Genomic DNA, 230,686 nt, shown 5'->3' with positions numbered 1-230,686 from the left:
GATTCGCGCCGGGCATCATTGCGCCCAGCCGCTGTTGCGGATACTCGGCAAGGTTGCCACGGCGCGCGCTTCGTTGTACATTTACAATACGGAGTCGGATATCGACCGACTGGTCGAAGCATTGATTGAGATGAGGAGATATTTTGGGGTATGAGTGAACAACTTGACGACATGTACCGGGAGATCATCCTGGATCACTACCGCGCTCCTCGCGGCAAAGACCCGCTGCAGAAGGTAGACATTGCCTCCGACGGACACAATCCCTCCTGCGGCGACGAACTGGAAATGCAGGTCGAGGTCGAAGGAGACATCCTGAAGAACATCCATGTCGGCTGCAAGGGCTGTGCTATTTCGGTCGCCTCCGGCTCCATGCTGGCAGAGATAGTTAAGGGAAAGACGATTGAAGAGGCCAAGCGCATCGCCGAACTGGTCAAGAAACTGCTTAAGGGTGAAGAAGTCGAAATCCCCGATGATCTAGGTGATATCGACGCCCTCAAGGGAGTACGTCAGTTCCCGGTCCGTATTAAATGCGCCCTGCTGGCCTGGGTTACCTTGATCCAGGGGCTGGACAACTGGGAATCGGGACACAACCAACACGGCGATAAAACCACCACTGAATAAGCAATAAACGGATTATCGATATGCCGCTGCCTACCAATGAAGAGATATTAACGGCGTTGAAGCCGGTGCTGGATCCGGAGATCGGTCTGGGGCTGGTCGATCTTGGTTTGATCTATGATGTGATGGTCGAACCGGACGGTAAAGTTAAGATCAAAATGACTCTGACCACTCCTGCCTGCCCCTACGGTGAGACCCTGCTGCACTTGACTCATGAAGCGGCGGCTTCGGTCGACGGCGTGACTGAGGTCGAGATCACTCTTGTCTGGGATCCCCCCTGGAATCCAAGGGAAATGGCCTCCGACCTGGCCAAGGATGTCCTGGGTATCTGGTAAGAAAACTCCCGGTGCGAAGCCTAACGAACTGATGAAAATGTCGCACGCGCGGGAATTGAACAAAACTTAACGGTGATGCAGGCGACGCAAGGCCGCCCGCTATGCGAACTTCAGGCTTTCAATCGCGCAGGCGGGGGGCTTGTCTCCCCCAGTGATTGTGTCCTTGCGGAAGTAATTCAACAACCCTAAAGCAGAATCATCTTCTTCACAAAGCTCTCGCCGTTGACCTCGAGGCGATAGAAATAAACGCCCGGAGCATGCCCCGCTCCCGACCATTCGAAGTTCACAACGCCGGCCTCGGCATGTCCGGAGTACTCCCCAACCGGCTGACCCTCGACGTCGTAGATTCCCACATGATAATCGGCCGCCTCCGGTAGATGGAATGAGATGATCGTCGACTCGGTAAACGGATTCGGGTGGTTCTGTTCCAGGTAGACCGACTCGGCCAAAGGAAGTTGTGTTGCAGCAGTGGCTGCACCAGACGGCGCCGCTAGTTGAAGTGTCGCATCTTGGAGCCGAGAGAAAGAGAGGATGTAGCCCTGCGCCGACTTGCCGGTCAGGGAGTACATCAAGACATAGGTCATGCCATCTCGGAATTCGTACTCCAACGTCAGTTCATCGGTTTCACTTAAGAAAGAAACCTCACCGGGAGCCACCATATACACTGCGGAAACAGCATCGTCGGTCCAGAGCAGAGTATCATCAATCCTATAAGTAACGTTCTCTAGTTGTAGCTGCGACACATCAGCAGCATCACCGACTAGAATCCGAATGAGATATTGCAAGTCGGACACTTCGAGTGCAACACCGTCTTGGTTGACATCGCCGGCAAGGATATGCCGGTGCAGATCGGATGAAAAGACCGCTGTCCCCTGCACGAAATAGTTGGAAAACAGCACGGCATCGGCCATGGTGTACGGATAACCGTCCAGGTTGATATCACCGATAGCCACATCATCAAACGAATCCGTGGTAGCGTGTTGCCGGCCGCAACCCCAGACAGCCACGGTCAGGACAACCGCCGCTAAAAAAAACAACCAATTGCCCGTATTGCGTCTTATGACTTAGCTCCCTATAGAACTTTCATTCCACATAATGCACATGATACAGAACTAATATAGTTCTCAAGGACAATTTCGTCAAAACGAAAAAAGCTCAGGGCAGTCTCAGTTCTTCTTGAGCAGCTTCGTGGCGGCCGCCATTCGGCCTTGCCAATACAACCGCGCCTCGTACACACCTGCCGGCAGCGCACCGGGTCGCCACACGGCCGTACGCGCTACGCTGTCGCCTTCTCCGGTTACCCCATCAATCTCCCTGCCGGTGAAATCGTAAAGGTGGATGCAATAATCTCGCGCGAAGGGCCAATCGAAACTGAAGACTGTCGAGTCGGTGAACGGATTCGGTGTCGCGGACAGCGTGATCGTCGCCGCCGGATCGTACAGGAGCATCTCGGCGCCGTCAGGCGTCGCCGCCCTCATAGACGACCATCCCCCAGGCATATAGAGCAGGTTGCCCGAGGCGGAGTCGCTGGAAGGACTGTACAGCAGGATACGAGTCGTATCGTCGCGGACGGTGAACCGCATCTCCATTTGAGACGCCAGCAGAGTCGGAGTCACATCACCCGGCGCTTCCAAGTACAATCCGCCGATTGGATTTTTGATCCGAAGCGTATCGCCGATAGTTGTGAAGGCGCTATGGCCTTTCTCAAGCAGTTCAAAGTGCTTTTCAGTGCGATTGACGCGGCGCCACAGATAAACCAGGTCTTCAATCGTCAGGAAACACCCGTCATAGTTAACATCGCTTTGTTGAACCTGGTATTCCAGCCAGATGGTGAATGCTTCCATGCCTTGAACGAAATAGTCGGCAAAGAGGGCCGCATCGTCAGATCTGTAGGGGTACCCATCCAGATTCAGATCACCATGGATCGGGTCCGGCTCGCTCTCCCCAATCGATACTCCGCCGTCGATGAACCAAAGAACTCGGTTCACCGGCCGATCGTGGTCAATTAAATCACAGCAGTAATTAGGGACTCCGATAATCGAGGGGAACCCGGCAAACTCGATTAAGTCGCTGAGCCAGTACCAGCCGCTCGCATCGAACACACGCCACTTGACTCCGATGGCCGTCTCCTCCAGCCCTTCTTCGGTCAGGGTCCTTATCCAGTTATCGGAACAGTCTTCCCAATAAAAACGAATAGGCACTTCCTGGTTGTCATAGCCGCGATCAGTCGAGACATCGAAAGACATGGTGATTATCGCAACGGGATTCGCCGAACGAATTATTACATCGTTCCTCATAGCACCATCGATTGAGGTCACTCCGGTAAGATGGAAACAGGTTTTTTCGAGACATTGGCTCCGCTCTATGTTGAAGTATTCCCACTCGCCGTTAGTGATAAGATTACCGGGGGCAGTATGGGTAACCTCAAGAGCATCGGAGTTGAAGGCAATGCGCAGGTCAAAGGCGGTGATCAACCGGTCAATACCCCGCAACGCTACGTAAGACTCAACGCCGGCGCCGGGCGGAACTCCGTAGTGACTGCCATCGATTCCGAGTACCGCCCCAATAACCACACTCGGGCCGGAGTTTAACTCATCGTCGAACCAGCGCCAGTACGAGGTATCGATTTGATCCTGATAACTCGGAGCGGTGATGAACACCTCGTCCGCTTGATCGCATGAGACAACTAAACCGATTATTGCACCGGCCAATACTATCAGGACTACAAATCCGGGTGCTTTAAGCCCCCCCATTGTCATTCTCCCCGTATCAATGTTACTGAGCCAACCTTGCGTTCACCTTGGTAAAGCCAGGCATAATAGAGTCCGCCTGAAAGATTCTTCGGTTGCCATATCACTTCGCGGATTTCCCCTACTGACGCACCCTTATAAGCACCTACCTGATGTCCGAAAGAATCGAAAATCTGCAAGTGGTAATCCTCGTTAAAAGGCCAGTCAAACGAAAACAACACCGAGTCGGTAAAAGGACAGGGAGAAGTTGAGAGTTCAACACTATATGTATCCGTGTAGAGCCGCATCTCCCCGCCTTCGGGCGTGGCCGCTTCAATGTATGAGAGGCCACCCGACACCACAAGAAGGTCGCCGGAGGCCGAGTCACCCGACGCACTGAACAATAACACCTGTGCGATGTCGCCGTCGAACGCATACTCCAACTGCATTCCTTGGGCGAGAAGAGCAGGTATACTCGCCGTCTCCGTTTCCAGGTAGAGGCCGGAGACTTCTCTCGAAAGCCAGAGCGTGTCACCCCTGAACCCATACACACACTGCTTAGGAGAAATAAGTGGTGTAGGTCTTGCTCTTTCCTGATTGATGTTCACCATGTAGACCAAATCCTGCAGGGTTAGGGGAATGCCATCGACGTTTACATCGGAAGCATCGGTCTGAGCTACAGAATCTATGTCCAGCACACTGGTTCCATGCAGGATACAATTAGCGAACAGAGCGATATCCTCATCCTCACAAGGAGTCCCGTTGAGGTTGACATCCCCCACGGCGACGGGCGAATTTGCTCCTTTGATAAGCACCCCGCCGGTGAAGAAGTCCACCCGCCTCTTGCTCGGTACAATGCCCTCATAGCTGATGCAATCGTCGGTGATTCCGTAGACGGTTGGGAAACCATTCGCTTCCGTAGAGCATAGGCTGTAGCGGTGACCATCACTCACCCATAGACGTTTCTCACAGGCTCTATGGTATGATCCATTGGTATGCAAGGACAGACAGTTGCTCGCACACGATCCCCATGTGAATATGATTGGACTAAACTTACCCTCGTAATGTGCTTCGGTCGTCACCAAAAAATTAAGCGTGGCTACTGTAATGGGTTCATCTGATCCATAACAAGTCGGATTTCCCGAATTATCATCACCGACCAGATTAGCAATGCCCCTTATTCGATACCCGGCTCCCGAGCTTTCTCCTACAACAGCATGGGACGTGAAGAACTCCCAGTCGCACAGGTCGTACAGTTCGCCGGGATAGGCTTCTTCCAGAGTCAAGGCCGCAGAGTCATAGACAACGATCACTTCAAATGCATCCATCGGTTCTCCCCGGGTGTCCACCGTGATATCAACCTGACAATGCTGACCCGGTTCTACGCCAAGCTGACTGGGATCCTCACCTCGTTCGACCTCAACAACAACAGCCAAACCTGATTCACTCAATTGGCTAATAGTATTCCAGATCCCGTCATCCGAAGGTTCGGAGGAATAACTGGAACTTGGGTAGTAGATATTGTCCGACTGATCGCACGAGACAATTAAACCGATTATTGCACCGGTCAATACTATCAGGACTACAAATCCGGGTGTTTTAAGCCTCCCCATTTTCATTCTCCCTTCAGTAAGGTTATCGAGTCGATCTGGCGGTCGTCTCTATACAGACGCGCGTAGTAGATTCCCGACTCAATGTTCTTGGTGTGCCATACCAGACTCTGATCTGCCACAGCTGATTCACCCCTCATCCCTTCCACACACTTGCCGGTTATGCTGTATACGTAAATGAAGCAATCTTCGATAAACGGCCACCGGAACGAAAACACCACCGAATCAGCAAATGGATTCGGTGTCGCGGACAGATTGACCGTTGTCGCGGGGTTGTACAGAAGTATCTGGGCGCCGTCGGGTGTAGCCGCCCTCAAATACGACCATCCCCCGGGCACATAGAGCAGATCGCCCGAGGCTGAATCACTGGAGGGACAGTAGACTATGATGTTTGTGGTATCGTTAATGACAGCGTACCGCAACTCCATTTGCGGCGCCAGCAGAGTCGGAGTCACATCGCCAGGCGCTTTTAAATAAAGCCCGCTCACCGGCTTCTCGATCCGGAGAGTATCTCCGAACGTCGAAAAGGAGCTGTGGTCGTTGAATAAGTAAGAAGAGTCCTTAACCGTGCCGTTGATTAACCGGTACAAATAAATGAAGTCCTCAATGGATAGCGTAATCCCATCACGATTGACATCGGTCGCGCGCTCCTGCGACACAGGATCCACTGTGAACACTGATGTTCCCGTAAGAAAATAATCCCGGTACAGGTCTGCGTCGGATAACTCATTGGGCTGACCATTGGCGTCGATATCGCCATAATCGAGCTGAGGATAGTCTAACGCTGTCATGACACCACCGTTGACGAAGTTGACAAAACAGTTGCTGTCGATAGGATAACATGAGTTCGGCAGCCCATATTGTGACGGGAGGTCTAACGTCTCAACTGAAAGAGGAAGATACTTGAGACCATTATAATCCCACACTGTTCCCTCGCGAGCAATGACGGCTTCTGCGGCCTCCGAATTGGCATACACTATCAGGCTATTTATACTGCAGCTTACCCAATAGAAACGAATTGGTGCATAGGAACCCTCCCAATACGGATCATCGTTGACCAGGAAATCAAGCGTTGCGATTCTTATGGGGAGATTACTATGGCCATCCTTCATTGGTGGAAAGCCAAGCACAGTCTGGGTGCGAGCTTCCAGCATGATAATATTCGTTCCATCAGTTTCTACAAAATAGTAATCATCGAAATGGTCCCAATCACAGTTTTCAACCAATTCGCCCGGTCTCGCCTCCTGGAATGAAATTATACGAGCATCATATGTAAAACACAGTGAAAATCCCGTGATTACCTCTTGGTTGCCTTTTACTATAACATCAACGAAGCAATGTTGACCGCCCAATACTCCCGGATTCTTCGGATAATCTATATCTTCCAGTTCAATAATGACACTCAATCCGGTATCCAGAGCACCTTCATATAGCGACCAGTACGAAGTATCGATTTGATCCTGATAACTCGGAGCGGTTACGAACACCTCATCCGACTGATCACAGGAGACAATTAAACCGATTATTGCATAGCCCGCGACAAGTATCGCACACAGTCCGATTTGTCTGAGACCTCCCATCATCATTCTCCCTTCAACAGCGTTACCGATCCAACCACTCGATCATTATTATACAAGCGGGCGTAGAATACTCCCGTATTGATATTCTCAGTTTGCCACACTACGGTTTGATCTATACCGCATGCTTTTCCCTTGATTCCTCCCACACTTCCGCCGGCAACGTCATAAATACGGATAAGGTAATCATCGATAAACGGCCACCGGAACGAAAACACCACCGAATCAGCAAACGGATTCGGTGTCGCGGACAGGGTTGTCATCTCGGTGCCTGTGTCGAAGTATATCTCACCACCATCAGAAGCTACGGCTTCAATATAAGACCAGCCTCCCGGCACATAGAGCAGGTCACCGGAGGCGGAATTGCATCGGAAACTGTTCACGAGTATGAAGGTGGTATCGTCCCGGGTTACATATCTTATCTCCATGTTCTCAGCCAACAGCGTCGGGATTACCTCACCCGGAGCTTTCAGATAAAGCCCTCCAACCATATCTTCGATCCAAAGAGTGTCTCCTTCGCAGGTATACCGGCTTTCTCTCCGATTGATTTTCTCGATCGGCAGAGCAGTCCCACAGATGTAATTAATGAGATATACCAGATCCTGAACGGTCAGGGGAACACCGTCACGGTTCACATCCGAAGCCTCAATCTGGGCATCGACATTGACCTTAAAGACACTCTCCCCATGGATAAAATAATTGGCGTATAGCACCGCATCGGCAATTTCATACGTTTCGCCATTCAGGTTAACATCCCCTACGGTTTCAACGGAGTCGGCACAAACGATCTGCACCCCGCCGTTGAATAGATTAATCACCCTTCGTCCGGGATGATCAGAAACCAGTTCCAGACAGGAGTCCGGGGCGCCTTCATAGCTGGGGAAACCAACCGGTTCCAACAGTGCTCGAGTGTATACCTTTCCATCACTCTCCCATACCTGTCGGCTTATGCCTTGATATATTTCATTCTTCGAGCTGTCCTCGTATAAGGCGAGAGTATTATCGCCGCAGTCTCGCCAGCAAAATGTTATAGGAATAAAAGCGCCCTCATAAATACGGTCATTTGAAATCAAGAAATCCAATTCACCGATTGTCGCTGGGTAACCGACACCGTAACAATCCGGGTGATTGGCGCCATTATTGATTTCAGCGATAGCCACCAAGTGAACAACACCACTGGGGAGACCCGATTCGGGATCGGAACCGTAACGGTAACTGAAATACTCCCAACCGCATCCCTCTATCAATTCACCGGCCACAGCGGTCTGGAAAGATAATGCCCCGGCGTTGTAGCAGAGGAGAAGATCAATTCCGGCAATTAATGTTCCTTTTACATCGATTAACACGTCAACGTAACAGTGCTGCCCCTGTATCACTCCCTGCGGTCGCAGTTCGTCGCCGCGCTCGCATTCGATCACAACATTTATCCCGGAATCGGTCATGTGGTTGACGCTGTCCCAGAGAGTCGTGTCCGGGCGCTGGTCAAGATAACTCGGGCTGGAGAAATACACCTCGTCAGCTTGATCGCAGGAAACGATTAAAGCGATCATTCCAATGAAGACCAATATAATAATCAGCAGGTTGATTCTATTGGATACTGTCATGGTTGCCTTGTTCTTCATCGTACAATACCACGCGAGTACCCTCCGGCGTGGAGGCGGTCAAACTAATCCAGTCTCCGGGGACATACAGAATGTTACCGAAAGCGCTTTCCCCCGACTCACTCATTACCAGGATATGTGTAATGCCACTGTCCACGGCATATTCCAAAGACATAACCGGCGACAACAGCACCGGCGCAGCCTCTCCCTGCACTTCCATATAAAGCCCGCCAACGGCACGTTCAATCATCAGGGTATCGTGATTATTTACATAGGCCAGACGCACCGGGGTAAGATCTAGATATTCACCGGCTGTTCCGCGTAGTATATTCTGAAGGAAGACCAGGTCTTCCACCGCCAGGCAGTTGCCGTCGCCATTGACATCGGAAGCTGCTACCTGGCCATCGACATTGATTTTGAACACTTTCAAACCGTGCAGGAAATAGTCGTGAAGCAGCGTCTCGTCCGACGCCTGCCACTGTTTCCCATCGAGATCCATGTCACCTGCGGGTTGATATCTGTGTCTCGGAATCGGCCGGACGCCGCTGTCGGTCGGACTCTCAAGACGCGGATGCGACCAGATCGATCCCCCGTCGGAGAAAGCCTGTGCCGCTTTGTCGTCTGCGTTGCCCACCGCCCCACAAACCATAAGAAGAACACTAAGAACGATCAGTCGCGCCGGCACCGACTTGTTGAAATGCCGGCATCGTGCTCGTAACATAGTCACCTCGGTTAAGCAGTATCACTCACGAATATCGACAGAGTCGGCACAGTTAATATCCACACCGCCGTTGACAAAATCGATCCAGCGTATCGGCTCAATAGTAACGCGGGGATTCTCCGCGGCGTTGATGCAATCCTCAAGCGCCCCCAGATAACTCGGGAAAATACCGTCATATTCATGCAGCGAAGTCGAAGGCTCCCTTATCGAGTCCTGATAGTCCCACAAATAACGAGAGAACATAACAGTGTCGGAGGCGGTAGACAGCAAGTTGTCGTTGCAGTCGTACCAAATGAATCGAATCGGTACAAATGTGCATTCGAGAGTACGATCATCGGAGACCAGGAAGTACAAACGAGCCAACTCAACTTCGTTTTCCCAATCTTCGATCAAACATAACGGATCACCGTCGCCGTCGTTCACTCCCACGTAACCCGTCATATGGACCACCCCCGAGGGACATGGCTCCGGACCACAGTCCGTGCTCACCCCCTGAGCGTAGGAGAACTGCTCCCAGTCGCAGTCAACCAGAAACTCACCGGGCTGAACAGTCATAAGACACAAGCACGCCGGATCGAATCCAACCAAAAGCCGGAAACCGGTCACAAAAGAAGGACTCACTTGAGCCGGCGTGATCGTCACCGACACCGAGCACACCGCTCCCTGAGTAGCCTCTTCAACGGACTCGATGCTCACAATGTAGGCGGAGTCGGCCCAACTCGAGCCTATGCCGTCCCCCGCGTCGGTAATCATATCGAACAGCCCCTTTTCTGAATCGCTGCACCCAAAGGCGAGTAATAGCTGAGATAGCGAGATCAGTACTGCCCTTCCCCTCTTGTCTTTCATAACCATACCTACCTTGTCTTGAACAATGTAACGGTTCTGATAATCCGGTCTCCGCGATAGAGATTCGCGAAGTAAGTCTGTGGAGCCAGACCTGAGAAATACCAGTCGAGTGAATCGACATCGCGTTCCGGAGTACCGTAGAATCCCGCAACCTGCGCTCCCTTGTAGTCGAATATGCGCAAAATCCAGCCACCTCCGTATGGCCAGTCAAAGGCGAAGTGCGTAAGTCCGCCAGAGGGGTTGGATGAAACGGTGATGTCGGGCAGATAGCTTTGTTCGAGAAGCACCATTTCACCGCCGAACTGAGTCGCAACTTCTATAGAATCATATCCGCCCGGAACACGAATCAGCGGCCCGCTGTCGGTTTTCGCATCAAGATTGCTGAGAAGAATGTGGGTGTCTTCACCGTTGTAGTAGTATTGAAGATCGAACACATCGCTAAGGTTCTCCGGTACCACTTCCCCGGCGGCTGTCATGAACACCGCTCCCACCGGTCGATCAATCGTCAGGATATCGCCGACGAAGGAGTGCGTGCTGGTTTCCGGGTCGGCCCAGGTAGTATCTATCTGAGACAGGTTCATGACCCTGATCAGAAACACTAGATCGGCCACAGTAAGAGTTTCGCCGTCGAGGTTGGCATCCGACGCTGCGGTTGCCGCCGATTGATAACCGCCGAAGACGCTCAGCCCCTGCATAAAATAGTCCTGATACTTGACCGCATCAGCCAACTCCCAGGCAACACCGTCCTGGTTGAGATCAGCGCGATCAATGATCGAATCGGCACAAATCACATCGACGCCCCCGTTGACAAAGTCCACCCATCGAATCAACTCAGGCTTGTTAGGATTGTCCTGGTAGAGCGTGTCACAAACATAGTTCGCGCCGTACAAAGTCGGGAATTCCTGTATGGAATCGAGAATGGAAACATCAAAATCACCGACCGTCGAGTCGGAGTCCCAAAGATACCGGGAGAGGTATAACTCTGAACCGGACGTGTTGGATAAGCCGTTGTCACCGCAGTCATACCAGATGAACCGGATCGGCAGGAAAACACATTCCAACACGCGGTTATTCGAGACATAGAAATAGAGTCTGGCCATTTCGACCTCTTCGTCGAAATCATCGACGCTGCAAGTCGGATGGTTCTCACCGTCGTTTATATCAGCGATAGCAACAACTCTCACGATTCCGCTCGGACAGGCCGCACTACCGCAATTGCCGCTTGCGCCCTGGCGGTAGGTGAAATACTCCCAGTCACAATCGGTCAGAAAACTACCCGGTTGAACCGAATTCAACGAGAGTCCCGTGACATCATATTGGATCAACAAATCGAAGCCGCCAAGGGCCCCATCGTCGATCAGTGTCGGACTGATCTTAACAGCCAGGGAACACACCATCCCCTGATAGGCGTCTTCCACCGTCTCGATACGTACCATGAAAGCGGAATCGATCCATTCCGTTTCGATAGGTACCGTATCCTCAGGATTGATGAAAACATCGGCGGGGATATCATAAAGGATCTCGTCCCGGTCGCTGCATCCAAAGGCAAGCAACAGCAACAGCGGTAAGGTCGCCAACAATCCACCCGATAGAAGAAAAGCCCGCTTCATAACTTAAATCCTGCTGCTACCAGAAAGTACGGCCCACTTAGATCAAGATCCAGAGCACGCCCCGGAGAAATTACATCCAGCCGCCAATAGGCGCCGTCTTCGTCTCGCAGGTGCCCTAAATCCAGCCAGTCATAGCCGACCTCAATCGCTGAGAACACCGGCCCGAGTGAGATCAATTCGGAGCCGGCGGCGATGTTTAACCCTAATCCATCGGCGTCGTATTTGACTTTCTCATCAATCGGTTCGGCATATCCGGCATCGTCAAGCCAGTTCGTGCTCAGATCAACTTTACCGAATCCATACTGCGGACCGGCGCCAATCCAGAGCGTTCGGGACAATACCCCGAAACATTTCTCGAATCTCAGCATTATAACCGCACAGGAGACATCGAAATCGCTGTCGGCGATGTAAGTCGCGGTCGACTTGTCCACCAAATCCATATCTATCGGTTCACTGTCGTCAATACCGGTCTCGATCCCCACAAAGCCCACCCTCAGCCTGCCGCCGAACATGGGATAAGAAAAATCTAATCCCCATCTCAAACCAGATCCGAAATTTTCATCGGTCAGACCGATCGGAGCGGCGAACTGGTCTATGTAATAATCGTTGAGATTGCTGAGGCTGGGATTTGACATCCCGAGCAACAACCTGAAATCGCCTGGAGGATTATCGGCGGCATAAGACACCATCCCCAAAGTCAGCAGTAATAGACAAATTCCCAATGGCTTGAACAAATTGACCTCCCATCGTTCGGAGACATGGACTATGTTGTTCTGGTTTAATATAACCCAATAGCCCTTTCCGTCAATCATAATTCTGAATCACGAAAAACGCCGATATCTCGGCCAGGAGATATCGGCATAATCCCAAACGGTTAATCCCTATTTTACATCAACGAATAGCCGCCGTCTACAATCACTGTCTGGCCGGTAATCCACGAAGCCTTGGGAGAGGCCAGAAAAGCCACGACATCGGCTATCTCTTCCGGTTTACCGACTCGCCCGAAAGGAGTTCGTTCGGAGACTTCTTTGAGCATCGACTCATAAGTCGGGAACGATTTGAGGGCGTCGGTATCGATAAATCCGCCGGAGACACAGTTGACGCTAATTTTTCGTGGGGCGAACTCGATCGCCGTGTATTTGACGATGTTCTCGATCGCAGCTTTGGAGACGCCGATTGCGGCATATCCCGGAATGTATCGAATAGAACCTAACGATGACAGCGCCACGATCCGACTGTGGTCCGGCATCATGGGCGAAGCCAGTTGAACACAATTGAGAAACGCCCGGGCGTTGGTATGCATGGAAAGGTCCCAGGCTTTGTCGTCGATATCCATCATCCTGGTAAACAAACCGAGCGCGGCGTTGGATATCATGATATCGAGCTGTCCGAAACGCTCCTTGATTTTCTCAAAAATCCCCGGCAATTGCTCGTGATTGCCGATGTTGGCGCGATGGGCGTAACAGTCGACACCGTATCCCTTGATTACCTTGACCGCCTCATCGGCCGCACTGCGACTGCGGAAATAGTTGAGCACCACATGAGCGCCCTTTTCGGCCAGTTTTTGAGCGACGCTGAAGCCGATACCTTTTGTCCCACCGGACACAAAGGCTACTTTACCTGCAAGTTCCATCTTGCTCCTCGCTGGTATAATTGATCCTGCTGATTTACTAAATCGTATATCCGCCGGCCTGAGACTCCAGCTCTTCCGCCAGGCTTGCCAAATCGACCGGCTCGAATTTAGTAACAAAAAGGTTGGCGTAATGTTCTAAAAGAATATCCGCGAAGTTCTCGATATCTAGATCTTTACCGATTAGCTCCCTGGCTGAGATCATGGTCTCGGCCTTGAAGCCGCAGGGATTTATCCGGTTAAACTCGCTCAGGTCGGTGTTCAGATTGATCGCCACCCCGTGGTAAGTTATCCAGCGTTTGACCGCCACCCCCAGTGAGGCGATTTTCCTATCCCCAACCCATACCCCGGTATGTTCGCCTTTGCGAATCGTGCATTCGATCCCGAGATCCGCGAAGGCATCGACGATTCCCTGCTGAAGATTGGTGATGAATTTGCGCACGTCGCGGCCGCGACGGGTGAGATTGAAAATAAAGTAAACGACCAACTGCCCGGGACCGTGGTAAGTGACATCTCCCCCGCGTTCAATATGAATCGGTTCAAGGTCACACTTCGCGAAATTCTCCTTATGCCCGTCCTTGCCGACCGTCACCACCGGCGGGTGTTCCAGCATGAGGATCGTGTCTCGCGCCAACCCTTCCCGCCTCATATTCACCAGGCTTTTCTGCCATTTCCAGGCCAGTTTGTAATCAACCAAACCGGCCCGGAGAATCCAGCCATAGCGGGTGTTAAATAGATCGGTCATCGGACCTCTAGCGCAGAGAGAGAAGCATCTTGCGCGGATCGGATAAATACTCGTGGACCCGATGCAGGAACTGTACCGCCTCGTGCCCGTCGATCAGACGATGATCGAACGACAAACCGAAAGTCGAAATGTCGCGCACTTTGATTTCACCGTCGACCACCCAGGGCTTTTTAACAATAGCGTGAATTCCTAGAATCGCCACCTGCGGCTGATTGATGATCGGTGTCGAAGCAGTTGCTCCGAACATTCCGGCATTGGTCAAGGTAAAGGTCCCGTCCGAGACATCATCAGGCGTCAACCGGTTAGTGCGAGCTTTGTCACCCAGTTCAGCCAACTCGACAGCCAGCTCGACCAGTGTTTTCTTATCGGCATCCTTGATCACCGGCACGATAAGGCCTTCATCACGAGCTACGGCAATCCCGATGTTGTAGAAATGTTTGAAGATAATCTCGGAGTCGGTCATCGAAGCGTTGATCTTCGGGAACTCATGAAGGCCAAGACATACCGCCTTGATGATGAACGGCATGAACGTGATATTCGCACCGTAAGTACGCTTGAAGTTACCCTTGATCTCATCGCGATAGTTGACCAATTCGGTCAAATCGAGGTCTTCAAACGTGGTGACATGCGGCGATGTCTGCACTGACTTGACCATGTGGTCGGAGATCATCTTGCGCACCCCCACCAGCGGTTCACGGGTAACACGCTGCACTTCCGGAAGCGGTTCAAACCTGGGGATATCAACCTTGACCAGCGGCACGGCCGGTTTGGCCTCGGTCGGAGCATCCTTTGCCGCAACTGACAAAGTTGACGGCATTACCGGTGGCGCCGGAATCGGGCCGGGCGTGAATCCGGCAGAACTGGAGCGGTCGGCAACGGCACGCTCGATATCCTCTACTGTTACGCGTCCTTCGAGACCGGTCGGAATAATCCTAGATAGATCGAGATTGTACTCGCGGATCATCATCTTGACCTTGGGAGACATCTTAGCCCGTTCGATCGGCCCAGTCGCTCTGGGAGCAGGTTTGGTCGCAGGTACAGGAGCAACCGGAACAGACTTGGCGGCTGTTGGTTCGGGTGGCTTGACCTCGTCCTTTGGCTCTTCGGACTTGGGAGTCGAAGGTTTGACCTCACCTTTGCCGTCGTCAATTACCGCCACCTTTTTACCGACCGGAACTACTTCACCTTCCCTGGCCAGAATTTCGACTATTACTCCCTCAGCCTCGGCCGGAATCTCGACATTGACTTTGTCGGTCATCAACTCGACCAATGGTTGATTCAACTTAACTTTGTCGCCTACTTTGACTTTCCACTCCAGAATAGTACCTTCCAGCACCGACTCCCCCATCTGGGGGACTAATACATCCATCGCCATAAATCTATATCCTTATCCCTTCAATTCGAATTCTAAGATATAGAAACACCCCAACCCCTCAGATGTTCTCGAATTCAGGCGATCTCAAGCATTTTTTCTAAAGCAATGAGGGCATCGCTACGGGTTGGTTCCGGGACCTTAATCGGTTTAAGATCAGCGTAGTTTTCCAAGGTATAGGCCAGGTCGCCCAGAGTCGTCCGGTACATATTGGCGCAAACCGGGCAGGTTTGACCGGACAACTCGATAATTTTCTTGTCGGGATAGGTGGCGGCCATGCGCGCCACCAGATTGATTTCGGTGCCGATCGCAATCGTCGCCCCGGCCGGGGCTTTTTCACAATAATCGACAATGAACTTGGTCGAGCCGTTGGCATCGGCGGCCGCTACTACGTCGGGCGGGCATTCCGGATGCACCACCACCAGCGCTTCCGGGTCGTCTTCTTTGACCTTCCTCACATGTTCGGCTTTGAAGGTCGTATGCACATGACAGTGTCCCTTCCAGAGAATCAACCGAGCTTTATCGACTTGTTCCCGGGTGAGACCGCCTTCTTTTCGGGAGAAATCCCAAAGGACCATTTCTTCCGGCTTGAGACCGTATTTCAGACCGGTGTTGTATCCGAGGTTTTCATCCGGGAAGAAAAAAACCTTCTCGCGGTGACTGAAACCATAGTTGAAAGCCTTGGGGGCATTCGAGGATGTACAGATCACCCCCCCATACTTGCCCGTGAAAGCTTTGAGTCCGGCGGTAGTGTTCATATAGGAAATCGGCATGAATCGTTCTTCAGCACCGAACGGCTTGAGGTATTCCCAGGCTTCGAGTACATCGGCCATTTCAGCCATGTCGGCCATCGGACAACCGGCCAGCGGATTGGGCAAAAAGACCTTCTGATGATCGCCCGAGAGGATGTCGGCCGATTCGGCCATAAAATGTACTCCGCAGAAAACGATGAGTTCGACATCCTTCCTGGAAGCTGCCGTTTTGGACAAGTCGTAGCTGTCGCCCCGGTAGTCCCCCATCTCTACGACTTCCATCCTCTGGTAATGATGCGCAAGGATACAAAGACGGTCGCCCAATTCCTTGCGAGCGGCCTGGATACGCTCGATCAACTCATTCTTGTCGGCTTGTCTGTATTCCTGTGGCAGAGTGAAATACATCTATTTTATCACTTTTCAATTTCGTTCTGAGATATCATTCTTGTCATTTTGCGTTGGGCCGGAACATGCTTTTCGGTCGAATGCCCCGGACTAACCTTGGCTTTCGGATCAATATAGTTCTTGGCGTTGTTGACCGCAACCGCCACTTCTCCGCAGCCGGTCGAGATCAGCTTAAGTTTTCCATCATAAGTAACAATATCACCGGCGGCAAAAATACCGGGACGATTGGTTCTCATACGACTATCTACGATAATCGCGTTTTTATCGATTGCCAGCCCCCAGGCTTCAATCGGACCAAGATTGGTAAGAAAACCGAGATTCAAGAAAATCGCGTCAACTTCGAGATCAATCGCTTCATCGGTTCGGGAGTTGACAATCGTGGCTCGCTCAACCCAATCTTCTCCCTCGATCCGCTGCAACTCCCAGAAAGGCGCTTTCAAATCTACCCGAGAGCGACGGACTTTGACTATCGAATCCTCATAAGCGTTGAAGAAGTCGTTGCGGTGGATATGCACCACCGAGCGAGCAATTGGCTCCAGCATCAATGAGGCATCGAAAGCGGCATCACCGCCCCCCACGACCAGAATCCGTTTATCCCTGAATCGCTCCGGCTCTCGCACGAAATAAAACACTCCTCGGCCCTCAAGCTCCCTGATATTCGGGATATCCAGACTCCGCGGGATATACGCTCCCAAGCCGGTGCATATAACGACCGTACGGGAGAAATGCTCGCCTTTATCGGTGACAATCTTGAACAAGTCATCATCCACATCTTCTATTCCGAGCACTTTCTCGCCCAGACAAAGCGTCTGTGGGTATTGTCCGGCCTGATCTTTGAGCTGCTTAACGAGATCCTTGGCCAATACCTCGGGGAAACCGGCCACATCGTAAATATATTTCTCGGGATAGAGCGCCGTCAGGCCACCGCCTACTTCCTCCAGCATATCGACAGCCTTGGCTTTCATCAAACGCAAACCGGCATAATAGAGACCATAGAGACCGACCGGTCCGGCCCCAATGATAGTGATGTCGTAAATTTCAGATTGCCTGTCGCCTGAAAATTGAGCACTCATGGTTACATTCGGCTCTTGATCAACTCCATGATCTCTTTATAGTCGGCTTGTCCTTGTTGGGCAAAAATGATTTTTCCGTCGGGATCGACCGCATACACCGACCGTTGCACTTTCTGACCGTCATCCTTGAGAGCTTTGTACCTGGTCAGCGTCAGACGCTCGGGATCGGATAAAATCGGGAACTTGAAGCCCTTCTTCTCGCAGTAGTTTTGGTGAGATTTTATATCGGCTGGATTAATAGCCAGCACCAAAGTATTGAGTTTCTCGAATTCCGGGCGGGCTTGTTCCAGACCGGTTAACTGCCGGTTACAGCCGGGGGTATTGTTCCGAGGATAAAAAACTATAACGGCGAAATGCCCCTTAAGAGATGCGAGCGAGACCTTACCGCCACCGGAGCCGTCCAGGTTGAAGGTCGGTGCTTTGGAACCGATTGTAAGCATACTTCATTCCTCCATAAGTTGTGTTAACACAACCGAAGCAAAGATGCTCTTGTTCCCCTATTTTTCCTGTAAGGCTGCCAGTTGATTGAACAGCTTATCGTTATCGGGCATTTCGGCGGGATCGACTCGTTCGATGAATCGGATAATGCCTTTCTTGTCAATTAAATACACGGAACGATTCGAGAATCCCCGTGTGTTAAATTCTCCATAGAGCTTGGCAACCTCACCGTGTGGCCAGAAATCCGACATCAATGGAAATGACAGACCACCCATGGAACGCGCCCAGGCGATATGGCATGGAATCGAATCGCACGAGACACACAGCAATTGGCAATCATAATCTTCAAACCGTTCGTAGACTTCCTGATAACCGGGCACCTGAGTGGCGCAGACCGGCGTCCAGTCAGCCGGATAGAACGCCAGCACGACGTTCTTCCGATCGCGATACCAGTTGAGATTCAACTCCCCCTCATTGTGCGTAGGTAAGGTGAAATCCGGCGCTTCGTCTCCTACCTTCAGCTTATGTCTATCGTCGGGATGCGTAGGCAACCTCCATGTGCTTATTCGTCATCGAAATCCGCAAACAAGTCGCGGTCAAAATCATCCAGACCATCATCCATGTCGGTGTCGTCGGCATCGAGATCACCGAAATACTCTGAGAATTTGCCGCTTGGAGCGGCGCACACCGGACATTGTCCCGGCGGTTCTACATCTGTGTGCACATATCCACAGACACTACAGACCCATTCCACGAAGGAACCCTTTCCTGATCAGTTTGTCCGTAGTCGGTTTTCCGGCGTTGCCGCTCAATCTTCGAGCGGAGCGCTGTTGTCGAAACCAAACCAGTAGTAATTGCCGCTTATGGCCTCACGTTCGGCCATGAGCAACTCGTAATGACGATGCTCTTCATTGGCCATGCGCAGCAGGACATCTTTGTGCTCGTCGAATACGGCAGACTTTGCCTGCTCCTCATAAAATTTAGTAGCAGCCAGTTCAGCCTCGATGGCCAGATTGATAAATTCGCGTTCATTCTTGAGATCCTCAAGGTGTCCCTTCCTGAACACTTCCGCCAGAGCCGTAAGCCCCTTCTCCGGCAGCTCACCAATCTCACCACCGATTTTGTTTTTGTATATCTCTATCAGAGTTTCCTTATGTCCCAGTTCGTCGTCGCGAAGGTTCTCCAGTTTACGCCTGGCGTCCGCGTTATCGCTCTTCCTGGAGAGCAGGTCATAGAACATGTAACCGTCCTCTTCCCCCTTGATCGCGGTCTTTAGCAAATTGGCCAGCTCGGTCTTACTATCCAAAACAATCACTCCATTGCAGGACGTTACTTGTTATTATGTCTGATATAATCGGCTGCTTTTCGCATTCTGTCAATAACTACCGATTGAGAAAGTACCGTCAGCATCTCAAAAAGACCCGGTCCGTGCGGTCGTCCCGACACCGCCAGGCGGGTGGGATGAATTAAAGCCGCTCGTTTCTGACCCAACTCTTCGGCCAGTTCATCCAGCACTCGTTCCAATTCTTCAGGAACAAACCGAGTCAATTTCTCGAAACGATCCGCCAGTTCAGTCAACCAGCCGGCGGCTTCCGGAGTGAACCGTTTGGCGACAGTTTCGGGATCGTACTGAAAGTCACCGCTGAAGAAATAATCACACTGGTCTATCAAATCGGACACTTTTTTCATACGCGGCTTGAACAAACCAATCACCTGACGCAGGTATTCCCAGCGGGTTTCGAGCCAGTATTTTGTCGTAAATCCCGCATCGACCAGCATCGGAGCTGCTATCACGGCCAACTCATGTTCACCGGCATGGGCGATATACTCCTGGTTGAACGCCAGCAGCTTTTCTTCATCGAAAATGGCATTCGAGGAGTTGAAGTTCTCGGCGTTGAACAGCTCGATGAGTTCATCGCGTGAGTATATTTCACGATCCGTCTTGGGCGACCAACCTAATAAACAAAGGTAATTGAGCATCGCCTCGGGAAGAACACCTTCTTCGCGATAAGCGACCACGTCTTTGTCTCCAAGCCGCTTGGAAACCTTCTTTTTATCCGGACGAAGAATCAGCGGGACATGCGCAAACTGAGGGACATCCCAACCGAGCGCTTTATATATCTGGATCTGTTTGAACGTATTCGTAACATGGTCATTGCCGCGAATAACGTGGCTGATATCCATCAGATGATCATCCACGACAACCGCCAGGTTATAGGTGGCGGAACCGTCGGAACGTGCTATGATAAAATCTTCCACATCGTTCGAGGAACGAGTGAGATGACCGGAAACCAGATCATCGAACTCCAGCTCTCCGTCGGGAATCCTGATACGAATCGTGTGAGGGACACCATCGGCCAGTTTCCGATCGACCTCTTCCCGGCTGAGCTTCAGGCAACGACGGTTATACAACATCGAGCTTTTGTTGGCTTTAGCCTCATCACGATCAGCTTGAAGTTGCTCGGGGGTACAGAAACAGCGATAACCATAACCTGATTCGAGAATCTTCTGCGCATGCTCGGCGTAGAGATCAGCGCGATCCGATTGATAAATGATATCCTCGTCCCAGGTCAATCCGAGCCATTTCATGGCTTCGAGGATGCCGTCAACGAATTCCTGACTGCTGCGAGTCTCATCGGTATTCTCGATCCGAACCAGGAAATCACCGCCATGGTGACGAGCAAAAAGGTAATTGAATATAGCCGTTCGTGCCGTTCCCACGTGTACATACCCCGACGGTGACGGGGCAATTCTTACTCTGACTTTTCTTTTTTTATCGTCCGTATTCATAACTGCGTCGGTTTATCATCCTGTCTGGCATCATCGTTGTCGTTATCGGAGCTTTCCGGGGTTGTCTCGGAATTGGGCGCCGGCGATTCACCGGGAGAAGGTTGTGACTCGTCAGGTAATACGGTGGATTCTTCGGGTTCGATTTCCGAAGTTGACACCGGCGGCGGTGGTGGCGGGGAGACAATCAGGGGTTTCGATAACTCTTGTGGTGGAGCCGGTATCGGAGTTATCGGAGTATCCTTAGCCTCCAAGCTAAACTCGATACCACCTATGGTTCTACCCAACAGGTTATACAGCGGTACACCTATCGCTACTAAAATAGTATTAATCACAGCCGAGATAAAAGCCATGAAGAAAGGCATTATGACCAGAATAACACCCACACCTATGTTTTCTGCGGCAGGATTCGCTCCGAAGCTTTCTCCTAGCAAAATAATAGGACCTATGAAGAGCGCATAAAGCACTCCCACAGCGAAACCGGTAATGAGGCTCAGGAAGAAGACGGCCTTTACGACCGACCATGTTCTTATTGACTTCAGCTCATAGTTCATAATACCCCTCTCTCATAGTGTAATCCCTTACCGCCGGAGATGACCTTGCGGTTTCATCTCCGGCCATGTAACTCCCGTCGAACCGCTTACTTCTTAGTCAGGATGAAACGTGCATCAACCGCGGCACACCGTTTTTTATCCGGAGACACAATAAACGGGTTGATGTCGATCTCGGCAAAACAGGTAATATCCTTGACCAATTGCGATAAACGCAGGAGCGTCTCCTTGAGCACCTTCTGGTTTACCGGCGGCGCTCCCCGGAAACCGTTCAACAACGGGAACGATTTAAGCGAGTGAATCATGGCATCAGCTCCGACGTCGGTCAACGGATTGATCCGGAACGAGACATCCTTCATAATTTCGACATAGATACCACCGAGTCCAAACATAATCAATGGACCGAACGAGGGGTCAATCGTCATACCCATAACCGTTTCGACACCGCCGGTAATCAGACCCTGCATCGCCACTGAGAACTTACCCTTTTCGCCCAACTCGCTAATGCGTTTTTTCAGCGACGTGAAACCATCGAAAACTTCCTTGTCGGTGCGCAGATCGACCATAACACCACCGACCTCGGTCTTGTGGAGAATCGGCGGCGTATTGATCTTCATCACCACCGGATAACCCATCTCGCCGGCGACCTTGACCGCTTCCTCCGCCGACCAGGCATAACGATAAGCCATGGCCTGAATACCGTAAGCGGAAAGAATACTGATCGCTTCATCTCCGACAATCGAACCGCGACCTTCGGAGCGGGCGTTGTCGATGATCTGTTGAACCTTCTCCTTGTCGACCTTGAACGTTTTGAATTTACCGCACGGTTCACTGATACGACGGCGATATTTGTGAATTATCGAAAGGGTTTTGGCAATCGCCTCGGGGAAAATATAAACCGGGACACCATGCTCTCGCAGGTAATTCATCGACGGAGAACTGAGTCCGGTCCCCATGAAGCAGGCCAACACTGTCTTCTTACTTTTGCTGACCGCTTCGGCTATTGTCTCGGCAACCTTCATCTGGTCAATGGTAACCGGAGGAACGCAAATCGGAATAATCGAATCGTAGCGGGCATCGTTCTTGACCGCGTCCAGCGTCTGCTTGAACTCCTTCGGACCCGCTCCCGCAACCATATCCATCGGATTGGAGAATGAGGCTTCCGCCGGAATGAAGGTCTTGAGCTTTTTGACCGTAGATTCCGACAAAGCCGGCATTTCCATGCCGTGATTGATCAGGGCATCCGTGGCGAGAATACCGGGACCGCCGGCGTTGGTAACCACCACCACCCGGTTGCCTTTGGGCACCGGTTGTTTGGACAAAGCATTGGCAACATCGAAGAGCTCTTCGACCGTATCCACTCTCATCACACCGGTCTGCTCGAACAACGCATCCACCCCCACATCCAGACCGGCCAAAGCCCCGGTATGCGACGAGGCGGCTTTGGCTCCAAGACTGGTGCGACCTGATTTGACTGCGACAATCGGCTTAATCCGACAGACTTCGCGTGCGATCTTGGTAAATTTCACCGGGTTACCGAAATTCTCAAGATACAACAGGATAATGTCGGTATTGGGATCACGTTTGAAATACTCCAACATGTCGTTGGAGGAAATATCCGCCTTATTGCCGATGGAAGCCACACAAGAGAATCCTATCCCGAGATCACGAGCGATATTCATAATCGCCTCGCCCATCGCCCCGGACTGGGTCACGAAACCGATACGTCCGCGCCGCGGGTAGGTTTTGCCGAAAGTGGCATTAAGATTGATCTCAGGATCGGTGTTGACAACGCCAAAGCAGTTGGGGCCGATCATGCGCATGCCGTATTCGTTGCAAACAGCTAAAACTTCCTGCTCGCGCTTCTTTCCTTCTTTACCCACCTCGGAGAATCCGGCCGTGATGACTACCAGACCTTTAACACCTTTCTTCCCACACTGGATGGCGACATCGCGCACGAATTCTTTACGAACAATAATGATCGCCATATCGACCATATCCGGTATATCAAGTACACTCGGATAAGCCTTTATGGACTGAATAACCTCGGCTGAGGGATTGACCGGGAATACCTTGCCGTTGAACTCTGCCTGTAAAATGTTATGCAACGTTTCCCGTCCGATTGAACCCTTGCGCGAGGTTGCCCCGATCACGGCCACCGAGCGAGGGCGAAAAATCATATCTAATGGATGTTTCATATATCCTTCTTTATGTCCATCAATTACAACTAATAACCACTTAATAGACCGTCCCGAATACCACGGGTACGACCGGCTAAATCAAATTTGAATCAAGCCATCCTGTTTCAAAAGTCAAGCGAAAGTTCCCCCTTGCGGACGACCGTAGTCTACGACCGGAAGTTGCCCGTATCCCCCGGTCCAGGGCAATAAGAAAAGCGCCATCGGCCAGGCAACCGACGGCGCTTTATTCAATACCTTAATTCGGCGTGAAACTTACTTCGATTTCGCCTTTGACTTGCTGCCGTTGCGAATCGTCGCCTGAGCTGCCGCCAGACGGGCAATCGGCACTCTGAACGGTGAACAGGAGACATAGTTCATCCCGACCCGGTGACAGAAGTCGATCGAGTCCGGATCGCCGCCGTGTTCGCCGCAGATACCGACCTTGAGATCCTCTCTGACAGAAACACCTTTGTCCCGTCCCATTTTGATCAGTTGGCCGACACCTTCCTGATCGAGTGAGACAAATGGATCCCGGGGTAAAATGCCGTTTTCCACATAGAAATTGAGGAACTTACCGGCATCGTCACGTGAGAAGCCCATGCTCATCTGGGTCAGATCGTTGGTGCCAAAGCTGAAGAATTCGGCCTCGGCCGCGATTTCATCGGCGGTGAGAGCTGCTCGTGGGATTTCAATCATCGTTCCGACCATGAAATCCAGCTTCTTGATCTTGCGGCGAGCCATCACCTCAGCCGCCACCCTCAGAACCACCTCTTTCTGATTTTTGAACTCGTTGACATGTCCGACCAACGGGATCATGATCTCAGGATGGACCTTTTTCTTATCCTTCAGTAAAGCACAGGCGGCTTCAATGATAGCGCGAACCTGCATTTCAGTGATTTCGGGATATACGATACCCAGACGGCAACCACGATGACCGAGCATCGGATTGACCTCTTTGAGTTCATCAATACGGCGGAGCACCTTACGCAACCGCTCGTATTTCTCTTCGTATTCGTCATCCTTCTTGTCAAGGGCATCGATTTTAGCCTGGACACTGGCTTTATCGGGCAGGAACTCATGAAGCGGCGGATCGAGTGTACGAATCGTTACCGGCAATCCGTTCATGGCGTTGAAAATTCCGATGAAGTCCTTCTTCTGGAACGGGAGTAACTTGTCCAGCGCTGCCTGTCGTTCCTCGGGAGTATCGGCCAGAATCATACGCTGTACGATCGGGATACGATCTTCAGCGAAGAACATGTGTTCGGTGCGACAAAGCCCGATACCTTCAGCACCGAATTTAATCGCCTGCTCGGCATCGCGCGGCGTGTCGGCGTTAGTCCGAACCCGCAAATGACGGATTTCATCCGCCCAACTCATGAACTCGGAAAACTCACCGGAAAGCTCCGGATCGACCGTTGGTACTTCACCCAGAATCACCTGACCCGTCGAGCCGTTGAGCGTGATAATCTCGCCTTCCTTGATAATCAGCTTACCGATCTGGAATTGCTTTTTCTTGGCATTGACCCGGATCGCCTCAGCGCCGGAGACACAGCACTTGCCCATACCACGCGCGACCACCGCGGCGTGTGAAGTCATGCCGCCACGCGCCGTAAGAATACCGACCGCAGCGTTCATGCCCTCGATGTCGTCCGGATTGGTCTCTTCGCGAACCAGTACGGACGGCTTCTTAGCGCCGTGTTTAACGACATCATCGGCCGTGAAATAAACCGCTCCCGAGGCTGCTCCCGGCGATGCCGCCAAACCCGTAGTGACCACATCATAAGTCGCCTTGGGATCGAGACTCGGGTGAAGCAACTGATCAAGCTGTTGCGGCTCAATGCGCATGATCGCCTCTTCCTTGGTGATCAACTTCTCCTTGACCATATCCACCGCAATGCGTATGGCGGCCTGCACCGTACGCTTGCCCGTACGGGTTTGGAGCATGTACAGCTTCTTGTCTTCAATGGTGAATTCGAAATCCTGTACATCACGGTAATGTTTTTCCAACCGTGTCGTTATCGACTTGAGCTGTTTGTACACTTCGGGCATATCGGTGTTGAGCTGATCAATCGGCTGTGGTGTACGAATCCCGGCGACCACATCCTCACCCTGGGCGTTGAGCAGGTATTCTCCGTAGAACTCCTTCACACCGGTGGCGGGGTTACGCGTGAAACCAACACCGGTACCGGAGTCGTTGCCCAGATTACCGAAAACCATCGTCTGGATATTTACCGCGGTTCCGAGATCCGACGGCAGATTATTGAGCCGCCGATAGGAAATAGCCCGGGGATTGTTCCAACTGCGAAACACCGCGTCCCGGGACATGCGCAACTGAACGAACGGATCGTCGGGGAAATCTTCACCGGTCTTACGCTTGATAATCTTCTTGAACTTCTTGATGATGTCCTTGAGATCCGCTTCCTGAAGCGAGCTGTCCTGTTTTACACGACGGGTCGCCTTGGTCTTGGTGATGACCTCTTCGAACACATCTTTATCGATTCCCAGAACGACATTGCCGAACATACTGATGAAACGACGATAGCTGTCGAGTGCGAAACGACGGTTGTTGGACCGGGCAGCCAGCCCCTCGAGTGTGGTTTCATTAAGACCCAGATTAAGAACCGTATCCATCATGCCCGGCATGGAGAATTTGGCTCCGGATCTGACTGAAACCAGCAGGGGATTATCGGCATCACCGAACTTCTTGCCGGTAGCCTTTTCCATCATTGCCACACTGGCTTCGAGTCCGGCATCGATCTCCTTAGGCACCGTGAGATTGTTTTCGTAATACAACCTGCAGACTTCGGTCGTGATCGTGAATCCCGGAGGTACCGGAATACCGGCGTTGGTCATTTCGGCCAGCCCGGCGCCTTTCCCCCCGAGCAGGTCTTTCATATCGGCATTGCCATCGGCTTTGCCGTCGGCAAAGAAATAGTAGTACTTGCCTGATGCAGCGGCGCTCTTGGAACGCCCCTTAGTAGCAGTTGTCTTGGTCACAGTTTTCGTCGTCTTTCCCGTTGACTTTTTGACGGCCGTCTTCCGGGCCGCCGGTTCAGCGTTTCCCTTGGTTGTCTTTTTCGTCGTCTTCTTGCTTGTTTTCTTCGAGGCGGTCTTGTCGGCGCCTGAAGTCTTCTTAGGCGACATAATGACTCCTTTTACTCTATCATAAAACAGACAAAATTGCTTGATATTATTAATGTCCTCCTCAAGCAAAAGGCAACTAAATAATATAGACGAGGAGATCCCCGTAAGAAGCGACTGAAGGACTTAATTCTCCCGGGCGTAGCTATCCGCCGCCACACTTTCTCAAAGCGAAAGCAGACCTGTCCCGTAGTGTTTTTCGTTCGATCAGGATTAACTGAACCGAATTGTCGGGCGACCGCCTTAAATGACGGCCGCCGTAATTTTTCCGTAGCCGTCACCGACAGCTACATGGTGAAAAACCTCTCACCTTTGATAATCTTCTCGAGCATCTTCACCGTTTTTTCAACCGGCGCATGCATCAAATCGGCCGTGTTGAATGTGGTGCGGACGACTTCTCGAGGAGCCGTGAAACTGGCTTTGCCTCTACCACCCCGTGCTTTTTTCTTGTGCGTCAAGTTATACTGGCGTTGATATTCCTTCGCCTTTTCCTTGTGCATCTGGTAGTAGCGTCGCTGATACTCACGGCGCGCTTCCGCAGTCGAAAGCTTTCCCTTCCTGGCCCCACTCTCAGTGGTCTTAGCCTCGTTGTCGGTGCTGGTTTTGGCCTGGGCAGACTCACTTGTCCGAGCCATTACCTACCTCACTTTCCGTGTGTGTCAAAGATGGCTACCCTTCCATCTTCGTCCATTACCCGGTCTCTGGTAAATGGTTCCTCCAGCACTCAGAATAGGAAAACATTACCTGTATGTCAAGTAAATAATGTGTATTTTCAAGAAAAACTTACAGTTAACTCTCCTTTTCTTCATGACTTATCAATTGTAAAATAATGAGCATCCATAACGCATTGAAATCATATAAGTTGTCGAACAAGAACCAATCTGCCGTATCTTCTTGGTGTTTGGCTAATTATTACAATACCTTCGGCAAATGACATACACCATGAAACTCTGGTCATATTTTGCGCTTTTTCTTGCTGTCTGTTATACGAGTTAAACATCCAAAAGATTAGTGGAAGAACTGCCGTATTTTACATACACCACCAAAATAAAAAAGCCCCGCCGTTACCACGGCAGGGCTTTATTTCCAAATGTAACAAATAATTACTTCTGAACGGGCGCTTCCTTACCGCGATCGGTGAAGTATTTGATTATCTCAAATACTATATACCCGACCACGAACAGGACAAAAGCCCAGAACACAATCAAGAACCAGGCACTCCAATTCTCGTTGGTTCTGTCGAACGCCACATGTCCCCAGTCGAAAGCATCCTGAAGACGGTTGATGAAAAGAGAAATACGAGCCATTACGGTATAGCCGAACGAGGCACCGAATCCGATCATCAGAACCCAGATACCCAACTTGGCCGCGCCTCCGAATGCGCCGGTGTGTTCCTTCGAAAAGAAGAAATAAATAATTGCCGTCAAGGTACCGATGATAATCAGCACCTGCGACAATCCGCTATACACATCAAGAAGGTTGAAGCCGCCATGGCCGAAGAAATTGGAGAAATCAATCGGCGTCATCATGGCTACGAGCTGCTTATTCACTCGGTTGGACATCTCCAGAGGAATCGCCAGACCGGAAGCAATACCGATATAAAGCGCCAGCGGCCAGCGTGAGACCCAGGCATAGTTCTTCGAGAAACGGGTCCACATCATAATACCCAGAAGGGCGGGAATCACATAGAACCAGCCTGAGGCATCGAGGTAACCGTAATACCAATGGCCGTCGGCCAGACGTTCGAACAGCTTCGGCACCAGGCCGGTATGCCACAAGATAATCACGAAGTATCCGGCTGACACACCTACCACGAGATGCTCGGCGAACTTATAGAACGGGTTATCCTTGTACAGAAACGACAGCGTTGCCAACGTAACGAATACCCCGAAAGTTGCCCATAAGAAGGTAGTGAAATCCATTATGCCATACCTCCTTCCCGCTTCTCGCGACGACGAGCTGCAAAGAAACCTATATTACCCATTATGATGAAGAGGATAATAACCATGTGTGCGAATAACTGCACTCGCATACCATCCTTCGCACGACCGGGATTGTCGGCCAGCTCTTCGTACTGAGCTGCGCCCAGCAATCCGCCCATGATTCCCCGAACCTGACCGGAACCGAGATACGGGTAGTACTGTGCGGTCATAACTCCGGTCAAACCGAGAAACAGTGGGAAACCAAATCGACCCTGGCCGTATGAGATCCAGGCATCGGTGATATTACCACCCGACAAATCGATCACACAGGCACATTGGTCGTAATTCATAACGCCGTCCATCATCGGGATCGAGTCGATCGGCGTTCCATAATAATCGGACGGGAACGGCAAACGGAAGTCCTGCCCCATACCAAGAATAACAATGCCGTAATAAGGCTTGTAGCCCAGGAAGCAGTAATCCTTGCCGTTAACAATCTCGCGCCCTTTGTACGTGACACCATTAAATTCACGATCAAGGCTGAGCGAATCGGTCAGATCGCGGATAGCTTGATCGCACATACCGGGTCCGTTTTGGGAAAGGGCTGTAAATATGATCCGAAGTTTCTTCCGCCAGCAATGCTCCACGAGGGCATAGGTCATGGGATGCAATTCGGCCAGGTTGTTCGGATCGTAATCAATAGCAATGAAGACGATATCGCCTTCGGGCAAACTGTCGATGAATTTATAGATCGCCTCGGTTTCCGGTTCGGTCAGAATCGGGATCGAGAAATCGACCACGTACGACCAGACGCAGACAATGATCAGGAACAGGAAGACCCAGCGCCGATCCAGCATCATCAGTTTTTCAAATGCTTTCATGCGCTCCTCCTTATCCTTTACCCATATAGCCGCGTTCGATACCGAGGATCACCTTCAGAGCGGTCCCAACGATACCCAATCCAATCCCAACTACGATTGCACGTTGAGCGGCCAGATTCGGAACGTTCATCAACCAGTTAGACGCTTTGGCAACATACTCGGCGCCGGGAATGAACGGGTTGAAACGCAACATAACCAGCAATGCCGACAAGAGCAGCAATGAGGCCATGACGTTACGAGCCCGGAATGCTCGATAGGCAGCCGAAGCGATGTAGAACGCCAGAAGAGCAAACATCGTCGCCAGAATCGGCATCATAACATAGTCGAAGAATATCCGGAACATGCTGTTTTCGAGTCCTTCAGGCGTATAGAAATGAAACGCCCAGGCGTCATCAAACACAGCCACCAGAATAGCTCCAAGCAGCGTTACAACGGCACCCGCGAGCCACATCTTCTTCCGGCCGTCGTTGACGGCAGCGCGCATATTCATCAAACAGATAATGCAGGCCATACAGAAGAATATCCAGAGGAAATAATATCCCCAGGTGTCTCCTGTCTGTTGTGTGAAGCCGAAGGCTATCATTATAAAGAGACCAATTAACGTAACGTAGGAATACTGCCAGGCCTCTTTGCGGTTTTTAATCTTATCGGTGGACACCTTGAACAGGGACCAGATACCCAAAGCCAGGGCGAAGATCCCGATTACAATGATCCAATCCAGCAGATACTCGTAGATCCACTCCGAGTTTTCATGGGGAACAAAGTATTGAAACACCATGAAGAGCCCGAAGATGAACACGAGAGCATAAGGTATTTGTCTTCTCATGGGGTTTCTCCTCTAATCCACTACCCGGAACAAATCGACGAAACTTGTCCAGCCCAACTGCGCGGCAATCAAACCGATTATCGACAGCACGACAAAAATCGCCTTGCCCCAGTCCTGAGCCTTAAGCGATCCAAGAAGCTTCGGTTCGCGTCCCAGGTAAGCTGAAGCGGCATACAATTCTTCACCGATTAGCGTGTAGTCACAGGCAACAATAAAGAACGGAATCTGGGCAATTTCATCCGTGCCGGAAATCTGAATCGATCCGGCCATGGATCCGGTTTCGGCCAACAACAACGACTCCGCATAGAACTTACCCATATAGACATTGGTAGCAGGGCGTTCGCGGAGCATCAAACCGTTTACGGCCGCAACGTAAGCGAACTGTGACTGGGTTACGAAGTGAACGCAGTCTTCCTTATAGTCTTCCGGTCGACCGGCATCCATGTAAGCCGATTTAACCACTTCCTGAGCTACGGTCATCACGATCGGGTCATAGGTCGGCACCATCAACGCCGTCTGGTATTCCGCCACACGTTTGGCCACACGCCCCAGAATGGTAAACGAAGCAATCGTCGCCACATCCGCAGCGCTGCCGAGTCCCAACACGTAGAGAATCGGACGCCCCATTTCGGTGGCGCGACCGATAGCGTCGTCAACCGCTTCAATACCGCCAATCGGACGGATGTACAGTTCAGCACCGCCTCGGGCCTTCATCACGTAGAATATCGTGAAGAACGAAAAGATCAAGACAGCGATCAAAACCGCCCAACGACCCCGGTTGAACAATTGCCCGCAACTTTGAATCGGGCCTAACACGGCTGAAGGCGTCACCGCCGTCCAGCCCATCGACACCGCGTCGACACGATAGTAAAGATCGGTGTTGTCGGGCACGAAATTCTTGGCATCTTTATCCTTGGCACCGATGTGCTCGAAAGACACATTTCCGGCAGGAACAAATCCAACCGAATCGAACGGGCCTTCAGGATTGAGACTCAACAAAATCTGGTAACCCATAACCGAATTTTGGCCGGCACCGTCATCGGGAGAAGTCTCCCACCCGATAACGACGGCGTGACCATGATCGTTCGGTTTGTCCTTGCCGGTAAGCATCGACACCGGGGCCGGACCGATTACCTGTGTGGTGTCGATTGCCAGGCTGTCGACAACAGCAGGTTCGTCCTGGGCCAGCGCCAACGATGCGCCGAAAGCCATGACAAGAAACCAGACCAGGAGTTTAAGCTTCATAAGCCTCTCCGTTGTTTCTTATGTATTGTGTGTTAATTCTGTACAAGTCCAAGCCAGTCACCGAACAGGAAGGTGATACGACCTACCAGCAACGAAATACGCCCCATCACGGTGTAACCGAAAGATGCTCCGAACGTAATCATTAAAATCCAGATGCCGATTTTGGAAGCGCGACCGAACGTTCCCGTGTGCTCCTTGGAGAAAAAGAAATAAACGATTCCACAGAATACGCCAAGGAAAATCACCCAGTTGGTCAGCAAAGCCGCGAACTGTCCGGTAGCCGATAGATCGAAATTTGAGAAAAACGCCCCTATCCCCTCCCATGGATGTAACTTGGTGCTCATCAGGGGCACGAACGTTGATGATACCTGAACTATGAAATCAGAACGCAGGTACCTGATAAAATTCAAACCGGCGGTCGTACCGACGATAAATGCCAGCGGCCAGCGCGACAACCAGCCGTACTTGTTGGACAAGCGCGTCAATAACAATACACCCAGCACCACCGGTATGATATAGGCCGGATTCCATGGGCTGGCCTGATAGGGTTGCATAAAATAATTCGACAGCCCTTCGGACAGCCGTGGTATCAGGTTGCCTACGATCGTTGACCAGAAAGCCTGGCACATCCAATAGGCGGCCGAGACCCCCACGAATAGATGCTCGGCGAATTTATAAAGGGGATTGTCCTCATAGAGGAACGAGTAAATTGCCAAAGTCAGAAAGGCCGCAAAAGTCACCATGAAGGACTGAGCCAGATAATTTCCACCGTCACCGGCTATAACCAGCGCTTTGATCGCCCATGAGAAGATGAACAGAACGGTCACCACCCCGAAGATAAGGTAAGTGGATCGTCTCATGCCTTCCCCCCCTTGCGGCGAGCCATGAACATTGCCACATTGCCGATAACAATGAAGGCCATAATCACCAGGTGCGCCAGTGTCTGAGGTCCCATCATGCGCAATCCGGGCTGGTCGGTTTCGGCAAATCGAGGATGAGTTTTGGCCAGCTCCGATTCATACTCCGCAGCACCCTTAACCCCGCCTAAAATACCGACCACCTGCCGCGGATAATACGGATAAAGCTGAGGTGCTACCACGGCAGCGACACCGACACCGATCGGTACGTTGGCAACATCACCGACGAACAGCACCCATTCCTTGGGACCCGGGCGTCCTCCCCCGAGAGCAAGGATCAGGTCAAAGTCCGCACAAGATTTGATCGGCTTGAATATCTCGGTTTGATTCAACGGTACGCCGTTGATATCGGTGGGAAACATTTTTTTGAAATCGGTCACAACCACATTCAGAACGCCCTCGTTACCGGCCTTGTAACCGACGCTAATATAATCTACACCATCGACAATGTCGGGAAACTCCGGAAGTATCGTATTTTCGAGCGTCTGAGTCAGAAGTGTCTGCCCGGTAGCCCAGAGACACATGAAAACTACCTTGTGTCCTTTTACCAGACAATGACGCGACAGAGCATTGGCCATCGGTTGTACTTCGGGCGCCATGGCCGGATCGTAATCGAACGATATCAACACGGTCGAACCGGGGGGCATGCTTTCGATCTTGTCGAACAGATTGCGCACTACCGGTGTTGCTTTTTCTTCAAAGGTAATCGGGAACAGGATCGGAGCCGCAACCGCAACGAAAATAAACAGGAAAATCACTCGGCGTTCAACTTCCTTGCCCTGCACCGAACGAATGAACAGCCAGGCCAAACCACCGAAAATTACCACGAGGGAGATGATGACACCGATACCGCTCATGCTTTGTCACCTCCCAGATGCGACCGTTCGATACCCAGGATGAGACGTAACGACATTGAGATTACGCCCAAACCGATGCCGATCATGATCGCCCGCTGCCCCGCCAGGTTCGGAGAATTCATAATCCATACAGCCAGGTTGGGGATCTGTAATAACGAGAACGAATCGGGAATCCAGCCTGAGACCATCATGCCGAACGGTGTGCGCCCCAGCAAAATGATAAAAGCCGCGATCAACAGCAGTGTTGCCTCGCGGTTCTTGGCGCGGAAAGCTCGGTATGACGCTGAAGCCACGAAAAATGCCAGCAACGAGTACATGGTCGAACTCAGCGGAACGAGAACAGTGTGAAAGGTCTGATAAAACAATGATCCCGGGGCATCCACGGCCGAAGCGATGTTACCCGGATTGCCGATCTTGAGCAATCCGACAATCAACATCCAGGTAAAACCGACAATCGTGACGATCGAATATCCCCAGTCCGGTTTTTTGTTCCTGAGTTTATTGAAATGAACACGCAGTAAATTACCGCCTCCTAAAAAGAAGGCAAAAACGGCAATGATATCGAAGAACAGCGTAAAGGTGCGCTCCAGGTCTTTGAGCGGCGGAATAAAAACCGCCACTATGAGGAGCAATCCTACCAGGAACGTAATTGTCAGAGGTACAGCCTGTCGCATCACATCTCTCTACATCAGTTGCTCGAGAAGATTCGAGACAACCAGTTGAATATCCCCTCGAACAGCCCAATTTGATAAGCTTCAGCCAGGGTGACTGAAAGTACTCCGACAAGAATCACCACCATGGCAATAAACTTGCCTACATCCTGCCCTTTCAGCGAACCGAGCTGGCGTGGTTCACCTGACAGGTAGGCCGAAGCTGCGAACAGCTCCTCCCCGATCAAAGTAAAATCACACGCAGCAATAAAAAACGGCAACTGCGCCGGGCGAGCCGTGCCGGCGATCTGAATCGCTCCGACCGAGTTGCCGGTCTCGGCCAAAATGAGCGACTCGGCGAAAAACGCTCCTAACAGGAACACCGTTGCGGGTCGCTCGCGTACCATCACTCCGTCGACGGCCGCGACATAACCGAATTGTTCATCGGTAACATAGCTTACCATGTCATCGGAATAGGCATCCGGGCGCCCGGCCGTTTGATAGGCGTTCTTGATCGTCTCCCGCGCTGCGGTCATGACCAGCGAGCGCGAAACCGGCATGAATATCTTGCTGTCGAAATCGGCAATAGTGTGCGCTACCCGGCCGAGAATGGTCAAAGCCGCCAGTGTTTGCACATCGTCCATATCGTTAATACCGGGGATGAACAACACCGGACGCCCCATCTCGGTGGCGCGACCGACGGCATCGTCAATCGCTTCCAGGCCGGCTATTCTACGAACGAAGAGCTTCTTCCCGCGCTTGGCTGTTTCAACGAAATAGATCACCGCCCCGGAAATCACGAGCGCGATAAGAAATAAATAGCTCTTGTTAAAATCGATATTTTCAACCTGTGGCTGCAACGGCTGAGTCGTAATCGAGAGATATTCACTTCTGTCCGTTGCAATCGTTGCTACACGATAGCTGTAGACCGAATCTTTGACAACGTCCTTGTCTTCGTACTCAGCTTCACCGGGTAACAATTCGTCCAGCAATATCTCCGGGTTTCCATTAACCGAACGATAAATACGGTATCCCAATACCGGGCTATTCTGCAGCGATTCGCTTATAGAAGGAACCCAGGACAGGTCAACCTCTCCCCCGGCGTCATATTTATGATCTTCAGCCACCACCGAAGTTGGCGGTGCCACCCGAACGGCTGTCGTATCGGCAATAACGGAATCCGCCGGGGCGGCCTCCGTTTGGGCTGCTGCCGTGATCGATATACCGATCACAGCAGCAATAACCAAAAGCGCGATACGCACGGCACTCGGGCAGCCGAAGCTGTCGGAAGGACGTGTCACTAGTTGATCAACCCCAACCAGTCGCCCAACAGGAAATCGATGCGTCCGATGAGTAGAGACATACGGCTCATCACCGTGTATCCGAACGAGGCTCCGAAGGTGATCATGATAAAAAAGATCCCGACCTTGGCGCCGTAACCGAACGCTCCTCGATGTTCCTTCGAGAAAAAGAAATAGATCAGACCGGTGAATGTGCCGACCACGACTACCAGTTGTGACAATACCATTGCCAGCGGTGCGTCAACCCCCATTCCGAAGTGAGTCGACAGCAATGGCAGGATGGTCGCCTTGGTCTGAACCATGATGTTGGACGCAAGATAATTCATTAGCCAGAAGCCGGAGGTCGCACCGACGATAAACGACAACGGCCAGCGCGATATCCAGCCAATTTTCGGCACGAGGCGCAGCAACATCAAAATACCGAGAATCATGCCGATCCACAGCATCGGATCTTCGCCGACCCGATTGTAGAATTTACCGACGATATTGTCCCAGTACAGCACGATACACCAGTATCCCGCCGATACGCCGACAAAAATCGCCTCGCTGAGCTTATACCAGGGATTGTCCTCGTAAAGGAAAGACAGAATCCCCAGCGTAAGGAAAGCACCTAACCAGAGTGCAATATGTTCCATAGCCTGCCTGCCTTATCCTTTTAGGGCCGATTTGCGGCCACTGATGAAGAACGCTACGTTGCCGATCAAAATAAACGCGATCACGACCACGTGAGCAAACGATTGCGATAACATGAACTTGGTACCCTTGCCGCGGTAATCGGCTACATCCTCGAACTCCGCCGCTCCGCTCATACCTCCGAGCAGACCTTCAACCTGACCGGCGTTCAGATAGGCATATATCTGAGGCGCCTGTACCGCCGTGTTGCCGGCTCCGAGTCGAACACCGTAGCGGTCAACGGCCACCTGCACCCATTCCACCGTCCCCGGGAAACCGGCCGACAGGTTGACGCTGAAGTCGATGTTCGAGAAGTTCTTGATGTTTTTTACGAGCGGGAGACTCTGATACGGCGTGCCTTCGTAGTCGGTCGAGAAACTCGACTCGAACGAAGTCCCCATGCGCTGGATAACGAACTCGTTGCCGGTTTGGAAACCCAGATTGACGTAATCAACGCCGTACTTGAGGTCTTTTGCTCTAATCAAACTGTCTTCGAAAACTTTATCCAGAGCCAGGTTAGCCTGTTGGGGACCCTGCGGCCACAATCCCATCAGGATAACCTTCAGATCATGCTCGAAACAAACCCGGATAACAGATTCAGCCATCGGTTGTAATTCCGGTGCTGACGGGGGATCGTAGTCGAAGCTGATCAATACCTTGGAGCCCTTGGGCAAAGTCGTCAGGGCGTCGTAGAGCTGCTGAACCTCGGGAGAAACGGAGATCTTCTGGCTCAACGGCATGAACAGCGGCAGTGATACGGCAAAACCTACATAGAGGAATACGATCCGTCGTCCGATCAATTTGCCCTTGATGGTCAGGATCAGAATCCATATCAGCGAAAGCACGATAACCGTAATCACCAATGTCGAAACGAGCACGGAGAACTCGATCGGCCCGCCACCGGCAACCTTACGCCAGTATAGAATCAGGAAAACTACCGTTATCACCGCTATGGAGATAATTTCTTTCATGCGTGTACTCATATCTACTCGCCTCCTCCGATATGAGACCGCTCAAGTCCCAGGATAATCCGCAACGATGTCGACACGATCCCGAGACCGATACCGATCATGATAGCACGTTGTCCGGCCGCTTGCGGGTAGTTCATCACCCAGGAAGCAATATCCGCCAGGCGCCAGCCCTCAGGCATCCAGGACGACAACGAATAGCCGACCGGTACGCGTCCTATCATCACGAAGAACGCGGCAACCAGCAGCAGGGTCGCCTCGAAATTACGCGCCCGGAAAGCTCGATATGAGGCGGATGCAACGTAAAAAGCCAGAATGGCGAACATCGTCGCCGACAACGGTATGTATACGTAATTGTACAGCCAGTCAAAAGCTGTGCCCGGATTGCGGAAGCCTTCACCGCCCGCCGCACCGACGATCACCACCACCATGAAGGAGATAATGATCACGACCGCATACCCCCAGTCTTCTTTGCGAGCGGCCACTTTCTGCGCCGAGAGTTTCAACAGGTTGAGAGCCCCGAGCAGAATGGCGCAGGCCGAAACGATCGAGAACCAGTCCGAAAACCAGTCGCTCATCCGACCGAACGGCCAATGCGGGATGAAGTATTGAACGACAAAGACTATGCCGACAATCGCTGTAATCAGAAGTGGTATTTCTCTCCGCATCAGTCACCTATCACCGTGAAGAGGTTCGAGAGCTGGAAGATGCCGGCCGTTTCCAGAATTATTCCCAGAATAATAGCAATCAGGATCATGGCCTTGCCGACGTCCTGACCCTTTAGAGAACCCAGCAGCTTCGGTTCTTTTGACAGATAGGCTGAAGCAGCGAACAACTCTTCACCGATGAGCGTGTAGTCACACGATGCTACGAAGAACGGCAACTGCGACGGCATAGCCGTCCCGGCGATCTGAATCGCACCGATCGAATTACCGGTCTCAGCCAAAATCAATGACTCGGCAAAGAACTGTCCCATCAGGAATATCGTAGCCGGCTTCTCGCGGACAACCATACCGTCCACGCCGGCGGCATAACCGAACTGGTCGTCGGTCAGATAATGTACCTGGTCTTCTTTGTAAGAATCGGGTCGGCCGACCTTGGAATGCGCTTCCTTGACCACCTCGCGAGCCGTTACCATTACCATGGAACGGCATACCGGCACATCGAGATAAGTTTCGTACTGAGCGGCCAATTCCGCCACCCGGCCGAGAATCGTAATCGCGGCGATGGTCATCATGTTGTCCATGTCGCCGATACCGGGGACATAGAAGATTTTGCGACCCATTTCGGTGGCACGACCGACAGCTTCATCGATAGCCTCGAGACCCGCGATTTTGCGAATGAAAAGAGACTTACCCGATTTAGCCTGGCTGATATAATATATAATGAAGATACAGAGCAGAAGCGTTGCAACCAGCACATTGGTGCGCTGTTTGTTGAACCACTGCGCCGATGAACTCGCCGGAGCACTGGTCTCCGACTCGCTGAGAGTTCTTTGCAGATCCGAGTTGGCGTCGTAATAATTATTGAAGGCAACTACTTGATAAACGTAAGAGTGACCATCAACGACGTTCCCATCCTCACTGCTGTACTCAGCTGCTCCAGCCGCGACATCGCCTACTTCTTTGAACTCACCCGCTTGTCCGTCGATTACCTCCGCCCGCAAAACCAGATAGCCGTCGACGATTCCACCGTCGTGATCATCCGGTGATGCCTCCCATCGGACCGAAATCGATCCCCCGGCGTCATCAGGCGTATCGGCGGCAGTAATCGCGGCCGGTGCAGCCGGAACAGGCACCGTCGAGAGTGTATCTGTCAGGGAGTCGGCAACAGCCTCCATGGCTTCGGCATCCTGACCGAATACGGAGGTCGACATAAACAGCAGGAGAGCACTTGAGAGAGCAAGCAGGATACGGGCGGAAATAGCTAGTCCTGTCCGATAACTGTTGTTCAAACTGGTGTCCTAAACCTCTTTACGCACTTCCCGAGCGCCTCTTGTGAAAACAAGCGACGCCACAACTCCGAAGAGTGATTTCACCCGTGGCGGGAGAATCACATTTCAGTATATATATTCAAGACGCATCCCCTTGGAATGCGTGCAGAATATTGAATGTCAATCTACAGGCGCCCCAGAGGCAAGTCAAGCGAAAAAAGGCTCTAACTATTATATCGCAATGCGTTACAAGATATTACACGATCTCCTATCGTAACCCACCACTCCTGCTGTTCCTCCCGAAGATAGTTCTGAAAAACCAGATTGTGGCTGGTTATCACATCACTATAAAGGCCAATCCTACATAAGCGACTACTACCTTGATCTCACACAGCGAGCAGGCGCATATCCTCCACATTTACGACTTTGTTTAAACGACTTCAAGGGGCACCGCCAATCAATGTTACTTGCACCTATAGGCCAATTCCGGAAGCTGTCATGAATGTCCAGGTAAACAGTCCCGGTACTATAAGCGTCCCTAATCCCGACGTATCAAAATGACGCTTTACAAGGTGGACCGTATTCATTATAATCTTTGGCTCGGGCAGTATCTTAAGAATAGCCCACAGCAAATGCTATCCTTTTGATACTGAGCGAAATAGAGAAGGATATTGATTAACTTAATAGTAGGTTTCTTTAATGGCCAAATTCGAAAACCCTGATGATATCAAGGTAATCGTTGCAACCGACTGTGGTTCGACGACTACCAAAGCGATCCTCATCGAGTACGTCGACGGCGAGTACCGCCTTCAGGTCCGAGGCGAGGCTCCGACCACGGTCGAAGCCCCGTTCGAAGATGTGACCATGGGCGTTCTCAACGCCGTCCAGGAGGTCGAGGAGTTGTCCGGCCGCCGTCTGCTTGATGAAAACGGCAAGATCATCTCCCCGTCCGACGGTAAAACTGGTACCGATGTTTACATCTCTACCTCTTCTGCCGGCGGCGGCCTCCAGATGATGGTGGCCGGCGTAGTGCGGTCAATGACTGCTGAGTCGGCCGAACGCGCCGCTCTTGGCGCTGGAGCGATTGTCATGGACGTGATCGCCTCCAACGACAAACGTCTTCCCCACGAACAGATCGAACGTATTCGTCGACTGCGTCCGGATATGATTCTCCTGTCCGGCGGTATCGACGGCGGCACGACCACCCACGTGGTTGAAATCGCTGAGTTGATCGGCGCTGCCGATCCCAGGCCACGTCTCGGTTCATCCTATAAGCTGCCGATTATTTACGCCGGCAACAAGGACGCCACCGAAACGGTGAAAGCCACTCTGCAGGACAAGGTCGATCTGAAAATAGTCGACAACCTTCGTCCCGTCCTCGAACGCGAGAACCTTGGTCCTGCCCGTGAGGAAATTCACGAGCAGTTCATGGAACACGTTATGGCTCAGGCTCCCGGCTACAAAAAGCTGATGACCTGGACCGATGCCCCGATCATGCCGACTCCCGGAGCGGTGGGGCTGATCATTCAGACCATTGCCGATCAGTACGGCATCGAGGCCGTTGGTGTCGATATCGGCGGCGCCACCACCGACGTCTTCTCGGTCTTCCGCCCCGGCGGTGAAGATCCGGTTTTCAACCGAACCGTATCGGCCAACCTTGGCATGTCGTATTCGATTTCCAACGTGTTCGCCGAGGCCAGCCTGCCGATGGTCATGCGCTGGGTGCCGTTCGAAATGGACGAGCGTGATTTACGCAACCGCGTCAAGAACAAGATGGTGCGCCCCACGACCATTCCGCAGTCGATGGAAGAGCTCATTTTCGAACAGGCTATCGCCAAAGAGGCGCTCCGCCTGGCTTTCATTCAGCATAAGAATTTCGCCACCGTTCTCAAGGGTGTTCAGCAGCAGCGAACAATCGCCGATGCGTTCGAGCAGTCCTCGTCCGGGGCAACTATCGTTAACATGATGAGCCTCGACATGCTGATCGGCTCCGGCGGCGTTCTTTCTCACGCCCCGAGACGGCAGCAATCGGCTTTGATGATGATCGACTCCTTCCTGCCCGAGGGTGTCACCCGTTTGGCCGTGGACTCGATCTTCATGATGCCGCAGCTCGGCGTTCTGACCGAGGTACACAAAAAGGCCGCTACCGAGGTCTTCATCAAGGACTGCCTGATTCACCTCGGCACCTGCGTCGCACCGTCCGGCGAGATCAAGAAACCCGGCCCGGTCATGAAATACTCTATCGATCTTCCCGACGGCACCGTTTCAGGTACGCTCAACTCGCTTGAGATGAAACACTTCCCGCTTGGTCTCGATGAAAAAGGCCTGCCGATCACGGTCAAGGCGGTACTCGAACCGGAGCGCGGCTACGATGTCGGCGCCGGTAAAGGCAACAAAGTCGAGGCAGAGTTGTACGGCGGTGTGGTAGGACTGATTCTCGACGGACGCGGTCGCCCGTTCGATCTCTCCACCCTCAGCGGTAAGGAACGTGTCTCACACCTGAAGACCTGGATGACCGACCTGGATATTTATCCGAAGGAACGGCTCTAGGCCGAGGGGGAATGAGTATGAGACCTGGCCCGATAACAACGATGGTTGTGTTCCTGGCGATGCTGTTCGGCGTTGCCGCAGCGAGCGCCTCGACGAACTATGTCTGCTGGAGAGGTGGATTCTATTTCAGTTATCCGGACTTTTACCGGCAGGTGGACTACAACCTTGTTGACTCTTACCTGCAGAACCGGGGCATTGGACGTTCGGCCTTAAACTACGAAGTAGTCCTGGCTGACTCAACCGCCGACCCGTTCTTCTCAGGTGAGTATCTCATACTCTCATTCACGCCGCTTGACAGCTTGGGACAAAAACAGATCGACTCCGTTCTGGCTTATTATCGTCACGGTTTTGAAACCGGCATCAGGCATGCTCCTCTTGCGACATTTCTGGAGAATCTGCCCCGTAGTATCCCTTATTACGATGCCGCATTGAAAACGATCACTTTCGCGAACGACATCGGTGCCGACAGCTCTACGATGCGACGCGGCATAGTGATCGAGAAAATGTTCGACAAGGGAATTGCCACATTCTACTTCTATGCTCCGGATTCCCTTTTCCAGAAACGCACGGTCGGCGACATCGGAGATATTATCCGTTCGTTCTCGACCGAGAATCTGGAAGAAGCCGCTAAAGGTGAACCAATTAAGGTGGCTGATCTGTCGGATGTTGATCTCACACCGGACGAATTCGAAAAAGACCGGAGTCCGTTTCCCTGGTTCTATGTAATCGCCGCACTGATTGTGCTGGTGATACTGGTGTTCGCCGTCAAGCGACGCAAGAACGTTTGAAGATATTGTAAGTTGATATAGAAAGGTATTGCCATGGCCCATGCGTACACTCCGGGACTTAAAGTCACGGAACAGCAATTGGTCGAAAAGCGAAGAATTCTTCCGCTGAAGGGGGATGTGGTCGTCAAAGTCGGCGATCAGGTCGAGCCGGACGATGTCGTCGCTCGCACGCACCTCCCGGGCAATGTTGTGCCGCTCAACGTGGCCAACAAACTCGGCGTGCCGCCTGAAGACATCGAAATGATGATGCTCAAGAAACCGGGCGACCCGATCAAGGCCGGTGAGAAAATCGCTCTTAAGAAATCGTTTATTTCGTTCTTTAACTCTTCATGTGAAGCCACTATCGACGGTACGATCGAGTCGGTTTCCAAGGTTACCGGTCAGGTGTTGCAACGCGGCAACCCGATCCCCGTCGAGGTGAAAGCCTATCTTAAAGGTGAAGTGACCGAAGTGATCCCGGAAGAGGGTGTCGTTGTTGCCTGCACCGGTTCGTTCATGCAGGGGATTTTCGGCATCGGTGGAGAAACCACCGGGAATCTGATCGTTGCGGTGGACTCCAATGCGACTGTCCTGTCCGACAAGCTGATCACTCCTGAGATGAAAGACAAGGTCATCATCGGGGGTTCGCTGGTAACGGCAGCGGCTTTGAAAAAAGCTATCGAAGTCGGTGCATGCGGTATTGTCGTCGGTGGTTTTGACGACAAAGACCTGCGCGACTTTCTCGGCTACGATATCGGTGTCGCTATTACCGGTTCCGAGGACAAAGGCATCACATTGGTCGTAACCGAGGGTTTCGGCGAAATCGCCATGGCTCAGAAGACGTTCGATCTGCTCAAACGTCATGAGGGTCAGATGGCCTGTATCAACGGCGCTACTCAGATCCGCGCCGGTGTTATTCGGCCCGAAGTCGTCATCCCCGGAAAGAGCAAGGGCACTGAGGACGCCGAAAAGGGAGAAATCCAGGGATTGACCATCGGATCACCGATCCGGGTTATTCGTCACCCTTACTTCGGCAAACTCGGAGCTGTCACCGAGTTGCCGTCACCGCTTCAGGTACTGGAGTCGGAATCCAAAGCTCGTGTTCTGGAAGTGGAATTCGAGGACGGCCACCGGGCAATAATACCCCGCGCTAATGTGGAAATGATCGAGAGCTGAGCCTCTCGTAATTCGATAATAAAAAAGCCTCCCGTTCACACGGGAGGCTTTTTCATATCGACTCAAGCTTACATACTGTCGTGCTCGGCGGCCATTGAGTCAACCATTGTCGAATCCATCACAGCCTCATCCAGGGCAGTGCTGTCGGCAACTTCAGCTTGTTTGACCTCTTCCGGTGCCTTATGGGTATCAGCCTCTTTCTGCCCACAACCCATAGCCATCAGGGAGAGCGTAAACGCCACAACCATCATAATGACAAAAAACTTCTTCATCCTACTCCTCCAATATGAAAAAAGAACCATCAAGTTACCCCGCGAAAATATCCAATAAGACCGATTGGTCAAGTTTAATTTAAGGTTTTTGTTGTTGAATTACCATAACTTGCGGCCTATTGTGCCACAAGTATTGAGGGTGCGAATCCGCCTTGTTGCCAACGACAAGACGTTTACGCATCGTAACAACTTTTTGACTGGTAAGGCGTAAAACAGATATGTATACAACTACTGCTCTGGCACTGTTAGCAGGATCGATATGGGGAATTATCTCCGAGACATCCACCTTCGGCCTCATTGTCCTCATCACCCTGGTATTTATGTCATTCGTGAGTTGGGTGATTATCTTTACCAAATGGCGGCAGTACCGTGATGTCGAACGAGCCACCGATCGTTTTCTCAAAGCCTTCCGTCAATCAAATCGCATTGCCGATGCCCTTGGTCAGGCCAAATCATCTCAAGTCTCCCCTGTCGCTCAGGTTTACATAAACGGTTTCGAGGAGTGGACCGCACTGGCCTCGGCCAAAGCGGGCGGAGCGCTTCAGGAAGCGTCAACACCGCTGAGCGATGAGGATTTCGAGATTGTCGAAATGACCATGGATCGCACCGCCACCGAGGCTATCGGCACCCTGGAACGACGTACCGTCTTTCTTGCTACTACCGGTAATTCCGCTCCTTTTATGGGTCTGCTCGGAACGGTGGTAGGCATTATGGATGCTTTCTGGTCCATCGGTGAGCGTGGCTCCGCCTCGCTCGCCGTAGTGGCTCCAGGTATCGCTGAGGCTCTGCTGGCTACGATCGTCGGATTGGGAGCCGCCATTCCGGCCGTGATAGCTTTTAACTGGGCCAACAACAAAATTAAATTCTCGCGCGATGCCGCCGAAAGCTTCATCCTCGAATTCCTGGCCCGGGCTCGGAAGGAGAACGCCTGATGCGTAAAAAACGGTCTCCGCGGACTTATCGTGCCATGGCCGACATCAACATTGCCAATTTAGTCGATGTGGTTCTGGTACTGCTGATCATCTTCATGATTTCCGCCCCGTTGTTACAGTCGGGGATAGAGATCAATCTGCCCAAAACACGAGCGGCGGTGATCAAAAGCGAGGTTGAAGGTGTCGTGGTTACGGTTGATTCGCTCGGAGGGATCTACGTCAATGATGTCTGGGCTCGCCTCGACAACCTCAAAGAAGCAGTCGAATCGGAAATGCAGGCCAAGGGGACTTCCGCCGTTTACGTACGTGGCGACTCGGCGGTAGCTTACGGAGTTGCTATTGAGGTAATCGGGCAGCTCAAAGAGATGGGCATCGGCAACATCGGCCTGGTCACCGGCCACCAGGATATAGGTCACCGCAAGCGGTAACGGAAGGACTCCGGCATTGAAGCGGGGAATTATCTATTCGTCTATTCTCCACGGGTTGATCGTGGCTCTTATATTTCTCGTGCCGTCGCTTGGTTGTAACGGCGATGACGGTGAAATTGGAGAGATTATCGCTGTTCAGATATTCTCCCCCGATGATTTCTATGTGCCGCCAAGCGAAGAGCCCCCCCCACCGGCAATTCCACAGCAGGAAGACGAGGAACTCCCGGACATTCCGCTTAATAATCCGACTACTGTCGAAGAAGAATTTCCGATTGAAACCGAACCGTTACCTGATGAACCTGAAACTGAATCGGCGGAACCGGTTGAAACAAAAACTGACGTGGATAAAACTCCCGTTAGAACGCCTGATGTCACCTCACCTAAGGACACCGACGGCGAGGGAGCAAGCGACGGAACGCTGGAGATTCACTCCCCTGCCACGGCAGGCGGATCACCGTTCGCCGGCGCCACAGTAGATAATCGTAATTTTACTTATTCCTACTGGTTTACTCAGGCTTTTAACAAAATTGGCCGCAACTGGCAGCGTCCGCGCATTATCACCGATGGACCAATCGTATGCACTATCTACTTCCAGGTGATCAAATCAGGTCGTGTCATTGAAGTGGAAATTACAAAATCTTCCGGTATCCCGGAATTCGATGAAAGCTTGAAACAGGCAATCGAACGCTCGGCGCCATTCCCGCCGCTACCCCGCAAATTTACCGATGAGATCATCGGCATAACTCTCCCGGTTAAACAGGATCCCAGCAGACTATGAAAAATCTGATATACGCGCTCTTGGTCGTGGCCGTTTTGGCCCCCGTTTCTAAAGCACAGTTCGAAGGCGAAGTCCGCGAAATAAAAATGGACACTCTTCGTGTCGGCGATGTTCCCCCGACTAAAATCGGCGTAGCCGACATGCTCTACATCGGTACCAGTTATATCACTTCACGCGACAGTCTCCTGATGAATTATGTCACCGCCACCGTGCGGTTCGACATCGACTTCTACGCCGAATGGGAACTGGTAATGATCGACAGTTTCTACCTCAAAATATACGAGATAGATGAAATCGACGTATTCGGCTGGAAACGACTGGGGGCACAGTATATTCTGCGCCTGGAGGCAGAATTCCCCGGCACGCAAATGATGCGAGTACGCTGGCAACTCTGGGAAACCGACAGCAACGAGCAATTCGCTAAAGGAGTAGTCGAGCGCACCCGTACCGACTGGCGTAAATTGGGTCATGACATTTCCAATGAAATCGCACGCACCCTTACCGGCGACCAGGGTATTTTCCTCACCAAGATTGCCTATTGCAAAGAGATTGGCAGCGCTAAAGAGATTTTCGTGTCGGATTACGATGGAGCCAACGAACGGCAATTAACCAACACCGGCACGATCAACATCTCCCCCAGCTTTGCACCCGACATGGAATGGGTCTATTTCATAAGTTATATGGATGGCGATCCGAGCCTCTATGTAGTCAACGTCAACCGGGGACAACCGCAACAGGTGGCTAAATTCCCAGGGATGATCGCCGCTCCGGCGGTATCTCCCGACGGCAACAAAATCGCCTGCGTGTTGACCAAAGACGGCAATTCCGAAATCTATGTGCTTGACCTGCAGGGGAACATCATCAAACGCCTGACCCGCCATTGGGCAATCGACACCTCCCCGACCTGGTCTCCCGATAGCCGCAGCATAGCTTTCGCCTCCGACCGTACCGGTTCGCCACAAGTTTATATTATGGACTCCGATGGCCTCAACGTACACCGGGTGACCTATCAGGGAAGCTATAACGACTCGCCGATATGGTCCGCTCACGGCGATCGTATTACCTTCGTATCGAGAACCCGACGCGGCCGATTTGATCTTGCATCAATCGACACCTCGGGAGCCAACTATCGCATCCTCACTGAAGTCGGTCAGAATGAAAATCCACACTTCTCCCCCGACGGTAAACATATCATCTTTTCGTCCACACGCCTGGGACCTCGCGACATCTTTACTATGGACATGACCGGCCGTAACCAGCGCCGTCTCACCCAGTCGGGCGGGTGCTCCAATCCGGATTGGGGTCCCATGCCGGTTGAATACCGTGAGGAATAGATAATGCCCGACAATCGTTTCTATTTCCTCGATGTCTTTGCCGAGGAACGTTACACCGGCAATCAACTGGCTGTAGTAATGAACGCTGAGAACTTCGACGATGTAATGATGCAGCGTATCGCCAGGGAGTTCAATTTCTCCGAGACTACTTTCGTGATCGGCTCAGAACCTTCGGACAAAGGTTTCCGGATCCGCATCTTCACCCCCGCTCATGAAATTCACTTCGCAGGACATCCCACACTTGGCACTGCTTACGTTATTCGTGAGAAGTTGGTTGGCGAACCGGTCGATACTGTTACCCTCGATCTGAACGCCGGCTCGATACCGGTGTCTTTCAGCGATACGGCCGACAGTCTCTTATGGATGCGTCAGCTACCTCCGACTTTCGGCCAACAGCATGGTACGAACGAGCTTGCGGCAGTCCTTGGACTCAGCCATGCTGATTTCGATGAACATTTCCCTATTGAGGAAGTCTCTACCGGTACGCCGTTTTTCATAGTCCCGCTTAAAACGCTTGAAGCACAGAAACGCATCAAGATCGACCTGCAAGAGAATGCCGGACTGGTTGGCAGAAGCGAAGCGAAAGGGATTCTTACCTTCTGTCCCGAGACGGAAGAAAACAATAACGACCTCAATGTCCGCGTATTTGTCCACTGGTATGGAGTACCCGAGGATCCCGCTACCGGCAGCGCCGGTGGTTGTCTGGCGGGATACCTGGTAAAACACCGGTATTTTGAATCGGATCGGATTGATATCAAAGTCGAAGAGGGAATTCAGATTGGACGTCCCTCCCGGCTTTATTTACGCGCTTCTGACGGTAAATCAGGGATGGCAATAAATGTGGGAGGAAAAGTAAAGGAGGTGGCTGAAGGTACCCTGCAATGAGGTTGTTCTCATTGATTTTTATTGACCGACCTTAGGGGACCTTATAGATTGCCTGCGAAGTAGTAAAGAATATGAGTAAATGGATTTCACATAAGTGAGGGAAGGCTTGTTATGAAGAAAATTACTGTCCTTGGGGTGATCGCGGTATTTGCCATATTATTGGCCGTAAGCTGTGGCACACCACCCGAACCGGAACCTGAGGTAGCCCCTGTGGAGGCTCCTGTTGTAGTAGACACTACGCCCACACCGGAACCGCCACCTCCGCCGCCGCCGCCGAAACTCAAGGCCGAACAGTTGATCACGGTTTACTTTGACTTCGATAAGTTCGATCTCCGGGATGACACCAAAGCCGGTCTGGATCAAAACTACGACCTGATGAAGGAATTCCCGAACGCGATCATCAAGATCGAAGGTCATTGTGACGAACGCGGTACGGTCGAGTACAACGTGTCGCTGGGTGAGAAGCGTGCCAAAGCCGCTATGGACTATCTCGTGAATCGCGGCATCGCAGCCAATCGCCTTTCGATCATCAGCTACGGCAAAGAGAAACCGGTTGATCCGGGCCACAACGAAGCTGCCTGGGCCAAGAACCGTCGCTGCGAATTCAAGATCATTTCGCAGTAGCCTTTTAAGAGGCTCAGATTATGATTAATCGCAAAAATGCGACCATGACCGCCATCTTAACGATGGCGGTTCTGGTTTTAGGAATTTGGCTCGGCGGATGCGCCACCAGCCGACAGGTTCGCGAACTACAAGCCGATGTCGCACGCGTCGAAGGCCAGATTAAAACGGTCAACACCTCTATCACTCATACCGATTCCCTTATTCAGGCCGGCAGTGAAGCTGATAACCGTCTGCGTGCCGATTTGCGTTCCGACATGGATGCCTTGAGACAGCAGATGGCCGCACTGCTTGAATCCTACAACGACCTGATGCAACAAGTCAGCCAGCTCGGACAGAGAGAGATTCGGGTTATCGGTTCATCTCCCGGAGCATCCGAGGACAGACCGGCCAATCCCCCTACTAGTACCGATACTCCTCCGCCGGTAACTCCGCCGACCACCACCGCTCCGCACGGTATTGACTGTACCGCACTTTACGACACAGCCTTTTTGACCGTTCGCAGGGGTGAATACGAAACGGCTATCGCGCAATTCCGGGATTTCCTGGATCAATGTCCCGACCACGAGAACATCGAGAACGCCCACTACTGGATCGGAGAAAGCTATTACGCTACCGAGAAGTATGTGGATGCCATCAACGAACTCGATAAAATGATCAAGGACTACCAGGGATCGCCTCAGTTGGGTCGCGCCCTCTTCAAGCTGGCCCGCTCCCATCAGGAGTTGGATCACAAGGACGAAGCCAAGCGGCTGTTCCAGGAATTGATCGACGACTATCCCAACACGCTCGAAGCGGAGCAGGCAAAAGAGCAGCTAAAAATACTCAAGTAGCATGGCTCTCGAAGCAGCACAGTTGCGAATTACGGCCCCGACCGGCCCCAACATTCCCGGTCGGGGTTTTTATCAGGTCGAGGAAGACCGCTTGTTCGTGCAGATCGGTCTTTTTGCTCCCGACCGTCGTTTCTTCTCATATCTCGATACAGCCCGAGTGAAACTCGATTTCGATCGTAATGCCCGGTTGATTTTTATCGAAGTCAATGAACCGCGTCGCCGCTGGCCGATCGACACCGAGCTGCGCCTGCCAAAACGGGCCGAGCCGGCCGATGCTCGCTTTCTTGGTTTCCGCGACACGCTCCCCCCGACACATCTGACTGCAACCGACAATCATGCCACCTTGCGTCTTTCTTTCAGTGCCGAACCAATCACCCGCACGATACAACTTGCTCGCAACGTTGTTCTTCAGGCAGACAGTCACAATCGCCTGACAGCTCTCTGGATCGGCGGCATCGTCGATGATCACGGTGGCCGTAAACTGGCTGCCTACCGCAAACGCTGCCTGCGCCTCGCCCGCTAGTTCCTTTTCAGGATTCACCCATCACATACCTTGCCTATCGGTGAGCGGCAGACATCTCATCTGATCCTTTAGCAACCTATCATAGAGAACGTCGCTTCTGCGAAAGGAAGCGTTGGAAAAGCCCTACGCTCGGACATTCACACAAATCACGGCGGAAGTGCGGGCGACGCAAGGCCGCCCGCTACGCGAGGTGATGGCTCTTCATCGCGTATCCGGGGAGCTTGTCTCCCCGGCTATGAGAGATCGGTCGAGTTTTTTCAACAGGCCCGGAAGCAAGAGGAATCCATCATCATTCTTTATCCCTCCGCGGGATTCCGCACAGGTTCGAAGACGGACCTGTGCTGCGGGGATAAGTGTACTTCGCTCATTGGCAAGTCTCGGGGAGCCCCGGTTCCCTTCATCACATACCCTGCGTATGAAGTTGACATGAGCACCGGGCCGATCTTTATTTCACCCATGGCTACTACAGACAAAAGACTCATCGCCGAAATCGAGAAACTCCGCACAGAGATAGAACGCCACAACCGTCTTTACTATCTCGAGGACTCTCCGCAAATCACCGACACCGAGTACGACCGGCTTTTCGATCGCCTGCTTGAAATCGAACGGGAGCACCCGGAGCTGATTACTCCCGACTCCCCCAGTCAGCGTGTCGGCGCACCGCCTTCGAAGAAATTCGAGCCGGCGGTCCATCGTCTGCCGATGCTTTCACTGCAGAAAGTCACTACGCCCGAGGAGTTCGCTGAATTCGACCGACGCGTGAAGCAAGGGCTCGAAACGGATGAGGACATTGTCTACGAAGTTGAACCGAAACTCGACGGCCTTGCCGTTGAACTGGTTTACGAAAACGGTATTTTCGCACAAGGCTCCACCCGCGGCGACGGCGCCACCGGCGAAACGATCACGCCCAACCTGCGCACGATCCATAACATCCCCCTGAAACTCTCCGAGACGACGGCTCACAAGTATCCGCTGTTGGAGGTGCGCGGCGAAGTGATCATGCGGCGTTCGGCGTTCGAGCGACTCAATCGCCACCTGGAAGATACCGGTCAACCGCCGCTGGCCAATCCGCGCAACGGGGCTGCCGGTTCATTGCGGCAGCTCGACTCCGCCGTCACGGCCTCACGACCGCTGCTGTTTTATGCTTACGGCATCTCCGATACGAATCTCGCAGACCTCGATCGCCAGAGCGTCGTGATGGATATGTTGCGGCGCGAAGGCTTCACCGTCAACGAACGCATTCAAAACGTAACGGGGGCCTCGGCGGTCGAGTCACTCTTTGCGAAGTTAACCGCCGATCGCCCCGGGCTCGACTATGAAATCGACGGCATGGTAATCAAAGTCGACTCGTTCGAACAACAGAACCTTCTCGGCCGCATTTCGCGTGCTCCACGCTGGGCGATAGCCTGGAAATTCAAAGCCGAGTTGGCTGAGACCGTTCTGGATGATGTCGAATTCTCCGTAGGACGCACCGGCGTCGTGACTCCGGTAGCGGTTCTTAAACCGGTCCGGGTGAGCGGTGTCACCGTAACCCATGCTTCCCTTCATAACGAGGACGAACTCCAACGTCTTGACCTCCGTCGCGGCGATACTGTGATCGTACGTCGAGCCGGTGATGTGATCCCCGAAGTGGTATCGGTCGTAACGGAAAAACGCCCCCCTGACACCGAACCGATCCACTACCCCCAAGCCTGCCCTTCCTGCAGCGGTGAAATTCATCGCCCCGTCGGCGAGGCGGCTTATCGTTGTTTCAATGCTGCTTGCCCGGCTCAACTCGAGGGGCATTTATTTCATTTTGCCTCCAAAGCCGGTTTCGATATCGAGGGCCTCGGCGGTAAACTCGCCCGGCAGTTAATCGATGCGAAACTCGTTAATGATCCCTCAGACCTCTTCTTCCTGAAGCTCGAACAACTTCTGCCGCTGGACTTGATGGCCGAGAAAAAAGCCACTAATCTGCTCGCTGCCATTGACCGTGCCCGCTCCACGCCGCTGCCTCGCGCCGTGTACGCCTTTGGCATCATCGGCGTCGGCGAGACTGCCGCGACCTTGCTCGCCGAACATTTTGGCAGCCTTGACAAACTCATTAATGCGGATGCAAAGGAAATGGAAGCAATCGACGGCATTGGTCCGATCATCGCCCAGAACGTTTCGAGCTTCTTCACCAACACCGGTACAATCCAGATGATCAACCGGATGCAGCAAGGTTATGTCCGCTTCCCCAATGCCGAGAAAACCAAAACGAGTGGACAACTGGCCGGGAAGACATTCGTCATCACCGGCACTCTGAGTAAACCGCGCGGCCATTTCAAGAATCTCATAGTTGAAGCGGGCGGGAAAGTAGCCGGGTCGGTTTCGAGTAAAACCGATTTTCTTCTCTGCGGCGAAGACGCCGGTTCCAAGCTCGACAAAGCCCGCAAGCTGGGCATCGAGATTCTCGACGAAGACACGTTCATGAAACTGCTGGGGTAGGCAGCCTGCCTGTTCCGTCGCTCCACGTCGTAACGTCGGCGCAGCCATCATTGGCAGGTCTCGGGGAGACCTTCCCTACAACGTTTTCATTCCTCGCGCCGATGCTCTGCGTCGGCGCGTCATGTTCGGACGCTCCGCGTCCTTTCTCATCTCTGGATACCGGCCTTCGCCGGCATGACGTTTCGAGAGGAGTGTTGTAGTCTTCGTAGGTCGGGACCTTTCATAGGCGTGGTCCCGACACTGTAGGGCACGTCTCCCCGAGACGTGCCAATACAAGAGAAGATGGATTCCCGCCTTCGCGGGAAAGACGTTTTGCGGGGTGTGCTGCTACAGGGGCAGACGAGATGTCTGCCGCCCACGAAAGCGGTTGGATTCTTCGCGAGGTCATTTACGGGAGTCATATATGGGGGACGCCACGGTTGTACAAGTCGATATGATTTTAATCCCACCCGTGGACGGGTGGGCCACCAGACGAAATAGTCTTGCGACGGAACGAGATGGCATGTAGACAGGTGGGAACCGGCCCCAAAACAAGAGCGGGCGGTTCGCACATAACGAACCGCCCGTGATAATCGGTGCGAGGTAATGCCTACTTATGAAGCTCGTCGATCTTCTTTTCGAGAGCCTTAACCGCTTTGGCCAGACGAGTCACCTTGGCATCGAGCTTCTTGAGGTCATCTTTATTAGCCACATTCAGCTTCTTGACGGTGGTGACTACTTCCTTCTGGATTCTCCCCGCCTCCTTGCTGACCTTCTCGCGCCATTTGGCGGATGATTTTTCAGCCTTTTCGAGCAACTCCATAACCGCCTTCTTTCTATCAGACTTATCGAGATCACCCTTCTTGATCAAATCATCGATAATCTTCTCAGCCTTCTCCCTGGTCACCTGGATGGCGCCAATCGAAGCCAGTACAGTGTTTTTAAGAATAGACATGGATTTCTCGCCTCCTAAAGAAATTATCCGACTAAACAGTTCTTTCGATTTCACGGCATCGTCCCAGCTCGATGCCTCATTCATCAACACCCGGCCCAGCACCGCCAGAGTGATATCCTCACCGGTGGCAGTATCGACCACCTGAATCTCTACGCCGTTCTTGACCAGCCCGGCCAGTTCTGCCTGGGTCAGGGTTTGACTCGTTTCCGTATCGTAGAGCCTTCGATTACTATACCGCTTGATCAGTCTCATAATTCAACCCTATTATAGTGCACTGCACAAATTTGTCAACAAAAAAAAGGAAAGGTCCCAGGAGCGGACCTTAACGTTTTCCCGTGGACATGAGTACGATGTTAACGATTTCGAGCAAACGTTCGCAGGAGAAGGGCTTCTTGATGAACATATCGCCGCCGCTGCGGAACGAGCGCCCCATGTCGTCGTTACGGTCTTTGCCGGTCAGAAAAATAACGGGGATATTGGCATAAGCCGGATCGCTCTTGAGTTCCTGGCAGATGCTGTACCCGTCCTGGCCGGGCATCATAATATCGAGCAGGATCACATCGGGTTTATAAGTGCGCGCCTTTTCGACGGCATTTGCGGCGGTGTTTTCGACCGAGACCTGATATCCTGCCTCGGAGAGAAAGGTCTCTACGATTTCGGTGATTTCCGGCTCATCGTCAATAACCAGGATTTTGGCTGTGTTGATCTGGATCTTATGCGACACGTGCTTTTTCCTTTACACCATGGTTCATACCGCCCCGAGGGCCGTTACTACCATAATTGTCGGCAGGGGTTCGGCAAAACTTAATGGACTAAAACGAGTTGAGGAACGGCCAAGTCGTTTTTATTTGCCAAGTTAGCAGCTCTTATGTATTGTTGGCAATTATGGGTGAGAACGAGGAAATCAAAATTGCGGTCCGCAACCGTAAGGCCAAGCACGACTATCAGATACACTGGACGATTGAGGCTGGAATCGAGCTACATGGGTGCGAGGTAAAATCGATCCGGGACGGCAAAATAAACATATCCGATGCTTATGCGGTCATTGAGAACGGCCAGGCCTGGCTCAAAAACCTCCATATCTCCCCCTATGAAATGGACAGCTCCAACACCCCTTACGATCCGATTCGTCCCCGTCGGCTCTTACTGCACAAACGGGAGATTCGCAAGCTGTCCATCCAGACGGACCAGAAAGGGATGACTATTGTCCCGCTGGCGATCTATTTCAGGAACAAGCTGGCCAAGGTTGAACTGGCGGTTGCCACCGGACGTAAGAAATATGACAAGCGACAGGCCGTAGCTAAAGCCGAGGCGGATCGCCGGATGAGAAAAGCGATCAGGAAGGATATGTAAGAACCGGACGACTATGGTAAAACGTTTCCTCCTAACATTGATTATTACAATACTGGTACTCACGGGTGGGGTGACAGCCCAAAGCGACTCGACCATTCAGGTTATGGTCGATTATGCCGGTGATATCCAGCCGATCATGGGATTCCAGAAAAACCGCATAACCTATTTCTCCCTTTCACAATTGGCGGAAATAATCGGTGGGGATCTGGACTGGAATCTCGTGGGGCATTCGCTGTTCTACCAGCTTCCCGAAAACCGTTTCGAATTCGTGCTCGGTTCGCCGTTTTTCAAACTCAATACCGACCTGTTCAACATCACCTATCCGGCTCGTTTGGAGAAGGGACAGTTACTGCTCCCGGCCGAGACGTTCATTCCCTTCCTTGACCGAATTCTCCAGCAACAGCTAACCTGGAACACCGACACACACACCCTGAAAATCGAATCACAGTATTTCAACGTTACCGATTTCAAGATCGAGCATAAGGCCAACGGGCTCCTGATCGACATTTTCCTGACCCGGGAACTGACCTACGATATCGCTATTACCGAGGGAAATTGGATCAACGTCTTCATCACCGACGGCCGTGTCAACACCGGCCAGATCGTGAGTCAGCGCGACAGCCGCTACATGTACAAGCTGACCGCCCATCAGGGTCCCGGTTCGGCGCAGGTGTCGATGCGGATGAAAAAACCGGTGGAGCAATGGCAGCACCGCCTCGCAACTGATCCCCCCCGGATAGAAATTACGATAGTCGACGCCTCATTCGAAGTTCCGGAAAATGCCGACACCGCTCCAAAAGTCGGACCGGACAATAAAATCGATGTGATCGTGGTCGATGCCGGTCACGGCGGTGACGATTACGGCGCGGTCGGCCCCGGTAAAACACGCGAGAAAGACATCGTGCTGGGAATCGCCAAGGAGCTGGCTGGGTTGATCCGCAAGGACAAGCAGTTCAAGGTCATCATGACACGCGGCAAGGACGATGATGTCTCACTCGAACAGCGAGCCAAGATTGCCAATGACGCCGGCGCCGACCTGTTCATCTCGATCCATGCCAACGCCTCCCCCAAACGCGACGTGCGCGGCTGGAACGTCTTTTTCCTCGCCGCAGCCCGTAACGACTCCGCCCGAGCCGTGGCCCAATTCGAGAATTCATTCTTCATGCGCGAGCAGTCCACCCTCAATAAACATCGCGGAGAAGAAGACGAAGAAACCGATGTGGATCCGGTCATGTCGATCCTGAACGAAATGATCATGACCGAATTCCAGACCGAATCACACGATTTCGCCATGATGATCGCCAAGGAATTTCACCGTGATCTCAAAATCCCGGCACGCGGGGTCGACCAGGCCGGTTTTTTTGTGCTGAACAAGGTTTACACCCCCTCAGTCCTGGTCGAATCCGGTTTCATCAGTAATAAAACCGAAGAAAAATTGCTGAAAACCTCGAGTTACCAGAAAACCGTCGCTGAGGCGATCTACAAAGCGATCAAGAAGTTCAAGGCCCAATACGAGGCAGACTAAGTTCATGACTCCCGAACAGAAAATCAATCGCCCGATCGGCGTGTTCGACTCGGGTGTCGGCGGCCTGACCGTCGCCCGTGAAGTATTCAAGCTCCTGCCGCAGGAGGATGTGGTCTATTTCGGCGACGTCGGCCGCACCCCTTACGGACCCCGTTCCAAGGAAATAATCATCCAATTCACGCGGCAGGACGTGGCGTTTCTGATGGAGCACAACGTCAAGTTCATCATCAGCGCCTGCAACTCGGTCTCATCGGTCGCGCTGGACACGGTTCGCGAGGAGTTTGAAGTCGAGATGATCGGGGTGATCGAGCCGGGCGCGCGGGCCGCGGTCGAAAAGACTCGTACCGGCCGGGTGGGGGTGATCGGCACCAACGCCACGATCGGGTCGGACGCCTACGCCAAGATGATCCACGACCTCGACGACCGCATCAAGGTTTTCTCCCTCGCCTGTCCCCTGTTCGTGCCGCTGGCCGAGGAGGGGTACATCGAAAAAGAGGGCACCTACATGATCGCCCGGGATTACCTGCAAATGATGCACGACGTCGATGTCGACACGCTCGTGCTCGGCTGCACCCATTATCCCCTGCTCAAAGAGGTAATAGCCGAGGTGATGGGGGACAAAGTGACCCTGATCGGCAGCGGCGATGAGACCGCCCGGGCCGCCCGCGACATGCTGGCCAGGGCCGGGCTGCTTCGTAACGGCTCCGGTCGGAAGGGCTCGCATAAGTATTTCGTGAGTGATGTCCCGGAGAAGTTCATGCAGTTGGCGACGCGCTTCCTCGGCTCCCCCCCGGAACGGATAACGAGAGTGGATATAAGTAGGTATTGAGCTCCCAAACCATATTCAAGCGAGAGCTGCTCGACATACTCCAATCGACATCAGATGATGTTGAGACACATGTTCAGGCGGCAGATGACGATAGCACGGCGAAAACTTGTGCGCACATATTCGCTACGTGCGTTAGCTTGATTTCGGGGATATACACCTGCATCGAGGCGAGAAACCGGCTGTCGACTGCGATCATGGAACGGTCGTTGATTGAATACGTGGTTGACATGTTGTTACTTGCACTCCTTGATTCTGAACGGTCCAACCGCCAATTCAACAGCTACGGAGTACTGATCCGGCATTGGTATTCCCCTAAATTGGTCGGATCAGAGTTCGAAGCGCGCATACCGACATTTGCAGAAGAGTACCGAACGGCTGTGAAATGTAACTGGCCCGAGATATATGAAAAGTGTGTGGAGGGGCGCAAGATAGAGAAGCTCCAAGGTTTGCCCGCAGAGGCTCTCAGAGACAAGTTGGCAGAGACGCTTGGGCTAGGGGATCCAGGAGTGCTTGGAGATGCAAGCTTGGATGGTCTTGCATCAATTGCTAGGGTAGTCCCTGTACAAGAAGGCAGCGACGAACACTGGATCGCGATAGATAGAGAGATGAAAAGGCGCTTCTTGAGACATTGGTCGGGCATGACATTTCACCTAAGAGTTGATCGTGTTGTGCAAGCAGGTGACAAGAGACTGAGGGGGATCGATGCATATCTGCGTGCATATTCGTTGTTGTCCAACTATATCCACCCGACGCGGTACACAGTCGGACACAAGTTCGTACAACTCGATCGAGGCTATGCGAAAGGGCTGGCCTCTGCCAAAGATATGGAACATACTGAGAGGAACCTGTTCCACGCGTCAAACTACTTGGCCACCGGCTTGGCACTAGCCCTCGGCAATAACGGTGGGGACAGCGTCTGGAGAGCATTCTGGAGGCGAGTTGGATTCAGTTCGAATCTCTCCAAGTACATCCTCCAACACGGAGCCGTATAATGGACCTCGTACTAGCCACGAATAACTCGGACAAGATTCGAGAGATTAAAGAACTACTTAAAGGCCTCCCCGTAAACGTCAAAACCAAAGACGATTTCGAGTACTTCCCGGATGTCGAAGAAACCGGCGAGACGCTCGAAGAGAACGCCCTGCTCAAGGCCAACGCCATCCACAAACTGACGGGAATGGTCGCGCTGGCGGATGACTCCGGCCTCGAGGTCGACTATCTCGATGGCGCTCCCGGTGTCTATTCCTCCCGTTATGCCGGGGAAGGCTGCACTTATGCCGACAACAACCGCAAGCTCCTCGCCGCTCTCGCGGGGGTGCCCCAGGCGCAGCGCGGTGCGCGGTTTCGCTGCGTGATCGCGATCGTCTGGGAGGACGGGACCAACAACCTGGCCGAGGGCTCGGCCGAGGGGTACATCACCGAGGAAGTCGGCGGGCGCGAGGGGTTCGGCTACGACCCGGTCTTTTTCTATCCGCACACGGGACAGCGGTTCTCCGAGATGACGCTGGAGGAAAAGAACGGCGTCTCCCACCGCGGGCTGGCTCTCAAAGGCGCGGCCTATCTCATTCGGGAACGGCTGGGGCTGCTCTGAGATAAGAGGTCAGGTTTCAAGAAACCTGACCTGCTGCCACAGGGGCAGACGAGACGTCTGCCGCCCACCAGCACGGTTGGATTTTTCGCGAGTTTCTTTGCAGGATTCAGAGAGGACAGATTCCGCAGTTGCAGAGGGTAAGACAAGGTCTGCCGCCTACCAGCAACACAGGAACAAACCGGGAGAGATTTGCCACTCAGAAATTCCCACCCGAGAGGTGGGGCACCGTAAGTTGGGACGGGCGTATTCCCCACCCGGGCACGGGATCAAGTAATGGCCGGGATCACAGGGATCCCGGCCTCCGAATCTATGAATAACCTCACGTAGAGCAACCCGTCTCTCTAACTCGTGGACGGGTGGGCCATCACTGCGAGATTGCTCCGCTTCGCTCGCCATGACAGCGTGAGAGGGACTCACAAAGAGTCGTCGGGCAGAGACGCCTGACGGCACGTCGTTGCTCCGATGGTTTCGTGTTAAAAAAGAAAAGGCGCTACCTTGAGGCAGCGCCTTGTGATGTCATATCGGAAATCAGATCAGACGAGGGATCAGCACTTGGCTGCGACGGCTTTGCCGACGTCCAGCGTCGAACTCGTGCCGCCCATGTCGTAAGTGCGAACCTTGCCCTCGAGGATCACGGCCGCAATGGCGCTCTCAAGACGCTCGGCCAGTTCGGTCTCCCCCAGCCATTCGAGCATCATTCGAGTAGTGATCAGAGTGGCCATCGGGTTGACCTTATACTGCCCGGCATACTTGGGCGCGGAGCCGTGGGTCGGTTCGAACACCGCCAGCTTGTCGCCGATATTGCCCGAGGCGGCAAAACCGAGACCGCCGACGAGCTGGGCGCACAGATCGCTGATAATATCGCCGAACAGGTTAGAGGTAGCCAGTACCGAGTAATCCATCGGATTCTTGATCAGCCACATGCACATGGCGTCGATATTGGTTTCCCAAAGCTCGATCCCGGGATAGTTCTTAGCCACCTCGCGGGCGGTGCGAACCATCAGACCCGAGGTCTCGCGGACCACGTTCGGTTTTTCCACGACCGTGACCGATTTATAGCCGAACTTTTTGGCGTACTCGAAAGCATCAGTAACGATATTGCGACAGGCGGTTTTAGTGTTGATACGCAACGACACGGCGATTTCGCTGGACGGATATTTATCGAACCGGGCCATTTTCTTGTTGTGCTTTTTGACCGCATCGCGAACTTCATCCGGCAGCGGGAAAAACTCAACGCCGGAATAAAGGTCTTCGGTGTTTTCACGAAACACCACGATATCGATTCCGTCCTTGTAGTTCAGCGGGTTACCGGGATAGGCTTTACAGGGACGCAGGTTGGTGCGGAGATTGAACTCCTGACGCAGGCGAACTATCGGCGACGAATAAACGTGCCCTTTCCCCCGCAGTTCCGGGATAAGCTCCGCTTCGCACTCTTCTTTGGGTTTCGAGGTAATCGCGCCAAAAAGAGCGCAGTCGACGTTATTAAGAATATCGATCGTCCGTTTCGGCAACGGATCGGCTTCCGTCTTCCAGAACTCCCAGCCGATATCGGCCGGAATGTACTCGGCATCCAGGGCCAGCTTGTCGAGCACCAGCCTGGCCGCTTCCATGACGTCATTGCCCACCCCGTCACCGGGCATCCAGGCAATTTTGTACTTCGCCATAGGTAGCTTCTCCTACTCTCTACAGACTAAAGGTTATATTGAACAAATGTGACGTTCCCAGATCATTCGAAAACGGCACGAAGGCATAGTCTACGGTAATGTTGCGCATGCCGAACGAGGCTCCGGCAGTGAAATTCTTGGAATCATAACCGGTCATGTAACCCGCTCGGAGGGTGAAATACTCGTGCAGCGGCGACTGCACGCCGATATGGACGTGGAAATCATCGTCCGCCTCGACCAGGTCCAGCGCCGCCAGAACATACTCATGCGCCCGGTAGTGCGCTCCGATGCGATAAACGGTCGGCAGCGGGATATCTTCCGAATCCCCGAAACCGGATTTACTGAGCACCAGATCAGAGCCGATACCGACGGCGGAAGCTCCAAAGCCGAGTTTGTCGTCATAACGATAGAGCACGCCAAGGTCCACGTTAAAAGCCGAACCCCGCCAGCCCTCGATTTCCTCGAACCACCAGCCCAGAGAGATCCCGGCCGACATTCGCTCGTTGATGGTATAAGCCAGACCGGTCTTGACCGACAGGTCATGGGTGTTAAAAGTGGCCAGCGGGTCTTCGGTCGGGATTACCCCTCGTTTTTCGAGGTCGTTGTCGGCGGCATAGCGGATTCCTCCGTGCAGCCACCATTTCGGAAACAGATTGACACCGAAATGGCCCGACTCGAACCGGATATTCTCCCAATGCTCGGTGTGCCCGAAGGAGGCGGTAAATTTCTCTAGACGAGCCGCAGCCGCCGGATTGTACGGCAGGATGTTGGGATCGGCTTCGAGCGACACCACCGCTGAAGCCATTCCGGCCGCGCGGGCAATATGGTCGTTCTTGAACATCGAGAGGCCGTCGACATCAGCGCCGAAGGCAGCGGTCGCCAGGCCTGTCAGGACAACACAGATCGTAATCGACTTGATCAACATGCTCCTCCTTTAGAAAAGGAGATCAAACGAAAATATATGTTCCGAGCCCTCATCCGCTTTATCGGTGGAGAAGGCATAATCCACACCGAGTAATTGTTTCCCGAAGGTGAACACATACCCGGCTCCGAAAGTCAGTCGGCCGTTGTCGACTCCGGCCCGGACCGCCACTTCGGGTCTGAAGTAGTATTCCGCACCGAAGTGAATCTCGAATGACTGCTCCGTGTTCTTGACAACATCGGTTGCCAGCACCAGGTTCCGATTCAGGAGACGCCCGGAAATACCGAGTCCTATTTCGGTCGGGACAGTATCATCCTGCTCGGTGCCGACACCGCTTTGACCATCGACATACTGCAGGATATAATCTTCGTTGTTCCATTTGTATTTGGCATCGAGATACTTGACCGTCAAACCGACCCTAAGGTCTTCAACCGGCAATTCGAAATCCGATTCCCGGCTGATGCAATGGTCGATATAGAGCATGGCGCCGAGGTCGACACCGATCGAGTAGACGTTCATATCCGCGAAAGTCGATGCGAGATAATTCATTTTGATCCCGAGCGATAAAAACGACTCGAAACGCTTGGCGAAAATGATCGAGAAATCATGATTGTGCATTTCGATTTCATCACCGAGCGGATCACCGTCATAATTACGGCGCTCGACTCCGCCCGAACCGGCATAAAGCCAGTGAATACCGAGGGCAGCATAGTTGGAAGTCGGGAAAATCAACGTGGCATAACCCATTTTACGATCAAGCGCCATGGCCCGGTAAGAGGTCGCGAATATCCGTTTATTGATATTGGAAAGCCCGGCTGGATTGAACAACACCCCGGCGCCGTCATCCGACAAACCTCGATAAGCGCCGCCCATAGCGGTTGGACGAGCGCCGATCGGTATCTGGAAAAACGCTCCCGCATATCCGCCGTCTGCCTCTTCGGCGGCGAGATTGAGGCTGAACGCGACGGTCAGCAATACGGTCAGAATAATAATCTTCTTCATAACTGCTCCTTACGGAATCACCGCCAGTTTGCCCCAGTGCGATTCACCGCCGGGGAGAGTGACTTTGAAATAGTAAACACCGACCGCCACTTCATCCCCCAATCCGTTGAGACCATCCCAGGTCACACGATCCGAGCCGAAGGTCGGATAGATACCGGCAGCATAAAAGCGGCCGTCAATCACCCGGCGAACCAGGTTCATGGCGAAGTCATATATCTCGAGCGTTACGTTTCCGGCTTCGGGTACGGCAAAGTGGAAATCCACATAGTTATCGTTGGCATGACTGAACGGCACCGGGAAGGCATATACTTCATCGTCCGCGGCGGCCGAATCAATCACATAATAAGGTTTCTGATCCGTGAAATTACCCGAGGAGAGATTGATACGCACGGTTCGATCGGAGGTTGTCACCCACAAATAATCGCCGTCAACCTCGACTCCGTAAACCGCGGTTCCCTCGACCACCAGATCCTCGCCGTTTTCATCACGGAGCGGAATCGTATCCCAGGCCGTTTCGTCGTTGGCTCTGAACAACAGACCGTCGTTGGTGGCGGCGAATACGGAATCACCCTTGAACGCATAATTCCAGGCGAATTCATCACGCAACGACAGCTTCCAGCGATGAGCGTAACCGACCGTATCAGCGGGATTGTCTTCATCAATCTCATCGCCGTTGTCGTCGATCGGCACCACATAGCCAACGGTAATGGCATTGGTGTCGGGCCAGTAAGAAGTGCTGCGATTGGAAACCCATATCCGGGCCAATCGGCCATCGTCAAAATACTGCACATCAATTGCCGGGATAAAATCACCGAGCAGCTTCTGCCAGGCGTTTATTGAAGTATGAGCGACCACGACATCAGCTTTCAGGTCGTCCAGATTGGGACGATACACCCGGTAATTGTCGCCTCGGTCGGTCGAAATTCCATATCCGTTGGAGGAACCGACAATGATCGTATCTCCGGAAACCTTCATGCTGTAGAGTGTTTCCTGGGTAAGCGAGTCGACCCGGGTGGAATTGCGAACATCGATGATGCGATATATTGTCGAGGGGTTCCCGCCGCTGGTCGTAAAACGAGCTCCGGCCTCTCCGACAGCAAAAGCGGTATCGGACCAGAAAGCGACATCGTTGGTGCGTACGCCTACCTGAAGATTCTGCCATTCCGTACCCAGGGCGGTTTTACGACCGACCATCGGACGTCCCAGAGCAGTCAACGGCCGGTTGATAGTCCAATAAGCAACGGAGTCATAGACAAGGACATCTTCCGTGCCTGAGCTATCGATGTGCGTGAACTCCTGAATTCGAACCCCGATAACGCGCGTACAGGAGGAATCTCCCTCCGGGAACGGCATATACTCGGTGGAATCGATGTCGCCGGCGGGAGTCATATAGAGCTTGGCCAAGCCGGTGTCGGTCCCAACGAACAGGGTATCGCCGTATGCCGTCACGGCATTGACGGTGTTGCGAATACTGTACTCGTCGGAGGAGTCAACCAGAATCCGTTCCCAGTTATCCCCCACATCGTAGGAAACGAATAAACCGGCATCAGATGCCGCCATGTAAAGGCGGTCTTCCATATTAGCGAGCTCGCGAACATGGTTGTCGCCGCCGGCATAGCCGGTATTGAAACCTGTCACCGGCCAATAGGTATCACCGAAATCATCGCTGACAGCCAGACCGGTGCTGTTACCGTCCCGCTCATCCTCGGTGCCTACGAACAACCGTCCGCCGTACTGGTAGATGGCTGTCACCGACGGTCCGGGTAGGCCATCGCTCTCAAAGCGTGAGATGAACGGCGCTCCGTCTTCCAGACCGCGAGTAATTCCGTTTTCACCGCCAACGTAGAAAAAGACCGAATCGACACAATCGGGACAGAAGGATACATGCGACACATAGCGCGAGGACAACTTCTCGGTAATCGGCGCATAAACATACTGGTACAATCCGCCGGCAGTGCCGGTCCAGACCATAAGCGTATCGCCGTGAGAACTGTCGGCCGCAGCCGAGAAATAGCGATTGTTCTCAGTTGGCTGGCTCGATGTTACGTATTGAGCCGAATCCTCAGCCGTTGGGAATATCCGACGCCAGTTGAGGCCGTTGTCGTTGGAGGATAGCAGACCTGACGCAAAAGACGCAAAGAACACCCAGTCTTCATGACCGGTAATGTCGTAAACTGTGCGATATCCCCCATAAACGTTGCTGATATTCTGCCCCGAGCTTGAAAAATCAATCTGCTCCCAAGTGAATCCGTCGTCGTCGGAATATGAGACACCGTCACTGATGCTGAATTTGTAACCGTCAATCACCTCGCTGTGACTAGTCCCAACCCACAAACGGGAGCCGTTGGAATAGAGAGCCGAAGCAATGTCGCTGACCAGGCCGTTGCTCGCGTTATAGCTGGCCCAGGTGAGACCATCGTCATAGGTAAATAAAACTCCCTCACCGGTCACGAGCCAGATGCCGCCATCGTGCCTGATAACATCGGTTGCGGCGTTTGACGAATATCCTTCGTCGGGCGTTCCCTGCATCTTTGGCAACGCCGCTTGTGGGTATGCCGCACTGATACAAATCATCAGCAGCAAACCTGTCATTGTCAGGATACTAAGTAATGAATACTTCACCAAAATCTCCCAAAAAGAAAAGCCGCCCCCCGGCCTCAATGCCATAAGGATAAACGGCTGCTTAGTTTTTCGCCATAATTCAAGGTCTCGGACCCGGATATTTAGAATCATCAACTACTTAGCGAATTCAAAGGTCGATAATAGTCAAAATCCTCCTTAGGGGCAAGATAATTTGAAGACTGTCAAAGAGATATCTGTATCTGTTCTACGCTGAAAAACCAAGAGCGGTTCCCGAAGATCGGATCAATCGACCACGTTTTTTTCGAACGTAACCGATTGCAGGACAGAATCCACGAAAAAATAACTCTCAGGATGAAACGGAGCGAAAAACAACTCACAGGTCAATGGCTGGAAATCTTCAGGCTTGACGGAACCGGTCACCCCCCGGGTAAGCTCCGCGCGATAAATCATTACCTGAGCCATAAGTTGCGCCTCCGCCAAGCTGATATCAACGGGTCGGAAACGGGGATCGAAACCATCGACCGCATCGAATTCCAACTGCGGCTGGGCAGCCGACATACGTTTGGATAAGCGGTAGGAAGCCTCAAAACTTCCCAACCTGAAGGCCGGTATTACCAATCGGTCGGAATTGTAAATCCCCCCAAAAAGACGCCGCAAACGCTGGTGATCCTCGGGACCGACCTGTAACGACCAGAAGGGAAAGAGACTGTCGTTGTCGTCAAGATTGGCGGCTACTCGGGTAATATGTTGAACTTCACGAGCGTGGCCGTCCAGAACAGTCATTTCATGGCAATTGTCACAAATGTAGACATAGGACTGGCGTGACGGCAGATCACACCCGCAATTACCGCAACGGTGGAAGTCTACGCCCAGTTGACCGAACTCCACCAGTGAAGGTGGTTCATCGAGGTTGTCGGCCTCGGGAGGATCCTCAAGATGTTCCAGCACTCGCCCGGTGACACCATCGACGATATACCGGTTATAGTCTCCGCCGTCATAGCTTTCCGCCAGGAGAAACGGGAAATAAATCAACGAACCGATTGGTCGGAAAAGTTCTGTACGATTGGCTCCAAAATCGGCTATGTCCATCTCCCCCAGCCCACGAACATGGTTTTGAATCGAATCCCAGACCTGGCTCCAGTTTATCGTTACCGGGACGGAATAGAAATCATCCTGGGTGTTATCGCGAGAATAAGCAGTTAGTTTGAGATAATCGGCCCTGAGCCCGATCGCTTCGGGAATCCCTGCAATCGTTCTGCCGGCAGCCACCGTCACCCGGTATGGCGCCAGATTTATCTCGGTTTTCTGGTGATCGAATCCGACTTCGGTCTGACCGTCGTTATTCAGAACCAGTTCTCGTCGCTCTATCTTGTTACGTAACTTAAGGATGACAGCATCAACCTTCCAGTACGGATAATACAGATGCTTGAACTGCAAACCAGATCCGGTTAAGGGATGCTTGATCTGCTTAAGGTGCCGGTCGATCCGCACCCGCGCTTCCTGGTCGGAAATTTTAGCCTGAGCCAGAAAAGCGGGCGGAATCTCAGGCATAGTAATCCGTAACACCGAGCCGCAATGTTTGCAGCCGATTACGAATAAATCGGAGTCGACAGTTAACTCACCGCCACAGCCGGGACAGCCGACTCCGATAAAAAAGCCGCTTTGGTTCTTACTTGTCGCTGTCGTTTGCGTCATCTTCCGTCACCGAACGACCACACTCACCACAGAAACGTGAACCGGGAATCAATTCCGCCGAGCAATGCGGACATTTCGGGCGGGCATCGAGTTTCTGACCGCAGGCATGGCAGAACTTGGCATCGGTCGCCAACTGAGTCTGGCAATGCGGGCAAACGTTCTGGAGAACCATCTGATGACCGCAGCGATAGCAGAACCGTGACTGAACCGGAGTCTGCGCATGACAACTGGGACAGGCCACGGTCTCAACCGACGACCCGGCCAGGTCCGTTTGTTCGGGAGAAAACACTTTGGACATCATGCTCGGCATCATCAGACCGACCCCGGCCGCCATCCCCATACCGGAACCGGTCGCAGCCGGACCGCCGGAGACACCCAAACCACGAGCCATTTCGAATTTCAGGAACTTGTCGAGATCGCCGACCGCTTCCATTCCGGCGCGCTGGTCGATCATCTTGGAGACTTCGTCGGGCGGTGTAATCGAAGAGATATAAAAATCGACCAATTCCAGGCCGTATTTCTCGAATTCGATTTTAACCACATCTTTGAATTGCTCGGCCAGTTCGGTGTAAATAGCAGGCAGTTCCAGAATCGAATCCAGATTTTCACCAAGCATGTCGTTCATACGGGCAATAATGACATCGCGCAGGTAACTTTGAATGTCAGCCGTGGTATAACGAGCCTGCCGTCCCACGATCGAGTTCAGGAACAGGGAGGGTTTATCGATTCGGAACGTGTACGCCCCATGACCGCGCAACCGAATCAAACCGAGCTTGCTGTCCTTGAAAGTAACCGGGTGCTTGGTGCCCCATTTCAAATCGGTGAACACCTTGAGGTTGACGAAATAAACTTCCGCTCTAAACGGTGATTTGAATCCCCAGGGAAGACTCAGCATCCGAGTCAATAACGGCATGTTGAGTGACGATAGAGTGTGGCGACCGGTATAGAAAACATCGGCAGCATGGCCGGACTTGAAAAAGATAGCCATTTGCGAGTCGCGCACGATTAACTGAGCACCCATTTTAATGTCGGTCGAGCCCTGTTGTGGGATACGATAGATCATCTCATCACCGGTCGGGTCAACCCATTCCAGTACTTCCATTAGAACTGACATAGTTTCTCCTTAGAAAAGGGCGTACTTATCCTTTTGTATCTTTTTCGTCATGAAGAGAGAAATCTTAACCGAAACTGATACTGTAGAGACAGCCGTTAACGGGAACGAACCGTTCCCGCCGGGAGTACAAAACCAATAAATGTTTGACTCTTCTTCCGGCCGTGCCTACAATACAAGCAGTAATGACGTCAACAACAGGGAAGCCTTATGAGGTTTTGGAGAGTTCTACCTTTAGTGGCCGTGGCGCTTGTCGCAGCCGTTTTTATTATCCTTGGTTGCGATGATCTCATAACCGAGACCACCAACATCACTCAAGTCGATACCACCCTCGGTCTCGAGTGCAGCCGCTGTCACACCGATGGCAACAACCGTTACCTGAGACCACAGGAGCAATGGCGCAATTCAGCTCATGCTTCCGACGACCTGCTCAACGGCAAGGTTAACCTTAACGGAGATCTGCTCAGTGTAGCCACTTGCGGTCCCGAGTGTCATACTCACGAGGGCTATCTTTATTGGATGGAAAACGGAACGAGGCAGACACAGTCAGCCCCCAACGTAATCGGCTGTTTCACCTGCCATTCGCCTCATACGGGTGATTTTGGGACATGGTCCGACACCATCCTGCGCGACGTCAACAGCGACAATGAGGATTACGTCAATCTCGTAACCGGCATCTATGATATCGGCCGCTCTAATCTATGTGCTCAGTGCCACCAGGCGACAGAAGCTCACCCCCGCGCCGATACTAATAAAATCACCATCGACTCAGATTTCGGCCCGCACTTCTCCTGTCAGGCCGATGTGATAATAGGCGAAGGCGGTTATTTGTTCGGATATGCAGCCCCTTCGAATACTCACAAATCGAACAAGAACGGCTGTCTTTCATGCCATTTCGGAACCGGCCAGGCTTATCAATTCGGTGAACACACTTTCGAGCTCGAGGATAAAACGACCGGCGCCCAGTATCTTACTAACTGTAACGTATCCGGCTGCCACAGCAGTAATGCCTTGACGAATCTATATGAGTTCAGCGACTACGATTCGATCCCCATTCTGGCCGACAGCCTCGAATCGCTGCTGCGGATTTGGGGATACCTCGATCCCGACGATGAAGAGGGTGTTGAGTTCACCACTAATGTTACTGTCTCCAGTACCGTGGCCAACATCATTAATAATTACTTGTTGTTCAAAATGGATGGCTCCAACGGAGTTCATAATCCCGCGTATTTCGAGAAGTTGCTTTCGGTTTCCGTTGAGAAATGGAACAGCATACCGCCGGCGGTTAACTTCGGCGCATCACAGACCGAGATCTGTGTCGGCGATACCGTCTGGTTCAGCGACAGTTCCGTATCGCTGACCACGGTCGTCAGATGGGAGTGGGATTTTGGCGACGGCGGCAGTTCATCCGATCAGAATCCATTCCATGTTTATATCGAATCCGGAGCGTTCGATGTTACCCTCACCGCGACCGACAACTACGGTTCAACCTCGAAACAAAAGGACGGTTACATTGCGGCCGACGGAGTAACGGCTGTGTTCGACACTGATACGACCGAAGGTTTCGCCGACCTGACGATAACGTTTACCGATGCTTCCTCGTGTGTCGTAGGTGAAGATGCCCGCTGGTACTGGGACTTCGGTGACGGCGATACGACCTCGTTCTCGGTCGACTCAGCCGGTGATCCGGTTGTGCATACCTATACCAGTGTCGGGACCTATTCCCCCACACTTACGATTAAAACCGCAATCGATACTTCCAGCTATGAAACGACAATTACGGCGATCGGCCCGATTGCGGATTTCGAAGCCTCCCGTAAGTTCGGCTTCCCCGATGAATCCGGTTTACCGGTAGAATTCTATGATCGTTCGGAATCACCCGACAATCTTATCTACCACTGGGATTTCGGCGTACCGGACACCACCGGGGACACTTCCAGTCTGCAGAATCCGACCTGGGTATACACCGAACCGGGCAACTACGACGTAACCTTGACCGTAACGAGTGAGAATCCTCTTCACGGAGGAGATACCGCCACCAAGTCGAAATATATCAAAGTCTTCTCCCCGGTCGCTTTGTTCACGGTCGACATCGATGCGGGCTGTGCTCCATTGGATGTTCAGTTTACCAATCAGTCGCTGGGTACTTACAACATCGACTCGGTTACCTGGTATTTCGGAGACGCCGGTCAGGATAGTGCTTTGACCGTAATCTCTCCTGAAAGTACCGTCGTGCTCCACACCTACGATACCGCGGCCCTGTTCACGTGCAGCCTCACCGTGTTCAGCGAATACGGCAACAATACTCGCGTCGAGACTGGACTGATCTCAGCCCGCGGTCCGGGCGGCACGATCACCGCCAGCGCCGATACCGTTTGCGCGGCGGAGGATACCGTATCGTTCACGTTCGAAGTGGATTGTCCGGTGGATACCTATTCCTGGGATTTCGGTGACGGAGAAACCAGCGATGAACAAAATCCTAGTCATGCCTGGGCTTCCGCGGGCGACTACGATATTGCATTAACCGTTTCGAGTGCGTATGGATCGAAAGTCCTCAACCAGAGCCTGACCGTACTCGGACCGGCCACGATGCTTGCCATCAGTGGTCCGATTGAAAACTGCGCTCCGTTCGAAGCCAAGTTCGTAACCTTCGACCAGTGTACCATCGACTCGTTCGTCTTCGATTTCGGTGACGGCGCCGTTGAAACACTATACAGCTTCGATACGGTATCACACAACTATACCGTTATTGGTTCGTATCAGGTGTCGGTGGAAGTCTACGGTCCGGGCGGCAGTTCCGCCGATACGTTAACCGACTCCATCGAAGTAACCGGTCCAACCGCCGACTTTGAGGTGAACGTCGACACTGTCTGTATTAATCAGGACGTTCAGTTCACCGAAACGAGTGGTTGTAATGTGACCGGTTGGGGATGGAATTTCGGTGATGGTGTTACCTCCAACGATGAATCGCCGGTTCACCAATACGCAGCTGCCGGAACTTATTACATCAGTCTCACCGTAACCGACGACGCGGGCAATTCCGACACGCGTACGAACGCCGATACGGTGGTGGTAATTGACGAATTGCCCGATCCCAGCTTCACCTATGTTGTAGCAGAATCAGGTGGGCTTGTCATGATCTCATGGGAGTCGGGGAATTGGGGCACCGGTTACATATACTGGGGTGATGACGATGAAGATGAAGTTTCGGGTAGTGCTTCAGCCGCTTCACATACATATAAGGCATCCGGCGATTACACCATAACTCTGATGGTCCAAAATGTCTGCGGCACTGATACTAAACAAGCGGATATTACAGTAGAATTATAGACTGTCGTCCAATCACGATTATGAAAAGGCCCGCGGCGCTGAGCACTGCGGGCTTTCTTAATTCCGTTAATTGCGAGAGAGAATCAGCCTTGCGCGGCCTTCACCTTGGCCGTCAGGGCCGGGACAACCTCGAACAAATCGCCGACGATTCCATAATTTGCGACGTTGAAGATCGGAGCATCCTTATCTTTATTGATCGCCACGATCGTACCCGAGGAGCGCATTCCAACGAGGTGCTGGATTGCACCGGAGATACCTACCGCGAAGTAGAGCTTCGGGTTGACCGTTTTACCGGTCTGCCCTACCTGCATCGAATACGGCGCCCAACCGGCGTCAACGATGGCGCGTGAGGCGCCCGTTGCCCCACCGAGAGCTTTTGCCAGATCCTCGATTAACGCCAGATGTTCGGCCCCTTTGATACCGCGACCGGCTGACACGATCACATCCGCTTCATTGAGCGTTACCGCTCCGCCGGAACCGGAAGCTATTTCCTTAACTGTCGTTCCGGACTCGAAACAGGACGCATCGACCGTTTCTGTGACAACTTCACCGGAACCTTCCTTCGATTCGTTGAATGACTTGCCGCGCACCGAAACGAACAGCGGACCGGCCCCTGTTTTGACCATCTCGGAAACCACCGAGCCGCCGTAACCGGGGCGTGTTACGACCACGTTGTCGCCGTCGGTTTTCAATCCGGTAGCGTCGGAGATCATGTTTCCTGAAGTTTTTGCGGCCAGACGGCTCATCAGAGCGCTGCCGTAGAAAGTGGCCGGACCGAGGATCAGATCCGGGCTGTACTTAGCGATCAATTCACCCAGCGTTTTGGCATAAACCTGATCGTTGTAATCTTTGAGAGCGGCATTGGAGACGGCCAGAACTTTGCCGCCGCCTCGTTGCGCCAGCTCGTTGGCCAACGGCTCGGCGTTTTCGGCCAGGATCGCCGTCATCATCTCACCGCCCAAGGATTTGGCGGCTTCGATAAGCTCAAACGACGGACCGATCAGCGATCCGTTTTTCTGAAGTGCAATGCTCAGTATCTTCATTTGCAAAACCTTATATCAAAACGCTCTTTTTTGCCGAATTATTGACGGTCAATATACCAATCATGTTGCTCGTCGGCAACCTTTTAGCCACCGTTGTTGCGGATTTTGAAGTTAATCGTCAACAGCGCGACGGGAAAGCGGTCCACTCAGGTATTCTTTGAAAATTCTCACGATATCAGCCGTCGATTCCACCTGAAAAAGCAACGGCCGAAGACTGGAAGCTCCGGGGAAACCCTTTACATACCAACCCAGATATTTCCGCATTTTTATCGCACCGCGCTCCTGACCGTATTCATCGGCCAGCAGTTCGGCATGACGACAGGCCATATCGATCCGTTCCTCAAGACCGGGTTCGGGCTGCAGTTCGCCCGTTTCTACATAATGATGCATCGCCTCGTACAAGTAGGGATTACCCATCGCCGCCCGCCCCACCATAACCAGATCACAGCCGGTTTCATCGAGCATCCGACGAGCATCTTGCGGTGTTACCACATCTCCGTTACCGATCACAGTAATGCCCACCGCCTCTTTCAGGCGAGCGATAGCCGACCAATCCGCCGCTCCCGCGAAACCTCGTGACCGACTCCGGGCATGGAGTGTCACGGCTTTGGCCCCGGCCGCTTCCGCCAAACGTCCGGCTTCCAGATAGACCGAATTAGCTTCATCCCAACCGGTCCGGATTTTTATAGTAACCGGGATTTTCTCGGCTCCCTCGACCACGGCCCGGATAATCTCAGCCGTCAATATCAGGTCCTTGAGCACCGCCGCTCCCCCGTTTTTATTGACAACTTTTTTTACCGGGCAGCCGAAGTTGATATCGATCAGATCAGGTTGATACTTTTCGGCTGTTATTCGAGCCGCCTGCTGCATCGAATCAGGGTTGGCTCCAAAAAGCTGCACCCCGATAGGACGCTCGTCATCGCCGAACCGAACCATCTCCTCGGTACGCTTTTGATACCTTATAAGTCCTTCGGCTGAAATCATTTCCGTGTATACAAGGGCAGCCCGATGGGCCAGCGCCATGAGTCGAAAAGGCCGGTTCGATACCCCCGCAAGCGGCGCCGAGATAACCCGGCCTTTCAGGTTTAGATTTCCTATCTGCATGCCGACAATATAAGCATGCCATAGTATGTCAACAAGGGCTTGTGTCGCAAGTAGTTGATGCCGGGCCCTGCGGAAATCGTAAACATATAGGTCTTCCGTCAGCACGAAAGGGTTGACCAATGCCAGAAATAATCGTCAAGTACGAAGACAAGGTTATCGAGCGGATCGTCACGGAGAAAAGACGTATATCGATCGGTCGTACCAACGACAATGATATCGTGCTCGAAAACCGCGGAGTCTCGCGCAAACACGCTCTGATCGAATTCAACGCCAACGCTGCCGTCATTATTGATAACGAGTCGCTTAACGGCACGTTCGTAAACAACCGTAAAATCTCCGAGGAAGTCCTCCGAGAAAAGGACATCATCACGATCGGAAAATACTCGCTGCTATACAACGCCGATGTCCAGCGCGAGCCCGATAGCGATGCCTCTTTCGACGGTACCATGGTGCTGAATACCAAGCGTCAGCGGGAATTGCTCCAGCAGGATCAGATCGATCGCAAGATCGTTGAGAAGTACGGTGGATCGGTATTGCTGGGGGTAGAAAATACGGAGTTCTCCGAGTTCCGAATCGATCGCGACGTGGTGACGATCGGCAAGGCTAAATTCGTGCATGTGAAGGCCAAGGGATTCTGGATCAGCGGCATCCAGGCTAAAATCGTCAAGGAAGACAACTACTACACCCTGACCAACCTCGGTAAAGCCGGCAAAACAAAAGTTAACGGCGAAGTCATCACCAACCATCTTCTGAAGAACGGTGATATCGTTGAAGTCGGTAAAACCATCTTCAAGTTCGTCGAGGGGAACCAGTGAAAACAGCCCTGATCTCGGATATTCACGGCAACCTCGAAGCCCTCACCGCAGTTCTCCGCGACATCGAGATTCAGCGGGTAGATAATATCCACTGTCTGGGTGATGTCATCGGTTACGGCGCCGACCCGGGAGCCTGCTTAAAATTGGTGTCGTCTAACTGTGACGTAATCCTCATGGGCAATCACGAATACACTGCCCTGGGATTACAAAGTACGTCACATTATAACGAAGCCGCCCGCCAGGCTATCGAGTGGACCCAGACCATGCTTTCGGAAACTGATTTCGCTACTATGGCAGATTTTGAATTGGATCGGTTGCTTGACGGTTTCTATATCGTACATGCCTCTCCGTTCGAACCGGAACGGTGGCATTACGTATTCTCAGAAACGGAAGCAGCCCTGGCGATAAAGCATCTCAAATCACGACTTGGTTTTCACGGACATTCACATGTTCCGGTGATTAACAGTCGAACCGGGGATGGCCCGATCAGAACACGAGCCGCCCATACCCTTAATCCGGCCGAGGATACTCATTACCTGATTAATGTCGGTTCGGTCGGACAGCCGCGGGATCACGATCCCCGAGCCTGTTATGTGATTTATGATGATGACGAGCAGGAGATTGTCTACCAGCGCGTCGAGTATGACATTGAGACTACTCAGAAGAAGATGACGGCAGTGACCTTGCCTGAGATTCTGGTCAGCCGTCTTGCAGCGGGAGTGTAAACAGAGGATCACATGAGCAAGTATTCATCATACGTTCTGTTTCTGCTGATATCGGTACTGGTCGTTATCCTTTACGCCAACGCCTTCGGTCCCCTGGCCGGTTTGCAGCAGGATGTCAACGACATGGTCAATCGCCTCACGGCTCCGGACGGCAATCGTCCCAACGTTGTGCTCGTGACCATCGACCGGAAAGCTCAGAATACTTACGGAGACTGGCCCTGGAATCGGGATTTGATCGCCGATCTGATGGCCGCCGTGGCATCAGCGGAACCGAAGTCCATGCTGGTCGATATCGACTTCCAGGAAGATGTCAGTCAGGACTCAGCCGGTTATACAAAAATACTGGCCGAGCAAATGAGCTGGATGAGCCAGGTGGTGATTCCATACGATATCGCACTCTCTACCTATCGCTCGGGAAGAACCGACAATCCCGACCATCTCTTCAACTATTCCATCGCTGTTGACAATCCGCTCGGACTCATGTCCGAGGATGCCAGCCTGCAAGTTCGGAAAATATTCATGCCGGCGGAGAAAATTCTTCGGGCGGAGCCCTGGCTCGGCTTCGATTATAACATGCCCGATGACGACCGCGTTCTGAGATATCAACCCCTGGTCATGAACTACGAAGGATATTATTATCCGTCAACAGCCCTGGCGTCCGCGGCACTGTTCCTGGGGGTGTCACCTTCAGAAATACAGATCGTTGAAGGCCAAGAAATTCGACTCGGAGATAAGCGAACCATACCGATCAGTCGCGATGGGGATTACTACATCCGTCTCTGCCCCCTGAACAAATTGCTGCATTACTCGGCGGCGACGGTACTTGAAGACGGATTCCGTTTCGACCTGCTCAAGGGCAAACTGGTTGTCATCGCCCTGGACGATTTCGGCGAAACGGAAACATTCAAGACCTCAATGCAGGCGGATACTCCGGAATATCTGATTAAGGCCTCGGTTGCCGAAAATATCATCAATGACGATATGTTGACCGTGAAGGAAAGCGGTTCGGCCACAGATATGGCCATTCTGTTCGCCATCGGTGCTCTTTGCGCCTTTATTTTACCGCAGGTCAATAAGCTCTATCGGTTCCTTATCCTGCTTCTGGGCATAGTTGTCCTGGTCAATGTCAACTACTTCATGGTCTCAGTCTATAAGACTTTGCCTCAGACCGTCTATGTTCTGCTCGAACTGGTCATGTTCACAATCGCGGCTCCTTTCCTCGATGCGATCCTGGTGCAGCGCGACACAGAGAAAGCTGAACGGCAACGGCCTCAGAAACCGAATAAGCGGCCGAAGATCAAAGTCGATGAAACCGATCTCGATGAATTAAAAGCCGCCCCGGTACGCGAGATAGCATCGAGTGCCTCCGATCCCGAAAATATCAAAACCAGCGCCATGTCCCAATCAGATTTGGGTTCATCACCTCTCCGTGAGAAACCCTCAGTTGATTCGACATCGGCGGCGCCGGTCGGTACCGGGAGCAACGGATTCGACCACCAGGCCATTGATATCGACATGGATCTGTCGGAGCCGTCCGACACTACCGCGGCGCCGAGAGATGCAATCAGAGAAGCTCCTATTCATCAGATGGGCGGTAGTGTATCACCGAATATCATTTCGCCCAACGATTCCGGTCCGTTTGGCTCCGGTCCGGAACCGGGTATAACTCCCGACATAATTTCGCTCGATGACGATGACTCGGCACCGATCGCATCAAGCACTGAAGCCCCGGTACAAGAACTCACCTTGAATGACTCGGGACCTTTAACGCAGACGTTCGATTCCGGCAAGCTCAACCAATCAGGTGAAATCAGGAACCTGGGCCGCTATCAGGTCATCGATGTTCTGGGCAAGGGTGCTATGGGTCTGGTTTATCGCGGTGTCGATCCGGCCATCAACCGGCCGGTAGCATTGAAAACCATCCGGCTGGATTTCGTGAATGATCCCGAGGAAATGGAGGAACTCAAGGAGCGCCTCCACCGCGAGGCTCAGGCCGCCGGGAAGTTGTCCCATCCTAACATTGTGACGATCTACGACGTCGGCAGTGAGGGGCACCTGCAATATATCGCGATGGAATACCTCGAAGGACAAACCCTTGAGGATATGATCAAAAAGAAGGTGCAGTTCAACTATCGGATCATTGCCCAGATCATAACGCAGATTTGTTCCGCCCTCGAATATGCCCATGAGCAAGGAATCGTACACCGCGACATCAAGCCGGCCAACATCATGGTCCTGGGAGATTATCGCGTGAAGGTCATGGACTACGGTATCGCCCGTGTCGATTCCACGTCAATGACCAAGACCGGTATCGCGATGGGCACCCCGAACTATATTTCCCCGGAGCAACTCCAGGGTAAAGCCATCGACCGCCGGGCCGACCTGTTCTCCCTCGGTGTGGTCATGTACGAGTTACTACTCGGCAAACGTCCGTTCCGAGGTGAGAATATAACATCTCTGATCTACTCCGTGTTGAATCATAACCCGGAGAAGCCATCGGATGTTAACCCGCAAATTCCTTTGCTGTTCGACCATATTATCGGGCGGGCACTCAAGAAAGATCCGAGAGAACGCTATCAGAAGGCTTCCGAAATCACCGCCGATTTGAAGGATTTCGTCAGCGCTTTCTCAACCAAACACTAGCTTCCGATTTGATGAAAAAAGCCGCTGCCCAAGGCAGCGGCTTTTTAATTTATAAAGTTGAGGATCGACTAATCTTCTTCAGATGGTTCCTCGGTTTCGTCCGACTGCGACAGAATATCCTCCGCGAGTGAAAGCGCCACTCCCGACAACATAACCTCAACTCCCAACTGGGTGAAGTCAGACGAGATTAAATCGCGCTCCAGGGCCGCGTAAAGAGAACAGGAAGCACCACGCTCCACAACCAGACCGGAGAGACTGACCGAAGTTTCCGACACAAACGTTACCTCACCCAACTCATCCGAAACTACATAACCGGTACAGTTATGCAGTTGCAGGTGGGAATTTCCGGTGTAAACTACTATCAAGACGCCGTGTCCCTTGCCAAGCGCCACTTCGGGATAAATCTGCAACAACAAGCGCCGCCGTTCATCATCGTTAACCAACTCCAGACGATAATGATCAGCTTCTTTGGTCACCAGCCTGGTATGAAGCATACCGGCGATCTTATCAGCATCTTGTTGTGAGAAAGTATAACTCATAAGGACAACAGGGGATCTAATCCTGCTTATCGTTGCTTTTCTGGTTTGAGTCGGATCCGGGCGGCGTCGGTGGTTTCGTATCCGTATCCTCCATTCCGCTCTTGAGCTGCTCGGTAGTCTCTTTCATGGCTCCTTTGAATTCCTTAATCCCTTTGCCGAGACCTTTAGCTATCTCAGGCAGTCGCTTTGCTCCAAATAGAAGCAATGCGATTACCAGGATTATCAGTAGTTCCCATGGACCGATTCCAAAAGGCATTAAGCACCTCGTCCGAAACAGATTAACTTACAGGTACCACCACCGGAAATATATTATTACCAGTAGTACGACCAGTACCGACATGAAGTTGATTTTCAACGTCAGACCGAAAATAAACGATATGGCATAGAAATCAACCTTAATGGTGTCGAAGCCGATCTCGATCGACTTGGTAAACACCGTTTTCGGCGCTCCCGGCGGCAGGAAAGTGCCGATGATGTCGCCAATTAAACCGCCAACCACCGCTCCCAGAATGAGAGCCGTAACGATAAAGGTTACTTCGCGAGCCTTCATGAAGCGCTTGCTCCTGCCAATTTATTATAAGCCGCCCGCAACGATTCAAACAGCTTAAGGCCGTCGGCTGATCCCAGAATCGTTTCAACCGCTCTCTCCGGATGGGGCATCATACCTAGAACGTTACCTTCAGCGTTGATGATTCCGGCAATATTGTTAATAGAACCGTTGGGATTGGCTCCATCTGTCACCTTCCCGTCAGGCGTCGTATACCTAAACAGTACGCGGCCGGAATCTTCGAGTTTCTTGATTTCTTCGTCGTAGAAATAGAAATTGCCGTCGCCGTGAGCAATCGGGATTTTAAGGATTTCACCCTGACGACATTGGTTGGTATAGACCGTATCGTTATTTTCAACCCGCAGATAGACATATTTACAGGAAAAACGAAGATGACGATTGCGCATCAGGGCTCCGGGCAGGAGACCGCTTTCGGTCAACACCTGGAAACCGTTACAGATACCGATTACCTGTCCTCCGGTATGAGCGAACTTAATAACCTGGTCCATAATAGGCGAAAAACGGGCAATGGCGCCGGAGCGCAGGTAATCACCGTAAGAGAAACCACCCGGAAGAATCACTACATCGCTGCCGCACAGATCCTCGGATTTATGCCAAAGGAACTCCACCTCTTCCTTGAGGATGTGCTTTACTGCCGCGTAAGCATCATAGTCACAATTGGATCCGGGAAATGTTACCACCCCGAACTTCATGAGGCTTTCTCCACCTGATAGGACTCGATCACCGGGTTGGTCAGCAGCTTACGGCAGACTTCATCGATCCTGGCATCCAGATCGCCGCCGTCCGACTCGACTTCGAGTTCGAAAAAGCGTCCGGACCGCACCGAAGTGAACTCGTTGTAGCCCATCTGGTGCAGCGCCTTGCGAATAGTTTCTCCCTGAGGATCGAGAACGCCGTCCTTTAATCGCACATAGACGGTCGCCTTACTCTTCTGAGCCATTTGGCTTATTCCTGCCTTTCTTTCGTCTTACGTTGCGCTGGTCCGCGTTTCCGCTGACTCTTCGATAGAACAGTCGATAGAAATCGCGAGCCATTCCCCACAATATATAGGCGGCACAAAACGGAAACAACAAGAGTCTTGGACGGAACAGAATAGCTGCCCCCGCGACAATCGCAACAATCAATTTCACTCGGTTCGTCGGCGTATGGAAGTTATCCGGCATAGCGTCATAGGTAACCTGTGAAACCATCAGAACCGACAACAACACGATCATTGACACCAACAACTGACCATAGCGCACGTCTCCCCAGATTTCATGGGAGAAAATAATATAGGCCACCAGCGGTACGGCCGCCATCGGCACCGGCAGACCCACGAAATCTTTCTTCTCATCCGTAGCCGCGAGCAGATTGAACCGGGCCAGCCGATAAGATGCCGCCATGATATATACGGCTGAAATCAACCAACCCCATTTGCCGAGCTGATTGACGTGAACCGCATACACAACCACGGCCGGGGCTACTCCGAACGAAAGGAAATCCGCCAGGGAATCGAGTTCAACCCCGAACTGGGAAGAACCACCCGACAGCCGAGCGATCTTCCCGTCGAGCACATCGAGAAATGCCGCCAGGATAATCAGCCAGCAGGCAGTGATAACATTCCCCTCAAACGCCGAGAGAATGGCCAGAAATCCGCAGACCACATTCCCCATGGTAAAAGTGCCGGGGAATATGCCTCTATTGATCGACACGGCTTTCTCCCCTGGTCGAATCGGCCGTCCAGTCGGCATCGGCCTCCTGCGGCAGATAGCCGATTATCGTTTTTGATCCGGTAACATGGTCACCCGGTTTTACCTGAATGTCACTGGCCGCCGGAACGAACAACTCGGTTCGCGAACCGAAACGAATCATCCCGAACCGTTCTCCGGCCGTGACGCTGTCGCCCGGCTTCAGTTTGCAGACAATGCGACGAGCTAAAATTCCGGCGATCTGTTTGAAAAAGACCCGGTGACCATCCGGTGAAATCATACCGATTTCGGTCCGCTCGTTTAATGTCGAAGCCTTATCGCGAAAAGCCATATTGAACTGACCGGGGAAATAGTCGACACAGTCGATGATACCGTCGGTCGGCACCCGGTTGATATGCACATCCAGCACCGAAAGGAAGATAGATATCTGCAGAGCCGGTCCATCGATATAATCGTGGAAATCCAGATGCTCGACGGCCAGGACTTCTCCATCGGCGGGAGAAACCAGAATGCCCGGTCGGTGCTCGAACGAACGGTCCGGATCACGAAAGAAGAAGATCGTGAAAACAGTCAGGATAGAAAGGATCCCGGCCAAAATGGCCAGGGCAAGGTTATCCCATCGAACCGCCGACCAGAGCAGCACAGCGGTAAGGCTCACAGCAATCAGAATGAGTACCAGGCCTTCGCGTGCGATCATTTACCGAATACTCTCTTGAATATCTTATCCACGTTTTTCGTGTAATAAGCCAAATCGAACGAGGCATCGATTTCAGCCTCGTTCAAATACGCCCTGATATCGCGATCGTTCAACACCAGTTCACGGAACGAGCCTTTACCGTCGGCGGCTTCCATGGCATTGCGCTGCACCATGCGATAGGCTTTATCGCGCGACCCCACGGGACCGGTCAATTTCAACAACAGACGCTGCGAAAAAACTAGTCCACCGCGATAGAAAACATTCTCCATCATTCGTTTTTCATTGACCACCAGACCGTTCAACAATCCGATGAATTTCTCCAGACCGTAGTCCAGGATAATCAGCGAATCGGGAATAATCACCCGCTCGACCGATGAGTGAGCGATGTCGCGTTCTCCCCAGAGAGGGATATTCTCCATCGCCGAAAGGGCATAGCCGCGCAGTAGCCGGGCGATGCCGGTCAGGCGTTCGGCCGTAATCGGATTCTTCTTGTGCGGCATAGCCGAAGAGCCCTTTTGCCCTTTAGTGAAACCCTCGGCCATTTCGCCGATTTCGGTCCGTTGCAACGAACGAATCTCCGTGGCGAATTTTTCTATCGATGAACCCATCAGGGCCATCGAGGTCAACAACTCGGCATGACGATCACGCTGCACCACCTGCGTGGAGACCTCAGCCGGTTTCAGCCCCATGCGACGACAAACTGCCGCTTCGATTTTAGGATCGAGATTGGCGAAATTCCCCACCGCGCCGGAAATCTTCCCCACCGCGACACCTTCGGCGGCAGCCTTAAATGTCTGGTAGCGGCGAGTCAATTCGGTATACCACATGGCGAATTTGAGCCCGGCTGTGGTCGGCTCGGCCAAAACGCCGTGCGTCCGCCCCATACAGGGAGTCTTACGGTACTTCATGGCCAGCGCTTTGATTTTCTTCAGCGCGGTGACCACTTTTTTATCGATCAGGGCCGTCGCTTGCTTGATGTTGTACGAAAGGGCGGTATCGAGCATATCCGATGAAGTCATCCCGAAATGCAGATACTTGGCCTCCTCGCCGACAAATTCGGCTACCGAGGTCAGGAATGCGATGACATCGTGATTGACTTCCGCTTCGATCTCGTTAATACGATCGACACGGAAATCAGCTTTCTTCTCGATTACCTTAAACGCTTTGGCCGGAATGATCTTGTACCGAGCCATGGCTCGGGCCGCTTCAATCTCAACCTTGAGCCATGTGCGGAACTTATTCTCATCCGTCCAGAGCGCTCCCATCTCCGGCAGGGTATAGCGCTCGATCATTACTTCTTAGGTGCCTTTTTATAATCGGCCAGGAACTTCTCCAGTCCGATATCGGTCAACGGGTGCTTGAGCAGCTTGGTAATCACGTTGTACGGCAGCGTAATCACATCGGCGCCCATCATGGCCGACTCGACCAGGTGCATGGGATGACGCGTCGAGGCCACCAGCACTTCCGTCTCATAATCATAGTTACGATAGATCGTGATAATCCGGCTAATCAAATCCATGCCGTCTGAGGCAATATCATCCAGCCGTCCGACGAACGGCGAGACATAGGCCGCTCCGGCTTTGGCTACCATCAGTGCCTGCGAGGGTGAAAATACCAGGGTGGCGTTGGTCTTGATACCATCTTCGGTGAGTGTCTTAATCGCCTTGAGGCCTTCGAGAATGGTCGGGATCTTGACGACGATATTATCGGCGATCTTAACCAGGTCGTGCGCTTCCTTAACCATCTTCTTGTGGTCGGTAGCGAGAACCTCGGCCGAAACCGGTCCCGAGACGATCTTGCAGATTTCTACCAGGAGTTCCCGGTACGGCAGCGATTCTTTGGCCGCCAGGGACGGATTGGTGGTCACGCCGTCGAGGATACCCATTTCGGCGGCGGATTTAATCTCGTCCAGATTAGCTGTATCGATGAAGAATTTCACTCTTCAATCCTTTCTCAATATCTGACCGAGACTAGATAAAGACCTCGGGCAGGAGCAGTAAACACATTTCTTTCGTTTTCAGGAGAAGTAATAATATCGGCAAACCTCTCAATAGTCAAGTTATCCCTGTTGTTGTCTTGGTCGATCTCGGCCAGGTTGACCATCCCCCCCACCAGCGATCGGACCATGTGGTGCAGGAAGCGGTTACCCCGAATTTCGTAGATCAACAGGTCTCCGTACCGAAACCAGCGAGAGAACCTTATTCGGCAGTGGTTGTCCTCCTTGAGCGAACCGGTAACGCAAAAAGCGCTGAAATCATGTTCTCCCGACACCAGTCCGGCGGCCTGCTGAAGCCTGTCAAAATCCACCGGATCGGACATAAACCAGCGCTGGTTGCGGAATACCGCCGATTGCCTGCGCCCGATCAGATAGCGATACCGCTTTTCCTTAGCATCAAAACGTGCGTGAAAATCGAGTGAAACCTCAGTCGATTCCAGCACCCTGATATCATCATCGAGATAGCTGTTAACAGCCGGTTCGAAACGTTCGGCCGGGAGGCTGTGTTCGATTCGGAAATTGGCTACCTGCCCGAGAGCGTGTACGCCGGCATCGGTTCGACCGGCCGCCAGCAGGTTTACATCGTTACCGGTTACGCGTTTAATCGCCCGGCACAGCTCTCCCTGGACGGTACGCTGGTCCGGCTGATACTGCCAACCGGCGAAGGCGGTGCCGTCGTAATTGACAATAATCCTGATATTGCGTTCGGATGGATTCACGGCAGTATCCTGAATAAAAGAACGATCAATATCGAAGTTCCGGTTGCGAAAAGCCACTCCTGCAAGCCAAATCGGGAACGGCTATACATCGTGCGTTTGGGACTGGCCCGATAGCCGCGGGACTCGATCGCCAGAGCGAGATCATCGGCCCTTTGCAGCGCCGATACGAATACCGGGATGACAATCACAATCGACTTCCGCATGCGCGAAATAAGCGACCCGCCGAAATCCACACCTCGCATTATCTGAGCGTTACGGATCGCCTTGAATTCTTCATAGAGAATCGGGATAAAGCGAATGGCAATGAATACGATCATCGCCAGGTCTTGTATAGGCACTTTGATCCAGCTCAGGGGACGAAGCAACTTAACGAATGCTTCGGCTAAATCGGACGGTGAGTTGGTCAAGGTCACAAGGAACGCAACCGATATGAACAACACCAAACGAGCCGAGAAAAACGCCGCGGATTGGACCGCTCCTTCGGTTATCCTGATCCAGTGAAACTGGAATATAACGGCACTGTCGCGGGAGGAGAAAAGGAGATGGTACAGAGCCGTGATCACCACCAGGATAAGCACCGCCCGCAGGTTCGCCGCCAGGACCGAAGGCCGCACACCGGACAACAACAACGCCAGTATCAGCGCAGCCAGAATGATCAGATAAAACAGAATGGAATCGGCAAACAGGGACAGAATCAAAACTAGGGTGATAGGAATGATTTTACTGCGTGCATCGAGGCGATGCAGATAAGAATCGAGCGGACGATACTGTCCGAGCATTATCGGGCCGTATTGGAACATATTCATTCACCGTTTGGGAGCAATATATCCCTCGGCCCGGTCAGAGTCAATCCGGTTAACCGCTTAACGCGGGATATGATCGGGGCGACGCTTTGCACAATCGCAGTTGGAACAGCCGGATTCCTTACGCTTGTTGCGAATCCAGAAGATAGACAGATAGGTCATGGCTGCCAGAATCGCGATAATTATCCCGATATCCTGCCAGGAGAAATCCATGTCATAACCTCAATAATGAAGCGATTTGAAAAGTACAAAAAGCCAGCACATAGGCCAGCACCGTCATATAAAGAAACAATCCGGCTGCATACATCCAGCTTCGTGTTTCCTGACGGACCGTTACCACCGTTGCTCCGCATTGACAGCAGAGCGCAAAAAATACCATAATCGACAGGGCTACCGGCACGGTAAAAACCCGGGCCCCTCGCCATTCTCCCTCTTCCCAGGTCGCCTGACGCATTTTGTCGACCAGCGTCACCGATTCTTCGTCGACATCCGTTCCCAGATTATAAATTGTCCCGAGAGTAGCGATAATCACTTCCCGCGCCGGGAACGAAGCCAGCACCGCCATAGTAATACGCCAGTCCCAGCCGAGAGGCCGGAACGCCGGTTCAACTGTGCGCCCGATACGGCCGAAATACGAGTTCCTAAGTAACTCCCCGGACTGCTCGTTGGAAAGCCGCGTCAAACGTGCCTGGTGCTCCAATAAGGATCGTCGTTGCTGAACGACAAGGTCAACTACAGCCGGATCCAGGTCAGGTGTTGCCTCGCGTGACATGGTATTGAGTTCATCGATATTCTCCGCCGATTGCACCTGCTCCGAAAGCATTTGTAGCTGTTCCCGAGCCGGATCGGACAAACCTGCCGTAAGACCGTAAACTCGTTCTTCCATATTCGTCTGTTCGGCCATCATGTCTTCATTGACAACCGCCTCTTTTTCGGCGAATTCCGCAAGCTGTTCTTTCGGTCGCGGATAATAACTGAGCGCCCAGATGAGGATCGTAATGGCGAAAATCACCGTGCCCGCACGGGCTACGAACGATTTGGAGCGATTGACCACCCGAATGAAAACCGAACGAAAGGTCGGGAGCTTGTACGAGGGCATCTCCATGATAAACGTCCCCCGCTCGGCTTTGAACAGCACCTTCTGCATAATGAACGAAACCAGCACGGCCACCACGATTCCCAGCATATACAAAGCCGTCAGCACCAGTCCCTGAAGTTTGATTATCCCCAGGTAAGTCCTGGCCGGAACGAACGCCGCTATCATGATGGCATAAACCGGCAGACGCGCCGAACACGGCATGAGCGGAGCCACCATAATCGTGATAAAACGCAACTTGCGGTCTTCAATAGTACGTGTGGCCATAATACCCGGCACCGAACATGCGAAAGATGACAGCATCGGAATAAACGATTTACCCGACAGACCGCACCAGCGGAACATTCGATCCACCAGAAACGCCGCACGCGACATATAACCGGAATCTTCAAGGAGAGCGATAAACAAAAACAGGATGATGATCTGGGGCAAAAAGACCAGCACCGATCCAACGCCGCCGATCACTCCGTCGGTCAGAAGCGAACGCAACGGTCCGTCGGCCATGTGGTTTTCAACCAGTCCCGCCAGGATGCCGAAACCTGAATCGATCAAATCCATGAACGGCTCCGCCCAGGTAAAAATCGATTGAAACACGAGACTCATCATGATTAAAAGAAAGATCGGTCCGAAAAACGGATTGAGCAGGAATTTATCCAGGAGCTCCGAGCGAGTTTTACGCCTGACCGCCAGACTGGTAACGGCGGCATGGTATATCGCCGAGGCTTGTCCCGTCAGCTTTTGAGACTCCGCTACGTGCAGTGCGCCGTATTTTTCCTTGATACGCAGCCGGCCGGCCCGAAGCCGATCGAGAGCGACCGCGTTGTCTCCATCGGCGGCTTTTACATCGTCCAGGAAATGTTTTTCAGCGGGACCACCTTCATCGAACAATACCCTTATCAACTCTGCCCGGTTGGGAGATGAATGGTGGCCGATGCTGTCCAACTCATCGAGAACTCCCTCGGTGGTTTCATCGAAACAACGGTCGGGCTTATGGCGGCCCTTTTCGGTCAACTCAACCGCGACCTTCTTCAGCTCGGCGATTCCCTCACTTTTAGTGCCGATCACCGGCACAACCGGCATCCCGCCCAACTCAGCGGAGAGCTTTTCGAAATCAATTTTAAGACCGCGCTTACGCGCCAGGTCGATCATGTTCAGAGCCATCACCACCGGCCGCCCGATCTGGAGCGTCTGGAGAACGAAATACAGACCACGTTCGAGATTGGTGGCATCAACGACACAAATGAGCGCATCCGGCTCAGGAACATCCTTAACACTGCCGCAAAGAGCTGCAACGGCGATATATTCATCAGGTGAAAAAGCTGCGAGTGAGTATGTGCCGGGGATATCGACTAACTCGAACCGGCGGGGATCATCTTTCCCCAATGAAAACATCCCGCTGACTTTGTCGACGGTTACCCCGGGATAATTACCGACCTTCTGACTGAGGCCGGTTATGGCGTTGAAAATGGTTGTCTTACCACTGTTGGGATTGCCGCAGATGGCAATCGTATGGGTGGCCTTTACGGCCGAATGGGCCTGAAGCATCGACACCGGTGGAATCAGTCCTCGATTTCGATATTAACCAACGATGCCTCCGCTCTACGCAGAGAAAGGAATGAATCCCCTATTTGAAACTCCAGCGGGTCACGTAACGGAGCGTGACGCAGGTATAAAACCGAACGGCCGGGAACCAGTCCCAGCTCTATCAAACGGCGGGCTATCGGGTTATCTACGGTAAAACCCAGTACTCTCCCCTTCTGGCCCGGTGTCATTTTGTCTAAGTTCGTCATATCAGTCCACAATAACAGCGTTCACGCCTGCAAGTTCCCGAGTTCAGTGTTTCTTTCCGGCGCCCTTACGAGCTTCAGCAGATGATCGTTTAGCCGCGCATTTCCGGCAAAGCCCTTGCACTTCAATCTTATAACCTTCGGCTACGAAACCCTTACGGCGAATCAGTCGGTTGAGATCACCAATCACATGTTCAGCATTGAATTCGATGAATTCCTTACACTCACGGCAATAGAGATGCCCGTGCGGGGCATCGGTAACCCGGTCATAACGTGTAACTCCATCGCCGATATTGACCTCTTCCGCCAGGCCAACTTCACAGATCATCTTGAGATTGCGCCAAACCGTGCTGTAACCGATCGAACTGTCCCTTTCGGCTACTTTGCGGTACAACTCATCGACCGAAACGTGCTCACCCAACTCCAGAAACGACCTTAAGATCAACTCGCGTTGCGGCGTGACCTTGAATCCTTTTGTTCTTAACAACTCTCTCATATTCATTTATACGCTTTCATCTAAATGAAAACGAATATCAATTTCAATTATATATGTATCATCGGAACTGTCAAGAAGATTAGTGATGTTTTTCACAAAAAAAAGAGCCCCTCAACCTCCTTCCCTACAAGCATATAGCCACCGTTAAGCGGTGGCTATTCGCTGTATCGGACAATGTATTTCTGTTCGTTATTTGAGCAGAACCATCTTCCTGGTTTCAGTATTGTCGCCGTGAGTCAAACGATAGAAATAAACTCCTGTCGCAACCGGAGCTCCGGCCTCAGTTGTTCCATCCCAGACAACCTCATAATGTCCGGGTATCTGACGACCGTTCACCAGCGTCGTAACCTTCTGCCCCAACATATTATAAACCGACAGATCCACCACCGGGGCAGTACCGCCGGTCGGGCGAATGGTATAGGCGATAGTCGTGACAGGATTGAACGGATTAGGATAATTCTGACTGAGACTGAAACTTCCCGGAAGGGCAACCGTTCGGTTTTCGTCTTCAATATCGGTAGGAATACCGCCGAAGAATTCCAGGACACGACCAATTAAATCGTCGCAGGTATTGTAACCGGAGCGGTTGTCATTGATATACTCCATCGGGAAACCCAGGAAAACCGTATTATAGGACCCGAGACGGGAAACACCACAGGTATGCACCGGCGGCAGATAACTGTTAAAAGCCGCCTCACCACCGTTTACCGGCGTTACGAACTGCACCGCACCGTAGGAGGGAAGTCCGGACTCATACATAAACTTCATACCATCGCCGACCGTATTGCCGCTGACACCGGCGAAAGCTGGTGTCATATAAGCCGTATCTCGCTGGATTCCAAGGTAGTCGTTGAGAAAATCAGCATCTATACTCTCGATATCGGCAGCGCCGGAAATCGACGACAGGAACAGGTTCCCGTTGCTATTCAAATAATCCGTCATCGCCTGAACATCCGTAGCATTGAGAGCCCCGATAGTTGAATCTCCGGTGTGCCAGAAAACCATCGGATAGCCGATCAGATCACTGCCGGTGGGCGATCCGGCATCATCCTTATGCCACACCTCATAAGGTATACAGCGGTCGTGAACGATATCGGAGTAACGCTCATCGTAATCATCACCACGGTCGTCATCGACAATCAATATCTGCGGTAAGCCAAGACTGAACTCAACCGCCAGGGTTTTGGAAAATTCGTTCGATCCGGGAGTGTCCGACAACGAATCGGAGGTAATAGTCAGGTAGAATGAATCGATAACCGGTACGAAAGATGAAGCCAGAGTAAATTCAATGGCATCCAGATTCGAGGCTTCGAAGCCGTTGAAGACCGATGCAAGCTGGACCTCATCGGTTACGAAATTAACCTCTGGACGATTAGTACTGGCTGAGAGGCGAGCATTATAAGTAACCCGCATCTCATTGATGAAGCTACCGTAGAATCGGATCGTCTCGCCCGGCTCAAGATAACCGTTGCCGTTGCCGTTCGGACCGGAGTCATCGAAGCTGAAAGCATCGCTTCCCGAGAACAATTCCCACGGACGCGAATACGTAATATCCAGATCGGCATACATCAGTGAGTCGGAATCGGAGATGTCCCAGACTGAAATCGTGGAAACCTCGCCGAAGTTCAATCCGGTTTCGTTCGTGTTGGAATTCGGGTTGCTGAATTCATTGAAATTTCTGTTGTTAGTTGCACCGGGCCATGGATCACCGCTGTCGCCGCCGTTATTATCCGTCAGGGCCAGATCATTTTTACCATCGGCTTGTTCCAGAGCAACCATATATCTCAAGTAGTTATTGTTGTTGCCGGCGGCCAGATCGATGTGGTAGATAAACAATCCCCATCCCGGTAAAGCGGCATCGAAACCGTAGGGTTGGCGGTTTTCCACAAGCCAGTACTCGCCCTGTCCCGTAATGGCATTCCGCAAGCGATAAACTGAATTTTGGTTGTATTCACTTGCCGGGATTTCCACATGCTTCATGTTTTCAGTAACTTCAATCATGGAAGTCCAGCCAAGAACGACGCGGGAATAGGCATCCAGACAGGAGGGGGTCCGGCTGTTACCGTTATAATTGCCGCTGGCCATTAACGACCACGAACCGAGGCCGTCGGATGTCGAGGGAGTATAATCCGTATCATAGTAATCGATCAAACCAAGCTGGTGGCCATATTCATGACAGAAGACCCCAATGCCTGAGATACCGCTGCCAAACTCTTCGGGATTCATTGTATACTCGGAGATAACTACACCATCATATTCAATTGGTGTAGCCAGCCCCCCCTGATGTGACCAGATCCCCTCAACTCCTTCTTCCGCACCTCTTCCGGCATGGATAACAACCACACCGTCACAAAAACCGTCCGAGTTGTTGTCATAGCGAGAGAAATCCGCACCGCCGAAGACCTTGGCATAAACGATGGCATCGCGGGCAAGCTCGCGACCTCGCGTTAAGCCATTATCATAACCGGTATAGTAATCGTAGGTTGACGGCATTTCGAACCAGCCAAAAATGTCGCCTTCAATCAAAACCTGACCGTAGGAGTTTTCCCAATAGTAATCGGTCATAGAACCGGTAGTATTGGTTATGACATCGATGCCTTTCTGCGAAAACAGGAGCGAGTCAAACGACGAGGAATCAGTGCTGACAAAACCATCTTCAGAAGCGTTGTCGGTGAAATCGACCAAAATTACACAAACGCGCAATGTGTCTACCTCATCCGCAGTTGCCATCGAAGGCGGCAGGTGCGATTTATCCAGCGGAGAATGTTCGGGAGGCTGATTACCGCCGGCGGCATTAAACGCTCGTAAGGCATCGACCTTCTGCTTCCACACCCCTTCAGCGACCCACTTTTCTATCGCTTCGCGAGTTGGTGCTACCGCTGATACCGACTGTACTAACAGAAGCAGTATCATAATCATCAACAAAGATGCTATACTTAATTTAACAGGGCGGTTCATTCGCTTACCTTTCATATCCATTCTTCTAAGACACCTGCTATGCGGTCAATGTTCCTGATATTATACATCTCAGGATTCTATTTCAAAAGCACCATTTTACGCGTTAATGTAGTCGTTTCCGTTTGAAGGCGATAAAAATACACACCGCTGGCGACCTCGTCTCCTCGTCCGGAACGACCATCCCATTCTACCTCGTAGTAACCGGCAGACAGACGTTCCGCTGTCAGGGTGCGAACCTTCTGACCGACGCTGTTAAACACTTCCAAGGCGACATCCTGAGCCTGGTCGATTTCAAAGGCAATGGTCGTGGTCGGATTAAACGGATTAGGATAATTCTGACTCAGACGGCAATCCGTCGGAAGTGTTTGATCGGTAAAATCGTCGACATCGGTAGCGATATCGTACCGCTGGCGAGCTTCCGTTATATTGGCATACAATTCGGCTTCCGAAGAACCAGCTACCAGAGCAAACGCGACAACAGCGGTATCGTAGGGAGCCAGGTCGAACTGTCGAGACGACGCCATGAACATATAGTCACCGTAGCCGACAGCGGTACAGGAATCAACTCCCGATGAAAGCAAACCATACAACTCACTACTGGTAAAACCGCCCTTTCCGGATTCATTGGCAATCACCTGATACGCTTCCAGATTCTTCAGACCCACGATTCCAACCAGAAGACCATCGGAGTTACGATGATAGAGCATATTCATATCTGCATCAATGACGCATGACTCACCCGAAAGGGACAAATCAAAATCGGCAAAAAAGCCAAAGAAGAGGTTGCTGACCGACTCGATCGCGTAATTTTCAAGCACATACTCGCAGATCACATAATCCCCGGCTCCATCGTAACCAACGATCGACTGGCGTATGGAGATCGGAATCGGGATATCGGAGTTTGTATCAACAAACCGTGAAACGAGTTCCTGTTCACCCGACGTTGCGTTGTTGGAGTAAAGGTCTACTGTCGGGGCAAAATCGGAAGAAGCATACTGCCCAAGGCTGTCGCGAACAGAACGTGAGAGCTGCAGGGCGTTACGACCAACCACCAAACCGGCTTCATAGAGCAGGTTGTCACTGCCGTCAAAACGGAAACCGAGACCGCCGGCCTGATAAATTGAACCTTCGGCCAAACCGTACTGACCGAAGTCTGAAACGGTATATTCGATACGCCCGGCGTTTATATCGGCGATACTGCCGACATAGGCATAGCCAACCGAGAGTTGGATCGAAAGGCTGTCAAGGTAGTTATTATCGATATCATAAAGCTTGAGGCCAAATTCGATTTTTGCCCCGTGCGACACCGTGCTGTCGATAGAAATCGTATACGGATAGACATTGGTAGCGGTGGTGCCAAGTGAACCAAAATTGAAATTGGCGGAGTTGTTTACGATTGTAGCTCGGGCGTCGTCACAGCTCAAACGCCCCGTAACCAGATTGATATTCCCCTGAGGATTTATCAGACTTACTCTCAATCCAACTGTCTCACCCGGAAGAGCGATACCGTCGTCGGTGATACTCTGTCCGGAAAGTGAGAATTCCGGAGCAGCGGGCGAAGGCAGCAACTGGAGCATAAGTTCGGCGTCCGGCAGACCATAACCGTAGGTGTTGTCTTCACCGGTAGCACCAAGATCCTCGGCCGACTGCATCAAAGCCGTCTTAATTTCAGTCACGGTCGCTTCCGGATTATACTGCCGGGCTAAAGCTACCATACCGGCGATATAAGGAGCCGCCATTGAAGTACCGCTCATTATCGCAAAACCTCCACCCTTCTGGGAGGAACGAATCTGGTAACCACAGGCAACCACTTCCGGCTTTATCGAGGTCTGGTCGCAAGAGGACGGGCCGCGGCTGGAAAAGCTGGTAATAACCTTGTCGTTGTTGATCGCGCCGACAGAAAAGCTATTCAGCGGGGTGGTCGCCAGATCGGCTGGAGAGCGCATAGTCATCGAATCCGGGCCCTCGTTGCCGGCAGCGAAAACAGTAACGATACCGGCGGCTTCGGCCACGGCGATAACCTCCGAAAAGGTCTCGTCGCAAGGAGTGAACATACCCTTGGGGATACCCCAGCTATTGAGGATGACATCCGGGACGTCGTCAGTGGTGGTTTCATCATCGTCAGGATTGAGTGCCCATTGATAAGCATCGATAATATCGGCAAAGGTAGTTTGCAGCGGTAAACCCTGGTCGATGACACCGGCGGTAATCCATTCAGCGTCAGGAGCCACGCCGAAGCTATCGGCTTCCATCGCTCCGACCATGATTCCCATAGTATGGGTGCCATGGCCGCGAGCGTCGTAAGGAAGCGTATCAGGAGCAACCGAGGAGAACCAGGCGGCGCTCAGATCGGTGTGATTGCCGCGCCACTTGTCGGCCAGCGCCGGATGACTCTGTTCAACACCGGTATCAAAAGAACAAACCAACCGACCGGAGCCCTTGATTCCACGGTTCCAGACCGCCGGGACATTCATAAGCTGAAGCTGGTCGGATATTCCCACGGACAATTCACTCGAAGCAGAAATCTCGACCGGTTCGTTATATTCCAGCGGCGCATCCTGGACAATGAAACGGACACCGTCGATCGCCGCCAGGCGGTCAAGCTGATTCAGCGGCAAGGTCACAGCATAAGCCGGAACCACCCAGAACCGCTTCATCTGAGTTATAGAATGCTCGGCCAGGAAGTTTTCAACCTCGGTGTAATTACGGCCGTGCTGACCCTTTAACCGTCCCAGGAGACCTACAATACGCTCATGGCGATTAGTTTCAGAGACAGCGGGAGCAATTCTCTCCGGCTGGTCACTGTTAAGAAAAATCACCACGGAGACACTGGAATCAGCGTCATAACCGGTGTTGTTTAATATCTCAGACAGACCGGGAGACAGCACCTGGGTTTGGGCTGTTCCGTGGATGAGGCTTATCGCCAACAGAGTCGCTATTATTGTGAGAGTCTTTTTCACCGGTTCTCCTTACGCCGTAGGTTACAGACTCCCTTTGAGCAAAGGTTATGCCGCAGTTTTTGACTATAATATGTCCGCAGCCGGTTGCATTGGTCCCTGAGAAAGACCCCTTCGTCACATTTAAGTATTTGTAAATCATGGAATTACCAGACCAGAAAAGTGCTGTTTGATAATTGAGCAGGAAGTTTCGCCTCCCGCAGCTTTGCATATTGTGACCCTGATTGCCTATCTAGGCAAAGATTTATCAAATGTACTATTGAAACCATGACTCGACAAGACCATATTAGTCAAATGGATGCACAGCGACACAACAACGGATGGCTCAAGTACTCCCCTGCTTTAGTTCTGACTATAGCTCTGATGGTCCGTCTGGTCTATCTGATTTACTACTCCGGCCAGCCTGATTGGGGACACCTGACTGTCGACAACTGCTACCATCACAACTGGGCTATGGCTCTCGATGAACGTGGCTGGATCGGCGGCACGACATTCTTTCGCGCCCCGCTGTACATCTACAGCCTGGCTTTTCTGTATCTCCTGTTCGGTTCATCTTTGTGGGTCGGCCGGATATTCGGCCTTCTCGTAGGTCTGGCATCGGTAAACATGACTCGGTTGATAGGCCAACAGGTTGGCGGTCATCGAGTTGGTTTCATCGCCGGTCTCCTCCATGCCCTTTATCCGATAGCGATATATTTCGATGCCGAACTCCTTCTTGATCCAATGTTCACACTCCTGTTCGAGATTTCCGTGTGGTTCTGGATCAGGTGGATGCAAGAGGGATCACGCCGGACTGCTTGGCTATGCGGATTATGGTTAGGCCTGGCCTGTATCACAAGGCCAACCGGTCTGGTGTTGGCGCCGGTCATACTCTTATTCTGGCTTGTTTCGAGCGACAGAAAAAAGCTGCTCCATACCATGCTGCCGGCGGTTATCGGGCTCCTTCTTCCCCTGAGCTTAACCCTGGTGCGTAATCTGGCTGTTGCCGATGATCCGGTTCTGATTTCATCACAAGGAGGGATCAATTTCTATATCGGAAACAATCCCAACGCTACCGGAACTACCGCCGAACTGCCCGAGCCATACGGCGCTAATTGGCGTATCAAGCAAATCACTTATGAAGCGGAACAGGCTGCCGGCCACCCTCTCAGACCGGGACAAGTAAGCTCTTATTGGTACGATAAGGCTTATGACTGGATCAAGACTGAGCCTCTGGATTTCATCACCCTCTACTTGAAGAAACTCTATTACTCCGTTAGTAATCAAGAGCTTTCCAATAACCGTAATCTGGCTCGCATCCTCGGGTCTTTCACCCTCTTTCGTTTCATGCCGCTTAATTTCTCCGTCCTTTTCGCTCTGGCCATAATCGGATTATTCATGGCCGGACAGTCTAAAATCAACGCCGTCAGATTAGCCGTTCTCATAGCAGTATACCTGGCCGGAACCGCATTGTTTTTCTGCAGTAGTCGCTTTCGTTTGCCGGTGGTGCCGTTTCTGGCAGTTTTAGCCGGGCTGGGCGTAGTTCGTCTCATCGACATAACCAAAGCAAACAGGAATAAATTAGCGGCATCATTGGCGGCAGGTTTGTTTGTCGGCTTAATAACGTTCTTTCCCATAATCGCATTGCCTGCCTCAGGATCTGCCAGTGACGCCATCTCCCGAGGTCTCTACCAATATCAACAGGAACATTATCAGGAAGCTCTGGGCTTTTTCAGAATAGCTCGTACTTCGGATTTAAAATATCCCGAGGTGAACCTCAACATCGGCGCGACCTTTTTACGCCTGGGACAAGTCGATTCAGCCCAGCATTACTTCCTGGCCGAAACGTTTTACAATCCTCAGCGATGGAAAGCCTGGTCCAACCTTGCCTCGATCGCTCTGCTGCGTGACTCGTTGACACGAGCGGAGGAATTCTCCCTGAGGGCTTTATCCATCGCTCCCTGGGATGTCCGCGCCAACAAAGCCCTGTTGCGGGCAACGGTCGACCAGCCGGATGTTGACATTGAGACGATTCGAGAAACGGCTGTAAACGGAGCAGCCAAAACCGACAACGACCTGTCTTATCTTAACGAAGCGGCTATCCTTTTAACTAGTCGCCAGGATTACAGCATCGCTCAGGATCTACTTAATCGAGCGATTACAGCCCTTCCGCCACCGATCGAAACCGACGACGGTGCCTTTGAGCCGTTCTTCCCCAATGCCGCGGCAAATCGACGCATTGAGAAAGCTCATGCTCACTATCAATTAGGTTACATCCTGGGCTTGAACGGTATGCTTTCAGAGGCGGCCTCAGAGAGTCGTAAAGCTATCTCACTGGATCCCGATCTTCAGGCGGCCTATATCAACCTCACCACGGCACTTCGCTCATTGGGGCGCACAGTCGAAGCAGATTCCATCGCGACGCTAGCCCAAAAGCGCTTTCCTACTCAATAGCGTCGTTGCCATCTTTCATAAAAAGAGGAAGCCGGAGCCGACTGCTGTCGACTCCGGCCGTTATCTACCGGACTGAAAAACGTAATTGCTTAACGGAAGTCCTGAACTTCCACCGAACGTCCTTCGCGAGCTTCAATCTCACGCGTACGTTGATCGGCATTTTCACGGGCTTCATCGGCTGAGATCATGACCGGGGCGTTATTATAACGCGGTGCACCATTGACCTGCTGGTTGCCGGTGCCCAAAGTCGGATCATACAGCCAATCGAATATCATACCTGAGACAGAATCAAGGATAGCACTGTCCATACCAGGCGTAGTGAAATTGAAATGTACGGTTCTGAAAAGGCTGGTCTCGTAACGATGCGCTACCGGTCGGCCCTGGAAAGCCAACTGATTGTTGGCTGGATGGGACTGACCATAGCAGGAACGGTACAAGTAGAGCACTTCCGTACCATAAGCCGTTTGGCTCCAGTTCACTTCAGGAAGAGCTTTATTCTCATCCGACCACAGTTCCAGAATAGCACCACCCGACAGTGCACGAGTCCAGGTATAACGCTGGTGAAGGAGGGTTGTGTCAACCGGGAAGTCAGGCCAAACCGATTCATCGAGCGAGATACCGCCGATGAAATCCTGGAATAAACCACCTATCTCGCATTCTACATCCAGGCTGCCGACAGCAGCCATACATACCCAACCGGTGAAAGCGGTACGCTCTACACCGAAGTACCAGGTATATTCAGCAGATGGTACGATATCCAGAATACCAGCTTCCTGACCGCCGCCATCAACAGGCAGACGCATTGTAGCCCAGACGTTGATACCGGCGTCAATAGCCTTATAGATGTTGTCATAGTACTGCTCCTGGACATTGGAGCCAACGTCGTCATTGTAAAGAATAAGCATTTTATGCTTCAACAACTCCGACACCGGGAGGCCTTCCTCAGTATTATCATACATACGTTTTACGAGGAAGTAATCCGGAGCAGAAAAACTCTGTGACAGGATACCCTGGGAAGCTCTTATCGTATCAAACACGATTTCATAAGAGGGATGCTTGGCCGACCAATGATTTACGAGGCTCTGGAAGTGCATTTTCTTCGAGAACTCGGGGTATACTCCACCAGGACTTACTTCGTATGGCTCATTCCACTTCTTGGTACGAGCGGTCGTGTTGAATTCGAGCACGGCAATGTCACGCTCATAACGCGGATCAATTACCTGGAATTCTTTATACGCCGGGACCAGATCCGGCACCGAAGCATCGTCTCGACTGCGAACCCAGAATACGAAGTTCATGAGCACCGTAGTATCCATATCACCGGGATCGAAATTATCGTAGACATTATACAGGGTATCGGATTCCGCCAACACCCATACTGAATCATCATCAGAGCTGCCGTTATTAGATTCCGACGCTATCATGTCCAATCCGGCAGCGATGAATTCAGGATCGGTCACATTGAAACGACTCTGGATACTTCCGTAGGCCGATTCACCGAGATCGGCTGTTACGATGATCGTATCGCATTCTTCGACAAAATCTTCTTCCTGGTAAACCGTATCACAACTAATGATAGTGTCACCTACTTCATAGATTAAACCATCATTAGTAACATACACTTTATCAAAATAATCAGAGTTGATCAAAGCTATCTGATCATCAGTATACGGTCCATACAACCGCCAATGGTATTCAAATGCCGGAGGATCAGACGGATAGTCGATAGGATCCTCTCCATACCAGCGCAGCTTGACACCGGTAATGGCTCCACCTGAAACCTTGGCATTGATGAACGGCAGATCGGCCGTGGCGATACCGTAGATCAACGTATTCGGCGGATTGTCGTTTCGCGAAAACATACGATAGACGATATCCGATCCAAGGCCCTCTTCATCGAACGCCTGCAGGAATACGTATTGATCGATATAGGTACGCACCGGGTCACTCAAATCAGCAGACATCGAAACCACGTTCGTCGTCTGTGGATCCGGCCCCTTCGGTTCGACATCGAGGCGAATCCAGGAATCTGCCGGAATCGTTTCTGCAAACGAGGCCAGAGGCGTAGTACCTATCTCAGCGGCGGTGGCTACATAGTAGCGGAAGTAAGAAATCAAACCGTCGCGGTCGGTACCGACCCAATAAATGACCGGGTTACGCGAAAATTCCTGGCCTTCCGGAGGGATATTCACGAAATAAACAATCGGCTTCTGATTGGCGTTGACGTCGCCGTCAACCGTCTTGGTACAGCCAGCCAGAATAGCGAGACCGATCATCGTGGCTGCAATCAGAATCACAACCACAAGCAGTGTCATTTTCTTGTTCAACTTCATATTCATAATCTGTCTGCTCCCCTCCTTAGAATGCCAGCGACATCGAGAAACGATGCACCTGGGTAAGAATTCCAAAGTCCTGGAAAGCATAGTCGACACTGATCTCGCGGTCATTACCGAACGGAATCGAGAGTCCGCCGCCGGCCGTAAAACCGTCTTCATCGTAGTTGAACCGGTGTCCGGCGCGGAGGCTGAACATACCCTTGTAGATGTATTCAAGACCCGTGTTGTATTTTTCCAGGTTGTCTGAGGGGTGAGCGCCTTCGGCTGCCAGGGTCACAACGTGATCGACACCGTCGATGATGTTGATTGCGCCACCGAACTTGAAGTTGATCGGCAACGGATAGGAATTCGAGATCATCGTCATGTCCGGTCCGAAGTTGGTAATCGCCATGGCGATTTTGAATCCACGGTGACCGGTATCATAAACGGTACCGACATCGACCGACCAACCGTTGGCGCTGTAATCATGAACGAATTCACCGATATACTTCACCGAGAAACCGATCGAGAAACGATCCGTCAAGTAACGGCCGTAACTGACCGACACGGCCAGATCGTTCCAACCGAATGTGCGCCCGGTTCCTTCGTAAGTACCCCTTGACATGGTCCGCTCGATCATCTCACCCGAGGAGAGACCATAGGCGCCTATTCCGAGCACACCCCCGATCGACTCCAGAGGGATGCCGAAGCCGACAAAGCCATAGTTGATGTCGGCGGGCAGATTGATGTAGGTAAACGCGACCTCGCGGCCATACAGCGAAGTGAGTCCGGCCGGGTTGTAGTACAGCGCTGAGATATCATCGGCTACGGCAGTGAATGCTTCTGCCATACCCATCGCTCTCGCCGATACCCCCAGTTCCAGGAACTGCGCTCCGGTGGTGCCTACTTTGGCCTGCGCTCCCACTGTCGCAGGCAGACACCATAGCACCGCGCAGATCAACACTGCCCCCAGCAGTGGGATCATCCGGCCGGCCCTGCGTCCGACAGTTGAACTGTTATTGGTAGATAACATGGCTTCCTCTATGTCTACTTTCTCTATATTATTCTAAATTTAATCTGCATCCTTACAGGTTCAACTCAAGACCGACTCTTATCTGACGGCCGTAATCCCAGTTCTCAGGATTCTGGTCATAGGGCGTACCACCCTTGATGACCTGGTTCACGTTCTGCTGTGTGTCGGCGCGACCTGTATTAGAGTAGACGTCGACAACGTTACGGCTGTCAAAGATATTCTCGACCCAAATAATGAAACTGTAATCGAGACCGACAAAACGGAAGTCCTTCGTAAAACGAACGTCGAATGTCATATTCGCGGGCATTCTCAGAGCATTGGTCTGGACATCCTCACCGGACACCAGGTCGAGATTGGGATAAGAACTCGACGGGGTGAACGGTTCACCGGATTCGATAACGGATTCAATAGCCAGCGACCAGCCGTTCAGAATGGGAACACCGAACAGGCGCGGCTTAACCGAGGAAGGAACAAAAACCTGGATCGATCCGACCAAACGATGGCGGATATCGTTGTCCAGTGGTGCTTCCGACAGCGGCTCGCGCGAAAGTTCGAAGTCGCTCATGTAGTTCTCGTTGGTCTGCGAAGCTTTACCGTAGGCAAATGCGTAAGTATAACTGAGCTGACCGTTGACATAACCACCGCCGCGCTTCTCGATAGTGACCTCGAAACCGCGGCTGCGACCATAGTCTGAGTTCTGATACTGCTGATAAGTCTGACGTTCCACGGTTACCTGGCGTGAGTTGATCTTATCGAACTCGTCCTTGAAGTAACCGCTGATATCGACCGAATAGTTCTCGCTCATAGCGTACTTGACACCGAACGAGTACTGAATAGTCTTTTGATAATCGAGGTTGTAGTTACCGATCGGGATATCCTGGTCAACCGAAATGGTATTACGACGATACATCCACAACAGCGACGGCAACTGGAAGAAGTGACCGTAGTTAAAGTGAATCTTCGCCTTATCCGAAATCGGGTAGGAGAAACCGATACGCGGCGAGAATTTCTGACGATCGCCGAGAATCACGCCTGAACCAAGGTCATCCTGCTCCGCCACTTCAACCAGGTCATACTTATCCTGGATGAAGAAGTCCCAGCGGAATCCCAACGATGCGATCATCGAACCGTATTCCAGCTTATCGCGGAAATAAACGGTTCCGCGCCATGGTTGATAATCGAACATATCGCGCAAAGCACCGCGATCCGAATACGGACCGCCGTCTTCACGGCCTGAGTACGGATAGTACGGTTTCTGAATTTCCCTATAGGTTAATTCCTCACGAGTGAAAGCCGCACCGGACTTCAACTCGTGCGAACCGAGCTGCCAGAACAGTTTGACTTCAGCACGATAGGTATCGGTGTTACGATAGTGCCAGGTTGCATCCTCGTCATAATTCCCCGTATTGAGGAAGCTCGAGGCGCCGCCATAGTCGTAGGTGCCGTTGCCGTTTTCATCGGTAAAGGGTTCACCTACATCGTACTGGCTGTTAGGCATATCATAGACGCCGTTGCCGTTCCGATCCAGATACGGAATACCCGGCACCCATTCGTTCGGTTCAACGTTGTCCGGTCCGTCGTGACGACCGTTGTGGTTGTAATCCATGTTGTCGTCGCCGGCGGAACGAATGAAAATATCGATACCATCATCGTAAGTGTCGTTACCGTTGACGTCGATAAAAGGTTCGCCGATGATCGAATCACCGTCGATATAAGGCTCAGGATCGCGATTGTTGATCGTACTCACCCGGTCAGCATCGAGGATACCGTTCCCGTTCTGATCGTGGAGATAGTCACCCTCATCCCAGACACCGTTACCGTTCAGATCAATGAAGGGCTCACCTTCGAGGTTGTCGACGATGTCGTTGGAATTGAAACGGAAGGTCGATACCGAATACTCGCTGGCCTGAACGTTCTCATCATAGTTCGACTCGCCAAAGGTGTAAGCCGGACCGGTATATCCATAGCCGTAGTCGGCCGTATCCGGATACAGATTGATAATCGGTTCGGGAGCGTCATAGACACCGTTGCCGTTATTATCTTCGTAAGTCTCCCATTCGGAGTTGAGAACGAATTCATCGGGGTCCAGACCACCCGGCTTTTGCGTAACACTTGTCCGTGAGAACGAGAAAAGCGCCTCATAGTTCAGATTCTTCGAAATCGCCTGAGAGATTTCAAGAGAAGCCGACTTCCACTGATCGTTGTAAACCGGAGCGGTGTTCGCAGAATAACGATAGTTCCAATCGAACAGAGTGATGAAACGCTGACGATCTTTATAAGAGAAGATGAATTTCAGATTGTTCTTCGGACGGAACTTGAGGTTGGTCATCCAGTAATAGTTATTCTCCGCCCGTTCAGGAATATCGAGACCGAAGAATGAAAATGACTCGTAGTTACGAGCCGTCAGGTCGGTATCATAATCCTCATATTGATGAATACCGTCATGCTTCTCGACCTCAGCATAGAAGTAATAAGTCAGTTCCTTATCCTCGAGGTAGTGGAGACCAAGAGCCGGAAGAACCTTATTTTTGAAAATGGGATCCGGACCTGACAGAGTGAAACGCACATAATCGTAGTTGCGTGAATACTCATTCAAATCCGAATTGCCGAGATCATCGGTCATATACTGCAGGTTGAGACGGGTATTGTCCTTAGAACCGGTCTGAGTCGTGATCTTCACGATACCGGACAGGGCGTTACCGTACTCAGGATCGAAGCCGTCTTTAATAACGGTAAATTCCTGAATCGAACCCGACACCAGCGACAGGTTGGCGCCGGCCTGACCCAAACCGCCGAGCGGATCGCCGATCGGCACACCGTCCACGATGTACGACACCTCACCGGCACGACCACCGCGGATGAATACTTCACCGGAAGCATTCTGCACGACACCGGCCACCTGCGTAAGGAGTTCTTCCACCGAAGTCACCGGCTGCGTCTTAATCGCGTCCGCCGTTATGACGACCTGGTTGGAAACCTGGAACTTGTCGATAACATCCTGTTCAGCGGTCACCTTAATCGTTTTACCGATATCCGTGACCTTCTTTTCCAGGGCTTGATTCACCTCGGTCGTCAAGTCCGATTGCACCTGGACATCGGACACTTCAACCGTGTGGTGGTCCAGATCCGAAATCTTGATCACGTACGTTCCCGGTTCGAGACGGGCGATAATATAGGTGCCGTCAAGCCCGGTCATGGCGCCGAATTTCGTCCCGACAACGAGAACTGACGCTCCGATTACCGGATCTCCCGTTTCCTTGTCAGTGATGGTCCCTTTTATCTGACCAACCCCTGCCGCATACACGAACGATGGAGCCAAAGCCAGAACAAGCAGCAGCATCACTGCGATGTTCATTACCTTAAAGTGCCTTACGGGCATTACCAAAACCTCCATATCCTAGCCGAATATTCTTTTTATCACATTGGAACACGCAAAACGATTGGTTTCGCGCAAGGCGGAAGGCCAGCTTCGAAGCAGATAACCGATGATTAAGCAACCATGATCGAGGAACATTCAGTACGCCGGACTCCAACCCATTCTCACGTCAAATGCATCCATTCCAAAGGCTTCCGAACACTTAACGGAAGCCCATTAAGGTGTTAAAGTAGGCACCATACACCGGGGAAGTCAAGCGGTTTTTTGCCCATGAAAACCATCCCCGATCTAAGCTATAGACTGTAACTGACGGTGCTGTGTTTAAAACTTATCACGCGTACTAAACGGGTAACGATAAATAGTTTCGCGGCGTTTCTTGAGAGCCTGAAAATCTTCCGGAGCAATGTCTCCATGGTCGAATGCGACGACAAAATGCTTCCCCAGGCACTGTCTGAAACGTTCCGCAGCCGACGCAAACTCTGCGCTTGTTACAACCTTTGACTTACTCCCGTCACCGACTCCCGTTAGCGCCGGATGTGATACAATCCCTCCGATTTTAATCGATCCGTGCTGCAAAATCGTTGAGCCGCTTCTATATGCAGCCGAGGCTACGATTTTCCCCGAAGTTGCTACAATTTCACTGCGGGCGCGTGATGCAAAGCATGGCGCGGTATGAAAAAAATTACGGTCAGCGTGCCGTTTTGAAGATTGGCGAACGTAGTCAGAGTCAATACCTGCTTCCAAAAGGAAAGCAACCAGTCCCTCCGCAATGCGATCTCCCAACTTCGCCCCCGTATTTTCAAGGACAGAAGGTATCGAAGCATCCTGATTGACAGTGATACAATAGGTTAACTCGGAAGGATCGTGATACAAGGCACGTCCTCCGGTGATTCTCCGAATGGCTGGAGTATCACCCAATGCGGAGTGATTAAAAGCTTTTTCCAGACGCTGGTTGCGACCGAATGTCAGTGCTCCCGGTCGCCAGGTATAGAGCCTGAGATATATGGAACCGGGATTTTTCGAAGCGCGGCTGAAAAGGTACTCATCAAACGCCATATTGAAATACGGATCAGCGCCGTAATGACTGAAAAAAAGATATTCCGACATGCGGACAAGATATACTCGCAAGCGGATCAGGGCAAGGCGGACAATAAAAAACGGGAAGGATAAACCTGCCGCTTTTCATATTCATTCATGTCTTCGGGAGGATCGGTTGAAAAACTTATACTATGTATGATATTTGACAGGACACAGACATAACATGGACTATATATGGTCGTCAATACGCTATATTGAGGGGATTATAAATTGTGTCACCCGAGACTTGTCATCCGGGTGAACAAGAGTGACTCCGGGGAGTAAACGGAGTTCAGTTGAGACGATCCAGATCGATATCGTACTGTTTGATTTTGAGGCGCAATGTCGATTCCGGAATGTTCAGTAAAGCGGCTGCATGCTTCTTCACTCCGTGCTTCTCCCTTAACGCCTGAACGATATATTTCTTTTCGTGTTCGGCCAGATAGTCGTACAGAGAATACTGAGCATCAAATACCGGTTCGGCCGCTACCGAATCCGACATTGTTTCCTGATCTGAGGCCACCCCCGAAACACGAGATGAAACCACCTCTTCACCGATCACTTCATTATCGGCACTGAGGAGCGACATTTTCTTGATTTCATTCTCCAACTCACGCACGTTGCCGGGCCAGTCATAAGCCATCAGCATACGAAGGACCTCACCGCCGACACGCTTGCCCGTGCCTTCGAGGAAATGATTAATCAACAGGGGGATGTCTTCCTTGCGTTCACGCAACGGCGGCAAGCGGAAACTCATCGCTGAGAGACGATAGTAAAGGTCCTGTCGGAATTGACCGGAATCCATCATAATCCGGAGGTCCTTGTTGGTAGCCGAAACGATTCGTACATCCACCTTGCGCGGGATCGTCTCACCGAGACGAACCACTTCTTTCTCTTCGAGAATTCTCAACACCTTAGCTTGAATCGAAAGCGGCATATCAGCGATTTCATCGAGGAAGAATGTCCCGCCGTCGGCCTCCTCGAATAGTCCGGCCTTATCGCGATCGGCTCCCGTGAAAGCACCGCGCTTGTATCCAAACAATTCGGATTCAAGTAATGATTCCGGTAATGCGGCACAATTGACCGAAATAAAACGCTTGTCGCGGCGAACTGAATTATAATGAATCGCCCGAGCCAGGACATCCTTGCCGGAACCGGTCTCCCCCTCGACCGAGATCGTTATATTAGAATCGATCACCTGACGCACCTGCGCCAGCATCCTCAACATCGCGGCGCTATGGGTGATCAGATTGGGGAAAGAGGCTTCCTTTTGAAGCTGGCTCTTCAACCGCTGGTTATCCTGCAACAACTGGTTCTTGATCAACTCAGTCCATTTGAATCCGACTAAGTCGGCATAACCGACGGTAAAATTCAACTCGCTCTGATTGAACGGATCAATGCCGTTGTCCCGAGAGAGTCGATCAACATAAAGATAACCGGTAACTCCACCCGATGTCTTAAACGGTACGACAACGACACTGCAGATAACATCGGGACTATCGCTGAAAAGACCGTTGATAAACGGATCACGACGACAGTCAAGCACCAGAGTCGGACGCGTTTTCGAAATTTCCTGGCCCAACAGATTGGAGAATCCCTCCTCGAAACGCCGAGTATGAGCTTCATCCAGAGGGACCGACGAAACAAGGCTGGGTTCTTCATGACCAGGCACCAGAATCAAAGCACGGTGGCCGTTCAATCGACGAGAGAGTGTTTCCAGCACTCCCTGCAACTCCAGCGAGTGCAGATCGGTGTCCTCACCCGGCATGGCCAGACGTCCGAACACCTTATATTCATTCTTGTCCGAGGTCGACAGCGCGACGGCCTGGTCGGAAAGCGACCGAAGGAAGCGACTAACCGCCCGCACCCGGACGTTCTCTTTCAAATGACGGAAAGACCTTTCGGCCCGACTGAGTTTTTTGAAACCGCGAGCCAGATCACCCCACTGACAGGCGAAAACACCGGCCTTGAATTCGGTTTCGGCGACCCAGTACTCAGACTTGAGACGACGGAACAAACGACGAGCCTGGTCGAGCGCAGCACGTACCCGTTCGTATTCAACCGCTTCGGCTGCCATGCCGACCTCGGCCAGACTAAGCAGCGTACGTCCCAGTTCGTAAGGATCACCCACCTCGCGCAGGATATCAACCGCCTGCGCAATGTGTTCTTCGGCAGCAGCACCGTCGCCACGCGCCAGGAACACCCGAGCGATAACCGAACGGGACAGCCCGATCTCAATCTTCTCCCCTAATTGCAGGGATGTTTCAAGAGATTTTTGGGCAAATTTCATTGCTTCATCGAAATTATCCAGCGCCAACTCGACTTCGGCAAGTCGACGAGCCGACTGTGAAACCAAGGCCGAGGACGGCGCCAACATGATACCCTTATGATAGGCATCAGTAAGAATCGCCTTGGCTTTGAACAAGTCACCCTTTTCGAGAGCCAGTTCTCCGGCATACTCGGCATAAATCACACGTTCGCGCTTGAGATCGAGACGACTGATAATTTCGAGAGCATCATCCAGACTGCGCTGCGCCAAGGTAAACTGGCGACGGCGCGTTTGCAGCATTCCCAGGGAAAGGCGGTTCATCGCCTGCGACATTTCCGCTCCATACTCGTTATTGCCGATGATCGCAGACTTCAGGTTTTCCTCGGCTAGCTCCCATTGACCGGTACGAATCTGCGTACGAGCCAGGTTACCGGAAAGCTGCGCCACTTTTCGGGGGTCTTCCGCAACTCCCGAGATTGCCTCTTCGAGGCAAGACGCCGCTTCAGCATAGCCGCATCGCAGGTAGGTTATACCGGCTAATTGGTTGAGAGCATCAATCTGACCGTTGCTGTCGGACGCACGGCGATAAGCTGCCAGCGAATCGCGGGCACGAATCTCGGCGTTCTTCATGTCACCCACAGCATAGTATGCCTTGGACAACAGAAGCTGAATGCGTCCATAGCGACGGTTCACCGGGTAATCCGCAAGAATTCGAGCCGCCTTAAGGCCGTGCTCGACAGCGCGCTGGTAATTACCCTGATGATTCTCGCAATCGGTTTGGAGGGAGTGATATAGGCCGAGTTCATGTTGGCGTCCTGCCAACTCGGTCGCGTCTATCTCCGCCAGTGCCTTCGCGGCATCGGCAAAACGACGCTGGCGGAGAAGGTCCTCAATCGACTCGAGGCGATGATCGAATACAATCTGTGGTGAGGAAAGATCCATCTACAACTTACTTTCCTATGTGTGGCAGACTACGTATTACAAGGAACCGCAAATTACCTTGCGGACGTACCGCTGCCCATATCCGCACTTACCTGGTACACCGCGGCATTACTGCCGAGGATCAACTGCTTCGCGATCGTGAGAGTGATGTCAATCCAGACCCAACCGGTGGTACTGCTCGAAGTACCCCCATTGAATGGGAGAGGATCCTCTAACACTGTTTCAGACGTGTCGGGCAACCACTGATCACCGAAGCTACCCATGCCGCCCTCATGATTATTGTCGCCATCGACATCCCAAGGATCCTCGATGGAGAGGGCTGGTGCGGAGATAAAGCATATCAAGGCAAGCGATAGCAACGATAGCACCGCTATTTGTCTTGGGCCTTTCATGTGCCTTGCCTCCTAAGAGAAAAAGTTACGTATTTTAAGGACGAGTATTAATCCCTATGCTTACAGCAAAGAACGCAGACTTTGCCACTTGAAGTTAATAATAATGCTATTTAATTGTCAAGCAGTATTTTAGGTGGCGCAATAATTGCGCTATCTCCCCCATATAACAGAATCTACACATTAATATGATAACTTATTGCCCCGCTTGGACAAACCTCATAACAACGGAAACAGGATTGGCACAGAGTCCTGTTAATGGACGGTTTTTCATTGTCATTGCGGGCTTTAATCGCTCGGGTTGGGCAGGTTGACAGACAAATCCCGCAGTCGACACACAGGGCCGGGTTTATCATCGGACGGTAATGATCAACTATCCTCTGTCTTACAGACCAACGAGCAGCCATCCGGTTGATCGAATGGTGTTTCGGGAATCCGGCAAGACCATTTATCTCTCTATTCCCCAAGCACTTAACAGCTTCTATATAACCTATTCCAAGACCAGCCCCGGCTGCTGCTTTAATAAGTGGAGAATCGAAACCGACAATATCATACTGCTCGGCAAGAACCGCATCGGCAGCAACAGCGTCGGTTGCAACCAACACCACATCACATGTTAACTCGTTGCGGTACAATAGCACATTAAGATCAGGAGGAATTATACTGAGAATATCAGCCACTCTCTCCCCTGCTTCAATGGCATTGGTGCGAGCAAGAAATTCCAAACGGTTCCGCATTCCCGGCACCGCTCCGCCAAGATTACTTAAAGCTCCACGAACTCCTAACTCCCGTGAGGGACTCGCATTGGCTATATTAATGATTAGATCAGCTTCAAGCACGTCCCGTGGGATCATGTATAAACGTGATTCAACCAACCTGAAATCCAGATGACTCAGTCCGAAATTAACCAGGCGGAAGCCATTCTTTCGAGCTGTTTCAGGCAGTCCTAACCGCTTAAACAATCCTCCCGTCTTGAGTCCGTTGACAACCGGAGCATCCCCCACAACAATCTGAGCCCCTCCGCTTTTCAACAGATTTACCACCTCGGTCAGAAGAGGTAAATACGAATCCGCCTGAGTTGAGTATAAAAGCGGCCCGAAATCGGCGATAATCACCACTCGCGCTCCCGCGACATCCAAACCCGCCAATCTCTTCCGAGAAGGTAGGGCTTCAGTGATTAAGCGCCTTATGCAATCGGTCGTGTCGCCGTCCGGGAGCCGTTTAACCGCTACTGTGGATATAAAATCGGCGTCCATATCATCTTATACGATCCGATTGTCAGTTTTTGTTGGAGGAGATAAAGCGGAAGAATCGCGACCTCAGCCCGGTCTTACCCCAGCGCCAGGACCTCATCAATTGCCGACGAAACCATGTCGACCGTTATCCGGCGCATGCATTGCATCCTGCGATCATCCTTAAGCGGACAGACATTTTTAACGCAACTGATACAATCCAGATCACTCAGGTACACGAGTTTCTTGCGATTGGAAACCGGCGAAGTCTCAGCCGGATCATCAGCTCCAGAAAGAACCACGATCGGGATACCGACCGAGGCTGCCAGATGTGCCGGTCCGGAGTCGTTGCCGACAAAGAACCGAGCTCGAGATAAAATTGCGGCCGCTTCACGCAGAGCGGTTTTGCCCGCAAGGTTGATCACCTCTCCCGGGCCGGTAGCCGCCATTATCTCATCGCCGACAGCCTTGTCGCCGGCGCCACCAATGAGGACCACCTTGAGTCCGCGATCGGTTACAATCTCCTTGATAAGAGAGATATAGTTTTCAGTTCCCCACCGCCTCGACTCAGCGACCGCCTGGAAAGCTATTGCCGCATACGGAGTGTTCTCATTAATCCCAAGACGTCCCAGAATCTCAGCCGCACGCCCGATATCATTCTCATTTAGAAACAATTTAGGCGCCACGTATTCAAGTTCCACGCCCGCTCCCCGGCGAAGGAGATTGAAATACGTCTCACTTCGATGGGTAGAGTTGAGCGGCATCGGCAACGGCAAAGGTTTGGTCAACAGCAGCCGGCGGCCGTCGGCAATATACCCGATTCGCTCCTTCACTCCGGCCAGCTTGAAACCACTGGCGGCGCCAAACGACGGCGGCAGAATATAGCCGACATCGAACCCGTACGGCTTGATCAATTCCTTGATCTTGAATACGGCAATCAAACCGTGGATATGCTCCGCTCGCAGCCGGATAAGCTCATCGATAGCGGGATTAAATTCGAACAAGTCGGCCAGATGATCCGGGACTAGAACCGTCAGCGTCGACCCCGGATGCGCCTCGCGGGCTTCATTAATCATGGGCAAAGCCATGAGACAGTCACCCAGATGATTGGGCGAACGGATCAGTATCTTTGTTGCCATCTACTAATTGAGGAACTTCCCTTCAAGCTCAACCTGTTTCTTGAAGAAGTCCTGCAACTCCTGATAAAACACATCTTTTGCTTCGAGGTAGGTAACACGGCTTTCGAGGAAGGTCAACATAGAAATCTCACCGTCAGTGAGACGACTTCGGGCAATATCCAGCCGATCTTCGGCCAAATCGACCTGCCTTTGAAGCACGAAAACTTTGCGATGGCTTATCCTGAGACCGTTGATCAGCAGTTCTATTTCAGCGCGCGCATTCTTTTGGGTTTTCTCGTATTCGAGACGCGACTGGTCGGCCGACAGTCGCGCGGCCTTAACCTGCGCCGCTGAAGCCCCTCCGTCCCAGATGGGATAACTGAATTCCAGCGACACACTCCAATTGTTGTTATCGAGATCGACTCGGTCGGAAGACACCAGGTCATCCTCGACCCGACCTCGTTCAAGACCGTAGGTCGCTTTAAGAGATCCCTGCAGGCCATGTCCACCGGAGGCGAAATCCGCTTCGCGCTGGGATTTGTCATAATTGAACCGAGCCTTTTGAATTTCCACACAATCGCCCCAGAGAACCAGGTACTCCTTTAAAAGCACTTCATCCAATGGTCCCGGCATTTCCGGCAACACCGGTTCCAGCGTCTTAACCTCATCCCAGTCAAGAGTCGTGGCCAGCGTTTTACGTTGCCCGGCTAATTCGTTCTCGGCATCGAACTTCTCCAGTTCGGCATCCAGCAGATCCGATTCCGAGGTCAACCAGTCCTCCTCGGAGATAATCCCGTCCTGGAGTTTGATCGAGTCGATCCCGGCCTGCAACCGGGCTGATTCGACCAGGTCCTGCTTGATATCGTCGGTAAGCTGAGCCCGAAGCACGCCGAAATAGGCGTCGATCACTTCCGTCTTAAGGGTGGCGATTTCCTCCACCCGATCGAGGCGGGCAATCATCAGGTCATCGTGTGAGTTGTGCAAATCATGGCGCGCCTGCGAGGGCTGCAAGATAGGTTGATCGAACGAGAAGTTAAACGTTCCCAGCCGCCAGGTTTCATTCACCGTAGTCAACCCCAGAGGATATTCCCGGTCACGGTCGATGAGATTCGCGGCCAGTTGCAACTCACCGCCGGTAATCAGATTTTGATTCAAGGTGATGTCGGCATCGAAGTCAAACCAGGTCCGCCGCCGCACCCCCTTTTGATCGAGAGTACCTTCGATGAAATCATACTCCTCAGTCACCCGGTAGGACGGCAGAGATCCGTTTAGTGACAGCTCCGGGACATAGAAGTTGATCTTTTCCGCGAAATAGCGCTGCTCGGCCACATCGAGATTGCCGTCGATAATGATCCCGCGACCGGTGTGACCAACAGCTTTATCTATCGCTTGTTCCAACGTAACCTCTTCGGCATGTGTCGCAGAACAGAATGGAGTGGAGAATAAAATACCGAGGGCTATGAACAGATGTATTATCGTCTTGCACAAAACCGCATACCTCCGAAACAGACTGCTATTCGTAGCGCAAGGCATCAATCACATTCAAGTGAGCGGCCTTACGTGCCGGATAAAGACCAAAAACGATTCCAACCGTAGCCGAGACACCGACCGCCAGCACAATGGAATATGGCGCCACAATGGTCGGCCAATCGGCATAATATGAGATTATCTTGGCCAGAATTAATCCCAGGGTAACTCCCAGCGCACAGCCAACCATACAGATCATGACCGCTTCCACCAGGAACTGTCGCATTATATCCAGTCGTCTGGCTCCAATCGCTCGTCGCACGCCGATTTCCCTCGTTCGCTCCAGCACCGTAGCCAGCATGATATTCATGATGCCGATTCCCCCGACCAGAAGCGAAATCCCGGCAATGGCCCCCATAACAATGTTGAAAATCCGCTGCGTCTTCTGGGACTGCCGCAGCAATGATTCCGGCACGACAACCTCATAGTCCTCGATACCGTGATGGCGACGGTTCAGCACTCGTTCCACCAGCGTCGAGACCACCGGCACTTCCGACAGATCCACCGCCGTTACGGTCAACTGGTCCACATCGGGTACGTTATACTTAATCCCTTCTCCATCATCGTCGGAGACGAATCCACCGCCACCGTACATGCGCATGCCGCTGAAAACCCGATCGAATTTCTTGAAAGCGGTTTTAATCGGGATATAAACATCCTCGTTGAAATTCTTCAGCTCGAATCCCTCGACCTTACCCCGGGCGATATACTTATCCGCCATCACCCCGACCACCGTAAAATCCTCCCCACTGATCCGGACTACCTTGCCTATGGGATCGGAAAAGGCGAACAGCGCCCGTTTGGCCTTTGCCCCAAGAACACAGACCTGCGCAAAAGTCTCATTGTCCAAATCAGTGATGAACCGTCCCCGCTCGACCTCAATCGAAGAACTATAAATGAACTCCGGTACGGTCGAAACCACTCGAACCGCCGCTTCATCGGAACCGTGATAAATAGTCTGGGCGGCTTCGTACCTTTGCGGTACAACGCGCAGAATGAGATCACTGAATTGTTCCAGGTTCGTGGCGTCATTGAGCGACAGGCCGGGAGAACGCGCGATATTGTTGGCTGAGCCACGGTCTTCCTGCGGTTCTCTCGCATTTACGATAACATTATTGATGCCCAAAATGGAGATTTGCTCCATCGCTTCCTGCTTGGCTCCCTCACCGATAGACAGCATGGAGATAACCGCTCCGACACCGAAAATGACTCCCAGCATGGTCAGGAGCGTTCGCATCTTATGCTCTTTCAGAGCATCGAACGAAATCTGATAAACTCTTGCATATTTCATCGGTCGCACTCACCGCCCCGACCGACGGCCGCGACCGCCACCGGATGACGGCTGGGTGCGTCCCTGATTCAGTTCCGGCTCGGTCGCTTTGTCGCCGGGTAAACCCTGTTCTTCGAGGGTGGGATCAACCAGACAAATCTCCTCGCCCGGTTCCAAACCCGACACGATCTGAACCGCCATTTCGTTACGGCGGCCCACCTCCACCTCATGTTCATGCTTGTTCTTGAGATAAACTACCGTGCGTCCTTCACGCTCGAAGACCGCCTCCATCGGCACCGACACGACATCCTTAAGCCTGTCTATTACGATCCTGGCGGAGGCCGACATCCCCGGCTTGAGGCCTTCATCATGATCCAGAACGGCGACCTCGACATCGAACACGTTAACTTCCGAGTTCTGATCTTTCTTACGCGCCAGGGCTCCTTTATTCACGACTATTCCGTGGTAGGTCTTGTCCGGAAAAGCATCAACGGTGATCATCACTTCCTGTGCGGAATCGACTTTACTGGCGTCCACCTCGGAAACGGCCGTTTTGATAATCATCTCGCCTAAATCCGGCAATTTTATCAATCCCATGCCCGGCCAGGGAGAGTCACCTTCCTGGACTTTGCTCATTCCGGAGCCTTTCCAAATTTCAAGATACACCACCAAACCCGGTATCGGGGCGTTAATGGTCATCTGATCGAGTTCACGCTGGGATTGATCACGGCGATCTTTGGCTCGTCGGACTTCAACTTCCGCCTTGTTGACATCAGCCTTGAGCTGTTCCAGTTTGGCATCGAAGTTCAACTCAGCCAGTTCCATTTCGAGCTTGGCCTCTTCAGCGATACGGGGAGCTTCGTGTTGCATTTCGAGATAATTTCGGCGGGCTTTCTCCAAATCGAGCGTCAATTGCTTCTCCTGGATGGTGTACTCCTTGCGAGCCCGCTCCAGCGCCGCTTCTTTGATCTTCAATTCCGATTCCTGATCGGCCAAATCGGCCAATTGCTCGCTGGCATCGAACCTGATAACCGGGTCGCCTTCCTTGACGGTTGATCCCTCAGGAGCCATCCAGGTGATCTGGAGTCCTCGCATACGCGGCGCGGAGAGCGTAAACGCACGCTTGGCGTCCACTGTTCCGTTGGTGTTAAGAGCGATCACGAATTCACCGAAATCAGCTTTCGCAACCGGGATCTCATAGTCGGGGGTAAAAATGGCGTTGACGGCATAGTAGCCAACAAAGATTAAAACGATGGCGACTATCACATATATATATTTCTTCATCTGCTCCCTCGGTCCAGACTGTTGTTGCACTTCCTCTCGCCGGCCGTGCCGGACATCTCACCCTATTTACTGACGTGAACTACTTTTAGTTGCAATCAAACGGTTAGATTTTCCAACGACGGTGAGTCCATAACCATTGCTCGGGATAAGCCCGAATGCGATCTTCGATAAAAGCCGTATAAGCCTCGGTTATTCTTACAATTTTTTCCTCGTTATTGCCCGATTCGGGCGGGTAGATCGGTTGGCCGGCTTCAATAATATGGCGATCGAAACGTTCGCGGTGTAACATGAACGGCAAGATAGGAGCCCCCGATCTCAATGAAAAAACCGCCGGGCCTTTTGCCACAGCTGCTTTACGACCGAAAAACTCTATCGGGATCCCGTTCGGGGCGTGCTGGTCGGCCAGCATAGCAACGATATGGTTGTCCTTGAGCGACCGGAACACATCACGAATACCAGTATCCACCCGGATCAGACCGACCCCGAGTTGTTTACGCCAGCCGTTGATCAAGCGATCGACTTTCTCGTTATGCTGGATGCCGACGATGATGTCGGTCGGGATTCCCCGGCTGGCGATCCAGGCCCCGAACAATTCATGACTGCCGAAATGAGCCGATACCGCGATGATTCCTTTACCCCGACGGTGAGCTTCTTCGATATTATCGAGACCGTCGCTCACACACAACCGATCGATACCGTATTCAAGGATGGTCGACATGCGGGAGAAATCGATCAGAGAACGCCCGGTGTTGCGAAAAACCGCTCGGACAAGCGCGTCTATCTGGTCCTCCGAGAAAGCCGACCCAAAGGCCTGGCGCAGGTTATCACGCGCGATCCGACGCCGCGAGCCGAGCAGCATGTGTGTCAATGAACCTAGCGCGGCGCCGAACCGATCAGCGGTCGGCATGGAAAGTGAGCGAGCCAGCCCCATCCCCAGTCGAGTAAAAAGATACTCGATTTCGTGCCTTAGCTTCGCCATGGCTCGTCGTCGTCATCGACTTGCTCGGGATCATCGGGATCACCGTAGTCGAAATCAGTCGACTGCAGGTGTTCTTCCTGATCCCATTTTTCATAATAGTGGCGGCGTTTGCGATAACGCAAGAACGCACCTATCACCACAATCACAGCCAGTCCTATCCAGAAAAACATGGTATCCATAAATAAAGTAACGAGGTTATATCTTTGCCCCAAATAATGACGATAGTCGGAATCGAATTCCATCATATTGGAACCGGTCGCAGCATTCATCGCGCCGTCAACGGAGACACCGTGCAGAAGACTATCCAAAAATACATTGAATTGCTCTCTTCCATAGATGTCGAGAAAATAGCTTACCGCCAGATAAGCCTCCGCGTAGGCCAAATGGGCTTTGCTTTCATTGAACAGGTTGACCTGATCGATGTCAGTCAAACCCAGGAAGTCCGAGGTCAAACCGGCTCGGCTCATCGCCACGTAATCCGACCAGTCCCATTCATGCGAAACGTACTGCGCTACTCCTTCTTCAACCCAGCGCGGCGCATCGTAAAAACCTGTACGCTTGTCCAAGACCATGTGGGCGTACTCATGAATCAGCAGGGTACTGAGCGGTTTCCCAATATTGAAATGCTCGGGCGATTTGATCACGATCGACTTCCGCACCGGTATCGCCGCCGCCGCTCCCCAATCCGGGAATTTGCCCCGAAGCAAATGGTCGAAATCACGCTGCGTTTCAGGTAAATAAACCTGAACCGTATAATTCAGGCTGTCCTGAAGTAATTCGGCCAGTCTGGCACGGGCTATCCTTAGCGACGAATCCGCAACCACTCGATAATGCGGGTTATCGAAATGCAACTTCCACGGCTCCGGTGTTGTTATGGTAGTGTCGGCAGCAACGACCCCGGCTGAGAAAAACAACAGCGCCAGGAGCACGAAAAATATGATTTTGATCCAACTCACCGAGGCAAGATAATGAATCATGACCGTTTAGCAAGTTTTCGATATCGCCCGCCTTAATGTCGTCCAGCCAATATAAAAAGCGGTTGATTCAGCCGCTGATTTGAAATTACTCAACGACTGGATATAAAAAAGGGACTAACATCGATTCGAATTAGGAGACAACATGGACGCTTTTGAGTTTGCCATGCAGATGGAATTGGACGGCAAGGCCATGTACGAAGAACACGCCGCCAAAGCCGACATTCCCGGGCTGAAGACTATCCTGCTCGACCTGGCCGCCGACGAGCAGAAACACTACAATATCTTCAAGGCGATGAAGGAAGGACGGTCGGTCGAATACGAAGAAGCCAAAGCGACCAAAATTGTTGATTCGGTCAGGAACGTTTTCCAGACTCTCAAGGCTCAGAATAAGGATTTTTCCTTCAGTGACGATGTCCGCACAGTTTGGGACAAGGCTCGTGATATCGAGAAAAAATCAGAGGCGTTCTATCGCCGAAAGGGTAACGAGGCCGGCGACGAAAAACAAAAGCATATCTTCAATCGCATTGCCGATGAAGAGCACAAACACTGGCAGATGATCGAGCACGTCATTCAATTCCTGGATCAACCCCGGAGTTATCTCGATGACGCCGAATGGAACAATCTCGATTCTCTGTAATCCATCCGGACACATAAAAAAAAGGCAGCCGGGCAGCTGCCTTTTTTCTTATCTCTCGGAATTAAACGGTAATTCCTACCAGTTTTTTCAGGTAGACAACTTCATCCTGTTTGAGTCGGCGCCATTTCCCGGGCTTGAGTGCGCCAATGGTAAATCCGGCAAACTCCAGTCTTTTCAACTCCAACACGGGATATCCGACCGCTTTGCAGAGTTGCTTCACCTCTCTCTTGCGTCCTTCGGTAAGCAATAGCCGCACCTTGCTGGATTTTTTACCCACTTCGATCTTGACCACCTGCGCTTTGCCGATAGCGCCGTCCTCCAGAGATATACCGTCGGCGATGCGAACGGCTGCTTCACGACCGAATTTCCCGGACACCCGCGCTTCATAAAGACGCGGGACCTGATATTTCGGATGAGTCAAACGATACGCCAGTTCTCCGTCGTTGGTAAGCAGCAACACCCCGGTAGTATCATAGTCGAGACGACCGACCGGATAGACGCGCAGTTTCAGACGCGTCAGCAGGTCGGCAATCGTGCGTCGTTTGAACGGATCGTGGAGTGTGGTCATGACCTGGGCCGGTTTGTTAAGCAGGATATAGACCTTTTCATCGGCCGGCGTTACCACCACTCCATCGACTTTGATCATATCGTTTTCAGGATCGATCATCTGTCCCGGGATATCGATCTTATGACCGTTAAGACTAACCTTGCCTTCGTCGATCAATTTCTCAGCACCGCGTCGTGAGGTAACGCCGCACATTGATAAGAATTTGTTGATTCTGATTTTGCCGGTATCTGCGGAGGTCAAAACTGACCCCTTACGTCGATAAAGTTGTCCATTCAAGCTGTCAGGATAAGAGCGATGGGGGACGGCTGAGGTTAATTGTCCGTTCGCGTGGTGTCCATATCAACCACGATTCCGTCCGAGGACTTTTCTTCGGCCGTTGTTTCACCGGATACCGACCCAACCAGTTCCGGTTCCCGCTCGTCGTCCGCAGCGTCTACCTCTCCGTCAGCAACGGTGCTCTCGTCGGGCCGGTCGTGCGGTGATACCGGTCCTTCTTCGTCATCTTCACGGCTGGCCGGGTCGTAAGTGCCATCGGCGACATTGAGCTTCTGAGCCGTGACATCTTCCCCGTTTTCTTCGGAAAAATCAAACTCGGTCTGATCCTGAGGTCCTTCCGCTTTAATCAGCTCCTCGATTTCGGACATACGCGGAAGATCGTGCAATCCGGCCAGACCGAAAAATTTCAGAAACTCGTCGGTAGTGCCGTATTGCAGCGGCTTGCCCACTGTCTCGGCACGACCGCGAATGGCAATCAGATTTCTTTCGAGAAGATTGTGAATGACTCCATCCGAAGCGACTCCACGTACATGCTCGACATCGGTCTTGGTAACCGGCTGGCGATAGGCCACGATTGCGAGCGTTTCGAGCGAGGCTCTTGTCAGGCGCATCTTGCGCCGACGCGTAAATAACTCCTGTACGTAACCGGCGAACTCCGGCACCACATAGAACTGAAAGCCGCCCGCCAATTGCCGGATACGGAACGAAGAGCCAATCTCCATATAACGCTGGTTCAATTCGGCCACAGCCTGACCGACTCGAGCCGGAGTGAGTTCCTCGACGACATCGGCAATTTTACGTCCGGGCAGCGGCTCCGGTGATGAAAGAATGAGAGCTTCTATAATAGAATGTTGGGTTATCTGTTCCATCTGTTAGCCAACCGTAACTTCCTGGGGGTTGTCGATATCGATCAGATCGGCGCCGTCGCGCGGGGCATCGAAACGCTCCCCCCGGTAAACCCGCATCTGCGCGAAAGGCATTGACTGCATGATAGTGATACGCCGATTGCGAGCTAGTTCGAGCAGAGCAATGAAGGTTACCACCGCTACGATACGCCGCGGAACATCCGCGAAAAGCTGCAGGAACGTGGCATACTCGGCGCTTCGTAATGATTTGAGAATCACCGTCATGCGCTCCTCGACCGACACATCCTCCGGTACAACCTCGTGCACCAGTTCGTCGCGGCGGGCTTTAAGGGCATCGTTAAAGGCCGAGATTAAATCCCAAAGCTGCACATCGGGTATTTCGTCGATATAGTTTTCAACAGTGCCAACCGGCGACGGCGGCACGTAGTTCTGTTCCTCGATAAGCGCCTTCTCGCGAAGAATCTCACCCGCTTCCTTGAACTTGCGATATTCGACCAGAGCCATGATCAGCTCATCGCGGAGATCCGGTTCCTCCGTGTCGTTCTCGTCGCGCGGCAGGAGCAACCGCGTCTTGATCCGGATCAAGGTCGCAGCCATCAAGATAAACTCCCCGGCCACTTCGAGATTGAGTGAGGTCATCAACTCGATATAGCGCAGGTATTGTCGCGTAATGCGGGCAATCGGAATGTCGTAAATGTCCACCTCTTCCTTCTTAATAAGGTACAGCAGCAGGTCCAGCGGACCATGGAATACGGCCAGATCGACCCGATAGTCGTTCTTGTCGGGATCTATTACGACATTCATCATTTCTTCTTGCCTCGGTAATTCATTTTCATCGCCGTACGGACCTTCTCCATAACATTGCCGGCGCGGGCGCGGGCGCGGTCACGACCGGTTGCGAGCACATCCCAGACATAATCAGGATTCTTGAGCAACTCATCCTGGCGCTCTCGAATCGGGGCCAGACTGGCGTTAAGGTTTTTCGCCAGTATCATTTTACAGTCGACACAACCAAGCTCGCCGGTCTTACAGGGCGGCGCAATCTGCTTGTCGGCGTTTTCGGTATAGATACGGTGCAGGAGAAAGATCGGGCAACCTTGCGGGTGCCCGGGATCCCCCTGATGAACCTTTTTGGGATCGGTATAAAACGATCGCAGCCGCTTTTCAGTCTGCTTCTCGGTAAATTCCAAAGGTATATGATTATCGTAAGACTTGGACATCTTGCGATTGTCCGAACCCAAGATCATCGGAATGTCCGTAAACAACGCCTCCGGTTCCCGGAACACCTTCTTATAAGTGGCGTTAAACCGCTTGGCTAAGTCGTTGGCCAGCCAGACATGCTTCTCCTGGTCCTTCCCGACCGGCACCTTATCGGCGTTGTAAAGACAGATATCGGCGGCCTGCAGCACCGGGTAGCCTAAGAAGCCGTACGAATCCAGATAGCTCTTTTTCTCCTGATAGGTAGGCAGGCGGGTCAAAGTCGGGACGGTTATCATCATGGAAAAGAGCAGGTGTAACTCGGCATGCTCAGGTACTTCGGACTGGACGAATATAGCGCAGTTTTCCGGATCGAGACCGGCTGAAAGAAACATGACCGCCATCCTGAAGACCTTGTCTTTCATGTCCTTAGGGTCTTTCCATTCGGCCGTCAGAGCATGCAGGTCAACGATGCAAAGATACATCCAGTAGTCTTCCTGCAAGCGGACCCAATTGCGAAGCGCTCCCTCGAGATTGCCGATATGAAGCGCCCCGGTAGGTTGCATACCGCTGAGGATAGTCTGTTTTTTCTTAGGCGGAGAATCCTGTTTCTCCGCACCGGTCTTAGTCTTTTCGTCCTTCATAGATGCACCACTCCAATCATAACGGGTCGATAGTAGCGCAAGCGAGTATTAAAATCAAATAAAACTTTGTTAATCGAAACGTTTGCCAAATAACGCGCATATAAGATGCGTAATTATTCTGAGGTGAAATGAGACGATTCATATCAGGTATATTGCCGTTAGTGATTCTCTGGGCTTCAATGGGCAAATGCAGCCTGTGTCTCCTTATGCCGGGGACTATCTGCCATGCCGGTATCGCTGATACCGGTTGCCCCACAACCGAACCCCAGGCATGTCAATTTAGCTGTTGCGATAAAGAACGCCTTTCCCCGGAGACCGAATACTCCTGCGAGCGGTGTTCATCCGACAGCGACCTCAGCTTATCGATTTCCAAGTGCGGCGCCGGTCATCCCTGCCATTGCCGTCCGCAATCCGACCATTTTTCAGCCATCATCCACACTGGTCAGGGAAATAACCATAAAATTCCGGTGAACGGGATTGTTCAACCGGTCCGGATAGAATCTCCTATAGCAACTCACAAGGCCCCCGGCCGATCACTCCCCGGCAGCGTGCATCCATCGGTGGAGACAACGGTTCTCAGGTGTTGATCTTCCGCGACGGCCATGAACTCGCGTGGCCCAGATCGATCAACTTAAATAAGAACCGCTCACTCTAAAAAGGAGATTTAAGATGTTGAGCAATAGATTCGTTGTGATTGCTGCAATGTTGTTGGTCATGGTTATGGCGGGCGGAGCGTTCGCCCTGATTGATACCCCTCAAGCCAAAGACAACACTACCTGTATAAATGGTTGTAATCCCTGCCAATGCCCGTCATGCGACAACGGCTGCGCCGGTGGATGCAACTATAATCAGTGCCCTTCATGCAATACCAACATGACGGCACCTTTCACTCAATGCGCCAACACAGCCAAAGACTGCTGCGGCCGCTAGCCGAACTGACATCCCATAACGAAAGAGAGGCTGCCCCTCGGGCAGCCTCTTCTTAGTTCATTATATTAAACAATAATCATTGCATGAACAGGTACGGCTTCCAAACGTCCGACACCGCCACCTTGCGCTGAAGGAAAGCGATCAACGTCGGTCGCGTCGGCGTGCGCCGCAGCTTCATGTCGGCCTGTTCCGGTGTGCGATCGGACTTACGATTGTTACAGCGGGTACAGGCACATACCAGATTCTCCCAGGTATCTCCCCCGCCCAAAGTTTTGGGAATCACATGGTCGACCGTCATCGGGCCGCGCGTCGTCCCGCAATACTGACAACGATGGCCGTCCCGCGTAAGGATATTCTTGCGCGTCAGCATGATCTTCTTATACGGAACCTTACAATACTGCCAGAGTCGAACAACCGATGGGACGGGATACGAGGTGGAAACGGTATGAATCTGAAGGCCGTCGGCGGTTTCGATCATTTCCGCCTTACCGGAGAACAGCAGTACTACCGCTCGCCGCGCCGAACAAACGGTCAGCGGTTCATAATTCTGATTCAACATCAGAACCGAGCGATTGATTACCGATGACTCCATACGATTATCATACTCCCCGTGGCACGCTCCGGAATTGCCGTGTTTGGTTGTATATCGGCGGCGTGCCGCGATTGGAACATTCATTGTCAAACCCAGGTCAGGTCGGACATAATCGTCAAAGGTACGGTACCGAGCGGGGCTTCGTCAAACGGTTTTTGCCGCTTTTACGGCCTCATTCCGGATTCTCCGCATCAAGTATCCCTTCGTCCGAACCGCGACAGAACCAATCTGGTTGAACGGTTTCTTTATCCGGCTTAAAATACAGGTAAAAAAACAAAGGCCGCCCGGGAGGTATGAGCGGCCTAAGTTACCCACGCAGTATTACCTCAAGCGTCTGCCTCATCCCCTTCGAGCTCGCGATCAATCCCGTATTTTTTGATCTTGTCGAACAGCGTGGTATAATCGATTTTCAGAATCCGGCTGGCCTTACGTTTGTTGCCGCGAGTTTCTTTGAGCACCCGCATTATCGCTCCCCGCTCCGCTTTGGCCTGAGCCGCGGCGCCTATTTCCTTGAGCCCGGCTCCTTCACGCAGGCGAATATCATCGGTGCGGCGAAGTCTGATAGCCAGATGGTCCGGCGTAATTTTCTTCCCTTCCGCCAGAATGATCGCACGCTCGATCGTATTCTCCAGCTCACGAACATTGCCGGGCCAATGGTATTTATCCAGAAGCGCGAGGGCATCTTTGGAAAGGCTCTTGAGCGGTTTGCTCATTTCACGACAATACTTGGCGATAAAATGACTGGCCAGTTCCGGAATATCTTCCGGGCGCTCGCGCAGCGGCGGGATATTTATCGGGAACACCGAGAGACGATAATAAAGATCCTCGCGGAATCGCTTGGCCGCGATCTGGTCCGGGAGATTCATGTTGGTCGCGGCGATTACCCGGACATCGACATCGACTGTCTTGGTGCCGCCCAGACGCTCGAAATTTTTCTGCTGAAGCACCCGCAGTAATTTCGCCTGGAGGGCAAAATCCATATCGCCGATTTCATCGAGGAAAATGGAACCGCCGTCGGCAATCTCGAACTTACCCATCTTGCGAGCGTGCGCTCCCGTGAAAGCTCCCTTCTCGGAACCGAACAACTCATTCTCGAGCAACTCCCCCGGAATAGCGGCGCAGTTGATCGCCACGAACGAGCGCTCTTTGCGCGGAGAAAGCATGTGAATTGCCCGTGCGAATAATTCCTTGCCGGTACCCGTCTCTCCGTTCAGCAGAACGGAAGCATCCGAGGCGGCCACCTTCTGCATGAGCTGACAGATCTCGACCATCTTTTGATTCTTGCCGATGATGTTGGTGAATCCGTCCTCGGGAAACAACTCCTGCCTCAGGAGACTGTTCTCGGCGATCAGACGACGGTTCTCCAGAGCGCGATTGACCAATACACAGAGATGCTCGGTATCGAACGGCTTGGTAAGAAAATCATAAGCCCCGAGCTTCATCGCCTTAACCGCTTCTTCGACCGTGCCGAAAGCGGTCATGACAATCACCGAGATGTCGGAGTCGATAGCCTTGACGCCGTCGAGTACCTGCAAACCGTCCGTCTCCGGCATTTTGAGATCGGTCACTACGACATCGTAGGACTTGTTCCGTACCAGATCGAGCGCCTTCTTGCCGTTCTCGGCGGAGTCAACGCGGTGCCCTTCCTCGACCAGTGTCTCGGTGAGCATATTGCGCATGGAATCCTTGTCGTCAACCACCAATATATTGGGCATTATTTACACCTCGAGATTCAGTAGTAAGCTCTTCCTGTCAAGGCGTCCATGCCAAAAAGCCTTCCGTTATCTTGTATCGGAATTTCCCCACTATCGAGTTAGGATGAGACCTGATCAATCTTTCAACATTATCAAGGAGACACGAAACGCGTCTCCAAAGAGGACATTAACCGGACGGGTACACAAACGGTTATTTGTTGGCGGTTGTATCAGGAGGATAAGTAGGATGGATCCGCCCCCCTTTGACACAATCTCCTACGGTCAGACGATACTCGAACCAGCCCCCGTATCCTCGTTTCGGCGGCGTCCAGGAAATGGCATGTCTGCCCTGAGAGAAAAGGGAGTCTTCAATGGGGCGATCTAAAACCGAGCCGCGCCGAGTCCTGATTTCAAACGAAACGACGGCGCTGTCGGTATCTGTAACGAGAATAAGCTCATTTTCCGGCAGAGAGTCGGATTTTGAGACAGAACTGTGTAACTCCCAGAAGCTGTAGCGTGCCTCTACCTTACCGGTCCTGGTAGAGCCACAATCGTCGATTCGATAGAGGTATTCACCGGCCGGCGCAACGCGACCGGAATCATCCCGTTTGTCCCAATACAGGTTGTAATAGCCGCGCCGGAGGAGTTCATCAAATAACCGGCGAATAACTACCCCGGAATCATCTACAATTTCAACCGTAACGCGGCAGTTCTGGTTGTGTTCAACCGGGAACCAGATTCTGACACGGTCGGCCTCATCAGGGTCCAGCGGCTCCTCCAAAATCGTAAGCTCACGCTCACCGGCAAAAACCGGTGGCAAGCCCAACAGAAAGCCGACCAAACCAAAAATCGCCGCAATAATGCGGATTTTGAGTTGGATGTCAGAATTCATAACTACAGAAAACGAACGCCTTGTCTGTTTGACAAGCAAAACATCATGACCTTTACACATCACATTGTATTTCAACTACATAACACATCTACAGCAAAGGTCGACAAAGCTGAAAACCAGCGCCGGGAGAGCCTTTTGCCCGTGCCGGTCGTGTGTTTTTGTGTTGACAAAAACCAGATATAGCCTATAATAACGCCAAATCGGACAATTAAGACTTTTTATAAAAGCCCTCCTAGGCCCTGTCTGTCCTCCCCGTGTGCTTGATCCTAAACAGACAGGGCTTCTCCTTTATATACTCCTCGAAATTCCCAGTTGCCAAATCTTCTGCCAACCGACGAGATTGTTAACAAACCTCAATCGCGGTAGAGACAAGCCCTGCAACTACGCGTTAAAATGAACCCAAACCTCGTGTAGCGGGCGGCCTTGTGTCGCCCGCGTTACAGTTATGTTTACCGAATATCCGAGCGTATGGCTTTTTTCAACAGCCCCCCGACGCACCTCTCCAGCCCAAATCTTCTGAACATAGTCCTTGGTACATGCGTTAGGACCATGTAAATTATCTATGTCAGACATCGTCGATTAACGCCACAAGCAACACACCAGGGTTAACCGGATCAGCCAGGGTCCTAATTACCGGGGGAAAACGTGTATACTTCACGTGGGATTTTTACCAATCACTTAGTCTTCGTAACGGTTGTTTTAATACTGACGGCAATCACCGTCAGTCAGGCCAGAGTGCCCGTTACGAATATAGACCAAAACACTGAACAACCGGCGTTGCTGTCACAAACAACGACCGGCGGAGACTGTAATTTCAGTCAATTCGGTGTACATGTAACAGCTGAGGCTCGTTCCAGCTTCAATTGCAACGGCACCTTTGGGAGCACATACGGTCTCAACGATAAAGCTAACTGGTCTTTTGAAACACCCTACCTCTCCGGGAATGATTATCTCTTTGGCGGCGCCATCTGGATCGGGGGCATTGTCAACGGCGACACGCTCGTTTCGGTCAGCGCCGACGGCTGGTCGTCCGGCCGCGAAATGTACCCCGACGGCGGCTATTACGATGCCTCGGTCAGAGCCGTCGACTACTTCAGCGGCACGACTTATCACAGCCACTTCTCGGACACCGTCATCTCCGCCGTAGAAACTTGTGCCTGTTGCCCACCCTATGTCCCTCTCAACCTGGACCTGTCACTGCGCAGCTACAGCTACGATATCACCGAGTACAGCGGCATCGTTATCTACGATCTCATCATTACTAACGTCGGTCAATCCGAAATCGAGCAGGGATACAGCGGGTTTCACATCGACGTCGACGCCGGCAGTTGGTCCGACGACATCCAGCCCAGTGCCGACGATGTCTCCGGCAGTTTGCCGGCACTGGGGATCGGCTATGCGATGGACAACGACGGAGACTTCGCCTACAGTCCCGCCACCGATCGTGCCCTGGCAAGCATGATCATCAAGAGTTCCACAGCTTACGAGCGAGTCAACTTCAACTGGTGGCTCAGCAATATAACCGCCAGTTATGACTTCGGCCCTCGATTGAAAGGGACCGTTGATGATCCTTATCGCGATTTCGGGACCGGCGGAACCGGGACACCGGTCGGAGACTCTAACAAGTACTACATCCTCTCTCATGAAGAATGGGATTACGACCAGGTGTTCACCGGTACCATCGAACCGGATGACTCTATCTGGATGTATCCTCTTGAAGACATTGCCGTCGACTTCGCCGATGGTTTCGACACCCGCTATTTGCTTTCGGCCGGGCCGTTCGACCTGTCTCCAGGTGAATCGGAAAGAGTGGTGTTGGCCATGTTCAGCGGCGGCGCGGTACACGTGGACACGACAAATGGAGATAACCTGTATGTAAATCCGGAGCTGTATTTGGCGGGGCTGAATCTAAGCGGCCTGGAATCCACAGCCTTGGCAGCCAGAGACCTCGTTGATACGGTTCTGAATCCCCTCCTGCCGGTTATGGGTACGCGGATTATCGAAAACAACACCGATGAGGTAATCGTCCAGTGGGATCCCTGGGTTTTCCCGGAAGTAACCGGCTATGCCGTCTATTTGAGAGAGATAGAGTCCTCATCCCTGACTCATCCCGGCGTGTTAGAGCCCTGGCTAACGATTGCGATTGACGACCTGTATACGACTGTGGCGGCAGGTCCCCGAAGCTACACCTTTACGGACCTCGATCAGAACAATGTCTACGCTGTGGCCGTTGCGAACATCTCCGACGAAGGTGTTGGTCTTCCGGGCGCACCCGTGGTATTCCGACCGGGCGGTAACCAACCCGGTCCGGCGGTTGATCAGCGATATGCTTTCTCAATTGAGGGATCGTCGGTCGAACTTACCTTTGCCGATACGACCGGGATGACCGTGGATCATTACAACATCTACAGATATACCGACTCCATGGCGGCTATCAACTGTTTCACTCCCTTCTACGACACTGGTTGTGCCTTGGAATCGTTGACACCGGTCGATGTCGTTATCGACCCTGCCACGGGAATAGAGTATTATTACTACGCTCAGACGCCTTACTCGACAGCCTTCGATAACAGTTTTGAGGACAACGCCTCCGTCGACGACAGTTGGTACAGCGTGACGGCGGTGGATATCTACGGTTTCGAGTCTTCACATTCTAGTCTGATTCCGTGCGATGTAATCGAAGAGCGCAATCGCGATATCCTGTTGATCACAGACAATGTCAGTACGCAATCAATGGTCTCCCCCGACACTATTATATCCTTCTACGACGGCGTTTTAGCCGGGTGGGATTACGACATCTATCACTACCTGGATTCCACCAGCACCATCGCTTGTCCCGATGATAACCCCGAATGCTTCGACTGGCACGATTTCATGCCTTACCGAACGATCATTCTCGACGACGACATTCGTGACCGCATCCTCGACGACGAATGGGAAACAAGTCAAGAAGGATTCGCCAGGTATCTGCTATCTGGAGGAAGGCTGATTTACTGCGGGGCAACGACCGCAACATTGGGGCTGTATATGTCCTCGGAGCCGGACACTGTCTTGTTGACGGACATCTTTCCGGTGCGACTGTTTGATGTAGACAGTCTGTACTTCGTCCCGTTCGGATATTGCCTGTTGACCGTGAATCCTCCCTGCTCGGATGAGGTATCGGGATTCGCATCGGCTGATCCGACTGATCCCGACTGGCCGACTCTCACCTACGACACCAGCCGCTATCCATACACGTCCAATCTGGAGATCCTTTGGGCTACGACCTCTCCCCCTAACCTCGTCGGTTTATGGCCGAGCGAAAGTGCTGAAGTGCTGTATACTGCATCTACGTTGTACCCCGCCATCTCACCTCTCGAGGACATGCCGGTCGGCGTCAAGTCGGTCGTTGGTCCCGGCGAATCATTCTGGTTCGGATTCCACCTCTGGTACATGCGCCCCGCCGAAGTCAGAAATCTTATTGAGAAGATCACCGGACTCTCGTGTTGCTGGACTCGAGGCGATGTCAATCATTCCGGCGGGAATCCGGACATTGTCGACATCGTGCATCTGGCGCTATGGTTGTTCCAAGGCGGGATAGAGCCAATATGCCCAGAATCGGCGGACGTCAACGGATCGGGCGGTTTGGCCGACCTGTCCGACCTCGTTTATCTGGTGGCATACGCCTTCCAGGGAGGTCCTCCGCCGATACCTTGCGATTGACCCGCAACCGGGTGAAAGTTATCACTATATTGGGGTGATTTCGACAAGGGATTGCCCCTTTTTACCGTAATGTTAAGCACCCACGGATATCTGCCGAAATGATGAAATGAACGGCAGGATATGCATGTAACAATCTGCCGTTAAGACTCGAAGGATGTAAAAGAGAACCCCCCGACCGCATATTTGTGGGCGTTCGTTCGATCGTTTACATATATGAGTCTTATCGCATCTTGACCGGTCTACAAGGAGGATGATCTATGTTTTCGACCAGGTTCGGTTGTTTGTTGTGTATCTGCTTTCTATTTTTCACCGCGAGTGCTTTCGGTCAGAATGCAGTTACGTTGGATCATGTCGACGGCCTTTCGGGCAACAACACCCTTGCGGTAGGCTCCGAGATCTCCTTCTATTTTCGCCTCACCAACAACACCGGTTTCGATATTATGGGCGCCACCAACGGCTTCCGGGTATATTCTCCCGACGGCGCTGAATGGCAGTCGTTGACCACCGACTCAGCCGCTATCGGTTGGGAAGAGATATTCGACGGAGGGCTGTTTTTCACCCCTCGGTCGGTAACGGGCAACGGCTCAGACACTGTCGGTTTCGGCGGTTTTCGTATCGAGCAACCCGGCATACCAAACGGCTTCAGTCAAATCGTCTATACCGTTACAACTCAGATCACTTCCGACTTCAAAGGTCGGACACTATGTATTGACTCGTGTTACTACCCTCCGTCAGGCTTCTGGTTCTGGTCTCATGCTGCCGACGGCAACACTGTCCCGGACTGGGACGGTCCTCACTGCTTTGAAATCAGTGGCTGTTGTCAGCATATCGGTGATATTAACCACAGCGGCACCGGTCCCGACATTAGCGATCTGGTTTATTTGGTAGCTTATATGTTCCAGGGTGGACCAGAGCCGGTTTGTTTCGAGCCAAACGGCGGTGAAGCAGACATCAACGGCAGCGGCAGCGGTCCCGATATATCGGACCTGGTCTATCTGGTCGCTTATATGTTCCAGGGTGGAGCCGCCCCCGCCAATTGTCTGTAAGACCGACTTCTGTCGGATAAAAGACTCAGGCCCGATCGGTGAACTCCGGTCGGGCCTTCTGCATTGATTCGCCGGATTGCCCGCTATTCCTTCTTAGGATTTTTCAGACCGGTAGTGAGCTTGTTGGTGACTTCGCGTACGACCCTTGCCGCCAGACGATCCCGATTTTCCTCAATAAAAGTCTTCACCGCCTGGGTGTCGGTCCTTGATAAAACCCGTAAAGCCCAGGAATAAGCCTTAACCACCATATCGTCGCGATCATCCATAAGCATCCGGCAAACGGCCAGGGTTCGCTTGGTATCTCCTTCACCTCCCTGGGCTTTGGCATTCAAGGGAACTGTCGCCACTAAAGCCGCACGCCGCCACCAGCGGTCGGAAGATCGAGCCCATCGGGCAATTTCCGCATCACCGATCCCCCCATGGCGCCAAACCTGCCCCGCCACGTATCCGCTGAACATATCAACCGCTCCCCAGGAATCGATCCCTTTGCCGAGTGCTCGAACCTGAGAGAGTTTGAGTTGCTGGATCGCTCCCGGATGACATTCCAGAAGCTCATAGGCGGCATACCTGCGCGGATGGGTCGGTTCCTCAATCAGTTTCAGAGCCAGTTTGACCATCTCTTTCACGGGACGCTGCTTCAAAATTCTGGAATACTTGCGACGGACAGCCCGAAGCGAAACGGCATCCTTCTTTGGCAGCGCCTCCAATTCGGCAATCAACCCATCCGCAATCTCTAAGATACCTCTCTCATCTTTCATGCCTCGTCTCCTCAACAACCATTATGGATCACGGACGACAACCCCGACAAGGCGACAATCCCTGTCGAAAGGCTTCCTCTCTGGTATCGTATCGAATCAACTTGTCGGCCGGGATGTTCCGGATATAACTGCAACCCGGTCGATGCAGACGAATGCCGTTGGTCGAGACATAGTACGGTTCCGGTTCATGTTCAAAAGCCCAGAGGCCCAGCTTTTTATCCAGGGCCTCTCGTTGCGCCGCGATTAATCGTCCCACCTCGGGTCGTTCGAATTCATCACGTGACAACAAGTATACATATCCAAGTCCCTGATGAATCATCCGGCAGCCGACGAAAACGGTGTCATCGACATAAACATAACCGACCAGACGGCCGTATTTATCCCGCGTCCGGTCCTTAAACTCAACGCGCACTTCCTTACCGGCAATCAGACGCTCCAGACCGACGGTGGCTTCTTCGAAACCCGGTTCTCCGAATTCAGGCGTATCGATATTAGCCAGACGGACTTTATCACCCGAGGCGATCATAAATGTGTCACCATCGATTATCTTCACCACTCGGAATCGTCCGCTGTTCGCAAGATCGGTCTCCCGGTGTCGACTGATTCTCACTATGACCAGGATCAACACCACCGCGATGATCACGATGGAAATAATCCTCCGGCCTGTCGGAGAATACAGTCTAAACGAGCTCGCCATTGACTCTCACCTCCGAATAACCGCGACCAGTGGGTTCCACCTCGATCAACTGCTCCACTCGCTGCTTTAACTCTTCCACATGGGTGATAAGAATAATCTGCGGGAATCGCTGTTTTAATCCCGTCAAGGCATCGATAATCAAATCTCGGCGTTCGACATCCTGCGATCCGAACACCTCATCCAAAATAACGAACGACCGATCCAGTCCGGCCGACTCGGTCAGAGACTGTGAGATAGCCAGACGGAGACAAAGATTCGCGAGGTCCTTTTCACCGCCTGAAAAACGTTCGATCCCGAAAAATTCACCCGAATCCATCAAGCGTAAGTTGTAGTCTTCATCCAGTTCCAGCAGACTGTACCGGCCGTTGGTCATCTCGGAGACAAGACGACTCGACAGCTCGGCCAGGGCCGGACGGATCGAAGCAACTAAATGTTGCTTATATGCCGCCATGAGATTGGCCAATTTTTCACCGTGATGCAAACTGATCCGGGATTCTTCCAGCTCCTCCCGCTCTCGCGCCTGAGTATCGAGTTTTTCCTGAAGACTCGCCAGGTCTTTCTCGGCCAGATGATATTCGTGTTCAGCCTTAGCAGCCTTCTCCCGGGCATCCATGAATTCATTCTGCAGTCGGTTATGATTCTCACTAATCCGGCGGAACTCCTCAGGTGAAAAGCCCAACTTAACCACAACCTGCTCGGCCTGTTGCAGCTCATTCTCCGCCCGAATTGTTTTTTCCGTCAATTTATCCAGTGATTCACGCAGTTCAGGAAGGCGTTCCAACTGCCCCGTTATCCGGTCGTACTCAGATCGGGTACGGCTGAGCTTTTTTTCCTTTTCGAGCAGTTGAGTGTATTCGTGCTCATCGAACGTCTGTTGCGGCAGTTCGGCCAAACGAGCGGCGGCTTCTTGATGCTGTTGCTCTATTTCTTTTCGCCGTTGTTCTAGTTTCTCTAATTCCTTACCGTCGGCCTGAGATGCCTGAGTTAACTCCCGAAAGCGCCTGAACTGAACTTGCGATCTTTTCTCCTGCTCAGCGAGCTTAATCCCGGTTTCTTTATCCTTGGCCAAATTCTCTGAGGCGTTTTTTCGGTCCTGCTCCAACTGGGCGATTTCTTCCGTAAGATGGGCCTTCATCCGGGGCAGATCATCACCCAACGGGCGCAGGCAACGATCACAGACCGAATCCGGTCCGAACTGCTCGATATTTCCCAGTTGCTTCCGTAAAAGGTCGATATCCCTGACCAGCCGCTCGAGCTCGGCCTTGCGAGTTCCATACTGCTCACGTGCTTTGTTCACGGCTGCAGCCGCTTCATTTGATAGAGACTCTATATTATGAGGAATTCCCTTGAGCTCGGTTATTGTCGCCTGATGCCGCTGCCGGGCCTGGTTATTTTCTTCGGTGTTCCGCTCTAAATCACAACCGTTTTTCTCCAGTTGCTTCTCCAGAGTCACCCGCAGTTGCTGTCGTGCCCGAGCTTGTTCCAAATCCTTAAGTTGACCCCGGAGAATTTCCAGAGGTTTGGTCTGCTCTTCCAGTTCCCGGTGTTTTTTCTTAAGTCCCTCCAATTGCTTCAATTCGTCGGCCAGATTCTTTTTTTGTTCTTTTAAATACTCGCTGGTCTGGCGTACCGCCTGAAGCTCTGATTGTGCCCGAGAATGCTTATCCTTGAGAGTCTGAGCTTGAGACAGCTTCTCAACCGCCTCCTTATATAGCTGGTCGAGCTTATCCATTTGTTGACGGAATTGATCTTTCTGATCAGCCAGACCGGCCAGACGCTCCTGATGGATTTTCATTTCGTCTTTTATCCGGCTCTCCGGTACGAGCCTTCGACTGATATACTCCGCCTGACCGGCATACCCCCGATTGTCTTCTTTGATCCGCGCCATGACCTTGTCCAGTCGATCGATCCCGAGCATCCCGGCCAACTGCGAACGCCGCCGCGCCGGCTGAAGGTCCGACAAAGCATTTAATTCCTGCTGACGCGCTAAAAAGGAGGTCTGAAATCCCTCATAATCTAGCCCGATCAACTGGGCAATATATCCCTGGGTCTCACGAATCCCCACCGATTCGGAGTTATTGCCGCGATACAGCTCTACCTCGGCCCGTTCCGATTTCCCCACCAGACGCCGAATCAGGCGATACTTCTCACCTTTGGATTCGAAATAAAGCTCAACCGAACAAGCCTTTCCGGGACTGGCTGTTTGGGTTTTTATTTCATTTTTGCCCGATCGGGCTGCCGGATTTCCATAAAGCGCCCACGCGACAGCCTCCACGAGCGTGGATTTCCCCGCGCCGTTGGGACCTACTATTCCAATAACGGCGTCCTCCAGTTCGATTCGGGCTGATTGAATCACCCGGAAATTGGCAATATCGACAGCAAAGAGTTTCATTTGAATTCGTTCAATCATCTGATTTTCGCACCGGAAGTCAAGCCAAATGCCTCAAGTAATGGGTCAATCAGGACGAAATGTGACTTTGTTGTCATAAAACAGGTGAGGGGAAAAGCCCATACCCGAATCCTGTAAAGGCCTGCCAATCAAGGAAAAATCAATGGTACATGCCTTTTTTCCCTTGACAAATCAGGGAAATGTGGTACTTTCCGTTCGAGCGTGTGTTAAGCTGCATTCTGGTACGAGAGCCAAACAGTTACCGGAGAGCGGCAGTTACTTCCTCTTTTTTTAGAGACTAAGACAGATAAAGACTCCCCGAATCGCTTTTTCGGAAGTGATTTAGTGTGCTTGTCAAATCAATGAAAAGGGTTTGTGTTGATTTGATCGGCTGGGTCAATCTTTAACGTCTGACGTCTTGCCTTTCCAATTTTCCGCTTACCTTACACTAACTTCAACCAACGTTGCTGTAAGTGTACCTTGCAAGCAATAGGAGGTGAGATTAGTAACCTGATCGAATTTTCTTGGCACAGATTGCTTGATAATGATCGCAACAATGGGTAAAGCCGGTTTTCCGGCTAAATCCGACTCCAAAGAATTGGAAGATAATGAATTCGTTAACTAAAGCTGTTATCCCACCTTCCCTAGACAAAAACGGGATCTGGCAAAATGCCTCATGGCTGCCGATAATTTTGGTATGCCCGGTAATTTGCCTACTGAAGTTAATGAATTTACAGTTTTTCCTTTTTAAGGAGGAATAAATGTTAAAAAGACTGATATTCGCAGTATTCGTTATGGGTTTGGTTTTGGCCCTAAGCGGTACGGCAATTTCAGACATTGGGAAAAAAGATGGGCTCAACCAGGTCGTGACGGCAAACCCGAACGCCCTGTTGCTCGGCCAGGAACAAACTGCTGGTCAGGCTCAACCCACCTTTAAGAAGCCCGCCAGCGCCTTGATAGAAGTTCAGTTGTCCGGCGTAGCACCCACTCCTCCGTCAAACTACTATTGTGAGTATGACGCTTACTACGACGACACCGCGACTTCTGTCTACGTCTGGACTATTCCGGACTCTTATGGCGACGACCTCTTCAACACCCGCTTTACGGTTGATGAGGGCGTGATCTGTTCCCTGAAGGTGGGTTGGTTACTCATGTATGGCGGCTATACTGCTGGTACGCCAGACTTGAGAATCTACCTCTGGGACGACGATGGCTTTGGATTCCCGGGTAACAAGCTCGACTCGGGCGATGTTGCTTATGCCGACCTGCCGGGTGGATTTGGTTGGGTGTCTGCAGACTTTACCGCTAACGGCAACGATTGGGTCTTCAATGAGCTGGAAGAGTATCACATTGGTTGGACGGTTTCTAACCAGGATGGTACCAACACCGCTGCTATAGTTTCCGATAAGGCCACTGGCTCATATGCCGGTGAAGAACGCAATATCGAGAACTATAGTGGTTCCTGGGGTTCCATGCTCAACGATTGGGGAGGCGATTATGCCTTCTTTATCGAGTCCGAGCGTTGCTGCTATGAGCTGCCTTTCTCCGATTGCTATTCTCAGAGCTATGATGAGGGTGTTGCCTACGTTTGGAGGGCTCCTCACGACATTTATGACATTTATGACTACGGCGAGCGGTTCAGCGTTTCCGGTCCGGAAACCCTGCAATCGGTCGACATGGCCATTTATGACTTCGAAGGTGCTTCCTGGCAAAACGCTGGTATAGTCGGAAACGACGATATCATTGCCACCGTCTGGGACGTGGATGGTGGTACTGGCATGCCGGGCACCGCGATTGCTCAGGTAACTATAACCGCCGGATCGTATCCATTCTATCCGACCTATACTACCTTTGATTTCTCCTCATTCAACCTGGTTATGACCGAGGATTTCTACGTCACCTTCAATTCGACCGGTGATTTTTCTGCCGGCGACTACGAAGTCCTGCTTTCGGATGATGAGACCACCCCGAACGGCAGAAGCGTCTGCTACTACGGTGGTGACTGGTACACTATGGGTGATCTGTGGGGTATAGACGTCGACATGAAAATGACGGCGAACCTCTGTATCGATCCATATTCCAACTGCGGTTCGTATTCATACTTCACCGGCCTGTCATACTACTGGAGTCTGCCGGATGCCTATGGCGACTACATGAACGCCCAGCGTATCAAAGCTATCGGCGAAGAATGTAAGGTTGGCGAAGTTTACTGGATGCTGTATAACGCCAGCGATGCCGGCGTTGACAGTTACCTCTACGACTCCAAGATCGCTGTCTACAGCGACGTGGCCGGCGCTCCGGGCACCGAGCTGGCTTCGATCACCGTTACTCCGGCTGAGTATGTTACTTACCCGGCCTGGCAGGTAGTTGACTTCCTGCCGCTCGATGTTAACGTGACCGAATACTACTGGATCGCGATCGAGTCTCAGGCTACGACTACCCTCGATATCTTCACCCTCACCGATAACGGTGGCGGCGGCTTCTCTTACAGTGCAGCCGAATACTGGGGTAGTTGGGGTTATATGTATGACGATTGGTCAGGCCTTGGCGGCGATGATATCGCCTTCGTGGCCGGCGCCGATCATTGCTGCATCCCGTTCGAAGAGCGTTGGTGCGGCGATCCGGCCGGTTCAATTGATCCGGGCTGGTCGACCTTTAACCACGATGCCGCCCGCAGTGGCGCTTCGCTGGTTCCGTTGAGCGATGCCTGGTGCGACCTGACTTTGACCTGGGACTACCAGCATCCGTCACAGCAGTCGTTGTTCACCCACCCGGTTATGTTTGACGGCAAACTTATCCAGTCGTTCAACAACGAATATCGGGTGTACTACTTCGACGGCACTCTTGCGTATACCATCTCCGGCTTCCCGCTCGGTGACAATATGCGCACAACCCCGACTGTCGTCGCGATGGATATCGCGAGCACTCCGACCAACGTCGTGTTCATCGGCGGTGGTACGCAGCAGTCGGTGGCCGCTTACAATTTCGATGACGGTTCTCTTATCTGGAGCCGTGACATCGGTACCGTGGGCCCGACCGGCCTGTTCGGTAACTTGATTTACTCTGCGATGATCTACGTCGACGGCGTCCTGTACTGGCCGACCGACGCCGGTAGCATCGTAGCAGCCGACGCCGAGACCGGCGATCTCTACACTGGTTGGACCACTAACCCGGTCGAACTGAGTGGCGACGTTGGTCAGTGGGGCGTGACCGATGGTAACAACCTGTACTTCGGTACCTACACTGCTTCCAACACCGATGGTGACCTGTTTGCTATTAGCTGCGCCACAGGCGATATCGTCTGGCAGTTGTCCTCCGCGGGCGGCATGCAGGGTAACACGGTCTTCCCGACCGAAGCCATCTCCGGTGAAGGTTTCAACGGTTCCGGCTCTTACGAGAACGGCATCCTGTATGCCAACGCTCGTATTTACAGCGGTGACCACCCGTCAGACGGTGTGCTGTACGCCATCAACGTTGCCGACGGCAGCATCAAGTATGCTGTTGCTTCAGCTCGTACGATCCGTACCTCGCCGATCATTGACGAGAATACTCTGTACATTCCTAACTACTCGCGTTGGGTCACTCCGCCGGTTGGCGGCGCCATTGCAGCCCATGCCAAGAATACTGGCTCCATTATTTGGGCTTACAAGGATCCCGATGCCGGTGGTTACTATTCGAACCCGGTGCTCTCCTGCGAGCCGGATGGTGCTCCTGACCTCCTGTTCTGCGGTGGCCACACCGGTTTGTTCGTCTGCTTGAGCACCGACGATGGTGACGAGATTTATCGTCGTCGTATCGATTACGGTCTCCCGTTCAACTCAATGTGGAACGGCGGCTGTATCGGCCCGAACGGCGAGATGGCTTTCTCGCACTACTACGGTGGTTTGAGCTTCATGGAGAAGGGTGTTGATCGTCCGCGTCTGGAAATCCAGACCTACAACCCGGCCGCTCCGGTCGAGTTCGGTTCTGCGACTTCCGTCCCGGTTACCTTCGACAACATCATCACCAACACCGGTTGTACTGACCTGAACATCAGCGCCATTACGACCGATGAATTCTGCGATAACCCGTACACCCCGGAATTCACTTCGGTGCGTCCCGATGTACTCGATAACGCTACAACGATTGCCGATCGTTTGACCAACGACTTCGCCAAAGCTCCGATTATGCGCGAAGAAGTCAACGAGCTTGCTTCAGTCCGTTACGACCGTGGTGAGCGCGTCCTGAACGCCGGCACTCGTGCCCGTCCGGCTTTCGTCCAGACTGCCACCAACACGGAAGGTATTCTGGCCCCGACTCTGCCGGCCGTGGTTGCTCCCGGCGACTCTCTGAGCATTACTGTCGACATCAACCAGTCCCTCATCCTTCGTGGCCCGCAGTACTTCTGCATGTACATCGATTCGGATGATCCCGACTTCTACCTGAATGCTTCGTTCGGCTACCTTGAGCTGCCGTGCATCCAGGCTACCATCGTCGGTGGCTGTTTGATCGACACGACTCAGTTGAGCTTTGGTTTGGGTGGAGCTAATACCCAGACCGTATACAACACCGGTCGTATTGCTACCGGTGACGACTGGGCGGAACCTTGGGGATTCGATATCGACGGCGACGCCGAATCGATGTTCCAGGGCTCGTACCTCTACGCGACCAGCACCTACGAGATTGCTATCAATACGCAGGCCTGGCACGGCGAGGGCGAAGAATCCTCCTATGTTTCCATGCAGCCGGATCCGAACTACTTCGATAACGATTGCCATGCCGCTCTCGAGATCGACGTTGCTCTCGGCAGCTACTCTACCGACGGTATCACCTATACCGACATCACTGGTGATATGGTCCACAAGAGCTACCTTGACTCCGTCCAGAACTTCGACGACGGCGGCGGTTGGGATTGGACCTGGTTCGAGGCCCCGTTTGATAACTCCTATACGATGGGTCTCTACGTCAATACTCGTACAACGGGTGCTTACGACTTCGAGCCTCTCAAAGACCTCACCGTTGAGATCTTCGAGATCACCGAGCGTAACGGCAACGCCGTGCCTAACTGGAAGTTCGGAGCTACCTTCGACTACGACCTGGGCACCGACGTTGTTGGCATTAACCAGGATGCCTCTGTTGTATACGACTATGACGAAGGTAGTGCCGATGTCGCCTGGGGTCAGATTAAGCTGCCGTTTGGCTGCGCTTCGACCCCGACCGCTGTTCTTGGCAAGGCCAAGAACGCTCGCGGTTTGCACGGCAACGGTGCCTGGTGGGAAGATATCTATCTTGATTCCGCATACACCTTCATGAGCATGCCTGCGGGCGCGACTCAGCAGGATGGTACTACCGATGCGGAATGCCACTTCACGCTGCTTGAGCACGACTTCACGGCTAACGAGACGATCTCGTTCGCTATCGTGAACTTTGCCTTGCACGGTCTGGCTGATGCAAGTCTTCCTGAGAACTACACTGACCTTGGCTACCTCTGCAACAAGTGGGTTGGCTTTGGTCGTGGTGATGTGAACAATGACGGCTTGATTAACCTTGCTGACATCGTTTACCTCAACAACTACGTCATGTTCGGTGGCCCGGGCCCGATTCCGTTCATGCATCTCGGTGATGTCGATGGCGTCACCGGTGTGGATGGTGCGGACGTTGCCTATATGCTGAATTGGTACTTCGGCAACGGCGACTGCCCGATCTCCGACTGGGCGTTCTAATTCGAGAGTTAATCTACTCGGATAGATTGGAGCGAGGACTTTGGTCCTCGCTCCTTTTTTTTATTCAATCCCCATTTGGCGTATAATCTCCCAAACCTTATATTGTCCGACGATGATGAAAAACGAAGACCTTATACGACTACGCCGGACACACCCGCTAATGGACCAGACCGAATGTGTCGGTTGTCCGCATGAATGCCATGCCGACCGCAGCGGGATAAAACCCGGGGTTTGTGGTTGCGATAATCGTTTGCGGGTAGCCTCGGTCTGCCGTCATCTGGGCGAAGAACCGGTTATCTCCGGTGAGACCGGTATCTGCAACATTTTTTTCGGGCACTGTAATCTGCAATGTCGATTCTGTCAAAATTACCAGATAAGCGACAATCATCGGCCTCTTAACTCGTTTGATGACTCCCTGAACCGGGTAGTTAACCGTATTGAAGCGGTCCTGAACGAGGGCGCACGCGGCGTCGGTTTTGTCTCTCCCTCACACTGCATTCCGCAGATGCTCGATATCATCATCGAACTGCAACGACGTAATATCTACGAGACCTGTGTATTTAACTCCAACGGCTACGACCGACCCGAAGTCGTAGCACTCCTGGAACCGATCATTCCGGTCTGGCTGCCTGACTTCAAATACAGTGACGACCACCTGTCCCGGGAATACTCAAACGCTCCCGACTATCTCAGGCATGCCGGCGCCGCGATCGTGCAGATGTACAACCAGGTCGGAGCGGATATCGAACTCGACGATGAGGGGAAAATCACCCGGGGGCTGGTCATTCGACACCTGGTCCTGCCCGGTCAGGTGGAAAACAGCCTCGGTGTCCTCAGATTCATCGCCGAACAACTTTCTCCCGACGTCCATATCTCATTGATGTCGCAATACCATCCGACTGAAAATGTACAATGTCATCCGGATCTTGGTCGTCCCTTGTACGAATATGAGTACGAGGCGGTATTGGATGAATTCGAACGTCTTGGATTTTATCGCGGCTGGATTCAGGAGTTATCCAGTTCGGAGAACTATCGACCCGATTTCGATCGTAAGGATCCTTTCAATGAATAGACTTACTCTGCCGTTTACGTATCTGGTACTTGCTATCGTAACCCTTATAATTGCTTCGACGGTGACCGCTCAATGTCCTGAAACAATAATCCTCAATTCCACCAGCTATGCCGTTCCGGAGCAATGGAGAGATATCTGCATCGATTCAACTCGTTTGGCCGATACTTCACGGCTGGTTAAACTTCCGGAAAAGTTCTGCTTCCAGGGATACCGGATTTTCGTAACACCTGAGACACGTCGGGCGTTCGAGGCCATGGCCGATGCGGCGAGAAAGGACAGCGTGATCTTCACGGTCAAATCGGGCTATCGCTCCTCTTCATACCAGAAAACGCTTCTGCGTAAACGCATGGATAAAGGCATGTCGTTTGCCGAGGCTTGCCGCTATGTGGCCCCTCCCGGTTTTTCAGAACATGAAACCGGCGCGGCGCTTGATCTGACCGTCACCAAAGGCACTTTTGCCGGATCGACGGCTTATCGCTGGCTGAAAGAAAACGGAGCACGTTTCGGATTTGTCGAGACGTATCCCGACGACTCCCTCGCTCAACTCCCCTGGGAACCCTGGCATTGGTGTTATAATCCGGAAGAGGCGACAGAACACGCGGGAGCGTCCTCGGTCAGCGCATCTTCCCCAAATTGAACCAGGCTTTGTCCTCCGGATTATCGGAAGCTCCGGCTCGGAGACGAAAACAAAGACTATCCGGACCTATCATTTGGGCCTCGATTAAATACATATTCTGATCCTTCCGGCGAGAGCCTTTAATCTGACTCCCCTCAACGACCCCGTAATAGGTAACGTAATGGCCGAACCCGTCCCAGATTTCCCAGGTGAGAGAATCGGTCGCATCATCGATCCATAAATGACCGCTGTCGGAATAATTGAACAGGAATTTCGAACCATGCAGAGACGTTTTGATAAACCCGCTGTCCGGCACATCTACGAATTCCGCAGTCCCTTCGATATCCAACCTGATTCCCGTTACCGGCATTAAGAATCCGCCACTCCCCTGCCAGACACCGATGAGATTATGTAAGTCCAGATTGTCGGCCGCCTGAGCAAAAACGGCAATAATGACTGACCAAAAGATAGCGATGAAGATGTTTCTCTTATGCATTGAAGACCTTTCCCAAATCATTATACACGATATCTACGACGATGTACGGCGTCACCTAAAAAATCCCCCGAACAACGCCACAACCACATGCAACACAATAAGATATAGTGGAAATTGGAGGCGTTTTTTAGTTGCTATCGGTGGCTTTTACATGTAGTTTTATTGATTGTAGATTAAGGTTCGTGAACTGCTTTCATGGAAGGATTCATCGTTTATGCCGCTTGAGCGTGAGAAGATAGAGCCCATATACCTCGAAGACGAAATGAAATCGTCTTATCTGGATTATTCGATGTCGGTCATCACCAATCGGGCCTTACCGGATATCCGTGATGGTCTTAAACCGTCCAATCGACGCATCCTGGTGGCGATGAACGACCTCAACCTTATTCCCGGCAAGGCACACCGCAAATGCGCCAAAATTGCCGGCGACACCTCGGGCAATTATCACCCTCACGGCGAGCAAGTAGTCTACCCGACACTGGTCCGAATGGCTCAGGATTTCAACATGCGCTACCCGCTGGTCGACGGTCAGGGGAACTTCGGCTCAGTCGACGGCGACGGCGCCGCGGCCATGCGATACACCGAAGCTCGCATGACTCCGCTGGCAGTAGAGATGCTGGCCGACCTTGACAAGGAAACGGTCAATTTCGTTGACAATTATGATGCCACCCGCCAGGAGCCGGTAGTTCTCCCGGGGAAATTCCCGAACTTGATTTGTAACGGCACAACCGGTATCGCGGTCGGTATGGCGACCTCGATCCCGCCGCACAACCTCACCGAGGTGGCCCAGGCCATTGAAGCGGTGATCGATGATCCCGACCTCAGCAACGAGGAACTGATGGAGCTGGTGCCGGGTCCCGACTTCCCGACCGGCGGTATTATCAACGGCCGTGAGGGCATCCGTGAGGCTTTCACTACCGGCAAAGGTCGTTTGCTGGTTCGCGCTCGCGCCGCCATCGAACGCCTTAAAAGCGGCAAAGAAATGATTGTCGTCACCGAGATCCCATATCAGGTCAACAAAGCCAATCTGCTCGAAAAAATAGCCGATCTCGTGAGAGACAAAGCGATTGAAGGTATCGCTGATCTGCGGGATGAATCCGATCGCGACGGCATGCGGATCGTCATCGAACTCAAGCGCGACCAGCAGGCCGATATCGTTCTCAACCAGCTCTACAAACACACCACCATGCAGGTGACATATTCGGTCATCATGCTCGGTCTGGACCACGGCGTACCGAAAACTCTCTCACTCAAGCAACTCATTCAGGCCTTCATCGACCACCGCCATGAAGTGGTCGTGCGCCGCACCAAATATGACCTGCGCAAAGCCGAAGAACGCGCTCATATCCTTGAAGGATATCGCATCGCTCTCGACAACATCGACGAGATCATCGCCCTGATTAAAGCATCCAAGGATACTCCCACGGCCAGGGCCGGCTTGATGAAAAAATTCAAGCTGAGCGAGATTCAGGCCACGGCCATCCTCGAAATGCGCCTGCAGCGTCTGACCGGCCTCGAACGCAAAAAAATCGAGGACGAATACCGCGAGCTGATCAAGCGAATCTCGCAGCTCAAGGCGATTCTCGAATCCAAGGCCCTCAGGATGAAGATCATCAAGGATGAAACCAGTGACCTGGCCAAACGTTTCGGCGACGATCGCCGCACCGAGATTCAGGACACGGCCGACGAGCTGACCGTCGAGGACCTGATCGCCGAAGAAGAAATGGCCATCACGATCTCACACCTCGGCTATATCAAGCGACTGAGCGTCTCTTCCTACCGTCGTCAGAACCGAGGCGGCAAGGGAGTGATCGGTATCGAAACCAAGGAAGACGATTTCGCCGAGCACCTCTTTATCGCTTCCACTCATGACTATATCCTGTTCTTCTCCGACCGCGGTCGCTGTTACTGGGTGAAAGTTCATACTATCCCGGTCGGCGGCAAACTGGCCAAGGGCAAACCGATCGTCAATATGTGTCAGCTTGAAAAAGGCGAGAAGATTTCGGCTTTCTGTCGCGTCCGGCAGTTCGTTTCGGATCAATACGTGGTGATGACCACCCGTAACGGCGTTATCAAAAAGACTCCGCTGGATGCTTTCTCCAACCCCCGTGTGACCGGCGTCAATGCCATGAATTTGCCGGTCGATGATGAGTTGATCGAGGTCGCCCTGTCCGACGGCACCAATGATGTCATCCTCGCTACCCGCAAAGGCATGGCGATTCGTTTTCCGGAAACGGCCGTTCGTCCGATGGGCCGCACCGCCTACGGCGTCAAAGGCATCAACCTCGGTAAAGGAGACTATTCCATCGGCATGGTAGTCGCCAAACGCGACTCATCGTTGCTGGTCGTGACCGAGAACGGCTACGGCAAACGGACCAACATCAACGATTACCGCATCACCAATCGCGGCGGCAAGGGTGTGATCAACGTGAAGACCTCCGAGCGTAACGGCGAGGTAGTCGCGGTGAAGGAAGTTCTCGACAACGATGAGTTGATCCTGATCACCCGGCACGGGATCGCCAATCGCCAGGCGGTTAAAGACATCAAGGTTATCGGGCGGAACACCCAGGGCGTAAGATTGATTACGCTCAAGGGGGACGACCTGGTTACAGATGTCGCCCATCTGGCCAAGGATGAGTGAAACGAACCGTTAAAACTCGAGTCGATAACCGATACTGGGGAGAATGCCGCTGTCGTACACATAGCCGTCGGCGGCATTGACGATGGCATTGGCATGATTGGTGGCGTTGGCCACGTTGAAGAAAAGCTGTGAACCGCCGAAGCTGTATGAAAGGTGCAGGTCGAGACTGACGTTGACCGGGAATCGTTCGCCGTTCTCTTCGGACAGGTAATTGCGGTAGTAATCATCACTATATCGATCCGCATCAGTCGTATAATTCGCAACCGTATATGACGTGTAGGCGTTACCGGATCGTACTGCCAGGTTGATCCCCGCCTGAAGTCGTTTGCTGAAACTGTAATCGGTCTGAATTACCAACCGGTGTGGAGCTGACAAATCGTAGGGCGTTTCGATACCATCCGTTCGCTGTACGGCATGAACGTAGTTATAAAACGCATAGATATCCAGTTTGCCGCCGACCAGACCGTTCCTCTCGTAAGTCACATCGGCTCCGACAAAACGCGCCTGTCCCGATGAAGTTACCCGAATGAATCCTTCACCCGCAACACCGGCCTCATCCACCGCGGAAAAATCCGGTCCCACCACCGGCAGTCCGTTAATAGCTTTGGCAAACAAACCCAGCTTCACTGAACGATAGCTGAACTGAGCCGACGCTAAACGACTATACACCGGCGTCAAACGGGACAACTGATCACGAACCAACACCTGATACGGCTGTAGGATACGATCTATCGGACTCGCGGCGAATGTCCCCGCGAACAATTCCAGCTTGCTCTGCTCCCCCGTCTTATAGCTGAAACGAGCCCTGAATGTGGCAGCAATACCATCAGACAGATTATCGAACCGTTCCAGCCTCCCGCCGACTTCATGACTGAACCGTTCGCCCTCGTGTTTCCGGCTGAGATATACCGCGACATCATGCCCGGTTATCGAGCCTTCGGCTTTCGCATAGAGGCTGTTCAACTCCTCCTGATACACGAACGGTACATCGCTGACGGCATCCGGCGGAGTGAAATTCCAATTAGCTTGTTTCATTTGGTAATCACGTCGCAGCGTATGGTTTGTCTGTACACCGACTACCCAGGTATCGTTTTCGTTAATCAGACTTCCCTGATAATCAATCTGAGCGAGGGTAGTATTTTCTTCCAGTCGCAACGAAAAATCGCTGATCGAAGCAGCCGTTCCGCGGGTGACCGGATCGGCATGATATTTCTCGACACCATCGCGCACTGCCGCCGACAGACGGTGCATTATCCGGTTTCCGAGATATTCGAATCGAGCCGAAACGAGATGTTCCCCGGCATGCTGCGCGACCGTGACCCCGTCGCTGTTCCGGGTAGAGCCATCCAGTTCGAACGACAGATAATCCCGCACATGGTACTGATCGACAACCAGGCGGGTACGGTCCGAGGGACGCCAGCCGGTGGAAATGAAAATATCCTGGAAATTGGTGGGAGGTATCGTGCGGCGGTCGGAACGCAGATCGAGATAATGCACCAGCTTGTCTAAAACCGATTTGCGTAACGAGCCCAAAGCGAAAAATCGCTCGTTTCCTATCGCCAGCGAACCGTTGGTCTCTATCAATGAAAGGCTGTAACTGCCGGTTAAGGGTTGCGCAAAAGACTCCGGGGTGCTGAGCGAAACGGCCGCAGGAAGACCGAACTCCGCTCCGGTGCCTCTCGGCTGGAGAATAATATCATCGACGACCGAAGCCGGGATGATGGAGAAAGTGCCGAAATGATTCGGATCGCGTCCGACATTGACACCATTGATGAAATAATCAGGGCTGGTGCCGTGAATACGAAGTTTGGAAGAATGCGCCGAACCGGCCCGCGCCACCGAAGGAGCGACAATGGCACTGGTGAGATTGGAGGGAATTGGTGATTGCACCGCGCGATGGTCGACTTCATCGGAAGACATCGATATTTCCGATGATTCCTCACCGGCAGCAACGGCTACCTTAATCGATTCCACCTGATATGTCACATTTTCCAATTTGACGGTAATGCTGTCGACAAAATCTCCGGATTTCACCGATAACCGCTCGGTCCGGTAACCTACCGCCGATACCACTAGCGTCAACTCACTGCTTTCAGCCGGGACATTCAGACTGAAGCAACCTGCCGTATCAGTCGCCTGTCCCCCGGCTATCACACCATCTTGCAACAACACCACTGATGCACTGACCAAAGGCCGACCATCCCGGTCAACAACCCTGCCGGTCATATCGCCGGTACCGGCCGAGGTCTTCATAACCACCAGCAATCCCGCAGCAAGCAAAACAATCCTGATTAGCCAGAGTCTCATAAATTTCTCCGGACATATTCAGGACAAGCCTCGTGCCTATTATATCACCCTTCCCCGACATTAAGTAACACGAAGGAACACTATGATTTACGGGGCATGCTCAGCGATTGAACATTATGCAATCAGACCACCGGTTTGCAATCGGGAGCACATACCTGATGCCGATTACACAGGCGGATTGTTATGACAGGTCAGGATTTCTAATCGTATAATCCCCTCCTTGGAACGTCTGCATTGAGAAGTTATATTGCTTCGATGTAATAACCGGGTTAACCGGCCGGTTGCTTTCGATATTCCGATATTGAGATAGTAATGAAGTATCTCGACTACAGCGTCATGCCTGACATACTGCATAGATTTTTCCCGGATAACGCAAGCAGATTGGTCGGCCCCGGTTATAAGGTCGATTCCGGTTATTACGATATCATCCGCTTTTTCAACTCTGGTCACCACCCGGACGAAATAAAAATCAACTGCCTGGAAAGCCAATTCCACTTTCGGGATGATCTTATTGACCGTTTCGCTCGCCGGACAGCCGATGGCATGAAGGCTGAAGGCCGCTTGTTTGACGGTCCTCCGGCGATGCACCTGGTTAAGGCGGATTTCACCTCGCCTCAATCCTGCCTGACCGTATGCCGATGCGATTACGGTCTTCAGGCCGGATCCTGTTTTGCTCTTGATATGCCGGATGAGTTGTTCATAGACAAAGGCGGCAGCTTGCGTGAATACTATCTCAGGATCGGTACCGATCGCACCGGTTACTCTCCCCTGCCCGCTTGCCTTGGTGTCTGCGGACTACTGCTCAATCGCTGGGAGAACCGGTATTCCCTCTGGGTGGCTCACCGTTCCCCACAACTGGCCTCATTGGAAGACAGCATCGGGCCTTCGGCGGCCGGTTCGGTCGACTATTCCATAACCAATGCCACTCTCGATCGACTGGCACATTCCGCCATGGTTACTGAGATCAGCGAAGAGTTAGGGCTGAACAAAAACGAATACCGTCTCACCTTGCTTGCTTTCGCCCGCGAGATTTTTCGTGGTGAAAAGCCACAGTTGTTTTTCCTGATCGAAACAAACCAGCCTGAACCAGATCTCTTCCATCTCCTGAAGGAAGCTGCGATACATTCCGGGGAAGCGGAGTCGATGCACCGAATGGATTGTGATCGGTACGGCAATGTTACCCCTGAGGATCTAGTTTGCCTTAACCACGAGGCGGCAGCTAATCTTCACCTGATTCGCGAGTATCTCAATAACAGATAAAAAAACCGCCCGGATTGAAACCGAGCGGTTAAATTTGTCTTGGTCGATAGCCGTTACAAATCGACCGAATCAGGATCGGTGGAAGGCTTGGTCAGAGCGTCCTTGGTCTCCACTATTTCCTCAGGTCGCCGTTCCTTGAGTTTCCCCTTGTACTTCTTGAGTTGTGCTTTAACCTTGTCGACAGCTACTCCGATTGAGTTGTACAAATCATCGGTATCCCCGGTGCCGGTAAGTGTATCCTTGTAAACCTTAACCCGCAGTTCTGCGGTGCGTCGATGTCGTTCTTTGTCGAGAATTAACTCTGCGGAGATGATATTGTCGAAATAGCGGGTCAAACCCTCAATCTCCCCCTCCGCATGGGCTTTCATCTCATCGGTGAGATCAAAATGGCGAGCAGTTATAATAGTCTGCATGGTTGAACGACTCCTTTCCATGCGATCATTATAGAAGTTTACTCTCTGTGACACTAGCTGCGCACCCCTTTGTTGTTTCGGTTTGAAATCATTAAATCCCCTGTCACCGGTACGCAGTTGTCACACCCCATGACTTCCGGAATCGGTTTGTGGCTGTATATGTGCTCCGTATACTCCGACTTGTAACCGCCTGTCGATTCCAAAATCATGGTTTCTACTCAATTCAAATATAAACGAAGGTGAAACGAAAAAAACATCAAAAACTTGGGGACATTTGTATGCTCTTTATCTGTTATACGAACCTGCCCTTCGGTTGGTTTAGCCAGACACCCCCAATATAAACAAAATGTCGAAAATCCGCTCCGGTTAAGCTTTTTGCCCAATTCCACGGTCTTCATCAGACGCAGTGTAACCGTCAACCGACTCGTTTACGAAGTCTCGCCGGAGGCAGCTTTAACTCCTCGCGATACTTGGTGACGGTTCTTCGAGCCAACTGGATTCCCTCGTCGTTGAGTCGACGATATATCTCCTGGTCGGAATAAGGCTTGTCCGGCGGCTCGGCTTTGATGATCTCATCGATCCGTTGCTTAACGGATCGTTTGGACATTTCCTCACCATCTTCTCGAGCAATACCGGAGTTGAAGAAATACTTGATTTCGTGTACGCCGTACGGCGTCTGGACGTATTTTCCACTGGAGACACGGCTGACGGTAGCCACATTCATATCGACCATCTGAGCTACGTCTTCCATTATCAACGGTTTAAGAAAAGCCGGGCCATGTTCAAAAAACTCATGCTGGCGTTGTATAATCGCCTCCATTACCCGGATCATGGTCGAACGACGCTGGTTAATCGCATTCAGCAGCCAACGCGCCTGCTCCAGCTTTTGCTTGATATAACTCTTAGTCTCTTTGGAAGAGCTGTTGCCGCGTTTCATCAGTGAACGATAACCGCTATTGATCCGCAGCCGCGGGACATGCGAGTCATTGTGCATAACCTCGTAATCATCGCCGAACCGTTCTACTATCAGATCAGGAACAACCGGCATCGCACCGGAGTCGAATCGTCCTTGAGCCGGAGTCGGCGACAAGCCCTTGATGGTGTTCATCGCCGCCTGAGCTTTCTCGACCGGTACGCTCATAAGCTTGGCTACCTGGAGAATGCTTTTCCGGTCGAGGTCTTTAAGATGCTCATCGACAATGCGATAGGCTAAGGTTCCGGTCATATCGCGGTCACGCAGTTGGATCAGGAGCGATTCCCTAAGATCACGAGCTCCGACACCAGGCGGATCGAATCGCTGAATCTGGTCTACCATCGCTTGAACCTTTTCAGGTTCGATCTCCAGTTCGCTGGCCATCTCAGCTACCGATATCGTCAGATAACCTTCGGGAGAGATGTTACCGATGACATACTCGCCTATCAGGCATTCCTCCTCGGACAATTTCAGCAACGAAAGCTGCTCCAATAAATGTGAATAGAGGTTTTCCTGCTGAGCAGCTGTTCCTTCGAATCGATCTTCAGGGTGCTCGCGCTGCTCGCGGACTTTGTAACCTTCTTCGTCGTCAAGCAACTCACCCCAATCAACATCCGACTCACTTTCACTCGAAGGTTCTTCTTTGGTCAGATCGAATTCATCCTCGCGTTCCTCTACCTCAGGCTCCTCGACTTCTTCGAGTAAGGGATTGGTGGCGAGTTCATGACGGATAGTCTGTTCGAGCTTGAGCACGGGCATCTGCAGCATCTTCAGGGACTGAATCAACTGCGGAGCAAGCGTCTGTTTGAGTTTAAGCTGAAGTCCGAGTTTCATATACTTAACTTACCTATGGTCTGAAAGCCTATTCCCGGGGCAGTTTATTCCCTGCCTTCAGTACCTATTGTCGGCCTGAAAAGCTTGCATATTAACAGGTTCCAGCCAATCGTTCACATATTAGACAGGGGTCCGGTTAGTTAAGCCGGAATTTCTCTCCTAAATAGATTTTTCTCGCTTCCGGATCGTTGGCCAGGAAATCGGAAGTCCCATCTTTCAGAATCGTTCCGTCACACATAATGTACGCCCGATTACAAATACTGAGTGTTTCACGGACGTTATGGTCGGTGATTAAAACCCCAAGCCCCTTCTCTACCAGGCGACTGATAATTTTCTGAATATCTTCAACTGCGATCGGGTCAATCCCGGCAAAAGGCTCATCCAGAAGAATATATTTCGGCTCATTAACCAGAGCCCGGGTGATCTCAACCCGGCGACGCTCGCCTCCCGAAAGAGTGTAAGCTTTGCTTTTGCGCAAGTGCGCAATATCCAACTCATTCAGGAGTTCTTCGAGACGAGCCTTGCGGGCTTTGCGAGACATACGGCGGAATTGTAAAATAGCCTTGATATTGTCCTCAACCGTCATTTTGCGAAAAACCGAAGCCTCCTGCGCCAGATAGCCGATCCCAAGACCAACCCGTTTGTACATCGGGAGTCGGGTAATTGCTTTTTTGCCTAGAAATACCCGTCCCTTATCCGGCTTGATGAAGCCGATAATCATGTAGAATGTGGTGGTTTTTCCGGCGCCGTTGGGGCCCAGGAGACCAACCACTTCACCCGGTTTTACCTGAATGGAAACACCGTTTACCACCGGACGGCGGTGGTAAAACTTACATAGGGCGTCTGACGATAATATGTCCATATCACTAATATACCGCTGGTGAAAATACGTTTCAACAAAATTCTAATCTCATTCGCACGATATTTGCTGTAACATCGCAAATTTGTTGGAAATAATGGGTTGCGGCGTTGTACAAGAAGCATTTACTTCAATCGCCGGGCTTTTTTATGCCCTGAATATCACTAATAGGAAGGAAGGTATGAAGTCTCTCTATTTATCTTTGATGATCGCAATTATCGCTATTATAGCGTTTGGTTGTGGGAGTGATTCCACCCCGGGATCCAGTGTAACCGACCAAATAACCCTGATCGATGATAAAGGCTTTGATAAAGCCAGCAAAGAGTACAGCGCTATGCTCGAGGCCAATCCAAGCGACGCTGCCGCAATTTGTGGATTGGGAACGATTGACGAGGCGCAATTACAGCTCTGGTCGGCAATGAATCGCTATGCCACGGCGCTGGAGATAGATGAGAACTTCGCCCCGGCCTGGGCCGGGATGTCTCGAATATACTCGCTTTTTGATGATCCTGATCTTGCCGCCGACCGTGCTGCCAAGTATTTAGAAAAATCGGACGGTGATTACCGGGCAGCCGTCATGCTGGCTCAAGCTATGCTGGATCGCGGCACCGGTCCTCAGATGCGTACGGAAATGAATAAATGGCCGGATATCCCGGCTCCCTTAAGTGGACTCCTTGAGGCCCGCTCTTTCGCTGTGGATGGAGATTTCGATCAAGCCCGGAACATCTATAACCGTACTCTCGAGACTCCGCTGGACTCTGTTTTATTCTGGGAACTGGCGGCTGATTGTATGGAAGAAATGGGCCAAATTGATTCAGCGATAGTCTTATCGAGAAAAACTTTAACCGCAGCCGGGAACACCCGTCTCTCATTCAATCGACACGTGTTACGGGCCCTCAAACACGGCTATTTCTACGAGGCTCGCCGTACTACCGCACCGATCGACAGCGCAGGCGAAACCCGCCTCTGGCGTGCCGCTCTCGATCTCGAATATGCCCTTGCCCGGCGTGATCGAACCGCGGTGATCGCTCAGGCCAACCGAGGCCTGGATATCAGTCCCGATGCGGTGGATGCTCAGTACAACTTTATGCGTGCCCATGCCAAGGTTCTTTTCGTGAGTCAGATCGATCAGGAAAGAAGTATGGCCAACGGCATGGTCGAGAGACAGAACTGGCCGGAAGAGATCATCAACTATATGGCCTATAAAACGGTTATTGTTCTGTTCCGTATCATTCCGGAACGGGAAACGATCTTTGACGTCAGTCGCGTACGCGGGATGCTCAGTAATCGGCGGGAAATTAAAGTAAGAAGCACATTCATCAAGCGCGAGGTCGGTCTGGATCAGGAGTTCGCCGAGGAAACCGAACAACTGATCAAATACCACACCACACAACCCGATTGGTTGTCCGATGTCGCAGAAATGATCTCCACCGCCGGTGGTCGCGATTTCAAACGCGCCGAAAGCCTTTACACCACCTCCCTCAACCTGGACCCGAGTTATGCTCCGGCCTTCATTCGCATGGTTAACCTCATGAGAAGCCGTAAGCAGTACAAAAGAGCATTGGAAGCGTTCGACAAATATCCGCAATTCAAAACCTTCCCGACAGAAACCGCTTTACTCTATCCCACCGTGTTGGTTGAAAATGATCGTTACACCGACGCCCGTGATGCTTTTATAGAAGCGTATCGCCCGATTTCGGGGGAGGTCAAATCATTCGATGATTTCAATCAACTTCTTTATCACCAGCAACAAAACGACGCGGTAGTCGAGTTGGTGAAACTTCTACAAACCGAGCAACCCGAGAATCCCGATGCTCTTACGTCGGCTTCGCTTTGGTTCTCGAAATTGGGACGAGCAGATGAGGCTTTAACCCTCGCAAACCAGGCTCTGGGAATTGAGTCTGATTTCATGGATGCGCGGGGAGCTAAAGCTCGTGCCTTGTACTTATCCGGTTCGGTCGATCAGGCCTTTGACCTGTTCGAAGAAACAGCCGGGCATAACCGCGACAATCTCACGAATAACCTGTTCTTTTCAATCTCCCTGTCGGATGAAAAGATTCGTCCGAGCGAAGCGCAAAATCTGGCTCGAAAGACGATGTATACCTCCATGGACGGTTTTGAACCGTGGATGGCTCTATGTTACGCATATCTTCAGGGGGGACGTTCGGACCTTTGTTTAGGAGATGCGAAACGCTCGTTGTCCGCCTATGCCGATAAAGGCGAACCTTATTTCTATCTAGGCCTGGCCCAGAAAGACCGCGGTGTCGCGGATTATAAAAAGAACCTTCAGAAAGCAATCGACCTCGGAATGGACGAGGAGAATATGAAAATAGCCCGTAAGGCTCTTAAATAGTACGGACAACCGCCAGACATAACGGTATGGTGCAAGGATCAGAGACAGTACTCATTACAGGCGGCGCCGGCTATATCGGTAGTCGCCTGATCGCTCCCCTACTCCGAGAGGGGTACCGGGTGCGAGTGATTGACTCATTCCTTTTCGGCGGTCGAAGCCTCCTGCCTTATCTTGGTGAAAAGAATTTCGATCTGCTTCACGGCGACATCAGGCGCGATCAGGATCTCGACCGCGCACTCGCCGATGTACACCATGTCGTACATCTGGCGGCTATTGTCGGTGATCCGGCTTGCGCTCGAGAACCGGAGCTTGCCCGGCAAACGAATCTCGAAGCCTCACGGCGACTGCTGGGCAAGGCGATAGAAAACGGCGTCGGTCGGCTCATCTTCGCTTCGACCTGTTCCAATTACGGCAAAATGAACGACCCCAACGGTTACGTCGATGAAACCTCACCGCTGCAACCGGTTTCTTACTATGCCGAGCTGAAGGTTGAGTTCGAACGAATTTTACTTAGTCTGGACTACCACGATTTCACTCCGACCGTACTTCGTTTCGCCACCGCTTACGGTCTTTCGCCACGCCCCCGGTTCGATCTGACCGTTAATGAATTCACTCGGGAGTTGACCCTTGGCCGTAAACTGGAAGTATTCGGTGAACAGTTCTGGCGACCCTATGCCCACACCCGCGATCTGGTGCGAGCGATTATGCTCACCTTGACCGGAGATCGCGCCATGTTGTCCGGGCAGGCTTTCAACATCGGCGACACCGTTGAGAATTACCAAAAAAAGACCATCGTCAGACTTATCCTCGAACAACTGCCGGGGGCTCGCGAGAATGTCTCCTACGTCAAACGCGATGAAGACCCCAGGGATTACCGTGTCAATTTCGATAAGGTTCGTACTCGACTCGGATTCGAGTTATCCCGAACCGTACCCGACGGTATCCGCGAGATTATCTATGCCATCCGCTCCGGTTTGATCCCCGACCCGGACTCACCCCTCTACCGAAACAGTTGTCCCGCATGACTGCCGCAACCGAGATAACCGCCGTGGTACTGGCCGGAGGTCAGGGTTCACGGCTCAAACCGCTAACCGCGGATATCCCCAAACCACTCGTGCCGGTCGGCGGGCGACCGATAATCCAATTACTGCTGACACGGCTGAAACGATGCGGTGTCGGTCGTGTCCATCTGGCTGTCAACCATTTGTCGCATTTGATCCGTGAATCGGTCGGAAACGGTGAAAAACTGGGATTGGAGATCCATTACAGCGAAGAACCCGAACCCCTCTCAACGGTGGCGCCGTTGAAATTGATTCCTGACCTGCCCGAGCATTTTCTGGTTGTCAACGGCGATATCCTTACCGATCTCGATTTCGTTGAATTCTATCGCTCTCACCTCGAATCAGATGCTCTCGTTTCAGTCGCGGCTCACGAACGTGAAGATTTCGTCGACTATGGCGTTCTCGAAACCGATGCTTCCAATCGCCTGATCGGATTCAAGGAAAAACCGACTTATCGACTAACGGTTTCAATGGGCGTTTACGTGTTCTCTCGATCAGTGCTGAAGTATGTACCGGATAGCGGTCCGTTTGGATTCGACGACCTGATGTATCAGGCACTCAAAAAAAACCTGCCGATCTCAGTTTATCCCTACAGGGGCTACTGGCTCGACATCGGCCGGATTGAGGATTACGAGCGAGCCCAGGAAGAATTCAGTCACATCAGCTCCTTTTTTGACTGACTTACGCACACTTAACACGTTGCCGGCCTTAGACTAACGCCGAAACAGCAAGCCCTTCCCCCATGATTTCAAAAAACGAGCTAAAAAATAAATGAGCCATTTGACAAATAACTGTAGGTTTCAGCCGATATGAACCATATACTATACCGTCACTCAAGTTTGAGTAGCCTTTATCGCAGGTTGGTTCAATAACACAACACTCCGCTAAAGCTAAATCTCAAATTGACGCGCAATGGTGCGCATTTTTCTCTGTTGCCTCGACATGACGCCTCGACGGCAAAATCGAAGCAACCAACTACGGAGTGTAGAATGAACATCTACATCGGTAACATGTCGTACGATACGACCGAAGACGCTCTTCGCCAGGCCTTTGAGGCTTACGGTGAAGTCTCCACCGTTAACATCATCACCGACCGTGACAGCGGCCGGCCGAAGGGTTTCGGCTTCGTCGAGATGCCTTCAAAGGATGAAGCAATGGCAGCCATCAGCGGGCTGAACGGTCAGGAGATGAACGGTCGCACGCTGAACGTCAACGAAGCCAAGCCGCGTAACAACAGCGGCGGTGGTAATCGTGGCGGCGGCGGACGTTATCGTCGGTCGTACTAAACGACACATAAACGAATCCCGGCGCCATCCACTGCGCGGAAGATTCTTAAGGGTGATCGATACATATCGATCACCCTTTTTGGTGGAAATTTGATTTGATTCCAATAGAAAAGGCGGGGACAATCGTCCCCGCCTTCAAAAACGGTATTACATTCAATCAATCATACGAGCAATTCAGTTCGGGCCCGCCCTGGAACATGTATTCAACCAGGTAGACCAAATCGGCGATATCGGCATATCCACCGGAGCCGTTCACGTCGATCGCGCCCCATTCGGTCGGCGCCGGTCCACCGTTGAACATCCAGTTGACGAAATAAACCAGGTCGGAGATATCCGGACCGGATCCGTTACCGTCGACATCACCGCAAACGAAGAGATCACAAGGATCACCCAAACCATCGTTGTCTTCATCGGCCTGAGTCGGATTGAACACGGTCGGACAGTTGTCACAAACATCACCGACCGCATCGGCATCGCCGTCTTCCTGGCCGGGATTGGCAATCGCCTCACAGTTATCGCAGGCATCACCGTAGGTGTCGCTGTCACTGTCGGTTTGATCGGTATTGTACATCTGCGGGCAATTGTCACAGTCATCGCCGAAACCATCGGTATCGGCATCCGCTTGTGACGGATTATAGAGACCGTCGCAGTTATCGCAGGCATCACCGGCACCGTCGGCGTCGGAGTCATCCTGGGTTGGATTGATCTTGTTGGGGCAATTGTCGCAGGCGTCGCCGAAATGGTCGTCGTCGGCATCACCCTGAGTCGTGTTGGCGACAGAAGGGCAATTATCACAAACGTCACCGACGCCGTCCGAGTCACCGTCCGCCTGATCATCATTGAAAATCTCGGAGCAGTTATCACAGGCATCGCCATAGCCATCGGCGTCGCCATCCGCCTGACCGGCGTTGGCTATGCCGGGACAATTGTCGCAGAGATCACCGACTCCGTCATTGTCGGCGTCGGTTTGATTCGTATTGGCGATATCGACGCAATTATCACACAGGTCTCCGACACCATCGTCGTCGGCATCTTCCTGATTGGGATTATAATTCTCGGGACAATTGTCGGCGGTGTTATCGATACCGTCCTCGTCGATATCGGACGAAGTAGGCGGGAACACGATATAATCGATCCAGCCGCAATCGCTGCCGCTGGTGGTGTTACCGTCCTTGGAATAGGTCCAGCGGAAAGTATGGTCGCCGGTCGTCGTGGAATAACTGGCTTGTGACCATCCCGCCGTTCCCGACCATTGGCCTTTCTGAACACCGTCGATATAGAACGTCAGATAATCATAACCGGACTCGGAAGACACCTTGTAGTAAAACGAAATAGTCCCCGATTCGAGACCGTTCAGGGTAACGCTCATAGTCGTACTTTGACTATGCGAAATTGAGCCCGACTTGGCGCAGTAACTGCCCTCGTACGGCGAAGTATTGATCGTCCAGCTCGCACTGCCGCTCATCTGCCACGGGAAAGCGGTAAAACCACCGGATTCGAAATCCTCGATCTTCTGCCCTACCGTAATCGCAAACGTCAGGGTATCCTCGTAGCTGTCGGCAGAAAGGTAAAGTTCGAACTGCACCTGGTGTTCTTCCGGACAGGCGGCATCGACACTGATGGAATAAGCACTGTTGGAGGTCCCCTGACCGCCCAACATGGCAATTACCGGATAAGTCGAATAATCCTGCGTTATCGTCACCAACGGATCGCTCGTGGCCAGAGTTCCGACCAGATTGACGGCATCGCCACCGCCGTCGTTGGTGAGTGTAATGCTAAAATTGCTGTTGTCCCCCGGATCCACCATTCCGGCATTCTGGCTCACGAAGCTCATCGCGGGATACGGTGGAATCTGGTTCATTTGCACATCGAGCGTTGTCGTCGCGCCATCAACGGCCGAGACACCGTAAATCGTCTGTGGTAAATAGCCCACCGCGGTAAACTGCAAATCCCAGGAACCGGCTTCGATCATACGATGGTAATCACCGACATCAGGATCGGTATAGACATACGAACTGTCTATGTCGTGGTTAAGCACTTCGATAGTTGCAGCCACCGGCAAACCGGTAGCGGCATCGGTCACTATTCCCCGGATGCCATACAGGGCTTCTTCGAGATACTTGAGCAGTGAGTGCCGCAACCATATCCAGTGCGATGGTAGCTGGCTGGCGGAGAGCAACTTGGTGTCGGAAATCTCCATCGTGACTTCACGGCAACCGCGGAAATAATTCATGTAATCCTGACGGCCGCCCGAGACGGTGTACCAGTCATAACCGTTGGTCACCCCGTCATCGAGATAGGTCATATATCCGGAAGTACTGTAAAGATGAACAGTGTCGGCAAAAGCGCGGCAGATATCATAGAACCAGGTATCATCGGCATGGCGATCACTCCAGGTATCCCAGGGGTAATTCAAAACCTCAGCGCCGCCGTGAAAATTGGCCGATATTACGAAACTATTGGCAATCGCCATATTCATCATATTGGTCGTTTCGATCTGGCGCGTCCCTCCCGGATAAGCGCCGTCCTCGGGATCCGGGAAGTTACGGTTCAGATCATAGTCGTTGGCATTATAGCGCTGGGCTCCGCTGACAGTGGCATCACCGCCGTGATAGGTCCCGTCCGGATTGGCCAGAGGATTGATCCATATCTCCATATTGTCGACCATGTCCGTGATGCGGGAGTCGGTTCCGTAAGCGACCAGTAACGAGTCAATCAACCGGAGAGTCATGATATAACCCGTGGTCTCGTCACCGTGTATGGTTCCGGTGTACATAACTTCGGGTTCATCTTCCTCAACGTTAACGTTGTCGGAAATCACCGCAAAAAGCAGTTCACGTCCTGCGACTGTAGTTCCGGCGTCGTAGATTCGACATATTGATGGATAATCCGTCGCGAATTGGTACATCATACTGACATAAGCGGGATAAGTAGGGTACGAATCCCAGTCTTTGAGAGCAGCTTTGTCGTCGGACATGCGGGGAATAATCAGGCTTGAAGGCGCCGGGAGAATTTCATAATGATAACCGAATGCTTCGAACTCGGCCATCTCACGATCGTTGGCATAAGCCTTAACCAGATCACCGTCGACTCGATCAATCGAGATTACCCGTGACAGTTTCTCCAGAATAGTCGGATCATCGATCCGGAATTCGAAGTAGTATTCTTCCCCCAAGGCGCTGGAGGCCAGTGTCAGAAGCATCAAAGCCAACAAAAGAGCATAGCGCATAGACAGTTACTCCCTGCACGAAGACGGTGATTCTTTCCTATCGCGATTCGGTCCGTACCAACGGCGCGGAAATCAGCTTTGGGACAGCAGGTCTTCGGAATACGTCTTGAAATTGTGGTATACCTCTTATTCATCATCGGGTCGGACCGCGTAGAACTGAACCTGCAATGCAGAGCTTCCAATAAGCGCCGTAAGTCATTCTGTACAAATAAATTATAAGGGTATTCCGGGAATTGTCAACATAATTCACCGAAGCCGATACAAAAAAAAGAGCCGCTCCCGCGAGCGGCTCTTAAATCAAAATAACTACCGGCTTATTCGTCGCTTCCGCCGCGCAGCGCCATAATACGGTTTTCCAACTGGATCAGGTGGTGCGGTCCCTTAGCCATTTTGACCAGGTCCAGCAACTCGGCCGTTGTCGCCACTTCTTCGACCTGCTCACTCACATACCAGGCCAAAAATTGCTCCGTGGCATAATCGTTTTTCGAGCGAGCCAGACCGACCAGTTCATGGATCCAGGCCGTTATTTTCTTTTCGTGCTCAAGAGCGGCGGCACAGACCTTTTCGACCGTTGAATAGTCATCGTCCGGCTTACCTATTTCACCGAGCATAACCTCTCCACCCTGGTCGAGCAGATAGTCAGCCATTTTTTCAGCATGCACGACTTCTTCTTTGGCCTGCTGGGTAAACCATTCGGCAAATACCCTCAGCCCCATGGCGCTCAACTTATAAGCCATCTGCTGGTAAATCCAGTAAGACTCGTATTCACGAGTAATCTGAGCATTGAGGCCGTCGGCCATTTCCTTCGGAATCATCATAATTTTGTCTCCTTCATCTACTCAAAAGCTGCAATTATCATTTTCCAAACATCATTCCTTGAAACCAATCATGGTTGCAATGGTTCCCAAATTTGAGACAAACAGGTCTCAAATCAAGTGAATTCTCTCACAGGATAAGATCAATTACGAGAGCCCCCATCAGGGATTGTTGAAAAACCTCTTGTGCGGTGAAAAAGCCCCCAATTACGAGGTTGAGGGCTCTATCCTCGCATAGCAGGTGGCCTTATGTTGCCCGCATTACGGTTGTAGTTTGCTGAATATCTGTGGGTACGGCTTTTTTCAACAGTCACCTCGATAGCTCCCACAAAAAACGGCCGGACCTTTGGTCCGACCGTATAAACTGATTCAGCTCAGATGAAAGGTTATCCCTCCATCAACAGCTTCTCCATTTCATCAACCAGTTCACCAAACAGGTCAAGTGTCCGCTTGACCGCCTCCGGCTGAGTCAGGTCAACGCCGGCCTTCTTGAGAATCTCCAGCGGATAATCTGATGTCCCGGTAGCCAGGAACTCATGATAGGCTTCAAGAGCCTGCTTGTCGCCCTCCATGATCTTCTGGGAGATCATCTGAGCAGCGGCATAGGCTGTAGCGTACTGGTAAACGTAGAACTCACGATAGAAATGCGAAATCTTCAAGCCACCCATGTCGTTGTCGGGACCAATCACCACATCCGGCCCCATATACTTCTGGAAAATCTCACGGTAGGTTTCCCGGAAATAGTCGGCAGAGAAAGCACCGCCCTCTTCAACATGCTGGTGCACTGCCTGCTCGAACTCGGAGAACATCACCTGGCTGAAAAAGGTCCCATCAATCTGCTTGATATAATAATACAACAGGGCCAGTTTCTCATCTTTATCTTTGGTGTTCTCGAGCAGATACTTCATCAGGATCGCTTCATTACAGGTTGAAGCGACCTCTGCAAGAAACAACGAATGGCCTGAGTTCTGATAGGTTTCATTTCGGTTGGTATAGAAACTGTGCATGGCATGACCCAGCTCATGGGCCAGGGTGAAGACATCGTCGATCTTATAGCCATAATTCAACAAAACATAGGGATGGGTGGTGTAAGTACCCCAATTGTAGGCACCCGAGCCCTTATTTTCGGTTTCGTAGACATCAATCCAACCGGAACTGAATCCTGCCTGCAAATCCTTGACATACTGCTTGCCCAGCGGTTTGAGTCCCTTGGTTACCATCTCAATCGCCTCTTCGTACGGAATTCTGCGATTGGAAGCCTCGGCCATTGATACCGAAAGATCGTAGGTGTACATCGTATCGAGCTTAAGGAACTTCTTTCGCAATGCGTACCACTTATAGCATGATTCCAAGTTGGCGTTAGTGGCTTCGATCAGATTAGTGAATACAGCCGTAGGTACGTTGTACCCGTCAAGTGATGATTCCAGACAGGAATTATAACCGCGAACCCTGGCCTGGAACCAGTCGGCCTTGAGTGATCCACCAAACGTCATGGCCAGTGTATTGAGATACTTCTTCCAGGACGTCTGAACACTGTCATTGGCGATACGTCGTGTCTCGCGATCTGCTTCACGCATAACATCGTAATAACGGCTGTTGGTTAACTCGATCGTGTCGCCGTCGGTGGTAACGATCCGGCCCATTTTGTGGTCGGCGTTGTCAATCATATTGAAAATATCACTCGGAGCCCGCAGAACCGGTGAAGCCGCAGCCAGGATCGCCTCTTCTTTGTCGGAAAGAATATGAGCCTGCTGGCGGAATTGATCTTCGAAATGATGGCGATACACACCCAGCGGTTCATAGGCATCGATCATCCCCATGACCTTTGCTTCGCCCAGGCTAATGATTTCCGGACTGATAAAGGCCTGTTGCTCACTGATGCGAGAGTTAAGACCGGCAACTTCACCGCTCATCGACTGGTACATGCTCTCTTGAGTGTTTTCGTCCAGCTTCATGTAAGCATAGACATAGAGACGACCGAGAATCATATCCAGACTGTCGGACATATGAAGGCAGTTATACAAAGTCTCCGGGGAATCGCCCAGGTGGCCACGGTAAGGATCGAAAGCGGTCAGACTGGCTTCGAGCAAATTGTAGTCGGCATACCAGGCAGCGCTGTCTTCATAGATATCTTCGAGACGCCATTTGTACTTGTCGTCGATATCTTCCCGCTTGGGAATCGTTGTGGCATCCTGATCCTGGGCTGCGACCACACCGGCCATAAGACCGAACAGCATCAAGGCCGCCAGGATGGACATGATCAGGGACTGTTGCTTCTTCATGGTTTTAGTTCTCCTCTTATCTACAGCAGTTTCTTCATTGCACAATATTCACAAACGGTTAATATAGTCTTAATGTTGCATGCAGAAAGTGAATTATTTCGCGAGAGGAGACCGATGTTCGAGACCAAAACCAACGTCAAGCTCCATGATACCGATGCTGCCGGGGTGGTTTTTTTCGCCAATTACTTCCGCATCGCCCACACCGCTTTCGAAGCGCTGATGACCTCTATCGGGGTAAGTCTGGACTATATCATCAGGGAAGCGGACTACCTGATCCTGATTGCGCATGCCGATGCCGACTACGATCGGCCCCTGCTTCTTGGCGAGAAAATCACTATTTCAATGAAGACGGAATCTATCGGAGAAAGCTCTTTCGTCCTGATTTATGATTTCCGCGACAGCGCCGGTAAAATCGCCGCAAAGGTTCGCACCGTTCACGTTGCCGTCGACAAGAACCGGGCGGAAAAAATCCCGCTTCCCGAAAAAGTCCGCATCGGCCTGGAAAGTCTCAAATAAGCTCCTCCAGTTCCCCGGCGCGGCAGCATTGTTCTATCGAACAGCGGTCCGGCTTCATAGCGCCGGCGCCGTCTTGCTTCGGCCAAAGATAAAACCGGTCGGGAATTTTGAACCTTTCGACTGCTTTCTCCAGATATCCGATCAGGGCATTGCGGTTAATCTCAAGCCCTGCTTCTATCGCAATTACAGCCCGCGGACGATGTCCGTATTCACGATCACCCTCAGCAAAAACCACCACCTCAACGATCCCCTTAATCGCAAGAAGCGCTCGTTCGATCTCCTCGGGATGAATGTTTTCTCCCCCTGAGATAAACATCCGATCCTTGCGACCGCACACCAACAGCCGACCGTTATCATCAAACCGACCGATATCCCCCGTCGCATACCAACCGTTGCGATCAAACGGGAGGGTGAGCTTGCCGTTGACCACAAATCCCTCACAGAGTGTCTTGCCGCGCACCAGTAACTCACCGTCGGTTGCGACCGATAACTCTCGGCCATTCAAAAGATACCCGCTGGTGGCCAGTTCATCGAGGTCCGCCCCCGGCCGGGTTGTGGTAATCTGTGAGGCCATTTCTGTTGATCCGTAAGACGTGTGCACCGGCAAACCCGCCTGTCGTGCCTGCTCGACCAGCCCCGAAGGAACAGCCGCCCCGCCGATCAACACCGCCTTAAGCTGAGTTTTAACTTCATCGGGTATGCCTGTTGACAGAAGTCTTCGGAGTTGTGTCGGCACGACGGATAAATGTGTCGGAGTGAAATGGATCAGGCTGTCGAGCAAAGACGCCCCCGGATTCGGGACTACGGCCGCCGCTCCGGCTAAAAAGCAGCGAAACAGAATTGATAGTCCGCCGACATGGTAGAGCGGCAGCGACAAGAGCCAGCGGTCGCCCGGCTCAAGGTTGATATTTTCATTCGATCCCGCCGCACTGGCCACATGCGCCGACCAGCGATGCCGGATAGCTTTCGCTACGGCACTGCTGCCGGAACTGTGAATAATCGTGGCCGCCTCATCCACCGGCGGTAATTCAGTACACAGGACGCCTTCCGCAACTAACGCCTTGACCAGCGAAATCACCTCGATCCGCTCGGACTGAATCCGGCCCGTCAGATCCTCCGCCACGATTACTCTGCGGCTACCGATATTGTCCAACTGATGTGCCAGCGCCTCACTCGGCAAGCGCACACTGAGCGGACAAATCGCGGCCCCAAGGCGCGCCAGAGCAAAGAGGATCGGGATATAGTAGAGATTCGTTTCCGATAGAATCGCGATTAGTCCCCCTGATTCAACTCCATGCGAATGAAGACTGTATTCAGCGACTTCAGTATAAAGATCGAGATCGGTATAACTGAGCGGGCCGCATTCGTCAATTAAGGCTGTCGCATCCGGAAAATGGCGGGCAGCCCGGGTGATCAGGCATTCACTCACAACTTAACCTCGGTCAGCCGATCCATCTGGATCGACTCGGCCGGGTCGGGAATATCAGCCCGAGCCACACGGGCATCTATCGGCAGGAGCGGTTTATCCAGCAGGTCGTGCGCGAAGATATCGGCGGTGGCGAGTCCCATCGCGATTTCGTGCCGAGTCACCACCAATGCCAGATGGGCCAGAATCGAAAGCCCGAGACTCGACTCGAACGAGGAGCTGATCACCGGCATGATCGACCGCGATGATGCGGCTCGAGCAAAACGCACGGTCCGTTCCAGGCCAAGCCGAGTCGGTTTCAGAAGCACGGCGATGACACCGGGACATGCCGCGGCCTCTTCCGGCTCGATCTCACCGACACTTTCATCGAGCGCCACCGGCAGCTTCCCGGCCTTGGCCCATTGAAGGTTCTCCGCCCGAGTCGGCAGCGGCTCCTCGATATACTCCACCCCGATACTCTTGATCGCCTCGACGAAACCGCCGATACTTTCGCAGGTATACTGCCGATTGGCATCGAGTCGTATAACCGTTCCATCCCCCAACGTCTGGCGCAACGAGGCAACCAGCGCTACGTCAATCGCCGGATCACCACGACCTATCTTCAGCTTGAAAGTCTTGAATCCCTCGGCCTGACGTTCCAGTGCTGCGGCCAGCACTTCCTCATCGGTGCCATGGGACAGCATACAATTGAACGTGACATGCTTGCGGGGGGAATCGCTAAGAAGACGACAAAGGGAAAGCCCGCGTTCCGAGGCCATCGCTCCCAACACCGCCGATTCGAATCCGAACCTGACCGAATAGGGCAGCCCCATACTGCTCAGCCATCGTTTGAAACCACCGGAAAGTTCTTCGAGATTTTCCGGCGTTTCGTTTCCGACCACGACAGCCTTGAGTTGTTTGATCGCCTCCGGTATTTCATCAATCGTTTCCCGGCTGAATCCCGGCAGCGGCGCGATTTCTCCATAGCCGACCTGACCCTCATCGCCGGTCACCTTCACCACGAAACCTTCCCGTTCCGTCACGGGACCGGTTACCAGCTTCAACGCCTTCTTTAAGGGAAGACTGAACCGGTAAATCGTCAACTCGCTAATGATCATACTAACCACCCCACCGAGAAAAGTACGGCATACAGCAACAGCAGTTTGCCGGTTGTTGCCAGGACTTCATTCAATACCCGTCCCTGTTTGGAATATACAGCCTTTATCGCTCCAACGCCAATCAATGGTACGAGCGCTGTCAGTATGGCCCAGATATGCTCGCCCGTTCGCAGCCATAACCAGACCGGCATCAAGCTGCCTATCACCAGACAGAGCAGATATTCCGAACGCGCAAAGGTTCGCCCGAAACGTACGGCCAGAGTTCGTTTTCCTGCCGCGCGGTCGTTGTCCAGATCGCGCAGGTTGTTGACCGTCAGAATCGCTATTGAGAACAAACCGGGAGCGAGTCCGGCAATGATCACATTGGGATTGATCGTGAGCGCCTGCACGAAAAAAGTTCCACCGACTGCCACCGGCCCGAAGAAAATCAGGACAAAGATGTCGGCTAAACCATGATAACCAAGCGGATACGGCCCCCCTGTGTACATCACCCCAAATAGAATCGAGAGCAAACCGATAATCACAATCGGCCATCCCGCGACATAAACCAGATAAACACCCGCCGCCGTGGCCAAAGCGAAGGTAATCACCGTCGCCGTAAGCATAGCTCGCGGGGTAACCAATCTCGCCTGAGTCAGTCGCATCGGGCCGAGTCTCTCCCCTTCGTCCGCTCCTGATTTAAAATCGTAATAATCGTTGGCGAAATTTGTCCCGACCTGAATCGCCAGCGCTCCGAACAATGCCGCCAGCGCCGGCCACAGCGCAAACACCCCGGCCTCAATCGCCAGCACCACCCCAATCACCACCGGAGCAGCGGCCGCCGGCAATGTTTTCGGGCGACTGGCCAGGAGCCAGATCCGCGCCGGTGAGTATGTAACATCCTTGTTCTTCATTTTCCGCCGTGCATCAAATCGCACCGACAGCCAATCGGATCAGGGCTGTCGGGAAAATTTTGAGAAATCAGGCTTCCGTTTCTCCACGAAAGCGTTCCGCCCCTCCTGGCCTTCCTCGGTCATATAAAACAACATCGTGGCATTTCCGGCCAACTCCTGAAGTCCGGCCTGGCCGTCGCAATCGGCGTTCAAGGCGGCCTTGAGACAACGAATCGCTATCGGTGAATTAGCCAGAATCTCACGACACCATTGCACCGTCTCTTCTTCCAGCCGCTCATAAGGCACCACCGTGTTGACCAATCCCATATCGAGTGCCTGGTGGGCATCGTACTGGCGACAGAGGAACCATATCTCCCGAGCTTTCTTCTGCCCCACGATCCGCGCCATATAACTGGCGCCGTAGCCACCGTCAAACGAACCGACCTTCGGCCCGGTCTGACCGAAAATCGCATTGTCGGCCGCAATGGTCAGATCGCACATCAGGTGCAGGACATGACCACCTCCGATTGCATACCCCGCCACCATCGCGATTATCGGCTTCGGGCAGGTACGCATCTGTCGCTGGAAATCCAGCACGTTGAGACGATGCACGCCGCTGTCGTCCTTGTAACCGGAGTCACCGCGGATCTTCTGGTCGCCGCCCGAGCAAAACGCCTTTTCGCCTTCACCGGTGAGAATCACCACCCCGATCTGCTGGTCCTCGCGGGCATCGGCCAGCGCTTGCGACATTTCGAACACTGTTTTCGGTCGAAAGGCGTTGCGCCGCTCGGGACGGTTGATCGTGATCTTGGCGATTCCCTCCGCCTTGTGATATTTGATGTCGGAGAACTCTCCGGCTTCTTTCCATGCCACGGCAGTCATCTTGTCACCCCTGTCGGCTAATGAGGAAATCCCGGACCAGCGCCAGGTAATCCTCAGGATATTCCCAATGAACGTTATGTCCCGCCCCTTTCACCACACGCAACGAAGCACGCGGACAACGGGCGGCCATCTCCCGGTTGATCTTCAGAAATTTATAGTCCTGCGCCCCGGCAATCAAGAGCAAGTCTGCCTCGATTCGCGGCAGATTCTCCCATAGTGATGGCTGCCGCCCGGTCCCCATATTACGCAACGAACGCGCTAATCCGGTTGGATCGTTCTCCAGGCGCTTCTGCTTGAGCAGTGCCTGCTTATCGGCATCGGCGGTCGTACCGTCGAACAGCGGCTGCGCGAACCAGTCATCGAGGAACTTCTCCAGCGGTTCCGACTCCAGATGCTTCGCCAGTGTTTCATCATGTTCGACTCGGGCCGCACGTTCTTCTTCAGTTTTCAGACCGGGTGAGGTCGACTCCAGCACGAATCGCCCGAACTTATCGGCGTAATGCACCGCCAGGTACAACGCGAGCCTTCCCCCCATCGAATAACCGATTACATGCGGCTTGTGCAGACCCAACTGCGCGATGAGCGAAACAATCATCAGCGCCGTTCGCTCCATGCGATACAACTCGTCTTCTTCGCACTGAGATTGTCCGTGCCCCGGCAGGTCGATTTTGATCAACCGCAAATGTTCCGTCAGCGAATCGGCAAAATCGAAATCATCCCCTCGTCCCAGGAAACCGTGCAGACAGATCACCGGACAGGAATTTTCGCTGCCGCTGTCCTGATAATGAATACAATCCATGAATTCACTCCGGCCAATCCATATCAAGCCACTCACTCACCCGAGCGATCAACTCTTCACGCCGCTTATGACTCAGCTTGCGGTCAAGTTTCACCTCCACCAGCGAGGGTCCCTTCTCCTTCATGGCCGCGCTTAGAGTCGTCACCAACTGCTCAGCCGTCGTCACGGAATGATATGCCAGTCCGAACTGCGTCGCCGCGCCGGAGAAATCCATCTCGTGCGCAGCGGCAAAATACCGGTCGATCACATCTTGATGGCGAGCGATCGGCAGCAGGTCAAAAATCCCGCCGCCGCCGTTGTTCAGCACGATCACGATCGAAGGCTGTGGCAGATTACGATACAACGCCAGCGAATTTATATCGTGCAGCAGGGTCAAATCCCCGACTACCGCCCATACCGGCCGGTCGTGCCCAGTCGCAAATCCCGCCGCCGTGGCCAGGTTGCCGTCGATGCCGCTCACCCCGCGATTGACCGCCACCAAAGGAGACACCTGCGTCGGTGCGCCAAAGGTATTCATATCTCGCACCGGCATGCTGTTACCGACAAACAATACCGCCTCCGGCGCCTGCATCTGCGTTATCACATTTATTGCCAACGCCTCGCCAAACGGCAGAGTGCTCGGATCCGTGCGTTCGAAAGCCCCGCGAATCTTCCGGCTCTGTGCGAACACAGACTCGGCCCACGAACTCAACTTCCGTCTCGACATCGAATCCCTTAGCTTCACACAAGCATCCAGGACTGACGTATGAATGTGTTTCGTCACCAGTCCGTCCGGATCAGTCTTCTCGGGTCGGCGATGCAAGTGGATCATTTCCAGCTTCTTGACGCGCTTAAGAAAGGAGGTCAACGCGGTTGAAACATAGCGTCCGCCTAAATAAAGCACCGTGAGTTCCTCCGGCACAGGCATCTTTCCGGTGCTCAGATGGAGGTCGTAATAAGTCCCAATAAAAGGCATACGAGCTGCTCTGCCAAGCCTCAGGCCCGAGGAAATGTCAGGGAAAATCAGCCATCCTGCTTGCATCGCCAGATGGACCACCTCCACGCTCTCATCTTCGCTCTCCAGGCGGCCCGCCACAATCAGACCTTCCCGGGAGGTCTTGATTTTCTCGACCAACTCGGCGATAGCATCCCGAGTTTCAGGTATATCCGGCGCTTTGCTCTTTCGAGAGTCAAGTTCCTCGGCATCACAATCTGTTTTTATTTCATCGCATTGCGGTTGGTTCTGTGCTGAATTCACCAGGACAGACTCAACCGGCGAATCACCCGGCTCGGGATACAGCGGTTTGCGGAAGCGGCAGTTGATATGCACCGGTCCGCCGTCGAACGCGACCGCCTTCGCCACCGCCTCGACTATTCTATCCGGTAATTGCGCATCGTCGGAATCATCCTCGGGGCAGGGCAAATCGACTTCATGCATGACATATTTCCCGTACAGCCCTGTCTGGTCAATCGTCTGATTGGCCCCCGTCCCCACTAACTCAGGCGGCCGGTCGGCCGTGAGCAGGATCATCGGGACGTTATCCATCGCCGCCTCGATCACCGCCGGGTAATAGTTGGCTGCGGCTGTGCCGGAAGTACAGATCAGCGCTGCCGGTCGTCCCGTAGCGCGCGCATGGCCAAGAGCAAAAAACGCCGCGCCGCGCTCATCGAAATGGACTACGTTGGAAACATTGGCCCGCGCTACCGCCATCGCCAGCGGCGTCGAGCGCGATCCCGGAGAAACCACGAAGCAGAGCACGCCCATACGGCGCAGCTCCGCGATTATCCGTTCCGCGCGGCAGCGGTTTAACCGGGCAACGTCCTCGTTCATAATTCGCCTAAAGCTGATTTGAAACTGCTTAACTTGTTTTCGATCTCGTCCCATTCTGACTCGGGGACAGAGCCCTCAACGATCCCCGCGCCGCTGTAGAGCCGCAGGCGCGATCCGCATAACAAACCGGAGCGAATCGCCACCGCAAATTCGGCCGCACGCGATCCCACCGTACCGATCGGACCGGCATACCAGCCGCGATCGAACGGCTCCAGTGCCTGAATCATCGCCACCGCCTCATCCCGCGGTGTCCCCCCGACCGCCGGAGTCGGATGCAACGCGCACAGCAACTCGCCGTCGCTTACTCCCTCGTTCAACTCCCCGGAAAAACGGGAACTGAGATGTTGCACTCGCGCCTGCTTGATAACTACCGGCCCGGGGCCGCCCGAGGGATTATCGTTCACCACCGAGCCGCAAAACCGTCTCAGGACGGTTCGGATATGATCCGCTACTAACTCGTGCTCGCGGCGTTCTTTGCCGTCGACCAGCAAACTGCTCGCGAACTGCTCATCCTGACGACTGTCGCTACCGCGCGGCCGCGTCCCCGCCACCGCCTCAACCTGAAGTGAGCGACCGTTACGGTAGAAAATTCTCTCCGGTGTGGCTCCGATCCAGGCCTCACCGCTGCGGAACTGCAATCCGAATCCGAAACAGTCCTTGGAAATCGCTCGCAGTCGCCCCAGCAGGACGTTCATCGCGAGCGGACCGTTAAAACGCATTTCCGCTTCACGTGCGAGGACTACCTTCTGCACTTTATTCACCTTGATCTCGTGCAGGACCTTTTCGATCATCGCCCGCCATTGCTCGTAATCGGGACGGTCGATCCGTTCTTGTAACGACGGCAGATCATCGGTATTCATCTCATCGGGCCAACGCAACAGAGCCAGTTGTTCGAGTGTTCGTTCACGCTCGGCCGAACTCTCTTCCCGTATCAGATTAACATGCAGGCGGCATCCTTCGACTGTGCGTACGATCTCAAATCTTGGGAGGACAAAACGATACTGCGGCAATCCCTGCCACAGACTCGGGCGCATCGCCGGAACGCCGACCAGGAAGTTGAATCCGCCGTAGAAGCGAATTGTCGGGTCGGCATCTTTCAGAAGCGTCGTCATTTGATCGAACAGCTTACTCGCCTCGACCGGCCCGGTCCCCTGGATTTCGTGAAGAATCCCCAGTCCGACCGTCTCACGTTGTTCCCCGCGCCGCGACCAGTACAGCGCCTCACCGACCGCCGCTTGATTCATGACACTCAGCGGATCCAGCAACGGCAGATCGGTCGATATTCGAATCACCGACGCACTGGTTTGGTTGACGGTTTTCGTTATCGCCTGTCGGATGCGTTCGAGACAGTCTTGTTCGATCAAACCACGGTGCGTTTTGACCCGGGCCATTTTACTCCTTGCCTCCCTTGATCGTCGCCGTAGCGGTGTAGATCGTGGCCACCCCGAACGTGAGCGGGCGAGCTTTCGGTTGCACGAAACCGACCTCGGTCAACAGCTTGCAAAACTCCTCGCCGTAAGGAAAAGTCTCGACGGTGCGATTGAGATATTGATAGGCGGCCCGGTCGCCGGAAATGACGCCGCCGAGCCAGGGGAGAATATGTCTGAAGTACAAAAGATAGCTCCAGCGAATGAAACGATTACGCGGCAGCGAAAATTCGAGGATCATCACCTGCCCGCCCGGTCGAAGAACTCGCGCCATTTCACTGAGACCTTTGCGAAGATCGGCGAAATTACGGACGCCGAAAGCGATCGTGACGAGGTCGAAACAGTCGTCTACGAACGGCATGTTCTGGGCGTCGCCGTGGACGAGGTTGAGCATCCGCGTCAGGCCTTCCGCCCCGATTTTGACCTGGCCGAGTTTGAGCATTTCTCCGGCCATATCGAGACCGGTTCCGCGCGTGATGTTCTGATTGCGGCGGGTCAGGGTTAGGAGGAGATCGCACGTCCCGCAGGCGACATCAAGCAGATGAAGCGGCTTTTGCGCGGGAACCATGTCGGAGAGCTTGCGCCGCCAGGCAACGTCACGCCCGAAGGACAGCAGCCGGTTGAGCAGGTCATAGCGATGCGCGATCCGGTCGAACATGCGCCAGACCTCACGCCGCGACGGCTCGTTCGGCGCCCCCTCGGTGCCCCACCCCTCGGGTGGGATTCCGTGGGCGGCAGACGTCCCCGTCTGCCCCTCGTCTGCTATATGTCCGCGTTCTTCTTTCAACAACAACGTCTCACATTACGTCGCTCCTGCGAAAGCAGGAGCCCATCTTCTCTTCTCGTTCCGGCGCTCTGCGGCGGAACGGGTGTCGCACGGCGACGCATAGTCCAGGGCTCAACCTTGTCCCACCTTATACGGCCGCCTTCCGCGGCAGGCCCAATATACCGATTTTGTGGATCAATTCAAGCGGGGAGTGCGAGGGCGTCCGCCAGACCAGACTGCTTATCAAGGGTGGCCCAGGGCTTGCCCTGGGTTTCCAGTGGAACTATGTACTTCGCATAGCAACGCTATCAAATCACTACAATCTCGCCATAAGTGCCCGTACCGACGGGCAGATGGGGACTGGACTGATCATCCTATCTATTACCTAGTTGGTGGTAGTACCACTGGCACTAGCTTCCCTCAATTCATCATTCTCGTATACACTCAGTCCGAGAAATTCGATCTTGCCAAACCTCTCTCTCGTGTAAAACCATGGCCCACTTTCAACCCATGCACTCATTTGCTGACATGCGTCTTCAGCGGGGTAGACAAGCAAACCTATTGTTGTCCCGTCGGGCTTCCCAAGAGCAGCTATATATGATGTCATCTGATAGAGATCTTCCCGTTGGGGACGCGAGCGAAACGGTAGTGGCATTGCAACAGGTTTATACTTGGCATCAACAATGTAATCCAGGTCTGAAGAGCCAATGTGGCTAATGCATATGTCTGGGAATAAACTGCCGAGTGATAGACCTGTGTTATTTGATCCAAGCAGACTCCCGACAGGTTTTGCATCCCGACCGGTATGTATCACCTTGTGCTCTGCGAATCGAGCCTGAGTGCGTAGTTCGTGAAACACATAGTGCTCCCAAATCTCCGCGATGTCGAGCAACACTCCGTAGACCTGGTGTTTACCCATTCGAGTCCCAGAGATTGGCTGATGCTTGACAATTTTCTTGGACAATTCCACAATGGGTCGGTACAACTCGGTAATAGGGGAAAAATGAATCTTCTGGTCCCTGGTACGTACCAACCTGAGATCAGACGGACTCACAAACGATTTCAATCGAGTGATGATATCTTGCGCTCGCACCGTCAACCATCTTGATTTGTTGCTAAATCTCCGCAGGTTTGCTTCTATGATGTCATGCGCTGCAACCAGTATGCTGGAGATCGCAGGATCGACAGATCTCTCTCGGTAGGTGCTGACAACAACACCCGACCTACGAGCGATCTCGAGACTGGTGTCTCGCACCCTCAACCGCCCCCGCACCAATCGGCCTTGGGATATTCTCTGGACCCTTGCGGTAGGCAAACCATGGCGTGCAGAAGAGATTAGGCGAGTCGACCAAAGATAGGCTAATAGCAACCACAGCCAAGTATCACCGCGAGTTATCTCACCATCCATGGGAAGAAGCTTGATGCCCCATATTCGTGAAAGCCACCTCTTCAAAGTCGGCATACCAAACCGAGGTACTATTTGCAGAGTTCTCCCCTTATAACTAATCTCGCCGACATATCGACCCGCGTACCATAGTTTGTTCAAGGAATCGAAGTACGCTAGTGGTTCCGGCTCATCATCAAGATGTTCGCTGAGCCTAATGGTCAACTCAGTGGCGTCAGTAGCAGCACAAACATCGCGGAGCCACTGGTCTTCCTCACTACCTGATTTGATATCGGTTATTGGTGAACAGTCTTCAGCAAATATGTGAGTCGAGTTGCTCATTTATCTGTGCCTGTTCTTAAAACATCTTCAACTCTCTTAAGAAATTCATCCCGGTCGTTCGGATCTGTTCCTGAGAGATACTGGTTCAACAGCGGCTTCAAGGAGTGTGTCCAGAGTTGCTGAACCGGCACATGCCATTCGCCCTTCATAGTGAAAAGCATCTTCCCTTTCTGTTTCCTGTGTGCAATTTTCAATTTCAACAGGTCTACAATGTCAGCGAAATACGTGTGCCCTATCTCATACTGATCTCCCAAGTCATGATATTCCCTAATCATGCTGTTGATCATGGTGGCGCGCTCGGCCAGCATGTGAAACTCCGGGGCGAGAAAATCGAAGGACCACCTCGGCAAAACCTGTTTGGCTTCAATAATCTTCCTCCACCGATACTCGCAGATGCTAATAAACTCATCGGATGAGTAGTCCTTAAGAAACCAGATGAACCTGCGTCGCAGGGCGAAATCAACTTGCTCCAGCGACTGATCGATCAGGTTCATGGTGCCAATGATAAAGAGGTTTTTCGGAAGAGTGACCGGTTTGCTGTCAGATCCAGCTAGGATCAGGGATTGGCCACGGTCCTCAATGAGAGAAAAGCACTCACCCAATACTCGGCTCAGATCCGCTCTATTCATTTCATCCAGGATCAGTACAAATGGCAAGTCCTGCTCGTCATTTGTCTCACTTAAGAGTTTCTCTAAGATATCTAGAAGAACACCGTTTCGATATTCGGTCTTGCCACCATCAGTTAGTTGCATCCCACGGATGAAGTCCTCGTATCCAAAGGCTGGATGAAACTGAACCTTTTTGTATCTCTCAGCACAGAGCTGCTTCACTTCCTCGTAGTTTTGGAAATACTTCGCGGCACCCCATTTACCTAAAATACCCTGCCGAATCAGTTTCTCAGATAGTTCTCGTGCTCCAAATGTCTTCCCCGTACCAGGGGGACCATAGAATACAATCTGTTTCTTGCTTTTGAGTCCTAAAATAGGATCAAGCTCGGTTGGCAGAGCAGACTTTGTCCACCAGACCTCAGATAGCGGGGATTTATAGAAATCCAGAGCTTGAGGATCCTTTCCCAATAGACCTTGTAACATCTGCCTCAAGGCATACAGCCTATCGTCCACATGCGCTTCTGGCTCCTCCTCAATAAGTCCGGAAAACGCGATCAGGATAGATTCTTTATGGCTTGAACTTGCCATTCGCTCGTAGTAGTCAGGAAACAGCAGGTGAAGTAGAATTGATGGCGTTTGCGCACTTGAGAGATGCTCTAATCCCTTATAGTTGTCTTCACCTCGTTTACACACATCCTCGATGAAGTTTCTCGTTTGCCTGTGGTCAGACAGAGTATCAACGCGCTCGGACTCATTCTGCTGCAGAAGATTGAGGGCTATTAGTGTGATAGCCGACATCTCTTCCCAACGCCCCATGTTGTAGGCGCCACCTGGATTTGCGATTCCACCGTTCAGTGCCTTCAGCAGCGGTTTATCTGTTGGCAGGGTAAGATCAGAATGCCATCCGGCGATTTTCTTCAGCCACTCCAGTTTGGTGGGACCAAGAATGGCATCGGTGAAAAGAAAATGAACATAGAGAACCTCTATTGCCAACCTGTAGAGATTGGGGACGCCACCTTCCAATTGCTTCTTGAACTTAACAGCGAAGTTCTCTCCTGATGTGTCCGGTTGCTCAACAAACCTCCTTTTGAAATCACTTAGATTATCTCTTGTCCAAACTTGCTCGCCATCCCAGAGAAGAGAACCGTTACTTAGAAGGCATTTATCTTTCCACGCTTTGGCGGCACCGTAGATGTCTTCTGTGTACATACCAACAAACCGTGCCATATAGTGTTCCTTCGTTAATTGTTGTATGTTTTGGGGGAAGTGTAATCGGGTAATGAAGCAAACGGCGCAACTCACCTGTATTTGATTCGCTACACATTGTTCCTGACTACCCCACTTGCAATCTCCTTGATTCAGCACCCATAATACCCCCCTCTCCTATCTCGGTCAAGCGTAACCAATCTCTTGCCAGTATTACCCTCCCAATTCCCCACATATTCAATGCAATTTCTTCATTCGCGCTCAGTAGTAAAGACAGCGTAGAAACCGTGCGTTGGCATTCTCGGGAAAATGAACTGCTCCAAAACAAAAAATAACAAAACGAACCCAATTCGCCATAACTCCATCGGGGGAATACAATACGGGGAATCAAAGGCGGTGCAAACGGCGGCGCGGGCACGGCGAGGCTGGGACAAAGACTCCTCTGAACCCGGTTGCGGTCGGCGGTGTTATGTTGTAAAATAGATCAACCTTCCATCCTGTCGATGCCTCGATCCTATTGAAGACTCGATCCTGTCGAAGGCTCGATCCGATGGAAAACTCGACAGGAGCACATAATGAAATATCGCCGCATCGGTAAAAGCGGTCTCAAAATCTCCGAAATCTCCCTCGGCGCCTGGCTGACCTACGGCGGCACGGTCCAGCAGGAAACGACGACCGACATCGTCGCGGCCGCGATCGACCACGGCGTCAACTTCATCGACATCGCCGACATCTACTCCAAAGGCGCGGCCGAGGAGCAAATCGGCCAGGCGATCCAGGGCCGCCAACGCTCCGACCTCGTGATCTCCTCCAAGCTCTTCTGGCCCATGTCCAAAAACGTCAACGACCGCGGCCTCAGCCGCAAACATATCATGGAATCGGTCGAAAAATCGCTCCGGCGGATAGGCACCGACTATCTCGATATCTATTTCTGCCATCGCTTCGACCCGCATACCGAGGTCGAAGAAACCGTCCGCGCCATAGACGACCTGATCCGCCAGGGGAAAATTCTCTACTGGGGCACCTCCGTCTGGAGCTCGGCCCAGATCGAACGGGCCGTCGGCCTGGCCGACCGCTTCGGGGCCTATCGCCCGATTGTCGAGCAGCCCCGCTATAATGTGATTGACCGGCACATCGAAGAAGACGTTCTTGGCACCTGCGAGCATTACGGCCTGGGTCTGACGGTCTGGTCGCCACTCGCCCAGGGCCTGTTGACCGGCAAATACCGCAACGGCGCTCCCGAGGGATCCCGGGGGGCGACTTCGGAATGGCTCAAAGAGGACCTGAAGCCGGAGAATATCGAGCGCGTCAATCGCCTGGAGGCGGTCGCCCGGGACCTCGGCGTCAGCCTCAGTCAGCTCGCCCTGGCCTGGGTCCTGCGCCTCGATCAAGTTTCCTGCGCCATAACCGGCGCCACCAAAGTCGAGCACGTGCTTGACAATGTCAAAGCCTCCGAGATCGAGTTGACCGCCGAGACGATCAAGGCAATTGACCGGGCGCTCGCTCACAAAGAATGACATAAGTTAATTTATTACTTTAACGGAGTTGACCGATGTTTACTACTCTCAAAGAGTTCGAGGAAGACTGGAATCACGAGTCCACCTCGACATTGAAGATGCTGAACGCTCTCACCGATACTTCCCTGAGTCAGCCGGTGGTCGACGGCCACCGCACGCTCGGTCGCATTGCCTGGCATATCGTCACCACCATTCCCGAAATGGCCGACAAGATGGGCATTCCGCTCGACTCGGTCAAAGAGGACGCCCCGGTCCCGGCTACGGCCAAAGAGATCACCGACGCCTATCTGAAGGTCTCCAAAGAACTGATCGACCGCATCAAGCTGGATTGGGACGACGACACCCTCCAGACCGAAGTGGACATGTACGGCGAGCGCTGGAAACGGACCTTCGGCCTCAAGGCTTGTATCGAACACCAGATTCACCATCGCGGCCAGATGACCGTGCTGATGCGCCAGGCCGGCGTGCGCGTCCCCGGAACCTATGGTCCGGCTAAGGAGGACTGGGAAGAAAACGGTATGGAGCCGCCGCAGGTATAATCGTACTTGCATCCGGAGTTTTTAACAGCATAGATTTAGGCGAGCGAGCACACCGCTCGCCTTTGTCAATACGGGGAATATAATAACCATGAATGAAGAGAAAGATTGGCACGAACAGGATGAGTTCTGGGAACTCTACGAGGAGGTCTTTTTCAATCCTGACCGGGTTGAGGCTGCCACCGATGAGGCGGCGAAGATTATCGCCCTGACCGAAGTCCTACCCGGGGCGCGAGTGCTCGACCTCTGCTGTGGTATCGGGCGGCATTCCATCGAGTTTGCCCGGCGCGGTTTCAAAGTAACCGCAGTCGACCGCACTAAACGTTATCTCGAGCGGGCTCATCGTTCGGCTGATGAGGCCGGTGTCGATATCGAGTTTATCGAGTCCGACATGCGCGAGTTCGTACGGCCGAACGAATTCGACCTGGTCCTGAACATGTTTACCTCGTTCGGGTATTTCGAGGACGCTACCGACGACACCCAGGTCGCCGGTCAGATTATGGCGTCGCTCAAGCCGGGCGGTGCGCTCATACTCGATTCGATGGGCAAAGAGATCCTCGCTCGTATTTTCCAACCCCGATCATGGGAACGGATCGGCAACACCACCGTTATCGAAGAGCGCTGGGTTACTCAAAACTGGGGCTGGATCGAAAACCGCTGGATGTTGATTCGCGACGACAAAATCTACCATCACGCCATCTCCCACCGTTTGTACGCCGCGAGCGAATATATCCGGCTCTTCAAGGACGCCGGAGCTTCGGAAGCCGTATGCTACGGCAACCTGGACGGGGAGTCCTACGACCATAAAGCACGAAGACTGGTGCTGCTGGCCCGGAAATAACGGCCTACGGCAAAGACCGTTCGCCCAGGGTATTCAGCCCCCAATCGGGCGACACCAGGCCGCCCGCCACGCGAAAGGCAGGCCTTTCAACACGTCGTGGAGGAGGATTTGTCTCCGCCGCGGATAGCGGGAATGTCGGATGTCCCGGAGGGATCGGCGCATTGGCCGGGGAAACCGTCGGAGTAGTTCCAATATACTCTTAACATCGGTCAAATACTCTGCTAACCGGCGGCGTATATATACTCCGGACCGGGATCATGAGGGATTTAGATTCCGAACCCGGCAGTCGATTGTATAAGTATAGAAGATTCGGTGCCTGGCACCGTAACAAGGAGGTCATTATGACCAGGAATATCAGGCGCAAGGATTGGGCCGGTTTCTGCCGAGAATTCAACGATCGGAACCGGTTCCGTATGGTTAAAGCGGGCGACCCGCGCAAAAAGGGAGTCGCCGAAGCCCTTTTTATTGGGGTACGTTTGCTCAAGAAGGGTCGGAAAATCGAAGGATTGGGGCTTTATGCCGGATGTGACCGTGCCGACCAGCCGGCCGAACTGCTGGCTAAAGTGATTAAGCCCGAAGAGATTATCCTTCAACAGGATGCTTCCGGAACGGACCGGAAATTAGAAGTCGTCGCCGAAAATGGAGCGACCCTGGCAATGGAACTGACCGGCAAGGCCGATATCTCGTCCGCCGAGCCGCTCCTCCAGCGCCTCGCGCACTCTATATATGAATCACGGGGACGGACCGACGGCGGTGATCAGAATGACTGGTTCGAGGCTCGGAAAAGACTCGAGCAAGTCGCCGAGGAAATTAGCTGATCCGAGCGCTCTAAAACTCAGCCCTTAATTACACCAAGCGGACGCATGCGCGCCACCCGGCGGGCTATACCCGACCGGCAGGCTACCTCTACGACCTCGTCGATATCTTTATAAGCTTCAGGCGCTTCTTCAGATATCAGGCGTTGGTTCTTGGCTCGCAAGTAGATACCTTTGTCGCGTATTTCTGCAGCCACCTGGCCGTGCGGTAGTCGTTTGATTGCCGCCTGCCGCGACATGGCGCGCCCCGCTCCGTGACAGGTCGAGCCGAAAGTCTCTTTCATGGCGGTTTCGGTGCCGGCCAGCAGATAGCTGGCCGAGCCCATATCCCCCGGGATAATTACCGGCTGTCCGATAGTCCGATAAGGCTCCGGAATATCCTTATGACCCGGCCCGAACGCTCGGGTGGCTCCTTTGCGATGAACGTACACCTGCCGCTCGACGCCCTCATATATATGCGTTTCTAGCTTGGCGATATTGTGAGCGATATCATATACCTGCCGCAAACATAGATTTTCAGCCTGGTCGCCGAATACCGCCTCGAACGACTCTCGCACCCAATGAGTGATCACCTGGCGGTTGGCCCAGGCGAAATTGGCCCCGCACTTCATGGCCGTGAAATACTGCCGGGCCTCGTCCGAATCGGCGGGCGCCGAGGTTAATTCCCTGTCCACCAAAGGCATGTGGTATTTCTTCGAGGCTCGACGCATCAATTCCAGATAATCGGTGCATATCTGATGGCCGCAGCCCCGCGAACCGGTATGAATCATCACCAGCACCTGTCCCTCGTGGCTGAGACCGAACACCCGAGCCGCTTCAGGCTCATAAATTCGGTCGACTGTCTGGACCTCAATGAAATGGTTGCCGGCCCCGAGCGTTCCCAGTTGCGGCCCGCCCCGTTTTTTTGCGGCGGCGCTCACCAGTTCGGGATCGGCGCCGGAGAAACTGCCGGATTCCTCGGTCACGGTCAGATCCTCGGGAAGACCGTACCCGTGTTCGACCGCCCAACGCGCCCCTGAGGCGAGCACCTCGTCGACCTGCGCCGGAGACAACCGCAAGCGGCCGGTTGAACCAACTCCGGTGGGGATATTCTCGAACAGCTTGTCGGTCAAAGCGGCAATGCGAGAGCGGATATCGGAAAGCGACAGATCCGAACGGATCAACCGCACACCGCAGTTGATATCATACCCGACTCCTCCCGGCGAAATGATCCCGGTCCTCGCATCGAACGCCGCTACGCCGCCGATCGGGAAACCATAGCCGTGGTGGATATCCGGCATAGCCATGGAATAACCGACAATCCCGGGCAGGGTGGCCACGTTGACTACCTGCTCGGGAGAATCATCGCGGGTAATCGCCGGGATCATTTTCGCACCGGCGTAGATCATTCCGGGAGCCTGCATCGACACCCCGGCTTTCTCCATGGCGGGACTGCGATAAGACTGGGAAATTTCCCAGCGGCACGAGTCAATCTGTTGGAGCGGACCTTTCCAGCCCATTACAGCCACCTTTCACCTGCATAAGAGGACTACACATCGAGCACAACCTTCACATGGGCCTGATTGTCGTCGGTCGCCTCAGCTATCTCCATCATGTGATACGAAACACCCTTGACATGATAACCCTCTATATTAGTCGATTCGGTGAGCCTCTCCCCCATTACTTCCGCCCTGAGTCCGGTATCGCCAACCAGTTGAACCTTGGCTCTTTGTCCAACGAACCGCTCCGTTTCGAAGAGGAACAACAATTGTGATAAGAAACCGACCAGGAGGCCCTCACGATCCACCGATTCGATTTCGAAGACAATGTGATCGGAGTCGGCGCATTCCATCTCCCCGGTGATAACATCCCAAAGCGCGACGGCGGCACACGAGAACGCCTCATCCAGAGTAGCCCCGCGTGCGATGAAACCGATATCGGCGGTATGTTCGAACATTTCATAGCATCGCATTGAATTATCCCGGTTTTGGACGGTAACAGGTATACATGATAGGATGCGATGACTGTATCCGTCAACCGCAAAGAGACCAACGGAGAGGAGATAAAGCCGTTTATTGAGAAGCTAAGACGTGTATAAAACGGAATGCGAACCGAGTAGCGCCATTTTCCCGTTGACAGATCGCACGATACACGTTTTATTTATCGAACGTTTCCAATGGGGACATGAGGATCGCGCAACTTTGGAAGAGAGCATTCCCCAATGCAGGGATTATATGGTACTGGGAGAGCATTGAGAGGGCAACTCCGAGCTAATGTATATGTCTTACTTTTATAACCCGCCAAGTTGATGAAATCACACGGGAGGAGGCATCCAGTTTCGTAATGATCTATAGAGAATTCTATCGCCGGTTGTTGCTTCCGGCGTTATTCATTGGACTCTGGTTATCAGCATCTATCGTTCAGGCGCAGATCTGTGATATACCCGAAGTCGGCTCACTTCCGACCTACCAGTCGGGGACGGCAGTCACTGTTCAGATGATCCCGGCGGAAAACGCCGACCTGACCGAGGTTTGCTATTTCGATCAGGCCGATGGCATCATCAGGGGTTGCTACAATCCGGACAAGTTGCTGAGTCAGGCGGTTGATACTACGGCGGTAGTGTTTGAGAATCTCCTCGATGGACACACCTACGGCTTTTTTGCCAAAGCCTATTGCCCGGATCTTGCCGATACAAGCTTTTCCGACACCGTTTTCACGACGCTGGACAACAGCCCTCCCGATAGCGTTAAGTTTGATTCTACCGGCGCCGGACCGGTTCGGGCCCGAGCCTCTTACGGGGGCGTGGTCTCAGTTGACTGGCTTGGAGCTGTCGATGCGATCAGCGGTGTTGTGGAGTATGAGCTTCAGCGAAAAATCGGATCGAACGATTGGTCCGTGATCGACACTGTCAGCGACACTTCCCCGGACAATACTTATCTCTACCAGGAAACACTGGCCGGCGACGTCGGACTGATTGAGGGCGTTACCACTTTCTATGAAATGATCGCCATCGATGCCGTCGGCAACCGGCGCGGCGGTCGAGCCACAGCCGGCGTCATGCCTGATTCTTCAGCGCCTCCCACTCCAACTCTGACAGTCGGTTATGATTACGACAACGGTTCCACTCGCTTTATCAAGGGACTCAATATAGAGATGACGGGAGCCTCCAACGCCGTCGCACCAGCCGAAAAAGCCGATTCAATCAGGTTTGAGATCGCTCGCGACAGCCTGAAGTATTTTACGACCGGCGACTCCGCCTGGAGCTTTTTTACCACCGGATGGATAACCTACACGCCCTCGTCCATTTCGCGGACACTGAGCATGCTTCCCCCCGACCACGACTCGGCCTATGTCAACGGCCATACCTATTACGTGCGTTGTAAGGCCAAAGATAAGCTAGGTCATGAAAGCGACTGGTCCGACGCACTGTCGGTGGTGATGGACCCGTTTCCGCCCGGAGATATATCCAACCTGGCGGTCACGCCCAATCCTTATATAGAGGGTGTCGACAGCGCGGCCATGCTCGTAACCTGGGATGCGGCTTTTGAAGCGGTCAGCGGACTCGACTGGTATTATGTGTACCGCTCAACGACGGCTGGAAACTGGGGCGCTCCAGTCGATTCCGTTCCCGGGGATCAGGTCGTGTATCGTGATTATTATTGGGATGTCGACGGTCTGGTTCGGACTCGTTATTATTATCGCATTCTGTCGAAGGACAAAGCGGGTAACTACCGCACAACCACTAGTTGGACCGGCGATGACTTCCCGCATCTTCCTCCGGAACTCATTTCACTCAGTTGCGATACGATCGTAGATGGACGCTGCTATCGCGGTCAGTCCACTTTCTGGGCATATTGGAATGTTCTCAACGATACAACTAATGCCGCTCGCTATAATTTACAATGGAACGGCAACGATGTCGCTATCGATGATCTGACAACGGATGATATTGAGATTGACACCGAAGAGGACTCTTCTCGCGTGCGTGTGCGCATCCAGACGGTGTTCAACGACAGCACCCGCAGTCGCTGGTCGGCCGACCAAATGGTTACGATCTGGGCGGTTGATCCGCCTCAATTGGCTGATCTCACTGTCACGAACCAGCATGCGACTGAGTCCTACCTTGGCAATATCTATGTCAACTGGGAAAAACCTGACCGGCCGGACATATACGCCTACCATATATTTCGAAGAAATACCCCCGATGTCTGGCTCTCGGTTACGACACAATCGGCGGTGCCGTTTGATAGTTCCGACTACACCGACCACTACGACGCAGGTCCTTTGACCACTTACGAGTGGTACGTCTATTGCGTGGTTCCGGTCAACTGGGTCGGCCGCGAAGCACCGCTCAAGCTGCCGATCGATTCGGCCTTCTGTAATCGTGCGCCGGTTATCGACAGCACCATCACCGGGGCCGACAGTATCAAGATTTTCTGGACTCGCCCTACACCCAACCTGGCCGAAAGCTGGGGCAACCGGATTGAAATAACCTATCTCAGAGAAGATGCCGATCCTGAGGTCTGGTTGGACAGCAACTATATGCGGTCTTTCTATACTCTTCCGAATCTCAGCGCCGTCAATGATACCGGCCGCTATGTTTTCCGCGTGCAGGAATACGAACGCGAGGCTGACTTGATTGAAAACGCGACGGACTCTATTATGGAGACGGCCTGGTCGCAACCCTGCACCGTTCCTTATATGACACTCCCGGCATCACCGCAAGCTCTCACGACGGTACCGCAACCGCTCGATCCCGATTTGATCGGAACGAGTGCCGCAAGCATATATGTGAGTTGGGATTTCGTGCGCCCGAGTCTTATCGATTCATTTCGGGTCAGCCGAACCGGTCTCGACACGACGATCACAGCCGATGATCTGCAAACCAGCTACGGCTTCATGGACAGCGGCCTGAACGAAGGCGTGGACTACCGCTATACGGTTCGGGCAATCGATAAATTCAGCCAACCCGGTAATGCGGTCGAGACTACGGCGCGGGTACAGCCGATTTGGGCCTACACACCGCAAGTCGTTCCGATCTCACCCCGATATTTCAATGCCTCGTCGTTGACTTTTCGCTGGTATTGGCTCGACGAAAACTACGCCCCGGCCCAGAATTTCACTTACGGTGCTGATTCCGTGGTAATCCAAGTCAGTCTCTGGCCGGGATTCGATGCCTTACCGATGCTGGAGACACGAGCAGCCGCTCTTGATACTCCTCTCACGGTCAATTTGGGGCCAACCGGCGTCAACAACGATAACAACATGCTTTATTTCAGAATCCGGGGGATCGATCGGTTCGGTCATCAGTCCGCATCGTTGTGGTCAACCGATTATTTCACGGATACGGTGAGTGCTTTCCTTGACGCCCGTCCGCCGGAAGCAGTAACGAATTTGTCGCTTGACAGTTCGCGGGCAGTGATAACTCCCGATGAGGATTCAATCGCCGTCTACCTCACCTGGCCGCAGGTAGCCGATCGCGGCGGCAGCGGACTGCAACATTACAATATCTATCGGACCGATCCCGATCGGAGCGAGTTCCACCTGTATGCCATAACGGAGGATACGGTATTTATCGACGGTGTCCGCGTCGGGAATGCCTCCAATTGTGACTACAACTATCGTATTCAGGCGGTCGATTCGGTCGGCAACGAGCAAACGGTGGACAATAATGAGGTCTGTCTGGAGGTGCTTACATGCCCGAGTGTTCTGTCGGACAGCCTGAGTGTAAGTTCTCGCAAGTTGACGGTTTTCTGGCACCACAATGATGCCTTACCCGCCGACAGCTTCCGACTGGAGGCCGCTTCGCACCCGAACCATTTCTCGTTGGGTATCCCGGAAGAGGCCGGCAACTTCGGAGTCGTACCCGGTACGGATACCAGTTTCACGTTCCCTAACGCCTGGGATCCTTCCATCACAACGGTCTATTACCGCATTAAAGCAATCCGCGGTATCAACGAGAGCGGTTGGACCGACAGTGCATGGACCATTGCGACGGATGTTACAGAGAATGAGAACACACCGATCCCGACCACATGGACTCTCGATCAAAACTATCCCAATCCATTCAACCCGGTAACCGACATACCTTTCGGCTTGCCGTCACGCTGTCACGTAAATCTGACAGTATATAACATTCTCGGCATGACGGTAACCTGTCTGGTTGACGAGGAATTACCGGCCGGTAATTACATTGCCACCTGGGACGGTACGAATACTGAAGGTTGCCAGGTTGCCAGTGGAATTTATTTCTATCGACTGGAATACGGGTTGGGGGCTATCAACAAGAAGATGGTGTTGATTCGATGAAGAACTTGCTAAAGCTGCTGTTCATATTTACGCTTATCCTGACGGTGTCAGCGGACTTCGCTATAGCCCAATTGCCCCAGGTAGAACCTCTCCCGGACTACACCAAGGGTGACTATCAAATAGTAACCTGGCACCCGGGGAGTTGGATCGATTCCAGTGATGTCAGCGCATTTCTCTTAGAATGGTCGCGCAAAGCAACCTTCTCCCCTCTCCTGGATGCCGCTAAGAATATCGACCTCTCAGAAACGGTGATCATCCGTATACCTGAGGACGCCGAGGGGATCCTGCTGCCGGAGGATACGATCTGGTATCGCGTGGTTGCCGTGAAAGGGGTCAACACACGGATATACTCAGAGCCTCGTGCCTCCGTTCAGGACCAAACTCCACCCATCCTTAGCACAATAGAACTGCTCGCAGACGGTCAGCCGGTTGGGGAGATGACGAACAACAGCAACCTCACCGCGTCTTTCAGCCTCGAAGAACCGGCCGGACTCGATACGGTCGGCCTCTATTACCGTATCGTGGGGATGACGACCTGGAGCTTGCTTACGTCCTGGCCCACTCCCGGCACATTGGATTTCGAATACGATCTATCAAATCTTATTATCTCAACCGGCGACAACTTTTATCAATTCGCAGTCGGCGCGATGGATTTGGCCCGGCCTGCAGGCTGGCCGGATTCCACCGGACCGGGCAACGAATTGACACCTTCCGATTCTGATATTTCTGTTGGATTCGACCGAACTTCGCCCACAGCTTCAATAGACATCACCCGACTGGACAGCCTCTATGCGGTCGACAGCGTCATGTTGTACTGGAGTGCAAGCGACCTGAACACACCGTACTACTCCGGTCTGGACGAAGTTACGTTGATATGGTCGGCGTATGACTCCCCTTCCGATGAGTTAATACACACCGATACTTTGCCGCTAGGCACCGGCGGCGGGGCGGCGGCGCTGGCTGATTCGGCGATTTTCGATTTCGATTACGATAACGCTTATTATGTATTCAGGATTGAAGCAAAGGACCGGGTTGGTAATATCTATACGTCAACTCCGTACGATTCAGTTCGAGTGCAAAAGGGACTACAAGCCGGTTTAACCTTGTATGATCGGTTAGATCCCAACGACACTGAGTATGTTGACTCACGCACGGTTGGCGTGACTGTTGCCGTTCCGGGTGCATCACGGGCCGATTCACTTTATCTGTGCACCAGCCTTGATCCGGGCAGTATCAATACATGTAGAAGATATCACGATGTACCCTTGCCGTTCGATACGGTTTATACCTTCGCGGGAGACTCGACTCAGGGTTTGTATCTCCAGGCCTGGGTCGGGGGAGCGTTGTTGACCGACCATGCGGAAATCACAGTTGACCCGTTTGCTCCCGAAGACGTTTCCATTGTACTGTTGACTACATCCGGTTCCGGCTCTGTGATTCAAATGCGTTTTGAAGGAATCGAGCGACCATTCGGAGAATTGCAGGCGGCGATTGTCTGGGAAGAAGGTCTTCAATACGATCCGCAGGTATTGCCGCTCTCATCGTTCAATGAAACGGTAACTTTTCGTCTCAGCGAAGGCTTCGATGAAAAGATTATTCTTGCCCGGTTGGAAGATCGCGCCGAAAACAGGAGTGAGATCGCTCAAACGAAATTCCTGAGGATTGACAAACCACACAGTTTCCCGAATCCGTTCAATCCCGACGAAGGGCAATCGGCACAGCTGGTTTTCCTGGCCGAGGACAATACCGACATCACCATCTCGATATATGATCTGCTCGGCAATCTCGTGCTCGAGCGAACAGTTCCGGCCGGTACGGCCGGTATTAAATCCGGAGAAAGTGATCCCAATTTTCGCTGGGACGGGCATAACGGCCGGGGTGAAGCGGTTGCCGGGGGAGGTTATATCTGCGTTCTGGAACAGAACGGATCGCAGATTGGCACTATCAAGATTGCGGTGGTGCGATAATGGGAAGGCACACACTGCTCAACAACATGATAAAACGACCGACGCTGGTTGTTCTTACACTGAGCTTCCTGATCGGTATTATTTTCATTCCGATGGTATCGGCTGAAGACGGTGACGCCGGGCAGGCCGGTGAGTTCCTTCGTTACGGTGTCTCGGTTCGTTCGCTTGGCATGGGGCGAGCCTATGTCGCTCTGTCGGACGACGCCGGAGGTTTGTTCTACAACGCCGCCGGGCTGCTTCGCGCACCACGAAAGCTCGACGGGTATTTCATGTACTCACGACCGATGGGGCTGAGCACCTACGACTTCGTAGCTTTTGCTCTTCCCCGCCCCAACGTCGCGGCGACCGGCGGATTGGGCTGGCTGTACGGTCCGGAAACTGCCTGGGGAATCGCCGGGATCAATCTTTCCTCCGATGAATTCGACTTGCGTGATGAGAACAACAATTTAATCGGCGACGGTGAATTCGGGCTTTATCAGCAGGCTTTACTGGTTGGCTATGCCCGTGAGTTCACCGGTCCTGCGGGTGTGCTCGGATTGGGTATGACTTTCAAGATGATCAGCCAGGGCATTCGCGACGCCGGGGATCGCGACGACTCGGATTTCGGTTTTGGTCTTGACCTCGGGGCACAGGTGCAACTGTTGAGCCCGCCGTTGATCAAGGATATCGCATCGTTGAAATTCCTGATCCCGTTGCGGCTCGGGATCAACGTTCAGAATTTAGTTCCCCCAAGCGTCGGTTTCGGCGGTGTCGATGACGACTACCCCACCTCGTTGCGTTTCGGCTGGAGCTATGCGATACAAGGACTTTTCGGGAACGACAGCCTCGGCCTGACGCTGGCAAACGATTACGAGAAGATTCTCGATGCTGAGCGCGGTATCGGCGTATTCGCCGGTTTCGAACTGGCCTGGCGTCTCGATAACGCGGTAATCGCTCCTCGAGCCGGACTTAACAAAGTCGGCGACGATGAAGTCGAACCGGCCCTGGGAGCCGGCATCACCTGGCGCAAGGAGAAATTCGATCTGCGACTGGATGCCGCCTGGGGACACCATGATCGACTCGATGATGATTTCCGCATCTCTTTGACAGCTCAATTCGGCAAACGTCGCGACAGCCGATTCTTCGATGACGACTGTGATCCAACCCTGTCTTCACGCAATCGTCACTTGCATGTCGTAGCCAACTATCCCGTTGCGATGGATATCATTGACAAGGCCGCCACTAAACTCGCGACTGAAGAAGATGTCCCCAACAAGCGGCGCTACTACGATCTGATCAAGGGCTACGGGCTGGCGTATGAATTAGCCGCAGATGCACAGAAGTTGTTCCAACAAGCTGTGAACACAAATGACTCAACTACAGCGCATAACAAAGCTCAGGAAGCGGTCAGAGAATACGACAAGGCAAGGTCAAAAAACGAGCATACCGAAGCACAGATGGGCTCCCATAACATTCTGGCCTGCGGTGAATCATGGTTGATTATCGGTGCGGTTGCGGGACAACGAGACACCTCTGACGCTCTGACTAACGCCGAACGGCTGTTGAAACTCGCCGACGTTACGGATGAATCACAGTTCCTGCTGGGTACGGCGCTATCCATGCAGGGCAAGTACGATGAAGCCGCCGGGTATTTTGCGTCAGTGTCCGGGCTATCGGGGAAGAACAGCACCTTAACCGACCTGTCACACCTGAAGCTGGCTGAGTGTCAGGTCATGGGATCGACTGATAATTCGGCCCTGGAACGGACTCTGGCCGTATTGAAGAAAATGACGGAGGGGTATCATCTCGCTCTCGACAGCGAATACCCCAGATATAAAGTATATACCGACATGGAGCTGGCCGATGACGCTCAGCTCTGGTCGGCGCGTGTGCTCATGGAACTCGGCCGCGAGGAGGAAGCTTTACGTGCGGTCGCATCGGTCTGCCGTTTCTATTCGGACAAGGATGCGTGTGGCTATGCGGAAACGACGGAATTGATGCAAAGACTCATACAAAAGCTTCGTCGCTGAGGATTCGGGAAAGGATATGAACAGACTGTTCGGAGGACAGATGAAGACTACATTACAAAAAAAGTCAGCCCTGTTAAATCTGGTTATGGCAGGGATCGTGTTGGCAATCGCCGGGACGGCTCTCACCCAGGGAGATATTACCGGTACACACCCGGATATCGCTGTCTGTATAAGCGATGTACATTTTGCCGAAATCAACGATGACGGCGACACACGAGATCAATTGATAGTGAAATGGAAGGTGCAGACGGTACTCGACGGTGATTCAGCACAGCTGGATTTGAGCTATATCGACCATTCCGAGGTTCTTTACTCGACCACCGACAGCACTTTCACCAACCCGGCCAACTATCAAGTATTCAATGCCGGTGATACGGCTACGAAGTTCACAATCAGCAGCGGAATAGATCGCGACCTTGACTACCATTACATTCAGGTGCTGGTTTATTGGGGTGACAGCGTATACAAGAGTGAACCTTTCCGTAAGCTGGGACGGGAGTTCATCCCCCCCGACCGTTATACCCCGGCTGCTATCGTTTTTTGGTTGTTCTCCAGAGCCGGGTGGAACGATCCGCTCGATGTACTAAACAAATCGGGATTTCTCGGCCGCCGTGCGTTCGATGCTCTCGTGTTGTTTCTTTTCATCGGCTGTGTGCTCTTGCTCCCCCGCACCTGGTGGCTGTTCCGTTCCACACGATTGTTCGTGGTTAACCGCGACATCTCAGGATACAATGAATGCCAAACAGTTGCCGATAACGAAGCAAAACGACTGGACAATCCGGCTTACCGAGAGCCGTATAAAAATGCTATCGTCAATCATCTGTCCCGCTCGGCTTTCCACGGGCGCGTTCTCCGTTCCATCGCCGACCGTGTCCCTTCTTTCCTCGAAATAGCAGCTAGTAATAAACGGAAAACCGATGATATCCCCTCGGTCAAGCTGGTGCATTCGCTCTCGAATGCGATCAACAGCAAGCAAAATCTCGACGATGCCATCGATTTGCGTGTTTCGGCCGAATATGAAGACTTACGCAAACGAAGTCTCCTCGATGTCCTCTGGGCGCTCGGCGCTACCGCTCCATTGCTTGGGCTATTCGGTACCGTCACCGGTATCAGTTCAGCCTTCATGGAGATCAGTCATGGAGGAATCAGAGCGACACAGATTATGCAGAAACTGGGCGGCGGGATTTACGAGGCGCTCTGGACGACTATTTTCGGTTTGGTCTGTGGTATTTTGTTCATGATCCATTACTACTACTACAGCTATAAACTGGACCGCATTTACTCGGTCTGGACCAGTTTCGGCGCCGACGTGTGGGATACCATTAAAATACAGCCGGGCAACGATGTGAAACCGGCTGTCGAGAACAAGAATGTAACCGGTCAATAGGGATAAGTCGATGCCTCTGCAAAAACCAATGACTGCCAAAGAGTGGGAAATTGTCGGTTTGATCGACATCATATTTCTGCTCATCGTTTTCGGCGTGGTAATTGCGGTATTTGTCGGTACGACCTCGGAGGAACAGGTGCCTACGACAGTACCTCCCTTCCCCTATCTGACCCTGGCAATCGAACCCGCTCCGGACATAACCCAAGGCAGTGAGAACGATCACATGTTGTTGCGGGTGCTCAACGCTCCATTCGAAACCAGAGACACCATTTCATTCCAGCCGAACAGTAGTCTGGCGGCCATGTCGATGGAGGAATTCGCGACAACACCGGCAGGACGTTATATCGATTCCTGTCTGACCGAGTATGCCTACCATGTTGAGGAAGGTCGCGAAGGACTTCCCGGAAAAATCCGAGTGCGAGCTCATCCGGATACCAAGATGCGGATCATCAATTACATCTTTGAGGCTTGTTCCCAAAGGTATCCTTACATCGAGAACGTCAGCCTGGTCGCCTACGGCACCGGTGAGGAAGGGCAAATATGAGTTCCGCACTCAGACATCGTCGAGAACGACGCAAATGGATGCTCTTCCCTCTCATGGACCTGTTTTTCATTATTCTGTTGTTCTTCCTGGTGCTGACCTCGGGCGGTACGGGACAACAGTTCGAGGAAGAGCTCGGTAAAATGAACCGGGTACCCAAAACCGACTATGGCCGCGCACAGTTGTTGATCCAGCTTAAGGCCGGGGATTCCCTCCTCTGGATCGACAATCTTACCTTCCTGCAAATGGATTGGCGTTCCAACTGGAACCGCACAATCGGTAACAGCTCATACGGCCTGAGTGACTCGCTCGGGCTTTCGGAACGACTCGAAGAATTGATCGATGGTTCCAACTGTCTGAAGAAAGAGATAACAGCCGTTCTGCGCTGTCCGCCCGATGTCGATCTGAGCACAGTGATCAATCTGGAGAAACAATTCGATGCCATGGTGGCGCAGGCCAACAGCCGTGACACTTTGGGCATACAGCATAGTTTCCACGTCTGCCTGCAGGAGGGTTTTCCACAGGATATCAGTCTTGATCGGATCGATGAAGGCCAAAATGACGAGGTCAGGCTGTCATGGTAACCCTTAAGAATAAAACAAACGGGATACTCCCGGTCGTAATCATTTTAGGCTTGTTGCTTCTCGGTGGGATAGGATGCGAGCAGAAACTTCCCGAGACAGTATCCAGTTGTCAGCCCGAATTCGGAAGCGACACAACCTACACCGGCGGTCTGGCAGGGATCGTCTTAACACCGGGCGGAGAATGTACATTCCAGATCGACCAGGAGAACAGCCGCCGTTTTAACTTCCGAGGCTGGCTGTCGACCGCGAACAATCAAACGGTTGAATTCAGGATATATGTCGATCAACTGGCGATGGTGGACAAAGTTGAATTGCTCAACGGCAACGATTTACAAAACTGGGGCTCATTTTTCGAAATCGAGGATTTCGTTCTGAGTAATTGGAAGTTCAAGGACCCCTGCTATTACGGCTGGATCCGGTATGTTTTCGATCCTATCGGACAGCGAGTATTGATCGACCGAAGCGGACTGGTGGAAATCCCTTCCGGTTGGGAAGGCTGCGATCGCGGGATCGGCAACCTTCTGTGTTTCATTCGCAGCTACCGAGACGACTACGGTCACTGGCGACCTTCGATCCAGGTGGTAAACTGAGTCGAGCGTCTCGATGATAACGCTTATTGGGAGCTTTTGATGACAAGAGCACGGACAATACTTTTCGGCATTACTATTATTCTCCTGACCATGACCGTCACGGTTACGGCACAGGAACAGCCTCAAAGTAACATCAAGCCGGTGGACACTCTTCTGGCGGCACGGCAGACTTATGATTCGGCCCTGACCAGAAACGACAGCGATCAATTCGCTCGTGTGGCCCATCTGTACCTGCGTATGTATCGCCTGCTGGCTCCCAACAATCCATCCGGTCTTTCCGCTCATTATCCGACCTTGCAGGATAAATGTGCTTACCGTCGCGGCTGGTGTTTCTATCGCATGGCCGAGTTGGAGAGCAATCCCGTTTTATTCGACTCCGCTCGTACCTGGTTCGAGCGTGTACCGCGTGACGCCCAGGATACTGTTTATTGGTGGTCTCAAATCATGACCGCTGAGATCCTCGGTCAACAGGCGGTAACGGAAAAATACTATCTGCTGGATTCACTCGGCACATTGCCGTCCGAACAGGCCACGGAGATCGGAAAGACTCTCGATCAAACCGACGCTGTTTATGCCGGCATACTCGACCCTTATCAAACACCTTCCGACTCCGCAGGTGAACGTGTTCTTCTCGCGGCACAACTGCGGCGACTCGATCTCGCTTACGAGCGCGCCCGTTTGAAACTGGCGATCGGTGATACTGCCGGTGCCGCAGCAATCGTGCGTGATCTTGATTATCTGTCCGTGAAAACAGGAGAAACCGTTCAGGATCGCGATTTCGAGTCGATGACATCCTACGAAAATGCCTCACGTCTTGCCCTGCTTCGCCTGCTCAGCCCCAGCGATCAGGTTGCCGAGATGCGTTTCCGTGATGCCCGCAAAGGTCTTGGAGCCGATTCTCTGTTTTGGGATGCTACCGGTCGTTTCCTCAAAGAGGATTATCGCAATGCGCATAAACTCTTCGGTGTTGCCCGTGGGTTGGATGAATACAGCTATTGGCGAAGTTTCGCCGCTTTGCTTCTGGTCAACGCCCGTGAGTTCGAACATGCCCGTGACAGCTTCCAGACTTTCTACAGTCGTACCGAACGTCCTTCGGATTATAACAGCCGTCTGTCGGCATTACGTAACAGCGCCGCTCACAAACATCTTGTATTACAGGCAGCCTCTTTGCGCCGCAACGACAAGGCTTTACCCGATGAGAATCTACAGCGGTTGACGGCTGAGGATGTCAAATTCCTTTTGCGGGTAGGAGCATCGTTTACCAATTGGCTCGATAACTGCCTGTACCGGCTGGACACCTATCTCGATCATTATGCCGCCGAAGCCATGGATAACGACGCCGTTAACTTCTACGCCGGCATGGCTCGAACCCTCGAGGGACATCGCGATCTCGACTCGAGCACCTATGCCGACGCCGCTCGTATTCTCGAGAAAGTAGGGGGCAATAAGTATGCTCTGGAGGCACGCTATGTCGCGGCCCTGGACTGGGTGCCGGGACGAAATCTGGATCGAGCCATGGAGTTGCTCGAACCACTCGTGGAAGATAATCATTCCTGTCGAGCGCTGTTCGAGATAGGTCATATCCTGAACGTGAGAGCGATGGATGATCGCGGCGACTGTTGTCGCGCCGCCGCCATATTCACCTATCTGCGGGATTCCGTTTTCACCACCAATCCCGAGTACGTTTCGTTTTATAACGCTATCGACGGCTATACGAATTACCTCTCACGTCGCTGCAGTGATTGCGTGCAGATCGTCGACTTCGACCGCATCGACCTGGACAACTACAGCGCTGTGATTTGCCCCGACAGTCTGTTGATTGATACTATCGGAGGGATCGAGCAGATAGTGCTGTACGAGTCATTGGCCAAACCGGATCAAATCCCGCTGGCCTTTCGGCAGGAGTTCATTCGCATGATGCGGGTGTACGGTATGCCGAAAAAGTCAGTGTACATTGCAGCCGAGGACCGTGTCCTTACCGATTCCCGGTTCCCGGAACGGCGTTATGACGGCTTCGCGCTCGGCATTCCCGACGAGCCGTATATCGATGCTAACTGGCATCCGGTTATCGAACCGGTTGCCTCGGAGGGTGAACTCATTGCGGGACTGGCCCCATCGTTCGAGGCTCGCACCGTCGGCAAAGCGTCACCGCCCGTTACCGATCTGATCGAACTCCCCTGGATATCCGGTGGCGCTGAGTATAGCGGTGAAACAGTCCCGGTCAACCTGATCGACTCATCCGGCTACATTATCACTCACGACTCCATCCAGGTCCAGAAAGTGGTTGAGCTCACCGCCCATGCGTCAGGGTTCTATCCGACTCTCAGGCGAATAAGTTGCCCCGATCCACGACTCGCACCGTTCGCTTTCGCTCTGTCGCATCGTATTGAGTTATCCGAAAGCAAGGCCGACCGGGGTGATCGTTTTAACTCCTGGACCGGCCATAGGGATTACCTGGCCGTGCTGCAGGACAAAGAGATCGAAGCACCGACACCTCATAAGACACTTGTCGAAAAACTTAAAACCTTACCGAACTGGCGTGATTTCGCTTTCGATAAAATTCATAACCGCTATCTGGTCATTGACTGTGAGAAAACCGACCGTTTGATCGTATATGAAGGCGGCTCGCAATCCGAACTGCGGCTCTCCCCCGATCCGACTTCAAATATAAATGAACACCTGTTGTCAAGTCCTGAGGGCATCGCCGTGGACGAGGTCGGCAATATCTATGTGGCCGACTGGGGCAACAACCGCATTGCCGTCTTTAACGACTCCGGGATGTTTATTTGTGCCGTCACTAAAGGCGGTAACGACGGACAATCGCCGCTCCTTTTACCAACCAGGGTGGCAATTCAAGTCGACCGGAAGGGAGTCCCGATCGATCAAGAGAGATACGGGATCAACCGCACCTATCGCGACCGGTACATTATCGTTGCGGATCACAACGGCGTCTATCGCTATGACTCACACGGTAATTTTGTCGAGCGCATCATTGCCCCCGATTCGTTTAGTCCGAGCGGTTATCGAGCTTTGGGAGTGAGCGGTTACGGCTCAGCCACTACAATGGTCCTAAACGATCCGCGCATGACTGAACCGGTTGTCTATACAGCGAAATAGTCCGGGAGAAAATCCCGTGAAATTCCTTTCGATCATCACCCGCCACCGACTTGTATTGTCTGTGGCGGTATTGTTGGTTGGTGTCGGGACGTTGATATACGGCGCCTGCGACATGATTTGCGCCGGTTGCGGCAAACCCATTATCGGCGATTACATCGAAGTGGACGGCCGCGTGTATCACCCGGAGCATTTCGTCTGCGCCTATTGCGGTAAACCGATAGGCCGAGATCAATTCATTAAAATCGACAGTCTTTATTACCATAGCGACTGCTATCTCCAGAACCTCGCTCCCCGTTGTGTTGTCTGCAACAAGGTCATCGAGGGTGAATACTACGAAATCGACGGTAAACTTTATCACGCTTTGTGTTATGCCGAGAAAATCGCTCCTCGTTGTGCCGTGTGCGGCAAACCTATTCTTGACAGCCTCCAACGAGTAGACAGCCTGACGTATCATTACAACTGCTATTGGGATAGTGTGGTCGGCACATGCGCCTATTGCGGCGGAAGTATCAGGGATAGCTTTTATACCGACTATTGGGGTAATCGGTATCACGCCCGCCATCAGCATGATGCCATCGCCTGTGACTACTGTGGTCGATTGATCTCCGATAAGCTGACCGGCGGCGGAGTTCAGTACAGCGACGGTCGCAATGTATGCAACCTTTGCGCTAGTACTTCCATTACCGATCGCACCGAGGCTTATCGCCTGATGCTCGAAGTAGCCGACAGCCTGGCTCGGGACAACATCATAGTCAATACCGAGGATATTATCGTTAACCTGCTCGATCGCGACAACCTGCAAAAGAAAGGCGGCGGTATTGCTGAAATGAATTTCGGCATAACTCATGCGGAATATCATGAGTCAGATAAGAACAGAGAACTGGTTCAATTACAAATTGAAATACTATATGGTCTTCCTCGTACACTAGCCTATACCACCCTCGCTCATGAATTGATGCATGCCCGTTTATTTCAGAATCTTCACAGCCCCGCGAGTGATACTCTTACCGAAGGCTCCTGTCATTATGCCGCGTATTTAGCCCTTCACCGTCTTGACAGTGAGGACCGGGATTTCTACTCCGGCTGGATAGCGGATGATATAAATGCCGTGTATGGCGGGGGTTTTCGTCGTGTCAGAGAATTAGTCCGGGAAAAAGGATTCGATTTCTGGCTGGACTGGATTGACTCCTGCGATCAATTCCCGAATAGTTTCTGAACCTGCTATTCCTTCAGATATATCTCATGAGCACGGGAGAGCGCCAGACGTGTCAGGAACGGGCCGACACCTTCATAGACAATAACGGACGACAGAATCACTGTCCCGATCACTCTTCCAAGATCGGGATTCACCTCTGAAACCGTCAGGACCATCCCAATCGCCACTCCGGCTTGAGGCAGCAGTGCCATCCCCATCAAATTGGTAACCGCATCGGGAGCGCCCAGTTTACGCCCGGCCAGATAAGCTCCCAGATATTTCCCGAGCGGGCGAGTCACTAAATAAGCTATACCGAGTAAACCCAGATGCGCCATTGAATTCAGATGTAATGAAGCTCCCGAAAGTACGAAGAAAGCTATGTAGAACGGCATCTCGGTCTGGCGCAGTTCGGCATAGACGAGGCGATGCATCATTGAAAGATTGTTGGTTACGGCGCCGATAATCAGGCACACGATCAGGTAGGAAATCCCAAACGTTTTGGAAAGCCCGATCCCCAGTAAAAGACCGCCGATAATCACCAGAAGTAATTCAGAGAGATCATCGATCTTCTGCTCCCAGTAGGTGATCATCGCTCCAATCGTACCGCCGATGATGATCGAACCGGCCATTTCCTTGGCCAGCGATGCCAGAGTCACGAATCCCGGCTCACCGTGCAGATAAGAATACAACGCAAAGAACAGCCGGAACACGACCAGGCAAAAGATGTTGTTAAGCGCCACAACGGCGAGCAGATGTTCGGTTAAAGTTCCGCGCGTCCGGTACTCGCGAACTACCAGAAGCGTCACCCCGGGAGCGGTAGCGATACTGATCGATCCCAGGAGAACCGCTAGGCCATAGTCGCCGGTAATGGCCAGCACGATCAGGAACACCAGAGTCATCGCCCCAAGGCTTTCGGCTGCGGCGATGAGAATAACCTGGCGACCGACCGCTCGCATTCGATTCAAGTCAACCTCTCCCCCGATGGCGAACAGGATCATCCCCAAAGCGATATCGTTAATCATGTGAATGTCGCTGAGGGTAGTATCGGAAATCAATCCTATGACCGAGGGACCAAAAACAAGCCCGACAATCATATAACCGGTAACCTTGGGTATTCCGACCCGGTGGGAGAGTTTTCCCCCCAACAACCCCAGGAGAATGACCATGCCTACACTGAAGAGCTCGTCAATTTCCATTATTCATGATCCTGATTTCGCTTGACGATTTGAGGATAGAGAGAGCTCGTAACAAAGTCAACTTAAGACATAGGTCGTAAACACCCCGATCATGAACCGGCGCCGGGGCGATTGTGATAGAAAGTGCTTGCCCGCCAAGCAGAACCCTGCTTATCTTTGCGGCCAAACCGATAAATAAGCCAAAATTCCGGCTACCCGTTTCAGTTCGAATGCGACAACCAAGTGGCCGATACGGCAACAAACCTTAAAGGCTGTCCCGAGGAGACACTAATGACCGACAAGTTGGCAGAGGATATCATGATCCCTCTGGAGAAATATCCGCACATTCCCCATTGGTTCACACTACGTCAGGCGATTGCGGAAATCGAGAACGCCGAGATCGAAATCAACGGCCGCAAGAGCCTTCCGCGCGCCCTCCTGGTTTTCGATGAGCGTTATCAACTGCTGGGAATCGTTCGGCGACGCGATATTCTGCGCGGGCTGGAGCCGACGTTCGCACATGAATCGGCCAAGACTCAGCGTAAGTTGTTCGATGTCGATGTTGATCCCGACTTGCTGGAACTGTCTTATACTCAGGATCCCGAAGCCTTTCGTAAACAAGCCGAGCAACCGATTAGTGTCGTGACCAAACCGATTGCCGCAACCGTGTCTTATGACAGCCATTTGGCGAAGATAATTCACATCATGGTCAACGAGGATTTGCATTTACTGCCGGTCGTGAAAGACAACCGTGTTGTCGGTGTAGTCCGCAGTGCTGATGTATTTCATGAGGTCGGCAAACTGCTTCTGTAAACGATATAGCATGATCATAAGCTGACGGAGTTGTAAGCAAGGTTATGAACGAAACCCCAAAAGGCCCCCCGTCCATGCCCCCCGGCGGCGCCAGTCTTCCTCCCAAACCGACAGATATCCACCTGGCTGAGGTCAAATCCGCTATCGACTGGAAGCGAATCTGTATGATGGCTCTCGGTCTGGTTCTGTTTTTTGCCGTTTATCTGTCGCCGGCCTGGCCGAACGCCGTTGATCCCGAGGGTAAAGAATTCGTCCTTTCACCGGAAGCTAAAGCCGCTCTCGGACTGTTTCTTTTGGCCGCCACCTGGTGGGTGTTCGAGGTTGTCCCTATCGGTATCACCTCGATCGTTATCGGAGTCGTTCAGGCCATGTTCCTGATTCGCCCGGCTCAGAAGGCTTTCACTGATTTTATGGTTCCTTCGGTCTGGTTCATTATCGGATCGATCGTCATCGGGATGGCTTTCACACGTACCGGTCTGACCAAACGGATGGCATATTCCATGCTCATGCTGGTAGGTGAACGGACTTCGATGATTTACCTTGGCTGCTTCATCATGACTGCCGGCCTGACCCTGATCATGGCTCATACTGCTGTAGCCGCGGCAGTTTATCCTTTGCTCATGGCTGTCTATGCCCTTTACGAACGCGGCAGTACCCCGACGAAATTCGGCAAAGGCTTGTTTATCGGCATGGCCTTCGTTGCCGGAGCAGGCAGCGTTATCACTCTCCTGGGAGCAGCTCGCGGAGCTGTGGCTATCGGCTTCTTCAACGACATTGTCGGTCGTGAGATATCATTCTTCGAGCTTTCGTACTACATGGCTCCAATCGGTATTGTCATGGTATTCATCCTCTGGGGATTGATGATGGTCCTGTTCAAACCGGAGCGAAGCAGGATCGACGGCTTGAGACATCGGGTCAAATCACTCAGCGAAAATCTGGGGAAGATCAGTCGAACTGAAATCGTTACTCTCGCAACTGTCGTTATCGTTATCCTGATGCTTAGTTTTCGGAAGTTCATTCCAGGTCTGGAGAACGTTGAAAAAAGCGCCATCATTCTGTTGAGTACGATCGTATTCTTCGCAACTCGTATCCTGAAAATCGACGACCTCGAAAACATCCCGTGGAATATCATTCTGCTGTTTGGCGGCGCCATGTCGATCGGTTTCTGCCTCTGGGAAACCGGGGCGGCCGAATGGCTCGCTATTATCTGGCTCGGTTTACTCAAGAACGCCGGGTGGCTGCTGTTTATTCTCGGAGTATCGCTGTTCGTTCTGATCATGACCAACTTCATCATGAACGTGGCGGCTATAGCCATATCATTGCCGGTAGCCCTGGTTATAGCCCCTTATCTCAACGTCGCTCCCGAAGTTATTCTGTTTTCATCTTTAACGGTGGCAGGTATGCCGTTCCTGCTCCTCGTTGGAGCTGCTCCAAACGCTATTGCGTATGAGTCAAGGCAGTTCACCAGTGGAGAGTTCCTTCGCGCCGGACTTCCGGCATCGGCAATCCTGATGGTGGTACTGGCCATCTTCGTGAGATTTATCTGGCCCTGGATGGGTATGCCGGTCACCATGTAAGGTGAGGTAATTATTGCGATATTAAAGACGCTCGCAATTGCGAGCGTTTTTGTTTATATTTCGTTAGGAAAAGCTAAGTTCTTGACTTAATTTCTTTTCCTTTGCATAATCAAAGGCTTGGATTAACTGATACAGCGATACGGCACATGGGAATCATAACCAAAATCGCGATCGGGGCTCTTGTTCTCATCGTTGCAGCGACTTCAACACCAGGTCAGCCTCCATATTCGGCGGAAGAGTTTTTAAGCTTTTTGAAGGCAACTTATGAACGCCACGAGAAGGATCTGGCTCCTTATCTTATTTCGCAACTGACTTTGTTCATTGATCTCTATCCTGATTCCGAGTTGTTGCCAGAGGCATATTTCTACCGGGCTCAAACCTGGCTGGATCGCAAAGACGAGTACCGTGCTTTTACTGATTTGATGCGCATCATGTTTATCTATTCCGAGTCGGATATCCGTGAATCAGCCAACTACAGCCTCAACTCCATCGTACAACGCGAGAAAGATTTCCAGACCATGCTTCCGGAGATTCGAGAGATACTCGACTCCTCACCTATCGTGCACGAAGAAGAACCTCAGTTTCTCGCTTATATTGAGTTCCTTTATTCCCTTGGCATCCCCAAACTGGTGCCCGCTCTGACCGATGTCGCCCACGAGTTCATTGCTCGCTATCCAAACAACAAAGCGGTAGGACAAATACACATCTGGCTGGCCCAATCCTGTGAAATCGGCAGTAATAATGCTTCTGCCGATGCCTCTTATCGCAAATATATTGCACTCTTCCCGGGAAGTGATTCACTGCCGATGATGAAGGTTCGCTGGGCGAATCATCTCTACTCTGCGATGAAACGCTCCGACACGGCGGTGATTATTCTGACCGATGTCATCAACCAACACCGGGATGTATCCGATGCCGGTGATGCTCTCTACCTGAGAGCACGCATACAAACGGACGAATATCGTAATTACGATGCGGCTATAGATGATGCTCGACGACTGGCTGATGAATATCCCGATCACATACGTGTTTATGACGCTCTGATGCTGATAGCTGATTTATATTCGGATCGGCTGCGTCGTTACCGTGAAGCGGTCAATACTTATGAGGAAGTGGTCCGTCGTTTTCCGCGAGATGAACGAGCGGTCACGGCCCTGATCAAGTCGGCCAAACTTTGTACGGACCGGCTGGAGTTGTTCGAAGACGCCGCGGAACGATATACCGCCGTTGCGGCAATGTTTCCGCACACACCTCGTGCAGCCGATTGCGCCTACGAAGCGGCTGAAATTTACGAGAAAGAGCTTGAGGATTGCCGGCGAGCATTGGTGGCCTATCAGTCGGTCGTTCGTCAGTTCTCCGGCACCCGTCAGGCTGAATCCGCCGGTAAGAAAGCCGAAAAGATCAAAGAGAGAATCGCCGACGGTGATTGTTGAACCATAGCTTCGCCCTATTAACGACGGACGCCTTTGTCCCCCTCCAACGGATAGACTAAACAAATTACCGTCTGCCCCGGTTGTGGTTCGAGTTCTGACTCGCTGGTGTTGACTCGCAGTCGTCCGGGCTCCGGGATAACGAAAGCCAGCACGACCTGTTCACCGTATAAAGCGCGGAAATCTTCCCAGGTGAATTCCTCACTTAGCTGCGTCTTCTTGACCACCGCCCCTGAGGATAACATCGAGCGCAACATCGTATAATTGGCATCATCTCCGAACAGGTACCTTCCCCGCAGATAACCGGCCATTTGTCGACGGGTATCACGGCGAGGACGACTCATTTCTACCGGCGGCAGTTGGTATATTTGAGAACGTCCGAACAAGTCAATGAAATGTAACCCGGCAAGGGCGTTGACTTCGTCGTTGGGTGTCATTGAAAGCAAGCGACCGATCCCCTCCAGCGGGACATCGTAATGAAGGTCTTCGGCCAGGATGTTGGTTATATACGCCTTAAGGTCATTTTGCCGCGCTTCGGTAACATTGGCGAAGTTGGTATCGACCAGTACGGTCGGGAATCCTTCAGCCTTGAGAGCCAAAGCCAACTGCTGAGCCAACGGGTGTGCCCCGGCAAAAAGAACACCCTGCGGATCGGGTCGGGCTACTCCTAATCTACGCGCCAGCACCGGTGCGGTCAGACCGTAAACCGCCACCGTCCCCAGAATGACCTTGAAAATGAGCGAGACCAGACGGTCGGTTTCCGGAAAACCTATTTCGGCCAGATGGATGGCAAAAACAGAAACCACCGCAGCCGCTACGATACCTCGAGGCGCCATCCAGGACAGAAAGAGTTTTTCGCGCCAGTTGAGCTTGCTGCCCACACTGGAAATCAAGACGGTAAGCGGCCGCACGATCAGGATTAAAAAAGCAACGAACATCCAGCCACCAAGGTCGTTTACGGCCAAATCAGCGAGAGTAAGACGCGCCGCAAGAATAATGAACAGACTGGAGATGAGAATCACTCGAAGGTTTTCTTTGAACTCGACAATTTGCCGGATTGATACGAAGTGCTGATTTGCCAGAGCAATCCCCATGACCGTTACGGCCGCCAGTCCAGTTTCCGGCTGGACATAGTCAGCAGCTACGTATATCGCTACCACCAGCATAAGCGACATCGGATTCTGGAGATAATCCGGAATGGAATAGGTCTTGAGCAGTAACACCATCACCGCCGCGGCGAGAATACCGAAAACAGCTCCCACAACCAGGGACAGCAGCACTCCCTTAATGACTATCCCGGCGCCGTTTTCCATTGTCCCGGCCGCCAGTACGTTAAATACCACCACCGCTAAGATGGCGCCGATCGGATCGTTAACGATTCCCTCCCATTTTGCAATCGACGCAACCGATCCGATTGGCCTGATCTGGCGCAGGAGCGGCACGATCACGGTAGGGCCTGAAACGGTCAGAATGGCTCCCCCCAGTGCGGCCATTCTCAAATCGACTCCGGCAAGCCAATGGGCCGCCAGAGCTGCCGCCAGCCAGGTAAAAATCAATCCGTATGAAGTCAAACTGAGAATCACTCGACCGACCGACCGCAGTTCTCGAAAATGCAGACTTAGCCCGCCCTCGAACAAAATCAGCGCGACCGATACCGAAACAATGGGAAACAACAACTCGCCGAACAAAGCATCGGGGCGAAGAATCCCTCCTATCGGACCGGCCAGCAATCCCGATACAAGCAGGAGAAGAATCGCCGGCAAATGAAAACGCCAGGCCAACCATTGCGAACAGATACCCAGAACGATAATGCTGGCCAGACCGAGGATCATTTCATGAGACATGCCATATCCTTTCCGCCGCATATTGCATCGATAACGCTATCATGTCGATTAAAACATCGGAAGAGAAACAAGGTTCTTATCAAGAGGCAGTGTATAAGTTATTGAATTCTTGACCTGTCTGCCGACGGACTTTAATTGCGGTAATATGTCTAGCGGAAAAACATATCGGATCCGGCCATTAGTAAAACGGATTTGGGACAGCATCCTGGAGTTAGGACGGGTGGTGTGGTACTACCTGTACGGGCTCTATAGCCGGATCGATGAACATCACATTTTTCTGCTCGCCGGCGGGCTAGCTTTCAGTCTCTTTATCTGCGTAATCCCCCTGGTGTTGATTATTTTTTCTGTAACCGGAGTAGTGCTGGAACAACCGACCATCAGACATGAAATCGAGTTGTTCATTGAGCATACCGTCCCGTATCCGGAACATGCCGAGTTTGTCAAAGATATTGTCTTTAACCGGGTGGAAGAGTTCCGTCATTATAAAAGCGTTGCCGGTTTGATCGGTGTGATCGGAATCCTCCTGGCTTCTTCCAGTCTATTTTCCAGTTTGCGTACTATTCTTAACTCGGTTTATAAAGTCAGGCGACCGGAATCCATTATCTATGGTAAAATCCGTGACCTGGGATTTATTGTACTCGTCCTGGTATTTTTCCTGGTGTCCACCGCTACGGTAACCCTGATCGATATCATCTCCAATTTTATCTCCAATATCCCCTTCTTCTCGACCGAAGGAAATGGGCTGTTAGGTGAAATATGGATGTCTATTTTATCGCTGGTCATCGGCTGGACCGGTTTCTTCCTGGTATATTTTGTGGTCCCGCTAAAGCGCCCGCGCCTAAAAGTAATTCTGGTCTCTGCCACCACAGCCGCTATTCTCTGGCATGTCACAGGTTTTGCCTTCGAACAATACGTAACGAGTTATGTTACGCTCAAACATATCTACGGGGCCTATGCTTTTCTGCTCGCAATCGGCTTCTGGATATACTACACCGCCGTAATCTTCATTGTAGCAGCCGTAATCGGCCAATTGTATCGAGAGCGTTCGAATCGCCTGTTAGCGTTGGAAGCTGAAGAAGCACAATCGGTTGAAGCGTCATTGTCGAATCCCGATGAGATCGAAAACAACGCTGAGTAGCGAAAGAATCCGACCATTAAGTCGATAATAAAAGCAGTATATAGTCAATAATAGTCGACTTCCGGGGCGTAGTAACTGTAGGTCGCGTTCCGGTTGTTATCGAGTATTCATTGTCTCGGTTGCGGTATCGGTCCGACTACGGATCGCAAGCTCTGTATGCTGGAAAGTGGTTGGTTTTATGATTAAGAGCAGGATTTTCTCATCGGCCGTTTTTATCTTTTTTGTGCTGTTTTTCGTGCTTGCATCCCCTACAAGTCATGCTGACGATGCGGTAACCAACATGGCTTCCATGATTACTAAACTGGCCTCTTTCGTCGGTTGGCCTGAAAGCCGAGCGTCCGAAGGAGACGGCAATCTGTTCGTTATCTCAGTGGTAGGCGACTCTCCCCTGCTCCAGAAACTCAAAGAATACAACAAGCAGGAAATCACACCGGGCGTAATGATCAAGGTACGCAAGGTGCCTTCGGATATGATCCCCTCTAATTCTCATGTGCTGGTGATTGGCAATACCGATGCTCTTAGCCTCAAGAAAATGGTAGCACGAGTCGCCGGTACGAGCACTGTCACGGTCAGCTCCGGCTATAACCTTGGCGGCAAGGGAGCAATAATGAATATCTACGAAGAACCGGTCACTTCCAAGGTCGTTGTCGAAATCGATGCCGCGGCCGCCAGATCCGAGCATATCGAAATCAAACCCCAGTTTCTCAAGATTGCTCGCATCCTGAACGCTGAAGATTGATTATCGGTTTACGATTTTTCTCCAGTCGCCACGATTGTAAGTTGAACTATCGCATCCATCCTGACTATAATCGTATATGCCGTTTACCACTTCACATCCAGCGATAGTGCTGCCCCTGAAGCGGTATTTCCCCAAATGCGTTTCACTGTCCGGCCTCATGGCGGGGGCGATGTCTCCCGACTTGATCTACTTCCTGATGGCTGACACCTCCCATCGCGGACTCAGTCATAGCTGGCCCGGCCTGTTCCAGTTTTGTCTCCCGGCCGGGATACTCTTTACCCTGGCTTTTCAATGGCTCGTCAAACGTCCGCTCATTCTTAATTGCCCGCACGCTATTGTCTATCGTATTGGAAATCTGGTAGAGAATCATTTCCGTCTGGTCTCCGGCCGCGACTGGCTGATATTGATCTCATCTGTCCTCATTGGCGCACTGAGTCATTTTTTCTGGGATGCTGCGACTCACGGCAGCGGAGAAATTGTCCGGATGTTCCCGGTGCTAACCACACCTGTTGACTTATTCGGTTTCAATCGTCCCGTATATCGCCTGTTACAACATCTCAGTTCCCTCTTTGGGTTGATTTTCATTCCCTGGTATCTGCTTAAAACCGGACTTGTCAGACCTGCCACGAGAGCTGTACCGGAGCCCAACACGTATACAAAATTGATATTCTGGGGAACCGGATTGGTCTGCGGGCTGGTGGTAGCTACAATTGCTTTAGAGTTATACGAACATAACGTCAGCGACCTGGCCACTTTCGGCCTTGGCGTATGGGCTGGTTTTTTCTGGTGGTCATGCTTGTATTCGCTGGTCGGGGTACGTTTCCGTATAAGACATTTGATTCAAGACCCGTACAGGCAGGAGTAGAGGTTCCGGGCCATATCGGTTTTCCTTGACAAATACAACAAACGATTTTTATTAGATGCGTAAGAAGTGAACTTGATGTTGAAGAAAGGAGGCGTATTCCGTATGACAGCCGTAGCGAAAAAAGTCTCGGTCGTAGTGCGCCTCGGAGGCAACATCCGGTAGATCAACTATCCGATCTGCTCGTTTCAGCCTTCCTCCGGGAAGGTTTCTTTTTGCCTGCCGCGGCGCAGAGCCTAGACTCACCAGAGATCATAACTATCCTCATCCGAACAGATGGATATAATGTAAGGAATATACTGCAATGAGTTTGATAGATTTGGGCTGGAGTCCGTTCTTCGAGGCAACCTTCGCCGAATATGCCGCAATCGGATTACAACCGGCGCGGGTTACCTGTCGGCAAAGGACCGGCTATGACCTGCAGACCGAGCAGGCCGAGTTACAGGCTGATGTCACCGGCGGCTTCCGTCATAAAGCAACCGGACCGGAAACTTACCCGACCGTAGGTGACTGGGTTGCCGTCGAACCGATCGACCATGAGCGCAGCCTTATCCATGCCGTTCTTCCTCGTCGAACCGCCTTCATCCGTAAAGCTACGGCATCGGGCGGCGCCAAGAGCGGCCTGGGACGTCCCGAACAGCAGGTACTGGCAGCCAATGTAGACATTGCTTTGCTGGTTACGGGCCTTGACAATGATTACAACGTACGTCGTATCGAACGTTATTTATCGATTGCCTGGGACAGCGGCGCCGAACCGATCGTGGTGCTCAACAAGGCGGATCTGTGCGATGATGTCGAAGGTCGAGTGGCGGAAATACAAGCCGTCTGTTTCGGCGTTCCGGTCATTGCCGCCAGTGCCGTCACCGAGGTGGGGATTGGCCAACTCAAGGAACGCATAAAACCGGGCCTTACCCTGGTCCTGTTAGGTTCATCAGGTGTCGGGAAATCATCGATCATCAACACCCTGCTCGGCAGTGAACGGCAAGAGGTGGGCCGAGTTCGTCACGGCGACGGACGCGGACGACATACTACTACCTATCGTGAACTGATCCGCTTCCCCGACGGCGGGATGGTTATCGATACTCCCGGAATGCGTGAGATTCATGCCTGGGAAGATCAAGAGGGACTCCGCAAGACTTTTGCCGATATTGAAGAACTGGCCGTGAACTGTCGTTTCGCCGATTGCAGCCATCGCGGCGAACCGGGTTGCGCCGTTATGTCCGCAATCGAATCAGGCGACCTGACGGAAGAGAGGTATCAGTCTTACCTGCGTCTCGAAAAAGAGATGAATCATCTCCGACAAAGGCAGAACGAACGTGAACGGCGTGCTGCGGATCGCGCCTTTGGGAAAAAAATCAAGCGATATAAAGAAGAACATGAACGACTGAAACGTCGCGGGATGAAATAACCGGATACAAAACGGGGTTGTTCGATTCAGACAACCCCGTAAGTAAGTTACATCGTATCGCTCAGAAGCTGACCGAGCAAACGATCCAAACCGAGTCGGGTTAACCGAGCTTGATACTCGGCGCTGATCAATGAAGTCTGCGCCTGAACCAAAGCGGTCTGCGCATCACGGAATTCCAGCGAAGATACCCCACCGACCTCAAGCCGATCCCGCTGGAGCTGCAATTGCTGTTCAGCGGCCTTAACGTTCTGTCGTTCCAGCTCGACCAATTCCAATTGACGACGGAAATCGTCCATCGCCTGAAGCACGTCGCCGCGAAGCTGGTTCTCCGCATCACGAAGTGATAGTCGTTCGTTGTTGAGGGTAATGCGGGCATTTTGAGCCGCGATCCGGTCACGGCGTCCGTTGAATATATTCCAGGCAGCCGAAAGACCGAATGTGGAACTGGAAGTCTCCGTGGAATACCCGCCACCGGCATCGGGAGTCACGGTCCGATCGGTATAGCTGTAGGAAGCGTTGAAATAAACCTTCGGCATGAACGGTGAATGGCTGGCTCGAAGGGACATAAGCGCTGCCTGGGCGTTGCTGCGTTGCAGCTTAAGCCCGCTGTTGCTTTCCATCGCGAGACTGATAGCCGAATCGGTCACCAGACTGAACGGAGGAATATCGATTTCGGGGACAACCTGTAACAGCTCGTCCGCTCCCCTACCGAGCAACAAATTCAACGCCTTAACCGCTTCTTCACGACTCAATTCCTGATTCAGCAGGCTGGCAGCATCGCGATTGTACGATACCTGGGCATTGAGAAAATCGGTCGAGGAAGCTCCGCCGATTTCGTGGCGCACCTCGCTCTGATGCAAACGATCGGCTGAGATGTCCCTCGTTTGGCGAGCTACATCGAGAAGCAGATCCTGTTGCACCAGGTTGAAGAAGGCCGTACCGATCTCCATGACGGTGCCCTCAATGGTTGCTCGTGCCTGAGCCTCTCCCAACCGGGCAAGTTCGCGATACCGACGGTTATCGGCAAACATCTGGAAACCGTCGAATAAGGTCCATTGCAACGCTATCTGAGCCGTGCTGTTGTCGGTTTTACTGTCGCCGACACTGCTTGGTGAGGTCGATGATTCATCGGCATCAGTTTTAGTGGTACTGCCGCTCAAATCCACTTTGGGAAGAAATCCGGCCGTGCCCAGACCGCGGTTGTTCTCGGTGACTCGGGCTTCGTTGCGAGCGATGCGAATGCTGTAGTTTTGCTGCAAACCGATCTCAACCGCTTTCTCGAAAGTGAGCGGTTCTTGTGCAGCGACTACTCCCGTCAACAAGACTAAAACCGCCACCGATCCGACTATAGCGAATGCTTTCCTTATGGTCTTCCTCATTCAGCCAACTCCTCGTGCAATTCCTTGACCGCCGGTTCCAGATTCTCCGGCACCACATTCGTCTCACCTAAAACCGATACATGCCATTTCACCCGCAGCTTGTTTAGTGTCACGAAAGCTGCCGGAAGAATCAACAACAGCACCATGGTGCCAAACACTAAGCCGTAGGCTACGGATATTGCCATTGGTATCAGGAATTTCGCCTGGCGACTCGTTTCCAAAATCAACGGCGCCAATCCCAGGGCCGTAGTCAGAGTAGTGAGCAGAATGGGACGCAAACGGTCGATCCCACCCTTGAAAACCGCGTCCTCAACCTTCATCCCCTGTCTTAGATAACGATTGACCTGTGATACTAAAACGATACTGTCATTGATAACGATTCCGGACAAAGCGATGATACCGATAACCGACAGCATGTTCACATCCAATCCCTGGATTCCGTGCCCCCAAATTGCTCCAAGGACACCGATCGGAATCAACGAGAAAATCAGCATTGCCTGGGCATAAGACCTGAACACCAGAATTACGAGAATCAGCATCCCGAAAAAAGCTATCGGGAACACTCTAGCGATCGATCCGGACATTTTATCCTGATCACGGGACTGACCTTCGAACGAAGCGGTTACACCATTAACCTGACTCATCACACGCGGGAGAACATCGATCTCGATCTCTTCGAGAATCGGCGGCAGACTGGCGGTGGCATCGGTCAGGTTAGCCTCCACGCGTACCTCCCGTTTACGATCGAGATGGGATATCTGCGTAATACCCCGGGCAATCTGATAAGACGCCAGTTCATTGAAAGGGTATTCTTCACCGCCGGGTGTCCGGATGCGCATCTGATCGAGAAAGCCAAGGGCGCTACGATCTTCGTCGCGATATCGCACCCAGACTTTGATCTCATCACGCCCGCGCTGGATTCGTTGAATCTCCTGGCCATAGAAGGCCTGCCGCACTTGTCCGACTATGTCATGCACCGTTAAACCGAGCGCGTGAGCACGCGGCTTAAGGGAAATAGACAACTCACGCCGTCCCCTCTGGTCAGTGTCGGTTACATCCTTAAGTGCGCTGAAATCGCTGATCTCTTTTCTCATGAGCTGCCGGGCGATTTCCAACTGGCCCGCATCTTTACCGAGCAGACTTATCGAAACCGGTTTGCCGAAGAAACTCGTACGACCGAACGTAATCTGCTCCGCTTCGGGAACCGGTCCGACCTGATCGCTTATCATATTGGAGATCACGTAACTGTCCATATCGCGTCGTTCACCATCCAGTAGCTGAATAGTAAGCTGACCGGTATGACTGCCGCTCTCTCCCAATGAGTTGGCGCCGATATTGCGCTTGATACCGGTGATTACATCAAGGCTGTCGGGACGATCTTCTTTCAATTTCCGAGCCACTTCCCAGGTAGCTTTTTCTATTCTACTGAGAACGGCGTTAGTCTCCGCTTCCTGGCTGCCGGCTACCAGAGATAAATTAACCGGCACGGTGTCGCCGTCGACATACGGGAAAAACGTAAAACCAATTATACGCCCGCCCATCAAGCCGATCGTTATCAACACCATGGCTGCGGGAATCATAAGCGTCACCGTCGGATTACGTAGTGACCAGCGCAACATGGGCGCATAAACCTTGTGTGTCATGGCACTGATAATACGCTCGATTCGCACCCTGATCGCCGAGGTTTCACGACTACGATCAAGAGCTTTGGAGTGAGCCAAATGTGACGGCAAAATGAAAAACGCCTCGAGCAACGAGAACAACAAAGATGCAATAACCACCAGTGCCATTTGCCAGATGAACTTGCCAAGCATGCCGTCTAAAAAGAAGAAAGGCAGAAAAGCGATGACGGTAGAAATAACCGAACTTCCAACCGGTGCAATGACCTCCATCGTTCCGTCAATTGCAGCTTTTACCGCCGGCACCCCCTGTTCCCATTTGGCAAAGATATTTTCTCCGACCACGATGGCATCATCTACCAGGATACCGACCACCAGAATCATGCCGAAGAGGGAGATGGCATTAATCGTGATTCCCCAGGCAGAAACAACCAGAAACATGCCCGCGAACGAAAGAGGAATACCCATTGCCACCCAGAACGATAATCGCAGATTAAGGAAGAAACCCAACGATCCGACCACCAACAGCAAACCAATCAAGCCGTTGCGCACCAGCATATCAAGACGTTGCCGAAGCAGCACGGTACGATCGTCCCAGACAATGGCATGCACCGAGGGATTGGCGTCATTGAAAGCATTTACCATAGTATAGGTGGTGTCTGCAATGAAGAGAATATCCTCACTGGAGGTCTGGTCAATGTTCAGAATAAGCGCATTCTGACCATTATAAAACCGCCGTACCGGATTGTCTTCCCAGCGTTCAACCACCTCGGCAACATCCGCGAGCCGTACAACTGAACCGTCGGAATTACCACGGATCGGTATCGCCAACAAGTCAGACACATAATACCCGCGGCCCCAGGCGCGGATGAGAATTTCTTCGTTCCGAGTATCGAACTTACCGCCGGAGATATTGATATTGGCTTCCTGCACAGCTGTTGCGATTTCATCAAATCGTAGACCATACCGTTCCAGATCGGCTTCTGAAACCTGAATCGCAAATTCCAGATCGGGAAGACCTTCGATTTCAACCTGTGATAGCCCGTCAATGGCCAATAAGTCATCACGGAAATCTTCAACGATATACTTGAGCTGATAGAGATCGGTCTCCCCATAAATCAACACCGACAAAGAACGTGACCGGAACTTCTCTTCCTGAATCACCGGCTCTTCAGCATCGTCGGGGAAAGTATTGATACCGTCCACGGCATTTTTAATATCGGCCAGCACTTTATCCATGTTGTAGTCCTGGACTACTTCCACCGTGACAACGCCGACATTCTCGCTGGAGACCGATGTTACCCGCTCGACTCCGTCAAGTCCTTCGAGGTTTTCTTCAACTTTGAGAACTACTCCCTCGGCCACCTCTTCCGGTGAAGCCCCGGGATAAGGCAATTGGATCGTAATTCGATCGGGGCGCGTCTCAGGGAAAAACGAATAACGCATGTTGGCCAGACCGATCAGACCAAAGACCAGAAGTGAGAACATGAGAACCGTTACCCATACCGGGTAGCGGACAAAGTAACGGATGAGTTTACCCATCAAATGCCCTCCTGCCCGATATTCTGTCTCGGCCGGGCAGGATCACCCGGAGCTACTCCCTGCAGCATCTGTATGACGAGACTATCACCGTTCTTCAAACCGCCGTTGACCAATGCTATCTCAGTCTCCTTACGAGCGATCTCGATCGACTGCAATTGCAGAGCGCCGTCACGAATCAAATAAACATAGTGGTCGTCATAAATCGCCGAACGAGGTACGGCAATGGCTGAAGCAAGCTCTTGACCCGGGATCTGCCCTTCAACGAAAGTTCCGTCGATTATCGCATCCCCGGCATTTTCCAAACGTACATAAGCTTTAATCGTCTGGGTGTTCTTATCGATACTCTGCCCTATTCGAACCACCCGGCCATTGAAATCCTTGTCCAATTCCCGTGAATGCAGCGTCACGACAGCCCCGATTTTGAGCCAGGGGACATCGTTGATACTTACGGGAAACTCTACCTCCATCGCCTCCAGATTAACGATTGAACCGATCACACTACCCGCACGAGCGGCCGATCCGGCTCGGAGACTCGCCGAAACCACACTGGCATCGAAAGGCGCCACAAAATGGTGTTTCTCCAGAGTGACCTCCTGCTCCAGAGCCTGAAAATATAGCTGGTAAACATTGTAGCGCGAAAGATACAGCTTCATTTTAGCATTGGCCGCTTCCGGCATCGAGGGTAACGGCTCATCAAAATTACAGGCTTCGAAATAGCCCTGCCAAACTTTGTATTGATCGGGGAAGTCGATCTTTATTTCCGGTAAAACCGAGGCCAGAGCATTCAGGAGTTGACTCTCGGTAGCATTCAGACTATAGGTCGCCTGTCGATCATCAACCTTGATCATCATTTCACCGCGCCGAAACAACGCACCCGGCCGGAAGTTGTGATCGCCGTCAACCAGCACACCGGCGACCTCACTTACCAGATCGATCGGCTGGGCGCTGACGATTCGACCATATACTTCGATCTGCGAAACGATATCTTCCAGCACCACTTCCTCCACCTCAACGGTACGGGTTCTCGGGGGCGGAGTCCGCTTGGACTCAGTTCCGCGAAAACTGAGGAAGAGAAACATCAAACCGATTCCTGCCACCAGGATAACTACCGGGAATACTATTTTTGCGGCACGTGTCATGTAACACCTTTCCTGTTATTCTAATTCGATCCCAGGTTCTGTCGGGATCGGAACAACCTTCTTTTCAATCAGCGATCTCGCTATCCCTCAACGCATCCAGTCGACGAAAGCACCTGAGACAGGTTCTCCCGAACGCTCTTAAGAACTTTTTCCACACACGTTTTGTCACGAGCTCCGATCCCCTTCAAGGCACACCGGTGCGCTTCATCGAGGGCATCCTGAATCGGTCCACGAAGTTTCTCTCCGCGAGCGGTCAACGAAACGAGCTTGTGGCGTCGATCCTCCCGTGCGGTTTTCCGCTTGACCAGGCCGCGTTTCTCCAGATCATCAAGCCAGCGAGTCGTACTGGTCTTATCCCGAGCAAGACAGGCGACAATCTCATGCTGAGGTAATTCCCCGGCATCCCCCGTCTTCAGAATGACTACAGCGTGATCGAATGATAAGGCAAGGCCGGCTTCATCGAGTAATTGCTGGGTATAACGCCGAAGCAGCCAAGCTGTCATACCGAGAGACTTACCAAAAACCTGCCTTCGATCGTCGGGATGCTTTATCATAATAGAGTTATTACATCCATTTTATGGTTGTTGATCACAATAGTTGTGAATGTAAACTATCCTAGCAGGATGTCAAGGACAATCGCTCTATCGAGACGCGGTCCGTATGAGTTTATTGTACCAGAAGAGAAACGGCCAGATTCATAGCTCTCTCACGCACCAGAGCGTATTCCAGACTGCCCGGCTGGTTGTATTCGGAGACTTCCTTGAACAGCTTGCGGGCATTATCCAACTCGCCTCTCCCCTGCAATGCCAGCCCCATTTGAAATAAGGCATAGGGACTCTGTCGATCGGTCTGACTGAGTTCCTTGACCGCCTTATCGTAATCACGTTCATACAAAGCGATTATCCCGGCCAGAAGGTGCACCGTGCGAATTTCAGCCGGCACTTTGCGTGCCATAATCTGTTCGGAATAAGAAGCGAACCGCGCCTGGGCCGTAGCGAGGTCTTTGCGGGCCAAAGCGACTCTAGCCATGTTGAACAGATAGCGCCGCTCGACACCTTCCTGCAAGGGCTTGGACAGATCCGATCGGCGGGACAGTCTCGAAGCCTCCTGGAAAGTTTTGGCCGCCTCGGTAACCTGGCCCGATTCGAGCAGTACCGTTCCGATAGTGAACAAGTCGTTTATCTGAGCCGGGTAATCCTGGGTTTCTTCGGTTATCTCATACCGTTGATGCAGAGTTTTTATGGCGTCCGTATAATTTTGCTGATCAATGTATGTGACCGCAATCATACGTAGAGCCTCACGTTTATAAGCACTCATATCGGATCGATCAAATAAAACGCTCGCCTCCGCCCGGGCATCATCATATCTGCCCAGCAGCATCAGGTTGCTGGCGACACCGGTGTACGAGGCGGAAAAGCTCGAATCGACTTCAAGCGCTCGGCTATAATAGACGATTGAGCTATCGAATTGCCCCATTTTCATCAACAGATCGGCATAGGAATCATAGGGATTGGGGTCGTCGGGGATCAATTCGATATAACGTTGCAAGGCTTTTTCCGCTTTGTTAAAATTGCCCAAAGCTCGTTCGGCGTAACCCTCCATATTGTAGGCTTGAGAGAAGGACGGCGCTAATTCATGTACTTTTTCGAATTGATCAATAGCTTTACGGTATTCCTGCTGGGAATAATAATAATTGCCGAGTAATTCCTGGACACGTTCATCCTTAGGATACATCTCGACCAGCTTGTCAAGGGCGCTGTATTGCCCGGCGACATCGTTGTTCGATCCGGCAACGAAGAAATCGATCAGCAGCCGTTCGCCGGGGCTGACTTTATCTCGGAGGGCCGCAGCCTCGCGGATATGCTCCAGCGCACGGCGCGAGTTCTGCATGACCTGAGTAATCTCCAGGTGGGCGCGAGCGAAATCGGGGTCTTCCTCCAGGGCAAGATTGAGATAATGCTGTGCTTCCGAAATCCGTAACCGTTCGCCATAATCACGCCCTTTAAGATAATTCTCCAGAGCTTCGTCAGAAGTTGTGGTTATCGGCAGTTTTTCACTGATGTCAGAGCGGCATCCCACCAGCCAAACTACCAGGATTGCAATTACCGTCGTAATTATCAGATTGCGAATGAGCAGATTCATTCAAATCCTTTCGTCCCATATAACCACACTTTATTTAGATGGGTTACATGAACAGTAAAATCAAGCTAAAACGCGGGGTTTCCACAGCCCGGCATTATCTCTTCAACATGTATCTCAGCCCAGAGTTTCTCAGTTCTATTCTCTAATATATCTTACTGGTAATTACGCAAAGATTCTGTGGAGGGTTTAGATTGAATGTAAATGGGGACAAAAGAAAAGCTGGGAGACAGGGATTCGAACCCCGATACTACGGTCCAGAGCCGCATGTCCTACCGTTGGACGATCTCCCAGTAACATAAGTCACTATCGGTATTTGATCGGCTATTCTGTAGCAGCTTCCGATCAACTAAGTCCCGAATATATGTGTTAAGCACAGCTTGTCAAGACGGTAAATCAACAATTTATCATATCTCCCGATCATAGTTCGACACCACCGAAAGCGTGATATACCAGAGCCTTCCCCTTCACCGTAACGGCAGCTCGCCCTGTCGCCAGACGGTTTCTCAAACTATGACTCTCCCCTCTTCGGACTCTCAGATCGCAGACGTCATAATCCGTCCCGGTCAATGTAAGTCGGATATTTGCCCCGACCGGTATTACCGACAAACGGTCACCCCGACAACGCCTGAAAACAAGGGAATCATCCTGTATGGCGAATATCTCGAACCGGTGGTTGATCAACCGCAGTCGCTCCAGGTAATTGAGCCTCCTTGAGGGTGACCCAAATCGCAGGAGCTCAACAACACCCAGAAAATGGTCGACTTCACCGATTACAGGCATGGCTATATCAATCCTCTTTGCCCCCCGCTGAAGACAGAGGTCAAGAGCCAGTTCCAGATCTGTCTTGCTTTTGTTTATGGGATAAGAGATGATCTCCGTTTTATCGAGCAGTTTGCGGGGAGGCTTGCCAACCGAGTCCATGTCTCCGATAAGCAGGTCGGGAGGCAAATCGCTCTTAATGAAAAAACGGAGACCTCCATCCACCGCAACACGGAAAGCCCTCTTTGAAAGCTGTTGATAAAAATCGAGAAAATTCGAAGGGTATCTTCCCGGCAGATAGAAAACAAAGGATTTCATGCTACATCGTCAGTGCCATCGCTGCGGCTCCGGTAAGAGCTGTGCGACCATCGAGAGAAACTTTAATTGGGATCCCGGCCAGCACCTGATCCATCTTCCCCATACGGATCATACGATCGACAAAACGCGCTTTGTCAATAAGCGTAATAATCTGTGGTTCAATCAGTCCAACCAGATAAATACCGCCGAGGGTTAAGCCTTTCAGGGCCAAATTGGCCACTTCAGTAGCCAGACAGTCAACGAACATGTCCACAGTCTGGACTGCCACCGGATCGTTCCCGGCAAGACCATGCTCGATCACCGAGGAGACTTTATCCGAAGCTTTCTTAAACCAATCAGGCGTTACCGCCCGCTCTCGCTCTATCAGAAAGCGGTAAATTCGCTCCAGTCCGCTGGTGCTGATAACATCTTCGGCCTCGACATAACCCTGCTGCGAATAGATATACTCCCATAATTCCATTTCAAGTTGATTCCCGGGAGTGAAACCAGAATGCCCTCCCTCAGAAGCGAATGGGATATATTTATCGCCGCTATACATGATCAGGGCCTGCCCCAGACCGCTCCCGGCGGCAATCAGACCAATGTTTCCCTGACGAGTGCTGACCCCCTCGTTAATCGTAAAAAATTTGTTTTCATCAAGCAGAAACAGACCACGAGCCGTAGCCACCAGATCGTTGATCAAGCGACAACGTTCCAAAGAAAACTCCCGGGCAAGCCCTTTGCCTTTCAGATGCCAGGGGATATTGGTTGTGCGAACTTCGTTATCAATAACCGGTCCGGCCACCCCCAAACACATAGCTCTTATATTCACCCCAACTCGTGAGATATAAACAGCCATAATCGACTGGAAATCGGAGAAATCCTTATTGATAAAGGTGACTCGGTCCTGAAGTTGAACTTGACCTCGCTGTTCTTTAACAATGGCCAACTCGACTGTCTTAGCTGTTATATATCCCGCGACAATACCCATATTATTCCTTAACCGAACCGTGTGTGTGCAACCACTGTCGGCGTGCGCAGCATAAGCAGTCTATCCATGATTTTCAAGGAAAATCGGGATAGACATTCGAACGAGACTTTCGTAGAAATACTATCTACTACTGTCACTTAATGTTATGAACAAGATCAACTAGCGCCGAACGGTCTGTAGCACTGAAAAAAGCCGTTCCCATGACTAGAATATCGGCTCCGGCAGCTACTACTTTGGCGGCATTTCCTGCATCTACGCCGCCATCTACCATGATTTTAGTTGGAAGACCATCAGCGTCGATTCTGGCCCGAGCGGCCGCTACAGTGTCAAGAGTTGACTCAATGAAGCTTTGACCGCCAAAACCCGGGAATACCGACATTACCAGCAATAGCTCGAATTGATCCAGATACGGTAAAACCAGGTCGGCTTTTTTATCCGGATTAAGTGAAATACCGGCCTGGACACCCAGGTCATGGAGCTGTTTAGCGAACGGACGAGGATCGGGATGGACTTCAATATGGAAAGTGATCGAATCGGACCCGGCTTTAACGAACGCCTCAAAGTACTTCTCAGGCTCGGAAAGCATCAGATGCGTGTCAAGAAACAGATCGGTGGTCTTATTAATGGTTTTCACGACTGCCGGACCAAAAGAGATGTTCGGCACGAAATGGCCGTCCATGATATCGAGATGAAGCATATCCGCACCGGCAGCGGCGGCGTCAAGGATTTCGTTGTTCAATCGACCGAAATCCGCACCTAATACAGAGGGAGCGATTTTTGCCATGACCAAAGATGTACGATTCCGCTCCTCAAGGCAAGTCCTGTCTACGTTCATTCCTCGGTTCTGTTTTGGACTACAATCCGGGCATTGCGAACAAGTCCCTTAAGCTTGGGACGTGTGAGCGGTGTTCCGGCCGTTAAAGCGAGGAATTCCTCATCGCTCTCCATATTCGATACCCGCTCAAGATCAAGAAACTCACCGACACCGGCTTCTACCTTGAATTCCTTGTGGTTGGCAGGTTTGGCACGATGCTGATTGTGCGGGCAAACTTCCTGACATATATCGCAGCCGAATACGTTTTCATTCATCGTGCGGGCGATGTCGAAGGGAATATCGTCGCTGGTTTCGATGGTCCAATATGACAGACAACGGTTGGCGTCCACGACACGGTCGGACACGATTGCCCCCGTGGGGCAGGCATCGATGCAGCGCCGACAAGTCCCACAACGACCGTGCTCCCCAATCCAGGTTTGATCCGGCTTCAAATCCAGATCCGTCACGATTTCAGCCAGAAAGAACCAACTACCGTACTGCTTATTAATCAGGAGACCATGTTTACCGACATAACCTAATCCGGCCTTCTCGGCGTAAGCTTTTTCCATAAACGGGCCATAATCGACCCAGAATTTGAACCGAGGCGGATTCGTTAAAACAGCGTCACGGTTCAATTCATCTTCGATCCGTGCGATCAATTCCTGGCAGAGTTTTGACAGGACTTTATGATAGTCCCGCCCTCGGGCATAGCGTGCGACACGCCCCTTACCCGGTGGAATTACTTCCGAGTTTGGCTGATAATAGTTGAGACCAAGCATTATTACCGAGCGAACGTTGTCCATCAGGCTACGGGGATCCAGACGGCGACTCAGACTGGTCTTAAGCCAGTCCATGTCGGCATGGTAACCGGCATCGAGCCATCTATGAATGCGTTGGATCGCCTCGGGAATCGGGTCCGGCCGTGTAATGCCACATAGATCGAAGCCACACGCGGCGGCCAATTGCTTGATCAGGGAGCTGTCGATTTTCATATCTTCAATATAATCGCACAAAAAAGGCGGGTTATCAACCCGCCTTATCATCAAAGCCCGAAGGCTATTTCTTTTCCATAATGTACTTATGGATAGCCCGTGCCGCCTTCTTCCCGGCTCCGGCCGCCAGAATAACAGTCGCGCCGCCGGTAACAATATCACCACCGGCAAACACACCCGGCCGCGAGGTTTCCATCGTTTCCTCGTTAACCGTGATGTTCCCCCAGCGGTTAACATCGAGCCCCGGAGTCGTACGGGGAATGAGCGGGTTGGAGGAGTTGCCGATCGCAACCACGACCAGATCCACATCCATAATGTAGTTGGAGCCCTCGATAGGAACCGGCCGACGACGCCCCGAGGCATCCGGCTCGCCGAGTTCCATCTTGAGCAGTTCCATCGCCTTCACCTTACCCTGATCGTCACCGATAAATCTGATCGGTGTCGTCAACAGGTGGAACTGAACCCCTTCCTGCCTGGCATGGTGAACTTCCTCGATCCTGGCCGGCATTTCCGCTTCAGATCGACGATAGACGATGTAAGCGTTATCCGCACCGAGTCTCAGAGATGTACGTACGGAATCCATGGCCGTGTTGCCGCCGCCCAACACCGCTACGTTCTTACCGTGAATGATCGGCGTATCGTTGTTCGGGAAATCATAAGCCCGCATCAGGTTCGAACGGGTCAGGTATTCGTTGGAGGAATATACCCCGATCAGGTTCTCACCCGGGATCCCCATGAAATTCGGCAGTCCGGCCCCGGTACCGATGAAAACGGCATCGAATCCCTGTTCGAATAATTCGTCGATGGTGTCCATTTTACCGATGACAGTCGAATTCTCGAATTCTACACCGGTATCGGCCATAGCATCACATTCCGCTTGTACGATTTTCTTCGGCAAACGGAATTCTGGGATACCGTATACGAGCACGCCACCCGGCTTATGCAATGCTTCGAAAATGGTCACTTTATGGCCCAGTTTAATAAGGTCGCCGGCAACGGTCAAACCGGCCGGTCCGGAACCAACAATGGCCACCTTCTTACCGGTTGCCGGAGCAACTTTCGGCGCCTGGACCAGGTTATTCTCACGCTCGTAGTCCGCTACGAAGCGCTCCAGATAACCGATAGCCACCGGCTTGAACTTCTTGCCCAGCGTGCAGAGCATTTCGCATTGTTCTTCCTGCGGACATACTCGACCACAGACTGCGGGAAGCGCGTTGGTTTCTTTGATTTTGCGGGCTGCGCCGGCAAAATCTTTGTCGAGGATTAACTTGATAAAACCCGGGATGTCCACTTCGACCGGACAGCCGCTTACGCACGGTTGCTTCTTGCATTCGATACAGCGGGCGGCTTCCAACATGGCCTGTTCCTCGTTCAGACCACACGGGACTTCCCTGAAATTATGTATGCGCTCGGTTGGATCCTGCTCGGGCATCTTCACCCGAGGGATCTCCATGCGCTCTTTTTTCGGCAAATTTTTAAGATCTTTGGTCACGTCCAACTCCGTCAGTTGTCGATCGACTCAACTGTTTCCTCTAGATACGTTTCGACGATTACTTTTCGTCGGGGTATTTGAAGCCCTCCACCGCCGGCGCCAACCGACAACCGGGCTCAGCAATGAAATGTTTCATAGCCGCACGTTCCTGTTCCTTATAGGCCCCCAGGCGCTTCGTAAGCGTATCGAAATCTACCTTGTGACCGTCAAAGTCGGGACCATCGACACAAGCGAATTTGGTCTCATCGCCGACCTGCACGCGGCAACCACCGCACATGCCGGTGCCATCGATCATCAACGGATTCAGCGATACCCATGTCGGCACCTTGTAGTCCCGCGTCAGATTGGCCACAACACGCATCATCGGAACCGGTCCGATCGCCATGATCATGCCCACCTTCTCACCGCTGTCAAGAATCTGCTTAAGAACATCCGACACGAAACCGTGATGGCCGTAGGAACCGTCATCAGTGCAAATATGCAACTCATCCGCCACACCCTTGTGTTCATCTTCGTAGAAGATGAACTCTTTGGAGCGTGCACCGATGATCGTAATAACTTTATTGCCGGCTTCTTTGTATGCCTGGGCAATAGGATAGATCGGAGCAATTCCGATTCCTCCACCCACCAGGATAGCCGTCCCCCAATTGTCTACGTGAGACGGTACTCCCAATGGGCCAACTGTATCAGATATCTCACCGCCATCCGGAATGGTCGTCATGAGAGCCGAGGTCTTTCCTACAACCTGATAAATGATCGTAAGGAGTCCATTCTCGCGGTCAAGACCGGCGATCGACATAGGTACACGCTCACCTGTCTCATTGACTCGCAGAATTACAAACTGACCGGCTTTCGCTTTCTTAACCAGGCGCGGGATTTCGACCCGCATTTTCCAGACCATCGGTCCAATCTGGATATTATCAACAACTTTAGGCATCTATCTCCTCCGCAATGGTTACAAACGCCGGATGATAAGCATTTAACCTGAGAAATCAAGCCAAATCAGCCCCCTAATCCACCTTGGATGAAAATAGTTAGTGAGCACTAACCCCAAGCGACATATTGAGAAATACAGAAAAAAGACGCCCTGCTTGTCCTCATTTGAAATGTTAAAAACAGGCTCAAAAGAAATCAACCGGCCAATCCTGAATACACCAATTCACAATTTCAGGATGGCTTGAATTTGTTCGATCGGGTCTCGTAAGGTCGATTGTATACCTGAATTGCACCTGTCGTTGACTTGCTGCTTATGACCGAAAGTTCACTCACAGAGCCAACTTACAGAGTTGTTTTATCCAATAAAGTCCCCCTTGCCTTTTAAATTTAAAGTGTTATCTTCCCGCGGCTATTGATTTTACATTCGTTTCTATTCTGATGATCTGAAAGAGGTGATACCATGGCAGATACCAAGACATTGAACTCATCCAGAGTCGGATTTTCGGATATTCCGAACGACAAGATTCTGGAGTACGAACACACTTTTGGCGCCAATCATTATGGTCGTCTTGAGGTGATTGTACGCAAGGCCGAGGGCGTCTGGTTAACCGATATCAATAACAATAAGTATCTGGACTGTCTGGCAGCCTACTCTGCCGCCAACCAGGGTCACTGCCATCCGAAAATCGTGGCGGCTCTGGTTAATGCACTCCAGAATCACTATGCATCGGTCATTTCCAACGTCGTGTTCACCGACTCCCTGGCATTATTCTTGAGGAAACTTGCCACCACTTGCCCACAATTGGGTCCGCGCTTCGGCAATGACGGGAATAAAGTGCTTCCCAAGAACGGTGGTGTCGAATCAGTCGAGACAGCCATTAAGATGGCTCGTTATTATGGTTATAAAGTGAAGGGCATTCCGGACGGTAAACAGGAGATTATTGTTTTCGGGAACAATTTCCACGGACGCATGATAACTGTGGTCTCGTTCTCCTCGTCGAAGAAATATCGCGAAGGATTCGGTCCCCTTACACCCGGATTTGTATCAGTTGATTACGGCAGGCTCGATCAGGTCGAGAAGATCATCAACAAAAACACCTGCGGTATCCTCGTTGAGCCGATGCAGGGTGAAGGCGGCATGTACGATCCCGGCACGGGCTTCCTCAAAGGTTTGCGTGAATTGTCGGACAAACATGACTTGTTCCTGCTTTTCGATGAAATCCAGGTTGGTCTCGGACGAACCGGCAAGATGTTCTGTTTCGAACACGAGAACGTTGTCCCCGACGGCGTCATTCTGGGCAAAGCGCTATCCGGCGGTCTGGTTCCGCTCTCAGCGTTCGTAACCAACACCAAGATGATGGATATGGTCTTTACGCCGGGTTCCGATGGCTCCACCTTCGGCGGTTACCCGCTGGCTTCCGTTGCCGGTAATACCGCCCTCGATGTGATCAAAGAAGAGAAGCTCTGCGAGCGCTCCGCCGAGATGGGCAAAAAGCTCAAGGCTCGAATTGAAGAGATAGCGTCCCGTTCTTCGCACGTCAAGGAAGTACGCGGTAAGGGTCTCTTTATCGGTATCGAAGTCAAGAGCGGTGATGCTATGGTCTACTGCCGCAAGCTGCTCGATCTGGGTATGCTGGCCAATGACAGTCACGGTCATACCATCCGCATTTCTCCGCCGCTGATCATCGACGACAGCCACATCGACTACATCTGCGATCGACTGGAGAAAGTTCTCATCGACTAAGCGACTTCCTCTGACTGGAAACAACAACGGGCGGCTCATCAGAGCCGCCCGTTTTCGTCGGTGTAACTTCTCAGTATGTTACGTTCCGGTCCTTCTACGAATCGATCCGGCATAAATAGCCACAATCGTAATAGTCGCGCCGACAAACTGCAACGGCGTGAACTGCTCGGAGAAAAACAGAATCCCCCACAAAGTTGCCATAGTCGGTTGAATGAGCAACGTCAGACCGCTACGTGAGGCATCGAGTTTGGGGAGGTTGCTCGCGATCAGCCACCAGGCGAAAGCCTGCACGACCACCGCCAGCGATACCAGAATTGCCAGAGATCGGAGATCGGGAGGCATCAACGTGGAGCCCTCGAGCAGGGTGACGGCAAAAAGAAAGACCGCGGTAAAAAGTGACGTCCAGGCCATTAACACTACGAAATTCGGATGTTCCCATCGATGACCGACCGATTTCATTATGATCAGATATGAAGCATAAACGAAACCGGTGAGAAGTCCGAACACCAGTCCAATAATATATTCACGGTCGAAATGGATGTCGCTTCCGGCGCCCGACAACAAAGTCACCCCGACAATCGCACTCACGGCCGCAACGAAGAATCCCAATCGCAAGTGTTCCTTGAAAATCAACGCGCTCAGCGCAGCTGTAATGAATACCTGGATATTGGCCAGGATGGTCGCCATACCGGCCCCGACGTAATTAATCGAACGGTGCCAGAAATAAAGATCGAGGAAAAAGATGAACCCGGCCAGAATCGATAATTTCATGACAGGCCGGGGAATTCGTAATGAACTGCGCTGCATCAGCGCCATGAGAAACAAAGCCGCACTTCCGAAAAAAGTCCGCCAGAAACCAATGACAGTCGGCCCCAGCACTCCCCCTTTTAGCATTTTCACGAACACGGCGGCGAAGCTCACGCAGACGGCTCCGAGGCCAAGAAGAACGATCGGCGGTATCCCGGATCCCTTTAATAGCGTTCTCCCCTGTTCCGTCCGGGATAGGGACATCAGTATTCCTGCCAGTGATAATCCGCAAGAACGGCCATACCGATGAGTGTCCATGACAGCACTAATGAAGTGCCGCCATAACTCAGGAAAGGCAGGGCAAGACCGGTGACCGGCATGAATCCCAGCGTCATACCGATATTGATAAACAACTGAAACACCAAAACAACTGCGGCCCCAAAGGCTATGTTGGAAGCGAAACGGGATCGACAACGCCCGGCAATGCGAATGATGCGATAGATCACATATCCGAACAAGCCCAGCACCAGCAAGGTGCCCCAAAGACCAAATTCCTCACCCAGCACCGAGAAAACGAAGTCAGTATGCCGCTCCGGTAAAAATTCCAGCTTGGTCTGCGAGCCCGCAAATATCCCTTTGCCCCATATTCCCCCCGATCCGATGGCGATCTTGGACTGAATAATCTGATATCCCGCACCGCGAGCATCAGTACTGGGATCGAGAAAGGTTAAAATACGCTGTTTTTGATAGTCGGCCATACGGTTCCACAAAAACGGCATGACGATACCGGTTGCCAGATTAGCCACAACAACCACAATGCTGAAACTTAATCCCGGACGAAACATGAACAAGAATACCAACAAAGCCATGAAATAAAGGGTCCAGGCCAGCCAGTGTGCAGCCGTGACCAGCGAAACAATCGGCGATAGAATCAAGATCAAGTACAAAGGCGACAGACCGGACCAGAACCAAAGGCCGAACAGAATTACCCAGAACACCAATGATGTGCCAAGGTCGGGTTGCTTTAAAATCAGCGCCACCGGCAATAAAATCAGAATCGCTGATATGGCCAGTCGTCGTTTGGATGCGGGTGGAAGTTTGGTATATGCAAAAAACCTGGCGAGCGCCAGAAGTACCGCCAATTTGGCAATATCACTGGGAGCAAGATTGAGCGGGCCAAGCGAAAACCATCGTGTCGCGCCCATACGCGTGGAACCGACAACCAGAACGAGCCCCAGTAATATAATGGATACCGCATAGACGGGATAAGCGGAGAAATCCAATAAACGCATAGGCAAATGAATGACTACTGCGAAAACAATCATCGCAATAAACAGCCAGAGCAACTGACGCAACCAATAGGTCTGTCGATAGGTCGATTCTGCGCTATACTGCGCCGACATAATCAGGACAATGCCAAACAACGACAGCAATAACACCGCCGTAATCAAGCGCCAGTCCAGTTCGCGATAATCCAGCATAAGCCTATTTCTTCCCCGCCAACCCGGCAATACCATCGTCCGCCATCTTCTTCTCCATATAAGAGTGGATAATCTTGCCTACCACCGGGGCGGCGATCTCAGAACCGTGTCCGGCATTTTCCACTATTGCGCAAACCACTATCTCAGGCTTTTCGAGAGGCGCGACACCGACGAACCAACTGTGGTTTTCTCCGTGCGGATTTTCGGCGGTGCCGGTCTTGCCGCCGATCGAATACAGCTTATTACGGAGTCTTCGCGCCGTACCGTGCTCACCCTCGACCACCCGCCTTATCCCCTCCATGAGGTAATCACGAGTCTTTTTCGAAAACGGCAGTTCGAAAGAGAGCTTCGGTGCAATCCGTTCTACTCGGCCATCGGAATATCTGATCTGCTTGAGAATGTGAGGACAAAGGACTTTGCCGTCGTTGGCCAGACCGCAATAGAACTGAGCCAGTTGCAGCGGCGTTGCCAAAATTTCTCCCTGTCCGATAGAAAGATTCAACACAACACCCTGGGACCATTTATTCTTTCCGAACCGATTATTGTAGTATTCTTCACTGGGGCTCAATCCGACCGCCTCGCTGGGCAAATCGATATGGGTCGGCCGACCGAATCCGCAGGCAGACAAATAGCGCCCAAGATTGTCTACCCCTAGTTTCAAGCCTACCTGATACAGATAGACATCGCAGGACTGCTCAATTGCCCCCAGGCCGTCAAGCTGGCCGTGACCGCTAAGGTCCCAGCAGTGGAAAACACGATTACCGAAACGATACCCGCCGGTACAGGGACGCAACAGGGTGTGTTCGCCGATCAGCCCCTCTTCCAGCCCGGCGCCAATGGCCACCAGTTTCGTGGTTGATCCGGGGGGATAGAGACCGTCAAGAGGCCGATTAAGCAGCGGATGAGTCGAGTCACGCGTGATTTCGGTCCAGAGACTTTCGGGAATGACTGACGAGAAGATATTGGCATCATAACTGGGATAAGAGGTCATGGCCAGAATTTCTCCGGTACGCGGATCCATCGCCACTACCGCCCCGCAACAGAAGGTATCCAGAACCTCGACACAAGTGCGCTGGAGGTCGATGTCGATACTGATGGTCAGGTCCGCTCCGGCTTCGGCAGGGATCGGCAGCTTACCGGAGTAAGGCCCCAGAGTCTGACCGGTGGCGGTAACTTCGATATAGGCCGTTCCTTCATGACCACGCAGCAGACTGTCGTATTCTTTTTCCAGGCCCTTTTTGCCGATGACGCTACCCAGGCGATAATTGGCGCCATCCTCACGACGGATCTCCTCTTGTGAGACTTCACCGACATAACCCGAGATACACTCAGCGCCAAGCTCCGTTGTATAACGGCGGACCTCCTCCATCTGCATCATGACGCCGGGGAAACGATCCGCCTGCTCCTCCACCACCGCCACGATATCAAAAGATACATCTCGCTTGATCGGGGCCGGTTGATAGCGGCTCACGAGATTTTTTCGCAGCCTTCGCTCGACCTGCTCTTCATCCAATCCCAGCAACCGGGCCACCGACGGGATCGTTACCGCCTGGTCCATTTCCGCAGCGACAATACAAAGGGTGTAGGAAGGACGATTGTCGATCACGATTCGATGTTCGCGGTCGAGCACCACACCGCGTCGCGGGACCAGAGGTTGTACGCGAATACGGTTCTGTTCGGATTGCGCCAGTAATTCTCCATGGTCTACAACCTGGAGCTTGAGCAAGCCGATTATCAGCACCAACAAGAGAACGCCAACAAAAGCCAGCGCCAATTTTTCGCGTGCCTGTATCGAGAGTGTCGATTGAGCCATCGTCTCAGTAAAGAGCTTTTATCTTCTGAAACGTTATACGTTTCTCTTTGAACAGGAAGAACAGCCAAGCGACGATTACCGTATATATCATGCTGGGAATAGCTCGCACTCCCAGTTGATAGAAGAAATCGTAGCCCCCGTCGATCAGAATAGATGCAATACAATGCAGTAAAACACCGCCGCCTATAAAACCCAGCCGCGCCAGAAGTGAGTCAAGGTTAAGTCTTCCCCGAACATGATATCCAACAAGGCCGATCCCGGCCAACACGAGGGCTTGCCACCCCAACGTATAAGCCGGTCCCGCGGCGGCCCCAAACAATCCGGCAACGAAACCAAACCAGAGCGCTGTGAACTCACCCTTGTATAAAGCCACTATAAGCGTCAACAGGGCGGCCAAATCGATACTGGCGGTATAGATCGAAGTCAAATCGGCTGTGATAACGCAATGTAATGACAACAGCAACAAATAAGATAGAAACGGCAGCACTCTCATCGCCCTGCCTCCGGCAACAGAATAAAAAGCTGTTCAATCGAGTGGAAATTAGCCGCCGGTTGCAAGCTGATTTCCGCATCGGGACGGTTTTCGGGACGAGTCACTTCGGTCACATAACCGACCATTAAGCCCGGTGGATAGACGCCCCCGAGACCGGATGAAACAACCGTATCCCCCACTGCGATCTCACCCTGATTGGGGAAATTGGTCAGAAGCATCCCTTCCGACGGTAAATATCGAACGATGCCCATTTCACGGCTTGAAGCAACCCGGGTGGCTACTCGATTACGTGGGTCGGTCAATAACTGGACCAGGCAATGGTCCGGGGTAACATCCTCCACTCGACCGACTAATCCCTCGCGGCTTATAACCGGAAGGTTCACCTCGACCGAATCCAGAATACCTCGATTTACCAGCGCCGACACCGGGATATCGGAGCCGGTCACCGAGACTACCTTGGCCTGAAGGAGGCGGTAACCGGGCGGTGGTTCGAACCCCAGCATTTCGCGGATGCGTTCGTTTTCATGTGCGATTTCCTGGTAGAAGGCCAATTGCTCTGAAGTTTCAGCCAACTCCAGGCTGAGCCGTTCGCGTTCGATATTGACGTTCGCTAGTTCCGTTACGTAGGTACGAAGTTTGAAAAATGGTAGAAAGAAACTGCCGCCAATCAACTCACTCACAAGCGGCGCTACCTGAACACGGCCTATTATCAAGGCCGTTGCCAGCAGAACCACCAGAATCAGATGAATAACCCGCCAATTCTTATGCGAGAGATTGGAGATAAGATTCATCAAAGAGCGGCATCCTTGCCGGATAGGCAACTAACTATTCAACGGCATCCATAAGCACCAGCACGTCTCCCGGAGAGGAAGCGGCCATGAGCTTCTCGCGATTCTCGGCGGACTTCATCAGGTACGACAGCCGCGCCATGACATTGAGGTGCGCACCGATCGCATCCTCGGGAGCGGCTATCAGAAAGAACATCTTCACCGGCTTGTGATCCATAGCATCGAAATCAACACCGCTCTTGGAGCGGCCGAAAGCAATCACGATACCTTTCACGGAGCGGGTTTTTGCATGCGGGAAAGCGACACCGTAACCGACACCGGTCGTTACCAGGTCTTCACGTTCCTTGATGTCGGCCAGAAGCTGATCCTGGTCTTTTACCATGTTGGACCTTGAGACCAACTCGACCAATTCCTCGATAACGCCGTCCTTATCGGTTGCCTTGAGATCAAAGGTTACCAGCGTCTCGTCACAAAATTTAGAAAGCTTCAAAGCCTCATTCCTTACTTTAAATTTTCAGCTTCGTCAACCAGGAGCACAGGAATATCATCAACAATACGATAGGCCAAGCGGCAATTCGCACAAACCAGCCGTTCATTTTCCGGCTGGTACTCCAGTTTGCTTCGACATTTCGGGCAAACGAGTTTTTCGAGTAGTTTGTCCGGAAGCGTCATAGCCTGCCTCACATCATTCCGTAAATTCGCCCATACGGCGATATTTATCCAGTCGTTCGGCTAACAGCTGATCGACCGGTTTTTCTTTTAATTCAGCGAAGGCCTTCTTGATTGCTGCTTTGACCAGCTCTGCGGCGGCCTCATGATCGGTGTGAGCACCGCCGGGTGGTTCCGGGATCACGCTGTCGACGATTTTCAGATCGATCAAATCCGGGGCGGTCACTTTCAGCGCCTCGGCTGCTTCCGATGCCATAGCGGCATCACGCCATAAGATCGCAGCACAGCCCTCCGGTGAAATCACCGAATACCATGAATACTGAAGCATCATCACCCGGTCGCCGACACCGACCCCAAGAGCTCCTCCCGAGGCGCCTTCGCCGATTATCACCACTACGATCGGGACTTTTAATCGCGACATCTCGCGGATATTGCGAGCGATCGCCTCGGCTTGTCCCCGTTCTTCCGCCCCGATTCCCGGATAAGCCCCCGGCGTATCCACCAGTACCAGAATCGGGATATCGAACTTCTCCGCCATATAGAACAGCCGGAGCGCTTTACGATAGCCTTCAGGGTGTGCCATGCCGAAATTACGTTCGAGTTTCTGCTTGGTGTCACGTCCCTTTTGCTGACCGACCACCATGATCGGCTCACCGTCGAGTTCCGCGAATCCGCCAATCATGGCTTTGTCGTCGGCGAATCCGCGATCGCCGTGCAACTCGATAAAATCAGTGCACATGAGCTTAATATAGTCGAGTGTGTAGGGACGACGCGGATGACGCGAGAGCTGGACCATCTGCCAGCGGGTAAGTCCGCTGTAGATGTCTTTCCGAAGATGTTCGAGTTTCTCCTGAAGCGAGACAATCTCACCTTCAAGCTCGATATTAGCTCCGAGTGAGAAATCCTTCATGTCGGAGATTTTCTTCTCCAACTCCACAAGAGGACGTTCAAACTCGAGATATGTTCGTTCAGCCATAGGCTTTCCTAGCGCCTGTTCTTGCCCACTCTCTTCCGTAACTCGGCCGGATCGCTTCGAAATCGACGCGATAAGCCGGTGACTAAGATAAAGAATACAGCGAAAATAACAACCATAAAAACGACCAGAAGACTCAACACCAAGACACGGTCCCACAAATACATAGCCACAGCAAAGAGACCAAACACTACCCCCAGGCCATAGAATACGGCCACAGTCCGGCGTGGTCCCAAACCAAGTAAACCAAGGTAATGAAACAGGTGGCGGCGGTCGGCCTGCATCACACTTTTACCGGTCACGAGCCGTCTGATAGTCGAACTAATCGCCTCGGTCAACGGCACGCCCAGGGTTAGCAACGGTACGAACAAAGCCGACAGTGTGAACGATTTTACCCGCAGCATCAGCGAAAATACCGCGAAGTAGTACCCTATTTGCATGGAGCCGGAGTCACCCAAAAAAATCCGAGCCGGATAACGGTTAAAAAACAAAAATGGCACGAGGAATCCAAGCAGAGCGACAATAAGCAGCAACTCCCAACCAGCGGCAAAAAAACGTGCAATAACAGCCATAGTTACCGCAGCAATAAGACTGACCCCACCCGCGAGGCCGTCAAGACCGTCAATCAGGTTTACAGCATTGGTTAAACCAACTACCCAGACAATAGTCAGTACCGCCGACCAACTACCCAACTCGATGGAACCGCCGGGTGTCGAAAGCAAATCAATACCAACGCCTCCCCAAAATAACAACAGGCCGATACCGATTTGAACCAGCAGCTTAACCCAGGCCGACAGAGGGTGGATATCATCGATCAAACCCAGTACGAAAATCACCGCGGCTCCGCCAAAAACTACCGCCAGACCGGTTAAATCATCGAATAAACTATGATCGAACAAATACAGAACAGCAATGGTTAACCAGGTCGAAACGAACAGCACCGCTCCGCCCAGATATGGAGTTGGTTGTGCATGTTGTTTATGACGACCGGGGCGGTCCAACCAACCGAAATGCTTCGACAACTTAATGACCATCGGCAATAAAGCCAGGGATAACAACAGCGACAGGACCAGAGCCATGATCTCGGTCTTGCTCACCGCTTCTTCTCCCCTGACCGGCTAAAGAGACTACGAACATTCAGAGAAAGGATCGTAGCGATCAGATTAGCCACCAATAATACCGGCAATACTATGAGAGAAAAACCGTTAGGCAGGTGTTTGAGGAAATACTTCCACATCGAGCTGTGATGTTGAACCGCTCTCCGTATACCACCGACTCTGCTACCTTGTCCCCAGAGATGAACCCCGCCGGCTGCCGGCACAAAAATGTTTTTATAGCCCGCCTGCTTTACCCGCCAACAGAGATCGGTGTCTTCGAGGTACATGAAGAAACGCGGATCGAATCCCTCGATCCGCTCGAACAAACT

The 230,686-nt window shown here is 52.4% G+C and carries 188 protein-coding genes and 1 tRNA gene (2 of these 189 running past the window's edge); 60 read left to right on the top strand and 129 right to left on the bottom strand.

The annotated features are described in order from the left end of the window. The 3 genes in view from PLF13_12255 to PLF13_12245 are tightly spaced (at most 20 nt apart) and all read left to right on the top strand, a layout consistent with a single transcriptional unit that may run on beyond the window. Positions 1 to 154 carry the end of a cysteine desulfurase gene (locus tag PLF13_12255; protein ID HOP08052.1) on the top strand. 1,127 nt of this gene lie to the left of the window's left edge, so 154 of the gene's 1,281 nt are visible here — the last part of the coding sequence; the start codon falls outside the window, past its left edge; it ends in the stop codon at positions 152 to 154. After that, on the top strand, positions 151 to 621 hold the full coding sequence (locus PLF13_12250; GenBank protein HOP08051.1) for an SUF system NifU family Fe-S cluster assembly protein: 471 nt from the start codon (positions 151 to 153) through the stop codon (positions 619 to 621). The genes PLF13_12255 and PLF13_12250 overlap by 4 nt, the downstream gene beginning before the upstream one ends. Before the next feature lie 20 nt (positions 622 to 641). After that, positions 642 to 953, top strand: coding sequence for an iron-sulfur cluster assembly protein (locus PLF13_12245; protein HOP08050.1), 312 nt, complete (start codon positions 642 to 644; stop codon positions 951 to 953). Positions 954 to 1,138: 185 nt separating this feature from the next. Here the strand turns inward: PLF13_12245 and PLF13_12240 are convergent, their stop codons facing one another. From PLF13_12240 to PLF13_12070, 35 genes are all read right to left on the bottom strand, one after another. Next, positions 1,139 to 1,990 carry a T9SS type A sorting domain-containing protein gene (locus PLF13_12240; GenBank protein HOP08049.1) on the bottom strand — a complete coding sequence of 284 codons (852 nt, stop codon included), beginning with the start codon at positions 1,988 to 1,990 and terminating at the stop codon, positions 1,139 to 1,141. A gap of 129 nt (positions 1,991 to 2,119) precedes the next feature. Further along, positions 2,120 to 3,706 (bottom strand): hypothetical protein, encoded by a 1,587-nt coding sequence (locus PLF13_12235; GenBank protein ID HOP08048.1) that lies wholly within the window; start codon positions 3,704 to 3,706, stop codon positions 2,120 to 2,122. Positions 3,707 to 3,708: 2 nt separating this feature from the next. Then, positions 3,709 to 5,295, bottom strand: a complete 1,587-nt coding sequence (locus tag PLF13_12230; protein ID HOP08047.1) for a hypothetical protein — start codon at positions 5,293 to 5,295, stop codon at positions 3,709 to 3,711. A gap of 2 nt (positions 5,296 to 5,297) precedes the next feature. Continuing rightward, positions 5,298 to 6,872, bottom strand: coding sequence for a hypothetical protein (locus PLF13_12225; GenBank protein HOP08046.1), 1,575 nt, complete (start codon positions 6,870 to 6,872; stop codon positions 5,298 to 5,300). A gap of 2 nt (positions 6,873 to 6,874) precedes the next feature. After that, the gene (locus PLF13_12220) at positions 6,875 to 8,491 is read right to left on the bottom strand and encodes a hypothetical protein (GenBank protein HOP08045.1); all 1,617 of its coding nucleotides are present in this window, start codon (positions 8,489 to 8,491) and stop codon (positions 6,875 to 6,877) included. Further along, positions 8,457 to 9,191, bottom strand: coding sequence for a hypothetical protein (locus PLF13_12215; GenBank protein HOP08044.1), 735 nt, complete (start codon positions 9,189 to 9,191; stop codon positions 8,457 to 8,459). The genes PLF13_12220 and PLF13_12215 overlap by 35 nt, the downstream gene beginning before the upstream one ends. 21 nt (positions 9,192 to 9,212) lie before the next feature. Beyond that, complete coding sequence (locus tag PLF13_12210; GenBank protein HOP08043.1) at positions 9,213 to 10,037, bottom strand: hypothetical protein; 825 nt, start codon at positions 10,035 to 10,037, stop codon at positions 9,213 to 9,215. An 8-nt stretch (positions 10,038 to 10,045) separates the two neighbouring features. Next, positions 10,046 to 11,647, bottom strand: a complete 1,602-nt coding sequence (locus tag PLF13_12205; GenBank protein ID HOP08042.1) for a hypothetical protein — start codon at positions 11,645 to 11,647, stop codon at positions 10,046 to 10,048. Further along, positions 11,644 to 12,459 (bottom strand): hypothetical protein, encoded by an 816-nt coding sequence (locus PLF13_12200; protein HOP08041.1) that lies wholly within the window; start codon positions 12,457 to 12,459, stop codon positions 11,644 to 11,646. Before PLF13_12200 ends, PLF13_12205 begins: the two co-directional genes overlap by 4 nt. A 74-nt stretch (positions 12,460 to 12,533) precedes the next feature. After that, positions 12,534 to 13,280, bottom strand: a complete 747-nt coding sequence (locus PLF13_12195) for an SDR family oxidoreductase (GenBank protein ID HOP08040.1) — start codon at positions 13,278 to 13,280, stop codon at positions 12,534 to 12,536. Positions 13,281 to 13,317: 37 nt separating this feature from the next. Then, the gene (gene lipB, locus PLF13_12190) at positions 13,318 to 14,022 is read right to left on the bottom strand and encodes a lipoyl(octanoyl) transferase LipB (GenBank protein ID HOP08039.1); all 705 of its coding nucleotides are present in this window, start codon (positions 14,020 to 14,022) and stop codon (positions 13,318 to 13,320) included. A 7-nt stretch (positions 14,023 to 14,029) separates the two neighbouring features. Then, positions 14,030 to 15,397 (bottom strand): dihydrolipoamide acetyltransferase family protein, encoded by a 1,368-nt coding sequence (locus tag PLF13_12185; GenBank protein ID HOP08038.1) that lies wholly within the window; start codon positions 15,395 to 15,397, stop codon positions 14,030 to 14,032. Between the two features lie 74 nt (positions 15,398 to 15,471). Then, positions 15,472 to 16,551: a quinolinate synthase NadA gene (gene nadA / locus PLF13_12180; protein HOP08037.1), complete on the bottom strand. Its 1,080-nt coding sequence runs from the start codon at positions 16,549 to 16,551 to the stop codon at positions 15,472 to 15,474. Positions 16,552 to 16,559: 8 nt separating this feature from the next. Continuing rightward, positions 16,560 to 17,624: an NAD(P)/FAD-dependent oxidoreductase gene (locus PLF13_12175; GenBank protein HOP08036.1), complete on the bottom strand. Its 1,065-nt coding sequence runs from the start codon at positions 17,622 to 17,624 to the stop codon at positions 16,560 to 16,562. 2 nt (positions 17,625 to 17,626) lie between these two features. After that, positions 17,627 to 18,064, bottom strand: a complete 438-nt coding sequence (locus PLF13_12170) for a peroxiredoxin family protein (protein HOP08035.1) — start codon at positions 18,062 to 18,064, stop codon at positions 17,627 to 17,629. Positions 18,065 to 18,121: 57 nt separating this feature from the next. Then, complete coding sequence (locus PLF13_12165) at positions 18,122 to 18,613, bottom strand: redoxin domain-containing protein (GenBank protein ID HOP08034.1); 492 nt, start codon at positions 18,611 to 18,613, stop codon at positions 18,122 to 18,124. Positions 18,614 to 18,624: 11 nt separating this feature from the next. After that, positions 18,625 to 18,786, bottom strand: coding sequence for a hypothetical protein (locus tag PLF13_12160; GenBank protein ID HOP08033.1), 162 nt, complete (start codon positions 18,784 to 18,786; stop codon positions 18,625 to 18,627). 84 nt (positions 18,787 to 18,870) lie between these two features. Then, positions 18,871 to 19,368 carry a ferritin family protein gene (locus PLF13_12155; protein HOP08032.1) on the bottom strand — a complete coding sequence of 166 codons (498 nt, stop codon included), beginning with the start codon at positions 19,366 to 19,368 and terminating at the stop codon, positions 18,871 to 18,873. Positions 19,369 to 19,391: 23 nt separating this feature from the next. Continuing rightward, positions 19,392 to 20,852 carry a glutamate--tRNA ligase gene (gene gltX / locus PLF13_12150; GenBank protein HOP08031.1) on the bottom strand — a complete coding sequence of 487 codons (1,461 nt, stop codon included), beginning with the start codon at positions 20,850 to 20,852 and terminating at the stop codon, positions 19,392 to 19,394. Continuing rightward, positions 20,849 to 21,403 (bottom strand): hypothetical protein, encoded by a 555-nt coding sequence (locus PLF13_12145; protein ID HOP08030.1) that lies wholly within the window; start codon positions 21,401 to 21,403, stop codon positions 20,849 to 20,851. The genes gltX and PLF13_12145 overlap by 4 nt, the downstream gene beginning before the upstream one ends. A gap of 86 nt (positions 21,404 to 21,489) precedes the next feature. After that, positions 21,490 to 23,598 (bottom strand): acetate--CoA ligase family protein, encoded by a 2,109-nt coding sequence (locus tag PLF13_12140; protein HOP08029.1) that lies wholly within the window; start codon positions 23,596 to 23,598, stop codon positions 21,490 to 21,492. 255 nt (positions 23,599 to 23,853) lie between these two features. After that, positions 23,854 to 26,724, bottom strand: a complete 2,871-nt coding sequence (ppdK, locus tag PLF13_12135; GenBank protein ID HOP08028.1) for a pyruvate, phosphate dikinase — start codon at positions 26,722 to 26,724, stop codon at positions 23,854 to 23,856. Positions 26,725 to 27,008: 284 nt separating this feature from the next. Continuing rightward, positions 27,009 to 27,356, bottom strand: coding sequence for a hypothetical protein (locus PLF13_12130; protein ID HOP08027.1), 348 nt, complete (start codon positions 27,354 to 27,356; stop codon positions 27,009 to 27,011). Positions 27,357 to 27,824: 468 nt separating this feature from the next. Continuing rightward, positions 27,825 to 28,643 (bottom strand): hypothetical protein, encoded by an 819-nt coding sequence (locus PLF13_12125; GenBank protein ID HOP08026.1) that lies wholly within the window; start codon positions 28,641 to 28,643, stop codon positions 27,825 to 27,827. Then, positions 28,643 to 29,524: a hypothetical protein gene (locus PLF13_12120; GenBank protein HOP08025.1), complete on the bottom strand. Its 882-nt coding sequence runs from the start codon at positions 29,522 to 29,524 to the stop codon at positions 28,643 to 28,645. The genes PLF13_12125 and PLF13_12120 overlap by 1 nt, the downstream gene beginning before the upstream one ends. Before the next feature lie 10 nt (positions 29,525 to 29,534). Further along, complete coding sequence (locus tag PLF13_12115; protein ID HOP08024.1) at positions 29,535 to 30,350, bottom strand: hypothetical protein; 816 nt, start codon at positions 30,348 to 30,350, stop codon at positions 29,535 to 29,537. 12 nt (positions 30,351 to 30,362) lie between these two features. Further along, positions 30,363 to 31,595 (bottom strand): hypothetical protein, encoded by a 1,233-nt coding sequence (locus PLF13_12110; GenBank protein HOP08023.1) that lies wholly within the window; start codon positions 31,593 to 31,595, stop codon positions 30,363 to 30,365. Positions 31,596 to 31,627: 32 nt separating this feature from the next. Beyond that, positions 31,628 to 32,455 carry a hypothetical protein gene (locus PLF13_12105; protein ID HOP08022.1) on the bottom strand — a complete coding sequence of 276 codons (828 nt, stop codon included), beginning with the start codon at positions 32,453 to 32,455 and terminating at the stop codon, positions 31,628 to 31,630. After that, positions 32,452 to 33,369, bottom strand: a complete 918-nt coding sequence (locus PLF13_12100) for a hypothetical protein (protein HOP08021.1) — start codon at positions 33,367 to 33,369, stop codon at positions 32,452 to 32,454. Before PLF13_12100 ends, PLF13_12105 begins: the two co-directional genes overlap by 4 nt. Next, positions 33,366 to 34,043 carry a hypothetical protein gene (locus PLF13_12095; protein ID HOP08020.1) on the bottom strand — a complete coding sequence of 226 codons (678 nt, stop codon included), beginning with the start codon at positions 34,041 to 34,043 and terminating at the stop codon, positions 33,366 to 33,368. The genes PLF13_12100 and PLF13_12095 overlap by 4 nt, the downstream gene beginning before the upstream one ends. A 14-nt stretch (positions 34,044 to 34,057) precedes the next feature. Then, positions 34,058 to 35,320: a hypothetical protein gene (locus PLF13_12090; GenBank protein ID HOP08019.1), complete on the bottom strand. Its 1,263-nt coding sequence runs from the start codon at positions 35,318 to 35,320 to the stop codon at positions 34,058 to 34,060. Then, on the bottom strand, positions 35,320 to 35,955 hold the full coding sequence (locus PLF13_12085; protein ID HOP08018.1) for a hypothetical protein: 636 nt from the start codon (positions 35,953 to 35,955) through the stop codon (positions 35,320 to 35,322). Before PLF13_12085 ends, PLF13_12090 begins: the two co-directional genes overlap by 1 nt. A 12-nt stretch (positions 35,956 to 35,967) precedes the next feature. Beyond that, complete coding sequence (locus PLF13_12080) at positions 35,968 to 36,975, bottom strand: hypothetical protein (protein HOP08017.1); 1,008 nt, start codon at positions 36,973 to 36,975, stop codon at positions 35,968 to 35,970. Between the two features lie 2 nt (positions 36,976 to 36,977). Next, positions 36,978 to 37,628 (bottom strand): hypothetical protein, encoded by a 651-nt coding sequence (locus PLF13_12075; protein ID HOP08016.1) that lies wholly within the window; start codon positions 37,626 to 37,628, stop codon positions 36,978 to 36,980. After that, on the bottom strand, positions 37,628 to 38,914 hold the full coding sequence (locus PLF13_12070; GenBank protein HOP08015.1) for a fibronectin type III domain-containing protein: 1,287 nt from the start codon (positions 38,912 to 38,914) through the stop codon (positions 37,628 to 37,630). The genes PLF13_12075 and PLF13_12070 overlap by 1 nt, the downstream gene beginning before the upstream one ends. 678 nt (positions 38,915 to 39,592) lie before the next feature. Here PLF13_12070 and PLF13_12065 point away from each other — a divergent pair. From PLF13_12065 to PLF13_12055, 3 genes are read left to right on the top strand one after another with little or no spacing between them, the layout of a single operon-like run. Continuing rightward, positions 39,593 to 41,443, top strand: a complete 1,851-nt coding sequence (locus PLF13_12065; protein ID HOP08014.1) for a glutamate mutase L — start codon at positions 39,593 to 39,595, stop codon at positions 41,441 to 41,443. An 11-nt stretch (positions 41,444 to 41,454) separates the two neighbouring features. Further along, positions 41,455 to 42,231, top strand: a complete 777-nt coding sequence (locus PLF13_12060; protein HOP08013.1) for a hypothetical protein — start codon at positions 41,455 to 41,457, stop codon at positions 42,229 to 42,231. A 33-nt stretch (positions 42,232 to 42,264) separates the two neighbouring features. Continuing rightward, positions 42,265 to 43,386: a hypothetical protein gene (locus PLF13_12055; GenBank protein ID HOP08012.1), complete on the top strand. Its 1,122-nt coding sequence runs from the start codon at positions 42,265 to 42,267 to the stop codon at positions 43,384 to 43,386. A gap of 68 nt (positions 43,387 to 43,454) precedes the next feature. Here PLF13_12055 and PLF13_12050 read toward each other — a convergent pair whose 3' ends face one another. After that, positions 43,455 to 43,658: a hypothetical protein gene (locus PLF13_12050; protein HOP08011.1), complete on the bottom strand. Its 204-nt coding sequence runs from the start codon at positions 43,656 to 43,658 to the stop codon at positions 43,455 to 43,457. Between the two features lie 218 nt (positions 43,659 to 43,876). On the opposite strand from PLF13_12050, the gene PLF13_12045 reads away from it, so the two are divergent. The 9 genes from PLF13_12045 to ligA all read left to right on the top strand — a co-directional run bounded on the left by PLF13_12045 (position 43,877) and on the right by ligA (position 52,461). Continuing rightward, positions 43,877 to 44,590 carry a MotA/TolQ/ExbB proton channel family protein gene (locus PLF13_12045; GenBank protein HOP08010.1) on the top strand — a complete coding sequence of 238 codons (714 nt, stop codon included), beginning with the start codon at positions 43,877 to 43,879 and terminating at the stop codon, positions 44,588 to 44,590. Continuing rightward, positions 44,590 to 45,018 (top strand): biopolymer transporter ExbD, encoded by a 429-nt coding sequence (locus PLF13_12040; GenBank protein HOP08009.1) that lies wholly within the window; start codon positions 44,590 to 44,592, stop codon positions 45,016 to 45,018. The genes PLF13_12045 and PLF13_12040 overlap by 1 nt, the downstream gene beginning before the upstream one ends. 16 nt (positions 45,019 to 45,034) lie before the next feature. Next, positions 45,035 to 45,796, top strand: a complete 762-nt coding sequence (locus PLF13_12035; GenBank protein ID HOP08008.1) for a TonB family protein — start codon at positions 45,035 to 45,037, stop codon at positions 45,794 to 45,796. Then, positions 45,793 to 47,130 (top strand): Tol-Pal system beta propeller repeat protein TolB, encoded by a 1,338-nt coding sequence (tolB, locus tag PLF13_12030; GenBank protein HOP08007.1) that lies wholly within the window; start codon positions 45,793 to 45,795, stop codon positions 47,128 to 47,130. Before PLF13_12035 ends, tolB begins: the two co-directional genes overlap by 4 nt. A 3-nt stretch (positions 47,131 to 47,133) precedes the next feature. After that, on the top strand, positions 47,134 to 48,015 hold the full coding sequence (locus tag PLF13_12025) for a PhzF family phenazine biosynthesis protein (protein HOP08006.1): 882 nt from the start codon (positions 47,134 to 47,136) through the stop codon (positions 48,013 to 48,015). A 111-nt stretch (positions 48,016 to 48,126) separates the two neighbouring features. Continuing rightward, positions 48,127 to 48,639, top strand: a complete 513-nt coding sequence (gene pal / locus PLF13_12020) for a peptidoglycan-associated lipoprotein Pal (GenBank protein HOP08005.1) — start codon at positions 48,127 to 48,129, stop codon at positions 48,637 to 48,639. A gap of 20 nt (positions 48,640 to 48,659) precedes the next feature. Then, positions 48,660 to 49,469 (top strand): tol-pal system protein YbgF, encoded by an 810-nt coding sequence (ybgF, locus tag PLF13_12015; protein HOP08004.1) that lies wholly within the window; start codon positions 48,660 to 48,662, stop codon positions 49,467 to 49,469. 1 nt (position 49,470) lies between these two features. Then, the gene (locus PLF13_12010; protein ID HOP08003.1) at positions 49,471 to 49,992 is read left to right on the top strand and encodes a hypothetical protein; all 522 of its coding nucleotides are present in this window, start codon (positions 49,471 to 49,473) and stop codon (positions 49,990 to 49,992) included. Positions 49,993 to 50,418: 426 nt separating this feature from the next. Next, positions 50,419 to 52,461 carry an NAD-dependent DNA ligase LigA gene (ligA, locus tag PLF13_12005; GenBank protein HOP08002.1) on the top strand — a complete coding sequence of 681 codons (2,043 nt, stop codon included), beginning with the start codon at positions 50,419 to 50,421 and terminating at the stop codon, positions 52,459 to 52,461. A gap of 589 nt (positions 52,462 to 53,050) precedes the next feature. Here ligA and PLF13_12000 read toward each other — a convergent pair. Then, positions 53,051 to 53,647, bottom strand: coding sequence for a polyhydroxyalkanoate synthesis regulator DNA-binding domain-containing protein (locus PLF13_12000; protein ID HOP08001.1), 597 nt, complete (start codon positions 53,645 to 53,647; stop codon positions 53,051 to 53,053). Between the two features lie 70 nt (positions 53,648 to 53,717). Continuing rightward, positions 53,718 to 54,119: a response regulator gene (locus tag PLF13_11995; GenBank protein HOP08000.1), complete on the bottom strand. Its 402-nt coding sequence runs from the start codon at positions 54,117 to 54,119 to the stop codon at positions 53,718 to 53,720. A gap of 161 nt (positions 54,120 to 54,280) precedes the next feature. On the opposite strand from PLF13_11995, the gene smpB reads away from it, so the two are divergent. The 5 genes from smpB to PLF13_11970 all read left to right on the top strand — a co-directional run bounded on the left by smpB (position 54,281) and on the right by PLF13_11970 (position 58,693). Continuing rightward, positions 54,281 to 54,748, top strand: coding sequence for an SsrA-binding protein SmpB (gene smpB, locus PLF13_11990; protein HOP07999.1), 468 nt, complete (start codon positions 54,281 to 54,283; stop codon positions 54,746 to 54,748). A 13-nt stretch (positions 54,749 to 54,761) separates the two neighbouring features. After that, positions 54,762 to 56,273, top strand: a complete 1,512-nt coding sequence (locus PLF13_11985) for an N-acetylmuramoyl-L-alanine amidase (GenBank protein HOP07998.1) — start codon at positions 54,762 to 54,764, stop codon at positions 56,271 to 56,273. A gap of 4 nt (positions 56,274 to 56,277) precedes the next feature. Further along, complete coding sequence (gene murI, locus PLF13_11980) at positions 56,278 to 57,102, top strand: glutamate racemase (GenBank protein ID HOP07997.1); 825 nt, start codon at positions 56,278 to 56,280, stop codon at positions 57,100 to 57,102. Between the two features lie 206 nt (positions 57,103 to 57,308). Then, positions 57,309 to 58,094, top strand: a complete 786-nt coding sequence (locus PLF13_11975; protein ID HOP07996.1) for a hypothetical protein — start codon at positions 57,309 to 57,311, stop codon at positions 58,092 to 58,094. Continuing rightward, on the top strand, positions 58,094 to 58,693 hold the full coding sequence (locus tag PLF13_11970; GenBank protein ID HOP07995.1) for an XTP/dITP diphosphatase: 600 nt from the start codon (positions 58,094 to 58,096) through the stop codon (positions 58,691 to 58,693). The genes PLF13_11975 and PLF13_11970 overlap by 1 nt, the downstream gene beginning before the upstream one ends. Before the next feature lie 545 nt (positions 58,694 to 59,238). On the opposite strand, the gene PLF13_11965 is transcribed toward PLF13_11970, so the two are convergent. The 6 genes from PLF13_11965 to PLF13_11940 all read right to left on the bottom strand — a co-directional run bounded on the left by PLF13_11965 (position 59,239) and on the right by PLF13_11940 (position 67,673). Further along, entirely contained in the window at positions 59,239 to 60,357 is a 1,119-nt protein-coding gene (locus PLF13_11965) for an isocitrate/isopropylmalate dehydrogenase family protein (GenBank protein ID HOP07994.1), read from the bottom strand. A 19-nt stretch (positions 60,358 to 60,376) separates the two neighbouring features. Further along, complete coding sequence (locus PLF13_11960; GenBank protein HOP07993.1) at positions 60,377 to 61,282, bottom strand: PorV/PorQ family protein; 906 nt, start codon at positions 61,280 to 61,282, stop codon at positions 60,377 to 60,379. 9 nt (positions 61,283 to 61,291) lie between these two features. Then, complete coding sequence (locus tag PLF13_11955) at positions 61,292 to 62,281, bottom strand: PorV/PorQ family protein (GenBank protein ID HOP07992.1); 990 nt, start codon at positions 62,279 to 62,281, stop codon at positions 61,292 to 61,294. A 9-nt stretch (positions 62,282 to 62,290) separates the two neighbouring features. Then, a complete protein-coding gene (locus tag PLF13_11950) occupies positions 62,291 to 64,903 on the bottom strand; it encodes a hypothetical protein (protein HOP07991.1) in 2,613 nt (870 codons plus the stop codon). Between the two features lie 243 nt (positions 64,904 to 65,146). Beyond that, positions 65,147 to 66,559, bottom strand: coding sequence for a hypothetical protein (locus PLF13_11945; protein HOP07990.1), 1,413 nt, complete (start codon positions 66,557 to 66,559; stop codon positions 65,147 to 65,149). After that, a complete protein-coding gene (locus tag PLF13_11940; protein ID HOP07989.1) occupies positions 66,534 to 67,673 on the bottom strand; it encodes an SPFH domain-containing protein in 1,140 nt (379 codons plus the stop codon). The genes PLF13_11945 and PLF13_11940 overlap by 26 nt, the downstream gene beginning before the upstream one ends. A gap of 207 nt (positions 67,674 to 67,880) precedes the next feature. Between PLF13_11940 and PLF13_11935 the strand changes: the two genes are divergently transcribed. Beyond that, on the top strand, positions 67,881 to 71,000 hold the full coding sequence (locus PLF13_11935) for a PKD domain-containing protein (GenBank protein ID HOP07988.1): 3,120 nt from the start codon (positions 67,881 to 67,883) through the stop codon (positions 70,998 to 71,000). 83 nt (positions 71,001 to 71,083) lie between these two features. Here the strand turns inward: PLF13_11935 and PLF13_11930 are convergent, their stop codons facing one another. Together PLF13_11930 and dusB are read right to left on the bottom strand one after the other, a co-directional pair. Then, entirely contained in the window at positions 71,084 to 72,043 is a 960-nt protein-coding gene (locus PLF13_11930) for an electron transfer flavoprotein subunit alpha/FixB family protein (GenBank protein ID HOP07987.1), read from the bottom strand. A 111-nt stretch (positions 72,044 to 72,154) separates the two neighbouring features. Next, entirely contained in the window at positions 72,155 to 73,147 is a 993-nt protein-coding gene (gene dusB / locus PLF13_11925; protein HOP07986.1) for a tRNA dihydrouridine synthase DusB, read from the bottom strand. A gap of 119 nt (positions 73,148 to 73,266) precedes the next feature. Here dusB and PLF13_11920 point away from each other — a divergent pair, with 119 nt between their 5' ends. From PLF13_11920 to PLF13_11910, 3 genes are read left to right on the top strand one after another with little or no spacing between them, the layout of a single operon-like run. Continuing rightward, entirely contained in the window at positions 73,267 to 73,962 is a 696-nt protein-coding gene (locus PLF13_11920; protein ID HOP07985.1) for an FHA domain-containing protein, read from the top strand. Further along, on the top strand, positions 73,959 to 74,687 hold the full coding sequence (locus PLF13_11915) for a metallophosphoesterase family protein (protein ID HOP07984.1): 729 nt from the start codon (positions 73,959 to 73,961) through the stop codon (positions 74,685 to 74,687). The genes PLF13_11920 and PLF13_11915 overlap by 4 nt, the downstream gene beginning before the upstream one ends. 12 nt (positions 74,688 to 74,699) lie before the next feature. Beyond that, the gene (locus tag PLF13_11910) at positions 74,700 to 77,330 is read left to right on the top strand and encodes a serine/threonine-protein kinase (protein HOP07983.1); all 2,631 of its coding nucleotides are present in this window, start codon (positions 74,700 to 74,702) and stop codon (positions 77,328 to 77,330) included. 68 nt (positions 77,331 to 77,398) lie between these two features. Here the strand turns inward: PLF13_11910 and PLF13_11905 are convergent, their stop codons facing one another. From PLF13_11905 to PLF13_11825, 17 genes are all read right to left on the bottom strand, one after another. Beyond that, entirely contained in the window at positions 77,399 to 77,824 is a 426-nt protein-coding gene (locus PLF13_11905; protein ID HOP07982.1) for a hypothetical protein, read from the bottom strand. Between the two features lie 61 nt (positions 77,825 to 77,885). Then, a complete protein-coding gene (tatA, locus tag PLF13_11900; protein HOP07981.1) occupies positions 77,886 to 78,125 on the bottom strand; it encodes a twin-arginine translocase TatA/TatE family subunit in 240 nt (79 codons plus the stop codon). A gap of 27 nt (positions 78,126 to 78,152) precedes the next feature. Then, the gene (locus tag PLF13_11895; protein ID HOP07980.1) at positions 78,153 to 78,419 is read right to left on the bottom strand and encodes a DUF4321 domain-containing protein; all 267 of its coding nucleotides are present in this window, start codon (positions 78,417 to 78,419) and stop codon (positions 78,153 to 78,155) included. Next, positions 78,416 to 79,129, bottom strand: a complete 714-nt coding sequence (gene purQ / locus PLF13_11890; GenBank protein HOP07979.1) for a phosphoribosylformylglycinamidine synthase subunit PurQ — start codon at positions 79,127 to 79,129, stop codon at positions 78,416 to 78,418. The genes PLF13_11895 and purQ overlap by 4 nt, the downstream gene beginning before the upstream one ends. Further along, the gene (gene purS, locus PLF13_11885; GenBank protein ID HOP07978.1) at positions 79,126 to 79,377 is read right to left on the bottom strand and encodes a phosphoribosylformylglycinamidine synthase subunit PurS; all 252 of its coding nucleotides are present in this window, start codon (positions 79,375 to 79,377) and stop codon (positions 79,126 to 79,128) included. The genes purQ and purS overlap by 4 nt, the downstream gene beginning before the upstream one ends. Beyond that, entirely contained in the window at positions 79,361 to 80,128 is a 768-nt protein-coding gene (pssA, locus tag PLF13_11880; GenBank protein HOP07977.1) for a CDP-diacylglycerol--serine O-phosphatidyltransferase, read from the bottom strand. The genes purS and pssA overlap by 17 nt, the downstream gene beginning before the upstream one ends. After that, positions 80,115 to 80,822, bottom strand: coding sequence for a phosphatidylserine decarboxylase family protein (locus PLF13_11875; GenBank protein HOP07976.1), 708 nt, complete (start codon positions 80,820 to 80,822; stop codon positions 80,115 to 80,117). Before PLF13_11875 ends, pssA begins: the two co-directional genes overlap by 14 nt. After that, entirely contained in the window at positions 80,819 to 82,114 is a 1,296-nt protein-coding gene (purB, locus tag PLF13_11870; GenBank protein ID HOP07975.1) for an adenylosuccinate lyase, read from the bottom strand. Before purB ends, PLF13_11875 begins: the two co-directional genes overlap by 4 nt. Further along, positions 82,114 to 82,761, bottom strand: a complete 648-nt coding sequence (fsa, locus tag PLF13_11865) for a fructose-6-phosphate aldolase (GenBank protein ID HOP07974.1) — start codon at positions 82,759 to 82,761, stop codon at positions 82,114 to 82,116. The genes purB and fsa overlap by 1 nt, the downstream gene beginning before the upstream one ends. A gap of 14 nt (positions 82,762 to 82,775) precedes the next feature. Beyond that, positions 82,776 to 83,537 carry a tRNA pseudouridine(38-40) synthase TruA gene (gene truA, locus PLF13_11860; GenBank protein HOP07973.1) on the bottom strand — a complete coding sequence of 254 codons (762 nt, stop codon included), beginning with the start codon at positions 83,535 to 83,537 and terminating at the stop codon, positions 82,776 to 82,778. Further along, positions 83,534 to 84,343 carry an energy-coupling factor transporter transmembrane component T gene (locus PLF13_11855; protein ID HOP07972.1) on the bottom strand — a complete coding sequence of 270 codons (810 nt, stop codon included), beginning with the start codon at positions 84,341 to 84,343 and terminating at the stop codon, positions 83,534 to 83,536. The genes truA and PLF13_11855 overlap by 4 nt, the downstream gene beginning before the upstream one ends. Positions 84,344 to 84,400: 57 nt before the next feature. After that, positions 84,401 to 84,553, bottom strand: a complete 153-nt coding sequence (locus tag PLF13_11850) for a hypothetical protein (protein ID HOP07971.1) — start codon at positions 84,551 to 84,553, stop codon at positions 84,401 to 84,403. 1 nt (position 84,554) lies between these two features. Next, the gene (gene feoB, locus PLF13_11845) at positions 84,555 to 86,981 is read right to left on the bottom strand and encodes a ferrous iron transport protein B (GenBank protein HOP07970.1); all 2,427 of its coding nucleotides are present in this window, start codon (positions 86,979 to 86,981) and stop codon (positions 84,555 to 84,557) included. 14 nt (positions 86,982 to 86,995) lie between these two features. Next, positions 86,996 to 87,226: a FeoA family protein gene (locus tag PLF13_11840; protein HOP07969.1), complete on the bottom strand. Its 231-nt coding sequence runs from the start codon at positions 87,224 to 87,226 to the stop codon at positions 86,996 to 86,998. A gap of 43 nt (positions 87,227 to 87,269) precedes the next feature. Then, a complete protein-coding gene (locus PLF13_11835; protein ID HOP07968.1) occupies positions 87,270 to 87,710 on the bottom strand; it encodes a transcriptional repressor in 441 nt (146 codons plus the stop codon). 198 nt (positions 87,711 to 87,908) lie between these two features. Further along, positions 87,909 to 90,632 (bottom strand): M6 family metalloprotease domain-containing protein, encoded by a 2,724-nt coding sequence (locus tag PLF13_11830; GenBank protein HOP07967.1) that lies wholly within the window; start codon positions 90,630 to 90,632, stop codon positions 87,909 to 87,911. A gap of 122 nt (positions 90,633 to 90,754) precedes the next feature. Further along, on the bottom strand, positions 90,755 to 93,637 hold the full coding sequence (locus PLF13_11825; GenBank protein ID HOP07966.1) for a S8 family serine peptidase: 2,883 nt from the start codon (positions 93,635 to 93,637) through the stop codon (positions 90,755 to 90,757). Between the two features lie 291 nt (positions 93,638 to 93,928). Here PLF13_11825 and PLF13_11820 point away from each other — a divergent pair, with 291 nt between their 5' ends. Continuing rightward, positions 93,929 to 96,067 carry a glycosyltransferase family 39 protein gene (locus tag PLF13_11820; protein ID HOP07965.1) on the top strand — a complete coding sequence of 713 codons (2,139 nt, stop codon included), beginning with the start codon at positions 93,929 to 93,931 and terminating at the stop codon, positions 96,065 to 96,067. A gap of 89 nt (positions 96,068 to 96,156) precedes the next feature. Here PLF13_11820 and PLF13_11815 read toward each other — a convergent pair whose 3' ends face one another. The 13 genes from PLF13_11815 to PLF13_11755 all read right to left on the bottom strand — a co-directional run bounded on the left by PLF13_11815 (position 96,157) and on the right by PLF13_11755 (position 115,855). Beyond that, positions 96,157 to 98,406: a hypothetical protein gene (locus tag PLF13_11815; protein ID HOP07964.1), complete on the bottom strand. Its 2,250-nt coding sequence runs from the start codon at positions 98,404 to 98,406 to the stop codon at positions 96,157 to 96,159. 19 nt (positions 98,407 to 98,425) lie between these two features. Continuing rightward, positions 98,426 to 99,415 (bottom strand): PorV/PorQ family protein, encoded by a 990-nt coding sequence (locus PLF13_11810; protein HOP07963.1) that lies wholly within the window; start codon positions 99,413 to 99,415, stop codon positions 98,426 to 98,428. Between the two features lie 52 nt (positions 99,416 to 99,467). Then, on the bottom strand, positions 99,468 to 102,794 hold the full coding sequence (locus PLF13_11805; protein ID HOP07962.1) for a TonB-dependent receptor: 3,327 nt from the start codon (positions 102,792 to 102,794) through the stop codon (positions 99,468 to 99,470). Between the two features lie 318 nt (positions 102,795 to 103,112). Next, complete coding sequence (locus PLF13_11800; GenBank protein HOP07961.1) at positions 103,113 to 103,898, bottom strand: hypothetical protein; 786 nt, start codon at positions 103,896 to 103,898, stop codon at positions 103,113 to 103,115. 262 nt (positions 103,899 to 104,160) lie between these two features. Then, a complete protein-coding gene (locus tag PLF13_11795; GenBank protein HOP07960.1) occupies positions 104,161 to 107,079 on the bottom strand; it encodes a sigma 54-interacting transcriptional regulator in 2,919 nt (972 codons plus the stop codon). A gap of 53 nt (positions 107,080 to 107,132) precedes the next feature. Beyond that, the gene (locus tag PLF13_11790; protein ID HOP07959.1) at positions 107,133 to 107,471 is read right to left on the bottom strand and encodes a hypothetical protein; all 339 of its coding nucleotides are present in this window, start codon (positions 107,469 to 107,471) and stop codon (positions 107,133 to 107,135) included. A gap of 173 nt (positions 107,472 to 107,644) precedes the next feature. Next, a complete protein-coding gene (locus PLF13_11785) occupies positions 107,645 to 108,616 on the bottom strand; it encodes a DUF362 domain-containing protein (GenBank protein ID HOP07958.1) in 972 nt (323 codons plus the stop codon). Positions 108,617 to 108,798: 182 nt separating this feature from the next. Beyond that, positions 108,799 to 109,839, bottom strand: coding sequence for a lipopolysaccharide heptosyltransferase II (gene waaF, locus PLF13_11780; protein ID HOP07957.1), 1,041 nt, complete (start codon positions 109,837 to 109,839; stop codon positions 108,799 to 108,801). A 3-nt stretch (positions 109,840 to 109,842) separates the two neighbouring features. After that, positions 109,843 to 111,306 (bottom strand): TolC family protein, encoded by a 1,464-nt coding sequence (locus PLF13_11775; GenBank protein HOP07956.1) that lies wholly within the window; start codon positions 111,304 to 111,306, stop codon positions 109,843 to 109,845. Positions 111,307 to 111,331: 25 nt separating this feature from the next. After that, entirely contained in the window at positions 111,332 to 112,636 is a 1,305-nt protein-coding gene (locus PLF13_11770; GenBank protein HOP07955.1) for an ABC transporter permease, read from the bottom strand. 9 nt (positions 112,637 to 112,645) lie between these two features. Next, positions 112,646 to 113,899, bottom strand: coding sequence for an efflux RND transporter periplasmic adaptor subunit (locus PLF13_11765; protein HOP07954.1), 1,254 nt, complete (start codon positions 113,897 to 113,899; stop codon positions 112,646 to 112,648). A 103-nt stretch (positions 113,900 to 114,002) separates the two neighbouring features. After that, positions 114,003 to 114,878, bottom strand: coding sequence for a lysophospholipid acyltransferase family protein (locus PLF13_11760; protein HOP07953.1), 876 nt, complete (start codon positions 114,876 to 114,878; stop codon positions 114,003 to 114,005). Then, positions 114,866 to 115,855 carry a peptidase MA family metallohydrolase gene (locus tag PLF13_11755; GenBank protein HOP07952.1) on the bottom strand — a complete coding sequence of 330 codons (990 nt, stop codon included), beginning with the start codon at positions 115,853 to 115,855 and terminating at the stop codon, positions 114,866 to 114,868. Before PLF13_11755 ends, PLF13_11760 begins: the two co-directional genes overlap by 13 nt. A gap of 142 nt (positions 115,856 to 115,997) precedes the next feature. Here PLF13_11755 and PLF13_11750 point away from each other — a divergent pair, with 142 nt between their 5' ends. Beyond that, complete coding sequence (locus tag PLF13_11750; protein HOP07951.1) at positions 115,998 to 116,492, top strand: ferritin family protein; 495 nt, start codon at positions 115,998 to 116,000, stop codon at positions 116,490 to 116,492. Between the two features lie 61 nt (positions 116,493 to 116,553). Here PLF13_11750 and PLF13_11745 read toward each other — a convergent pair whose 3' ends face one another. From PLF13_11745 to trpS, 4 genes are all read right to left on the bottom strand, one after another. Next, complete coding sequence (locus PLF13_11745; protein ID HOP07950.1) at positions 116,554 to 117,300, bottom strand: pseudouridine synthase; 747 nt, start codon at positions 117,298 to 117,300, stop codon at positions 116,554 to 116,556. 71 nt (positions 117,301 to 117,371) lie between these two features. Further along, positions 117,372 to 118,205, bottom strand: coding sequence for an SMC-Scp complex subunit ScpB (gene scpB / locus PLF13_11740; GenBank protein HOP07949.1), 834 nt, complete (start codon positions 118,203 to 118,205; stop codon positions 117,372 to 117,374). Between the two features lie 3 nt (positions 118,206 to 118,208). Further along, positions 118,209 to 119,009: a segregation/condensation protein A gene (locus PLF13_11735; GenBank protein HOP07948.1), complete on the bottom strand. Its 801-nt coding sequence runs from the start codon at positions 119,007 to 119,009 to the stop codon at positions 118,209 to 118,211. Next, positions 119,006 to 120,043 carry a tryptophan--tRNA ligase gene (trpS, locus tag PLF13_11730; GenBank protein HOP07947.1) on the bottom strand — a complete coding sequence of 346 codons (1,038 nt, stop codon included), beginning with the start codon at positions 120,041 to 120,043 and terminating at the stop codon, positions 119,006 to 119,008. Before trpS ends, PLF13_11735 begins: the two co-directional genes overlap by 4 nt. A gap of 669 nt (positions 120,044 to 120,712) precedes the next feature. Between trpS and PLF13_11725 the strand changes: the two genes are divergently transcribed. After that, positions 120,713 to 120,973 (top strand): hypothetical protein, encoded by a 261-nt coding sequence (locus PLF13_11725; GenBank protein HOP07946.1) that lies wholly within the window; start codon positions 120,713 to 120,715, stop codon positions 120,971 to 120,973. 76 nt (positions 120,974 to 121,049) lie between these two features. Here PLF13_11725 and PLF13_11720 read toward each other — a convergent pair whose 3' ends face one another. The 3 genes from PLF13_11720 to PLF13_11710 form a co-directional block, all read right to left on the bottom strand. Further along, positions 121,050 to 121,550 (bottom strand): HNH endonuclease, encoded by a 501-nt coding sequence (locus tag PLF13_11720; protein HOP07945.1) that lies wholly within the window; start codon positions 121,548 to 121,550, stop codon positions 121,050 to 121,052. Positions 121,551 to 121,891: 341 nt separating this feature from the next. Further along, positions 121,892 to 123,280 (bottom strand): sigma-54 dependent transcriptional regulator, encoded by a 1,389-nt coding sequence (locus PLF13_11715; protein HOP07944.1) that lies wholly within the window; start codon positions 123,278 to 123,280, stop codon positions 121,892 to 121,894. 190 nt (positions 123,281 to 123,470) lie between these two features. Continuing rightward, complete coding sequence (locus PLF13_11710) at positions 123,471 to 124,151, bottom strand: FlgD immunoglobulin-like domain containing protein (protein HOP07943.1); 681 nt, start codon at positions 124,149 to 124,151, stop codon at positions 123,471 to 123,473. Between the two features lie 645 nt (positions 124,152 to 124,796). On the opposite strand from PLF13_11710, the gene PLF13_11705 reads away from it, so the two are divergent. Continuing rightward, positions 124,797 to 127,853, top strand: a complete 3,057-nt coding sequence (locus PLF13_11705; GenBank protein ID HOP07942.1) for a fibronectin type III domain-containing protein — start codon at positions 124,797 to 124,799, stop codon at positions 127,851 to 127,853. A 257-nt stretch (positions 127,854 to 128,110) separates the two neighbouring features. Continuing rightward, on the top strand, positions 128,111 to 128,899 hold the full coding sequence (locus tag PLF13_11700; protein HOP07941.1) for a hypothetical protein: 789 nt from the start codon (positions 128,111 to 128,113) through the stop codon (positions 128,897 to 128,899). A gap of 83 nt (positions 128,900 to 128,982) precedes the next feature. Here the strand turns inward: PLF13_11700 and PLF13_11695 are convergent, their stop codons facing one another. From PLF13_11695 to PLF13_11685, 3 genes are read right to left on the bottom strand one after another with little or no spacing between them, the layout of a single operon-like run. Further along, positions 128,983 to 129,657 (bottom strand): DNA alkylation repair protein, encoded by a 675-nt coding sequence (locus PLF13_11695; protein ID HOP07940.1) that lies wholly within the window; start codon positions 129,655 to 129,657, stop codon positions 128,983 to 128,985. A 28-nt stretch (positions 129,658 to 129,685) separates the two neighbouring features. Then, on the bottom strand, positions 129,686 to 130,354 hold the full coding sequence (locus PLF13_11690) for a thermonuclease family protein (protein HOP07939.1): 669 nt from the start codon (positions 130,352 to 130,354) through the stop codon (positions 129,686 to 129,688). Next, positions 130,338 to 132,746, bottom strand: a complete 2,409-nt coding sequence (locus tag PLF13_11685; protein HOP07938.1) for an SMC family ATPase — start codon at positions 132,744 to 132,746, stop codon at positions 130,338 to 130,340. Before PLF13_11685 ends, PLF13_11690 begins: the two co-directional genes overlap by 17 nt. A gap of 758 nt (positions 132,747 to 133,504) precedes the next feature. On the opposite strand from PLF13_11685, the gene PLF13_11680 reads away from it, so the two are divergent. The 3 genes from PLF13_11680 to PLF13_11670 all read left to right on the top strand — a co-directional run bounded on the left by PLF13_11680 (position 133,505) and on the right by PLF13_11670 (position 140,154). After that, complete coding sequence (locus PLF13_11680; protein HOP07937.1) at positions 133,505 to 138,445, top strand: PQQ-binding-like beta-propeller repeat protein; 4,941 nt, start codon at positions 133,505 to 133,507, stop codon at positions 138,443 to 138,445. A 160-nt stretch (positions 138,446 to 138,605) separates the two neighbouring features. Further along, on the top strand, positions 138,606 to 139,517 hold the full coding sequence (locus PLF13_11675) for a radical SAM protein (protein HOP07936.1): 912 nt from the start codon (positions 138,606 to 138,608) through the stop codon (positions 139,515 to 139,517). Next, on the top strand, positions 139,510 to 140,154 hold the full coding sequence (locus PLF13_11670) for a M15 family metallopeptidase (protein ID HOP07935.1): 645 nt from the start codon (positions 139,510 to 139,512) through the stop codon (positions 140,152 to 140,154). The genes PLF13_11675 and PLF13_11670 overlap by 8 nt, the downstream gene beginning before the upstream one ends. Here the strand turns inward: PLF13_11670 and PLF13_11665 are convergent. Continuing rightward, complete coding sequence (locus PLF13_11665; GenBank protein ID HOP07934.1) at positions 140,132 to 140,629, bottom strand: hypothetical protein; 498 nt, start codon at positions 140,627 to 140,629, stop codon at positions 140,132 to 140,134. The two genes, PLF13_11670 and PLF13_11665, sit on opposite strands and share 23 nt — an antisense overlap. A 214-nt stretch (positions 140,630 to 140,843) precedes the next feature. Between PLF13_11665 and gyrA the strand changes: the two genes are divergently transcribed. Further along, positions 140,844 to 143,270, top strand: coding sequence for a DNA gyrase subunit A (gene gyrA, locus PLF13_11660; GenBank protein ID HOP07933.1), 2,427 nt, complete (start codon positions 140,844 to 140,846; stop codon positions 143,268 to 143,270). 9 nt (positions 143,271 to 143,279) lie between these two features. Here the strand turns inward: gyrA and PLF13_11655 are convergent, their stop codons facing one another. After that, entirely contained in the window at positions 143,280 to 145,577 is a 2,298-nt protein-coding gene (locus PLF13_11655) for a carboxypeptidase-like regulatory domain-containing protein (protein HOP07932.1), read from the bottom strand. A 312-nt stretch (positions 145,578 to 145,889) separates the two neighbouring features. On the opposite strand from PLF13_11655, the gene PLF13_11650 reads away from it, so the two are divergent. Beyond that, positions 145,890 to 146,837 carry a hypothetical protein gene (locus PLF13_11650; GenBank protein ID HOP07931.1) on the top strand — a complete coding sequence of 316 codons (948 nt, stop codon included), beginning with the start codon at positions 145,890 to 145,892 and terminating at the stop codon, positions 146,835 to 146,837. A 53-nt stretch (positions 146,838 to 146,890) separates the two neighbouring features. On the opposite strand, the gene raiA is transcribed toward PLF13_11650, so the two are convergent. From raiA to lptB, 3 genes are all read right to left on the bottom strand, one after another. Further along, on the bottom strand, positions 146,891 to 147,250 hold the full coding sequence (raiA, locus tag PLF13_11645; GenBank protein HOP07930.1) for a ribosome-associated translation inhibitor RaiA: 360 nt from the start codon (positions 147,248 to 147,250) through the stop codon (positions 146,891 to 146,893). 415 nt (positions 147,251 to 147,665) lie between these two features. Further along, on the bottom strand, positions 147,666 to 149,057 hold the full coding sequence (rpoN, locus tag PLF13_11640; GenBank protein ID HOP07929.1) for an RNA polymerase factor sigma-54: 1,392 nt from the start codon (positions 149,055 to 149,057) through the stop codon (positions 147,666 to 147,668). Positions 149,058 to 149,193: 136 nt separating this feature from the next. After that, on the bottom strand, positions 149,194 to 149,919 hold the full coding sequence (lptB, locus tag PLF13_11635; GenBank protein HOP07928.1) for an LPS export ABC transporter ATP-binding protein: 726 nt from the start codon (positions 149,917 to 149,919) through the stop codon (positions 149,194 to 149,196). Positions 149,920 to 150,097: 178 nt separating this feature from the next. Here lptB and PLF13_11630 point away from each other — a divergent pair, with 178 nt between their 5' ends. The 4 genes from PLF13_11630 to PLF13_11615 all read left to right on the top strand — a co-directional run bounded on the left by PLF13_11630 (position 150,098) and on the right by PLF13_11615 (position 154,616). Further along, a complete protein-coding gene (locus PLF13_11630) occupies positions 150,098 to 152,269 on the top strand; it encodes a hypothetical protein (GenBank protein ID HOP07927.1) in 2,172 nt (723 codons plus the stop codon). A 26-nt stretch (positions 152,270 to 152,295) separates the two neighbouring features. Next, positions 152,296 to 153,294 (top strand): SDR family oxidoreductase, encoded by a 999-nt coding sequence (locus tag PLF13_11625; protein ID HOP07926.1) that lies wholly within the window; start codon positions 152,296 to 152,298, stop codon positions 153,292 to 153,294. Continuing rightward, on the top strand, positions 153,291 to 154,010 hold the full coding sequence (locus PLF13_11620; GenBank protein ID HOP07925.1) for a sugar phosphate nucleotidyltransferase: 720 nt from the start codon (positions 153,291 to 153,293) through the stop codon (positions 154,008 to 154,010). Before PLF13_11625 ends, PLF13_11620 begins: the two co-directional genes overlap by 4 nt. 309 nt (positions 154,011 to 154,319) lie before the next feature. Beyond that, the gene (locus PLF13_11615; protein HOP07924.1) at positions 154,320 to 154,616 is read left to right on the top strand and encodes an RNA-binding protein; all 297 of its coding nucleotides are present in this window, start codon (positions 154,320 to 154,322) and stop codon (positions 154,614 to 154,616) included. Positions 154,617 to 154,773: 157 nt separating this feature from the next. Here PLF13_11615 and PLF13_11610 read toward each other — a convergent pair whose 3' ends face one another. From PLF13_11610 to pepF, 3 genes are all read right to left on the bottom strand, one after another. After that, the gene (locus tag PLF13_11610) at positions 154,774 to 157,845 is read right to left on the bottom strand and encodes a M14 family zinc carboxypeptidase (protein ID HOP07923.1); all 3,072 of its coding nucleotides are present in this window, start codon (positions 157,843 to 157,845) and stop codon (positions 154,774 to 154,776) included. A 314-nt stretch (positions 157,846 to 158,159) separates the two neighbouring features. After that, positions 158,160 to 158,663, bottom strand: coding sequence for a ferritin (locus PLF13_11605; protein ID HOP07922.1), 504 nt, complete (start codon positions 158,661 to 158,663; stop codon positions 158,160 to 158,162). A gap of 383 nt (positions 158,664 to 159,046) precedes the next feature. After that, on the bottom strand, positions 159,047 to 160,942 hold the full coding sequence (pepF, locus tag PLF13_11600; GenBank protein ID HOP07921.1) for an oligoendopeptidase F: 1,896 nt from the start codon (positions 160,940 to 160,942) through the stop codon (positions 159,047 to 159,049). 114 nt (positions 160,943 to 161,056) lie between these two features. Here pepF and PLF13_11595 point away from each other — a divergent pair, with 114 nt between their 5' ends. Beyond that, positions 161,057 to 161,458: an acyl-CoA thioesterase gene (locus PLF13_11595; GenBank protein HOP07920.1), complete on the top strand. Its 402-nt coding sequence runs from the start codon at positions 161,057 to 161,059 to the stop codon at positions 161,456 to 161,458. Here PLF13_11595 and menE read toward each other — a convergent pair. From menE to PLF13_11550, 9 genes are all read right to left on the bottom strand, one after another. After that, positions 161,451 to 162,887, bottom strand: a complete 1,437-nt coding sequence (gene menE, locus PLF13_11590; GenBank protein HOP07919.1) for an o-succinylbenzoate--CoA ligase — start codon at positions 162,885 to 162,887, stop codon at positions 161,451 to 161,453. The two genes, PLF13_11595 and menE, sit on opposite strands and share 8 nt — an antisense overlap. Further along, on the bottom strand, positions 162,884 to 163,981 hold the full coding sequence (gene menC / locus PLF13_11585; protein ID HOP07918.1) for an o-succinylbenzoate synthase: 1,098 nt from the start codon (positions 163,979 to 163,981) through the stop codon (positions 162,884 to 162,886). The genes menE and menC overlap by 4 nt, the downstream gene beginning before the upstream one ends. Continuing rightward, the gene (locus PLF13_11580) at positions 163,978 to 164,874 is read right to left on the bottom strand and encodes a 1,4-dihydroxy-2-naphthoate polyprenyltransferase (protein HOP07917.1); all 897 of its coding nucleotides are present in this window, start codon (positions 164,872 to 164,874) and stop codon (positions 163,978 to 163,980) included. Before PLF13_11580 ends, menC begins: the two co-directional genes overlap by 4 nt. A 39-nt stretch (positions 164,875 to 164,913) precedes the next feature. Next, positions 164,914 to 165,735 (bottom strand): 1,4-dihydroxy-2-naphthoyl-CoA synthase, encoded by an 822-nt coding sequence (gene menB, locus PLF13_11575; protein HOP07916.1) that lies wholly within the window; start codon positions 165,733 to 165,735, stop codon positions 164,914 to 164,916. Positions 165,736 to 165,739: 4 nt separating this feature from the next. Further along, entirely contained in the window at positions 165,740 to 166,534 is a 795-nt protein-coding gene (gene menH / locus PLF13_11570) for a 2-succinyl-6-hydroxy-2,4-cyclohexadiene-1-carboxylate synthase (protein ID HOP07915.1), read from the bottom strand. A 4-nt stretch (positions 166,535 to 166,538) separates the two neighbouring features. Continuing rightward, entirely contained in the window at positions 166,539 to 168,344 is a 1,806-nt protein-coding gene (gene menD / locus PLF13_11565) for a 2-succinyl-5-enolpyruvyl-6-hydroxy-3-cyclohexene-1-carboxylic-acid synthase (GenBank protein ID HOP07914.1), read from the bottom strand. Next, the gene (locus PLF13_11560) at positions 168,341 to 169,735 is read right to left on the bottom strand and encodes an isochorismate synthase (GenBank protein HOP07913.1); all 1,395 of its coding nucleotides are present in this window, start codon (positions 169,733 to 169,735) and stop codon (positions 168,341 to 168,343) included. Before PLF13_11560 ends, menD begins: the two co-directional genes overlap by 4 nt. A 1-nt stretch (position 169,736) precedes the next feature. Further along, positions 169,737 to 170,558: a bifunctional demethylmenaquinone methyltransferase/2-methoxy-6-polyprenyl-1,4-benzoquinol methylase UbiE gene (ubiE, locus tag PLF13_11555; protein HOP07912.1), complete on the bottom strand. Its 822-nt coding sequence runs from the start codon at positions 170,556 to 170,558 to the stop codon at positions 169,737 to 169,739. 1,701 nt (positions 170,559 to 172,259) lie between these two features. After that, on the bottom strand, positions 172,260 to 174,098 hold the full coding sequence (locus PLF13_11550) for an AAA family ATPase (GenBank protein ID HOP07911.1): 1,839 nt from the start codon (positions 174,096 to 174,098) through the stop codon (positions 172,260 to 172,262). Positions 174,099 to 174,652: 554 nt separating this feature from the next. On the opposite strand from PLF13_11550, the gene PLF13_11545 reads away from it, so the two are divergent. The 4 genes from PLF13_11545 to PLF13_11530 all read left to right on the top strand — a co-directional run bounded on the left by PLF13_11545 (position 174,653) and on the right by PLF13_11530 (position 177,789). Next, positions 174,653 to 175,594: an aldo/keto reductase family protein gene (locus PLF13_11545; protein ID HOP07910.1), complete on the top strand. Its 942-nt coding sequence runs from the start codon at positions 174,653 to 174,655 to the stop codon at positions 175,592 to 175,594. 35 nt (positions 175,595 to 175,629) lie between these two features. After that, positions 175,630 to 176,133, top strand: a complete 504-nt coding sequence (locus PLF13_11540; GenBank protein HOP07909.1) for a DinB family protein — start codon at positions 175,630 to 175,632, stop codon at positions 176,131 to 176,133. A gap of 88 nt (positions 176,134 to 176,221) precedes the next feature. Further along, positions 176,222 to 176,971 carry a class I SAM-dependent methyltransferase gene (locus PLF13_11535; GenBank protein HOP07908.1) on the top strand — a complete coding sequence of 250 codons (750 nt, stop codon included), beginning with the start codon at positions 176,222 to 176,224 and terminating at the stop codon, positions 176,969 to 176,971. A gap of 341 nt (positions 176,972 to 177,312) precedes the next feature. Further along, positions 177,313 to 177,789, top strand: a complete 477-nt coding sequence (locus PLF13_11530) for a DUF2934 domain-containing protein (GenBank protein ID HOP07907.1) — start codon at positions 177,313 to 177,315, stop codon at positions 177,787 to 177,789. Between the two features lie 17 nt (positions 177,790 to 177,806). On the opposite strand, the gene PLF13_11525 is transcribed toward PLF13_11530, so the two are convergent. After that, positions 177,807 to 179,285 (bottom strand): RtcB family protein, encoded by a 1,479-nt coding sequence (locus tag PLF13_11525; GenBank protein ID HOP07906.1) that lies wholly within the window; start codon positions 179,283 to 179,285, stop codon positions 177,807 to 177,809. A gap of 29 nt (positions 179,286 to 179,314) precedes the next feature. Continuing rightward, positions 179,315 to 179,737 carry an archease gene (locus tag PLF13_11520; protein HOP07905.1) on the bottom strand — a complete coding sequence of 141 codons (423 nt, stop codon included), beginning with the start codon at positions 179,735 to 179,737 and terminating at the stop codon, positions 179,315 to 179,317. Positions 179,738 to 180,108: 371 nt separating this feature from the next. Here PLF13_11520 and PLF13_11515 point away from each other — a divergent pair, with 371 nt between their 5' ends. The 9 genes from PLF13_11515 to PLF13_11475 are packed head-to-tail and all read left to right on the top strand — an operon-like array spanning position 180,109 to position 195,485. Beyond that, the gene (locus PLF13_11515) at positions 180,109 to 184,074 is read left to right on the top strand and encodes a T9SS type A sorting domain-containing protein (GenBank protein HOP07904.1); all 3,966 of its coding nucleotides are present in this window, start codon (positions 180,109 to 180,111) and stop codon (positions 184,072 to 184,074) included. Continuing rightward, positions 184,071 to 186,041, top strand: coding sequence for a hypothetical protein (locus PLF13_11510; GenBank protein HOP07903.1), 1,971 nt, complete (start codon positions 184,071 to 184,073; stop codon positions 186,039 to 186,041). The genes PLF13_11515 and PLF13_11510 overlap by 4 nt, the downstream gene beginning before the upstream one ends. Further along, the gene (locus PLF13_11505; GenBank protein HOP07902.1) at positions 186,041 to 188,050 is read left to right on the top strand and encodes a hypothetical protein; all 2,010 of its coding nucleotides are present in this window, start codon (positions 186,041 to 186,043) and stop codon (positions 188,048 to 188,050) included. The genes PLF13_11510 and PLF13_11505 overlap by 1 nt, the downstream gene beginning before the upstream one ends. Positions 188,051 to 188,090: 40 nt before the next feature. Then, positions 188,091 to 189,437 carry a MotA/TolQ/ExbB proton channel family protein gene (locus tag PLF13_11500; GenBank protein HOP07901.1) on the top strand — a complete coding sequence of 449 codons (1,347 nt, stop codon included), beginning with the start codon at positions 188,091 to 188,093 and terminating at the stop codon, positions 189,435 to 189,437. A gap of 10 nt (positions 189,438 to 189,447) precedes the next feature. Beyond that, entirely contained in the window at positions 189,448 to 189,981 is a 534-nt protein-coding gene (locus PLF13_11495) for a hypothetical protein (GenBank protein ID HOP07900.1), read from the top strand. Continuing rightward, entirely contained in the window at positions 189,978 to 190,562 is a 585-nt protein-coding gene (locus PLF13_11490; protein ID HOP07899.1) for a hypothetical protein, read from the top strand. Before PLF13_11495 ends, PLF13_11490 begins: the two co-directional genes overlap by 4 nt. Next, positions 190,556 to 191,152 carry a hypothetical protein gene (locus PLF13_11485; protein HOP07898.1) on the top strand — a complete coding sequence of 199 codons (597 nt, stop codon included), beginning with the start codon at positions 190,556 to 190,558 and terminating at the stop codon, positions 191,150 to 191,152. Before PLF13_11490 ends, PLF13_11485 begins: the two co-directional genes overlap by 7 nt. A 39-nt stretch (positions 191,153 to 191,191) precedes the next feature. Next, on the top strand, positions 191,192 to 194,269 hold the full coding sequence (locus PLF13_11480) for a hypothetical protein (protein ID HOP07897.1): 3,078 nt from the start codon (positions 191,192 to 191,194) through the stop codon (positions 194,267 to 194,269). Between the two features lie 16 nt (positions 194,270 to 194,285). Further along, entirely contained in the window at positions 194,286 to 195,485 is a 1,200-nt protein-coding gene (locus PLF13_11475; protein HOP07896.1) for a protein DA1, read from the top strand. Between the two features lie 5 nt (positions 195,486 to 195,490). On the opposite strand, the gene PLF13_11470 is transcribed toward PLF13_11475, so the two are convergent. Further along, positions 195,491 to 196,660, bottom strand: a complete 1,170-nt coding sequence (locus PLF13_11470) for a cation:proton antiporter (protein HOP07895.1) — start codon at positions 196,658 to 196,660, stop codon at positions 195,491 to 195,493. 270 nt (positions 196,661 to 196,930) lie between these two features. On the opposite strand from PLF13_11470, the gene PLF13_11465 reads away from it, so the two are divergent. The 3 genes from PLF13_11465 to PLF13_11455 all read left to right on the top strand — a co-directional run bounded on the left by PLF13_11465 (position 196,931) and on the right by PLF13_11455 (position 200,462). Further along, entirely contained in the window at positions 196,931 to 197,452 is a 522-nt protein-coding gene (locus PLF13_11465; protein HOP07894.1) for a CBS domain-containing protein, read from the top strand. 164 nt (positions 197,453 to 197,616) lie between these two features. Continuing rightward, the gene (locus tag PLF13_11460) at positions 197,617 to 199,029 is read left to right on the top strand and encodes an SLC13 family permease (protein ID HOP07893.1); all 1,413 of its coding nucleotides are present in this window, start codon (positions 197,617 to 197,619) and stop codon (positions 199,027 to 199,029) included. Positions 199,030 to 199,280: 251 nt separating this feature from the next. After that, positions 199,281 to 200,462 (top strand): tetratricopeptide repeat protein, encoded by a 1,182-nt coding sequence (locus PLF13_11455; protein ID HOP07892.1) that lies wholly within the window; start codon positions 199,281 to 199,283, stop codon positions 200,460 to 200,462. Between the two features lie 17 nt (positions 200,463 to 200,479). Here the strand turns inward: PLF13_11455 and PLF13_11450 are convergent, their stop codons facing one another. Further along, complete coding sequence (locus PLF13_11450) at positions 200,480 to 202,303, bottom strand: sodium:proton antiporter (GenBank protein ID HOP07891.1); 1,824 nt, start codon at positions 202,301 to 202,303, stop codon at positions 200,480 to 200,482. Between the two features lie 145 nt (positions 202,304 to 202,448). On the opposite strand from PLF13_11450, the gene PLF13_11445 reads away from it, so the two are divergent. The 4 genes from PLF13_11445 to rsgA all read left to right on the top strand — a co-directional run bounded on the left by PLF13_11445 (position 202,449) and on the right by rsgA (position 206,450). After that, a complete protein-coding gene (locus tag PLF13_11445) occupies positions 202,449 to 203,441 on the top strand; it encodes a YihY/virulence factor BrkB family protein (protein ID HOP07890.1) in 993 nt (330 codons plus the stop codon). Positions 203,442 to 203,619: 178 nt separating this feature from the next. Next, positions 203,620 to 204,180 (top strand): YfiR family protein, encoded by a 561-nt coding sequence (locus PLF13_11440; GenBank protein HOP07889.1) that lies wholly within the window; start codon positions 203,620 to 203,622, stop codon positions 204,178 to 204,180. A gap of 76 nt (positions 204,181 to 204,256) precedes the next feature. Continuing rightward, positions 204,257 to 205,045 carry a DUF4184 family protein gene (locus tag PLF13_11435; protein ID HOP07888.1) on the top strand — a complete coding sequence of 263 codons (789 nt, stop codon included), beginning with the start codon at positions 204,257 to 204,259 and terminating at the stop codon, positions 205,043 to 205,045. A 301-nt stretch (positions 205,046 to 205,346) separates the two neighbouring features. Further along, the gene (gene rsgA, locus PLF13_11430) at positions 205,347 to 206,450 is read left to right on the top strand and encodes a ribosome small subunit-dependent GTPase A (protein ID HOP07887.1); all 1,104 of its coding nucleotides are present in this window, start codon (positions 205,347 to 205,349) and stop codon (positions 206,448 to 206,450) included. A gap of 47 nt (positions 206,451 to 206,497) precedes the next feature. Here rsgA and PLF13_11425 read toward each other — a convergent pair whose 3' ends face one another. From PLF13_11425 to PLF13_11370, 12 genes are all read right to left on the bottom strand, one after another. Beyond that, the gene (locus tag PLF13_11425; protein HOP07886.1) at positions 206,498 to 207,829 is read right to left on the bottom strand and encodes a TolC family protein; all 1,332 of its coding nucleotides are present in this window, start codon (positions 207,827 to 207,829) and stop codon (positions 206,498 to 206,500) included. After that, the gene (locus PLF13_11420; protein HOP07885.1) at positions 207,826 to 210,990 is read right to left on the bottom strand and encodes an efflux RND transporter permease subunit; all 3,165 of its coding nucleotides are present in this window, start codon (positions 210,988 to 210,990) and stop codon (positions 207,826 to 207,828) included. Before PLF13_11420 ends, PLF13_11425 begins: the two co-directional genes overlap by 4 nt. Next, a complete protein-coding gene (locus PLF13_11415; GenBank protein ID HOP07884.1) occupies positions 210,990 to 212,129 on the bottom strand; it encodes an efflux RND transporter periplasmic adaptor subunit in 1,140 nt (379 codons plus the stop codon). The genes PLF13_11420 and PLF13_11415 overlap by 1 nt, the downstream gene beginning before the upstream one ends. Positions 212,130 to 212,209: 80 nt before the next feature. After that, positions 212,210 to 212,632 carry a MarR family transcriptional regulator gene (locus PLF13_11410; protein ID HOP07883.1) on the bottom strand — a complete coding sequence of 141 codons (423 nt, stop codon included), beginning with the start codon at positions 212,630 to 212,632 and terminating at the stop codon, positions 212,210 to 212,212. A gap of 163 nt (positions 212,633 to 212,795) precedes the next feature. Further along, positions 212,796 to 214,271 carry a tetratricopeptide repeat protein gene (locus PLF13_11405; protein ID HOP07882.1) on the bottom strand — a complete coding sequence of 492 codons (1,476 nt, stop codon included), beginning with the start codon at positions 214,269 to 214,271 and terminating at the stop codon, positions 212,796 to 212,798. 219 nt (positions 214,272 to 214,490) lie between these two features. Further along, a tRNA-Gln gene (locus tag PLF13_11400) sits at positions 214,491 to 214,561 on the bottom strand. A gap of 127 nt (positions 214,562 to 214,688) precedes the next feature. Continuing rightward, positions 214,689 to 215,348, bottom strand: a complete 660-nt coding sequence (locus PLF13_11395; protein ID HOP07881.1) for a thiamine diphosphokinase — start codon at positions 215,346 to 215,348, stop codon at positions 214,689 to 214,691. Position 215,349: 1 nt separating this feature from the next. Then, positions 215,350 to 216,318 (bottom strand): glucokinase, encoded by a 969-nt coding sequence (locus PLF13_11390; protein ID HOP07880.1) that lies wholly within the window; start codon positions 216,316 to 216,318, stop codon positions 215,350 to 215,352. 133 nt (positions 216,319 to 216,451) lie between these two features. Further along, positions 216,452 to 217,102 carry a ribulose-phosphate 3-epimerase gene (rpe, locus tag PLF13_11385; GenBank protein HOP07879.1) on the bottom strand — a complete coding sequence of 217 codons (651 nt, stop codon included), beginning with the start codon at positions 217,100 to 217,102 and terminating at the stop codon, positions 216,452 to 216,454. A gap of 47 nt (positions 217,103 to 217,149) precedes the next feature. Next, a complete protein-coding gene (gene queG / locus PLF13_11380; GenBank protein ID HOP07878.1) occupies positions 217,150 to 218,124 on the bottom strand; it encodes a tRNA epoxyqueuosine(34) reductase QueG in 975 nt (324 codons plus the stop codon). 64 nt (positions 218,125 to 218,188) lie between these two features. After that, a complete protein-coding gene (gene gltA / locus PLF13_11375; GenBank protein ID HOP07877.1) occupies positions 218,189 to 219,577 on the bottom strand; it encodes an NADPH-dependent glutamate synthase in 1,389 nt (462 codons plus the stop codon). A gap of 97 nt (positions 219,578 to 219,674) precedes the next feature. Then, on the bottom strand, positions 219,675 to 220,553 hold the full coding sequence (locus tag PLF13_11370; protein HOP07876.1) for a sulfide/dihydroorotate dehydrogenase-like FAD/NAD-binding protein: 879 nt from the start codon (positions 220,551 to 220,553) through the stop codon (positions 219,675 to 219,677). Positions 220,554 to 221,012: 459 nt separating this feature from the next. Between PLF13_11370 and rocD the strand changes: the two genes are divergently transcribed. After that, positions 221,013 to 222,296 carry an ornithine--oxo-acid transaminase gene (gene rocD, locus PLF13_11365; GenBank protein ID HOP07875.1) on the top strand — a complete coding sequence of 428 codons (1,284 nt, stop codon included), beginning with the start codon at positions 221,013 to 221,015 and terminating at the stop codon, positions 222,294 to 222,296. A gap of 78 nt (positions 222,297 to 222,374) precedes the next feature. Here the strand turns inward: rocD and PLF13_11360 are convergent, their stop codons facing one another. The 10 genes in view from PLF13_11360 to PLF13_11315 are tightly spaced (at most 34 nt apart) and all read right to left on the bottom strand, a layout consistent with a single transcriptional unit that may run on beyond the window. Continuing rightward, positions 222,375 to 223,307: a DMT family transporter gene (locus tag PLF13_11360; GenBank protein HOP07874.1), complete on the bottom strand. Its 933-nt coding sequence runs from the start codon at positions 223,305 to 223,307 to the stop codon at positions 222,375 to 222,377. After that, the gene (gene rodA, locus PLF13_11355; GenBank protein ID HOP07873.1) at positions 223,307 to 224,524 is read right to left on the bottom strand and encodes a rod shape-determining protein RodA; all 1,218 of its coding nucleotides are present in this window, start codon (positions 224,522 to 224,524) and stop codon (positions 223,307 to 223,309) included. The genes PLF13_11360 and rodA overlap by 1 nt, the downstream gene beginning before the upstream one ends. Before the next feature lie 4 nt (positions 224,525 to 224,528). Then, positions 224,529 to 226,337 (bottom strand): penicillin-binding protein 2, encoded by a 1,809-nt coding sequence (mrdA, locus tag PLF13_11350; protein ID HOP07872.1) that lies wholly within the window; start codon positions 226,335 to 226,337, stop codon positions 224,529 to 224,531. Positions 226,338 to 226,341: 4 nt separating this feature from the next. Next, the gene (locus tag PLF13_11345) at positions 226,342 to 226,830 is read right to left on the bottom strand and encodes a hypothetical protein (protein HOP07871.1); all 489 of its coding nucleotides are present in this window, start codon (positions 226,828 to 226,830) and stop codon (positions 226,342 to 226,344) included. Next, complete coding sequence (mreC, locus tag PLF13_11340; protein HOP07870.1) at positions 226,827 to 227,621, bottom strand: rod shape-determining protein MreC; 795 nt, start codon at positions 227,619 to 227,621, stop codon at positions 226,827 to 226,829. Before mreC ends, PLF13_11345 begins: the two co-directional genes overlap by 4 nt. Positions 227,622 to 227,655: 34 nt before the next feature. After that, positions 227,656 to 228,108, bottom strand: a complete 453-nt coding sequence (locus PLF13_11335) for a PTS sugar transporter subunit IIA (GenBank protein ID HOP07869.1) — start codon at positions 228,106 to 228,108, stop codon at positions 227,656 to 227,658. 11 nt (positions 228,109 to 228,119) lie between these two features. After that, complete coding sequence (locus tag PLF13_11330) at positions 228,120 to 228,290, bottom strand: Trm112 family protein (protein HOP07868.1); 171 nt, start codon at positions 228,288 to 228,290, stop codon at positions 228,120 to 228,122. 13 nt (positions 228,291 to 228,303) lie between these two features. Next, the gene (locus PLF13_11325) at positions 228,304 to 229,263 is read right to left on the bottom strand and encodes an acetyl-CoA carboxylase carboxyltransferase subunit alpha (GenBank protein ID HOP07867.1); all 960 of its coding nucleotides are present in this window, start codon (positions 229,261 to 229,263) and stop codon (positions 228,304 to 228,306) included. An 8-nt stretch (positions 229,264 to 229,271) separates the two neighbouring features. Then, entirely contained in the window at positions 229,272 to 230,357 is a 1,086-nt protein-coding gene (locus PLF13_11320; protein HOP07866.1) for an MraY family glycosyltransferase, read from the bottom strand. Further along, a protein-coding gene (locus tag PLF13_11315; GenBank protein ID HOP07865.1) for a glycosyltransferase family 2 protein crosses the window boundary here: on the bottom strand, positions 230,354 to 230,686 show its end. The gene runs 552 nt beyond the window's last position; 333 of the gene's 885 nt are visible here — the last part of the coding sequence; its start codon lies off the right edge, out of view; the stop codon is at positions 230,354 to 230,356. The genes PLF13_11320 and PLF13_11315 overlap by 4 nt, the downstream gene beginning before the upstream one ends.

The sequence above is a fragment of the Candidatus Zixiibacteriota bacterium genome, assembly GCA_035380245.1.
Lineage (GTDB): Bacteria > Zixibacteria > MSB-5A5 > GN15 > FEB-12 > DAOSXA01.
The sequence above is the reverse complement of the archived record's forward strand: the minus strand, read 5'-3'. Positions and strand labels throughout refer to the sequence as shown.

Bases quoted from the DNA above. Each gene is read 5' to 3' on its own strand.
- PLF13_11970 (HOP07995.1), top strand. From the start codon at position 58,094: ATGGACCTCGTACTAGCCACGAATAACTCGGACAAGATTCGAGAGATT.
- PLF13_12235 (HOP08048.1), bottom strand. From the start codon at position 3,706: ATGGGGGGGCTTAAAGCACCCGGATTTGTAGTCCTGATAGTATTGGCC.
- PLF13_11695 (HOP07940.1), bottom strand. From the start codon at position 129,657: ATGAAAGATGAGAGAGGTATCTTAGAGATTGCGGATGGGTTGATTGCC.
- PLF13_11795 (HOP07960.1), bottom strand. From the start codon at position 107,079: ATGGATCTTTCCTCACCACAGATTGTATTCGATCATCGCCTCGAGTCG.
- PLF13_11360 (HOP07874.1), bottom strand. From the start codon at position 223,307: ATGTCCCTATCCCGGACGGAACAGGGGAGAACGCTATTAAAGGGATCC.
- PLF13_11675 (HOP07936.1), top strand. From the start codon at position 138,606: ATGGACCAGACCGAATGTGTCGGTTGTCCGCATGAATGCCATGCCGAC.
- PLF13_11920 (HOP07985.1), top strand. From the start codon at position 73,267: ATGCCAGAAATAATCGTCAAGTACGAAGACAAGGTTATCGAGCGGATC.
- PLF13_12145 (HOP08030.1), bottom strand. From the start codon at position 21,403: ATGAACTATGAGCTGAAGTCAATAAGAACATGGTCGGTCGTAAAGGCC.
- PLF13_11985 (HOP07998.1), top strand. From the start codon at position 54,762: ATGGTAAAACGTTTCCTCCTAACATTGATTATTACAATACTGGTACTC.
- PLF13_12215 (HOP08044.1), bottom strand. From the start codon at position 9,191: ATGTTACGAGCACGATGCCGGCATTTCAACAAGTCGGTGCCGGCGCGA.
- PLF13_11655 (HOP07932.1), bottom strand. From the start codon at position 145,577: ATGAGACTCTGGCTAATCAGGATTGTTTTGCTTGCTGCGGGATTGCTG.
- PLF13_12220 (HOP08045.1), bottom strand. From the start codon at position 8,491: ATGAAGAACAAGGCAACCATGACAGTATCCAATAGAATCAACCTGCTG.
- gltX (HOP08031.1), bottom strand. From the start codon at position 20,852: ATGAATACGGACGATAAAAAAAGAAAAGTCAGAGTAAGAATTGCCCCG.
- PLF13_11460 (HOP07893.1), top strand. From the start codon at position 197,617: ATGATGGCTCTCGGTCTGGTTCTGTTTTTTGCCGTTTATCTGTCGCCG.
- PLF13_12025 (HOP08006.1), top strand. From the start codon at position 47,134: ATGCCCGACAATCGTTTCTATTTCCTCGATGTCTTTGCCGAGGAACGT.
- PLF13_11445 (HOP07890.1), top strand. From the start codon at position 202,449: ATGTCTAGCGGAAAAACATATCGGATCCGGCCATTAGTAAAACGGATT.
- rsgA (HOP07887.1), top strand. From the start codon at position 205,347: ATGAGTTTGATAGATTTGGGCTGGAGTCCGTTCTTCGAGGCAACCTTC.
- PLF13_11910 (HOP07983.1), top strand. From the start codon at position 74,700: ATGAGCAAGTATTCATCATACGTTCTGTTTCTGCTGATATCGGTACTG.
- PLF13_11680 (HOP07937.1), top strand. From the start codon at position 133,505: ATGTTAAAAAGACTGATATTCGCAGTATTCGTTATGGGTTTGGTTTTG.
- PLF13_11615 (HOP07924.1), top strand. From the start codon at position 154,320: ATGAACATCTACATCGGTAACATGTCGTACGATACGACCGAAGACGCT.
- PLF13_12000 (HOP08001.1), bottom strand. From the start codon at position 53,647: ATGAGACTGATCAAGCGGTATAGTAATCGAAGGCTCTACGATACGGAA.
- PLF13_11850 (HOP07971.1), bottom strand. From the start codon at position 84,553: ATGGATTTCTCCTGGCAGGATATCGGGATAATTATCGCGATTCTGGCA.
- tolB (HOP08007.1), top strand. From the start codon at position 45,793: ATGAAAAATCTGATATACGCGCTCTTGGTCGTGGCCGTTTTGGCCCCC.
- PLF13_11610 (HOP07923.1), bottom strand. From the start codon at position 157,845: ATGCGCTATGCTCTTTTGTTGGCTTTGATGCTTCTGACACTGGCCTCC.
- PLF13_11425 (HOP07886.1), bottom strand. From the start codon at position 207,829: ATGAGGAAGACCATAAGGAAAGCATTCGCTATAGTCGGATCGGTGGCG.
- feoB (HOP07970.1), bottom strand. From the start codon at position 86,981: ATGCTTCAGGCCCATTCGGCCGTAAAGGCCACCCATACGATTGCCATC.
- PLF13_11765 (HOP07954.1), bottom strand. From the start codon at position 113,899: ATGAAGAAATATATATATGTGATAGTCGCCATCGTTTTAATCTTTGTT.
- PLF13_12085 (HOP08018.1), bottom strand. From the start codon at position 35,955: ATGGAACATATTGCACTCTGGTTAGGTGCTTTCCTTACGCTGGGGATT.
- PLF13_11535 (HOP07908.1), top strand. From the start codon at position 176,222: ATGAATGAAGAGAAAGATTGGCACGAACAGGATGAGTTCTGGGAACTC.
- smpB (HOP07999.1), top strand. From the start codon at position 54,281: ATGGGTGAGAACGAGGAAATCAAAATTGCGGTCCGCAACCGTAAGGCC.
- purB (HOP07975.1), bottom strand. From the start codon at position 82,114: ATGATCGAGCGCTATACCCTGCCGGAGATGGGAGCGCTCTGGACGGAT.
- PLF13_12195 (HOP08040.1), bottom strand. From the start codon at position 13,280: ATGGAACTTGCAGGTAAAGTAGCCTTTGTGTCCGGTGGGACAAAAGGT.
- PLF13_11450 (HOP07891.1), bottom strand. From the start codon at position 202,303: ATGTCTCATGAAATGATCCTCGGTCTGGCCAGCATTATCGTTCTGGGT.
- PLF13_11815 (HOP07964.1), bottom strand. From the start codon at position 98,406: ATGAATATGAAGTTGAACAAGAAAATGACACTGCTTGTGGTTGTGATT.
- PLF13_12065 (HOP08014.1), top strand. From the start codon at position 39,593: ATGGCCAAATTCGAAAACCCTGATGATATCAAGGTAATCGTTGCAACC.
- PLF13_12060 (HOP08013.1), top strand. From the start codon at position 41,455: ATGAGTATGAGACCTGGCCCGATAACAACGATGGTTGTGTTCCTGGCG.
- PLF13_11420 (HOP07885.1), bottom strand. From the start codon at position 210,990: ATGGGTAAACTCATCCGTTACTTTGTCCGCTACCCGGTATGGGTAACG.
- PLF13_11545 (HOP07910.1), top strand. From the start codon at position 174,653: ATGAAATATCGCCGCATCGGTAAAAGCGGTCTCAAAATCTCCGAAATC.
- PLF13_11960 (HOP07993.1), bottom strand. From the start codon at position 61,282: ATGTTGATCAAGTCGATTACGATCTGTGTTGTCCTGACAGGCCTGGCG.
- PLF13_11495 (HOP07900.1), top strand. From the start codon at position 189,448: ATGCCTCTGCAAAAACCAATGACTGCCAAAGAGTGGGAAATTGTCGGT.
- lipB (HOP08039.1), bottom strand. From the start codon at position 14,022: ATGACCGATCTATTTAACACCCGCTATGGCTGGATTCTCCGGGCCGGT.
- menC (HOP07918.1), bottom strand. From the start codon at position 163,981: ATGATCATTAGCGAGTTGACGATTTACCGGTTCAGTCTTCCCTTAAAG.
- PLF13_11935 (HOP07988.1), top strand. From the start codon at position 67,881: ATGAGGTTTTGGAGAGTTCTACCTTTAGTGGCCGTGGCGCTTGTCGCA.
- PLF13_12225 (HOP08046.1), bottom strand. From the start codon at position 6,872: ATGGGAGGTCTCAGACAAATCGGACTGTGTGCGATACTTGTCGCGGGC.
- PLF13_12055 (HOP08012.1), top strand. From the start codon at position 42,265: ATGGCCCATGCGTACACTCCGGGACTTAAAGTCACGGAACAGCAATTG.
- PLF13_12050 (HOP08011.1), bottom strand. From the start codon at position 43,658: ATGAAGAAGTTTTTTGTCATTATGATGGTTGTGGCGTTTACGCTCTCC.
- PLF13_11485 (HOP07898.1), top strand. From the start codon at position 190,556: ATGGTAACCCTTAAGAATAAAACAAACGGGATACTCCCGGTCGTAATC.
- PLF13_11945 (HOP07990.1), bottom strand. From the start codon at position 66,559: ATGACGCAAACGACAGCGACAAGTAAGAACCAAAGCGGCTTTTTTATC.
- PLF13_11710 (HOP07943.1), bottom strand. From the start codon at position 124,151: ATGAATTCTGACATCCAACTCAAAATCCGCATTATTGCGGCGATTTTT.
- PLF13_11830 (HOP07967.1), bottom strand. From the start codon at position 90,632: ATGATACTGCTTCTGTTAGTACAGTCGGTATCAGCGGTAGCACCAACT.
- PLF13_11390 (HOP07880.1), bottom strand. From the start codon at position 216,318: ATGGGTATTGTCGCGGGATATATAACAGCTAAGACAGTCGAGTTGGCC.
- PLF13_12245 (HOP08050.1), top strand. From the start codon at position 642: ATGCCGCTGCCTACCAATGAAGAGATATTAACGGCGTTGAAGCCGGTG.
- purS (HOP07978.1), bottom strand. From the start codon at position 79,377: ATGGCTCAGAAGAGTAAGGCGACCGTCTATGTGCGATTAAAGGACGGC.
- PLF13_11685 (HOP07938.1), bottom strand. From the start codon at position 132,746: ATGAAACTCTTTGCTGTCGATATTGCCAATTTCCGGGTGATTCAATCA.
- PLF13_12115 (HOP08024.1), bottom strand. From the start codon at position 30,350: ATGAGAAGACAAATACCTTATGCTCTCGTGTTCATCTTCGGGCTCTTC.
- mrdA (HOP07872.1), bottom strand. From the start codon at position 226,337: ATGGCTCAATCGACACTCTCGATACAGGCACGCGAAAAATTGGCGCTG.
- PLF13_11395 (HOP07881.1), bottom strand. From the start codon at position 215,348: ATGAAATCCTTTGTTTTCTATCTGCCGGGAAGATACCCTTCGAATTTT.
- PLF13_11875 (HOP07976.1), bottom strand. From the start codon at position 80,822: ATGATCGCACGCGAAGGCCTGGTACTCATTCTGATTGCTGTGAGCCTT.
- PLF13_11625 (HOP07926.1), top strand. From the start codon at position 152,296: ATGGTGCAAGGATCAGAGACAGTACTCATTACAGGCGGCGCCGGCTAT.
- scpB (HOP07949.1), bottom strand. From the start codon at position 118,205: ATGGAACAGATAACCCAACATTCTATTATAGAAGCTCTCATTCTTTCA.
- PLF13_12185 (HOP08038.1), bottom strand. From the start codon at position 15,397: ATGGCGATGGATGTATTAGTCCCCCAGATGGGGGAGTCGGTGCTGGAA.
- PLF13_11325 (HOP07867.1), bottom strand. From the start codon at position 229,263: ATGGCTGAACGAACATATCTCGAGTTTGAACGTCCTCTTGTGGAGTTG.
- PLF13_11530 (HOP07907.1), top strand. From the start codon at position 177,313: ATGACCAGGAATATCAGGCGCAAGGATTGGGCCGGTTTCTGCCGAGAA.
- tatA (HOP07981.1), bottom strand. From the start codon at position 78,125: ATGCCTTTTGGAATCGGTCCATGGGAACTACTGATAATCCTGGTAATC.
- PLF13_11855 (HOP07972.1), bottom strand. From the start codon at position 84,343: ATGAATATGTTCCAATACGGCCCGATAATGCTCGGACAGTATCGTCCG.
- dusB (HOP07986.1), bottom strand. From the start codon at position 73,147: ATGCAGATAGGAAATCTAAACCTGAAAGGCCGGGTTATCTCGGCGCCG.
- PLF13_11755 (HOP07952.1), bottom strand. From the start codon at position 115,855: ATGATTCATTATCTTGCCTCGGTGAGTTGGATCAAAATCATATTTTTC.
- PLF13_11505 (HOP07902.1), top strand. From the start codon at position 186,041: ATGGGAAGGCACACACTGCTCAACAACATGATAAAACGACCGACGCTG.
- ybgF (HOP08004.1), top strand. From the start codon at position 48,660: ATGATTAATCGCAAAAATGCGACCATGACCGCCATCTTAACGATGGCG.
- PLF13_11480 (HOP07897.1), top strand. From the start codon at position 191,192: ATGACAAGAGCACGGACAATACTTTTCGGCATTACTATTATTCTCCTG.
- PLF13_11800 (HOP07961.1), bottom strand. From the start codon at position 103,898: ATGTCGGAATATCTTTTTTTCAGTCATTACGGCGCTGATCCGTATTTC.
- ppdK (HOP08028.1), bottom strand. From the start codon at position 26,724: ATGTCGCCTAAGAAGACTTCAGGCGCCGACAAGACCGCCTCGAAGAAA.
- menD (HOP07914.1), bottom strand. From the start codon at position 168,344: ATGAACGAGGACGTTGCCCGGTTAAACCGCTGCCGCGCGGAACGGATA.
- PLF13_11595 (HOP07920.1), top strand. From the start codon at position 161,057: ATGTTCGAGACCAAAACCAACGTCAAGCTCCATGATACCGATGCTGCC.
- PLF13_11515 (HOP07904.1), top strand. From the start codon at position 180,109: ATGATCTATAGAGAATTCTATCGCCGGTTGTTGCTTCCGGCGTTATTC.
- PLF13_12040 (HOP08009.1), top strand. From the start codon at position 44,590: ATGCGTAAAAAACGGTCTCCGCGGACTTATCGTGCCATGGCCGACATC.
- pepF (HOP07921.1), bottom strand. From the start codon at position 160,942: ATGAAGAAGCAACAGTCCCTGATCATGTCCATCCTGGCGGCCTTGATG.
- PLF13_11405 (HOP07882.1), bottom strand. From the start codon at position 214,271: ATGAATCTGCTCATTCGCAATCTGATAATTACGACGGTAATTGCAATC.
- PLF13_11670 (HOP07935.1), top strand. From the start codon at position 139,510: ATGAATAGACTTACTCTGCCGTTTACGTATCTGGTACTTGCTATCGTA.
- PLF13_11620 (HOP07925.1), top strand. From the start codon at position 153,291: ATGACTGCCGCAACCGAGATAACCGCCGTGGTACTGGCCGGAGGTCAG.
- PLF13_11330 (HOP07868.1), bottom strand. From the start codon at position 228,290: ATGACGCTTCCGGACAAACTACTCGAAAAACTCGTTTGCCCGAAATGT.
- PLF13_12140 (HOP08029.1), bottom strand. From the start codon at position 23,598: ATGAAACATCCATTAGATATGATTTTTCGCCCTCGCTCGGTGGCCGTG.
- PLF13_11770 (HOP07955.1), bottom strand. From the start codon at position 112,636: ATGAAATATGCAAGAGTTTATCAGATTTCGTTCGATGCTCTGAAAGAG.
- PLF13_11650 (HOP07931.1), top strand. From the start codon at position 145,890: ATGAAGTATCTCGACTACAGCGTCATGCCTGACATACTGCATAGATTT.
- PLF13_11805 (HOP07962.1), bottom strand. From the start codon at position 102,794: ATGCCCGTAAGGCACTTTAAGGTAATGAACATCGCAGTGATGCTGCTG.
- PLF13_12105 (HOP08022.1), bottom strand. From the start codon at position 32,455: ATGAGACGATCCACTTACCTTATCTTCGGGGTGGTGACCGTTCTGTTC.
- PLF13_11510 (HOP07903.1), top strand. From the start codon at position 184,071: ATGAAGAACTTGCTAAAGCTGCTGTTCATATTTACGCTTATCCTGACG.
- gltA (HOP07877.1), bottom strand. From the start codon at position 219,577: ATGGAGATCCCTCGGGTGAAGATGCCCGAGCAGGATCCAACCGAGCGC.
- PLF13_11700 (HOP07941.1), top strand. From the start codon at position 128,111: ATGTTTTCGACCAGGTTCGGTTGTTTGTTGTGTATCTGCTTTCTATTT.
- PLF13_11470 (HOP07895.1), bottom strand. From the start codon at position 196,660: ATGGAAATTGACGAGCTCTTCAGTGTAGGCATGGTCATTCTCCTGGGG.
- rpoN (HOP07929.1), bottom strand. From the start codon at position 149,057: ATGAAACTCGGACTTCAGCTTAAACTCAAACAGACGCTTGCTCCGCAG.
- PLF13_11525 (HOP07906.1), bottom strand. From the start codon at position 179,285: ATGGGCTGGAAAGGTCCGCTCCAACAGATTGACTCGTGCCGCTGGGAA.
- PLF13_11465 (HOP07894.1), top strand. From the start codon at position 196,931: ATGACCGACAAGTTGGCAGAGGATATCATGATCCCTCTGGAGAAATAT.
- rodA (HOP07873.1), bottom strand. From the start codon at position 224,524: ATGCTGGATTATCGCGAACTGGACTGGCGCTTGATTACGGCGGTGTTA.
- PLF13_12230 (HOP08047.1), bottom strand. From the start codon at position 5,295: ATGGGGAGGCTTAAAACACCCGGATTTGTAGTCCTGATAGTATTGACC.
- PLF13_12175 (HOP08036.1), bottom strand. From the start codon at position 17,624: ATGAGTGCTCAATTTTCAGGCGACAGGCAATCTGAAATTTACGACATC.
- PLF13_11820 (HOP07965.1), top strand. From the start codon at position 93,929: ATGGATGCACAGCGACACAACAACGGATGGCTCAAGTACTCCCCTGCT.
- PLF13_12075 (HOP08016.1), bottom strand. From the start codon at position 37,628: ATGCGGAGAGAAATACCACTTCTGATTACAGCGATTGTCGGCATAGTC.
- PLF13_11790 (HOP07959.1), bottom strand. From the start codon at position 107,471: ATGAAAGGCCCAAGACAAATAGCGGTGCTATCGTTGCTATCGCTTGCC.
- raiA (HOP07930.1), bottom strand. From the start codon at position 147,250: ATGCAGACTATTATAACTGCTCGCCATTTTGATCTCACCGATGAGATG.
- trpS (HOP07947.1), bottom strand. From the start codon at position 120,043: ATGAAGGACGAAAAGACTAAGACCGGTGCGGAGAAACAGGATTCTCCG.
- PLF13_11715 (HOP07944.1), bottom strand. From the start codon at position 123,280: ATGCCCAATATATTGGTGGTTGACGACAAGGATTCCATGCGCAATATG.
- rocD (HOP07875.1), top strand. From the start codon at position 221,013: ATGGCAGATACCAAGACATTGAACTCATCCAGAGTCGGATTTTCGGAT.
- PLF13_11500 (HOP07901.1), top strand. From the start codon at position 188,091: ATGAAGACTACATTACAAAAAAAGTCAGCCCTGTTAAATCTGGTTATG.
- PLF13_12010 (HOP08003.1), top strand. From the start codon at position 49,471: ATGGCTCTCGAAGCAGCACAGTTGCGAATTACGGCCCCGACCGGCCCC.
- PLF13_11415 (HOP07884.1), bottom strand. From the start codon at position 212,129: ATGACACGTGCCGCAAAAATAGTATTCCCGGTAGTTATCCTGGTGGCA.
- PLF13_12080 (HOP08017.1), bottom strand. From the start codon at position 36,975: ATGAGTACACGCATGAAAGAAATTATCTCCATAGCGGTGATAACGGTA.
- PLF13_12100 (HOP08021.1), bottom strand. From the start codon at position 33,369: ATGAGCGGTATCGGTGTCATCATCTCCCTCGTGGTAATTTTCGGTGGT.
- purQ (HOP07979.1), bottom strand. From the start codon at position 79,129: ATGAAGTTCGGGGTGGTAACATTTCCCGGATCCAATTGTGACTATGAT.
- PLF13_11895 (HOP07980.1), bottom strand. From the start codon at position 78,419: ATGAAGGCTCGCGAAGTAACCTTTATCGTTACGGCTCTCATTCTGGGA.
- PLF13_12125 (HOP08026.1), bottom strand. From the start codon at position 28,643: ATGGATTTCACTACCTTCTTATGGGCAACTTTCGGGGTATTCGTTACG.
- PLF13_11630 (HOP07927.1), top strand. From the start codon at position 150,098: ATGAAGTCTCTCTATTTATCTTTGATGATCGCAATTATCGCTATTATA.
- PLF13_11580 (HOP07917.1), bottom strand. From the start codon at position 164,874: ATGAAGAACAAGGATGTTACATACTCACCGGCGCGGATCTGGCTCCTG.
- PLF13_11410 (HOP07883.1), bottom strand. From the start codon at position 212,632: ATGACAGCTTGGCTGCTTCGGCGTTATACCCAGCAATTACTCGATGAA.
- murI (HOP07997.1), top strand. From the start codon at position 56,278: ATGACTCCCGAACAGAAAATCAATCGCCCGATCGGCGTGTTCGACTCG.
- PLF13_11665 (HOP07934.1), bottom strand. From the start codon at position 140,629: ATGCATAAGAGAAACATCTTCATCGCTATCTTTTGGTCAGTCATTATT.
- PLF13_11725 (HOP07946.1), top strand. From the start codon at position 120,713: ATGTTGAGCAATAGATTCGTTGTGATTGCTGCAATGTTGTTGGTCATG.
- PLF13_11965 (HOP07994.1), bottom strand. From the start codon at position 60,357: ATGGCGAAGTACAAAATTGCCTGGATGCCCGGTGACGGGGTGGGCAAT.
- PLF13_11955 (HOP07992.1), bottom strand. From the start codon at position 62,281: ATGAAGAAGATTATTATTCTGACCGTATTGCTGACCGTCGCGTTCAGC.
- PLF13_11560 (HOP07913.1), bottom strand. From the start codon at position 169,735: ATGGCCCGGGTCAAAACGCACCGTGGTTTGATCGAACAAGACTGTCTC.
- PLF13_11520 (HOP07905.1), bottom strand. From the start codon at position 179,737: ATGCGATGCTATGAAATGTTCGAACATACCGCCGATATCGGTTTCATC.
- PLF13_11550 (HOP07911.1), bottom strand. From the start codon at position 174,098: ATGGCACGGTTTGTTGGTATGTACACAGAAGACATCTACGGTGCCGCC.
- menH (HOP07915.1), bottom strand. From the start codon at position 166,534: ATGGATTGTATTCATTATCAGGACAGCGGCAGCGAAAATTCCTGTCCG.
- PLF13_11540 (HOP07909.1), top strand. From the start codon at position 175,630: ATGTTTACTACTCTCAAAGAGTTCGAGGAAGACTGGAATCACGAGTCC.
- PLF13_11370 (HOP07876.1), bottom strand. From the start codon at position 220,553: ATGCCTAAAGTTGTTGATAATATCCAGATTGGACCGATGGTCTGGAAA.
- waaF (HOP07957.1), bottom strand. From the start codon at position 109,839: ATGGCAACAAAGATACTGATCCGTTCGCCCAATCATCTGGGTGACTGT.
- ligA (HOP08002.1), top strand. From the start codon at position 50,419: ATGAGCACCGGGCCGATCTTTATTTCACCCATGGCTACTACAGACAAA.
- mreC (HOP07870.1), bottom strand. From the start codon at position 227,621: ATGAATCTTATCTCCAATCTCTCGCATAAGAATTGGCGGGTTATTCAT.
- PLF13_11605 (HOP07922.1), bottom strand. From the start codon at position 158,663: ATGATGATTCCGAAGGAAATGGCCGACGGCCTCAATGCTCAGATTACT.
- PLF13_12210 (HOP08043.1), bottom strand. From the start codon at position 10,037: ATGAAAGACAAGAGGGGAAGGGCAGTACTGATCTCGCTATCTCAGCTA.
- PLF13_12045 (HOP08010.1), top strand. From the start codon at position 43,877: ATGTATACAACTACTGCTCTGGCACTGTTAGCAGGATCGATATGGGGA.
- PLF13_11735 (HOP07948.1), bottom strand. From the start codon at position 119,009: ATGATGAATGTCGTAATAGATCCCGACAAGAACGACTATCGGGTCGAT.
- PLF13_11905 (HOP07982.1), bottom strand. From the start codon at position 77,824: ATGCTTCATACCAGGCTGGTGACCAAAGAAGCTGATCATTATCGTCTG.
- queG (HOP07878.1), bottom strand. From the start codon at position 218,124: ATGAAAATCGACAGCTCCCTGATCAAGCAATTGGCCGCCGCGTGTGGC.
- lptB (HOP07928.1), bottom strand. From the start codon at position 149,919: ATGGACATATTATCGTCAGACGCCCTATGTAAGTTTTACCACCGCCGT.
- PLF13_11690 (HOP07939.1), bottom strand. From the start codon at position 130,354: ATGGCGAGCTCGTTTAGACTGTATTCTCCGACAGGCCGGAGGATTATT.
- PLF13_12130 (HOP08027.1), bottom strand. From the start codon at position 27,356: ATGGCTCGGACAAGTGAGTCTGCCCAGGCCAAAACCAGCACCGACAAC.
- PLF13_11440 (HOP07889.1), top strand. From the start codon at position 203,620: ATGATTAAGAGCAGGATTTTCTCATCGGCCGTTTTTATCTTTTTTGTG.
- menB (HOP07916.1), bottom strand. From the start codon at position 165,735: ATGACTGCCGTGGCATGGAAAGAAGCCGGAGAGTTCTCCGACATCAAA.
- PLF13_11435 (HOP07888.1), top strand. From the start codon at position 204,257: ATGCCGTTTACCACTTCACATCCAGCGATAGTGCTGCCCCTGAAGCGG.
- nadA (HOP08037.1), bottom strand. From the start codon at position 16,551: ATGTATTTCACTCTGCCACAGGAATACAGACAAGCCGACAAGAATGAG.
- rpe (HOP07879.1), bottom strand. From the start codon at position 217,102: ATGGCAAAAATCGCTCCCTCTGTATTAGGTGCGGATTTCGGTCGATTG.
- gyrA (HOP07933.1), top strand. From the start codon at position 140,844: ATGCCGCTTGAGCGTGAGAAGATAGAGCCCATATACCTCGAAGACGAA.
- PLF13_12250 (HOP08051.1), top strand. From the start codon at position 151: ATGAGTGAACAACTTGACGACATGTACCGGGAGATCATCCTGGATCAC.
- PLF13_11760 (HOP07953.1), bottom strand. From the start codon at position 114,878: ATGGCGAAGCTAAGGCACGAAATCGAGTATCTTTTTACTCGACTGGGG.
- PLF13_12205 (HOP08042.1), bottom strand. From the start codon at position 11,647: ATGAAGCGGGCTTTTCTTCTATCGGGTGGATTGTTGGCGACCTTACCG.
- PLF13_12200 (HOP08041.1), bottom strand. From the start codon at position 12,459: ATGATTGACGGAAAGGGCTATTGGGTTATATTAAACCAGAACAACATA.
- PLF13_12120 (HOP08025.1), bottom strand. From the start codon at position 29,524: ATGAAAGCATTTGAAAAACTGATGATGCTGGATCGGCGCTGGGTCTTC.
- PLF13_12170 (HOP08035.1), bottom strand. From the start codon at position 18,064: ATGCTTACAATCGGTTCCAAAGCACCGACCTTCAACCTGGACGGCTCC.
- PLF13_12110 (HOP08023.1), bottom strand. From the start codon at position 31,595: ATGAAGCTTAAACTCCTGGTCTGGTTTCTTGTCATGGCTTTCGGCGCA.
- PLF13_11930 (HOP07987.1), bottom strand. From the start codon at position 72,043: ATGAAGATACTGAGCATTGCACTTCAGAAAAACGGATCGCTGATCGGT.
- PLF13_11345 (HOP07871.1), bottom strand. From the start codon at position 226,830: ATGAGAGTGCTGCCGTTTCTATCTTATTTGTTGCTGTTGTCATTACAT.
- PLF13_12095 (HOP08020.1), bottom strand. From the start codon at position 34,043: ATGCGACAGGCTGTACCTCTGACAATTACGTTCCTGGTAGGATTGCTC.
- PLF13_11490 (HOP07899.1), top strand. From the start codon at position 189,978: ATGAGTTCCGCACTCAGACATCGTCGAGAACGACGCAAATGGATGCTC.
- PLF13_11810 (HOP07963.1), bottom strand. From the start codon at position 99,415: ATGTTATCTACCAATAACAGTTCAACTGTCGGACGCAGGGCCGGCCGG.
- PLF13_11750 (HOP07951.1), top strand. From the start codon at position 115,998: ATGGACGCTTTTGAGTTTGCCATGCAGATGGAATTGGACGGCAAGGCC.
- PLF13_11940 (HOP07989.1), bottom strand. From the start codon at position 67,673: ATGTCAGTTCTAATGGAAGTACTGGAATGGGTTGACCCGACCGGTGAT.
- PLF13_11840 (HOP07969.1), bottom strand. From the start codon at position 87,226: ATGACGAACTTAGACAAAATGACACCGGGCCAGAAGGGGAGAGTACTG.
- pal (HOP08005.1), top strand. From the start codon at position 48,127: ATGAAGAAAATTACTGTCCTTGGGGTGATCGCGGTATTTGCCATATTA.